Source organism: Clostridium senegalense, from assembly GCF_018916625.1.
In the GTDB taxonomy this organism is placed as follows: domain Bacteria; phylum Bacillota; class Clostridia; order Clostridiales; family Clostridiaceae; genus Clostridium_J; species Clostridium_J senegalense.
Genome location: NZ_JAHLNC010000002.1, coordinates 288,358 through 474,912 on the forward strand (window position 1 = coordinate 288,358; position 186,555 = coordinate 474,912).

At 26.8% G+C, this 186,555-nt stretch carries 152 protein-coding genes, 1 pseudogene, 2 riboswitches and 1 other annotated feature (1 of these 156 only partly in view); of the genes and pseudogenes, 24 read left to right on the plus strand and 129 right to left on the minus strand.

Annotated elements, in window-relative coordinates; genetic code table 11:
- The 16 genes from pepV to KQI36_RS06630 form a co-directional block, all read right to left on the minus strand.
- Nucleotides 1-1,334 carry the 5' portion of a dipeptidase PepV gene (pepV, locus tag KQI36_RS06555; RefSeq protein WP_010294447.1) on the minus strand. The gene continues 61 nt to the left of window position 1, outside the view, so the window shows 1,334 of its 1,395 coding nt (coding positions 1-1,334); the start codon lies at nucleotides 1,332-1,334; its stop codon lies beyond the left edge, outside the window.
- 202 nt (nucleotides 1,335-1,536) lie between these two features.
- Complete coding sequence (gene lepB / locus KQI36_RS06560; RefSeq protein ID WP_216450212.1) at nucleotides 1,537-2,043, minus strand: signal peptidase I; 507 nt, start codon at nucleotides 2,041-2,043, stop codon at nucleotides 1,537-1,539.
- Between the two features lie 114 nt (nucleotides 2,044-2,157).
- Entirely contained in the window at nucleotides 2,158-2,667 is a 510-nt protein-coding gene (lepB, locus tag KQI36_RS06565; protein ID WP_216450213.1) for a signal peptidase I, read from the minus strand.
- A gap of 131 nt (nucleotides 2,668-2,798) precedes the next feature.
- Nucleotides 2,799-3,314 carry a signal peptidase I gene (gene lepB / locus KQI36_RS06570; protein WP_010294451.1) on the minus strand — a complete coding sequence of 172 codons (516 nt, stop codon included), beginning with the start codon at nucleotides 3,312-3,314 and terminating at the stop codon, nucleotides 2,799-2,801.
- 152 nt (nucleotides 3,315-3,466) lie between these two features.
- Nucleotides 3,467-4,711, minus strand: a complete 1,245-nt coding sequence (purD, locus tag KQI36_RS06575) for a phosphoribosylamine--glycine ligase (RefSeq protein ID WP_216450214.1) — start codon at nucleotides 4,709-4,711, stop codon at nucleotides 3,467-3,469.
- 50 nt (nucleotides 4,712-4,761) lie between these two features.
- A complete protein-coding gene (gene purH / locus KQI36_RS06580; protein ID WP_216450215.1) occupies nucleotides 4,762-6,264 on the minus strand; it encodes a bifunctional phosphoribosylaminoimidazolecarboxamide formyltransferase/IMP cyclohydrolase in 1,503 nt (500 codons plus the stop codon).
- 27 nt (nucleotides 6,265-6,291) lie between these two features.
- A complete protein-coding gene (gene purN, locus KQI36_RS06585; protein ID WP_216450216.1) occupies nucleotides 6,292-6,903 on the minus strand; it encodes a phosphoribosylglycinamide formyltransferase in 612 nt (203 codons plus the stop codon).
- A complete protein-coding gene (purM, locus tag KQI36_RS06590; RefSeq protein WP_216450369.1) occupies nucleotides 6,891-7,889 on the minus strand; it encodes a phosphoribosylformylglycinamidine cyclo-ligase in 999 nt (332 codons plus the stop codon). The genes purN and purM overlap by 13 nt, the downstream gene beginning before the upstream one ends.
- A 98-nt stretch (nucleotides 7,890-7,987) precedes the next feature.
- Nucleotides 7,988-9,412, minus strand: coding sequence for an amidophosphoribosyltransferase (purF, locus tag KQI36_RS06595; protein WP_216450217.1), 1,425 nt, complete (start codon nucleotides 9,410-9,412; stop codon nucleotides 7,988-7,990).
- 57 nt (nucleotides 9,413-9,469) lie between these two features.
- A complete protein-coding gene (gene purC / locus KQI36_RS06600) occupies nucleotides 9,470-10,183 on the minus strand; it encodes a phosphoribosylaminoimidazolesuccinocarboxamide synthase (protein WP_216450218.1) in 714 nt (237 codons plus the stop codon).
- Complete coding sequence (gene purE, locus KQI36_RS06605; RefSeq protein WP_010294463.1) at nucleotides 10,183-10,662, minus strand: 5-(carboxyamino)imidazole ribonucleotide mutase; 480 nt, start codon at nucleotides 10,660-10,662, stop codon at nucleotides 10,183-10,185. The genes purC and purE overlap by 1 nt, the downstream gene beginning before the upstream one ends.
- 21 nt (nucleotides 10,663-10,683) lie before the next feature.
- The gene (locus tag KQI36_RS06610) at nucleotides 10,684-14,457 is read right to left on the minus strand and encodes a phosphoribosylformylglycinamidine synthase (protein WP_216450219.1); all 3,774 of its coding nucleotides are present in this window, start codon (nucleotides 14,455-14,457) and stop codon (nucleotides 10,684-10,686) included.
- Nucleotides 14,458-14,793: 336 nt separating this feature from the next.
- On the minus strand, nucleotides 14,794-15,543 hold the full coding sequence (locus tag KQI36_RS06615; RefSeq protein WP_216450220.1) for a hypothetical protein: 750 nt from the start codon (nucleotides 15,541-15,543) through the stop codon (nucleotides 14,794-14,796).
- A 138-nt stretch (nucleotides 15,544-15,681) separates the two neighbouring features.
- A complete protein-coding gene (locus KQI36_RS06620) occupies nucleotides 15,682-15,990 on the minus strand; it encodes a hypothetical protein (protein ID WP_216450221.1) in 309 nt (102 codons plus the stop codon).
- 212 nt (nucleotides 15,991-16,202) lie between these two features.
- Entirely contained in the window at nucleotides 16,203-16,676 is a 474-nt protein-coding gene (locus tag KQI36_RS06625) for a DUF4358 domain-containing protein (RefSeq protein WP_216450222.1), read from the minus strand.
- A gap of 229 nt (nucleotides 16,677-16,905) precedes the next feature.
- Complete coding sequence (locus tag KQI36_RS06630) at nucleotides 16,906-18,855, minus strand: sensor histidine kinase (RefSeq protein ID WP_216450223.1); 1,950 nt, start codon at nucleotides 18,853-18,855, stop codon at nucleotides 16,906-16,908.
- A 376-nt stretch (nucleotides 18,856-19,231) separates the two neighbouring features.
- On the opposite strand from KQI36_RS06630, the gene KQI36_RS06635 reads away from it, so the two are divergent.
- Entirely contained in the window at nucleotides 19,232-19,612 is a 381-nt protein-coding gene (locus tag KQI36_RS06635) for a hypothetical protein (protein ID WP_216450224.1), read from the plus strand.
- A gap of 131 nt (nucleotides 19,613-19,743) precedes the next feature.
- Nucleotides 19,744-20,313, plus strand: a complete 570-nt coding sequence (locus tag KQI36_RS06640; RefSeq protein ID WP_244991507.1) for a rubrerythrin family protein — start codon at nucleotides 19,744-19,746, stop codon at nucleotides 20,311-20,313.
- Nucleotides 20,314-20,385: 72 nt separating this feature from the next.
- On the opposite strand, the gene KQI36_RS06645 is transcribed toward KQI36_RS06640, so the two are convergent.
- The 7 genes from KQI36_RS06645 to KQI36_RS06675 all read right to left on the minus strand — a co-directional run bounded on the left by KQI36_RS06645 (nucleotide 20,386) and on the right by KQI36_RS06675 (nucleotide 26,003).
- Nucleotides 20,386-20,634: a TIGR03905 family TSCPD domain-containing protein gene (locus KQI36_RS06645; RefSeq protein ID WP_010294477.1), complete on the minus strand. Its 249-nt coding sequence runs from the start codon at nucleotides 20,632-20,634 to the stop codon at nucleotides 20,386-20,388.
- Between the two features lie 181 nt (nucleotides 20,635-20,815).
- Nucleotides 20,816-21,319, minus strand: a complete 504-nt coding sequence (locus tag KQI36_RS06650) for a hypothetical protein (protein ID WP_216450225.1) — start codon at nucleotides 21,317-21,319, stop codon at nucleotides 20,816-20,818.
- A 104-nt stretch (nucleotides 21,320-21,423) separates the two neighbouring features.
- Entirely contained in the window at nucleotides 21,424-22,173 is a 750-nt protein-coding gene (locus tag KQI36_RS06655) for an acyl-[acyl-carrier-protein] thioesterase (protein WP_010294479.1), read from the minus strand.
- 521 nt (nucleotides 22,174-22,694) lie between these two features.
- Complete coding sequence (locus KQI36_RS06660) at nucleotides 22,695-23,213, minus strand: ferritin family protein (protein ID WP_216450226.1); 519 nt, start codon at nucleotides 23,211-23,213, stop codon at nucleotides 22,695-22,697.
- A 104-nt stretch (nucleotides 23,214-23,317) separates the two neighbouring features.
- The gene (locus KQI36_RS06665) at nucleotides 23,318-23,878 is read right to left on the minus strand and encodes a manganese efflux pump MntP (RefSeq protein ID WP_010294483.1); all 561 of its coding nucleotides are present in this window, start codon (nucleotides 23,876-23,878) and stop codon (nucleotides 23,318-23,320) included.
- A 429-nt stretch (nucleotides 23,879-24,307) separates the two neighbouring features.
- On the minus strand, nucleotides 24,308-24,802 hold the full coding sequence (locus KQI36_RS06670; RefSeq protein WP_216450371.1) for a flavin reductase family protein: 495 nt from the start codon (nucleotides 24,800-24,802) through the stop codon (nucleotides 24,308-24,310).
- An 88-nt stretch (nucleotides 24,803-24,890) separates the two neighbouring features.
- Nucleotides 24,891-26,003 carry a methyl-accepting chemotaxis protein gene (locus KQI36_RS06675; RefSeq protein WP_216450227.1) on the minus strand — a complete coding sequence of 371 codons (1,113 nt, stop codon included), beginning with the start codon at nucleotides 26,001-26,003 and terminating at the stop codon, nucleotides 24,891-24,893.
- A 511-nt stretch (nucleotides 26,004-26,514) separates the two neighbouring features.
- Between KQI36_RS06675 and KQI36_RS06680 the strand changes: the two genes are divergently transcribed.
- Nucleotides 26,515-27,879, plus strand: coding sequence for an MATE family efflux transporter (locus tag KQI36_RS06680; RefSeq protein ID WP_216450228.1), 1,365 nt, complete (start codon nucleotides 26,515-26,517; stop codon nucleotides 27,877-27,879).
- 60 nt (nucleotides 27,880-27,939) lie between these two features.
- Here KQI36_RS06680 and megL read toward each other — a convergent pair whose 3' ends face one another.
- From megL to KQI36_RS06700, 4 genes are all read right to left on the minus strand, one after another.
- Nucleotides 27,940-29,139 carry a methionine gamma-lyase gene (megL, locus tag KQI36_RS06685; protein WP_010294487.1) on the minus strand — a complete coding sequence of 400 codons (1,200 nt, stop codon included), beginning with the start codon at nucleotides 29,137-29,139 and terminating at the stop codon, nucleotides 27,940-27,942.
- Nucleotides 29,140-29,417: 278 nt separating this feature from the next.
- Complete coding sequence (locus KQI36_RS06690) at nucleotides 29,418-30,980, minus strand: sigma 54-interacting transcriptional regulator (RefSeq protein ID WP_216450229.1); 1,563 nt, start codon at nucleotides 30,978-30,980, stop codon at nucleotides 29,418-29,420.
- Nucleotides 30,981-32,333: 1,353 nt separating this feature from the next.
- Nucleotides 32,334-34,082 carry a deoxyguanosinetriphosphate triphosphohydrolase family protein gene (locus KQI36_RS06695; protein WP_244991508.1) on the minus strand — a complete coding sequence of 583 codons (1,749 nt, stop codon included), beginning with the start codon at nucleotides 34,080-34,082 and terminating at the stop codon, nucleotides 32,334-32,336.
- Nucleotides 34,083-34,231: 149 nt separating this feature from the next.
- Entirely contained in the window at nucleotides 34,232-34,744 is a 513-nt protein-coding gene (locus tag KQI36_RS06700) for a dihydrofolate reductase (protein WP_216450230.1), read from the minus strand.
- 155 nt (nucleotides 34,745-34,899) lie between these two features.
- Here KQI36_RS06700 and KQI36_RS06705 point away from each other — a divergent pair, with 155 nt between their 5' ends.
- On the plus strand, nucleotides 34,900-35,478 hold the full coding sequence (locus KQI36_RS06705; protein ID WP_216450231.1) for a DUF6512 family protein: 579 nt from the start codon (nucleotides 34,900-34,902) through the stop codon (nucleotides 35,476-35,478).
- A gap of 179 nt (nucleotides 35,479-35,657) precedes the next feature.
- Here KQI36_RS06705 and KQI36_RS06710 read toward each other — a convergent pair whose 3' ends face one another.
- The 3 genes from KQI36_RS06710 to KQI36_RS06720 form a co-directional block, all read right to left on the minus strand.
- The gene (locus KQI36_RS06710; protein ID WP_216450232.1) at nucleotides 35,658-37,037 is read right to left on the minus strand and encodes an MATE family efflux transporter; all 1,380 of its coding nucleotides are present in this window, start codon (nucleotides 37,035-37,037) and stop codon (nucleotides 35,658-35,660) included.
- 204 nt (nucleotides 37,038-37,241) lie between these two features.
- Nucleotides 37,242-39,326 (minus strand): helix-turn-helix domain-containing protein, encoded by a 2,085-nt coding sequence (locus KQI36_RS06715; protein WP_216450233.1) that lies wholly within the window; start codon nucleotides 39,324-39,326, stop codon nucleotides 37,242-37,244.
- A 95-nt stretch (nucleotides 39,327-39,421) separates the two neighbouring features.
- Nucleotides 39,422-39,922 (minus strand): nitroreductase family protein, encoded by a 501-nt coding sequence (locus KQI36_RS06720; protein ID WP_216450234.1) that lies wholly within the window; start codon nucleotides 39,920-39,922, stop codon nucleotides 39,422-39,424.
- A 236-nt stretch (nucleotides 39,923-40,158) separates the two neighbouring features.
- Between KQI36_RS06720 and KQI36_RS06725 the strand changes: the two genes are divergently transcribed.
- Nucleotides 40,159-41,466 carry a putative DNA modification/repair radical SAM protein gene (locus tag KQI36_RS06725; RefSeq protein ID WP_216450235.1) on the plus strand — a complete coding sequence of 436 codons (1,308 nt, stop codon included), beginning with the start codon at nucleotides 40,159-40,161 and terminating at the stop codon, nucleotides 41,464-41,466.
- A gap of 29 nt (nucleotides 41,467-41,495) precedes the next feature.
- Entirely contained in the window at nucleotides 41,496-42,236 is a 741-nt protein-coding gene (locus KQI36_RS06730) for a TIGR03915 family putative DNA repair protein (RefSeq protein ID WP_216450236.1), read from the plus strand.
- Between the two features lie 26 nt (nucleotides 42,237-42,262).
- Here KQI36_RS06730 and KQI36_RS06735 read toward each other — a convergent pair whose 3' ends face one another.
- The 6 genes from KQI36_RS06735 to KQI36_RS06760 all read right to left on the minus strand — a co-directional run bounded on the left by KQI36_RS06735 (nucleotide 42,263) and on the right by KQI36_RS06760 (nucleotide 50,750).
- Entirely contained in the window at nucleotides 42,263-44,407 is a 2,145-nt protein-coding gene (locus tag KQI36_RS06735) for an EAL domain-containing protein (RefSeq protein ID WP_216450237.1), read from the minus strand.
- A 714-nt stretch (nucleotides 44,408-45,121) separates the two neighbouring features.
- Nucleotides 45,122-46,480 (minus strand): MATE family efflux transporter, encoded by a 1,359-nt coding sequence (locus KQI36_RS06740; protein WP_216450238.1) that lies wholly within the window; start codon nucleotides 46,478-46,480, stop codon nucleotides 45,122-45,124.
- 246 nt (nucleotides 46,481-46,726) lie between these two features.
- On the minus strand, nucleotides 46,727-47,551 hold the full coding sequence (locus tag KQI36_RS06745; protein WP_216450239.1) for a MerR family transcriptional regulator: 825 nt from the start codon (nucleotides 47,549-47,551) through the stop codon (nucleotides 46,727-46,729).
- A 43-nt stretch (nucleotides 47,552-47,594) separates the two neighbouring features.
- A complete protein-coding gene (gene murJ, locus KQI36_RS06750; RefSeq protein WP_216450240.1) occupies nucleotides 47,595-49,118 on the minus strand; it encodes a murein biosynthesis integral membrane protein MurJ in 1,524 nt (507 codons plus the stop codon).
- Nucleotides 49,119-49,340: 222 nt separating this feature from the next.
- Nucleotides 49,341-50,066: a lysoplasmalogenase gene (locus KQI36_RS06755; protein ID WP_216450241.1), complete on the minus strand. Its 726-nt coding sequence runs from the start codon at nucleotides 50,064-50,066 to the stop codon at nucleotides 49,341-49,343.
- Nucleotides 50,067-50,285: 219 nt separating this feature from the next.
- Entirely contained in the window at nucleotides 50,286-50,750 is a 465-nt protein-coding gene (locus tag KQI36_RS06760) for a hypothetical protein (RefSeq protein ID WP_216450242.1), read from the minus strand.
- A gap of 180 nt (nucleotides 50,751-50,930) precedes the next feature.
- Here KQI36_RS06760 and KQI36_RS06765 point away from each other — a divergent pair, with 180 nt between their 5' ends.
- Nucleotides 50,931-51,134 (plus strand): heavy-metal-associated domain-containing protein, encoded by a 204-nt coding sequence (locus KQI36_RS06765; protein WP_216450243.1) that lies wholly within the window; start codon nucleotides 50,931-50,933, stop codon nucleotides 51,132-51,134.
- A 95-nt stretch (nucleotides 51,135-51,229) separates the two neighbouring features.
- Here the strand turns inward: KQI36_RS06765 and KQI36_RS06770 are convergent, their stop codons facing one another.
- Complete coding sequence (locus tag KQI36_RS06770; protein ID WP_216450244.1) at nucleotides 51,230-52,780, minus strand: BCCT family transporter; 1,551 nt, start codon at nucleotides 52,778-52,780, stop codon at nucleotides 51,230-51,232.
- A gap of 489 nt (nucleotides 52,781-53,269) precedes the next feature.
- On the opposite strand from KQI36_RS06770, the gene KQI36_RS06775 reads away from it, so the two are divergent.
- The gene (locus KQI36_RS06775) at nucleotides 53,270-53,905 is read left to right on the plus strand and encodes a GntR family transcriptional regulator (protein WP_216450245.1); all 636 of its coding nucleotides are present in this window, start codon (nucleotides 53,270-53,272) and stop codon (nucleotides 53,903-53,905) included.
- Between the two features lie 51 nt (nucleotides 53,906-53,956).
- Here the strand turns inward: KQI36_RS06775 and KQI36_RS06780 are convergent, their stop codons facing one another.
- From KQI36_RS06780 to ord, 7 genes are all read right to left on the minus strand, one after another.
- Complete coding sequence (locus KQI36_RS06780; protein ID WP_216450246.1) at nucleotides 53,957-55,339, minus strand: PH domain-containing protein; 1,383 nt, start codon at nucleotides 55,337-55,339, stop codon at nucleotides 53,957-53,959.
- 24 nt (nucleotides 55,340-55,363) lie between these two features.
- Nucleotides 55,364-55,738 (minus strand): GntR family transcriptional regulator, encoded by a 375-nt coding sequence (locus KQI36_RS06785; protein ID WP_216450247.1) that lies wholly within the window; start codon nucleotides 55,736-55,738, stop codon nucleotides 55,364-55,366.
- 117 nt (nucleotides 55,739-55,855) lie between these two features.
- Complete coding sequence (locus tag KQI36_RS06790; RefSeq protein WP_010294538.1) at nucleotides 55,856-56,203, minus strand: arsenate reductase family protein; 348 nt, start codon at nucleotides 56,201-56,203, stop codon at nucleotides 55,856-55,858.
- Nucleotides 56,204-56,482: 279 nt separating this feature from the next.
- A complete protein-coding gene (locus KQI36_RS06795) occupies nucleotides 56,483-56,890 on the minus strand; it encodes a hypothetical protein (protein ID WP_216450248.1) in 408 nt (135 codons plus the stop codon).
- Nucleotides 56,891-58,345: 1,455 nt separating this feature from the next.
- Nucleotides 58,346-59,113: a LytR/AlgR family response regulator transcription factor gene (locus KQI36_RS17840; protein ID WP_342357381.1), complete on the minus strand. Its 768-nt coding sequence runs from the start codon at nucleotides 59,111-59,113 to the stop codon at nucleotides 58,346-58,348.
- Nucleotides 59,074-60,411, minus strand: a complete 1,338-nt coding sequence (locus KQI36_RS06805) for a sensor histidine kinase (protein ID WP_216450249.1) — start codon at nucleotides 60,409-60,411, stop codon at nucleotides 59,074-59,076. Before KQI36_RS06805 ends, KQI36_RS17840 begins: the two co-directional genes overlap by 40 nt.
- A 293-nt stretch (nucleotides 60,412-60,704) precedes the next feature.
- Nucleotides 60,705-61,751 carry a 2,4-diaminopentanoate dehydrogenase gene (ord, locus tag KQI36_RS06810; protein WP_216450250.1) on the minus strand — a complete coding sequence of 349 codons (1,047 nt, stop codon included), beginning with the start codon at nucleotides 61,749-61,751 and terminating at the stop codon, nucleotides 60,705-60,707.
- A gap of 548 nt (nucleotides 61,752-62,299) precedes the next feature.
- Between ord and KQI36_RS06815 the strand changes: the two genes are divergently transcribed.
- Nucleotides 62,300-62,944 (plus strand): TIGR01906 family membrane protein, encoded by a 645-nt coding sequence (locus tag KQI36_RS06815; RefSeq protein ID WP_216450251.1) that lies wholly within the window; start codon nucleotides 62,300-62,302, stop codon nucleotides 62,942-62,944.
- 93 nt (nucleotides 62,945-63,037) lie between these two features.
- Here the strand turns inward: KQI36_RS06815 and KQI36_RS06820 are convergent, their stop codons facing one another.
- From KQI36_RS06820 to KQI36_RS06850, 7 genes are all read right to left on the minus strand, one after another.
- Nucleotides 63,038-64,069, minus strand: coding sequence for a hypothetical protein (locus KQI36_RS06820; protein ID WP_216450252.1), 1,032 nt, complete (start codon nucleotides 64,067-64,069; stop codon nucleotides 63,038-63,040).
- 72 nt (nucleotides 64,070-64,141) lie between these two features.
- Nucleotides 64,142-64,828 carry an early set domain-containing protein gene (locus tag KQI36_RS06825; protein WP_216450254.1) on the minus strand — a complete coding sequence of 229 codons (687 nt, stop codon included), beginning with the start codon at nucleotides 64,826-64,828 and terminating at the stop codon, nucleotides 64,142-64,144.
- A 198-nt stretch (nucleotides 64,829-65,026) separates the two neighbouring features.
- A complete protein-coding gene (locus KQI36_RS06830; RefSeq protein ID WP_216450255.1) occupies nucleotides 65,027-66,214 on the minus strand; it encodes a pentapeptide repeat-containing protein in 1,188 nt (395 codons plus the stop codon).
- Nucleotides 66,215-66,297: 83 nt separating this feature from the next.
- Nucleotides 66,298-66,684 carry a zinc-ribbon domain-containing protein gene (locus tag KQI36_RS06835; RefSeq protein WP_216450257.1) on the minus strand — a complete coding sequence of 129 codons (387 nt, stop codon included), beginning with the start codon at nucleotides 66,682-66,684 and terminating at the stop codon, nucleotides 66,298-66,300.
- 189 nt (nucleotides 66,685-66,873) lie between these two features.
- Nucleotides 66,874-67,164, minus strand: coding sequence for a hypothetical protein (locus KQI36_RS06840; protein WP_216450258.1), 291 nt, complete (start codon nucleotides 67,162-67,164; stop codon nucleotides 66,874-66,876).
- A gap of 75 nt (nucleotides 67,165-67,239) precedes the next feature.
- Complete coding sequence (brnQ, locus tag KQI36_RS06845; protein ID WP_216450260.1) at nucleotides 67,240-68,580, minus strand: branched-chain amino acid transport system II carrier protein; 1,341 nt, start codon at nucleotides 68,578-68,580, stop codon at nucleotides 67,240-67,242.
- A gap of 132 nt (nucleotides 68,581-68,712) precedes the next feature.
- Nucleotides 68,713-68,973: a binding site (T-box leader), on the minus strand.
- A gap of 819 nt (nucleotides 68,974-69,792) precedes the next feature.
- Entirely contained in the window at nucleotides 69,793-70,230 is a 438-nt protein-coding gene (locus tag KQI36_RS06850) for an ACT domain-containing protein (protein WP_010294566.1), read from the minus strand.
- Nucleotides 70,231-70,646: 416 nt separating this feature from the next.
- Here KQI36_RS06850 and KQI36_RS06855 point away from each other — a divergent pair, with 416 nt between their 5' ends.
- Entirely contained in the window at nucleotides 70,647-71,855 is a 1,209-nt protein-coding gene (locus tag KQI36_RS06855; protein ID WP_010294568.1) for a dicarboxylate/amino acid:cation symporter, read from the plus strand.
- 573 nt (nucleotides 71,856-72,428) lie between these two features.
- Nucleotides 72,429-74,747, plus strand: coding sequence for a putative mucin/carbohydrate-binding domain-containing protein (locus KQI36_RS06860; protein ID WP_216450262.1), 2,319 nt, complete (start codon nucleotides 72,429-72,431; stop codon nucleotides 74,745-74,747).
- Between the two features lie 97 nt (nucleotides 74,748-74,844).
- On the opposite strand, the gene KQI36_RS06865 is transcribed toward KQI36_RS06860, so the two are convergent.
- Nucleotides 74,845-75,003, minus strand: coding sequence for a hypothetical protein (locus KQI36_RS06865; protein ID WP_199870341.1), 159 nt, complete (start codon nucleotides 75,001-75,003; stop codon nucleotides 74,845-74,847).
- A gap of 206 nt (nucleotides 75,004-75,209) precedes the next feature.
- Between KQI36_RS06865 and KQI36_RS06870 the strand changes: the two genes are divergently transcribed.
- The gene (locus KQI36_RS06870) at nucleotides 75,210-76,466 is read left to right on the plus strand and encodes an HlyC/CorC family transporter (RefSeq protein ID WP_216450263.1); all 1,257 of its coding nucleotides are present in this window, start codon (nucleotides 75,210-75,212) and stop codon (nucleotides 76,464-76,466) included.
- Between the two features lie 619 nt (nucleotides 76,467-77,085).
- Nucleotides 77,086-78,372 carry a radical SAM/SPASM domain-containing protein gene (locus KQI36_RS06875; protein ID WP_216450265.1) on the plus strand — a complete coding sequence of 429 codons (1,287 nt, stop codon included), beginning with the start codon at nucleotides 77,086-77,088 and terminating at the stop codon, nucleotides 78,370-78,372.
- Nucleotides 78,373-78,568: 196 nt separating this feature from the next.
- Here KQI36_RS06875 and KQI36_RS06880 read toward each other — a convergent pair whose 3' ends face one another.
- The 18 genes and pseudogenes from KQI36_RS06880 to rlmD all read right to left on the minus strand — a co-directional run bounded on the left by KQI36_RS06880 (nucleotide 78,569) and on the right by rlmD (nucleotide 99,000).
- Complete coding sequence (locus tag KQI36_RS06880) at nucleotides 78,569-81,064, minus strand: ABC transporter permease (protein WP_216450266.1); 2,496 nt, start codon at nucleotides 81,062-81,064, stop codon at nucleotides 78,569-78,571.
- Nucleotides 81,061-81,741 carry an ABC transporter ATP-binding protein gene (locus KQI36_RS06885; RefSeq protein ID WP_216450267.1) on the minus strand — a complete coding sequence of 227 codons (681 nt, stop codon included), beginning with the start codon at nucleotides 81,739-81,741 and terminating at the stop codon, nucleotides 81,061-81,063. The genes KQI36_RS06880 and KQI36_RS06885 overlap by 4 nt, the downstream gene beginning before the upstream one ends.
- A 100-nt stretch (nucleotides 81,742-81,841) precedes the next feature.
- On the minus strand, nucleotides 81,842-82,762 hold the full coding sequence (locus KQI36_RS06890) for a sensor histidine kinase (RefSeq protein ID WP_216450268.1): 921 nt from the start codon (nucleotides 82,760-82,762) through the stop codon (nucleotides 81,842-81,844).
- Nucleotides 82,762-83,439, minus strand: coding sequence for a response regulator transcription factor (locus KQI36_RS06895; RefSeq protein ID WP_216450269.1), 678 nt, complete (start codon nucleotides 83,437-83,439; stop codon nucleotides 82,762-82,764). The genes KQI36_RS06890 and KQI36_RS06895 overlap by 1 nt, the downstream gene beginning before the upstream one ends.
- 628 nt (nucleotides 83,440-84,067) lie before the next feature.
- Complete coding sequence (locus KQI36_RS06900) at nucleotides 84,068-86,614, minus strand: ABC transporter permease (protein WP_216450270.1); 2,547 nt, start codon at nucleotides 86,612-86,614, stop codon at nucleotides 84,068-84,070.
- On the minus strand, nucleotides 86,611-87,300 hold the full coding sequence (locus tag KQI36_RS06905) for an ABC transporter ATP-binding protein (RefSeq protein ID WP_216450272.1): 690 nt from the start codon (nucleotides 87,298-87,300) through the stop codon (nucleotides 86,611-86,613). Before KQI36_RS06905 ends, KQI36_RS06900 begins: the two co-directional genes overlap by 4 nt.
- A gap of 82 nt (nucleotides 87,301-87,382) precedes the next feature.
- The gene (locus KQI36_RS06910) at nucleotides 87,383-88,372 is read right to left on the minus strand and encodes a sensor histidine kinase (RefSeq protein WP_216450273.1); all 990 of its coding nucleotides are present in this window, start codon (nucleotides 88,370-88,372) and stop codon (nucleotides 87,383-87,385) included.
- Nucleotides 88,359-89,045, minus strand: coding sequence for a response regulator transcription factor (locus KQI36_RS06915; protein ID WP_216450275.1), 687 nt, complete (start codon nucleotides 89,043-89,045; stop codon nucleotides 88,359-88,361). The genes KQI36_RS06910 and KQI36_RS06915 overlap by 14 nt, the downstream gene beginning before the upstream one ends.
- Nucleotides 89,042-89,236: a DNA-binding protein gene (locus KQI36_RS06920; protein ID WP_216450277.1), complete on the minus strand. Its 195-nt coding sequence runs from the start codon at nucleotides 89,234-89,236 to the stop codon at nucleotides 89,042-89,044. Before KQI36_RS06920 ends, KQI36_RS06915 begins: the two co-directional genes overlap by 4 nt.
- Nucleotides 89,237-89,542: 306 nt before the next feature.
- Nucleotides 89,543-90,376 (minus strand): undecaprenyl-diphosphate phosphatase, encoded by an 834-nt coding sequence (locus KQI36_RS06925; RefSeq protein ID WP_216450374.1) that lies wholly within the window; start codon nucleotides 90,374-90,376, stop codon nucleotides 89,543-89,545.
- Nucleotides 90,376-91,125, minus strand: a complete 750-nt coding sequence (locus KQI36_RS06930; protein WP_216450279.1) for an ABC transporter permease — start codon at nucleotides 91,123-91,125, stop codon at nucleotides 90,376-90,378. The genes KQI36_RS06925 and KQI36_RS06930 overlap by 1 nt, the downstream gene beginning before the upstream one ends.
- Nucleotides 91,118-92,035 (minus strand): ABC transporter ATP-binding protein, encoded by a 918-nt coding sequence (locus KQI36_RS06935; RefSeq protein WP_216450375.1) that lies wholly within the window; start codon nucleotides 92,033-92,035, stop codon nucleotides 91,118-91,120. Before KQI36_RS06935 ends, KQI36_RS06930 begins: the two co-directional genes overlap by 8 nt.
- 154 nt (nucleotides 92,036-92,189) lie before the next feature.
- The gene (locus tag KQI36_RS06940; RefSeq protein WP_216450281.1) at nucleotides 92,190-92,804 is read right to left on the minus strand and encodes a helix-turn-helix domain-containing protein; all 615 of its coding nucleotides are present in this window, start codon (nucleotides 92,802-92,804) and stop codon (nucleotides 92,190-92,192) included.
- Between the two features lie 18 nt (nucleotides 92,805-92,822).
- Nucleotides 92,823-93,084: pseudogene (locus KQI36_RS06945) on the minus strand (transposase).
- A 353-nt stretch (nucleotides 93,085-93,437) separates the two neighbouring features.
- A complete protein-coding gene (locus KQI36_RS06950; protein WP_216450283.1) occupies nucleotides 93,438-94,436 on the minus strand; it encodes a GNAT family N-acetyltransferase in 999 nt (332 codons plus the stop codon).
- A 272-nt stretch (nucleotides 94,437-94,708) separates the two neighbouring features.
- Complete coding sequence (locus KQI36_RS06955) at nucleotides 94,709-95,965, minus strand: erythromycin esterase family protein (protein WP_216450284.1); 1,257 nt, start codon at nucleotides 95,963-95,965, stop codon at nucleotides 94,709-94,711.
- A 386-nt stretch (nucleotides 95,966-96,351) separates the two neighbouring features.
- Nucleotides 96,352-96,915: an HD domain-containing protein gene (locus KQI36_RS06960; RefSeq protein WP_216450285.1), complete on the minus strand. Its 564-nt coding sequence runs from the start codon at nucleotides 96,913-96,915 to the stop codon at nucleotides 96,352-96,354.
- Between the two features lie 684 nt (nucleotides 96,916-97,599).
- Nucleotides 97,600-99,000, minus strand: a complete 1,401-nt coding sequence (gene rlmD, locus KQI36_RS06965; RefSeq protein WP_216450286.1) for a 23S rRNA (uracil(1939)-C(5))-methyltransferase RlmD — start codon at nucleotides 98,998-99,000, stop codon at nucleotides 97,600-97,602.
- Nucleotides 99,001-99,374: 374 nt separating this feature from the next.
- Between rlmD and KQI36_RS06970 the strand changes: the two genes are divergently transcribed.
- Both KQI36_RS06970 and KQI36_RS06975 read left to right on the plus strand, forming a co-directional pair.
- Nucleotides 99,375-100,289: a transposase gene (locus KQI36_RS06970; protein ID WP_216450287.1), complete on the plus strand. Its 915-nt coding sequence runs from the start codon at nucleotides 99,375-99,377 to the stop codon at nucleotides 100,287-100,289.
- A gap of 389 nt (nucleotides 100,290-100,678) precedes the next feature.
- The gene (locus tag KQI36_RS06975) at nucleotides 100,679-101,701 is read left to right on the plus strand and encodes a threonine aldolase family protein (RefSeq protein ID WP_216450290.1); all 1,023 of its coding nucleotides are present in this window, start codon (nucleotides 100,679-100,681) and stop codon (nucleotides 101,699-101,701) included.
- 221 nt (nucleotides 101,702-101,922) lie between these two features.
- Here KQI36_RS06975 and KQI36_RS06980 read toward each other — a convergent pair whose 3' ends face one another.
- The 6 genes from KQI36_RS06980 to KQI36_RS07005 form a co-directional block, all read right to left on the minus strand.
- On the minus strand, nucleotides 101,923-102,282 hold the full coding sequence (locus KQI36_RS06980; protein ID WP_010294634.1) for a DUF1540 domain-containing protein: 360 nt from the start codon (nucleotides 102,280-102,282) through the stop codon (nucleotides 101,923-101,925).
- 171 nt (nucleotides 102,283-102,453) lie between these two features.
- The gene (locus KQI36_RS06985) at nucleotides 102,454-104,487 is read right to left on the minus strand and encodes a methyl-accepting chemotaxis protein (RefSeq protein WP_216450292.1); all 2,034 of its coding nucleotides are present in this window, start codon (nucleotides 104,485-104,487) and stop codon (nucleotides 102,454-102,456) included.
- 573 nt (nucleotides 104,488-105,060) lie between these two features.
- A complete protein-coding gene (gene pyk / locus KQI36_RS06990) occupies nucleotides 105,061-106,827 on the minus strand; it encodes a pyruvate kinase (RefSeq protein WP_216450293.1) in 1,767 nt (588 codons plus the stop codon).
- 110 nt (nucleotides 106,828-106,937) lie between these two features.
- A complete protein-coding gene (pfkA, locus tag KQI36_RS06995) occupies nucleotides 106,938-107,909 on the minus strand; it encodes a 6-phosphofructokinase (RefSeq protein WP_216450295.1) in 972 nt (323 codons plus the stop codon).
- Between the two features lie 596 nt (nucleotides 107,910-108,505).
- Nucleotides 108,506-109,018: a DUF8052 family protein gene (locus KQI36_RS07000; RefSeq protein ID WP_216450297.1), complete on the minus strand. Its 513-nt coding sequence runs from the start codon at nucleotides 109,016-109,018 to the stop codon at nucleotides 108,506-108,508.
- Nucleotides 109,019-109,129: 111 nt separating this feature from the next.
- Entirely contained in the window at nucleotides 109,130-110,749 is a 1,620-nt protein-coding gene (locus tag KQI36_RS07005) for a carbon starvation CstA family protein (protein ID WP_216450298.1), read from the minus strand.
- A gap of 439 nt (nucleotides 110,750-111,188) precedes the next feature.
- Between KQI36_RS07005 and KQI36_RS07010 the strand changes: the two genes are divergently transcribed.
- Nucleotides 111,189-111,803, plus strand: coding sequence for a GNAT family N-acetyltransferase (locus tag KQI36_RS07010; RefSeq protein ID WP_216450300.1), 615 nt, complete (start codon nucleotides 111,189-111,191; stop codon nucleotides 111,801-111,803).
- A 189-nt stretch (nucleotides 111,804-111,992) separates the two neighbouring features.
- Here the strand turns inward: KQI36_RS07010 and KQI36_RS07015 are convergent, their stop codons facing one another.
- The 8 genes from KQI36_RS07015 to KQI36_RS07050 all read right to left on the minus strand — a co-directional run bounded on the left by KQI36_RS07015 (nucleotide 111,993) and on the right by KQI36_RS07050 (nucleotide 122,382).
- Complete coding sequence (locus tag KQI36_RS07015) at nucleotides 111,993-112,292, minus strand: hypothetical protein (RefSeq protein WP_216450301.1); 300 nt, start codon at nucleotides 112,290-112,292, stop codon at nucleotides 111,993-111,995.
- 192 nt (nucleotides 112,293-112,484) lie between these two features.
- Nucleotides 112,485-116,066 (minus strand): DNA polymerase III subunit alpha, encoded by a 3,582-nt coding sequence (locus KQI36_RS07020; protein ID WP_216450302.1) that lies wholly within the window; start codon nucleotides 116,064-116,066, stop codon nucleotides 112,485-112,487.
- Between the two features lie 70 nt (nucleotides 116,067-116,136).
- Nucleotides 116,137-116,688, minus strand: a complete 552-nt coding sequence (locus KQI36_RS07025; RefSeq protein ID WP_216450303.1) for a class D sortase — start codon at nucleotides 116,686-116,688, stop codon at nucleotides 116,137-116,139.
- 630 nt (nucleotides 116,689-117,318) lie between these two features.
- Nucleotides 117,319-119,205, minus strand: coding sequence for an FtsX-like permease family protein (locus KQI36_RS07030; protein WP_216450305.1), 1,887 nt, complete (start codon nucleotides 119,203-119,205; stop codon nucleotides 117,319-117,321).
- Complete coding sequence (locus KQI36_RS07035) at nucleotides 119,192-119,956, minus strand: ABC transporter ATP-binding protein (protein WP_216450306.1); 765 nt, start codon at nucleotides 119,954-119,956, stop codon at nucleotides 119,192-119,194. The genes KQI36_RS07030 and KQI36_RS07035 overlap by 14 nt, the downstream gene beginning before the upstream one ends.
- Nucleotides 119,957-120,008: 52 nt before the next feature.
- Entirely contained in the window at nucleotides 120,009-120,716 is a 708-nt protein-coding gene (locus KQI36_RS07040; RefSeq protein ID WP_216450308.1) for a hypothetical protein, read from the minus strand.
- A gap of 24 nt (nucleotides 120,717-120,740) precedes the next feature.
- On the minus strand, nucleotides 120,741-121,478 hold the full coding sequence (locus tag KQI36_RS07045; RefSeq protein WP_216450310.1) for a hypothetical protein: 738 nt from the start codon (nucleotides 121,476-121,478) through the stop codon (nucleotides 120,741-120,743).
- The gene (locus tag KQI36_RS07050) at nucleotides 121,471-122,382 is read right to left on the minus strand and encodes an ABC transporter ATP-binding protein (RefSeq protein WP_216450311.1); all 912 of its coding nucleotides are present in this window, start codon (nucleotides 122,380-122,382) and stop codon (nucleotides 121,471-121,473) included. The genes KQI36_RS07045 and KQI36_RS07050 overlap by 8 nt, the downstream gene beginning before the upstream one ends.
- Before the next feature lie 218 nt (nucleotides 122,383-122,600).
- Here KQI36_RS07050 and KQI36_RS07055 point away from each other — a divergent pair, with 218 nt between their 5' ends.
- Together KQI36_RS07055 and KQI36_RS07060 are read left to right on the plus strand one after the other, a co-directional pair.
- The gene (locus KQI36_RS07055) at nucleotides 122,601-123,275 is read left to right on the plus strand and encodes a response regulator transcription factor (protein WP_216450315.1); all 675 of its coding nucleotides are present in this window, start codon (nucleotides 122,601-122,603) and stop codon (nucleotides 123,273-123,275) included.
- A gap of 324 nt (nucleotides 123,276-123,599) precedes the next feature.
- Nucleotides 123,600-124,292 (plus strand): ATP-binding protein, encoded by a 693-nt coding sequence (locus tag KQI36_RS07060; RefSeq protein WP_216450317.1) that lies wholly within the window; start codon nucleotides 123,600-123,602, stop codon nucleotides 124,290-124,292.
- A gap of 40 nt (nucleotides 124,293-124,332) precedes the next feature.
- Here the strand turns inward: KQI36_RS07060 and mgtE are convergent, their stop codons facing one another.
- The 3 genes from mgtE to KQI36_RS07075 form a co-directional block, all read right to left on the minus strand.
- A complete protein-coding gene (gene mgtE, locus KQI36_RS07065) occupies nucleotides 124,333-125,679 on the minus strand; it encodes a magnesium transporter (RefSeq protein ID WP_216450319.1) in 1,347 nt (448 codons plus the stop codon).
- 203 nt (nucleotides 125,680-125,882) lie between these two features.
- Nucleotides 125,883-126,045: riboswitch (M-box (ykoK) riboswitch) on the minus strand.
- A 202-nt stretch (nucleotides 126,046-126,247) separates the two neighbouring features.
- Nucleotides 126,248-127,486 (minus strand): metal-dependent hydrolase family protein, encoded by a 1,239-nt coding sequence (locus KQI36_RS07070; protein ID WP_216450320.1) that lies wholly within the window; start codon nucleotides 127,484-127,486, stop codon nucleotides 126,248-126,250.
- 346 nt (nucleotides 127,487-127,832) lie between these two features.
- Entirely contained in the window at nucleotides 127,833-128,987 is a 1,155-nt protein-coding gene (locus KQI36_RS07075; RefSeq protein ID WP_216450323.1) for an MFS transporter, read from the minus strand.
- A gap of 485 nt (nucleotides 128,988-129,472) precedes the next feature.
- Between KQI36_RS07075 and KQI36_RS07080 the strand changes: the two genes are divergently transcribed.
- Together KQI36_RS07080 and KQI36_RS07085 are read left to right on the plus strand one after the other, a co-directional pair.
- Complete coding sequence (locus KQI36_RS07080) at nucleotides 129,473-130,222, plus strand: DL-endopeptidase inhibitor IseA family protein (RefSeq protein WP_216450324.1); 750 nt, start codon at nucleotides 129,473-129,475, stop codon at nucleotides 130,220-130,222.
- Nucleotides 130,223-130,393: 171 nt separating this feature from the next.
- Nucleotides 130,394-131,137 (plus strand): 3'-5' exonuclease, encoded by a 744-nt coding sequence (locus KQI36_RS07085; RefSeq protein WP_216450325.1) that lies wholly within the window; start codon nucleotides 130,394-130,396, stop codon nucleotides 131,135-131,137.
- Between the two features lie 59 nt (nucleotides 131,138-131,196).
- Here the strand turns inward: KQI36_RS07085 and wecB are convergent, their stop codons facing one another.
- From wecB to rapZ, 10 genes are all read right to left on the minus strand, one after another.
- The gene (gene wecB, locus KQI36_RS07090; protein WP_216450327.1) at nucleotides 131,197-132,303 is read right to left on the minus strand and encodes a non-hydrolyzing UDP-N-acetylglucosamine 2-epimerase; all 1,107 of its coding nucleotides are present in this window, start codon (nucleotides 132,301-132,303) and stop codon (nucleotides 131,197-131,199) included.
- Between the two features lie 236 nt (nucleotides 132,304-132,539).
- A complete protein-coding gene (locus KQI36_RS07095; RefSeq protein ID WP_216450328.1) occupies nucleotides 132,540-133,760 on the minus strand; it encodes a dicarboxylate/amino acid:cation symporter in 1,221 nt (406 codons plus the stop codon).
- Nucleotides 133,761-134,047: 287 nt separating this feature from the next.
- Complete coding sequence (ade, locus tag KQI36_RS07100) at nucleotides 134,048-135,787, minus strand: adenine deaminase (protein ID WP_216450329.1); 1,740 nt, start codon at nucleotides 135,785-135,787, stop codon at nucleotides 134,048-134,050.
- 205 nt (nucleotides 135,788-135,992) lie between these two features.
- A riboswitch (purine riboswitch) is annotated at nucleotides 135,993-136,094 on the minus strand.
- Nucleotides 136,095-136,184: 90 nt separating this feature from the next.
- On the minus strand, nucleotides 136,185-138,272 hold the full coding sequence (locus tag KQI36_RS07105; protein WP_216450330.1) for a 5'-nucleotidase C-terminal domain-containing protein: 2,088 nt from the start codon (nucleotides 138,270-138,272) through the stop codon (nucleotides 136,185-136,187).
- 103 nt (nucleotides 138,273-138,375) lie between these two features.
- Entirely contained in the window at nucleotides 138,376-140,160 is a 1,785-nt protein-coding gene (locus tag KQI36_RS07110) for a 5'-nucleotidase C-terminal domain-containing protein (RefSeq protein ID WP_216450331.1), read from the minus strand.
- 192 nt (nucleotides 140,161-140,352) lie between these two features.
- Nucleotides 140,353-140,643, minus strand: coding sequence for a Dabb family protein (locus tag KQI36_RS07115; RefSeq protein WP_010294695.1), 291 nt, complete (start codon nucleotides 140,641-140,643; stop codon nucleotides 140,353-140,355).
- A 184-nt stretch (nucleotides 140,644-140,827) separates the two neighbouring features.
- Nucleotides 140,828-142,138: a DRTGG domain-containing protein gene (locus tag KQI36_RS07120; RefSeq protein ID WP_216450333.1), complete on the minus strand. Its 1,311-nt coding sequence runs from the start codon at nucleotides 142,136-142,138 to the stop codon at nucleotides 140,828-140,830.
- A gap of 3 nt (nucleotides 142,139-142,141) precedes the next feature.
- Entirely contained in the window at nucleotides 142,142-143,092 is a 951-nt protein-coding gene (gene whiA / locus KQI36_RS07125; protein ID WP_010294699.1) for a DNA-binding protein WhiA, read from the minus strand.
- A 2-nt stretch (nucleotides 143,093-143,094) separates the two neighbouring features.
- The gene (locus KQI36_RS07130; RefSeq protein WP_010294700.1) at nucleotides 143,095-144,438 is read right to left on the minus strand and encodes a gluconeogenesis factor YvcK family protein; all 1,344 of its coding nucleotides are present in this window, start codon (nucleotides 144,436-144,438) and stop codon (nucleotides 143,095-143,097) included.
- Nucleotides 144,435-145,322 carry an RNase adapter RapZ gene (gene rapZ / locus KQI36_RS07135; protein ID WP_010294701.1) on the minus strand — a complete coding sequence of 296 codons (888 nt, stop codon included), beginning with the start codon at nucleotides 145,320-145,322 and terminating at the stop codon, nucleotides 144,435-144,437. The genes KQI36_RS07130 and rapZ overlap by 4 nt, the downstream gene beginning before the upstream one ends.
- 549 nt (nucleotides 145,323-145,871) lie before the next feature.
- Between rapZ and hisC the strand changes: the two genes are divergently transcribed.
- Entirely contained in the window at nucleotides 145,872-146,963 is a 1,092-nt protein-coding gene (hisC, locus tag KQI36_RS07140) for a histidinol-phosphate transaminase (RefSeq protein WP_010294702.1), read from the plus strand.
- 42 nt (nucleotides 146,964-147,005) lie between these two features.
- On the opposite strand, the gene murB is transcribed toward hisC, so the two are convergent.
- From murB to KQI36_RS07210, 14 genes are all read right to left on the minus strand, one after another.
- Nucleotides 147,006-147,923: a UDP-N-acetylmuramate dehydrogenase gene (murB, locus tag KQI36_RS07145; protein ID WP_216450335.1), complete on the minus strand. Its 918-nt coding sequence runs from the start codon at nucleotides 147,921-147,923 to the stop codon at nucleotides 147,006-147,008.
- A gap of 71 nt (nucleotides 147,924-147,994) precedes the next feature.
- Nucleotides 147,995-148,714, minus strand: a complete 720-nt coding sequence (locus KQI36_RS07150; RefSeq protein ID WP_010294707.1) for a phosphatase — start codon at nucleotides 148,712-148,714, stop codon at nucleotides 147,995-147,997.
- Between the two features lie 159 nt (nucleotides 148,715-148,873).
- The gene (gene uvrC / locus KQI36_RS07155; protein WP_216450336.1) at nucleotides 148,874-150,727 is read right to left on the minus strand and encodes an excinuclease ABC subunit UvrC; all 1,854 of its coding nucleotides are present in this window, start codon (nucleotides 150,725-150,727) and stop codon (nucleotides 148,874-148,876) included.
- A gap of 123 nt (nucleotides 150,728-150,850) precedes the next feature.
- A complete protein-coding gene (locus tag KQI36_RS07160) occupies nucleotides 150,851-151,453 on the minus strand; it encodes a metal-dependent hydrolase (protein ID WP_216450338.1) in 603 nt (200 codons plus the stop codon).
- A 255-nt stretch (nucleotides 151,454-151,708) separates the two neighbouring features.
- The gene (locus KQI36_RS07165) at nucleotides 151,709-153,133 is read right to left on the minus strand and encodes a peptidoglycan D,D-transpeptidase FtsI family protein (protein WP_244991512.1); all 1,425 of its coding nucleotides are present in this window, start codon (nucleotides 153,131-153,133) and stop codon (nucleotides 151,709-151,711) included.
- Nucleotides 153,126-154,562, minus strand: coding sequence for an FtsW/RodA/SpoVE family cell cycle protein (locus KQI36_RS07170; RefSeq protein ID WP_010294719.1), 1,437 nt, complete (start codon nucleotides 154,560-154,562; stop codon nucleotides 153,126-153,128). Before KQI36_RS07170 ends, KQI36_RS07165 begins: the two co-directional genes overlap by 8 nt.
- Before the next feature lie 21 nt (nucleotides 154,563-154,583).
- Nucleotides 154,584-155,018 (minus strand): FHA domain-containing protein, encoded by a 435-nt coding sequence (locus tag KQI36_RS07175; protein ID WP_010294721.1) that lies wholly within the window; start codon nucleotides 155,016-155,018, stop codon nucleotides 154,584-154,586.
- A gap of 87 nt (nucleotides 155,019-155,105) precedes the next feature.
- Complete coding sequence (gene uvrA, locus KQI36_RS07180) at nucleotides 155,106-157,928, minus strand: excinuclease ABC subunit UvrA (RefSeq protein ID WP_216450339.1); 2,823 nt, start codon at nucleotides 157,926-157,928, stop codon at nucleotides 155,106-155,108.
- A gap of 55 nt (nucleotides 157,929-157,983) precedes the next feature.
- Nucleotides 157,984-159,969, minus strand: coding sequence for an excinuclease ABC subunit UvrB (gene uvrB, locus KQI36_RS07185; RefSeq protein WP_216450340.1), 1,986 nt, complete (start codon nucleotides 159,967-159,969; stop codon nucleotides 157,984-157,986).
- A 38-nt stretch (nucleotides 159,970-160,007) separates the two neighbouring features.
- Nucleotides 160,008-161,291, minus strand: coding sequence for a Do family serine endopeptidase (locus KQI36_RS07190; RefSeq protein WP_244991513.1), 1,284 nt, complete (start codon nucleotides 161,289-161,291; stop codon nucleotides 160,008-160,010).
- Nucleotides 161,292-161,598: 307 nt separating this feature from the next.
- On the minus strand, nucleotides 161,599-162,867 hold the full coding sequence (locus tag KQI36_RS07195; protein WP_244991514.1) for a S41 family peptidase: 1,269 nt from the start codon (nucleotides 162,865-162,867) through the stop codon (nucleotides 161,599-161,601).
- Nucleotides 162,868-163,089: 222 nt separating this feature from the next.
- On the minus strand, nucleotides 163,090-163,980 hold the full coding sequence (ftsX, locus tag KQI36_RS07200) for a permease-like cell division protein FtsX (protein ID WP_216450341.1): 891 nt from the start codon (nucleotides 163,978-163,980) through the stop codon (nucleotides 163,090-163,092).
- The gene (gene ftsE / locus KQI36_RS07205; RefSeq protein WP_010294733.1) at nucleotides 163,970-164,656 is read right to left on the minus strand and encodes a cell division ATP-binding protein FtsE; all 687 of its coding nucleotides are present in this window, start codon (nucleotides 164,654-164,656) and stop codon (nucleotides 163,970-163,972) included. Before ftsE ends, ftsX begins: the two co-directional genes overlap by 11 nt.
- A 182-nt stretch (nucleotides 164,657-164,838) precedes the next feature.
- Nucleotides 164,839-165,222: a hypothetical protein gene (locus tag KQI36_RS07210; protein ID WP_216450342.1), complete on the minus strand. Its 384-nt coding sequence runs from the start codon at nucleotides 165,220-165,222 to the stop codon at nucleotides 164,839-164,841.
- A 499-nt stretch (nucleotides 165,223-165,721) separates the two neighbouring features.
- Here KQI36_RS07210 and KQI36_RS07215 point away from each other — a divergent pair, with 499 nt between their 5' ends.
- A complete protein-coding gene (locus KQI36_RS07215; protein ID WP_216450343.1) occupies nucleotides 165,722-166,459 on the plus strand; it encodes a YdcF family protein in 738 nt (245 codons plus the stop codon).
- A gap of 54 nt (nucleotides 166,460-166,513) precedes the next feature.
- On the opposite strand, the gene KQI36_RS07220 is transcribed toward KQI36_RS07215, so the two are convergent.
- The 14 genes from KQI36_RS07220 to KQI36_RS07285 all read right to left on the minus strand — a co-directional run bounded on the left by KQI36_RS07220 (nucleotide 166,514) and on the right by KQI36_RS07285 (nucleotide 179,607).
- On the minus strand, nucleotides 166,514-167,452 hold the full coding sequence (locus KQI36_RS07220; RefSeq protein ID WP_010294741.1) for a transketolase family protein: 939 nt from the start codon (nucleotides 167,450-167,452) through the stop codon (nucleotides 166,514-166,516).
- On the minus strand, nucleotides 167,452-168,279 hold the full coding sequence (locus KQI36_RS07225; protein WP_216450344.1) for a transketolase: 828 nt from the start codon (nucleotides 168,277-168,279) through the stop codon (nucleotides 167,452-167,454). Before KQI36_RS07225 ends, KQI36_RS07220 begins: the two co-directional genes overlap by 1 nt.
- A gap of 251 nt (nucleotides 168,280-168,530) precedes the next feature.
- Nucleotides 168,531-168,899, minus strand: a complete 369-nt coding sequence (locus KQI36_RS07230) for a type II toxin-antitoxin system PemK/MazF family toxin (RefSeq protein WP_010294745.1) — start codon at nucleotides 168,897-168,899, stop codon at nucleotides 168,531-168,533.
- 16 nt (nucleotides 168,900-168,915) lie between these two features.
- Nucleotides 168,916-169,179, minus strand: coding sequence for a CopG family transcriptional regulator (locus tag KQI36_RS07235; RefSeq protein WP_216450345.1), 264 nt, complete (start codon nucleotides 169,177-169,179; stop codon nucleotides 168,916-168,918).
- A 145-nt stretch (nucleotides 169,180-169,324) separates the two neighbouring features.
- Nucleotides 169,325-170,488 (minus strand): alanine racemase, encoded by a 1,164-nt coding sequence (gene alr / locus KQI36_RS07240; protein ID WP_216450346.1) that lies wholly within the window; start codon nucleotides 170,486-170,488, stop codon nucleotides 169,325-169,327.
- Nucleotides 170,489-170,562: 74 nt separating this feature from the next.
- A complete protein-coding gene (locus KQI36_RS07245; protein ID WP_216450347.1) occupies nucleotides 170,563-171,186 on the minus strand; it encodes a germination lipoprotein GerS-related protein in 624 nt (207 codons plus the stop codon).
- 90 nt (nucleotides 171,187-171,276) lie between these two features.
- On the minus strand, nucleotides 171,277-172,212 hold the full coding sequence (locus KQI36_RS07250) for an NAD(P)H-hydrate dehydratase (protein WP_216450348.1): 936 nt from the start codon (nucleotides 172,210-172,212) through the stop codon (nucleotides 171,277-171,279).
- 1 nt (nucleotide 172,213) lies between these two features.
- Complete coding sequence (gene acpS, locus KQI36_RS07255) at nucleotides 172,214-172,588, minus strand: holo-ACP synthase (protein WP_010294757.1); 375 nt, start codon at nucleotides 172,586-172,588, stop codon at nucleotides 172,214-172,216.
- Nucleotides 172,589-172,826: 238 nt separating this feature from the next.
- Complete coding sequence (locus tag KQI36_RS07260) at nucleotides 172,827-173,192, minus strand: DUF6514 family protein (RefSeq protein WP_216450349.1); 366 nt, start codon at nucleotides 173,190-173,192, stop codon at nucleotides 172,827-172,829.
- 305 nt (nucleotides 173,193-173,497) lie between these two features.
- Nucleotides 173,498-174,757, minus strand: a complete 1,260-nt coding sequence (locus KQI36_RS07265) for a hypothetical protein (RefSeq protein WP_216450350.1) — start codon at nucleotides 174,755-174,757, stop codon at nucleotides 173,498-173,500.
- Nucleotides 174,754-175,878 carry a DUF58 domain-containing protein gene (locus tag KQI36_RS07270; protein WP_216450351.1) on the minus strand — a complete coding sequence of 375 codons (1,125 nt, stop codon included), beginning with the start codon at nucleotides 175,876-175,878 and terminating at the stop codon, nucleotides 174,754-174,756. The genes KQI36_RS07265 and KQI36_RS07270 overlap by 4 nt, the downstream gene beginning before the upstream one ends.
- Nucleotides 175,879-175,890: 12 nt before the next feature.
- The gene (locus KQI36_RS07275; RefSeq protein ID WP_216450352.1) at nucleotides 175,891-176,841 is read right to left on the minus strand and encodes an AAA family ATPase; all 951 of its coding nucleotides are present in this window, start codon (nucleotides 176,839-176,841) and stop codon (nucleotides 175,891-175,893) included.
- A 268-nt stretch (nucleotides 176,842-177,109) separates the two neighbouring features.
- Nucleotides 177,110-177,454: a single-stranded DNA-binding protein gene (locus tag KQI36_RS07280; protein ID WP_010294767.1), complete on the minus strand. Its 345-nt coding sequence runs from the start codon at nucleotides 177,452-177,454 to the stop codon at nucleotides 177,110-177,112.
- A 140-nt stretch (nucleotides 177,455-177,594) separates the two neighbouring features.
- Entirely contained in the window at nucleotides 177,595-179,607 is a 2,013-nt protein-coding gene (locus tag KQI36_RS07285) for a sensor histidine kinase (protein ID WP_216450353.1), read from the minus strand.
- 812 nt (nucleotides 179,608-180,419) lie between these two features.
- On the opposite strand from KQI36_RS07285, the gene KQI36_RS07290 reads away from it, so the two are divergent.
- On the plus strand, nucleotides 180,420-181,421 hold the full coding sequence (locus tag KQI36_RS07290; protein WP_216450354.1) for an LCP family protein: 1,002 nt from the start codon (nucleotides 180,420-180,422) through the stop codon (nucleotides 181,419-181,421).
- A gap of 49 nt (nucleotides 181,422-181,470) precedes the next feature.
- Here KQI36_RS07290 and galU read toward each other — a convergent pair whose 3' ends face one another.
- The 3 genes from galU to KQI36_RS07305 all read right to left on the minus strand — a co-directional run bounded on the left by galU (nucleotide 181,471) and on the right by KQI36_RS07305 (nucleotide 184,605).
- On the minus strand, nucleotides 181,471-182,349 hold the full coding sequence (gene galU, locus KQI36_RS07295; protein WP_216450355.1) for a UTP--glucose-1-phosphate uridylyltransferase GalU: 879 nt from the start codon (nucleotides 182,347-182,349) through the stop codon (nucleotides 181,471-181,473).
- A 20-nt stretch (nucleotides 182,350-182,369) separates the two neighbouring features.
- Nucleotides 182,370-183,299, minus strand: coding sequence for a type I phosphomannose isomerase catalytic subunit (locus KQI36_RS07300; RefSeq protein ID WP_216450356.1), 930 nt, complete (start codon nucleotides 183,297-183,299; stop codon nucleotides 182,370-182,372).
- A 328-nt stretch (nucleotides 183,300-183,627) separates the two neighbouring features.
- Nucleotides 183,628-184,605, minus strand: coding sequence for a YihY/virulence factor BrkB family protein (locus tag KQI36_RS07305; protein WP_244991516.1), 978 nt, complete (start codon nucleotides 184,603-184,605; stop codon nucleotides 183,628-183,630).
- 205 nt (nucleotides 184,606-184,810) lie between these two features.
- On the opposite strand from KQI36_RS07305, the gene KQI36_RS07310 reads away from it, so the two are divergent.
- Complete coding sequence (locus KQI36_RS07310) at nucleotides 184,811-185,608, plus strand: nitrilase-related carbon-nitrogen hydrolase (protein ID WP_216450357.1); 798 nt, start codon at nucleotides 184,811-184,813, stop codon at nucleotides 185,606-185,608.
- A gap of 78 nt (nucleotides 185,609-185,686) precedes the next feature.
- On the opposite strand, the gene KQI36_RS07315 is transcribed toward KQI36_RS07310, so the two are convergent.
- A complete protein-coding gene (locus KQI36_RS07315; RefSeq protein ID WP_216450358.1) occupies nucleotides 185,687-186,241 on the minus strand; it encodes a nitroreductase family protein in 555 nt (184 codons plus the stop codon).
- Nucleotides 186,242-186,555: the final 314 nt, after the last annotated feature.

A 186,555-nucleotide genomic window follows, 5' to 3' on the forward strand; every position in this document is an offset into this window, starting at 1 on the left:
ATATCTATATATTCATTTGGTTGATGAACTGTACTCGGCTGTCCTATGAATGTTGGTCCAAATGCTACTGTGTTAGGCATTTCTTTAGCATAAGTACCTCCTCCTATTGAAACAAATTTAGCTTCTTCGTCCATTTGTTCACTATAAGCTTTTGCTAATTTTTGAATTAATGGATGATCTGTTTCAAAGTATAAAGGTTCTTGATGAGAGAAGTTTTCCATCATTATTCCTGTAGTTCCTAAAGTTGTACATAATGGAGTCATCATATCATCTAACGTTTTTGTAACTGGATATCTTAAGTTTAATGTAGTTGATCCACTTTTTCTATTTAAATTAATTTTTCCTAAATTAAATGACAATGTTCCTGATGGTTCATCTTCAAGATAAACTCCAAAGCTCTTTCCATCTACTTCCATACCAACTTTTTCATCAAAGAATTTAACATAATCAGATACTTCATCATCTCTTAAATCTAAAGTTGCTAAACATGTAACTAATTGCATTATAGCATTTTTTCCTTGTTCTGGTGTACTTCCATGTCCAGAAACTCCTATAGATTTAATAATTGCTTTATTACCTTCTATATTAACTGTCATTTCATATTTTTTGTCTTTTGCAAAAGCTTCTACTGTATTTTTAACTTCTTCAGCATTTGCACAAGTTAAAACTGCTTCACAATAATCTGGAACCATATTTGCAGCATTTCCACCAACTATGCTTTCAATTATAACTTTACCCTCTTTGTCACATGGAACAAAATTTTTAACTAAATCAAATATTGTTATACCTTTTTCTCCATTTATTATTGGGAAATCAGCATCTGGCGTAAACGCTAATACTGGTGCTTTTTCTTTTTTTAAGTAATATGGAATGTCTTCCCCACCAGTTTCTTCATTTGTTCCAAATATAACTCTTATTCTTTTTGACATTGGAAGATTTGAATCTTTTATTGCTTTTAATGCATATAGACAAGCAACAACCGGTCCTTTATCATCAGAAGTTCCTCTTCCATACATTTTTCCGTCATGTATCTCAGCAGCATATGGTGGATACATCCATCCATCTCCTTCTGGAACTAAATCTAAGTGTCCAAGAGATGCAACGTATTCTTCACCTTCTCCGATTTCTGCATATCCTGCATATCCATCAACATTAACTGTTTTAAAGCCTAACTTTTCTGACATTTTTAAAGCACATTGTAAAGCCTTATCTACATCTTCTCCAAAAGGCATACCTGGTTTAGCTTCACCTTCCAAACTTCTTATTTTAACAAGTTCTGCTGTTGAGGCAATAATTTCATTACGCATAGCGTCAATTCTTTGATTAATATCCATATATACAACTTCCTTTCTTGGAAAATAATTTTTAACATTTTGTTAACTTATAATTTAATTATTGCACTTTTCATGAACAAACTCAATAATTAAATAAAAAATATTTTTATTTAATTGAAAAATTATTATTTTTTAAATTTATATTTATTTAAAATAAAATAATCCTTTAAAACACTTATATGTATTTTAAAGGATTATTTTATTATTTAAGTTTTCCCCATCTACTAAAAGGCTTTATTACAAATATTGCCTTTCCTTGTATATCTTTATAATTTATGTAAGGATTATCCCAACTTCTTGCATCTAATGACGTAGCCCTATTATCCCCTGCAAAAAGATAACAATGTTCAGGAACATCAAAAATTCCAGTTTTATCACTATTATTAACCACATAAGGCTCTTCTAACTTATTATTATTTATATACACAGTTCCATCATTTTTAAATTCAACATGATCATTTGGAAGCCCTACTACCCTTTTAACTAAATCTTCATCTCGTTCTTTTGATTTAAAAACTATTATTTCTCCTCTTTCAATTGATTTCTCACCATAAATTCTCGTACAAAATATAACATCATCTAATTGTATTGTTGGTAACATTGAACCTGTAGGAACTTTTATATTAAAAAAAATTAATTTGTTAGTTACCTCTGCTATTATTAATGCTATTAAAATTATCCCCAGCCATTCTTTTATAACCTTCTTCATACTTTCTCTCCTAACTATATTTAATAATTTTATTTTACATTATTTAAAGTTATCTGTTAAGAAACTCCATAATTAAAAGCTATATTAAAATTTAAATTTTAATATAGCTTTTAATTATTTATCTAATTTTCCCCATCTACTAAAAGGCATTATTACAAATTTAGCTCTTCCTTTTATATCTTTATAATTTATGTAAGGATTATCCCAACTTCTTGCATCTAATGATGTAGCCCTATTATCCCCTGCAAAAAGATAACAATGTTCAGGAACATCAAAAATTCCAGTCTTATCACTATTATTAACTACATAAGGCTCTTCTAACTTCTTATTATTTATATAAACAGTTCCATCATTTTTAAATTCAACATGATCATTTGGAAGTCCTATTACTCTTTTAACCAAGTCATCTTTTAATTCTTTTGATTCAAAAACTATTATTTCTCCTCTTTTAATAGACTTTTCACCATAAATTTTTGTACAAAATATGGTATCATCTAACTGTATTGTTGGTAACATTGATCCAGTTGTTACTTTTATATTAAAAAAAATAAATTTATTAGTTACCCCTGCTATTATTAATGCTACTATAATTATCCATAACCAATCTTTTATAAACTTCTTCATTTTCTCTCCTCCCCCTACATTTATATGTATATTTTACATTATTTAAAGTTATCTGTTAAGAAAATTTATCGTTAACTATTAAAAATAAACAATAAAAAAGCTATACTAAAATTTTAATATAGCTTTCAGTGTTAATTCAATTTTCCCCATCTGCTAAATGGGCTTATTATAAACCTTGCTTTTCCTTTTATATCTTTATAATTTATATACGGATTATCCCAATATCTTGCATCCAATGAATTATTTCTATTGTCTCCACAAAATACATAACAATCTTCTGGAACATCAAAAATAGCTTCTTTGTCACTATTATAGACTACATAATCTTCTTCAATTAGTTTACCATTAATATACATAGTTCCATCAGCTTTTATTTCAATGTGATCACCTGGAAGACCTATAAGTCTTTTTATTAAATCTTCTTCCAATTCATCTGATTTAAATACTATAATATCTCCTCTTTGAAGTGATTCCTGATTATAAATTCTAGTAACAAATATCTTATCACCAGGTTTTATAGTTGGATACATAGATTCTGTTGGTACATTAACATTAAAGAATATGAATCTGTTTACCAAAAATGCTAAAAAAACAGCACATAAAATTGGTATTCCCCAATCTTTAAAAAACTTTTCAAGTAATTCCAAGTATTTCACTCCTATCTATAATAATATGTATATACACTTTTAAAATCACTTTTTAATTATATCATAAAGAAATAACAAATTCTTTTTATTTAGATAATTTTCATATTAAAATAAAAAACACTATGAAACTCATAATGTTTTTTGTTCTAAATCTATTTTCCAATATCTTTCCTATAATACATACCATCAAAATATATTTTATTTATGTTATCATAAGCTTTATATCTTGCTTCCTCTAGTGTTTCTCCTATTGAGGTTACCCCTAATACTCTTCCACCATTAGTTACTAATTTTCCATTTTTCTCTTCTGCTCCCGCAAAAAAAGTTTTAGCTTTAACTTTGTTTACTCCTGTTATTTCAAAACCCTTTTCATATTTTATCGGATATCCCTTCGATGAAGCTATAACACAACAAGCATGCTGATTTTTGAATATAACTTTAGTACTTTTTAATTTTTTATCTATAGCACTATTTATTAGTTCTACTAAGTCACTTTCCATAAGCGGAAGTACTACTTGTGTTTCAGGGTCTCCCATTCTAACATTATATTCAAGTAAATATATGCCTTTTTTAGTTATCATAATTCCGAAAAAGATTATGCCAACATAATCCAACTTTTCTTTTTTTATCCCGTTTAATGTTGGTATCATTATATGTTTTGTAAAATCTTTCAAAACTTCTTCATTACAATATGGGTTGGGAGCGATTGTGCCCATTCCCCCTGTATTAGGCCCTTTGTTGCCATCATTTATAGCTTTATGATCTTTTGCAGATATAAAAGGTATTATCACTTCTCCATCTGTTATAGAAAGTATAGATGCTTCAACACCTTCTAAAAATTCCTCTATAACTAAACCTTCTCCAGCATTACCTAAAATTTTATCTTCCATAAAATCTTTTACTGCTTTTATTGCCTCTTCTCTTTTTTCTGCTATAACAACGCCTTTACCTGCTGCTAGGCCATCTGCTTTTATAACCACTGGTAAGACACAATTCTCAACATAATTTAATGCTTCTTTTAAATTATAAAACTTACTATACTCTGCAGTTTTTACGCCATATTTTTTCATGAAATCTTTTGAAAATGCTTTACTGCCTTCTAGTTGAGCTGCCTCTTTACTTGGTCCAAAAATCCTAAGACCTTTTTCTTTAAATTTATCTACAATTCCTTCACAAAGCTCTTTTTCTGGACCTACAACTGTTAGTTCAATATTATTAGTTTGTGCAAAATTTATTAGGTCATCTATATTGTCTATATCTATATTTTCGCATTTTTTTTCAAAATAAGTTCCACCATTTCCTTTAGAACAATATATTTTTTCAACTATAGGATTTTGTGCCATCTTATGTGCTAATGCATGTTCTCTACCACCATTACCTACTAACAATATCTTCATGTTTCACTCTCCTAAACTTTAGTTAGTAACTATTTGATTTACTCTTAAATTTAATGCTTAAAATGTCTTATTCCACTAAATACCATACTTATTCCATACTCATTACAGGCATCTATTGATTCTTGATCTCTTAACGACCCACCGGGTTGAATTATAGTTTTTATATTTGATTTTGCTATTTCATCTACGCAATCCCTAAATGGAAAAAATGCATCAGAAGCCAATACTGTAGCTCCTTCTCCTCTTTCAAGTGCTTGCTTTGTTGCCCATATTCGATTAACTTGTCCACCTGCTATACCTATAGCTTTTTTATCTTTAGATACAACTATGGCATTAGATTTTACATATTTGCAAACTTTCATCGCAAACATTAGCTCTTCCATTTCTTCATTACTTGGATTTTCCTTTGTAACTACTTTTAAATCATCATACATTTTTTTATCTAATTCTTGAACCAATAAACCACCATCTATAGATATAATTTCTTTTTTATCATTTGGCTTTGATGTACATTTTATAACCCTTAAATTTTTCTTTTCTTTTAAAATTGTGATAGCTTCTTCTGTAAAATCTGGAGCTATTACAATTTCTAAAAATGTCTTTATCATCTCTGTTGCTGTTTCTTTATCAATAGTCCTGTTTATTGCTACTATTCCTCCAAATATTGATACCGGATCACAACTATGTGCTTTTTTATAAGCATCTGCTACAGTATTTCCAATAGCCACTCCACATGGTGTATTATGTTTTAATCCACAACAAGCTATTTCTTCAAATTCATTTACAACTTTCCATGCAATATCCATATCTTTTATATTATTGTAAGATAGTTCTTTTCCATTTAATTTAATTATATTATTAAGCATTCCGAATCCATTAGTATTTTTATAAACCATTGCACTTTGATGACTATTTTCACCATATCTTAAATTATTTTCTTTTACATATGAAGCAGTAAAATAATTTTCTTCATCATCTTCTTCAAGTAAAAATTTGCATATTGCGGCATCATAAGCAGTAGTTAAATTAAATACTTTTGCTGCAAAACTTTTTCTTGTTTTATAATCTACATCACCATTTTCATTAATTTGCTTTATAACAGTTTCATAGTCTTTAATATCACTAACAACAAGAACATCTTTAAAATTCTTTGCAGCACTTCTTAGCATACTTGGACCACCTATATCAATAAATTCTATTTTTTCTTCAAAAGCTAAATCTTCTTTAGCTTTTTCAAAGAACGGATATAAGTTTACACAAACTAAATCTATAGTTTCTATTTTTCTTTCTTTTAATGTGTCCATATGATTTTTATTATCTCTAATTGCCAGTATGCCACCATGTATATTAGGATGAAGGGTTTTAACTCTTCCATCTAACATCTCATCAGCTTTTGTTATTTCACAAACCTCTTTTACATCTATATGATTTTCTTTTAAATATTTATAAGTTCCACCACTTGATATTATTTCAACATTATTCTTTTGAAGAAATCTTACAAATTCTAATATATTCGTTTTATCAAATACACTTATTAATGCTCTTTTTATCATCAATATCACCCTTTAACTTTTATAGTTTTAACTTACTATAACTTTTCGTTTATCTATTTTAATTCTTCCTTCACTTATAAGTTTTATAGCTTCTGGAAGAGCCTTATGTTCAATTTTTAAAACTTCTTGCTGTAATTCCTTTGCACTGTACGTGCTTTTAACGTCAATTACTTTTTGAATTATTATAGATCCTGTATCTGTTCCATGATCTACAAAATGAACTGTGCATCCACTTATTTTTACACCATATTCAATTACTGCTTCATGAACTTTTAATCCATACATACCTTTTCCACAAAAACTTGGTATCAATGATGGATGTATATTTATAATTTTATTCCTAAATTCATCTATTATATTTTCTTTTAATATAGAAGTAAAACCTGCTAACACTATTAAATCTACTTTTCCTTTAAGAGATTTTAATATGCTGTAACTTAAGTCTTCTTTTAGTTCATTTTTATCAAATACCATAGTTTTTATATTGTTTTCTTTTGCTCGTTTTAAGCCAAATACATCTTTTTTATCACTAATTACATATTCAATGGTACAGTTTTTCAAGTACCCATCTTTGATATTGTCAATTATACTTTGTAGATTAGTTCCACTTCCAGATATTAAAACTGCTATTTTAAACAAATGCCTTCCCCTCCTGATACAACTTTTCCTATTTTATATGCTTTTTCCCCTAACTTATCTAAAGTTTCTATAATCTTTGTTGCATCATTATCCTCTACAGCTAATACCATTCCTACTCCCATGTTATATGTGTTAAACATATGGTTTTCATCTACACCTTTTTCCATTAAATATTTGAATATTTCTGGAATTTCAAAAGAATCCTTCTCTATTTCAGCAGTTAAATCACCTTTAAACATCCTTGGAATATTTTCATAAAATCCACCACCAGTTATATGTGCCATACCATGTATTTCAAATCTTTTCATAATCTCCATAACTGATTTTACATATATTTTTGTTGGAGTTAAAAGAATCTCCCCTAAAGTTTTATCACCTAATTTTTCATCATAGTTTTTTATTAGCTTTCTTACAAGAGAATATCCATTACTATGCACTCCTGAAGATGCAATTCCTATTAGTGCATCCCCTTCTTTTATTTTACTTCCATCTATAATATCTTTTTTATCTACAATTCCAACTGCAAATCCTGCTAAATCATAATCTCCATCTTTATACATCCCTGGCATTTCAGCAGTTTCTCCACCTATAAGTGCTGCACTTGATTGTATGCATCCATTTGAAACTCCTTTAACTATATCAGCAGCAATGTTGGACTCTAATTTTCCACAGGCTATATAATCTAAGAAAAATATTGGTTTTGCACCATGACACAAAATATCATTAACACACATAGCCACACAGTCTATACCAATAGTATCAAACTTATTTAAGCTTATTGCAATTTCAAGTTTAGTTCCTACTCCATCTGTGCCTGAAACTAATACTGGATTTTCATAACCACATCCTATTTCAAACATACCAGCAAAACTACCTAACCCATTTAAAACTCCACTTGTCATAGTTTTTTTAGTATACTCTTTCATAAGCTGAACAGCTTTGTAACCTTCTTCTATATTGACCCCTGCATCTTTATAAGTTATCATTCTCCCCATTCCTCTCTTTCACCAAATGTATGTAATTTTTAGTGGATAGCTATTTCTGTTTTTTTAATTCAACTATCCACTATACAAAATTATAAGTTTTATTCTTCAAATTTTATTGGTGCTGATATTGGATATTCACCTTGAAAACATCCCATACAAAAATCCATATTTTCATCTAGACATTCTAAAAGTTTTTCCTTTGATAAATATCCCAAAGTATCTGCCCCTATTATGTTGCAAATTTCCTCAACTCCCATGTTTGCACCTATAAGGCCTCGTCTATATGGAGTATCTATACCTAAATAACATGGAAATTTAACTACTGGTGATGAAACCCTAAAATGTATCTCTTTAGCTCCTGCCTCTCTTAAAAGTTCAACTAACCTTTTACTTGTAGTTCCTCTTACTATAGAATCGTCTATTAAGACAACCCTTTTTCCACTAACATTTTCTTTTAAAACATTAAGTTTTACATTTACAGCATTTTCTCTTTCTTCTTGAGTTGGGGATATGAATGTTCTTCCTACATATTTATTTTTTATAAGTCCTAATTCATAAGGAATTCCTGAAGCCTCTGAGTATCCCATAGCTGCAGATATTCCTGAATCTGGAACAGCTACAACTATATCTGCTTCTACTGGGTTCTCCCTATATAATTCCTGACCAGCTTTAAACCTTGATTTATGGACACTTATTCCATCTATTTTAGAATCTGGCCTTGCAAAATATATATATTCAAATGAACATACTGCTTTTTTGCTTTTTTCTCCAAATTTTATACTTTTTAACCCCTCTTTATTTATTACTACAATTTCTCCAGCTTCTACATCTCTAATAAATTCAGCACCTGTTGCATCTAAAGCACAGCTCTCTGATGCTAAAACATAAGAATCTTTTATTTTTCCAATACATAATGGCCTTATTCCATAGGGATCCCTAACCCCTATAAGTTCATTCTCTGTAAGAATAGTTATTGCAAAGGAACCCTTTATTGCTTGCATTGTATCAACAACTGCATTTAGAATTCCTTTTTTTGCACTTCTTGCTATAAGATATAATATAACCTCTGAATCTATTAAAGTTTGAAATATGCATCCTGAATCTTCTAAAAGTTCTCTTATTATATCTGCATTAGTCAGATTTCCATTATGTGCAATAGCTATATTTCCTAATTTAAACTCTCCAAGTATTGGTTGTGCATTTTTAATACAGCTTCCACCTGCAGTAGAATATCTTACATGACCTATTGCACTATAACCAGTAAGTTTTGAAAGAATCTCCTTATTAAATACTTCTGAAACTAATCCCATATCTTTATGAGAATGCATTTTTTCACCATCAAAACTTACTATTCCTGCACTTTCCTGACCTCTATGTTGGAGTGCATAAAGTCCATAATATGCTCTTTTTCCTACTTCTAATGGTTCTTCTCCTGTATTAAAAATTCCATATACACCACATTCATCTTTAAATTTATCCGGAGAAAAATTATTATAAATATACCCTTTTTTTAAATCTTCCATGTTTTACCACCCTTTGCCCTTTTATTAAAGATGCTTTCACTGCTACCAAAATATATACTATTTTTCCACCTGTGACATTCTATTTAATACTTCTGTATATCCCTCTACTAAATCACCAAGATTTCTTCTAAATCTATCTTTATCTAATTTCATACCCGTTGTCATATCCCAAAGTCTACATGTATCTGGAGATATTTCATCAGCTAAAAGAATTTTCCCATTAAATCTTCCAAATTCTAATTTGAAATCTACAAGTTTTATATTTTGTTTTTTATAAAATTCTTTTAAAATTTCATTTATTTTTCTTGCATTATCATATATTTCATTTAATTCATCAAAAGTTGTAATTCCCATAGCTACAGCATGATAATCATTCATAAGTGGATCTCCTAAATCATCATTTTTATAGCTTATTTCTAAAACAGTAGTCTTTAATTCACTACCTTCTTCTAAACCATATCTTTTTGCCATACTACCAGCTGCAACATTTCTTACTATTACTTCTACTGGAACTATTTCAACCTTTTTACAAAGTTGTTCTCTTTCATTTAATTTTTTTATAAAATGAGTATTTATACCTCTATCATTTAACATTTCAAACAACTTTGATGTTATACTATTATTTAAAATTCCCTTTGAATTAATAGTTTCTTTTTTCTCACCATTAAATGCAGTAGCATCATCCTTGTAATATACAATTACTTCATCTTCTTTATCTGATGTAAATATTTTTTTTGCTTTTCCTTCATACATTAATTTTTTAGTCTCCATTATAATTCAACCCCGCCTTCATTTTCTTTTATAAAGTTTTTCTTCATATTTTTTCTATAATCAATTAATTTTTCTTTAATTTCAGGATACTTATTAGATAATATTTGTACTGCTAACATAGCTGCATTATAGCTATTATTTATACCAACTGTAGCTACTGGAATTCCCTTTGGCATTTGTACTATAGAATATAGTGCATCTAATCCATTTAGTTCTGCTTTTATAGGAACTCCTATAACTGGAATAACAGTTTTAGATGCTATAACTCCTGGTAAATGTGCAGCAAGACCAGCTCCTGCAATTACACATTCACAGCCATCTTCTTCTAACTGTTTTAAAACTTCTTCTAATTTTTCAGGCACTCTATGTGCAGAAAGAATATGTGCCTCAAAATTGATTTCAAATTCTCTTAAACATTTTGCAGCATTTCTCATAATTTCAGTATCTGATTTACTTCCAAATATAATTGCAACTTTCACAAATATCCCTCCTAAAATCTATTATTTAAAATAGTGAACTCCACTCTCAAAAACTTTCTGTTCATGATTCCCTATAACATTTTTTATAACATTTGTTCCTATTCTTTCACTATGACCCATTTTCCCAAATACTCTTCCATCTGGACTTGTTATGCCTTCAATTGCATATAATGAACCATTTGGATTGAATTTTATATCATAAGTTGGATTTCCATTTAAATCAACATATTGTGTAGCAACTTGATCATTTTCAAATAAAGCTTTTATACCTTCCTCACTACCATAAAATCTTCCTTCACCATGTGATACTGGAATTGTATAAACATCTCCTACCTTAGTTTTACAAAGCCATGGTGAAGAATTTGAAACTATTTTAGTATTTACCATACAAGATATATGTCTTCCTATTGAATTATTAGTTAGTGTTTCACTGTTTTCATTTAAATCTGTTATTTCGCCATAAGTTACAAGACCAAGTTTAATAAGTGCTTGAAATCCATTACAAATTCCTAACATCAATCCATCACGATTTTTTAATAGCTCCATGACCTCATTTTTAATTTTGCTATTTCTAAATACTGTAGCTATAAACTTACCTGAACCATCTGGTTCATCCCCTGCACTAAATCCACCTGGTAGCATAACTATTTGTGATGTTTTTATTTTTTTAGCTAAAATTTCTATAGATTCCTCTATATCTTTTGAAGTTAAATTTTTAAATACAACCTGTTCAACTTCTGCTCCCGCTTTTATAAATGCTCTTTCACAATCATACTCACAATTAGTTCCTGGGAATACAGGAATTACAACCTTTGGCTTTGCAACCTTTATTAAAGGTGACTTAATTTCTAACTTGTTTTTAACTTTATAATTTTCTATTTTTTTATTGTATATACTTTTATTTGTATAATCAGTTGGAAAAATTTCTTCTAATTGCATATTATAAATGCTTTCTATTTCATCTAAATTAACTACTTCATTGTTCCACTGTATGTTGTATTCCTTTGTTGTTTCCCCTAAAATAGTATAATCAATATTTTCTAGTTCTTTTTCCAAATTAACATTATCACTAATTTCTAATATAATAGTTCCATAATTTAATTTAGTAATTTCATTTAAATTTAATCCTTTACTAAATTTAAATCCTATTTTATTTCCTAAAGCCATTTTAATTACTGCCTCTAATCTCCCCCCAAACTTTGATGTATAGGATGCTAAAACCAGTTCTTTGTCTATAAGTGAATGTATTTTTTCAAAATTAAGTTTTAATTTATCTATATCTACAATTTCCTGTTCATTCTTTTTAGCATTTATAGAAATTACCTTGCTATTAAACTTTTTAAATTCTTGAGTTACAACTTTATTAACATCCACTGTTGATACTGCAAAAGATATTAATGTTGGAGGTACGTTTAAATCTTTAAAAGTTCCTGACATACTATCTTTTCCGCCTATAGCTGGTATCTGAAAACTATGTTGTGCGTATAATGCTCCTAATAATGCTGAAAATGGCTTACCCCATTTTTCTTTATCACATCCTAGCTTTTCAAAATATTCTTGAAGTGATAATCTAACTTTTTTATAATCTCCACCTATAGCAACAATTTTTGCTAAACTTTCTATAACTGCATAAAACGCTCCATGGAATGGACTCCATGATGATATATATGGATTAAATCCATGTGACATTATTGTACCTGTTGAAGTTTCTCCTCCTAAAACTGGAAGTTTACATACCATTGCCTCATTGGGCGTTTGTTGATATCTGCCTCCGAAAGGCATAATTACTGTATTTCCTCCAATTGAAGAATCAAAATTTTCTATTAACCCCTTTTGTGAACATATATTTAAATTTCCAATCAAACCTTTTATTGTTTCTTCAAAAGTATTTTTCATAAAAATATTTTTTTCAAAATAATTTTCTGATTCCTTTGGTGCTATTGCTTTAACTTTATTAAAACTTTTTGCTCCATTAGTATCTAAGAAATCTCTTGAAATATTTAAAATTTCTTGACCATTAAAATTCATTACTATACGTTTTTCTTCTGTAACCTCCGCAACTGCTACAGCTTCTAAATTCTCATTTTGTGCATATTCTATAAATTTCTCCACATCTTTTTCACTAACTACTACTGCCATTCTTTCTTGTGATTCTGATATTGCAATTTCAGTTCCATTTAATCCTTCATATTTTTTAGGAACTAAATCTAAATTTATTTTTAATCCTGGAGCAAGTTCACCTATTGCAACAGAAACTCCTCCCGCTCCAAAATCATTACATCTTTTAATCATTGTTGTAACTTTTTTATTTCTAAATAACCTTTGAATTTTTCTCTCCGTTGGAGCATTTCCTTTCTGAACTTCAGCATTACAACTTTCAAGAGATTTTTCATTATGTTCTTTAGATGAACCTGCAGCACCACCAACCCCATCTCTTCCTGTTCTTCCACCTAATAGAATGATTTTATCTGTAGGTTGTGGGTTTGCTCTTATTACATTTTCATAAGGTGCTGCTGCTATAACTGCACCAACTTCCATTCTTTTTGCTTCATAACCATCATGGTACAATTCTTGTACATATCCTGTTGCTAACCCTATTTGATTTCCATAGCTGCTATATCCCTTTGCCGCTTCTTTTGTAATTTTTCTTTGTGGTAATTTTCCTTTTAATGTATTTTTTAAATCTTCCTTAGGATTTTTACATCCAGTAATCCTCATAGCCTGATATACATAACTTCTTCCTGAAAGCGGATCCCTTATAGCTCCACCTAGACAAGTAGATGCTCCTCCAAAAGGTTCAATTTCTGTTGGATGATTGTGTGTTTCATTTTTAAACATCACTAAATATTTCTCATTTTTCCCATCAATATCTGCATCTATAATTATGCTACAAGCATTTATTTCTTCTGAAACATCTAAATCATCTAATTTTCCTATAGCTCTTAACTTTTTCATTCCAATTACGGCTATGTCCATAAGTGTCACAGCTTTATCTTTGTCTTTATATAACTCATTTCTATAATTATTATATATTTCTAAAGCCTCTTTTATAGGTTTTGAAAATTTACCCTCTTCAATTTCAATATCTGTTAATATTGTTTGAAATGTAGTATGTCTACAATGATCTGACCAATAAGTTTCTATAACTTTAACTTCCGTTATAGTAGGATTCCTTTTTTCTTCATTTTTAAAGTAACTTTGAACAAGCTTTAAATCATCCAATGTCATTGCTAAAGATCTTTCTTTTATAAAATTATCCAATTGATCTTCTTCTAAATTTATAAACCCCTCTATAATTTGAACTGGCTTAATCTCAAGATTTTCTTCATTAAATTTAGCCATTTCATTTACTGGTACTTCTCTAGAATCCACATTATTTATGTAGTATTTTTTCACTTTTTCTACGTCATTCTCACTAAGTAATCCTTCTAAAATAATTATTTTACTAGTTTTAACTTTTAAATCTTCTTTTTGAGTTAATATTTGAATACACTGCATAGCTGAGTCTGCCCTTTGATCATATTGGCCTGGAAGATATTCAACCCTAAATGAATTTTTATTTTCTATATTAATTTTTTCATATAAATTGTCTACATTTACTTCGCTTAAAATAAAATCTTTAACTAATTCACATTCATGACTATTTATTCCCTTTATATCATATCTATTTATGACTTTTACATTTTTTAAATTATTCAGCTTAAGATTTACAGTAAAATCTCTTAACATTCCCTGTGATTCCAAATTAAAATTCGGTTTTTTCTCAACATAAATAGTAAAAATTTGATTTTGCATAACTTTTCCCCCTAAGCCATTCTTTAATACGAACATTATTTTTATTTTTTTTATAATCATTCGATATTGTTATTATAACATAATTTTTCTTTTTTAAAAGTACTTTTTTGAAAATATTTTTATTTTTGTTCGACATAATACGTATATTATTTTTATTTATTCTTTTTATTGTACGTTTGTTTGAATTTTATAAATATTGAATTTGCATTTCAAATATAGTTGGCTTTAATTTTGATTTTAGACTATATTCTAAAAAAACATATAAAAAAGCATTTTTAAATATTTTTAAAATATTTAAAAACGCCCTAATATAAATTTCTTTAACTTTATTATATTTTATTTAATCATATATATAAATAAAAAAACTGATATTATCATTATTATTAAGAAAATAACCACTGATAGAAATATTTTATCTATTTTTCTAGAAGGTGTATGTCCAAACTCTTTTCCACTTTGACCATTAAATATACAATAGTAAGTTTTCATGTTATAGGAATACTTGCATACCCAAACTGGTACTAATACTTTATAAAATTCCTCATCAATTATTTCATGTGATTTTACTTTATAAAATTTTTTCTTCATTTCTTTAGTATTCTGTTTCAAGAGTTTTTTATTAATAACATCTTCTAATTTTTTCATAACTGCACCTTTATAATGATTTATACAATCATCATATACTTGAATAAATTTTTCTTTTGGTGCATCTTTCGTTTCATCTCCACTTATATGCATTTTAGAAAAATCATAAGGTGATATTTGATCCATATCATATCTAGGTATCACTTGAGATGCGAAAAGAGAATAATCTTTTATATAAAACATTTCATCATCATCAATTATAGTGCTCATTCCCCTTCGAATTTTATATCTTTTTTGCACTCTTATAGTGTAATCTAATTGAATTTTTAAATTACATACGTAACAAGGCATATAGTATGGTCTTACACTCATTAATCTTATTTCTTTTGTAAAATTTTTAGGAATATGCCTCCTACTTTCTATCCACCTGTAAAAATATTGCTTTATAATCTCTTCATTCTCTAGTTTAAAATCAACAATGTATACTTCTTCTTTTTTCATTTTTTTCATCCTTATATCTTAATCTATGTCTCATTTCTATAAACTAGTCCACTATCTAATATTCGTAATTTTCAGCAAAATCTTTATAAAAAAGTGAATGTCTTAAATTTTATAATTTAAGACATTCACTATATATTACTATCTTTTTTCTTTTTCAAATGCTTCTTTTATGTCATTACCTATAAGTTCTAAAATTCTATCTATCAATTCTATTATCTCTTTATCGTCATCTTCCTTTACGCCACTTTCCATTATTAATGTAGGAGCACAAGAACAACATTTTCTTGTAAGTAATATAACTTTAGTATATACATCATGGTTAATTAAATCATTAAATGTAATATTTTGTTTATCCATTGAAACTAATATCCCCATAAGTCCATTATGAACTTTTACGTCTACCCCATTATATCTTATTGCTTTTAGTTCTGCCTTTACAACTTTCATCTTTGTAACCTCTTTTCATTTTTATATTTATTGCTATATTCATATATATTATTACATAAAAATTTTAATTAATAAAATTTATGAAACCTTTCTTATATACTTTTATAAATAGATTCTTAATTTTTTTACCATTAATCAAATTACACGTGAAAAAGGGAGCATATCACTCTTCTAACCTTAAGTTAGTTTTGCAACAGCCCCTTTATATAATCTTATTTTAATTGTGAATCTATTATTTTTTCTATTTTTTCACTTTCTTCATCTACTATAAAAATCACATAATTTCCTACAACTTTTATTTTTGCATTTTTTACTAATTCATGTTGATCCGGTAAATATTGAGACCACTGTTTGTCTAAATCCTCTTGTCTTTTTTCTACACCATTTTTTATAGTTTCAACCTTTGATTCATCTTTTGCTTTAATTATTGTAATTTCTGATGCTGAAACATTCATCATTGCCTTCTTTATTATATATTCTTCTACATCTTCATCCTTTATATAATATTGAGCATTTAAAATATCTCCACTTTGAAAGTTTTCCATAGGTCTAAACTCTACTTCTTTTTCAACAGCGGCCATTATATCAGCTACAGGTATATTTTTAACTTCTTTTTTTGACTTACCACATCCAATTAATGATAAACACATTATAACAATTAACATAAAGGTGATTACTTTTTTCATTTTAATATTCCTCCTCATATTTTCATCTACTATTACTACGTATTATTCTATAAAAAAGTTCAAAAAATACTAATTTATTTTCATAAAACTTTAATAAAAAATGAAAACTCTTATAAACAAAAATGCTTATAAGAGTTTTCATTCCAAACCAATTATTAATAAGTGATTTGTTGAATATATGAGATATTTAAAATTATATACCTAATATACTTTATTGTCAAAGCATATTTTAATCATCATATATATCTGAAAATTCTAGGTTTATTTTTTCTTGTGGATTATTTATAGTATTTTTATCAACTATACACTTTCTATTGCATTCTTTAATAGGAAGTCTTATTATAAATTCACTACCTTGTCCAATTTCACTTTTTACTTCCAGTTCTCCATCATGCATTTCAATTAGTGACTTTGTTAAAGAAAGTCCTATACCACTTCCTTCTTGATTTCTAGTTAATAAATTTTCTACTTGCCTAAACCGTTCAAATATTATCTGCTGCTTATCCTTAGGTATTCCTATTCCTGTATCCTTAACTGTTATTTTTATCCATTTATCTTCATCATATATATTTACAAATATATCTCCACCTTGTGGAGTAAACTTTATAGCGTTTGATAAAAGATTTAGCATAACTCTTTCTATTTTATCTTGATCAAAACACCCTATTTTTTCCTCTACCTCAGTGTCAAATGTCAGATTTATATTTTTTCGTTCAATATAATTAGCTGCTGACATTGTTATATCCTCAACCACTTCAACTACATTAATATTTTCATATTGAAGTGCGAAATATCCTGCATCTATTTTAGTTATATCTATTAAATTATTTATAAGCTTTAATAATCTTCTACTATTTTGTTTTAATGCATCCATCCTTTTATAAATAGCATCATTTTTATATACTATCTCTCCATTTTTTAAATGCATATCATTTAATTGAAGTGTACTTAATATTATATTTAATGGGGTTCTTAATTCATGAGAAATATTTGCAAAAAACTCAGTTCGTAAATTTTCATATTCTAGCGCTTGCTTATACAACTTATTCTTATATTCAATCCTAAGCAATAATATTATTATTAATAATGTCAGTATAGCGATAATTAATATTATTGTAGCCTTAAGTTCCATTGGTATTTTTTTTAATACTGATGGATGATTTAATACTACTGAATTACTAGATAAATTTTTCATATTTATAGAAAAATTATTCAACGCCTCATAATAAAATACATATTTAAAACTAGAATTACTTATATCATACATTGTATTAACATCTTCATTATTAAGTATTCTATAACATAAATCTCCAGTTAGCTCTCCAATTTTACATCCTTCAATTATAGGCCCACCTACAACTACTGAATTTAACCATGACTCACTCCAAGTATAAAGTTCTCTTTTAGTATGATAATAAACAATAGTAGATATTGTATCTCTATCAATTATTTGTCCATTTTCATCTTTATATACACCATACATAAAATTAACACTATTTTTCTCATTTCCTTCAGTCTTTTCTAATGCTTCATTTATATAATCACATTGAATTATATTAAATTTACAATTATCATATTTAGATTGTAGTTTTTTTATTTCCTCTGCAAATATTTTTGAAGTTACTGTGTTATCTAACATAAAGTTCATTGTTTTAATATCATTATGTGTTTTAAACACAAAAGAAATAGCATTTGATATTAAAAATTGCTCACGAACTCCTACTGAATGTTCTTCCAGATTCTCTCCTAATTTTAAGTCTTGTTTATTAATGCTAGTATATACCACAGGTGTGTCTAAAAAGATTTCATCATAAATTTGATTTAATACCATAAGTGCTTCATCATTGCATACTACAATTAAATCATAATTTTGATTTTTAAACTTTGAAGTGAAATTTTTCTTTACTTCGTTTAAATCTAATGCATTCCTTTTACTATCCAAGTATTCAAAATTATACTCCACATTCTTAAGTTCTTTACTTAAACCTTCTTTAATGCCAGAAAAAATTTGTGCTTCCCAAGTTTCATCAAAATGGTATGAATTAATAATAAGTATTTTTTTTTGAGTATCTTTATCTACATTTTTGTTTACATTTGCATAAACACTATAAGAAATTGTAGTAAATAATGATATTAATATTATCATTAGTATGTATTTTGCACTACATTTACCTTTCATAAATCCTCCGAACCCTAATCTTATTTACTACAATATTATACATTAAATAAAAATATATTACAAATTTTAACATAGAACTTTTTTAATCTTTTAAATTTTTAAATTTTAAAGATTTTTGATTTACAGTTGATTTTATCCATTTATTTAAACCATTACATATTTTATTTGGCAACAAATTTTTAACTATTTAAGTTTTATTTTAATTTTAAATTCAATTTTTAATGTTATTTTTATATTTTTTTAATTAAATCATATTTTTCATATTTATTTCTTCATTATTTAACATTATTTTACTACTTATTAACACTCTTTTTTGTTTTACATAATATAATATTATTAATTTAAAAATATTCTTATTAAAAAAGGGGGCGTTTTAATGGAGAATAATTTGAACACAATGGAAGCACTTAAAACTTTATATTACAATCCAACTTATATTGCAATAAATGAATATGGTCATACTTTAGAACTTAAAGGTGATGAAAAATTTATTATTCAAAGAAAAATCAAATCATCTAAACAAGAAAATATTAGTTTGAAAGATAATTGGAGAATTATAAAGCCTATTTCATACGATGATGCTAATGAATTATTTAAACGATTACGTACTGTAGAATGTAGATTTAAAGATGGAAGTAAACGATTATATAATAAACTTCCTGCAGATGGACAGTTTATAATTGAAAGTGATTTACCATATTGTGATGATTGTCTTTGGTACTATTATGGTACGATGGTAATAATGAACAAAGAATAATAATTTAATTAAAATTTTCATATTTATTTTAAAGTATAGAGTAATTCAACTCTATACTTTTTACATATATGTATCATTTTTACATATAGTTGCATATTTTATTATTGGATAGAGAATTAGGAGGATTTAAAATGAAATATAGACAAAATGAAATGACTTCCTTATCCGGTAGTGAAACAGAAAAAAATCTTTTAAAAACTTTTTCTGGTGAATCTAGAGCCAGTAATAAATATATGCTTTATGCAGAAAAAGCTCTAGAAGAAGGCTATAATTACGTAGCACAAGTATTTGAAGAAACTGCTGGAAATGAAAGAGCACATAGTAGATTTGTTTATAAAAATGCTTTAAAACAAATAAAAAACACTGCTCAAAATTTAAAAGATGCAATTGAGGGCGAAACTGAAGAATTTTCTTATCTTTATAAAGAGTTTGAAGAAACTGCTAGACGTGAAGGCTTTATTGAAATAGCAAACTTTTATAAAGAACTACAAGAAGTGGAAGAATTCCATCAAGAACGATTCAAAGATTTATATGACAGAATAGTATCTGGAACAATGTTTAATAGTCCTGATAAAGTTCAAAATTGGCAATGTATGAATTGTGGATACATTCACGGAGGAAATAACGCTCCTGAAATATGTCCACTGTGTAAATATCCTAAATCATTCTTTAAAATTGAATGTATGGATTATAAACTTTAATAATACATTTATTTATAATTTAAAATCAATAAAAAAGAATGTCTTAAAAGTTATTTAAGACATTCTTTTTTCTTATTTATTTAATACTAATTCTTCTAATGCTAATGCCAACTGGTCTGGACAAGATGTTTCCCCTCTACAAGGTATACCTTTTAACCTTTTTATAGCTTCTTCTACCTCCATGCCTACTAATAACCTTGCTATTCCTTGTGTGTTACCACGACAACCTTGTATAAATTCAACTTCTTTTATAATATTTCCTTCAACTTCAAAATTTATTTGAGTTGCACAACATCCTTTAGTTTTATATGTATATTTCATTGTAATCCCTCCATTTATTTTGTATTATCACCTTTGAATATACCTAAAAAATCTATTTTTTTCAATAACTTATTATTTTTTGCTATTAAAGACTATAATTCATTTATATTTTTTATATAAAATTTATTTTCAATAAAAAAATGCCTTTTAAAATATTTTATTATCTTAAAAGGCTCTTTTATCAAATATTATCTTTTATTGATTTTTCACTTTTATTATTACCCCAACACTCCATTATAATAAAACTCATCCAAATTATAATTAGATTTAATGTATTAGTCATAATAATATTATTTTCTTTTGTTGAAATTATACAATTTAATAAAGATATAATACTTAACAATAATAATTTGTATAAGCTATTATTATATTCTTCATTTATATAAGAAAAACTTTTCATTATTTTATCTATACTTTTGTTTATTCTAAGCTTCTTTTTTGAATAATTATATGGCTTTTTAGCTTCCTTAATATTTTCAAAATAATCCTTTGAAAAATTATATACAACCAAATCCTCATCATTATCTGTTGTGGCCAGGGCCTTTACTGTTTCCTGATAACTTATCAATTTATTTTCCATTACATACTTGCCATTTTCCAAATTTTTTCTATAAGTGTTATCTAAATATGGCTCGCTAAATTTTACGTTATTATAAAAAAAAGTAACATTAGTAAAACCTTTCAAATCTACTCCCTCCCATTTCCAGACTATGATTTTTAAATTTAAATATCTTTTATTTAAAAGACCTTAATAAGAATACAACGTTCCAACAAAAAATTCAATAGTTTTTACATATTTTTAAAACTAATTTTTGCTTGGAATAATTCAACATCTGTTTCCTTATTTTTTCCTTGTATATAATAACTATTTTTTTCTTCTTTTACATCATATTTGTAAAAAAATATTTTTTGACCTTCTTTAGCTTCTTTTATAAAATTCACCTGAATACTACTTATTCTTTTTTCCTTAAAGTCTTCTGTTTTAAAACAATCCTCTACCCATTCCACATACTTTGCATTATTTACATGGTTATTTAAATCTATATCATTATATCTTACTTTTCTTTTTCCAATAAGTTCTCCTTCCTCTTTATTAAATCTAATTTTGTTTATTCTTTTATATGGCTTAAATCTTTCTTTTATAACTTCATATGGAATATCTTCTTCTTTAGGTTTATATGGTAGTGGTGATTTTTTGTCTATTAACAAATATGCTGCATCAATATCACCTAGATGTTCATTGTTTTCACCATATATTCTAAAGGATCTTAAAAAAAACATTCTATCTAATCCACTAGGCCAAGTCTCTATAGTTATCTCTTCATTCCATTTAGGATACTTTATCATATCTAATTTTATTCTAGATACTACCCAATACATACCTTTTTTTCCTAAAGCCTCGTATCCATCTCCTAAAATTTCAGAATGTAAACTTGATGTTTCTTGCATGTAATTTATTATTGAATGTGTTTTTATCTTTTGTGTAAAATCTGTCTCATAAAATTTTATTTTATAACTTTTTTTAAATATATTACTCATATTTACTCCTCACTTTAGTTTCTAACTTTTACTTTCTATATAGTTTTAAGTTTTAATTTTAGCTTATATAGGGTTTCAAATTAAATTTTAAACTTATTCATTTATAAAATGAGAAAACTCGAATTAATATTTTATCAATAACTAACAGATTATTTTAGTTAAGAGTAAATAGTTAATAGTTGTGGCTATTACTATTCACTTTGATGCTAGTAATTCTTAACTAAATATATTTGCACTTATTTTTCTCCACTGATAACAAAAATTTCATGAATAAATTTATATTTGAACTTGTTTCCCTATATAAAATTCCAAATTAAATTTATCAAATAAGAAAATTTTAATTTTTTCCATCTACAATATCACTTTACAAATAATTCTATTATTAATCTTTTATAATTAAATAGTTCTATATTATTTATTATATATTTAATATTTTTCATTTCAAATAAAAACCTTTATCCTAATTTAAAGAAAAGGTGTATTAAAATGATTTAATCACCTTAATACACCTTTTATAGATATTAATCGCTTATTGGTCCATATTTATCTTTATCAATTTTTAGCAATACTTGAGTAAGCTCTTCAGCATGTTCTTTTTCATCCAATATTATTTTATGCAAAATATTTTTTCCTTCTCTATCTGGTATTTCATCAAGTAAATCTTCATACAATACAACTGCTTCAAACTCTCCTTTGATATCTTCCCTTATGGTATTAAGTATTGTTCTTTTATCTTTTTTGTTATCACCATTTTGAATTCTAAAAGGTTTTTCATTAAACTCATCTTTTTTTAATACACGTTTATACATTTCATACTCTTCTCTATCAACTTTTCTTAATAGATAAAGTATCATTCCATAATGCTCTTTTTCTTCTTCTAAGATGTGCTCAATTACATTATTAAGTTCTTTTATGTCACTATAAGCAAGAGTGTTAGTATAATCGTCAATTGCTACAAGCTCTGCTATTAATACCTCTCTAAGTATATTTTCATAACATTTAGCTTTACCCTGTGGTTGTCTTTTAGTTGTATAACTCATATTTACTCCTAATTTAAATTACTATTCACTTTTAATATATCCAAAATAAGTTCATTTTGTTACTTAATAACACATCCTTTTGCTAAAACTTATTTTAAAATCTTTTATAATATTCCTAAATGCTCTAAAAGAATTTTAGCACCTATAAGAATTAATATAATTCCACCTAGAAATTCAGCTTTACCACCTAAAACATCCCCTAGCTTCTGCCCAATAAAAACTCCTATAAAACATGCTATAAATGTAATTATAGCTATAGAGCTTGCAGCTAATACTATGCTAACATTTAAAAATGCAAAACTTACACCTACTGCTAATGCATCTATGCTAGTGGCTATTGCTAATATTGTCATAACTTTTACACTTAAATCACTAGTTATATCACTTTCTTCGCCTTTTATAGCTTCATAAATCATCTTACCACCAATTATGGCTAGCAAAATGAATGCTATCCAATGATCAAATTTTACTATATAATTAGTAAACTTAATTCCTAATAGCCATCCTATAAGAGGCATAGCACCTTGAAATATTCCAAAATATAATCCTGCTTTTAATCCATTCTTAATCCTTTCATTTTTAGATTTCATTCCAATACTTAAAGAAACAGCAAATGCGTCCATTGCAAGAGCTAATGCTGTCAAAAAAATAGATATAATACTCATAAAAAATCCTCCATATTTTATTTATATAATATTTTTGATAACTAAATACCAAATTATTCTTATTTAACACTTTCTTTTAAATTCCTTTTTACTTTTTGCAATTACTACTTTTTTTAAACTAAAAACTTATTTAATCCATTAATAAAAAAAGACCCATGTATAATACAAAATTAAATTTTGCATTATACATAAGTCTCACTATTTAATCCAAAGCCAGGTTAAAACCAGTATGTTGACCTTGATACAACCAAAGTTGTCAGCTACTCCCTTATGATAAATATTCTTAAATTCTAAAATATTTAACAACTTTAACCATTATATTATAAATAACCTACTTTGTAAATATTGATAATATATAAAAGGAAATGGTTCTAAATTTTCTTTAGCCAAATCCTTTATATTTAGTTATAAACTCTTTAGAATCTTATACTAAAGTTCATAACAGTCTAATATTTCTCCATAATATAATACATGATAGTCATTATCACTATAAACTTTTTCATCTATTTCTTTATCTAACATACTTTTATCCATTTCATGTTTATAAAGAATTTTGCATTCATATTGTAATTTACATCCTGATATTAATGGAGTATCTACAGTTTTACCTTTTTCTAATTTTAAATTACATTCTTTTATTTTATCAAAATCTCTTCCTGATTTTGTTCCACAGAAAATCAATTCATTTTTCATTGAATCATCTACTGGAATACTTACAGTAAACTCTGTTGCTTTTTCCATTAAATTATAAGTATGTCTACTTTTTCTCACCATAACCATAAATATAGGTTTTTTCCACATGTATCCCATTTGGCCCCAACCTATTGTCATAGTGTTTACTTTTTCACCATCTTTAACTGTTAGAAATGCACCCTTACCTTGAAGATTTTCTAAAGCTATTTCTAATTTTTCAGTATATTTCATCATACATCACCTCACATTTTAATCTTAATATTTTATAAATTAATTTGCAAATTTTACATTATAGTTTTAATAGATTTTCTACTAACTTTTACTGAGGAATATTCAAGATTTCATTTTTTATATTTTCTCCTATATCTCTAGACATATTATTAAATTCTTCACTTACTGCTGCAATTTCTGTTAACGAATTATTTTGATCAATATTTATTTTAGAGCTTTCTATGGATACCTTTTCTATTTTCTCCATAGAATTTAGCATAATTTCAGATGCATTTTCTATACCTTTAATTAGTTCTAAAAGTTTGTTCACTCCATTTGCTCCTGCTAAAAGATCAGTATCTGTCTTTTCTATAAATTCCACAGTGCTTTGAACAATATCTATTATTGCATCTATAGTTTCTTTTATTTCCTTAGTTGACTCCTGAGATACTTCTGCTAATTTTCTTATTTCTTCTGCAACAACAGCAAACCCTCTACCAGATTCACCTGCTCTTGCTGCCTCTATTGAAGCGTTAAGTGCTAATAAATTTGTTTGAGATGCTATCCCCTGTATAGTAGTTAATATATCCACTATAAGCTCTGATTTACTTTTCAAATCGTTAATTTTATCTACAGATTTTTTCATAGAAATATTTATTGATTCAATATTTTCTTTAACTTCATGTCCAAATTTTGTGCAACTTTCTGTTTGTTCATAAACTTTTTGAGCTGTTTTTAATCCACTCTTAGATTCTTCTAATATATCATTAGATTGAGTTTTTATTTTATTTGATACCTCTGATATATTTTTCATAGACATCTTTATATGCGATGAAAAACCATCTATTTTACTAGAATTATTTTCAACTATATCTATTATTCCGTCTAAATTTATTGATTCTCTTATCTCATTTAAAATTCCTACTTCATTACCATTATTATCATATAACTTGGAAGTATTAATTAAATTACTTAAATGAACGCCATTTTTATCTTTCAAATTTTCATTTAATTCTTCTTTAGCTCTGTTCTTATCTAAACCTGTTAATTCTTCCATACCTTTAGTCCAGTATATTAAATTATTATCTAAATCTTTTATCCAAAACATATTTGATGTAGCTTTACATAAAGATTCTAAAATATTATTTTCTTTTTTAAGATTTTCTATTCTTTTGTTATTTTCTTCTATCTGTTGTAATAACTTTTTATTTTTCCCTAACATTTGACTCCCTCCAAAAATACTACCACTTAATTTAATAATATTATATTTAAATAATTATTATATATCTTAAGTGAAAACTTAATCTATATAAATATAATTTAAAAAGTATATGATTTATTTTAAATGCAAATTTTGTTGATAGATATAGGGAAACAAGCTCCAATTTAGATTTATTTAATGACCTTAAAATATTTTATACAAGATACAGTGTTGAATTCTAAGTGACTCGGAGCATATCTCACTATTTTAGGCATCCAAGTTTTTGAATGTATAACTTTAATGTTCAACTTGGAACCCTATAAATCAAAAAGTATTTTAAAATAATATAGAAACAAGAATATTAGTATGCTATATTATTCTAAGGTTATAAAATTATAACTATAAAAAATATATTGCTAATTTACATTAAACAAATTTTTATATTAATATATATATTATCGTATTTTTTTATATTTACTAATATATTTAGATAATTGTTCACAATTTTTTAGAGAAAAGAAGGGGGATTTTATTGAATAAAAAAATTGATTTAATTAATGGTAAAATTACAGATTCTTTAGTTGCACTTGCTATTCCAATTATGGGTACATCATTTATTCAAATGGCTTATAATATGATTGATATGATTTGGATAGGTCGAATGGGCAGTTTAGCTGTTGCAGCTGTTGGTACTGCCGGCTTTTTTAATTGGCTTGGGCAATCACTTATGATACTTTCTAAAAGTGGAGCTGAAATATCTATATCTCAATCTTATGGAAAAAATAACATAAAAGATGCTCAAAACTATACTAAAAGTGCAATTCAACTTACTATAATATTTGCGGTATTCTATATGTTTTTTCTAATTATATTTAAAAGTTCACTTATTGGATTCTTTAAATTAAACAGCCAAAATGTAATAAGTATGGCTGAAACTTATTTATTCGTTATTGCACTTGGAATGGTTTTTAATTTTATAAACCCAGTTTTAACAGGTATTTTTAACGGCTCTGGAGATAGTAAAATTCCTTTTACTATCAATACTGTAGGTCTTATATTTAATATAGTTTTAGATCCTTTACTAATATTCGGATTAGGTCCAATACCTTCTCTTGGGGTACTTGGTGCTGCCCTTGCTACAATTTTATCTCAATTATCTGTTACTATACTATTTCTAATTCATATAAAACGTCAAAATTCTTATCTATTTAAAATAAATATTATTTCTAAATTAGATTTAGCATATAGTAGAAAAATTATAAAACTTAGTCTTCCTGTAGCATTGCAAAATGGTTTGTTTTGTTCATTTTCAATGATGATTGGACGAATAATAGCTTTTCATGGCGACACTGCTATTGCAGTTCAAAAAGTTGGCTCCCAAATTGAATCTATATCTTGGATGACAGCTGGTGGTTTTTCTACAGCTATAAGTGCATTCATAGGACAAAACTATGGTGCAAAACAATATAATCGTATTATTGAAGGTTATAAAGTAGCCATAAAATTAGTTTCTATAATTGGTATATTTGCAACAGCATTACTTGTTTTAGGTGCAGAACCTATATTTAAATTTTTCATAAATGAACCTGAGGCTGTATCTATGGGTATTGTGTATTTACAAATACTTGGTGTTTCTCAATTATTTATGTGTATAGAAATAACTACTACAGGCGCTTTTAATGGTCTTGGAAAAACATTATTACCATCACTAATTAGCATAATTCTAACTGGTTTAAGGGTACCTTTTGCATATTTATTATCCAATCCTAATTTTTTTGGACTAAATGGTGTTTGGTGGACAATTAGTATAACAAGTATATTAAAAGGATTAGTACTAATTTCTCTATTTACTATATTAATATTAAAAAATAAAAAATTTAACCATGAACTTATATAATTTTTTCTATTTAAAAAGGTTGTGCTAAAATATTTTAACACAACCTTTTGTATTTAGTTCCTATAATATACTATTTAGAGCTTTATCTAAGTCATCTATTATATCTTCCGCATTTTCAAGACCTACTGCAAGTCTTATTAAATTATCTTTTATTCCAGCTTCTTCTCTCTCTTCTGGAGTATATGGTGAATGTGTCATTGAAGCTGGATGTTGTATTAGTGTCTCAGCATCACCTAAACTTACTGCAAGTGCACAAAGTTTAGTATTATTTATAACTTTTTTACCATCTTCCAAATCACCCTTAATTTCAAATGCTATTATAGCTCCTGATAATGACATTTGTTCTTTTCCTAACTCATATTGAGGAAATGATTTTAATCCTGGATAATAAACTCGTTCTACTGCTTTATGTTTTTCTAAAAACTCTGCTACCTTAATAGCATTGCAGCAATGCTTTTCCATTCTTATAGGAAGTGTTTTCATTCCTCTTATTACTAAATAAGCATCAAATGGACTCATTGATGATCCAGTCATGTCTTTAACCCCAAATAATCTTACTTTTTGTATGAATTCTGCATTTCCTACTACAAAACCACAAACTACATCTCCATGTCCATTTAAAAATTTAGTTCCTGAATGAATAACTACATCTGCACCTAATTCTAAAGGTCTTTGTATATACGGAGTGCAAAATGTATTATCTACCATTAACATACAATTTTCTTTAGAATGTGCTATTTCAGCTGTTGCTTTTATATCTACTAAAGCTAAATTTGGATTTGCTGGAGTTTCTATATAAACTAATTTTGTATTATCTTTCATAGCATTTTTTATATTTTCTGGATTAGTTGCATCTACGAAAGTAACTTCAACACCAAATTTTGTTATACCATGATTTAAAAATGCAAAAGTACATCCGTATAAAGTTTTTGCTGCTACTATATGATCACCAGCTTCTACAATTGACCAAATAGCAGAAGTTATAGCGCCTATACCAGAGCTCATAGACATTGCAGCTTCTCCACCTTCTAATAACGCCAATTTATCTTCTAACACAGTATTTGTTGGATTTCCTAATCTACTATATATATATCCATCTTCTTCTAATGCAAATCGTCTTCCACCTTGTTCTGCATCATCAAATACAAAAGTAGAAGTTTGAAATATTGGAGTTGATAATGCACCAAAGGCATTTTTCATATTTCCTCCATGTATAGCTTTAGTAGCAAATCCCATATTTTTTAAATTTTCATTGCTCATATTTATCCTCCTAACAAATTTAAAAATATAAATACTCAGGTTCTTATGTATTTTATTTTTATTATTTTATTATTAGTAGAGCAACTTTTATGCCAAATATTTAAATATCAATATAATTCGTTTAGATAGCTAAGCCAATTTAGCTATTAATCACTACTAAGCTCTTAATAATAAGTTTTCAACATCAATAATTTAATAACTTATAAATATAATAAAACAGGTAACGGTTATAAAAATGACCAAATAGTGGTCATTTTTATAACCGTAGGTCAATATTTTTACCATTTTATATTATATTTCTTTATCTTATTTATAATTGTTCCATGAGTAACATTTAATTTCCTTGATGCTGCCCTTATAGATTTTTCCTTTTTCAAAGTTCTTAATATTACATCTCTCTCTACTTTTTCTACCACTTCTTTAAGAGTTTTTTCATCATCAACTTCTATATTATTTATTCTTTCAAAAAATACTTTATTATCAAACAATAAACATTCTAATGTTAAAATATCATTAGAACATAAATTTATAGCACGCTCTATTACATTTTTAAGTTCTCTTATATTTCCAGGCCAATCATATTTTAATAATTCATTTATAAATTCATTATTAGCATATTTAATACTTTTGTTTATTCTATGATTTAAAAATTCAATAAAATATTTGGTCAAATAAGGTATATCCTCTTTTCTTTCTCTTAATGGTGGAATAAATAATGGAATTACATTTAATCTATAATATAAATCTTCTCTAAACTTCTTTTCCTTTATCATTGCTTCTAGATTTCTATTTGTAGCACATATTATTCTGACATTTACTTTTTCTTCTTTTGTTCCACCTATTTTTCTTACCTTTCCATCTTGAAGAACTCTAAGAAGCTTTGCTTGCAAAATAGGAGATAGTTCTCCAACTTCATCTAAAAATAATGTTCCATTATTTGCATTTTTTATTAAGCCATCTTTTCCATTATTTAATGCTCCTGTAAAACTTCCTTTTTCATATCCAAAAAGCTCACTTTCCATTAGCGAATCAGGTAACGCTGCACAATTTATAACTACAAATGGATTTTCTTTTCTACCACTCAAGTTATGTATAGCTTTTGCAAATAATTCTTTTCCAGTTCCACTTTCACCTCTTATAAGTACTGTAGAACTTCCTTTTGCAACAAGTTCCACTACTGATTTAGTTTCTTCTATAACTTTACTTGTTCCAACTATGTCCTTAAATGCTCCTTCTCGAGTATGACAAACAACCTTTGCCATCTCTATAGCTTTTTTCATATCTTTTATAGAACAAACTGCACCTACTACCTTTTCATCATCATCCCAAATAGCTCTACCTGTTGTTATATAACAAGCTTTTCCTCTATTATTTTCACTAGTTGTATTTATATTTGTATATTCATTTCCATGCTTTATTAAATTAATTATAGATTTATTATTTTTAATTACTTTTTCAAAAGATTTACCAATTACCTCATCTTTTTTGTAATTAAATATATTTTCACAATAACTATTAAATAATTCTATATTATAATTTTTATCTATAACCAAAATTCCATCATCTACTGCATCTATTATTGCTCTTAACCTTTTTTCATTTTGCTCATAATTTAAAAGTTCTATAGTTTTTATTTCTGATACTTCTTCAATTGTCTTTATATTTTTCATGAGCTTTAAGATTTCATTATATTCTATCTTTTCTATTTTTAAATATAATCTGTTAGGAAAAACTTCTAAAGATATTAAATTAATATTAGCTAAGTATATTTTCTCTAAAACTTTAAAAGTTATTCCTATTTTATCTTCTGTTGATATTTCTAACCTTAAATATCTATTCATTTAATTCCCCCAAATTTTTAATATCTTAATAAATCAAATATAATTACAATAAATTGTTTTATATGATTCAATAAATATATATTATAAATAATACCAATTATATTCAACTATCATAAAAATAATTTTAATTGTGAAAAATGGTGATTTTAAATATTAAAATCACCATTTTCATATCTTTATAGTATTGTAATATAGTAATAACATTTTTAAATAATATAATTATTACTATATCTAAAATAACCTCTGATGTTATTTTATAAATTACATTTTAGATAAATTTAAATATATTTTTATATAAACATTTTTTTATTTCAACTCCATTATTAAATAAATATTTTATTATTTTAAAACATTGTTTTCTTTTTCAATTGAAAGAGCTAAATCTTTTCCAGAGACGAATGTTCCAACTATAAAGATATGAACAACTGTAGTGATTACATTCATAAAGTCTTTCACTATTAACTCCTCCTTTGAGTTAGCATATTCAATTAAATAATAAATCAGTTATACATCTATTTTGAGCTATTATTTTCTTTCATATGCATTATTTGATATTATTTTATGGATAAAATATATTTTTTTATTCAGATTTTATCATAATTTTATTTTATACTAGTAATTCATGGTATATTTTTATTATTTTTTTCCATTAGTTTTGTTAAAATTTTATAATTTTTTTTAATCAATACTGCTATTTTTTAACAATATTAATGGATTTTATTTATATTTTACAACTTATTAACTTTTAAATAATAATGTTAAAAATTTCTATATTTACTATCAATTTAGATACTGATATAATAATAATTGAAATTTAAATTTTCTGAATTTTAACTTTTTTCATTTTTATTTTATTCAGAATATAAATATTCAATTTTAATTTTAATTGCCCTTTATGGTCATACTTAATTACTTTTCAATTTTAAAGTTAATAATTAATCACCATTCTTATTGTAAGGTTTTATAAAATTTTATAGCTTAACTATAAAAATTCAAATTTATAGTTTTTATTTTTAATATCCCTATATTAAAAGCTATAATCAAAATTTCTTTTGCTAACATTCATTTAATTTAACTTTGAAATTACTAAGTATGACCTTTTATATAATTTTATACTTTTAACTTTTATACTTAATACTTTTTATTAAATTTAAAAAATAAAAACTTAGCCTAAACTAAGTTTTTATTTTTTTTACACATTTTAAAATAAATAATAAGTCAAAGATGAGAAGTATATTTTAAGTTAGACAATGAAATAGATTCCACAGATAGTAGTACTACCTAAGTGTTCTGTTGACACAGTATAACACAAAATAACCTAACATCCTGACTCATTCATTTTTTAAAGATGACTTATATATTAATCCCATTATATAATTTTTTAAATTCATCTATAGCATAATTATCTGTCATTCCAGCTATATAATCACATATGGTTGATAAATAATAGTATCTAAGTTCCTTTAATGTGTAAATATATCTTTCCTTCTCAGTAAGATTTTCTAAATTTGTTTCTTCTATTTTAAAATTTGCAATTTCTTCTATCAAATTTTGCTTATTATCTATGACATTATCATTAAAATCTAATAAATCCATCTTCTCTAATTTAAATTTTAAAAGATTAGTATAAGATTCTATTATGCCTTTTTTATCGTTGTTAAAACTAATATTTTTTATTTCTATCTTTTTTCCATTAAACAAAATTTTAACATTATATATATCACTACATATTTTTTTTACATTGCTTTGAAGTCTTTCTAAATTATGCTTTGGCATTTGTCTTGGATTTGCATAATATGCTTTAAATAGTTGTTTAATTATATATCTAGAATTTCCATCAAATCTATTAACATTATAAGAATTTAAAATTTTAGCTTTTATATACTCTTCAATAGCTTCATCTAGTTGTTTTCCATAATAAGAAAAGTCAACTAATTTTTCTTTAAAATAGATTCTATTATTACTTTCAGCTTTTACATTAAACCCTTTTTTCAATATATTGTTCATAGAATTTGTTGTTACATCTGTTATAAAAAAATCTATAACATCTCTTGTTAATTGATTAATTTTAAAACTCTCACTATAATCCTTTATATCTCCATTTTCGCCAAAACTCTTATCAAAATCATTATTATATATGTTTTCTAATATAGTCATAGAGTTTTCAACATTATTGATTTCCTTAGCATTGAAAATACTTCTATTAATTCTATCTAATGCTAAGTTTTCTTTTATATTATTTTTTAAGATTATTAGAATTTCTATACTATCTTTAGATATATAATTGAAAGCTTTGTTTTTTTCATAATGATCTAATATTTCATTTACCTTCTTATATATTTTTATAGCAATAGATTCATAACTTATATTTAAATCATTATCTTTTACTCCATCATCTATATCATGTTGTCTTTGTGCAATTTCATCACTAACATTTACAATTTGTCCTTCTAACGTAAAAGAAAAAGGAAGTTCCATACACTCTTTCAAGAACATCTCATCTTGAATAAACCTATTAAGTGGCCAGTTATTTCCATTCCGTTTAGTTTTAGTATGTTTTAAAATCCCTTCCATAACTTGCCAAGTTAAATTCATACCTCTAGTTTCCTTAAATTTAACTTCTAACTCATCCAATATTTTTAGAGAATGAAAGTTATGCTTAAAACCACCATAATTTATAGATGGGTATATTCTATTTGACAAAGTATCTTTGCCAATCATTAAATCATCTAATGTTCGCTCTCCTTGATGCCCAAAAGGAGTATGACCTATATCATGCCCAAGTGCAATAGCTTCCGCCAATGCTTCATTGAGATTTAAATTTCTTGCTATTTTCCTTGCTATTTGAGCAACTTCTAAAGTATGAGTCAATCTAGTTCTAAAATGATCACCTTTTTGATGACTATATATTTGTGCCTTATGTTCAAGTCTTCTAAAAGCCCTTGAAAATATTATTCTATCTCTATCCTTTGCAAATTCATCCCTCAATGAAAAATAATTTCCCTTATGATTTTCTTCACTTATTCTTCTATCTGTTTCTTTACCTTGTTGAGCAAAGTTATTTACTTCTATAAATTGTCTTTTTTCTTCCCAATTTTCCAATTTTATCCACCTCCTAAAAATTGAAATATTACTTTTATAAACTTCCAATCTTGAATTTTAATTTATACATTCATTAAATGTTAAAGTTTATTTTAGCTAACCTTTACTAGTTATCAATACGTTTAACTCCATGTTGATTTTATATATAATTAAAGTTCATATTTTACATCATTATTTTCATAGATATTAAAGTTGAATTTTATGTTGTTTTCTTTAGATGTGATAGTCTTTCCTCTTCTTATGAGTTTCCAATTTTCATTATTATCTATGTCAAAAAATTTCTTGTCACTATTATATTTTTCATATATTTTAGTAACATATGCATAATTACAATAGGGCGCTAATAAATTATATATACTTTCTCCTCCAATACAAAATACATCATCACTATTATACTCTTTTAAAGTTAAAAATAATTCTTCTAAAGAACTTACTATAAAAAAACCTTCTGCTTTATAATTATTTTGCTTTGTAAAGACTATATTTATCCTATTTTTTAATGGCTCCATATTAGGTAGAGACTCTCTAGTCTTTCTGCCCATAACAACAACTTTTTCTATAGTTGTATCTTTAAAAAACTTTAAATCTTCTTTTATATTTGCAAGAAGATTTCCTTTACATCCTATTCCATAATTTTCATCTACAGCCACAATAATATTCATTATTTCCACCTCAAATTTCAGAATAAACAATATTTTAATTATATATTCTAACATATATAAAATTTAATTTAAATCATAAAAACAATATATAATGCATACCTTTACTATGTAAAAGACTATTTTATCATTTTAAAATATATTTAAGGAGATTTTATATGTTATATGAAAGTAAAAACAATAAACTTTTAAAATCTACTATTATAGGAGTTATATTTATAATTATAGTAGGTTCTTTGCTTCACTTTACTTATAAATTGTCTAATAACAATCCAATTGTAGGTCTTTTTTCACCTATAAATGAAAGTGTTTGGGAACATCTAAAAATGGCAGTCTTTGCTTCTATATTCTATATTATTTTTGAATATAAATTTGTAAAAGATTATGCTAAGAATTATTTCTTTGCTAAAGCTTTAGCTTCACTTTCAACTATGATTGTAATTCCTATCTTATTTTATATATATACTAGCTTCACAGGAAAATCTATTCTTTTTATAGATATTCTGATATATATAGTAGCTTGTATAATATGGGGAATAATTAATTACAAGATTACTTCTAGCAAAACTATTTATCCTAATATAAATGGCTTAGGAATTATATTACTCCTAATAATAGTTCTATCTTTCTTTATATTCACTATAGCCCCTTTAAATTTGCCTATTTTTAAAGAAAATCTAAATACTCCTAATGGACTATTAATTATAACTAATCTAGTTAATAATTTAAATATTTAACAATTAAAAAATCCCTATAAACAGTTTTTAAATTGTTTATAGAGATTTTTCATTTTTAAATGTACAGCCTTATATTCTTTTTAAATTAAATTTAGCAGGTGCTAGCTACTAAATTTTTGCAAAGGAAGAATTTAAAAATTAAATTCAAAGAATCTAAGTTGCACATGTTAATTGCTAAATTATGAAAAATTCAAAGTTTCTTTTTCTCTTATATAAGCTTCTCTTTCTGATTCTAAAAGTGTACCAGCTTTCTTTATATAATAAAAACCAGTTACTGCTGAAATCAAATCACTTATAGGGAACGCTATCCAAGCACCACTTACTCCAATTAAATTAACTAATACTATAACTATTGGAATAAATAATATTAATTGTCTATATACAGAAAGTATTAAACTTGATTTTGCTTCTTCTATAGATTGATAGAAATATATAGCTACATAATATAATCCTACTACTGGGAATACTGCTATACACATTCTAAAAGCCTTTACTGCTTCATTTAATAAACTTTGATCTTGAAGAAAACTTCCTATTATAGGTCTTGTAAATATCATCATTAATGCCCACAATATAGTTGATGTAACAGATACAGCATATATAGCTTTTTTAACTATTTCTTTTAATCTTTTATAATTTTTGGCTCCATAGTTATATGCTGCAATTGGTTGCATAGCAGAACTTATTCCTATAACAGTTATAAATAAGAACATTGATAATCTACTTACAACACCAACAATTATTATTGCAGAATCACCACCATGTACAGATACTAAATTATTTAATAGCACTGCTACTACAGCATCTGAAATCTCTACTATAAATGTTGAAAATCCAATAGCAACTATTGCTTTTGTTATGTTAAAATTAAATTCAAATTTCAATTTAAGATTTAATGCTTTTTTCACTCTTGAAAATTTATATACCATAAATAAAAATGCTATTATTTGTGATATAACTGTAGAAATTGCCGCACCTTTAACTCCCATTGATAAGCTCACTACAAATATATAATCTATTATTGTATTACAAATAGCTCCTATAGATGTTGCAACCAATGTTATTTTAGTGTTTCCTAAGGCTGTCATAATGTAACAAGCAACTACCGTTAAAGATTGGAATAACCCACCAATCAATACAATACTTATATAACTTTCAGCATATGGATATATAGCCTCACTGGCTCCTAGTTTAGTTATTATATGCTCTTTAAATATGAATACTGTGATAGGTACAATAATAAGTAACATTATTGTTAATATGAATGCATTATTTATAGTTTGTTTTAATTTATTATAATCATTTTCTCCTAAAGACCTTGCTACTGCTGTAGAGGCTCCTATAGCTATTAGCAGTCCAATTGATATTAATAATCTTTGAACTGGGAATGCTATGGTAAGGGCTCCTATGGCATTAGCACCAACATACCTTCCTACGTAAAACGTATCAACCATGTTATAAAGCTCTGATACAAACAAAGATATAATTGCTGGTACTGCGAATTTTAAAAGTATTTTTCCAACTTTCCCTTCAGCAAACATCCTGTTGTCAAATCCCATTTTATCCACCTCATATTTTTTATATAATTCTCTATTTTAAATTCATCATTTTGTACTTTTTAATAAAAAATCATAAGTATTTTTTCCTATATTACTATTATATATGTACAAAACAACACCTGCACTCATTGATATGCTCTATAAAAAGTACATTTTTAAGGACTTTTAATTAAATTTTATTCAACAAAAAAGTACAAAAGCACATTAAAAAGGGTGCTTTTGTACTTTTCTTAGCAAAATTAATGTTGATCCATACCCATCTATCATAGGAGCTATATGAAATACATTAGTTTTTTTAGCATAATTAAATTTTATTTCAGGAAATGCTGATTTTCTTAAAAGTTCTATTTCATCTTCTTCAATCAAATTTGGTTTACCTAAATTTAACCAATAATTAAATGCAGAACCCTTTTTCTCTCCTATTTCATAAAAAGTCATTCTATAATCATAGTATAAATTAGTTATATTTAAAAAGAATTTTTTCTCTTTTACATTTTTGCTACCTCTTTTTTTATTAAACTCCTTTATATCTACTAACTTTTCTAATTCTTCACTATAGGTATATAGTAATATTTGATAATCATCACCACTAGAAGTAACTATATAGCCTTCTCCATAGCATATTAATGTATCACCTAATAGACTTAGTAAATAATAGGCATAATATGACGGCTTTTTTATACCGAAACCATTCATCATTCCTCTGTCTCCCATAAACAATTGACTATGGAAACTAGTTTCCTTTTGAATAACATCAACTACCTTCATGAAAACAGACTCTTTTTTCATTACAATTTTATTTATTATATAAGGTAGCATATAAGAAGTATCATATATTGGATTTATATTTTTATTTTCAAAATATAGATTTTCTTCTAATTGCAAGCTATACTGATTAGTAAATAAATCTATTATTTTTTCTTTTAAATCCTCTTCAATAGAATTATGAATTTGAAATCTCCATTTCTTAAATTCATAATTTCCATACTCCTCTGTAAAAAATTTAATAAATGCTTTCAACATATAAATTAAATTTTCATCTTCAAAATTTTCTTTTTCAATTACTATAAATGGTCTTAATTCTAAATCTAATATAAAATCCATTACTTGTTTAAGATACATAAAATTTATAAATTCACTATTTTCAAATATTCCAAGATGTTTCGAAAATAATTTTGTAAGTTTACCATACTGAAAGGTTATATTTTTTTGTATATCAGTTATATATTTTCTAAAGCTTTCTTTTAATAAATCATGGCCATGTCCTAAATATATAACTTCTTTATAAAAATGTTCAAAATCTCCTTGATTTTGTGACATATCAATATTTAATCTTATAATTTTTTCTTCATAATTATATCTTTCATAATCCTCTAAGTAATCTGATATACTTTCTAAAGTTTCATTATTTATCTCTAAGAATTGTATTTTCTTTATTTTCTCTAAATCTTTATCATCAATTTTATATTTTTTTCTATACTGCTTTGGTGTTAAGTTATAATGCTTTTTAAAATGTTTATTATAATATCTACTATGTGAAAATCCTACTTCTTCAGATATATCAGAAATAGTCATATCTGTATCTAACAATAATTTTAAAGATTCTTCAACTCTAACTAAGTTTACAAAGTCTTTAAAGCTAAGTCCCATAGTATTTTTAATTTCATGTGAAAGATAATGAGTACTTAAAAATTCCTTTTGTGCTATGTCTTGAAGACTTATTTTATTATTATAATTATTATATATATATTTTGCTATTCTATGATATCTTTGAAGTTGTTCTTCATTATCCTTTATTTCTTCTTTTTCATACATAAGATAATGAAAATTATTTATAAGATGATATATAAGTTCTATTAAATTTTCTTCTATAAACTCATCATAATCATCTTGCCTTTGAACTAATTCACAAAGAACCATAGATAAATATCTTCTAATTATATCGTACTTTTCTTCATTCTGTACTCCTTCATCTGATGAATTAACATAGAAAAATATATTTTCCATATCATCATAAAACTTTTCAAAGAATTTTAAATCAATGTGAAACATTAAGACTTTATTATCTTCATCATCACTAAATATCATATGTGCTTCTTCTGAATTTATTATTTCAATTTCTTTTTCTTCAACTTCATATGTTTCGGATTCAATAGTTACATTTATTTTTCCTTTTAATACAAATAAAATTTCTAAAGATTTATGCCAATGAATAGGATATTCACCAACATTAACCAAAGACACATCTACTGGAAGTTTATCTATATATGAAATATATTCAACTCTCATTTATTCTCCTTTTCTATTTAATAAAAATTGCTATAACTATATAATAATTATAGCAAAATTAATAAAAATGTGTCATTTAAATTTATAGTAAAGAATTAAATCCATTTTTCTGAGTGAATTTTCTTTTCTTCATAATTATATTTTAACTTTTCTTTTTCATTTTCATACCCTAAAGCTACTATAGCTACTGGTTTTATGTGATTAGGAACATTTAATAATCTACAAGCAGTTTTCATTCTTTCTTCTTCTGGATAAATTGCTATCCACACTCCACCTAGTTCTAAAGCCTCAATTGCTAACAACATATTTTCCATAGCTGCTGCACAATCTTGAAGCCAATACGCTTCCTTGTTTTGTTTTTCTACATCTGCACAAACAACAACTGCAGCTGCACAGTCTTCTAGCATTTGTGGAAGCTTATTCATTGTTTCTTTGTTTTTTACTACTATAAATTCTACACAATTAGTATTCATTGCTGATGGTGCTGCCATTCCACATTCCAAAATTTCTTTTATTTTTTCATCACAAACCAATTCATTAGTAAAGCTTCTTACACTTTTTCTATTTTTAATAATTTCTAAAACATTATTTGCCATAAAAATCATCCTTTCTTTATACCTTTACTAATTAGTTTGTATAATGTTTTATTTTTAATACTAGTTTGATTAAAATATATTTGTATTTTTATCCCCTTCCTAAATAACCCTAATTTTACTTTAAAAATATTTGAAATTTATTTTTGTTATTGGTATAATAATTTGATTTTAAAACACAGAATTTAATAATATAGTTATAATTGTAATTAATAGTATTTATACGGTGGTGATTTTATTTGGAAATTTTAGATAAGTTAAAAATACTTAGTGATGCTGCTAAATATGATGTTTCTTGTTCTTCAAGTGGAAGTAAAAGAAAGAATATTAATAACGGACTTGGAAATTGCAGTACAAATGGAATTTGTCATACATTTACTCCTGATGGAAGATGTGTTTCACTTTTAAAAATTCTTTTAACTAATTATTGTATTTATGACTGTGCTTATTGTATAAATAGAATTAGTAATGACATTCCTAGAGCTTTTTTTACCCCTGATGAAGTAGTTGACTTAACTATGAATTTTTATAAAAGAAATTATATAGAAGGTTTGTTTTTAAGCTCTGCTATTATCCAAAATGTAAATTATACTATGGAATTATTATTAAAGGTCACTAAAACATTACGAATTACTCATAAATTTAATGGATACATTCATGTTAAAGCTATTCCTGGTGCTGATGAAAAATTAATTGAAGAAACAGGTTTATATGCTGATAGAATGAGCGTTAATATAGAGCTTCCATCTTCTCAAGGATTAAAGCTTCTAGCACCTCAAAAGAATAAGGATAGCATATTAAAACCTATGTCTCTTATAAAAAAGCAAATAATTCATTCAAAAGAAAATAGCAAATTATTTAAGAATGCTCCCAAATTCGTTCCCGGTGGTCAAAGTACACAGCTTATTGTTGGTGCTACCAATGATAATGATTATGATATTCTAAAACTTTGTGAAAATTTATATAAAGGCTATAATTTAAAAAGAGTTTATTATTCTGCATATGTACCTGTTAATCAAACACCAAATCTCCCTAATATAAAAGAACCACCACTTATAAGAGAAAATAGGCTTTATCAAGCAGATTGGCTTTTGCGTTTTTATGGGTTTAAAGCAGATGAAATTCTTAATAAAGATAATCCTAATTTTCATGATAAACTAGATCCTAAAACTTTCTATGCACTTAATAATCTTTATTTATTTCCCGTAGAGATAAATACTGCACCTTATGAACTTCTTTTAAGGGTTCCAGGTATAGGTATAAAATCTGCTAAACGAATAATTTTAACAAGAAAAGTTGGATTTTTAGATTTTCATGATTTAAAAAAATTAGGAATTGTTTTAAAAAGAGCTCAATATTTTATAACTTGTAAGGGAAAGTATTATGGTGATGTTGATCTTGATAAAGAAAAAATTGAAAACAGATTAGTTTTAAAAGAAAATCAAATAATAAAAAATGATAATTATGAGCAACTTTCTTTATTTTCAAAGTTACCTAGTATACCTAATTCTGAAGATAAAGTTAAAATAATAACTGGTCAAATTTAAAGCAATAAAAAATGGTAGGTGAATTGTTTATGAACATATATATTTTTGATGGGTCTTTTGAAGGCTTTTTGACTTGCATCTATCATAGTTATTATGATGATATTAAACCTAATAACATCATAGTAACCACAAATTACATTCCGAATCTTATAGATAGTTTTATAAATATAATTACTGACTTAGATAAATCTTCAAAAGTTTATACTGCAATGGAAAATACTTTTACTAATGAAACAATAAAAAATATTATGCATGTATTTCTTAGCAATGATGAAGAAAAATATTGGATACTGCACAATTATATAAGATTAGCTTTTAAATTTAAAAAAGATGTAGATATGTACTTAAATAATGATACTATCTTAAAAATTTCTAAGATTTCTAGAAATGTAAAATTAGAAGCTCATCGTTTTACTGGCTTTGTACGTTTTAAAGATTTAGGTAATAATAAATTTTATGCTTCTATAGAACCTGATAATAATATTTTAATTCTTATAGCCTCTCATTTTACTCATAGATTTAAAAATCAAAGTTTTATAATACATGATATTAAAAGAGAATTAGCACTTATATATAATGGCGAAAAATATTTTATAGATTTTTTTAGTAAAACAAATTATGAATTAGCAAACAAAATTAATGATATGTTCTTCGAAGATTTATGGAAAGCTTACTATACTTCTGCTTCTATACAAAGCAGGAAAAATCCAAAGCTTCAGCATAGGCAAATGCCTAAAAGATATTGGAAATATTTAATTGAAACAAACTAAAACGATAGAGCTAAAAAATATTAGCTCTATCGTTTTTTAGAAATATTTTCTTTTTTTAAAAATGTAATAGTGTCATTAAAACTCATTGGTTTTGCATAATAATATCCTTGAACTATATCACAGCAATGTTTTTTTAAATAATTTATTTGCTCTTCTTTTTCTACTCCCTCAGCAATAACTAAAAGATTCAAACTATGTGCAAGCTTTATTAGTCCCTCTATAATTCTTTCACTTTTTTCGTTTACCCCTATATCATCAATAAAACTTTTATCTATTTTTAAGCAATCTAAATTTAATATCTTCAAATACTTTATAGGTGATAAACCAACTCCAAAATCATCTAATGATATACTTATTCCATAATCATGAATATTATCTAAAATAGCTAAATTTTTTTCTAATGCATCCATTATTAGACTCTCTGTTATTTCTAATTCTATAAATTTAGGTTTTAAATTATATTTTTTTAATGTATCTTTTAAAAATTCTGTTAGTAATTTGTCTTCCAACTGTATTTTAGATAAATTCACAGATATTTTAAAATCATCGTATCCATTCTCAAGAAGTTCCTTACATTTTTTACAAGCTTCTTCAAAAACAAATCTTCCAATAGGAATTATCAACTTAGTACTTTCAGCAACTGGTATAAATTTGCTAGGTGGTATAACTCCTTTTTTTCCGTGATTCCATCTTAACAAAGCCTCTAACCCTATTGTCTTTTCATCTTTAATATTTATCTTAGGCTGAAAAACTACATACATTTCATTTTTATTTATAGCTTTTACTAAATCTTGTTCCATATTAAAGATTCTATTTACTTCATCACATTTATCTACTTCAAAAATACTAAAAGTATTTTTTCCTATACTTTTAGATTTAAACATAGCAATATCTGCTTTATAGATTAAATCACTAATCATTGCCCCATGATCTGGATAAATTGCTATACCAACATTTACACTAACAAAAAAATCTTTTTTATCTATTTTTAATGGATATTTAAATAAATCAATTACTTTTTTTGCATTTTCTTTTATACTCATATATCCAGTAAAATCTTCATATAAAATAAAAAATTCATCTGCGTTGTATCTAAATACTGTATCCTTTTTATCTACTCCACTTTTAATCTTTTCCCCTACAGCTTTTAATAATTTATTACCAAAATCATATCCTAACTTATCATTAATTTCCTTAAAATCATCAATATCTACAAGCATTAAAGTCATTTTTTCTTTTACTTTTGTTGAATTCTCCATATCTTTTTTCATTAAAATTTCTCTTAAAAAAAATTTATTTGGAAGTTCTGTGATATCGTCAATATATCTTATTTGTGAATATTTTCTTTTTTCTTCTTTTTCTCTTGTTATATCCTTTACTGAAACATAAAGTTTATCTTTATTACCTAAATTATCTAAATTAGCTTGTCCTCTAATTTCTATCCATTTTTCATTATTTCTTTTATTTATTAACCTAAACTGATTGTAATAATATATCTCACCACTTTTTAAAAACTCATTAAAAGACTTAATATATTTTAATGTATCATCTTTAGTGAAATATTCAATACATTGATTCAAAGAATTTATTTTTTGGTTTAAATTTAATTCATCTAATACTGCATTAATTGATGGACTCATTTTAATTTTTTTATTTTTCGTATCTATATTTATTACTCCATCAATTCCTCCACCTATGTATGGATAAGAACTTTCTTTACTTTTATCAAACCATAGGTTTTCATACTGTTTAAATTTATCTATATATTCTACTATTATCTTTTCATCATGTATATTTCTATAACTTATACCACTAGTAATTAATTTTCCTACTGTTCCATCAGCTCTTATTATTCTATATTCATTAGAAAATTTCTTTTTATCATCAGAAACAATATCCTTTAAAATTTTATCAAAAGAATACTCTACATCATCAGGATGTATAAATTGTTTCCAAAACTCTATATCATCCTTTTTTTTATAATATTTTTTAATTCCTAAAATATCGTATCCTATAAAGTTTATATTAAATTCTTTAGTATTTATATTCCATTCCCATAAAATCTCATCGTAACTTTGTATAGTTTCTTCCGATTTTACCTTGTAATTTTTTTTTATATTGTTGTATTGCTTATTTAAGTAACAATTATAAGCCTTATTATAAAAAATCATATAATAACACCTCATATTTTTATACCACAATTTATATTTCAAAATAGATTTTCTAGTTTTTATTCTACATCCTCTTTTGAAATACCTTTGAAAAATTTAATTAATAAAATTATTCATTAAAAGTTTATTAATATACTAGAGTTTAAGTTTATTACTCTGTCAATAATATCTATATTAATTATTATTTTAAAAATGCCTTAACTATACCCTTAATATTAACTTTACAACTATTTAAATTAAAATCTAACTAAAAAAATTTTATTCTCTAAAAAAAATTATCTTTTTTTTGTGAAAGATTTTTAAATGACGTTTAAACTTAATTGTTGTAAACTTTATATATAATCAATAATATATTCTTTAACCCATACTAAAAGCTAATTTAATTTTAACTAACTATAATTCTAATCGTTTTTCTATATCTTAGTCATATATCTATTTATATATTTTAATACTAAAATTTTTTCTTTTTAAAAATTCTCTTCCTTAATATATAATAGATATATATTAAAATTTTATAATTAAATCTTATTCCAAAATTATGAATTTAGAGAGGTATTTCTATGAAACACATTAAAAAAATAAAAAAAATAAAGAAAACTATTAAAAAGCTTAAAAATAAGGTTATTAAAAAGAAGACCATTAAAAAGAAAAAAATTATAAAGAAAAAATAACTAGCCTATAACTGGCTAGTTATTTATTTTATATTTACTACTATTAATTTAAGCTATAACTACTTTCTTTTTCAACTTCCATATCTGTCTTTTTTACACACATTATTGCAATCGCAATACTAGCTAATTCTGATATTGGTATAGTTGCCCAAACTCCATTTATTCCAAAAACTTTTGGTAATACTAACAATGAAATCAATACAAATACAATACCTCTACACATTGAAACTAATGTAGATGATTTAGAACTTTCTATTGATTGAAAATATGAAACCATAGATATGTTTGATCCCATAAATAAAAATGCTACAAAATAAATACCAATTCCATTAACTGTTATCGCTGTAAGCTTCTCATTTCCTCTACTAAATAGCCCTACTATTAACTCTGGAAATAAAAATCCTATTCCATAGAAAACTACTCCAAAAGAAAATGCTGTTATCACACCTAATTTCAAAGCTTTTTTAGCCCTATCATATTGTTGAGCTCCATAATTTATACTTATTATTGGTTGAATAGCTTGAGCTATACCATTAAATATAGCTACACATATAAGCGATATATTTGCAATTATACTATATGAAGATACACCAATTGAACCTATTAAATTACCTATAACCATATTAAATGCAAATATTATTAATCCATTTGACATTTCCATTATGAAACTTGGAAACCCATTTTTAAATATTCTTTTTAAAATTTCTATATCTATTTTTAAATTATCAACAGTAACTTTTAATGTATTATTTCCTCTTATAAAATGAGTACTTAAAAGTGCTATCGTTACTACTGGAGACATTGTAGTCGCTATTGCTGCACCCTTCATTCCCCATCCTAAAATAAATATAAATATATAATCAAATATTACATTAGCCATATTACCTGCAAGCATACTCCACATTGCAAGTTTAGGACTTTTATCATTACGAACAAAAATTGCCAAAGTATTAGCCATTAAAAATGCCCAACTAAACCAAACAATTACCCCTAGATAACTTTTTACCATTGAAAAAATTTCTTCAGTTGCACCTAAGCCATAGCATAACTTATTTATAAATAATACAGATAAAACAGTTATTATTGATCCTATTAAAATATTAACTAATATAGATACAGTAAATATTCTATTTACCCTATCATATTCTTTTTTACCCATGGATACTGAAACTGCTGTCGCTCCACCTATTCCTAATAACAAAGCCATTGCTGAAAAAACGTTAAATATAGGTATTACTATATTTAATGCAGCAAGACCAGTACTTCCTACCCCTCTTCCTACAAATATTGTATCGAATAAAATATTTAAAGATAATCCTATCATTCCTGCAATGCTTGGGATTAAATATTTTATAAATATTTTTTTTACATCATCTTTTAATAAATCTACTCTTTTCCCCATAACAATTCCTCCTCTAATTAAATTAATATATCTAAACGTGCATCTAAAATTGCTTTAGAACACTTTATTTATGCGCCAAGAGGTATTGTAAAGGTTATAGCGACTATAATGTCAAGATATTTTTTTCGAAAGAATTATGTGCTTTTATTTTATTCTTTTATCGCATAATTAACCCTATTCTGAATTTAATATTTTCATAAAAAAATAGCTAAAAGTAATTAAATAAATTCACTTTTAGCTATTTTTTTAAATATTATTAAATTCAACTGGTATTTGCATTTCTTTTATGTATTCATCACTGTAATCTGAAAAAGTTATATCTATTATTGTTATCATTACTCCATCGCCATTTATGTTGTAATTATTATCTTTTATGAATTGCATTAACTTATTAAAATACTTTTCTTCATCATCTCCAGTATATGTAATAGTCGCATATGTACCTTTTTTTAAAACTTTAATATAGTCTTCTTTGATATTGGCATTTTCAACTAATAGTCCTACTGCATCTAAATACTTATAATTTCCATTTAATATGTTTTCTTTAGATATTATTGAGCAAATTCTACTATTAAAAATGTAATTGTCATATTTAACTTTTTTGTATAATTCTTTCAATCCATATTCAAAATTCACACTATTCCCACCGTTTTTTAAATTGTATGATATAACTTTTCTTGACTCAATTTCTCTAAAAGAACATGTGTATAAATTATCATTATCTCTATAATATTCAACTATATTAATTTTTTCTCTAACATTTTTTAAATGCTTATTTAAAATATTTATTTCTTTTTTTAAAATTTTTTCATGTTCCTTTAATAAATCTACCATTTTATTTAGGTCTCTATCATGAAAATATGCTTTAATCTCTTCTAAAGAAACTCCTAATTTTTTAAAAAATAATATAGAATCTAACATTGGAAATTGTTCTACATCATAATATCTATATTGATTCTCTTCATCTATGTGTTGTGGCTTAAAAAGTCCTATTTTATCATAATATCTAAGAGTTTGAGTTGATACATTATGTAACTTTGCCATTTCTCCAATTAAAATTTTATTTTTCATTTAAAATTCACCCTTATACCTTTTGCTTTTGTTAAGTTTATATTTAACTTTTAATTTTAGATTTTATATATATAATAATCTCTTCAAATTCAGATACTTTAAACACTTTTAACAATAAACCATAAATAACTACACCTATTATGATAGATATACCTATTGCTAGTAACATATTAATCTCATACATGAAATCATAAGACAGTTTAACTATAGCTCCCATTATTAATGAAGCAATAAATATTTTTAACGTCGGTTTAAATATAGGTTTAGTCTCTATGTTTTTTATTTTTTGTTTTACACTTCCAAATAACAATATAGTGGCTACTATTGCAGCTAATGAAGTTGATAACGCTAGTCCTTTTAACCCTAGTTTTTCTATGAATAATAAACTTAATATTATGTTTATTATTACAGCTATTATTCCATTTATTGTAGATTTTTTTGTATCTTGAGCTGCATATAATGATTTATTAAATATATCTCTAAGCCCAAAAAAAGGTATACCAATTGCATAATAAGCAAGTGCAGAAGCAGTCATTTCTACGCTTCTATCATCGAATATTCCATGTTTAAATATTACAGTTATAATAGGTGTACTAAGTACTATTAATCCTATTGTACATGGAAATAATATCATATTCATATTATTTATACCCTTTTCCATATAAAATTTGAATTTTTCTCCATCATCTTCACTTATAGCCATAGACATAGTTGGAAAAATAACAGTTATTATAGCCACTGCAAAAGTAGCATAAATAACATCGGATACTCTTTGACCATAAACCAATGCAGATATTCCTCCATTAGCTATGCCTGATGCTAATGTTTGATCCACTAGTTTATTTATTTGATTCGCAGATGCTCCAATTATTACTGGCAAAATCAACATTAGCATTTTTTTTATTCGTTTATCTCTTAAATTTAATATAGGTTTAAATCTAAATCCATGTTTATACAAAAATGGAATTTGAGCTAACGCCCTAAGTGCAGCTCCAATAACTGTTGCAATTGTTAACCCATATACACCACCATTTGCACCAAATAATATGTAAACTATAACCGGAATATTAAATATAAGTCCAACAATTGTTGGTCCTAAAAAATCATCCATAGTTTGAAGTATAGCAGTATACCCTGAGTGCATAATTAAAAACACTAAAGTTACAACACTAATTCTAGTAAGATTTACCGCTAAGTTAAAAGTTTTACTATCTGCATTTAACGCCATAATCTTTACAATCGCCGGAGAAAATATAACGCCTAAAATAATTAGTATTATTCCTAATACCGTTGTTATATTCATAATATTATTTGCAAAATCAAACATTTCTTCTTTACCTTTTTTATTTAAGGTATCACTCAGTATTGGAATAAATGTTGTTGTAATAGCTAATGCAATCATAATAAATAAAAAGTCCGATACATTCATAGCTATATTATAAGCATCTGTCTGATAGGTAGTTCCAAAAGCACTTCCCACTAATGCATCTCTTAAGAATCCTATAGCTTTATTTATAAGTGTCATAATCATAATGACCGTAGCAGCTTTTGCTAATCTTTTTTTCATAATTTCCTCCAAATGCTTTTCTTATCACTTCCATAATATTATACACTATAGACAAACTTTTCTTCTACTATACTATATGGAAATAAACTCAAATTTTAATTTACACAAAAGAGGGGTTGTATCAAAATTAAGTTTAAAAAACTTCATTTTGGTACCCCCCTTCTATTCCCATTATATATTTAAATGTTTCTAAATCCACTAATCACTACGTTTATTTAAATTTTATAAAACTAGTAGATAATTATAAACTATACAAATTTGAGCAATAACATAAGTTATCCAAACCCAAATGGATTGATTTTTAAGACCTATCTCCTTTATTTCTGATAAAGATATTATAAAATCTGAAATCATAAATATAGTTGCCCCTATAGTTAAAATAATAAATTCCCCTTTAGATTCTATTGCTAAATTTAATGATAAAAACATCATAGTTGATATAAGAATTGAATAAATTAAGCTAATAAAATTAAATTTTTTACTTCTTGTATTGTTATAAACAAACTTTTTCCATACACCTGAAATCACTATATAACCTATAATAAAAATTAAAATCAGTCCACCAAATTCATATTGAAAAATCTTAGTGATTTCTATATAACTTAATATATAAAGTATATGTGCTAGTGAAAAAAACGTCATACCTAACATTAACCTATCTTTTGATTTTATAAGCTTTGCCATTACCATATCCCCAATTGCTGAAAAAGTCATTCCTAAAAATATGAACATTAAATATGTTTTTAAATTTTCATTATTATTTGTTTCCCAAAAAACGAAAGCCACTATTATCATTGAAAAACTAAATAACATTTTTATGAAAGTATGAAGTTCACCATTGGTTTTTCCTTCTTTTTTGCATCTAATCGCTACATAAACACTATCTAAAATTATAACTATAAACTGCAATATTGGAATTAATAAAAATATCCGTTTTGCTACCAACAAAAAATTCACCTCCATTTATTTTAACTACTCTATAGGGGTTTAAACTAGGCTTTAAAGTTATTCATTTATCAAATTAGAAAGTTTTAATTAATGTTTTCCCAATAACTAACATATTATTTTAGTTGAAAGTTAAGAGTGAATAGTTATTGAATAAATTTAAATTAGAGCTTGTTTACCTATACTTATAAATAAATTACTTTAATATATAAACCACTTTAATTATAATCCTGTCTCTGTCTCTTCTTCTATAACTTCTTCTTCTCTCAATTGATTAGTCATCTTACCTATAGTAAAAAAAGTAATAAATTCTTTCCATGTTATAGGTAATATTATTGCATACGCTACTGGATATATCTCATTTTTATTTTTTACATATGCAATATTAACAAAGAACTTTATACTTCTAAAATAAATATCATCGCCTTGTTCAATTGTTTCAGCATCCACATCTAATTCTCCTAAATCCTCTAACCCTTCAAAATTTCCATTTTTATATTTATTAACCCAATACAAAAGTATTATAAAAAAATATTCTATAGTTATACCAAACTGAATATCAATAGCTACATTTCTTATAGGCGCAATGAAAATAGCTTGTATGGATGATAATAATTGTTCTTCCTCACTACCTAAAGCATTTTGCAATTGTCTACTTGGAATATTTCTTATTCTGCCTGTTCCCATTTTAAATTCCTTTTGTGTTATTTTTTATTTTATTTCTTATTAATATACTATTTCAAGCTTAATAATTTTATGAATTCTTTAATGCTTCAATAAGGATAATTTTTAATTATTTACTTAATACTATAACTGAAATCTATTTTAAAACTATTATTAAAATTAATTTATGAAAGGAGAGTTATAATGAATAAACTACATTACAATGTTTCTGGCATGGCAAATTCAGAAAGTAAAACTAAAATTAAAAATTCATTAACTAAAATAGAGGGTATTCAACAAATCGCAGTTGATCTTGCAAGAGGATCCGTAGAAATTGAATATAATTCACCTGCTACTGAGGATGAAATAAAAACTTGTATTGAAAATACAGGTTTTTCAATACAGTAATTTTAGATAAAAATAGGCAGTAATTTTAAAATTACTGCCTACTTTTATTAATATCTATTTTGAAATGTACTTTAATATTTATAAATATTAATTATTTAACTCTGTGATTCTACTTTTTTCACACTTATTTTTTTACTTTTTAAACTTTCATTTTCTTCTACTGCATATAGCTCCTTAGTAAAAGCTACAATTACAATCAACATTATAATACCAAATGGCAATGCCATAACTATTGATGCACTTTGCACCATAGCAAGCCCTCCAGCAAAAAGCAGTACTATAGTTATTCCTGCTTGCATCATTCCTAATACTATTTTTTTAGAATTTTTAACTTCTGTATTTCCATTTGATGTTATCATTCCCAAAACGTAAGTTGCAGAATCTGCACTAGTTATAAAAAATGTAAACAGTAAAATTACAGCTATTATTGACATTATCCACCCTAATTGATAAGTTTCAAAAATCATAAATAAGGCAGTTTCAACTTTTTCTATAGCAACTGTTCCAACATCTAACGGTGCATTAACACCCAAAGTTCCAAATACATTCATCCAAATAATACAAAAACCAGCTGGAACAAACAATACTCCTCTTATAAATTCTTTTATAGTTCTACCTTTAGAAACTCTGGCTATAAATATTGCTACTGATGGAGCCCATGCAATCCACCATCCCCAATAAAATATAGTCCATTTTCCATACCATTCACCTTTTACAAAGATATTATTATTAGTAGTAACAAGTTCTACCGCATACCCTTTTAATCCTAAAATTAAATTATTAAACATATCACTAAATGGTCCTATAATGATTGCCATAACTAAAAATATTCCTGCTAAAATCATATTGGTATTAGATAATATTTTTATCCCTTTATTTACACCTGTACAAGCAGATATTAAAAATAACACTGTTATTATTGATATTATTATTATCTTTACAACATTGTTATCTGGTACTCCAAATAAATAATTTAGACCACTATTAACTTGAAGAGTCCCCATACCAAGAGACGTAACTATTCCTGCCATCGTTGCTAATACAGTAAATATATCAACAATTTTTCCTAACATTCCATTAGCTCTTTCCTCACCTATTAAAGGTATTAATAAACTACTGATAAGTATGGGTTTTTTTCTTCTAAAATGCATATATGCTAGTGCTAATGCCAAAACTGAATAACATGCCCATGCGGATATCCCCATATGAAGAAATGATTTGGTAAAAGCAAATTCCTTTGCCTCTGGTGTTGCCCCTTGAAGGTTTAACGGTTTAATATAATGTGTTAATGGTTCTGCTACTCCCCAAAAAACTAGTCCTATTCCAATTCCTGCACTAAAAAGCATGCAGAACCAAGTTAAATTTGAAAATTCTGGTTTTGAATCGTCATCTCCAAGCTTTACATCTTTAAATTTGCTAAATGCTATCCATATACAAAATAAAAAGAATATAAGCATAAGTCCACAATAAACCCATGAAAATTTATCTATTATTATTGAATATATTAAATTTACCCCATTTTCTAAACTAGTTCTAAAAAATACTCCACAAAATACTACCAATATAGCAAATACTATAGAACTAATATAGACTATATTATCTTTTAAAAAATTTTTATTAATATTTTTTTCTTTTTTATAAATCATAAAATTTATCTACCCCCTAAGTGAAATCTTACTTTTTTTATAAAGTTGTCAGTTTTGCGAATAAAAAAGTAACTTAATTTCAATATATTAAGTTACTTACTTTTTTGTTCTGACACATTCATGTTAACACATAAGTTGTCATAATGCAAATTGTCCCATTCTATCTTTATATTAATTTTACATCTTATATTTTTTATGATAAAATTTAAAATTGTGTGAGCATATATGGTTCTAAAGTTTTTTCCAATTTAAATATTAGGAATTGTATATTATAAATAGTAGCTATATATACAGTAATTATATGCTTGAACATAGTTTGAATTCAATCATATAATTTAGAATAAAGAATTTTTTAATTAATAAATAAATTAAAGTTCAAACTTATTTAAACTATATAATTATTATTCTAATTTCACTTTTAAATTAGATTTTTAATAAATTTATAACATTTAATTTCTATAGTATAATTTAGGGGAGTGCATATCTATAATGACAAAAAAAGTGAAAATTCCAAACTACATAAGAATTGCTACTGATATAGCTCATAGAATAGTTAAAAATGAATTTACTGAAGGTAGCAAAATAACAGGTAGAACAACACTTGTAAGTATTTACCAAGTTTCGCCTGAAACTATCAGAAGATCCATTGCATTACTTAAAGATATGGATGTTGTTACAGTAAATGAGAAAAGTGGAATAATAATAAATAGTAGGAAAAAAGCTGTTGATTTTTTAAATAAATTTAAAACTCAATCTGATTTTAACAACTTAAAATCAGAAACTTTTGAACTATTAAATGAAAAGAAAAAAATTGATGATGAAATTGAACAAAAATTAAATTCTATAATAAAATTTGCCACTCAACTTCGTAATGTAGGTACAATAATTCCCTTTGAAAGTACTGTACCTGTTGACAGTTCTATAATTGGCAAAAGTATCGGTGAGCTTAATTTTTGGCATCATACAAAAGCTACGATAATTGGTGTAAAACGTGATAATGAAACATTTCTATCTCCTGGACCTTATTTTACATTGTTAGCTAGAGATATTTTAATTTATGTAGGCAATGATGAGGTTTTAGAAAATGTTGAAAATTACATGATTAATCCATTTAATCTAATATAATATAAAAGTTTCTATGCTTTATTATAACCATAGAAACTTTTCATAGGATTTTTACATGTATTTATCTATTTTTTTATAAACTTCTTTTGTTTTATTTTCATCCTCAAAATTTATGAATATATATTGTCCATTATTATACTTTATTCTTATAACTTGATTTTTATCATTTAAAACATACAATCTTACATTTCCATAACCATCTGTTTTAAAACTTCCAATTTTAACATTTCCTATAGCAGCTCCATTAGTTCTTAACATACACTTAGGCATTTTTTCTATTGTAACTTCCTCTATTTCATTATATTTTATATTATCTGAGTAAATCATTGATCCAGTTATACTTATACTATCTTCTGTTATATCAATATCCATTTTTTTCATATTGTATGAAAGTAAAAACACACCTAAAACTGTAGCCATTAGAACTGCTATTATAATTGTTGTTATTATTTTAGCTCCTGTTTTGGCATAGTTCATATCTATTCCTACTCCAGCTCTTGATTCAACCATTAAAGCTGGATCCATTGGATTATAATAAAACATTCCACCTATATACAAGTCATCATCATCTCTATTTATCATAGCTGAATCTTCTGTTATCATTTCTCCATAATTAACATTTTTATTGCTGTTTATTTTTTTTACATATATAAATATGAATATAATTGGTATAGTACTGATTACAATAGATATAATTAATACTACACTTTCATTAATTATATCTATCGTATTTAAAATAATGAGACTATTTATTATACTTGTAACAGCTATACTCCATGCTATTATATCATTTATAAATTTTCTTTTTAAAATAGCTTTATCCTTTATTACTTCAAGTGGACCACCATTTAAATTTTGTTTTACTTTCAAAACTTTATTATATAAAACTAATCCTAAAATTACTGTTAAAAACTGAATTATAACTAGATAATACATATTAGTAGCTTTAAACTTTATGAGTATAGCTAAATCAATGAAAGTTATAACAAAACATATAATATAAATTGCTAAAGTTTTATTACTCTTTGATTTTTTTCTAAATTTTAAATCTACAATAATGCTTTTATCTTTTAAAAGATCTTTCCAATTATTATTTTTCTTTATATCTTTAATAACCTTATATGCTTTATAATAGGATATTTGTATAATACCTATACCACAAAATGCATTTATTAATATAATGACAGGCTGATATTCCTCATTTACCAAAAACAATACAGTCATTAATATGATTGTAAATATAGTATAGCTAATAACTAAATTTCTTCTATATTTCTTACATGCTTTAATTATTTCTTTATCTTTTTCATAACCATAAGGTATTCTAATACCAAAACATACCGTCTTGTCTCCCATTGAGCTTTGACTTAAAAGTCCACATCCCATCATTATCACTGACATAAATATGTTAAATATGAAAAAAAATATACTCATAATTTCATCCCCTTATATCAAATATTAATTATTTTTCATTTTAGTATTTTCATAAACTTCTTCTAATAAGTTTATAAGTTCGCTTTTACTTATATTTTTGCAAATTGCTTCTTTAATTAAAAAATCCATTTCTTCTTGTATCTTTTTTAAAGATTTATCTCTTTTACTTATATTTATTGCTACTCCATTCCTTCTACTTATAGTTACATATCCATCATCTTTTAATATATTATATGCTTTATTTACTGTATGAAGATTAACCCCTAAATCACTAGCTAATTCTCTTATAGTTGGAAGAGAATCTCCTTCAATTAGCTCACCTTTTGCTATTTCTTTTATTATTTCATTTTTTAACTGAATATATATTGGAGTTTCACTATTTAAATCTATTTTTATCAACTTATCACCTCAGTATTATATTTGTTATATATGTAATATAACAAACGTAATAAGAAAATTCAAGCAAAAAAAATCTTAAAGTTTAATTTCTTTAAGATTTTTATTATTTAATTTATATTATTGTTCTTTTATCCATTCATTCCAAGTATCAGGAGAATATCCAATTGTAGCTTTCTTACCATTTCTAACTATTGGAGTTTTATAAAGTTGCGGATTATTTAATAAAACTTCCATTCTAGTTTCTTCTCCTCTTATTTTATCTAGATTCAATTTCTTATAATCCTTTGAAGTAGAATTAATTAAATTGTTTAATCCTACTGCATTTTTTATATTTTGAAGTTCCCCTTTACTGGGAGCTTTCATTTTTAAATCTATAAACTGAAAGTTAATTTTTCTTTCTTTAAAAAATCGTTCTGCTTTTTTTGTATCAAAACATTTTCTTATTCCAAATATTTGTATATTCATTTAGTACCACCTTTTTTATTTAATTTTTTATTTAATTAAGTGCCTATAGAGAATCAATGTTATCTTTAAGTTTATTCATAAAATCCTTGTTATTAGTTGATAAAAATAAGTACACCTATAGGTAGTTAAGAATTAACCCTTTTTAAAATGCGTTTATTATTATTAGAATCATAATAAATATTTTAAAGATATTAAATAAATTTAAATTGGAACTTATTCCCCTATAATTATATCATTTTAAAATAGAAAGAAGCATATGAACATTCATATGCTTTCTTTTTAACTCATACTTAATCTTTTATAAGATTTTAATGCCATTTCTATCAATTCTTGTGATAAATTTATTATTTCTGAAATCTCATCTTCAGTGAAATCCCATTGTTTAGCAAGATGATCAACTAATTCTCTTTGCTTTTCATGAAAAACTCCATCTGCTAATATCATTCTGTATAATTCAAAAATAACTATATTTTTAATTTTCTTTCTTGAATTCTCAAAATCTTTGATTATATCATCAAGTTGCCTTTTTCTAGGGATATATGCATTGTCAAAAAAGCCACATTCTTCAGAAAATTTTTTAAGCATCCAACTCTCGCTAGCTGTAACATATCTATCAACTTTCATTGTATATTGGGCCAAATCTAAAAAACTTTTTCTCTCTTTTAATTGCAATTCCATTAAGAACATATATATCACCTCTATTTCAAAATATATCAATATTTTAATGTTACATAATCTTTTAAAGTAAAACATAAAACCAAATTATTATGTACTTGATTTCTATATCATACCCTAACTTAATGATTTTAATTTTAAGTTAATTCTAAGTTAATTTTCATAATAATTTAAATTAAATTAATTTTTTATCAGTTTATATTAATATACTATAATTTATTATTTTTTTCAAATATAATAAATTTACTTTTTTAAGTATAAAATTTAACTTTTCAAGTATTATCCATTCTTTTTTTTATAGATATTTTGTATTATATTTTCATTACTTTACATATTATCTACATATCATTGAGGTGAATACATTGGTAAATAAAATTTTAAATTTTTCTAGTGTTGTTTTAGCATTAATACTTATATCTTTAGCTTATTCAGATATAAATAACCAAATTTATTTTATTAAATTTTTTTCTATAATACAAATTATTATTTACTTTTTTATTATATTAATAATTATATTTTTACATAATAAATTAAATATATTTAAAATTTTTTTATGTATATCTTTATGTTTATTAGGACTTTTAAATTTCTTTATTTTTCTAATACTTTAAGTATAAATTAATGTATTTTAAGTAATATATATTTAAAAATAATTCTATTTTTTATATTATAAAATAAAATAATATTAATTATATTATTTAAACACAAATTATTACATACTACTATCATTTATATGTATATTAAATTCTATATACATATGTAAAATAGATTGTTGTATAATTGAATTTCAGTGTAAAGTATATATTATTTTTCATTACTATACTTTAATTTGCGACACTCACTGTATAGACAACAATCTATTTTTATTTATGTTTTATAATATAAATATTAAGGTTTTTTCATTTTAATATGATTATAAATTTTTATTTTCTATTGTTTAGGTATAAAAAAATGTATTTCAGGTAAAATAGATTTAAAAATTTTATAAAATGATATATATTGTTTATGGTTTAAGAATTTATACTTCATAAGGAGAAACTTATGATATATTATATATTTTTCATAATATGTTTTATCATTGCAATATGGTTAAGATTTTTTAATGATATTAAAAATAATATCATAATTCAAAAAATCTACATATTATTAGATACAGTTCTTATTTTTTATATTCTTTTGTTTGTAAAAAATTTTATAATTGTATTTTTGAAATTAATTTTAAATAATTAACAATAATATAAATAAATTCAGCTTAGAATATTTAATTATATAGAAATTAAAAATTATTTTTTATTTTTAAATAAAAGATTTTACTTCTTTTTAAAATTGATAATAAGCTTATAAACTAAAGATTAATTTTGTTTTATAATAATACATACCAAAAATTTAAAGTCATCAACGTAAGACTTTAAAATCATATATATAGCAAAAGGCGAGTTAAAATTTTAACTCGCCTTTTGCTATATATTAAATTATTTCTTTTATTAGCTTACTCATAAGTTTTGATGCTATTAAGCACATTTCTCCATTTTTTAAATATATTAATTTTTCTTTAGTATCAATTTCTTTTATATAATTTTTATTTACTATGAATGACTTATGACATCTATAAAAATCTTCACTCAACTCTTTTTCCATATCTTTCAATTTACCATAAAACTCTATTTGTCTTTTTATTCCATGTAAAATTATTTTATGCATATTATGTGATGTTTCAAAAAATAATATTTCATTATAATCTACATTTATAATTTTGTCATAAACTTTTATACTTATACTTTTTTTACTTTTTTCTCTATTTAATTTCCTCTTAGCTTTTAAAATACATTCTTCCACTCTTTTTTCTAATGTATTTATATCCCCTTTATATATATAATCCATAGCTTCTACTTTATATAAAAAAGTAAGATAACTCATCTCTAAATGTGCTGTTATAAATATTACTACTCCGCTAGAATCATATTCTCTTATTTTAGAGGCAAGTTCAATTCCATTAATATCCTTATTTAAATCAACATCTAAAAAATAAACGCCTACAGTTTCGCTATTCTTTAAATATTTGATTATATCATTTGGATTATCTGTAGAAATTTTAACATCCAAATTTATGTTTTTTTCTTTTGCTATTTTTTTTATTATTCTATTAAATTTTTGTCTCTGACTTTTATCATCTTCACAAAGAAAAATATTTATAACTATCCCTCCATTGAATAAATTTCTAATGTCTGTATAAATTCCCCATTATTTAATTGAATATCAAATATTACATTTTCATATTTATCTAACACTTCTCTTAAATTGCTAAGACCTAGGCCTCTATTCTCACCTTTTGTTGAAAAGCCTCTTAAGAATAATTTACTTATAGGTGGTAAAGCCTCTTTATAGTTATTTATTACTATTATTAAAATAGATTTTTTCTTTTTTATAATCCCTAATTTTAAAAATGGTTTTTCACATTGTAAAGAAGCTTCTATAGAATTATCTAATATAATTCCTACTACCCTACATAAATCTAAAATATTCATTTTCACTTCTTTTATAGGATCAAATATATCTATATATAAATTTATTCCTTTTTCCTTTGCAACTATCATTTTAGATGACACTATACCTTTTAGTTCTAAAATCTCAATATTTTTTAAAACACATAGTTTAAAATTATTTGAATTCATTTCCTCACTTAAAGGTGCAATATTTTCATTAAAAAATTTTTTTAGTCCTACCATATCACCCTCATCTATATATCCGGCCATAGATGAAATAATATTTATATAATCATGTCTGAACTTTCTTACCCCTGCATATACTGATTCTAAATTAGATGTGTATTCTCTTAAATTTTTCAAATGTATTTTATCATTTTCAAATTGAATTTCTTTTCTTACAGTGATAAGAACTGAATAAATAATAAGTATTAATGTTATAAAATATATTAAAAATAGTGCTCCATTAAATTTAACTAATTTATTTGATATAGCAAAACTTTCGTTTAATATTATGTTTACATAATATATTAATAATGTTAATGATAATATTATTAACACTAAAACAGAAGTTTTAAATTTAAAGTAAAAATCTATCATAGATAAATTTTTTCTAAATAATTTCCCAACAAAATAACTTATAAAATAAACAGCTACATAGACCATAATCCAATCCGCTAAAAGCTTAGTATATGTAATTTCAATATTTAAAGCTAAATCAACATTAAAAAAACCTATTTTTATCCAATCAACAATATAATCTCCTATAACAAAAGTTATTGTTGAGAAGATTACGGTCATAGTACCTAGTAAAAGTTTTTTATTTTTTATATAGTATATTATTATCAAAATTATATTAATAATAATTACTGGCAAGCAATCGCTTACATATGTAGGTAAATATTCTTCAAAATAAGTAACTGTTATTGTTATTATATCTATTACTGCTAATATTAAAATAGTCTGTTTTATATTGAACTTTATATTTGATATGTTTATAAAACTTCTATAAATAATCGTAGACAAAAGTATTATATATAGTATTAACATTTTAACCACTGCCTTATATTTATTTATTAACAATATTATATATAAGTTAATTAATACCTTATTTTAATATAACATAAATTATAAATTATTTACATATCCATTTATTACTCATTGTAAATATTTAAATAAATTTATAATTTTACCTAAATATTTTATTTTTTTCTTTAATTTTAATTTATTTTTTTAATTAACTTAATTTTATATATTTTAAAATAAGATTATTTTCCACAAAAAAGCAGCTTAAAATTTAATTTCAAACTGCTTTTTACTAAAAAATATATTTATATTTCTATTTATTTTTTAATAAAATCTCTATAATCTCCCATTATGGCTCTTGGCACTGGTAAGTCTATCATTGTTTTTAACCCTGGATCTGCATTTATAACATGAGGTATCATATTCACACACATAGCTATAGTTCCAAGTCCACCATCAACCTCTGGCTTAATTGACATACTAACCTCTGGAGTTCCTTTTATTGTTATATAATCTCCTGTATATGTTCCTTCCATTTCAGGTTCAATTTGTTGAGGATGTATCATATCTATTTTCACTTCTCCATCAACATAACCTTGTCCTACCATATTTACACCTGCCACATCCCCAGCTGCTGCAAATCCATATGGTGCTTTTCTATCTACTTTAGTTATAATAGGACTCATTTGTTGTTCAAATTTATCAACTTTAAAACCAATAGCATCCCCAATCATTCTTACTGATTCTGCAAATCCAACGTGTCCTGCTAATTTGCCACTTTCAACACCTTTATTAAAATTTTCAACTGATAAACCTACTCCTTGTTCTTCCATAACTGCTGGTCCAAATGGAGATAAACTATTTACTCTTTTAGCTTCTATATGTTCAACATCTGTCATACATCCTGTTAAGCATACAACTAATAAATCCATTATCAACCCTGGGTTAATACCTGTTCCTAAAATTGATACACCATTTTCCTTAGCTATTTTATCCAATTCTTTTGAAATCTCTGTGTTTTGTGCCTGTGGATAAGACATTTCTTCTGCTGTAGATATTACATTTACTTTTTTTTCTAAGGCAAACTTTAATTTTGGAAAAGCATTTTTAGTAAAAGAATCTGTAGCACATATACAAACATCACAACTTTTTTCAGTCAAAACATCTTCAATATTAGCTTGCACTACTACATCTTTTCTATTGCCTTTTTCAATATTTAATATATCAAATATACTCCTGCCCGCTCTTTCTGGATGCATATCACAAACTCCTATTATTTCTACACCCTTTCTTCCTAATAAAACTTTAGCCATACCACTACCCATAGCTCCAAATCCCCAAAGTGCTACTTTTACATTTTCCATATAACTTACCCCCATTTTATTTCTTATATTTTAAAAAAATCTTCACTTAAAATTACTCTATAAGCCTTTTAAAATTTAAATCAAACTAAATTTCCAAGCATGTCCTATTTACTCATATAAATATTAGAATATAAATCTTAAATTCATACAAATCTAAATAGCTTATATCATAATTATCATGCAAAATTCGTGCCAAGATTTTATTGAAATAACCTATCATATTATAATAATTATTATAGTAGTTATTGATTTATACCATCATTTCTTAAATTTACTTTTCTAATCTGCAACTTATTTTGCTTAAACATACCTCTTTCATTACAGTTTTTTCTACATATCATCTAAATTTTTAAAAATAGCAACTTTTTTTGCCTTTAAGTGCATATTTTTATGCTATTTTTAATTAATACATTCATAAATATCCACTATTATGAAATTTAATAAAACTTTAACATTTTAATTTATCCTTTCTTAGTTTTAATTGAATATTTGTCTTTTAAAAATGGAAAACTATTCATATATGTTTTTTATTTTTAGGAGGAATTTATGTGGATTTTAAATATATATTTTTAAACTATTTTTTGGCATTTTGTATAAGTATATTTATAATAATATCATCAGTATTCTCAGTATGTATGTTTAAACCGTTATATTATTTTGATATAAACGCATTAAATTTACAATCCAGAATGCCTATATCTATATATGAAATCAAAAAAAATTATAACTATGCAGTAGATTATATATTAGAAAAGACAGATGATACTTTTTCTTTACCTTCTCTACCATCTTCTGAAAATGGTAAAACTCATTTTTATGAAGTTAGGATGATATTTAAATCATTAAAAAGTTTATGGATTATTACTTTTGGAGTTAGTATTTTATATGGAATATTTAAAATTATAAATAAAGATTATTTATTTTTTAAATATAGTGGAAATATACTAATTACATTCTCAGCATTAATAGTACTAGCATCCTTATTTAACTTTAATTATATTTTTACATTGTTCCATAAACTATTTTTTAATAATAATTATTGGATTTTCAACTCGTCCTTAGACCCCATAATTTTATTGTTACCAGAAAAGTTTTTTTATCACTGTTCAGTTATTATATTATGTATAACCAGTTTGTCTGGAATAATCTTTAAAATAATTTATCAAACTTTCAAAAAATCAAACCGAAAATAATAAGTATTTTATTATTTTTCATTGATGTACATATGAATTTATCAATTAAATTTTAAAAATAAAGTCTGTAGTGTAAATCTACAGACTTTATTTTTATGCTAGAATAGAAGTCATTCCTATACTTTCAGTATTATCCTCATATCCTTTTTTAATTTCTTCATTTAATTCATTATATCCTTTAATTACTGTATCTTTTATATTATTTTTAGCATTATTTATACTATTGTATATGATTTTACTTGCATCTTTTACTTCTTTTGATACTGTTTTTGCTGTATTAACTACCTCTTTACTAATTGATATAACAGACTTAGTTACCTTTTCAACATCAGACATAGAGTTTTCTATAGTATTTTTTATGTTATTATAATCCTTTTGTACAACTTTATACCCATTTGAAATTGTATTAGGAATTCTTTTTATAGGCTCTTTTATTGAGTCTATTCCACCTTTTATAGATGCACCACTTTCAAATACTTTACTTATGATGCCCATACTTGGATTATCAATTGTCGCTTTAACACTAGCAACTGTAACTCCTACTTTTGCTGCTACTTCCATAACATCTGCCCCTACAGAAACTGACGTTTTTATTGTTGTATTAATTAAAGATGTAGCAGAACTTTTAATCTCTTCTGCTGCTTTTTTTAAATCGGCGACTGTAGTTGTTACTTGTTTAACGGTACTAGCTACTCTTGAAGCTGTGTCTGTTATCTTATTCGAAACAGATTCTGAAACATCTTTTAAAGTCTTTGCTACCACTTTAGCAGTATCCCCAATAGTTTTTGAAACAGCACTTACAGTTTTTACAACACTTTCACTTACTGACACTGCTGTTTTAACAAAAGTCTTCACATTACTAGTAACAACTGATAATCCATCAGATACTGATTTGAAAAATCCAGATATTGAACTTTTGGTTGTATTTTGTTCTTTATTTACCGTGGATGAGTTACTACTTAAATTTACAATTGACTCTTTGTAGTTTTTCTCTAATTTTTTTACACTAGTAGCTTGTACATTTGAACTACATTTACTCCTCTCCACATCTTTACTATTTGTTTTGCAACCAGTTGTTTTGTTCATAATACTTGCATTTAAATTAACATTACTAGTTATTTTCATAACATTTTCACTTCCTTATTTTATTTTTTTCTATATAAACTCTATATAAATAAAGAATATATTAGCAGTTTTTTAATATGTCATTTGACCATTTGCAGAGTAAGCTCCAGTTTCTAATAAAGTAAATTCATCTTCTAAAATAAACTCACCATCTATAAAAAGTTTGATTTTCCAGGTTCCTAATTGATACTTTCTACTTTTATTATCTAAATCCATCCAAAACCACAATGTTATAGCTTTCTTATTTTCTGGAGGATTAAATAAATTATTTTCTGTTATTTGAAAAAGTTCCCCAATAGGGTTATACCATGCTGTAGTTACAGAATGTAATCCTGTAACATTTGTAAATTGAAATCTTGTTACAACTTTCTTATCCAAAATAGTATTGAAAGTCTTTTTATTTACTAATATCTCATCTTCACTTACGGTTGAACTTATATCGTATTTCTCTATATGTGTAGTATACTGAGTATTATTGTACATTCTTTCATTTTTATCATTAATAATGATAGTGGACCAAAGTGATTCATTTTCATCTGGCAAATAAATATTAGCTATTGGATCATTAAGTTTTAATTCTTTATTGATAAGGAATTTGTATTTATACTCTCCTGGTTGTAATACACATTTTAAAACCCATATGTCATTTTCTTTTACCATTATTCCATCATTTGGATTGAAATTATTAAACTCACCTATAACTGATATTGTACTAATAGGTACATATTCATTTTCTTCATACTTAAAAATTACTTCCATATAAAATACCTCCTAACTGTTTATTAACTTTTAAAATAACCTTTATTTTAATTCCATACAATAAAATTTTTCTTATTACATCTATTTTCGTTAAATTATTGATAACATTTATCACTTCTTTTTCTACATAAAAATACACTACATAAAACTTATGCAGTGTACTTTTACTTAATTTTTTATTATATATTTAAATTTATTTTATCTAACTAATTTTTTAGTTAATGTACCTATTCCAACACCCATCATTATTACACCTATGCAAGTTTCAACATTTGCCAAAAAGTATGCATCTGGAATAGGTTGTGCATTATTTACTCCAAGTCCAGCAAACATTCCAACACTTAAATTTAATGCTTCATTAAAATCAAAAGCAAGTGTGGATAGTTTAAATCCATCATTTAAAAAGGCATATTTTATAATCTCACTATCAACTTCAATACCTACTATTAAATAAGCTATTGCGAAAACTAACATTATTCCAATAGATGTATATATAGCATATAATGGTCTTTCACCAAAACCACAACTTATCCAATTTATTAAAGCTCCAAGTCGTGGTAACGGTCTTAATGTCTTTAATTGAGTTTTTTTTGCTAAAAAATAGTACTCACCAAAATTATTTTTCATTTCATTTTCCTTAAATTTATCTGCTAAGGTTTCATAAACCATATAAATGCCTTCATATTCATTTCTTGTACCTTTTTTTAATTCAATTTTATCAAAAAAAGTTTTTTCATCTATTTTACTCTTAAATTTATCTTTAAAATCTAAATCTTCTATATAGGTTTTTGTAAGTTTAAAGCAAGATAAATCTACATCTTTAAATGTTATCCTACTTAAATGTGAATTAATTATGATTATAGAACTCATATCGCTAAGTTCAAAATTTGTATCTTTTACATTACAATTATCAAATATAGCATAGTTTAATAAACAATTATAAAACCTTGCATATATATCACATCCATTAAAAGTACAAGAAAAATTATCATTTTTATTCAATGATGGTAACTTATCCGTTTCTTCCTTTATAAATATACAGTTTTCAAAAATTACTCCTCCACCATTTAAGTTACATTTATTAAAGTAACAGCCTATAAATTTACAGTCTTGAAACTTTATATTATGAAATTTGCATTTATCAAAGGTAGTACATATAATATCTATACCATTAATTTGCTCAAATTCTTCTTCGTTTTTTACTCTACCTTTTCCAAAAGTAGTTTCTTTAAAATCCTTAAAACTATATTTTTTATCCGGATTATAATTTACAGACATGTTTTTTGTATCTCTTATTTCATTAAACAACTTCTCATTATTATTATTTCTGTTACTTAGCTGGTTTTTTAATGCTACTCTTTCCTCTTTAAAATTTATATAAGCCATTTAAACCCTCACTTTTAATTTTTTAATAAACAATTTGTATTATTTATATTCTTCCCAAATGGCCTTATTTTATAAATTACAATTTACTCTATTTTTTCTCCACAGTAAGGACAATATTTAAAATTATTTTCCACAACTTTACCACAATTTGAGCAAATATTGCCATGTGAACAAATTTCATTTCTTTCTTCTACAGGTTTTAAATCCCAATAATTAAACTTAACATCTTTGTCTTTTTCAAAACCTTTTCCTTTTTCAATTGGAACTTGATAAATAAAATCACATCCATTACATACCACATAATATTTCTCATTCCACTTAAAAATAGGTATAAAGAAGAAATGAAAAAAACTAAATGTCTTTATAACCCTTCCCCCTAAATCCATATCACAATTTCTACAAGATATATCATTTAAATTACCTATCTCTTTTTCTTTTTTTTCTACTCCAAATACGCCTATAAAAAACATATACTCCTCCATATTTAATTTAAAATTTTTACTTCCGCTTCTTTTATACAAAATCTTATACTTTAATATGTTATATGTAAAGATATACCCATGCTTATTTTCATATGAAAAACTTAAAGCTATGAATTATTTTATTAACTCATAGCTTTTACATTTATAATTACAGTCATTAACTATTTTAAATTATATTTATTTTTTAAATCTTAGAACTTGAATACCTGTAAAAATTCCATATATAATAAGCATTACCGAAATTAATCTTATACTAACACCTAAATTACCATCCTCATTAATAACAAACAATATTATTGCAATACTAATTAACAACATAAATATAGATAAAAACATTAATTTATGTATATCCATACCACAATTTAAAATTTTAGCTATAAAAATAATAACCGCAATACATATTAATATTATTCCTATCACTAAATCACCTCTTACTCTATTACTTTTATATGCTATATTTTTAAACATTACATATACACTTTTATGTATGGTGACAGTCATTAACTATTTAAAATGCATTCTTTCATTAGTCCTATTTATATTTTATCCAACCTCTACCAACGACTTTTCTTTAACAACAGAAAGTGCTATTCCTAAAAGCATTCCAACTACTGCTGGTACTACCCATCCTAATCCCTTTGAATAAAGAGGTAAGCTACTACATAAATTTGTAACAAACCCTAACTTTACACCTACTTGTCCTAGTGAATCAACTAAACTTACAATTCCAGTAAACAATATAGTTAAACTATAAACTATAGAACTCTTATTAAATAAAGTATCTAACATTGATAATAGTATAAGCATTAATGCTATTGGATAAATTGCATTTAGTATTGGTACAGATATTGATAAAATTTTTGTTAATCCCATATTTGCAAGTGTCATACTAGAAACACATAATACTCTAACCCAAGTCTTATATGATATTTTATTGTTTAGTGATTGAAAGTATTGGCTACAAGATGTTATAAGTCCAACACTAGTTGTTAAACAAGCTAAAGTAAATACAACAGCTAGTAATACAGCGCCTGGCTTACCAAATATATACATTGTCACATTTGTTAACGTCTGCGCTCCATTTTCAGTAGTTCCAAATCTTTCACCACTACTTGCACCTAAATATGCAAGCATTGAATAGATAATTACTAACAAAGTTCCAGCTATTGCTCCAGCTTTTATCGATGTTGAAACTATAACCTTTTCACTTTTAACTCCTCTAGATTTTATTGCTAAAGCAATAACTATTCCAAAATTCAAAGCTGCTATAGTGTCCATAGTTAAATATCCATCTAAAAATCCTTTAACAAAAGGAGAAGTCATATACTCTCCTACAGGTTCTCCGAAACTTCCTAATGGTTTAAATAAAGCACCAACAAATATAACTAATATTAAAATTAACAAACTAGGTGTCAACACCTTCCCCATACGGTCTACTAATTTAGCTGGTGATAAGGAAAGCCAATAAGCTATCATAAAAAATATAAATGTATATAATAACAACGCTAACGTTTTTGATATACTCTGTGGCAGATATGGTGCTACTACCATCTCAAAAGGTAAGCTCCCTGCTCTTGGAATTCCTAAACAAGGTCCTATAGATAGATATATTAACACTGTAAAAATTATTGCAAAAATAGGATTAACTCTTTTAGCAAGATTAGTCAATCCACCACATTTAGCAACAGATATTACTCCTAAAATCGGAAATCCCACAGCTGTTATAAAAAAAGCTCCCATACATATCCAAGTTTTTATGCCAGCTGATTGTCCTAAAAATGGTGGAAATATTAAATTTCCAGCGCCAAAAAATAATGAGAATAGCATTAATCCTATAAGTAATAAATCTTTTTTTGATAAGTTTTCATTTGATAAGTTTTTCATTTACAATTTCCCCCTCGTTTAAACATAACTTCTTTTCTATAACCTATAATCTCAATCTCAATTTCCATGAAATCCCCTCCTTTAATAAATAAAAATTATAAATTTTTATAAAATAAAAAACTCGCCCCTAAAATAAGGGACGAGTTAAATCGCGTTACCACCCTAATTCTATAAAATAATCTATAATAAATAGACCTTTATAGCTCTTAGTTACGTATCTATCAATACGCTTATCTTTTAACGGTGAAAGAATCCGGTAAAACTTACTTAAACTAAATTCAGTTTTACTTCTCAGAGATGATTTTCCACTATACCTTGAACATTGGCTTACAGCAAAATGCCAACTCTCTGTAGAACAAAATATTGCTTACTTTTTCTCTTCATAGAATTTATTTTGTTATTTATTGTTTTTATGTTATACTCATATTTATTTTTTGTCAATAGCTAAATTTTAAAAATATTTTTAATTAATAAAAACTTAAATTATAAACATTTTATTCTTACATTGTATATTTCGTATAACTTTTTTCAACTTTCCACTATTTTAGTATATATATTTAACCATAATAATTTATAAATTTCTTTATTCGTATTTTATTTTAATTAATATGCTTTGTATTCTCCTTAAACACAATTTTCTCTTTTTGTTTTTTAGCTTATTTTTTATTAAAGCTTTATTCTTTATTATTGGCCTTATTACTTAAATTAATAAAAATAACGTTGTAATTCTAAAGCTTTTCTTTATATTTTAATTTTAACTAAGTATCTCTAAAAACTTAATAAAAAACTCTTTATTTTTTATTTTCCTTTGTTATAATACTAAATGAATTAACATAACTTTTCTTTACAGATAAAATTATTATAATTTATATTGGAAATATGTTAATTTTATTATTAAAAGCTTAAAACTTATTTATAGATAAACTGGTAATTCTATATTAGTTGATACTTTTAAAAATAAATTAAACACTAAAATGCTAATTACTCTCACGATACATGTGAAAGTGTATCTTAATTAGATAAATTTAATTTAGAAGCAGTAGACATACTGTTTATGACATTAATTTAAATCCTTATTAAAAAATGATTAAGTATTGCGCGCTTAATCATTTTTTTGTTTTTTGTACAATTTTATCTAATTTATATATTTTTTCTATACATTCTTTTATCATTTTTGGTTACAGTCATTAATTTTTGTATTATACCATCATACTATTCAATAGCTATTAAATTTATTTTTATAACCTTACTTAATAATTGCATTTCAGCTATAAGCTCTTCAATATCACCTTCAAGATTTAATATATCTAAAGTTATTGTTATATTAGCTGCTCTATTTATAGGAATATCCTGATTTATTGTTATTACATTTCCTTTAAACTTTACTATTGTCTCAAGTATTTCAGATAAAGCACCATATTCGTGACTTGCTAATATTGAAATTGTAGCTTTTTGGCCTTTTACATCCTCTGTCATCAAAAAAACCTTATCTCTATATTTATAATATGCACTTCTACTAATACCTACTACTTTAACTCCCTCTGTTATATCCTTTACATGTCCTTTGTATAACAATTGTTTAACCTCAACAACTTTACTGAATATTTCCGGTAAGACTTCACCATCTACAACAAAATAATTATTTTCCATACTATTCCCCCTTAATTATTAATCCTAAAATTTTTAAACATCCAGTTTTTTGATATAAAGTTAACTTTAGAACTTTTTTAAAATATAGCAACCTATACATTCTATTCACCTATTATATTTTGCAATTCTTACTCTTTGTACTCTTCATAAATACAATCTTTTCTTTTTGTGTTTTAGTCTAATTTCTATTAAAGCTGTATTCATGATTATTGGCCCTATTCTTTAAATTAACGAAAATAAAGGTGTAATTCTAAAGGTTTTCTTTATATCTTTATTATAACTAAGTATCCCTAAAAATTTAACTAAAAACTATTTATTTTTTATTTTACTTTGCTATAATACTAACTACATTAACACAAACATTCTTAATTTATCAAATTATTACAATTAAACTATAAAAGGAGGTTAATTGACTTATGAAAAAATTAGGACTTATACCAAAACTTATAATCGCAATAGCACTTGGAATTATTTTTGGAGCATTCTTTCCAAGAAGAGTAGTGGAGATTCTAGCCACCTTCAACTCAATATTTGGAAACTTTTTAAACTTTGTTATACCTCTTATAATTGTTGGATTTATAGTTGCTGGAATAGCTGAATTAGGGACAAGCGCCGGAAAGATGCTTGGAGTAACTACCCTGTTTGCATATGTATCTACACTTATAGCTGGATTCTTTGCATACTTTGTAGCCTCTAAATTATTCCCATTTTTTATAGCTACTACAAAAACTTTATCAAATGCAGTTAATCCAGAAGATCATTTACTTAAACCACTTTTTGAAATTGAGATGACACCTTTAATGCCTGTTACAACAGCATTAATATTAGCATTTCTTCTTGGTTTAGGTATTGCAGCTGTTAAAGGAAAAACTTTATTAAATGCATCGATAGAATTTCAACATATAGTTAAGAAAACAATAGAAAAAGCTATAATTCCATTATTACCAATTCACATAATGGGTATTTTTGCAAATATGACTTATGCAGGAGAAGTAAGCAGAATATTGTCTGTATTCTGGAAAGTATTCTTGATTGTACTGGCAATGCATATATTAATGATAATATTCCAATTTGCAGTAGCTTGTTTGGTTGGTAAAAAGAATCTTATATCTTGCTTAAAAAATCAAATTCCTGGATACTTAACTGCAGTAGGTACTCAATCCTCAGCAGCTACTATTCCAGTAAACTTAGAATGTGCTGAAAAAAATAATGTATCTAGAGGGGTTAGAGAATTCGTAGTTCCACTTTGTGCAACTATACACCTATCTGGAAGTACAATTACTTTAACATCATGCGCTATAGCTATAATGTTATTAAATGGCATGGCACTATCATTTAGTCAATTTGCTGGTTTTATAGCTATGCTAGGGGTTACAATGGTTGCAGCCCCAGGAGTTCCAGGTGGTGCTGTAATGGCCGCACTAGGAGTTCTTCAAACAAATCTTGGTTTTAGTGAAGCTCAACTTTCTTTAATGATTGCTCTATATATAGCACAAGATAGTTTTGGTACTGCTTGTAACATATCTGGAGATAATGCAATTGCTATCTTAGTTGATGCTTTTAAAGATAAATTGAAACCTAAAAATGCTAGTTACTCTAAAGATACACCTGAAAATGTATCTTAATTAGATAAATTTAATTTAGAATGCAGTAGAAATACTGTTTGTGACATTAATTTAAACCCATACTGAAAAATGATTAAGTTTTGCGCACTTAATCATTTTTTATTGCCTGCATTTTCACTGATACATATATTTATAAAAACAATTCTTCTTTATATTTCTCCTATTGAATTACCATAGAAGCAGTTTTTTAATGAAACAATCTCATATTAAATTATAATTACAAGCACATACATATAATTTCTTTCTATTAATACACATAAAAAATCAAGATATTTTTTATCCTATAAGCCTTATAACACTTTTCATATTTTAAGTTCTAAATATAAAAACTACATTTAGTATCTTATTCTCGAATATTCTCATTTTATTTCTAAATATGTTGATTTAAATACTAATTTCATTTTTATTGACAAATTGTGAATTTTTTTTAGGAACAAATGGTTTTTTAACAAATTTATATACAATATGTAAAAATTATCTTATTATATTAAATATAAGTTAGTACCGCAAACTTATATTAATACACCAAAAATTTTCAAAATTCATAATTTAAAAACAAGGAGTTGATAATCAATGAAAAAAAAATCTTTATTAATTGGTGCTATTGCCCTGTTAATGGGTATAAGCATTGGTAATTTTAAAACAGCCCATGCACACACTAACGCAACAGGAATGTATGTTAATCCTACAAATGCAAAGCCGTCGGATATTATTACTAATGATTGGAGTGCAATTAAAAACCCACCATATACATATTGGGCAGTACACAATTGGAATGCCGGAGGAGAAGCAGGTGGTTATGCTGGTTTCCAGCAGCGTGCTGACAGGCGTACAGCTCATTTTGCAATTTGGGATCCAGTATCAGTTAGACAGCCAATTGAAGCAGAATATCTTTCTCCAAATTCTACTTCATCCCGTTTTGGCGGTGAAGGTGAAGGAATGAAAGTTGAAACAAATTATAATTGGCAACCCAACAATTGGTATAAAATGACCATGCGTAATTGGCAAGAAGATGGACACACAAAATTTGGTCAATGGATACGGGATGAATCTACTAAACAATGGAAACAGATAGCTATTCTAGATTTTCCAGTAGCAAATGTTAACTTTAATTGGGGTACTGGAATGTTCCAAGAAGACTGGGCAGGAAATGGGCACCAAGAAAGAGAAGCTAGATTAAAAAATTTTTATAGCAGAAATATTTCTGATGGCTTATGGAATTCTTTAAACAAACAAAAAATAACTAGTCAATATCCTAATATGAACTGGAATGGTGGAGGAAATTCAGAATATGTTTGGGTTAGTGCAGGTGGTAATGCAAAACCATCTATTAGTAGTGGCCAAGTATTTCAATTAAATCAGCCTAATACACCTAATGTTGGGAATTTAGATTTTGATATTACAAATAAAAAATACGAAAATGGAAAATTAAATATATCATGGAAATTAAAAGAACAAAGTACACCTCAATTTAAAGGCAAGATAGAAATTTACGATAATTCTAGCATGACAGGTACACCTATTAAAACTATTAACAACATAAAATCCTATAAAAATGAAATAAATGAAGTTGTTAATTTAAATATTTCAAAGGGACTGTATGCTAAAGTAATATTAACAGATTTATTCGATAACACAGTTACTAAGACTGCTACTCTAATTAATGGAAATGGAGAAGAAAATAAAGGTTCATCTTTTACATTTGATTTTAAAGGTTATAGTGACAAACAATTTGCTAAACTTGATCTTGACCTTACAAATTTAACTAGTAAGCTTACAGTTGAAAATATTAAAACTCATTACTACTTTAATGATAGCTATGCTTCAATTTTGATTCAAAATGAATATGGACAAACTATTTTTGATAAAGACTTTATTGGTAATAAAGTAAACGAAGCTATGGTAAAAGATATACCTCTAAAAGAAGGTTATTATTTAACAGTTAAACATAGAGAGTATTCAAATAGGTTATTTATAATTAATAATGATAAAAACTTATCACTTAATAAAGGTGCAACTAATTCATATAAGATTAGTAAAAATCAATTAAATCCAATTGATGAAAACGATATACCAACTCCTGATAAAAATCCTTATTTAGGTGAAAATTTTAACATTACATTTAAAGGTTTAGGTGACTGGATTTTTGGAGAACTAAATTTAGATTTAACATCTAAACAAGCTAACCTTAAAATAAACAAAGGTGAACCACATGTTTATTTTACAGATAGTTATGCTTCAGTTGTAATTAAAGACACTGAAGGAAATAATGTTTATTCTAAGGATTTTATTGGAAGTAAAACAAATAATGCTTTAGAAAAAAACATTTCAATTAAATCTGGCTACTATATAACAATAAAACATAGAGAATCAGATAATCGTTTAATAATTACCAATATAAACAATAATTTAGAATTAGATAAAGATAAAAACATAACTTATAAGATAACTGATGTTGGATTAGTTAAATGTTCAGAAAATGAAATCCCTACTCCAAGTAAACCAACTTATTATGGAAATGAATTCAACACGGTTTTTAAAGGATATGGTGATAGAATTTTTGCAGAAATGAACATGAATTTAGATGAAAATCAAGCAACAATAAATATATCAGAAGGTATAGTTCATAGTTATTTTTCAAATACCTATGCTTCAGTTTTAATTAAAAATTCTCAGAATGAGACTGTATATTCTAAGAATTTTATTGGAACTAATAACTACTCTAAAAATAGTGAGACAGTTTCTATTGATGAAGGTAGCATAATCACAATTACTCATTTAGAATTTAGTAATAGATTACAACTAATTAATACAGAAAATCAAACTGAATTAGAAAAAGGTTCTTCTGTTACTTATCAAGTTATAGATGGTGGCTTAAAGAAACTTGATTAACAAATCAAGTTTTCCACTGCTCAAATAATGTATCAACAAAAGAACTATTACTTAGCTAATATTTAAATTAGTTAAACAATAGTTCTTTTATTTTTATTTATATATATCTACATACATGTGTTCTATCAGGACGAATTTCTCCACCACATTCGCCACATATTCCTATAACTTCATATGCATAACAAATCACGCTAGTTGATAAAATAAATCCTGCTACTAATCCCCCTAAGACTACTTTTTTTAATTTTTTACTCATAATAATCCCCCTTTTTATAATTTATTATAGCTCTTATATTAGCAATATTTTGAAAAAAAGTAAATATATTTATTATGTGCTTTCGTTAATTTATTTTAAATATTTTATTAAATTTAATTTTAATTTTTATAGCCAATTATGGATTAAAAACTTACATATTACAGATAATATTTTAAAGCAATAAATTTTCAAACGAGGTATTTACTATGAATATAAATAATAGTGGAAAAATAATTATATTATTTTTTCTTTTAGCATTATCATCTTTCTTTTCAGCATCTGAAACAGCACTAATGTCTTTAAGTAAATTACGAGTTCGATACTTAGTTGATCAAAATATAAAAAATGCAGATATTGTAAGTAAACTAATTGATAATCCAAACAAATTATTAAGTGCTATACTGATAGGTAATAACATAGTAAACATTGGTGCATCTTCATTAGCCACAGTAATTGCAATTGATTATTTTAGTAGCGCTGGAGTTGGTATTGCAACAGGAGTAATGACAATTCTTGTATTAATTTTTGGTGAGATTACACCAAAATCTTTTGCTGCAAATGACCCTGAAAAAATTTCATTAAAAGTATGTAAGATAATATCTTTAACTATAATTATTTTAAACCCTATAATAATTATTTTTAATAAGTTAACTGAACTTATACTAAAATTACTAGGAAGTAAAAATAATTCTAAGAAACCTTTTATAACTGAAGATGAATTAAAAACCTTAGTTAATGTTGGACATGAAGAAGGCATATTAGAGATTGAAGAAAAAGCTATGATTCATAATGTTTTTGAATTTACGGATTTACAAGTAAAAGATATTATGACACAAAGAACTAATATAATAGCTATTCAATTATGTACTCCATATGAAGATATAATGGAATTATTCAAAGAAGAACATTTTTCACGTATACCTGTATATGAAAATAATGTTGATGAAATTGTAGGTATACTACATCTAAAAGATTTAATTTTTCATAATATTGATAATGATAACTTTGATATAAAAGAACATTTAAGAACACCTTACTTTACTTATGAATATAAACCTATTTCTGAACTTTTTTCAGATATGAGAAAAAAAAGAGTTTCTCTTTCAATTGTTCTAGATGAATATGGAGGAACAGCAGGTCTTATATCAATTGAAGATTTAGTAGAAGAAATCGTTGGTGATTTAGATGATGAATATGATGAACACACTAAAAATATAGAAATAATAAATGAAAATGAATTTTTAGTTGATGGGTTTACTAAACTTTCTGAAGTTAACGAAATTCTAGGTTCATCTATTGAATCTGAAGATTTTGATACTATAGGTGGTTACATAATCGGCGAATTTGGTTGGATTCCTCAAGAAGGAGATATGATAGAAGTAAAAGACTTAACTTTTATTATTGATAAAATTGATAGAACTAGAATTTCCTTAATAAAAATAATAAAACATCCTAAAATTTAATATTTTTAGGATGTTTTATTATTTTTATTCTTATATTATTTTGCTATTTCTCACTTATAATTCTACAAAAATTTATTAGAAATTTGTTTAATTAGGCTTAATACATTTATACTATTCTTGAATTTTGTCATAATATAAAATAAATTTTTCTACATTTTTACAATTTGTTAATTGTAATACCTTTTATTAATTGGTATAATTTGGATAAATTAAATATTACAACTACTGTTTTCTTCTACTTATTAAAAACTTAGATATACTTATTATCAAAATTACTAAATATTAAACATCATTTACTAACTTTAATTTAAGTAGTCTTAGTTTAAATTAAGTAGTTTATAAATAATTTAAGAAAGGGGGAACTTCTATGAAAATAATTAGAAGAAAAAATAAATCTGCTAATATAAAATGCTATTATCCATTACCAGAACATGCACCATGCCCAAGATACGGACTGTAGTTTTTTACAACTATTAATAATGACATATTTACCACCGGTTAACGCCGGTGGGTTAAATTTATTACTATAAGATTCCAAGTTCACTTTTTTATAATTAATTTTATATAAATCCAATTAACAGTTTAATATCTTTAGTTCTTATAAGGAAGGAGCTTATTTATGGATTATAAAATCTCTCAATTCAATATAGTAGTGCCAGTAGACAATAGCGATGAACTTATTTTATTTAATTCAAAAGAATGTTCATTTGTTGTTTTAGATAAAGAAACTCAAAATTTTTTAGCGGATATAAACAAAATTAATGAATATGATGACGAAGTTGTAGAAAACTTAATTGATTTAGGATTTATAGTTAATATAGATTCAGATGAAATTGAAGATTTAGTTGAATCAACTCAACATGCACGCTTAGCCAATGAATCTTTATCAATTACAATAGCAACAACACTAGATTGCAATATGGCTTGCCCTTATTGCTTTGAGCATAAAAACAAAAAATATTTAACTGAAACTACTGCAGATAAAATAATAGAATTTATATTAAATAAATTATCCACAAACCAATTTAAAAAATTACTAATTACTTGGACTGGTGGAGAACCATTATTAAATAAGGATATTATTAAATATATAACTGAACCTATAACAAAACATTGTATTGAAAATAAAATAGACTACCATGCATCAATAATTACAAATGGATTACTTCTCACAGAGGAAAACGCTAAATTTTTACAAGAAATGAAAATTAGAGATGGACAAGTAACCTTAGATGGTTTTGAGGAAACTAATAATAAAAGAAGAATTGCTTTAAATGGTTATAATAGTTTTAAAACTATTTTAAAAAATATAAATGTTGCCTGTACATATTTTGCTATAGTAATCAGGATAAACATTGATAATAATAATAAATATGAAATTAAAGATTTACTATCTTACTTATATAATGATTTAAATTATAAAAGCAACAAAAAAATTTCAATCACTCTAGCTCCAGTATCTGGATGTGATTCTGCCCTTACATTAGATGACTATTATAAGTTTTATAGAGATATATACGAAGATTATATGATTGATGATAAAGTTGAAAAATTTTATCCAGTTCCTTTAAGTTTTGCTTGTGGAGCACTTTGTAAAGATTCTTATGTAATTGGACCTGAAGGAGAAGTGTATAAGTGTTGGGAAGAAATAGGACAAAAAGATTTAACTATTGGTACAGTTGATAATCTATGTGATAATTGTGAGCGCTGTCAACAATATTTGAAAGATTTCTGGCCTAAGGAATGTGAGGAATGTTCATATTTACCTATGTGTCACGGTGGATGTCCAATAAAAAGAATAGATAATAATAATAAACCTATCTGTGCACCCCAAACTCAAGCTATGGATATATATTTAAAAAAATACTATAAACTTTGGGAAAATGAAACTGAAGAATGTTCATAAACCAAAAACTAATCACCAAATTTATTATACAATCTTAAATATATAATAAATTTGGTGATAGCTTTTTTTAATATGTTTAAATTTTTCAATTATAATTTAAACATATTATCCTCTCTGTTTTAAACAAATAAAAAATTTATAGATTTATACTACTATTATAAAATCAAAATATTATTATTTATTTAAATTTATTCTTTTATAATCCATCAACCCTCAAAAGTTCTACAACACTTTCTTTACCCATAAAGCAATAGGAACTATATGGAATAAGCAAACCTAATACAAATAATATGGGAAAGATGATTACCAGTGATAGAAAATTAAATTTGAAGTTTAAAAACCAAATTTGATTACATAGTGGTCTTACTATAAATAGTGAACTTCCTATGCTCAATAGGATAGAAATTACCAAAGTAAATATGACATAATAACATCCTTCTAAACATAGCATTTCAACAAGTTGCTTTTTGGTCATACCTATACTTTGTAGTATTGCAAGTTCTTTGCGACGAACTAGAATACTAGTTAAAATGGTATTGATAAAATTCAAAATACCAATTATTCCAATAATAAATGCAATAGTGCCTCCAATCAATATGATTGTATTCTTAATATCTGTAACACCTGCTAAGGTACTGAGTTTAGACTTATAACTCATTGTTGGCTCAACACTATTAGTATAATTTTTTAGAAATTCTTCCATATCAGCTTCTTTATATTCTGTAGCATCAAAAACATAACTCATAATATAATTATTGCCAGTAACTTCTTTATAACCTTCCACTGGAAAAAAAAAGCAGGAGTCCACCCAATCATAAGTATTTCCCTCGTTTGCAATAACATGTCCAAGTACAGTTACTTCATGAATATTACCATTATAATTCAATTCCAATTTATCTCCAATACTATGATTCATACTTTTCATATCCATATGACCTCGGGAATCTACCCAAACCCCCTCTAAGATGTACTTCCCTGTTGAAAGTTTCTCTGTATCTATTTCACCATCTACTAATTTCATACGGGAAAATGGAAATTCATCCATACCATATATATGTGTAGGAAATGAACCGTCTTTCTGCTGATTGCTGCAAGTTTGTTTAGTGGTTTTGCTTGTGTATGTAGCTCTACAGCCGTATTGGCGACCACCGGTTTTAAATCCATCATGTTTTTCTACAGCAGTTATAAAACTTTCGCTAAGGGCACTTTCTGCATTAACTTTGTACTGAAAAAATAAGTCGGTATTACCGATGCAAAAATCTGAAGTATTGGCATTTTTAAGAGCATTCTCTGGATCTACGCTCTGCGAAAAATTAAAAACCGTGTTAGTTAGCACTATGCTAAGCGAAAGACTTATAATAACTAGCACAGTACGTTTCTTATTTCGTACAAGATTGGCCCATGCCATCCTTTTTTCAGGAGTTCCATTCCTTGTCTTCTTTTTTTTCTTACCTTTGTTTAAATTGTAATCAGTATAGCAAACAGCTTCCATTGGGGATACTTCTGCCGCCATTTTTGCTGGCTTTCGAACGCTTATAAATACGGTGATTAGTGTAAATATAGATGCCAACACAAAAATAAAAGGATTAGGTGATGCAATTGCTGTATTCCCCTTAAAACTAGATTGTATCAGTAACATTGGTAGCAATGCTTTACCCATAAAAAAACCACCACAAAGCCCCAAAGGAATGCCAATTAATGAAAGCATCACGGCCTGTCGGTTAATGATTCCATAAAGTTGACGTCCTGTGGTACCAATAGTTTTCAATAACCCATAAAAATGCATATCGCGCAAAACAGAAATCTGAAAAATATTATAGATGATTAAATATCCTGTGAATACAACTAATAATAAGGCACAAGATAGTGCACCAGCTGTTCCAATCCCCATTGTTGTATGCTTAGACAAATATCGTGGGTTAATTCCTGTATTTATATAATTTTGTGCATTTAAATCCATAGAAAATCCGCTATCTTTCACTACCTTCTCCAGGTTTTTTTCAATATTTTGCTCATCTTTAAATTTTATAATTCCAGTGATGGTTCCAGTTTCTTCCCGATTTTGGCAGTAGGTGCTTTTCAATTCATCCAAATGAGCATTAACATAAGCCTTAGACGCAATAATGGTACCATTTCTTACACCTGGATAACTCCTCCACCAACCGGCAAGTATGAAATCACGTGTAACTTTTTTATTGTGGATAGTAAAATCTAGTTTTATATGAGTTCCCAATTTTTGTGGTATACCAAGCATTTCTAGTGTTTTCGTATCGGTGATAATCTCTTTTTCTGCCTGAGGTTTATGCCCAATTGTAGGCTCAACAAACGCATACTTCAAACCAAGATCATCATAATACCAAAACTCTGTGTATCGCTTCATAAGTGATTCATTACCAACGCTGTCAGCAAGTTTGCGACAATAGGCAATTTCCTTTATCAAAGAATGCCTGCTTATATTGTGATACTCTGATTCAGTCATATAATTTATACGCGCTTGCCCATCACCACCAGACATTATCATGTCAGCACGCTGTATACTTTTTACCATACCAAACCCCATAGTAAACATACCGGTAAATAAAAGTGAAGTTAGTGCAATTGCAAACACAGCTATAATGTTGCGTGTTTGGGCAGAGTTAAAATTCTTAACTGCTAATTTGCAAATTATCTTTCTGTTTTTCACTCGAATCATATGGTATCACCACCTGATATTTTTCCATCTTCTATACGAATAATACGGTCTGCAAGCTGTGCAAGTTCTTCACTATGAGTAATCATAACAATAGTCTGATTGAATTTTTTTCCTGTCACTTTTAAAAGCCCTATCACATCCTGACTGGTTTTGCTATCTAAATTGCCAGTAGGTTCATCAGCAAGTACAATAGCTGGTTTTGTTGCCAATGCCCTTGCAATAGCAACCCGTTGCTGCTGTCCACCAGAAAGTTGATTTGGTAAATTTTCTAGTTTGTTCTCAAGTCCTAGCACCTTAATAATTTTATTTACATAACTTTTGTCAGGCTTGTTACCATCTAACTGTATAGGTAGTACAATATTTTCATAAATATTTAGCATAGGCACAAGGTTAAAACTCTGAAATACAAAGCCAATTTTACGGCGTCGGAAAATTGTCAATTCTTCCTCTTTCATTTTAAAAATTTCTTTGCCATCTACCATTACATTTCCACTAGTTGGACGGTCAAGACCGCCTAGCATGTGAAGAAGTGTAGATTTCCCACTACCTGATACCCCTATTACTGCGATAAATTCACCGTTTTCTACAGAAATACTAACACCATCCAGCGCACGCACAGCCATTTCTCCACTCCCATAATATTTTTTTAAGTTTGTCGTTTCTAATATGGTTTTCATAGTGTCCTCCCCAAAATTTACATCAAAATTTTTGTTATACAAAAATAATAACAAAATTTTCTTTCCACATTCTTTCTGAAATCTATCAGTTTTGAAAGATTTATCTTTTCTCTGTTGGTAGAAAAATAGAAAAGGTAGAACCGCCTCCTTTTGTTCCAGATACCTTAATATAACCTCCTCCGCTAGATATAATTTCTCGTGTCAGAAACAATCCTAGTCCCACACCTTCATACTCACGTACCTTTGCAGAACGGTAAAATCGTGTAAATATTTTTTCCTTTTCATCTGTTGCTATACCAATCCCTTTATCTATAATATCAATCCGAAAAAACAAATCATATGATACAGTACAAATTTTGATGTTGCTTTTTCTAGGAGAATATTTAACTGCGTTATCCAAGACATTATAAATTGATTCAACAGTCCATTTTGGATCATAATAAACCGTACCATTTGCTAACTCAGTTTCAATTATAATATCTTTTTCTTCTGCTTTAGGCAGAATTTGTGCAATAACAGCATCGATTAACGCCTTCATGGTACCCTTTTGAGGATTTACAGTAATAATCCCACTTTCTAGACGAGAAATTTTCATTAAGGCTAGTATTAGAAAATCAAGTTTTTCGGCCTGAGTAGCTAATGCTTTTGCGCATACAGTAATTTCTTCTGGTAAATCATGTTCCATAAGAATCTGTGAATAAAGAAGTATATTGGCAACTGGTGTTTTGATTTGATGGGATATGTCAGAAATCAGATGCTTGATATTTTCTTTTTCTATAGTCATATTTTTTGAAGATACAGCACAAGATGATAAAAAATGAGACATTTTTGCCTCTATAGCTGACAATACAGATTCATCAAAGGTATTTTCAATGAAATCTCCATCTATAGCATTATCTAACATAGTGGTCAAGGAATTCATAACCCGACGCATTTTTCTACGATATAGAAGGATGATGAAAATTACAGGAAATATTGAAATAACTAAAAAGATTCCTATTATAAAAAAATACTTGTCCATCACATTACCGACCAAGTATAGCCAATGCCGTATACTGTTTTAATATATACAGGTGAAGAAGGTGTGTCTTCTAATTTATCACGTAATCGCTTAACTGCAACTGACAGGGCATTTTCATCTACATATACAGCATCATCCGTCCATACGGCATCCACCAATTGCGCCCTTGTAAGGGTATGTCCTCTATTTTCAAGTAAAATACGTAATAATTTTTGTTCAGTTTTGCTCAATTCAATGAAAATGTTATTTTTTAAAAACTCCATTCTTGTAAAAGAGAATTGAAATTCATTAATTGATATTGAATCAACAATAGCAGGTGCATTACTTCGAAGTCTAGCACCTACTCTTGCCCTTAGAATCATCAAACTAAAAGGCTTGGTTATATAATCGTCTGCTCCTAACTCAAGACCTGTAACCACATCTATTTCCAAATCATTTGCAGTAAGAATTATTACCGGAACAGCTGATTCCCTCCTTAACTCTTTTAAGAAATCCAATCCATTTCCATCAGGCAAGTTGATGTCAAGAATGATAAGATCAAAAGTATTGTTTTCAGTTTCTCGCCACGCAGAATGCAAATCCTGTACTTGTACAAATGTAAATTCACTGTCTTTTAAAGCAAGCGCTATCCCGTTCGCTAAGGACAAATCATCTTCAATAATTAATATTCGTTTCATTTATGGTTGTCTCCCTTAACTAATTCTCATTAGGTTTTCCCTATTACTATAGTATAAAAATATAATTTCCTATTTTATAAAAATTCAATACTAACTTTAGTTTTTTTATCATTTAAAAATTGTCTTCTTAGTATTGTAATAAATCTATCATCATTAAACTATATCTTTATTGATTTTAAATTCAAAGTTTATTTACATTTATATGAATTCTACAATATTTTACATATTCCTCTAACTTAATTTTTAGATTTCATTTTAATTACACAAACTCCAACACTTTTATAAAAAATATATAGAAGATATGAATTCTTTATTAAGCTTGTATATAATAAACTTCTAAATTCTTTTTTAATAGCTTAAAAATTACCTTTCTACACTTTCTATATTTTAATTTTGAAAAAGGGAAACGGCGGTTTTGATTATTATTTCAAAACCGCCGCATAGCCCCATTTGGGGCCAAAAAAAGTCATCTGCCACAACTGCAGTTTTTCATTACCACAGTTACGCACTAATTTACTTTATTTGTGTAGTATAAATTCTATATTTTTAGATATAAAGTACATTTTGAGAAAATCGTCAACAACTGGAATAGATGTTTTTTGATTTTTTATTAAATTAATATATATTATCAAGACATATCATCTCGAAGTGCATCAATAATATTTTCTTTTTTTATCTTATTAATAGTATACAGCATTGTAATAAACACGATAAATAAAACACCAAACACACTGATTCCAATGCTTCCCCACGGAACCATAAAATCGATATCGTCTGTTACCATTACTTTATGAATTAACCATGAAGTAATTATAGCTATAGGAAGTCCAAATAGTAACGCTCTCGCCCCATAAAAGATACACTCAAAATTCATCATCTTCTGAAAATCATGCTCAGACATTCCCACAGATCGAAGCATAGCAAGCTCTCGACGGCGCAACTTAATGTTTGTGGAAATTGTGTTGAACACATTTGCCACCGTAATTAGTGATATCATACTGATAAAAGTATACGCAAACACATTAGCAATGAAGATATAATTGCGATTATCATCCATTAATCCATACATATTATATAGATTATACTGGGATGTAACCCCCTCACTCATGATGATTTTTTCCATTTCTGCAACTGACTGAGTAGGATTCTTTGATTTAAAGCTCATACTTTTTATTCCTGTAGAAATATCAGAAGATACAAATTCATTTTTCATCGAATAAGGAGCCAACACCATAAAGGAAGTTTGCTTAATCTCTGAACTTATATCGCTTGGGGGGCAATCAGGTGGTACAATTTTGACAAATGTAATATCAACGTTTTGCCCCTCTACCATCTTGGACTGGTCCTTAATTTCAGGAATTAAAGTAACATTAGTAGAAGAACTCTTGAAGATATCAATAGTATCATCCACCCCCTCAATCATAGAAACAGCAATCATTTTTGCATTTTTCCCAGTATATTCTTCTGTAGGTAAACCTTGATCTTTGATAATATTCAGGTAAGTACTGTCATCAAGAAAATGCATATTTACTGGTAGATTCGCCGTTTCATACTTAGAATACGAACCTTTATAGTTCAAGTAATCCTTTGTAAGCTCACTTGTTTTAACAATGGATGAATAGGTTATACATTCTTGATATAATCCTTCATAAACACCATTAGCAGTTTTAAACTTATCGTAGAGCTGTAGCATTTCGCTATCCTTCATGTTCTGTGTGGAAAAAATGATATCATGTTCAGTAAACTCTAACGTCTGATTTGACATTTGTTTCAGATCAACTACCAAAACACTTGTAGATATAAACAACACTATACTTAAAATAAGTGATAGTACTATGCTGCGATAGCGTTTTTTATTTCTTTTAAAGTTTTTCAATGCAAGGGTTCCTTCCAAACCACAAATGCGTTGTATGAGATTTGATGTTTTAACAGCTTTAGATTCAATTTTCACCTCATTTGTTTGTCGAATACATTCCATTACCGGTGTGCTAGAAGCTTTTCTTGCTGGAATGTATGCTGAAATCAAAATGGTAACCATGCTTACCACTGCTGCAACAATTATTGCAGTTGTAGACAACGTCAAAGTCAAAGGGATGTTGAGATAGAGAACACTTGCAAATTTTTTAGCAACAACGGAAATTACAACACTAATACTGCTTATACCAACAATAACTCCAATTGGTATGCCAATTGCACCAATGCAAAGTCCTTCAAACAGCACCAAATTTCGTAGTTGTTTTTCTGTAGCTCCAACAGATGAAAGAATTCCAAACTGCTGCATACGTTCGTTCAATGACATATTAAACGAATTATAGATTAGAAAAATCGAGCCTATCATAATAATTGCCAACACAATGCCGCCAAAGGAATACATAAATATATTGAATAAGTTGTTGTCGGAAATGCCTATAAAACGCAACACATTATCATTCAAAACATAAGCATGATCTTTAATACTACTTATGTATGAATGAACTTTATGGGGATTTTTTAATGTGATAAACATACTGAAGCTATCCGTCTTGACTTGTTCATCTGCTTTGGTTATCAAGGTGTATCCCGGTGCTGAAGACTCCTCAAAGACAGGTCTTCTGCAGATACCTACAACTTTATAGTTTCTCTCATCTTGTGTCACAAGATTTTCACTTCCGTCGGTATATGGGTCACTCTGATCAAGTTTGTCTTTTCCACTCATACGACTTCCCACTGCCAATGAAAGAGTATCACCTACTGCAAATTTAACTCCTCCATCTGTTGAAACTTTCCCCGAAACAAGAATTTCTCCACTATTTTCAGGTAATCTCCCTGAAGCCAGAGTTATTGGTAAAGTATCAAAAGCTTCTTCGCTGAATCCAGCTATAAAAAGATATGGTTTTTCAGGATTTTTGCCACCATCAAGTGCTGCATATCCAATATTTTTAAATGTTGCGGTATTTGCAACTTCATCATTATCTATCTGTTTCTGCACAAAAGAAGAATTAACGTCTAAGAACGCTACGTGCCAATCACCATATTTTGAAATGGCACCATTTTTCATATAGTTTAGCAAAGTAACACCAAAGGTAATGACTGCCGTTATCATAGCAGCAGATAGAATAACTCCTATAATAGTTACAAGTGTTCTTGTTCTACTCTTTTTCAGTCCTTGCAATGCAACTTTATTAAAAATGTTCATGAACGAGTCACCTGTCTCTCATCACGTACTACTTTTCCATCTGCTATGCAGATGATTCGATCTGCTTGCAGCGCAATATTTTCATCATGTGTGACAATGATAAGGGTCTGGTGATATTTGTTATGGCTTTCTTTCAGTAAATGGATAATATCCTGCCCATTTTTACTGTCTAAGCTACCAGTAGGTTCATCAGCAAGCATAACTGCTGGTGCATTCATCAATGCACGACCGATGGCAACACGTTGTTGCTGACCTCCAGAAAGTTGGTTTGGCAAATGTGCTTTTCGTTCTGTTAAGCCAAGTAGCTCCAGCAGGTCATTTAGTCTTTCCTGATTAACTTTACGCTTATCCATAAGTATAGGTAGAGTAATATTTTCCACTACATTTAGCGTTGGTATCAGATTATGAAACTGATAAATCAATCCAACCTGACGCCTGCGGAAAATAGCAAGTTTTTCATTGCTCTGTCCATATATATCTTGTCCTTCTAAGTATATCTTTCCACTTGTTGGTACATCCACTCCTGCGATGGCATGTAGAAGTGTGGATTTACCAGAACCAGAGGAACCGATAATTGCTGTAAATTCTCCTTTTTTAATAGTAAGTGAAACATGATCAAGGGCGGTAACCTGGTTTTCACCCTTGCCATAGACTTTGCATAAATTTTCAATCTTTAAAAATTCCATTATGTGAGTCTCCTTTCTAATGGTTTACCTATATAATAGAATCTTCAACTTACATCTATGTGACTTTCAAGTGAGAGATTCGTCACTTTGGGAAACGAATGTAAAATATTGCACCACCCTGACGGTGATTTTTTGCAGTAATTGTCCCACCCTGACGTGTTATAATCATCTTACAAAGAGCCAATCCAATTCCGTATCCTGTAGCATTTGGGTTTTTTCCACGATAAAACCTGTCAAACAAACATGGTAAATCTTCTTTTTCAAAGCCCCTACCACTGTCGTGAATAGCAATCTCAGTAAACAGTGAATTGTCAGTACATATAATCTCAATTTTTCCATTTTCGCCTGCGCTTTCCATACAATTTTTCAGGATATTTTGAATTGCTTCTGAAAGCCAACCTGAATCACCCTGAATAACCACACCTTTAGATACACTTATTTGCAACTCAATATCGTACAGTTCCATTGATATTAGCAAAGGGCGAGCGGCAGCGCATATCAAATTATTTACATCTATCTTTTCACATTGAAACACTACAATACCTGCATCTAAACGAGATAATTTTAATAGGGAAGTGATAAGCCAATCCATACGTACAAGCAATTCCTCTGTTTCCCTAATTAATGCTCTCCTTTCATTTTCCTCGGAGTTATTCGTAAGCAATGACAAAATAAGATTCACAGATGTGAGAGGAGTACGAAGTTGATGGGCTATGTCAGCTAGTGAATCGGCAAGATGTTTTTTTTCTTTTTTTAGTGCATCATTTTGTTCCCTAATACGCATCGTCATTTTTGTTATCTCACTTTGTAAGATAGAAAGTTCACCTTCATCCGATTCACTAATATACAGATGGTCATCATTATGAAGCACACGATCGATTTGATCTGAAATTTGTGAAATACTTTTATATCGATCTTTGGTAAATACAAAAAACGCTGTTCCAAATGCAATAACAGAAACAATTGTAAGTATTCCTGCTTCTTTATTTATTACAAATGCCAACGTTACATCAATTGCAGCTATTAATGAGAATAAAATGGTAAACTGTCTAAATTCTCTATTCCGAAACATGTTCGTCCCCCAATCTATACCCCATTCCTCGAACGGTTAAAATTATTTGTGGTTTTGCTGGATCATTCTCTATTTTTTCTCTCAAACGTTTAATGTACACGGTTAGTGTATTATCATTGACAAACTCTCCTGCCGCATCCCACAATTCGTCAAGTAACTTACCTCTGGTTATAATACTTTTAGGATTACTAATAAACACCAGCAATAATCGGTATTCTAATGCTGAAAGAAAAACCTCTTTACCATTTTTTTTAACAATACCACTTGCCGTATCCACATGAAGACCAAGAATTTCAAAATTCGTTCCAGAACGCCCACTTTTTCGTAGGGCAGTTCCAATTCGTGCAATCAATTCACGTGGACGAAACGGTTTGGTGATATAGTCGTCTGCACCCATATTCAGTCCAGTAACAACACTTGCTTCATCACCTGACGCCGTTAGAAAGATAACGGGAACATCTTCTGTTTCTTTGATTTCCGTGCAAACCGTAAAACCATTTCCATCTGGCAAAGAAATATCAATTAACGCCAAATCAAATTTATTCTCAGTAATGGTTACAAGTGCTTCACTACGAGTAGAGGCATGAATTACTGCAAATCCCTCAGAACGAAGTAAAAGCATAAGGTTTTTAGCGATTGTTTTATCGTCTTCAACCAAAAATATCTTTTTCATTCATTTTCACCAGCCTTTACTTTATTACCTCTATATCGTTCATCAACTGGTTTTTCAGCATCAATTGGAATAAGCCATGTATTTCCTATTTTTTTAGCCCCATTAATACGTATATTAGAGCAATAGTACTCTACTATACTGTCTGCAATTCCCCAATTTTCTCCTACTTCTTTTGTCGTTATATACTCCACCCATAACACCTCCATAATTTCATTATATTTCTTTTTACAAAAACATACAACTTCAGTTATAAACTAACATAAAGACTACCAACACTTGATTTTTACTTTAGTTATAGACTTGAAGATTGATATAAAAAACTTAAAAAAATAATCAATGTAATAAAAAATACTCTTATCAATGTCATCTAATTTTATGATTAATTTAAGTATGGTGTTCATATTGAGATTAAAGGATAAAAAAGCACACTGATCTGATAATATTTCAGATTAATGTGCTTTTTTATTTTATTAATGTGGTGAAATTATGCTTACACCCTACATTATAGCAAAGTAAATTAACACCACTATTCCAAGTACAATTCGATACCATCCAAATACTTTAAAATCATGTTTTTTGATAAAGCTCATTAAAAATTTAATTACAAAGATGGACACTATAAACGCCACCAACATACCAATAATAAGAATAGCTAGTTCTATATTTGTAAAGTCAAATCCAAATTTCAACAACTTTAAAGTGCTAGCCCCAAGCATGGTAGGTACGGCAAGAAAGAAGGTAAACTCCGCTGCAGCTACTCGTGATACCCCTATTAACAAAGCACCTATAATCGTTGCTCCGGAACGAGAAGTACCAGGAATTAATGATAACACTTGAAACAACCCAATCATAAACGCTGTCCTATAGCTTATTTTTGCAAGTGTTGCCGTAGTAGCTATACGCTTTTTGTTCCAGTTTTCAATAATAATAAATAATACCCCATAAAAAATTAACATTATTGCAATTACGATTGGGGTTTGAAGATGTGCATCTAAGAAGTCATCAAATAAAATCCCAATGATAGCTGATGGTATACAAGCTACTGCAACCTTAAACCACACATAGATGATATCCTTTTTGATAATGGATTGTGATTTATCTTCAAATTGAAAGGGAAACATCTTTTTCCAAAACATAACAACTACAGCAAGGATTGCTCCAAACTGAATGACAACAAAAAACATTTCCTTGAAGGCTTCACTCATATTAAGAGTAATAAACTCATCTACAAGGAGCATATGTCCTGTACTACTGATAGGTAGCCATTCCGTAATCCCCTCCACTATACCAAGAAATATAACTTTTAAAATTTCAATAAAATTAAGCATAATTATTTCAAATCCTCCTTTTTGAAGTAGTTAAATGTCAATAAAAATCCAACTATAGATACAAAAGCAATAATTGTTATTCCTAAAGTAATTGAATAACCTGTGCTTTGTAATTTGCCCTTTATCAGAAAAAAAGTAGCTGTCCATGGGTATAATGCTCCAAAATCTTGATTTGAAAGCGCTGCACTCCCCATAACAATAACTGCTGAAGCAATTACAGGTGCAACAAATCCCTTTGTTTTTAGAGCGATATAAGCAAAGGGAGAAACTGTTAAATACATAAGAATACTAGCAACTAAATACTTAAAAAGCCACTCAATAGAAATAAGTAAGTTATAGCCCTCCATGTAAAATATAGAATTATATATTCCTGATAAAATCAGAACACCTGCCCAAGTTACAAAGTTAAGTATAACAATCAAAAAAAACAGTGTGCTAAACTTGCCCAGCAATAATTTTGTTCTTGAAATTGGTATTGGTAAAATTGTTTTTAATGTATTTTCTATATACTCACGACTGAACAAATAGGCGGTAATTACCACATAAATCATCATATTACTTAGTAGCATCATATACAGCAAACTGTTATCATAAACGTTAGTCAGTGTGATAACACGCTCTGGGTGCTGAAAGTGTGTTTGCAATGATTCTATAAACATCATAAATGGCGTGGACATAGCACCTAGAATACTGATAAGCACCATTTTTGAATTTTTTAACTTTAGTAATTCACAGTAAATAAGACTACGCAATATTGCCACCTCCAATCAATTCAGAAAAATACTCCTCCAAATTTTCCTTTTTTACATTTATATTTGTTACTAATAATCCATTTTCTACAAAAGTTTTGTTAATTTGCCCAGAACTATGAGTGAAGTCATAAACTTTTATTGTATTGCCTTTTATCAAGTAATCTTTAATTTGATAGTGCTTTTCTAATATCTTTGCAGCTGTTGTCCCGTCAGACAGATTAAATTCAATATACCTACGATTACGCTTGTGAAGTTCTTCCATGTTGACTTCCTCTATCAATTTACCCTCATGCATGACACCAATAGTATCTGCAAGCTGTTCAATCTCACTTAAAACATGGCTTGAAATAACAATGGTAGTATTCATGCTGCGACTTAACTCAATCAGTAATGAACGCATTTGAGAAATCCCAATAGGATCCAGTCCATTTATTGGTTCGTCTAGAATTAATAATTCAGGTTTATGCATAATTGCTGCAGCAATACCAAGCCTCTGTTTCATTCCTAATGAATAGTCAGTAAACACTTTTCTTGTTTCCTTCTCTAATCCAACAATACTAAGTGCCTCTTGTATCGAATCTTTAGAAAGCTGTCCTCTCAATTTGGAAATAATTTGTAAATTATCATATCCTGTTAAATTATTATAAAAACCTGGTGTTTCAATAATTGATCCTATTTTTCCATAAAGTGTGGGAGTGTTTTTCTTATAATCTGTTCCAAACAATCGAATTTCTCCTCCTGTCGGATAAACAAGCTGTAACATCATCTTCATTGCTGTAGTTTTCCCTGCTCCATTTCTGCCAAGTAAACCATAGATTTTTCCCTTTGGTACATGAAGATTGATGTTATCAACAACGGTAGCACTTCCATATATTTTTGTAAGGTTTTTTGTTTCAATAATAGTTTCCATATCCATCTGTCCCTTCTGTTGTTTTTTATTTTGTGTTGAACATAATTTTATTGTGTGGCTTTATGTCCTAAAAACCAAGAAACCTATCGTCACAATAGAAAAAAGCCCTGACACTTTTCGTGTCAGAGCCTATTTTCAAAGGTTTATAGTTTTTTTACTTTGTTTTACACTGCTTCAATAATACAAATATTTTTATCGTAAAAATCAAAAATAAAAATGTTGTAACATATGGTTCTTTGGCCATAGAAAAAAAACAGATTGCTGCAATGCTTAGTGCGACAGAACATTTTGTTATGTATATGCACAATAACTCTTTATCAAGTCTGATAAATATAAGTTTAGCGATACCAATACTAATCAAAGCGATAAATATAATCCAATAGATTGCAAGATTTATTGATGTAGTTTCTGTAAATGAAAGTAGGTTCACTGAGTAGATATAGTTTTCAATGGTTTTTCCATATAGCGGCAATATAATAAACATAATCGCCATTAAATCTAGTACAGCACCAATCATATTATAAACTTTTTTCATATTAGAACTATTTTCTGTTTCCGCAAGACTAATAAGTTCATCCCCAGATAATAATTCATCTATAGAAACAGAAAATAGTTTAGATATACATTTTAGTGATTCAATGTTGGGGTAACCTTTTCCACTTTCCCATTTTGAAATTGCTGCCCTTGATACATATAATTGTTTTGCAAGTTGTTCCTGTGTTAAGTTTCTCTGTGCTCTAAGTCGTTGTAACTTTTCATTAAATTCCAAAATAAACCTCCTTCTCTTTTAATATGCTATATCTTCTTGTATTTGATTTTTTATATATTCTTTTATTACCTTTTGCTTCTTCAAACTGTATCAACATAATATACCTTACACCAAAATTGTCTATTTTCATATATGTACTTTTAATTTACATGTCTATCAAATATCATCAAACTACTATTTCTATTCCTTTATGTTCACATACCTTTCTTAATATAGTTCCTATATCTAATTTAAATTTACCGTATAGTATCTTTCTTATATACTTTGGTGCAAAAACTATATGATGTTTGCAACTCTATTTTACATAATGTTGCAAGTTCTATTTTCCCACACAGCAGAAGGAAAATAGATGACTTGCAGGCATACTTTATCTTAAACAATTAGGAGGATACATCTTCCTCATACTGAAAACGACGTTCAGCCACCCTTTTAGATTCTAAGCCATGTTCTGAGAGTAGGGTTTTAAGTTCTTTTATTATTGCTTTGATTATGACTATATTAATTACCCTCCTTTTGTTTTCTAATGACATTTATCGCTAAAAATCACTTATGTTAGATTCCTTTAAAAGATTATTCCCTCATTGAAACAGGATAATACGACAGTGATGCATGGTCATTTATATCAGATGCACTTTATAGCTTTTTCTTTAAAAAATACTGTACTATACCATTAGGATAATCATCAAGTTTTCCAAAAATTTCATAACCACATGCTTGATAAAAATCTGGTGCTTGATAGCTAAGACTACAGGTATGAGAGAAAATACAACCATTTTCTTTTGCTATTTTTTCTGCTTTTGATATAAGCTTTTTCCCTAATCCCTTTCCTCTATAGTCTTTATCTATCCACATTACTTCGATATAAATACAAAAATTAAATGTGTCACACAATATAGCACCAATAGTTTTCTCACCATCTTTTAAATATATATTTATGTCAATAGCTGGTTTTTTTAATAACCCATTAGTTCCCTTAGTGTTATGCTCAAAAATTCCTTTTAAAACTACATCTAAATCTTCTTTAGTATGGGTGTTAGTCATTGAGATACCTTTAGTTAACTTATCATTAAAAGCAAGCCCACCCTTTTCATAACTACGAGAATTTAATTTATCCTTCAACTGCTCTATAAGATTATCAATATTCCAAATAAATACATCAACAAGTACCTCTTTTCCTTTTACAGTTTGTATAACTTGCTTAACTACTTCCCCTCCAAGATACTTATAGAATTTACTTGACTCACTCTCGTGAAAATTATTGATTATTAACTTGTTTACCCCATAATCCTCAAATTCAGCTATAATAGTTCTTATTAATTTTAAACCCAATGCCATTCCGCGATATTCTTTTTTTACATACAAATAATTTAATTCGACACCATGTTCTGCATCTTCTTTTTTAGCTAGACTCCCACCTACATATCCTAAAAATTTATCTCCATCAAAAGCACCGTATATACGTCTAATATCCTGGCACCCCTTATCGTTTATCCAATTTGATACAAAGGTAAGCTCCTTTTCTATTTTCATGGAATCATAAGGAATAATTCCTGCAAAGTCATCATTCCAACAGTTATAATTTAATTCTACAGCAATTATCAATTCTTCGTGTGTCAACTCACGTATTATCATTCTTTTCCTCCCTTTATCCACTTCTAGAAGCATTAGCGAACTGTATTAAAGTAGCAATCACTATCAAAGATTAGTTGACTAATCCATATATAACAGAAAGAGCCGATGAGATGAGGTTTTCAATACTCAAACTATCGACTCTGTGTCTTTATGTCTGTCTTTTAAATTATATACTTATTAAAGTTTCCTGCTTACATCTGGATAATATAATAAAAAGTTATCTAATGTTTGTTATCAAATTATTATACCTTTTGATATTTAGAAAATATCATTTATTGAATTAGCGTTGTTGGATGAACTTTTTTGAAAACCACCATTCCGTTAAACGTATCGCTTGGAACAATATTTGTTGTATAAAATGATTTTAAAAGTTTTTGCCAACCTGAAATTCCTACATTTAACGTAGTAAGCTTTTGTTGTCCATTCAAAAGTTTTTGCCACTGTACATCATCAATTACTTTTGAGAAGTCAATATAGTAAAAATCACTGTCCATTTTGTCAAGCAGACTATTAAATTCATTTCGATTTTTAACTTCCATAATACTAAAATCCCCATTACTGCCTTGTGAATTGAATTCCGTATCTTCCGCATCTGTTCCAATGGCGTAATAATTTTCTCCTAAGTTCTTAGTCAGTAATTCACCCAAGCAAGTATAGCCAGAAGCTGAAGTTTTACCGATATGACCATTGTGCCCGTTAATAAAAATTACACTACCATCGCCATGTTGTAAAAACCAATTCACTTTTTCAAACATATACTTATCTCGCAAAGCATTATAGTCGGCATTATTACTTAATACCGTTTCGCTACATTCATATATTGTATTCGCACTTTCTCTTGCAAAATCAAAAGCAGTTTGTCCAGAAATAGCTACAATATCTTTTTCAGAATCATCCATCTCTTTCAATAGCTCTAAAACATCCGCTTTAGAATTATTCAAAATCTCTGTACTTAAATTCAATCTTGCTTCATCAGTTAATTGCGAAAAGGCTGTTTTATACTTTTTACTTAGTGTAGGTGCAGCGGTATCCAATACGGAAAACAAGTATTCCTTATTGTTATCATATCGCTGTATATCCATTCCATAAAAATGCAAGTCTTTTCCATCTTGGGCAGTTTCGTTATAGGAACGCATCCATTCTACCAAGCTAGCCATTTCATGAGTGCGATAAATATTAAATCCGATTTCCCCAACAACATCTTCAGCAGTTCCTTCTCCCCCATGAATATAAGAATCTACTTTTAACGCTCCTCCAAAGTCACCTTCAATAATGAATGTTCTGCTCTCATTGTTTTTGACTAATGCTTTGAATACTTCGGCTTTCATCTGATGGTATTCTTTTGCACCGTGGCTTGCTTCTCCAAGTCCTACAACCTGTACATTTTTTGATACAGCAAAAGTGCTGATATTTGTTTGTAAGTCGCTTAAGTCTACTGGTGCTGTAGCTGTTCTATTTCCGCACCCTGTAAATATAGTAATGCTTAATGCTACTATTGTAACAATATTTAAAAAACTTTTTTTATTCATTATTTAATTCCTTTCATAGTTATTGTTATTTTACTGTTAAGATCTACATAATACAAAGATTGGATAGCCACATTTATTACTGCGCATTATAGGTTCTTTGTCTATGCGTCTGTTTCTTTGATGATGAAAATGTTGATTTGTTTTTAACAGAAATTAATGTTTCCTGCTTATATTTAGAATAGTGTAACAGAAAAAATGTGATTGATTTAAAAATCAAACCTATTCATCTTCTTTATTGCGTTTCCTTTCAATTCTTTGCTAACCATTCATGTTGAACCAGTAAGGAATGGCAAATATAACAAAAATTAAAGTAACACTACTAATGTGTTAACGATATTGAACTATGTACATGTCCCTATTATTAATATCAATAATCGTACGAAGTTTTACTTTGCTTCATCAATTTTTTTAATGGTATCTTCACGAACAGCTTGTCTTAAGGATTTTAAATAATCAGAGAACGCAACCTTATCATCTGCGTAAGTTAGATTGAGTTCAAATTCTTTCGGAATCCAAGTAGACAAGTCAGACACATTGTGCTGAATCAATGCTTCAAGTCCATCAATGGCTTTATAAATCTGTGCTTCAGCTGTTTTACGCTCTGCCATTTCCTCATAAAGTTCTCCCATTTCTACTGCAAATTTTTCTGGCAAGGAATGGACCCAACTAGACAGTAGCTTTTCTTCGTTCAGCTCGTGATCTAGATTTTTTTCAAAAGTAGGAATATCTCCAGTAAAACATTCTCCTAAGTCATGAATAATGCACATTCTGATAACCTTATCCATATCAACCTCTGGGAACTCATCTCTCATAAAGAAAGCCATCAAAGTCATCATCCAACTATGTTCTGCAACACTCTCGTGTCTTCCTTTTGAAGTATAGCAATGGCGTGTTGTATCTTTCAGCTTTTCGGCTACCAATAATGCATCCAATAATTTTCTTGCTTTCATATTTATTCCCCCTACAAATTCAAGTTAGTGTCAAGTCTGACATACATTTTTCTTATTTAAAATTTCATATTTTAAAGGGTTATATCATTTTTCAAAACAAAAACAATGCCCCTATTTTCGTGTATAATTAAATCACCACAAAGCAAATATCTACGAAAGAAGGTCATTGTTATGGTTTCAATTACATTTTATTTGCTATCTATTACTCAATACAAATAAAAAAAATCTGTTTACTTTTAAATTTTATTGAATTCATGCCAAGTTATAAAGAGTTTTAAAGTTTTCAAGTGCATATTCATATAACAAGTCAGTTAAACTTTTAAAATCATTAGCATACTATTATTCAAAGACATAAAGATCAAATTAATAGACAACTCTATCTCACTCTGAATTCGAAGTCATTTCAAATAGATTTACATATTTATATTCAATAAATTTCCTTTTTAGTTTTTCTCATACTATTATTACATTACTTATATTAAAAGTAAAGTATTTCACAAACATAAAAAATAGCTAAAACTATAAGGTGTCATAGTAATTTATCAACAAGCAGAGACACTTATAAACATTTAACACCTGATTTTTCCTGTAATAGTGTTGACAGATTTTAAAAAATAAATTGCCACCATATATAAAATTATGGTGGCAATTTGATAAAAATATCCCTTTATGTTTTATTTAACCTTATAAATTCAATAGTTTAGCTTTTTCTAATTTAACCACAGTTTCAACATGAGCAGTTTGTGGAAACATATCTACTGGTTGTATTTCTAAAGTTTTATATCCTAGTTGTTGTAATATATTTAAATCTCTTGCTAATGTTGCTGGATCACAAGATACATAAACTATTTTTTTTGGTGCCATTTTAGCTATTGAATGTAATAAACTTTCTTCACATCCCTTTCTTGGTGGATCAACAACTACTACATCTGCTTTAATTCCTTTTTCTATTAATTTAGGAATCTCATTTTCAGCTTCTCCCACTATAAACTCTGTATTTGTAACATTATTTTCTTCTGCATTTTTTATAGCATTTTGTATAGCTTGAGGTATTATCTCTACCCCATAAACTTTTTTAGCATTTTGTGATAAGAACAGTGAAATTGTTCCAGTTCCACAGTAAGCATCAAATACAATTTCATCTCCTTGTAAATCGGCATATTCTAAAGCTTTATTATATAGAACTTCTGTTTGTATTGAATTCACTTGAAAAAACGATAATGGAGATATATTGAACTTAAATTCTCCTATAAAGTCAGTTATAGTATCTTTTCCATACAAAGTTTTACACTTTTGACCTAGTATTACATTAGTTTGCTTATTATTTATGTTTTGTATAATACTATCTATTCCTTCAATATCATCTTTTAACATACTAACCAATTCTTCTAAATATGGAATACTATTCCCATTAGTAACTATAACTACCATTACTTCTTCAGTTTTAAATCCTTTTCTAATCATTATATGTCTAACTATTCCACTATTCGTTTTTTCATCATAAGTTTCTATATTAAATTTTTTTATCCATTCTTTTACTACCTTTATAACCTTATCTCCAACTTCATCTTGTATGTAACAACATTCCATATTTATTATGTCATGACTTCTTGGGGCATAGAATCCAACAACGACCTCACCATCTTTATTCTTTCCTACTGGAAGTTGAACTTTATTTCTATAGTTATATGGGTTTTCCATACCTATAGTATTATGTATTTTTACATCTTCTAACTTACCAATTCTTTTAATAACATCTCTTACTCTTTCAGTTTTGAAGCTTAATTGAGCTTCATATGTACTATGCTGAAGATTACAACCACCGCATCTTTTATATGTACTACAGACTGGTTCAGTTCTTGATTCAGATGAAGACAGCACTTCTATAAGCTTTCCTACACCATAATTCTTATTAATTTTTATTAATTTAATTTTTACTGTTTCATCTTTTAAAGCTCCTTCAACAAAAACAGTAAAGTTATCTATTTTTCCAACACCTTCACCTTGATGACCACTATTCTCTATTTTTATTATATACTCCTTATTCTTTTCAACGGTACAATTCAATATATTATTTTTACCCATAAAATCACCTTTCCTAAATACACATTAAATAACTGTGCATTGAATTTTATATAAATGCTTAAATTGATTATTCCCTTTATTTTTTCAATTATAACTTATTTATTCTATTCCATAGTGAAACATTTATTTATTTTTATAATTTAAATTACTCTCTATAAAACAGTACATCCATATATTTTAACAAACTTTCTTTTAATTTAAAAGAAATTAACCATATATAGATTTTTAAATTTTTATTCAAGTTATTACTATCGATTAAAAACATCTATACTGTCAATACTCATAATAAAACAAGCTTTATTTATCAATTTAAAGCCATATAAGATTCTTATGTTATTTATGACATAAAATAGATATTTAAGGAGTGTATTAAAGTGGGAAGATATGCAAGAGAAAAAGCACCTCATGCCATATACCATATTATTATAAAAAGTGTTAAGGACAGGTTATTATTTAATTGTGATGATGATAAAAATATGTTTATGATTAAACTAAAAGAAAGTCAATTAAAGTATCCATTCAAATTATATGCATTTTGTTTAATGGATAATCATGCACATCTACTTATAGACTCACAGAATCAGGATATTTCTGTAATAATGAAAAGTTTAAATTTAAGATATGTTAAATTTTATAATAAAAAATATGATTTAGACTCTAGACTATGCAAGGAAAGATTTAAAAGTGAAATGATTACTACTGATGAGTATTTAATAAATGCTTCTATATATATTCATAAAAATCCAAAAGATTTACCAGGACTTTCAGAACAACCACAAGACTATGTATTTTCAAGTATGCATGTTTATTTAGGAGACAAAGATGAATTTGATGTTTTAGATGTTGATATGATACTAGAAATACTGTGTAAGAATAAAAGAAAAGCTAGAAAAGAATATAAAGAAATATTTGAAGCTACAATGAACCAACAAGTATCAAATTTTAAAGATATAAAATTAAAATTTAAAATTAAAGATGAAGAATTTACTAATGAAAAAGGCATATTAAAACCTGAATTATCAATAAAAGAAATTACTAATTTTGTAGCCAAAGAAGAAAATTTAAATCCCAATGAAATTTTCATTAAAAATAGAAGTAGAAATCAAAATGCAAGAGCAATGATTTCTTTACTTGCAACAGCACTTTGTGGAAAAACCTGCAAAGAAATAGCTGCAATTTTAGGTAACCTAACTTCTAGTAGAGTGTCACAACTTGGCAACAAAGCAATTGAACTAGTTTTAACCAATAACAAATACAAAATGCTCTTTGAAAATTTTATAAATTTTTAATTTTTATTGAAAATAATATCCATAAAAATTTTAAAATAATTTTATGATGAAGAATAATAGTTAAATGGACAAGCTTATGTTTTATTAATTATAAGTGACACTCACTAAATATTTTTCACTATTATAAGTGACACTCATTAAATATTTTTAACAACTTAACTTAAATACTTGTAATAGTACTTACGTTTACCTATAGTGACAGTTATTTATTATTTCATATTATTTTTTTATTTTTATTAATTAATAACTGTCACTTTAAATATATTATTATATTATTAAATTAAATAAAAATAGTTGAATTTTAAAAATTCTTTACTTATACTTCAATTAAATAATATTTTATAATTTTAGCTGAATAACCTAAAAAATAAATACAAAGGAGATTTATAATGTTATATAGTTTTAAAAATGATTATAGTGAAGGTGCGCATCCCCAAATTTTAAACTCTTTAATAGAGTCAAATCTTACCCAAGAAGAGGGGTATGGAAATGATACCCATACCCAAAATGCCATTTATAAAATAAAAAGCTTAATAGATAATAAAAATATTGATATCCATCTAATTTCTGGTGGTACCCAAACAAACTTAATTGCAATTGGTGCTTTTTTAAAGCCTTATGAAGCATGTATATCTGCAAATACAGGACATATTGCTGTCAATGAAACTGGTGCAATTGAATATACTGGACATAAAGTTATCACAGTAGATTCAAATGATGGAAAGATAACTCCAAATAAAATTGAAGAAGTTTTAAATTCTTATGGAAATGAACATGTAGTTAAACCCAAACTTGTATATATCTCCAATCCTACAGAACTAGGTACTGTCTATACAAAAAATGAACTAAAAACATTAAGCGAGTTTTGCAAATCCAATAACCTAATTTTATATGCAGATGGTGCAAGACTTGGTTGTGCACTTTGTGTTAAAGATGCAGATTTAACACTATCAGATATGTGCGATTTTACAGACTCATTTTTTATTGGGGGAACTAAAAACGGTGCCCTTCTTGGTGAAGCTTTAGTTATTAAAACTGATTTTTTAAGAGAAGATTTTAGATATCATCTAAAACAAAAAGGTGCTCTACTTGCAAAAGGAAAACTTCTTGGGATACAATTCGAGGAATTATTTAAGGATAACCTTTACTTTCAATTAGCAAATCATTCTAATATTATGGCACATCATTTAGCTAATGGGTTAAAAGAAGCTAACTGTGAATTTTTAATTGATTCTCCAACGAATCAGATTTTTCCTATACTAGAAAATAATTTAATTGAAAATTTACAAAAAAAATTTAGCTTCTATGTATGGAAAAAAATAAATGATACTCATTCAGCTATTAGATTAGTTACATCTTGGGCTACAAAAGAAGAAGTTGTAACTGAATTTATAAATGAAGTTAAAAAATAAAAGTAACTTATTATATTTGAGTGACAATTATTAATTAATGATTGTCACTCAAATACTTTGTTTGCAATATTTAATGAGTGTCACCTTATGTAAAGTTAAGTTAAGTTAATTTATTTTATATATTTAATGTCTGTCACCTTAGAACACCAAAAGAAAGAACTATATTCTTAAAGCTATAGTTCTTTCTTTACACATATAAAAATATACAAGAATACCAATCTCTATTTTTTAAATGTTGAACATTCTGTTCTTGTGCTTGACAAGGCAGTTTGACCATTTATTTGTATGTAATCTGCTGAACATACATTACCTATGTTATATACGCAATTTCTTGCATCACATTCTATTTTGGGATACATTTCTATAGATGTATTAGTAAACGCTTGTTTTATTTCCCCTTGAATATTCATATTAAACATGTTAGCTAATGAATTTTTAAGTCCCTTTTCAGCAAAGGAATCACATTGAGTAAATGCACTACTTTCAGCATTTCCCCCTCTTATTTTAATCACGCTGGCACCACACAATCCATTAGCATTATATAAACAATTTTGGGCATTACAACTTAAACTTCCATTCATAAAATCACATCCTTATTTAAATTCTTTTAAATAATAGGTTTACCTATCTATATTGTGTGAAATGAGGAAAATTTTATGTATGAAAATTTAAATTTAATATTTATTTTAATTTATAATAATAAAACTCTAATTAAATTTTAGTTTTTAAAATTTAATTAGAGTTTTATAATTTTAATCTACTTTAAATAATTCAACTTTTTCTTTCATAGTTTTAGTCATATCAGTTAAGTTTAATGCTGAACTTGCAACTTCTTCTGATGACGCATTCATTTCTTCTGCTATTGCAGCAATTTCTTGTGATGATGCTGAAATTTCTTGTGATATAGACATAACGTTCTGTACTTTTTCATTTATACTTTCTTTACTTGTAACTATTTCTCTTACTAACCCCTGACTATCTGTAATTTTAGGCGTTATATTATTTACAGCTTCTTTTATTTTCTCAAAGCTACCTACAGCACCATTTATGATTTCACTTTGAGATTCTATCTCTCCTTTAACAATTTCTGTAGTTTGAACCATTATTCCTGTTTCATTAAATACAGTGTTTAATAATTTAGTTATACTATCTGCTGATATTTTGCTTTGTTCTGCAAGCTTTCTTATTTCATCTGCTACAACAGCAAATCCTTTTCCACTTTCTCCTACTCTTGCAGCTTCTATAGCTGCATTTAAAGCAAGTAAATTAGTTTGTTCTGATATACTATTTATAAGAGTTATAATCTCATTTATCTTATTTATATTTTCTTCAACAGATTTTACCTTGTCAACTAAACTTCTAAAACCATCATTTACATTTGATACTGAAACTGTAACCCTTTGCATATCACCATTGCTTTTTTCAGATAACGTATAAATTTCCTTATTTTCACTACCTATTTCATTTATAGATAACATAACCTTTTCTATCCTATGATTGAAATCTTCAAGCATTGAAACCATGCCGCTTACATCTTCAGATTGATTTTGGATTCCAGTGGAAACTTCTTGAATTGAATTTGCAACTGAATCAGTTGAACTTGCCATTTCTTCAGATATACTAGCTAAATTTTCACTATAGTTATCTATATTTTCTGCATTTTCTCTTATAGATTTTATAGTAGAACTTACAGAACCTTGCATAATTTTCATTGCTTTTCCCATTATTCCAAGCTCATCCGTTCTTTCTATTAACTTTTCGTCTATATTGACGGTCATATCTCCATTTCCTATAATATTTAATGCATTAGTAGCATTTTTTAGTCCCTTATTTATAGATTTAATTTGATACATTATAAGAATACTACCTATAACTAAACAAATTAAAGCTGCAACAAAGGAACTTACTTGTATTGTTTTAACATCCTTTAAAACTTCATTTTTTTCTATCTTAATTCCTAATGTCCAATCAGTATCAAGAATATTGTTATAACTTAAAAAAATATCCTTACTACCATTATTGTATAATTCTATACCTTTTTCATTTTTAATCATATTATCTAAAACTTTATCAAAGCCTTTTAAGCTTTCTTCTGTTTTACAAGCTTCTTTTAAATTTACTGTTCCTATACGAGATATATCTTTATCCCCTACAATTTCACCATCATTACTTACAATAAAAGCTTCTCCTGTCTCTCCTATTTGAATATTTTTTACAATTTCATTAAAAAAATCTGCCTTTTCAATTGCAACTAATACATTTATAATTTGTCCATTTCGATCTTTTATTGGTGATGCATATGCACTAACTATTGCTCCATTATCTTTCTCATTAATGCTAGGACTTGGCGCACTTACAGATACTTTCCCACCTAACGCTTCTTTGAAATATTCTCTTTTACTTATATTAGTACTACTATCATTAAATTTAATATTTCCATCCTTATCAGCTATACCGATTCTTAAAAATCCATTTAACTTTAAAACTGACTCTAATGTTTTTAATTTTTCATCTACCGATAATTTATCATCTATCATCAAATCATTTGCAGATAAATTTTCAACAGCTTTTTTACTTATTTCTAATTTTTCATGTATATATTTTGAACTCATTTCTGTAGTTTGTGGTAATGTCGAGTTTAATAACCTATTTAATGCATTTTTAGCTATAAAACTTGATATCACAGATAAAGATGTACATATAGCAAAAGTTACTAATAAAAATACTGTTAGTAACTTAGCTCCTATGCCTTTGGGCTTTAAAAAATTTTTAATTTGTTTTTTCATTACACTCACCTACTTAAATTACTTTTAGTTAGATTTTTTTAAAAGCTTGTTTTACATATATGCTTTTTCTCGTGTATTTTTATAAATTCTTTATTATAATTAAAATTTGATTTCATAATAGATACTATTATAAAGAAACAAACTCCAATTTAAATTTATTCAATAACTTTTAAAAATTTTCATATAAAATTTAGTGTTAGGTTCTAAATGTTTCAAATCATGTCTCACTACTTTACTTATTCAAGTTTTAGAATGGATAATTTTTAAAATCAACTTGAAACATTATAATATACTAAAATAAAAAAAACACCCATGATGGGTGTCAATAATAAATCAGTTGCCTATTATATTCTTTTTAATTTTATCCATGTTTTTACAACTTTATTCACTATAACAACATAAATAAATTAAAATACAATATAATATTATATCAAAAAAATAATATAATAAACAGTAGATTTTATTTTTTTATATCTATTTCTATGTTAACTTTTTTAGAACTAATGAAATATCTAAAATATTATCTATATTTTTCATAAAATAATATACTTTTATATACTTATATTTAAACTTTTAGTGACTAATATTAGCTCTTCCAGAATAAACTATTCCCACACCTTTATTTGAATGTAGTGTTATAAATGCTCCAGTCTTTATTATTTCCATGGCATCCACTGCACTATATATTATTGGAATATCTTTTGCTGTGCAATCAATAACTACACTTGAGCTCATCTCATCCTCTTCAACAATTATTCCTGAAACTTTATCTATAACTTCACAGTATTCTCTACCCAATCTTTTTACAACAAGAATTTCTCCTTCATCTATATTATCTATTGCTTCCTTGGCATTATCAACACATAATGCCGTTCCATAAGCTGTAGTCTCTATAGTTCCTGTTCCTTGAATCAATATATCCCCAATAACATGAACTTTCATCATATTAGTACTTCCTACAAAGTTAGCTGGGATACCTGCTACCATTACAACTAAATCCCCTCTTTTTACATATCCTTTTTCTAATGAAACTTTTGCACAGTTTTCCATAAGTTCATCTGTATTATCTATTTTTTCTGCTTGTATAGCATAAACGCCCCAATTTAATGCTAAACTTCTAGCAACTCTTTCACTTGGTGTTACTGCTATTATTGGACACTTAGGTCTATATTTAGATACTTGTTTAGTTGTGTGTCCACTTTGTGTTGCAGTTATTATTGCTGATGCATTTAATTCTGACGCTGTTGTACAAGTAGCTAAACTTATAGCATTAGAAACATTTGGTATATGACTTTTTCTACTATAGTTTAATTTTGAATCATAATTTATATAATTTTCTGATGTTCTTGCAATGTTTGCCATTGTCTTTACAACTTCAACGGGATATTTTCCATTTGCAGTTTCTCCACTTAGCATTATAGCATCTGTTCCATCAAATATAGCATTTGCAACATCAGAAGCTTCAGCTCTTGTAGGTCTTGGATTTCTTATCATAGAATCCAACATTTGAGTTGCTGTTATTACAGGTTTTCCAGCTATATTACATTTCTCTATTATCATCTTTTGTACTACAGGAACTTCTTCTGCTGGTATTTCAACACCTAAGTCACCTCTAGCAACCATTATTCCATCAGAAAATTTTATTATATCATCTATATTATTTACACCTTGTCTATTTTCTATTTTAGAAAATACTTGTATATGTTCTGCTCCTGCCTTAGATAAAACCTTTTTTATGTCTAAAACATCAGAAGCTTTTCTTATAAATGAAGCAGCTACTACATCAACATCATTTTCAGCTCCAAACCTTAAATCAGCTATATCTTTTTCAGTTAATGCTGGCAGATTTATTGCCACATTAGGAACATTAATACCTTTATTGTCACCAATAACTCCAGTATTTTTAACTATTGTATATACTTTAGTTCCTTCTATTCTTTGAACCTCTAAAGCAACAAGTCCATCATTAATTAATATAGTATCTTTAGGTTCAACATCTTCATATAAATTTCCATAAGTAACAGAGCATTTAGTTTCATCACCTATAATTTCTTCCTTACAATGTATAACAAACTCTCTATCTTGTGTTAATTCTACAGTTCCATTTTCAAATTTATGTGTTCTAATTTCTGGACCCTTTGTATCTAATACTATAGCTATATATTTTTTCAGTTCACTTCTAGCTTCTTTGATCATATTAATTCTATTTTTATGTTCCTCATGGCTACCGTGAGAAAAATTAAGTCTTGCTGCGTTCATCCCACACTTCATAAGCTCTTTTATAATTTCTTTATCATCTGTTGTTGGTCCTATGGTGCATACTATTTTAGTTTTTTTCATATTTTTTTGCCTCCTTAATAAATAGACTTAAACTTTTGTTTATCCTATTTCTCTCCTATCGATTTAATATTTTTTCATTAAGTTTAATAATATTTTTTCCATACAATTTATTAGTATGATAAAATTCGTGCTATATGATACAATCTTTTATCAAAGGTTTTTTCTATTTCTAAAGCTTCTTTTATATCCATATCTATTATTTGACCATTTTTAGTTCCTACAGCTCTCCCACTTGCACCTTCCATTAAAAGTTCTACAGCTCTTACTCCTAATTTTGAAGCAAGTATTCTATCAAATGCACTTGGGTTTCCACCTCTTTGAATATATCCAAGAACTGTTGCTCTACACTGAAGTCCAGTTACATCTTCTAAATCTTTTGCTAATTTTTCTGCTCCACCTATATTTTTTGCAACACCTTCTGCTAATATTATTAAATTGTGAAGCTTTCCTTTTCTTTTACCTTCAAATATAGAAGTACATATTTCTTCAAAACTAAATTCCACTTCTGGTATTATTACACTTTCTGCTCCACCTGCAATTCCTGCAAATAAAGATAAGTCTCCACATTCTCTTCCCATAACTTCAATTATACTAATTCTTTGATGTGAAGTAGATGTATCTCTAATTTTATTTATACAGTCTAATATTGTATTTAATGCTGTATCAAAACCTATTGTGTAATCTGTATATGATAAGTCGTTATCTATTGTTCCTGGTATTCCTATTACTGGCACACCTAGTTCTGATAAGAGTTTCGCACCTTTAAAAGAACCATCACCACCAATTACCACAAGTCCATCTATTTTAAAAATATCCATTACCTTTTTAGCACGTTCTCTTCCCTCTGGAGTTCTAAACTCTTCGCTTCTAGCAGTTTTAAGTATTGTTCCACCTCTGTGAATTATATCTGATACGGAAAATCTTTGCATTTCAACAATATCGCCTTCTATAAGACCATTATATCCATTTTGTATTCCTAAAACTCTTAAGTTATTATCTGTACCCATTCTTACTACTGCTCTTATTGCTGCATTCATAGCTGGAGCATCTCCACCACTTGTTAAAACACCTATAGTTTTCATTAATAACGCCTCCTTTGCTTCTTACTTTTTATTATTAATTACATTTTGTTAAATTTTAAAATTATTTATATGAATTTTTTAGCATTGTAATAATTAAATTAAAATTTTGACAAATTAAATTATGTGCATATTATAGGGTTCTAAGTTTAATTTTAAACTTATTCATTTATTGATGAGAAAATTCAAATTAGTATTTTACTCATAATTAATATCTTAGTTTATTTAAAAGTTGTGATGAGTACTAATAATTATATTTCTAATAATAAACATATTTTTGAGTTTTAAAATTCATTTTTAGTTTTCTCTATTACTTTTAACTAATTTATAATTTAATTTTTTCCTCTTATTAATTTGACCAAAAATGCAAACTTTAAAACAAAAATTTCCATAACTTTATACTTTAAATTTTAAGCAAATTAAAAGATTTAATCAATAACTTTTAAAACTTTTGTTTATTAATTAATCTGTATTTATATTCTCCAACCTAAAAAATATAAATACATTTTAGCATAGTTATTCTATATATTATTATAAAGCAAATTTCAAAGATTTATTAGATTATATTTTGAATAAGATATTAATCTTTAAATATACTATTATACAACATTTTCTAATTTATTTAAGTATATTTTCTCCAATTCCTTTGCTTTCTTGCTTGTATACACCTTTTCTTTTTCTAAATCAATAACAACTAACCTTACTTCTGTTATACCACAAAAATAGAAACAATGAGTCTTTTCACATTTGAATTTTTTTATAGCTTGTACAGTGTTTTGAAAAAGTGGTTTTTTACAAAGCAATATTAATGTAATATTACTTTTTTTATGTTCCACATGAGGTTTTACAATTTCTTTTATTAAGCTTTTACTATGTTTTAAGAATTCACCTACTATTTTTTCGTTTAAATTATCAATTTTTTTAACAAGACAATATTCATTAACCTCAAATTTATCAATTATATCATTTTTAGTTATCAAAGTTCTTCCTGCAATGTCTTTATAATGAGCATATAAATCATACTTTTTTTTACTAATTGTTCTATCTTTTATAACTTGAAAATTTTTTTCATACATTTGCTCTAACTTTTTCATATAAGTTATTGAATCCATATTAAAACTCTCCTAACAAATTAATTGGAATATAAAATTTGAAAGAAACTAGCTATTTATTTTATTAATCGCTAGTTTCTTTCTATAATGAAATTTAAATTAGTTTACTTTTTAATTAGTTTTTGCATTATTTTTTAAAATCTTTAATTGTCTATATGACTCTACCAATAACATTATTGCTACTATTAACAGTAATGCTCCTAATATTCCTAAAATTATGCTACCACCTGTAAATAGGTTTTGATATATTAATATTAAAAGTGCTGATACTGTTACTATAAACATAAATATCATAGGTATTATTACCATAGTATGGTTTTTTCCAACCTTCATAAGCCATGTACTTAGTGCTAATAATGCTAAAGCTGCTAAAAGTTGATTTGCAGATCCAAATATAGGCCAAATCTTAGTATATCCATATAATGTTAATAAACCTGATGCTGCTACTGTTACTATAGTTGCAAACCATTTATTACAACAAACTTTTTTTATTTTTTCATCAGAATCTGAAAAAGTTTCTTGGAAAATATATCTTCCTATTCTTGTTGCTGAATCTAGACTAGTTAATGCAAAGGATGCAAATGTTAGCATAATAAAAACTTTTCCTACTTTTACTGGTACTCCAAAGCTACTCATAAAATTTGCAATACCACTAGCAAATACAGCTGCCGGTGCACCTTCTACACCTTTAAATGAGGCTACAGCTATTAATGCTATAACTGCAACTATTCCCTCTATAAGCATTGCACCATATCCTACAAGTTTTGCATCTCCCTCTTTATTTATTTGTTTTGAAGATGTTCCAGAACCTATAAGAGAGTGAAAACCAGAAACTGCACCACAAGCTACAGTTACAAATAAAAATGGAAATAAGGTTTCACCTTTTGCAGTTGTAAACCCTGCAAAGCTTGCAATTTCTAAAGTAGGATTACTTACAAATATTCCTATTGTTCCTAAAATCAACATTGAATATAGTAAAAATGAACATAAATAATCTCTTGGCTGAAGCAATATCCAGACTGGTAAAATTGATGCTGCTGCTATATATATTATAAGTACTACCATCCATGCCCCTTTAGATAATTTAATTATTGGGAATAAGTATCCAACCCATACACATAAAAATAATAAAATAACTCCAACTACCGTTGATATACCTACACCTTTACCTTTTTTATTAACAAAAAATCCAAACCCTACTGCTAATATAATGAAAAGCATTGATGCTGTTCCCGCCTGTGCACCAGCTAAATTTTCTGGGTCATATGCAAATGAACTTGCACATATATCAGTAAATGCTGCAACAACTAAAATTAATGTAGACCATGCAAAAATATTAAATAATAATTTTCCTTTTTCTCCTAAAGTAGTTTTTATTATCTCTCCTATGCTTTTTCCATCATGTCTTATTGATGCGAAAAGTGAACCAAAATCATGTACTCCTCCAACAAACACACTACCTACTAATATCCATAAATACACTGGTAGCCATCCAAATACTGAAGCAACAATTGGCCCAGTTATAGGTCCTGCACCTGCTATAGATGAAAAGTGATGACCTAACAAAACTCTTGCATCAGCAGGCACATAATCCACATTATCAAACTTAGTATGTGCAGGTGTCTTTCTATTAAGGTCTATACCCCACTTTTTAGCAAGCCAACTTCCATAGGTTAAATAAGCGACAATAAATATCACTATAGCTCCTAAAAGCAAAACTATAGCATTCATAAAAAAGCCTCCTTTAATATAATATTGAACATGTAAAATAACACTTATAAAATCCTAATACAAATTTTGTAGAAATTTATATTAAAATGATTTTCTAAATGTTTTTAACACATCCTATGTATAAAATTTCAAGTTCTATTTTTTTTGTTCTTTACAATATATATATTTATTTACTTTTTATTTATGTGTAATTAAAAAAATTAAAAAGTTAAATATAAAATAAACTATATCTATTGTGAAAAATATAATAAAAGATGATTCTATATGACCTCTTTACAGAAAAGATTTTATTATTTTAGCTGTTTACTATAAAGGAATCATTAAACTTATATATGCTATAATATTGTTAATTGTAAAATTTATTATTATATATTCACTTAATGGTAATAAAAATCTGGCACTATATCATTAACTATTTAATAACGATAGGAGTGAGAAAATGGGTGATTTAAATCTTCGTCTTATGACAGATTCAGAAGTAACATATTGGTACACACAGGAGTTTGAAAAGGACTTTAACTTACAAGAAAGAAAACCTCTAGCTGATATTATAAAACTTCAAAATTCTGGTCAATATGATTTATTAGGACTATTTGATGAACATTATAATCAAATGGTTGGGTATGCAGCTATTTGGAAATCTCCAAATATAGATTTATTACTCTTAGATTATCTTGGCGTACCTTCACACTTACGCAATAATGGACTAGGAAGTAAAATTTTATTGTACCTTAAAAAATACTACAAAAATAAATATATAATAGTAGAATCTGAGCTGCCAGTTTCTGAAGACTCTACTTCTGAAAATAATTTACGTAAGCGTAGAATAAACTTCTATAAAAGAAATGGATTTAAACCCTTATATGAAATGGCTACATGTGGCATGAGATGGCAGGCTTTAATTCTTAGTGATGATATTATATCAAGTCAATCAGAAATCTCTAAGATAATGGATGATCATAAATCTATCTATGGGAAATCACGAAATGATGTAAAGATTCCAATATATCAAGATGAAGTTCCAACTATGCCTTATTGGATGTTAAAAAAGTAATATTCAATAAATACTTTTACTTTTACTACATTATATTCTTCAACTTAAGATGTTTATATGAAAAAGTACCTATAGATGAAACTATTTTTTTATTGCGTCCATTCTATAGGTACCATTTTTAAACTTAACCTTTTTATTAATTCTTTTTTAGATATTTTTTAATAAATTAAGACTTAACTCCAATCAATATTAAATGCTCTTTAAACTTATATATAAACAAGTAGCTCCTAATATTGTGCCTACTAATAATAAACTTAGTATAAAAAACTTTTTAGGTCTATTAATCTTAGATTTTTCTCTATCACTAATAACCATATCTTTTATTAAAGAAATGATTAAATACATCATACTAAATGAAAATAATAAATTAAAAACAATAAGTACATAATCATTATTAATTTTTTTACTAATTGGCCATTGCAATATAATTATAGCCCACATTAATATATCTTTTTTATTAAAATATTTTTTATTAATTATTTCCTTCATAAAACCCCTCCCGATTTTACTCTGTATAATTTGTAAACAATACTAAAATAATTATAAAATCTCATAGTCTTTAATTTATATATAGTAAAAACTATGGATAAATATATGTTTATCCATAGTTTTTAATTGTTATTCTAGTCATCCAAAATTTACAATGTTTAATTAGAATGTAATTTTAGAATCCTATAACAACTATTTTTGTTCCATAACTTTTACGTTATTTTCTCCAAAAATATCTTTTAAAAGCTTTATACTATCATACTCATTTTCTAGCCAATAACCTTTGTCTAACAAATATGATTTTCTATCATCAGCTGTACATAAATACACCGGAGTATTACCTTTTAAATCTAAAAATTTTCTTTTTATTTCTTCTGTAGCTAATTTTAACTTACTTTTATCCTCTATAAGAACATATATTTTATCCTTGCTTATATTTACTAGTGGGTCTATCTGTTCACACAAAATTTTATTTTGCTCATCTTCTCGTACAGCAACCCTTCCTTTAACTAATACAACCTCATCTTCATTTAAGAGATTTCTATATCTTTCAAAGGTTTTAGGGAAAACTACAACTTCTATAGCTCCATATAAATCTTCTAAAGTCAAAAATGCCATCATAGTATTATTTTTAGTTATTTTTCTATTTACAGTTGAAATTAACCCTCCAACTATAACCCTATCATTATCGCTTACTTTAGAGGTATCTTCTTCTATATCTATATTATCCTCTAAGTTTTCACTTTTAAGCAAATCTGATATATTATGACTTGTCTGCATTTTTAAAGATTTTTCATAATCATCTAATGGATGACCAGATAAATATATTCCTGTCATTTCTTTTTCCATAGCTAAAATTGCTCTTTTATTAAATTCTTTTATATCAGGAAAATCTACTTCTGAATTTGCCTCATCATCTAATATATCTGTAAATAAGCTTATTTGTCCTTTTACATTTCTTTTTCTTTCGTTATTTACCCCCTCTAAAACTCTTTCATATACTGCTGAAAGTTTAGAACGATAAATACCTAAAGAATCAAATGCACCAGATTTTATAAGACTTTCTACTGCTCTTTTATTTACAATAGATGTATCTATCTTATTGCAAAAATCCATAAATCCTGTGAACTTCCCTTTTTCCTCCCTATCTTTAGCAATAGATTCTATAACATTTTCTCCAACGTTTTTTATTGCTGAAAGTCCAAATCTTATGCTATTTTCACTTACTGTAAAATCAGAATAACTTTCATTTATATCCGGTGGAAATACTTCTATACCTAATTGATTAGCAAATCTAATATAATATGCCACCTTTTCATTAATTCCTTTTACGGAGTTTAACATTGCTGCAATAAACTCTGCTGGATAGTATCTCATTAAATAGGCTGTTTGATATCCTATTACAGCATAACAAGCAGCATGACTTTTATTGAAAGCATAAGAAGCAAAATCCATCATTTGGTCAAATATTTTATTTGCAGCCTCTTCTGAAATACCATTTCTAATGCAACCTGGCACTTCAACATTACCATCATCATCTACAATACCATAGATAAAGTTTTTTCTTTCCTCTTCCATCACCTTATGCTTTTTCTTTGACATAGCCCTTCTAACCATATCACTTCGCCCTAGTGAATATCCACCTAGCTTTCTAACTATTTCCATTACCTGTTCTTGATAAACCATAACTCCATAGGTTACATCTAGTATGTCTTCAAGTTCCTTTGTTTCATACTGAACATTATTAGGATTTCTTTTACTTTCTATATACCTAGGTATCTCAGCCATAGGACCTGGTCTATAAAGACTTATTCCCGCTATAATATCTTCTAGAGAGTCTGGCTTTAACTCCTTCATGAAACTTGTCATACCCGCAGACTCCAGCTGGAATACCCCTACAGTTTTACCTTCACCTATCATTTTATAAACATTTTGATCATCTAAATCAATCTTGTCTAAATCTATATCAATTCCTCTATTTTCTTTTATAAATTTAAGGCAATCTCTCATTACAGTTAATGTTCTTAACCCAAGAAAGTCCATTTTTAAAAGTCCAAGTTCTTCTAAAGTTCCCATTGTGAATTGCGTAACTATCATTTCCTCATTTTTTTGAAGTGGCACATAGCTTACAAGAGGTTTAGATGCTATAACTACCCCAGCAGCATGAGTTGAACTATGTCTTGGAAGTCCCTCTAAATCCTTTGCCACATCTATAAGTTCTTTAACTCTTTCTTCATCATCATAGGCTTGTTTTAACTCTGGATTCATTTCTAGTGCTTTTTCTATTGTGATATTTAAAACTGTTGGAATCATTTTAGCTATTCTATCAACTTCTGCATAAGGATAATCCATAGCTCTTCCTACATCTCTTATACAAGCTCTTGGAGCCATAGTTCCAAAAGTTATAATTTGAGATACATTATCTTTTCCATACTTTTCAACAACATAATCTATAACCTTTTGTCTTCCTTCATAACAAAAATCCGAGTCTATATCTGGCATGCTAACCCTTTCAGGATTTAAAAACCTTTCAAATATAAGTCCATATTTTATAGGATCGATTTTAGTTATATCTAATGTATATGCAACTATAGCACCTGCAGCCGAACCCCTTCCCGGCCCTGTTGGTACACCATTTTCATTTGCAAATTTTATAAAATCCCAAACTATCAAGAAATAATCTACATATCCCATTTCTCTAATTATTCTAAGCTCATACTCTAATCTATCTATAAGATTTTGAGCCTGTTTATTTTTTTCCCCAATTAAATTAACTTCTTCATAGTTCAAATCTTTATCTTTTAGTACATTAAAAGCATCATATTTCTCTATTAATCCCTCATAGCATACTTTTTTTAAATATTCATAAGCCTCAACGCCTTCTGGTAATGGAAACTTAGGCAATTTAGATTTATGAAATTCATAATCAAAATCACACATTTCTGCAATTTTAACTGTATTCTCCAAAGCTTCTGGTATATATCCAAATGCTTTTTCCATTTCCTCTGGAGACTTTAAATAAAATTCATTAGATGGATATCTCATTCTATCTTTTTCTTCTACTGTTTTTCCTGTTTGTATACAAAGTAGGACATCATGAGATTTAGCATCTTTTTTATCTATATAATGTATATCATTTGTGCAAACTAACGGTATATCACATTCTTTAGATAACTCTATGAGCATTTCATTTACTTTTAACTGGTCCTCAAGATTATGATATTGAAGTTCTAAATAAAAATCATCTTTAAATATGCTCTTAAATCTTAATGCAGCCTCTTTTGCTTTTTCTTTATTATTATTAAGCAAATGTGATTGAACTTCTCCACCTAAACATGCACTTAGTGCTATAATTCCTTCGCTATGATTTTGTAAAAATTCATGATCTATCCTTGGTTTATAATAAAATCCTTCTATAGATGCCTTAGATACTATCTCCATTAAGTTCTCATATCCACGCTCATTTTTAACAAGTAGCACTAAATGGTTTGTTTTATTTTCACTACGATTATCTTTAATAAACATAGAGTTTGATGCTACATAAACTTCACAACCGATTATAGGTTTTATACCTGCGTCCTTAGCTGCTTTATAAAAGTCTACACATCCATACATAACGCCATGATCTGTTATAGCTATACTTTTCATTCCTAGTTCTTTAGTTTTTTCAATTAATTTATTTATTTTACCTGAACCATCTAAAAGGCTATATCCTGTATGCACATGAAGATGAACAAATTTTCCTAAGTCCTCTTTATGTAAATTTTCATTCATATCCATCCTCCTCTCTATATCTCGTGTATATCTCAACATAAGTCTTTATTTATCCACTTTAAACTATTAATTACTTTTTAAGACTACCTTTTATAATTAACCTTTCACTTCCATCATCACTACATGTTACAAGGGTTATTGTAGGAGTTGAAGTTTCCTTTAAAACATCCATATTATTAGGTTTTACAATTTCGCTGCCACTTACTTCATAAGTGTAGTTTGAATCATATGTAGTAAATTTTATTATATCACCTTTTTTTAGTTGATCTAATTTTAAAAAGAACTCTCCTGTAGAATAATTTCTATGTCCAGCTAATGCAAAATTTCCATTTTCACCTGCCATTGCAGTATTCAAAAAATGACCTACAGCATAATCGATTGTTTCTTCCTCTGTTCCTTCCTTAACCGCTACCTTTAATCCAATATTAGGTATTTCAAGAATTCCAAGAACAGTTGTATCTTCTATTTTCCCCTCTTTTACACTTTTTTCAAAACTTTGAATATACTTATCTTGTGCCTTTTTAGTTTTAAACTTATTATTAGTCCCCATAGCTATCATGGCAATACCTGAAATTAATAAAATTCCAGCTAATCCATTTATCAATATTTTTTTTACACTCAAAATCTATTCTCCTCCTAAAAATAATTACTTTTTATATTATACACCATATGTGATTTAATTTTTATATTCCAAATTATACTATTTGTGTCAAAAGAATTAATTTTTATTTAGCCTTTTAAATTCACAACTCTATTTTAAATATATATTTGAAATTTTTCTTAAGACATATAAATACTATTTTAATTGTTTCCATAATTATATATTTTAGAATAAAATATATAAAACTAGTAAATAAAAAAATAAATTTAACTTTATTTTACTATAAATAAAATTAAATTTAAAACCTTTCTACATATATAGGGTTCCAAGTTAAGTTTTAAAGTTACTCATTTATCAAATAAGAAAACTCAAATTAATATTTTATCAATAACTAAGAGATTATTTTAATTAAAAGTTAAGAGTGAGTAGTTGTACTTATTTTTCTCAACTGATAACAAAAATTTATTCACTAACCTTAAAACATTTTTATACAAAATGAAGTGTTGAATTTTATGTAATTCGGAGCATGCCTCACTATTTTGGAATCCTATAATGATTTTAATTTTTAGCTTGTTACTTATTTAAAACTTTTCAAATAAAAAAATATAAAATAAATAGTTATTTTAAACTAATATTTTATATTTTTCATCATTAATAAAATTTCACTGCATTTTTATAATATTTTATTCCAAAATATCCTATGAATATATATATGCTATAACAACATATAAGACTACATAAAGAAGGTATAAATATAGTTCTACCCATTAACTTTTCTACTATTAAGTTTACGAAAACATTATCTAATGTTGCAATTATTAACGGCACTATAAATATGGTTTTTATTTTTTTATTTATAATTTTATTTATTGAATTATTTGATACACCTAAATTTTTTAATGCAAAATATTTTTCTTTTTCACTATATACACTATTTATTTGCCTTAATAAAATAGTTCCACCATTACATATAATTAAAATTAAAAATATAAATCCACCTAAAAAAAGCATTGGTCCGTAAGTTTTTAAATCCATTTTATAGCGTCCAATATATGAATTGAAATCTAAATTTTTACCCTTTAATTCATTATATATACCTAAACTACTATCCTCATTTTTTACATCTATAAGCCTATATACATTTGTTTTACCTAAAGATTTAATTTTATTATAAATTTCATCTTTAACTACAACTAAATCCATACCTACTCTTTTATTTATCAATCCTTCATTATACTGTTTTTTTATTTTTAAATTAGTATTATCTTTACTACTTTGCATATAAGTTCCCTCTATAAAATTATAAAGCCCTACTCCTGCTGACTGTTTAAATATAATACATTCATTACTTTCAAATTCTACTATATTAATATTTTTAACTTTAGATATATATCTGTAATCACTTTCGCTAATAAAATCCATATAACTTTCAACAATTCCACTTTTACTGCCTAATACTTGATTTAAATGGTATTTATTATCAAATCTTATTGTTTTTATTGTTTTATCTAATATAATTTTATTGTCTTGATATTTTTTAAAAATATTATCTAAATCATCTTTATATGTATAATCCTTTGTAATCACAAAACTAAATTTATAATCATTTTTAGAATTTTTTACTGTATCATAATATATGGAAGATGTAATACTCAAAATAGTTACTGCACAAGCTATTACTACAGTGTTAATAGTTAAGATTTTGGCATTACTGCTCAATTTATTACTTATATCAGATATAAATATTAAATTTTCTCCTCTATAATATAATTTTTTAGATTTTTTTAAAACACTTACTAGGATAACTATAGTACTAAAAAAGAAAAAATAAGTTCCTATTATATTAATAATTAGCACTAGAAAACAAAAATCTAATGAAGATCTAATTAATGGAGTAAGTGCTAAAACATATGATGTAATTATTAGTACTATTCCTAAAGTACATTTGAAAATAGATTGATTTTTACACATAACTTTTTCTTTTTTATTTTTCAATAATTCTATCAATTCACATGATGTTATAAGTTTATAACTTTTGATTTCTGAAATTATAAAAAATATGCTTATAATTATTAATGTAATTATTAGTTCTTTAAAATTTATATTTATTGAAGCATATTGTTTATTTTTAGATAAAGTAAAAATAATCATTAACATTAACTTTGATAATATGGTTGCTAAAAAAATTCCTAAAGTTGAAGCTATAAACAATACTATTAATTTTTTTATTAAAAAGAAGAAATAAACCTTCTTCTTTCTAACACCAAGAACTCTATATACACCTATTTGCTTTTTTATTCTGTTTACTAAATTAACATTACTTAATCCTAAAAGAATGCCAAAAATAATTGTAAAAATTATAATTGAATAAATAATTAACATAATAAAAAAAATACCTATTTCTTTAGAAAAATTTTTATCACTTATAATAATTAATGTACATATAGCAAAAACATAACAAATTAATATAAAAAAATATTCTTTAAAACTTGCAAAATCTTTCTTGAAATTTTTAAGAAAGACTTTAACAAATTTCATTTTTTATTCCCCCAAGCATTGCAATCATATCTGTTATTTTAAAATAAAATTCTTCTTTACTTTCACCTTTTACTATTTCAGTAAATATTCTTCCATCTTTTATAAATAAAATTCTATCTGCATAACTAGCTGCCAGTGGATCATGTGTAACCATAATTATTGTTATCTTATATTCCTTGTTTAAATTTTGTAAATTACTTAAAAATATTTTACAATTATTAGAATCAAGTGATCCTGTTGGTTCATCTGCTAAAATTAATGATGGATTTGTTATAATTGCTCTACAAGCCTCAGCTCTTTGTTTTTGACCACCTGAAATTTCATAAGGATAATTACTTAACACATCATAAATACCTAGTTTTTTAGTTAAATCTTCAACCTTACTTTCCATTATTTCTACTTTCTCATTTTTAAAAGTTAATGGTAATATTATATTTTCCTTTATAGTTAAAGATTCTAAAAGGCTTGTCTCTTGAAATATAAATCCTAACTCCTCTTGTCTAAGTTTTGATATTTCCTTATCATTAAGTCTATTTATGTTTATATTATTTAAAAGAACACTTCCATCTGTAATACTATCAACACTAGAAATTATATTTAGCAACGTAGTTTTTCCTGATCCTGAAGGTCCCATTATCCCTATAAATTCTCCTTTATTAACAGTAAAACTTATGTTTTTAAGTGCTTTAAATTTATTATTTCCAAATCCATAAATCTTACTTACATTATCTACCACAAGTATATTATCCATATAACTTCTCCTTTAAAACTGTTAAATTATATTTTTAATGTTATATATTATATTATAATTCTTTTTTATTCAATATATAACAATTAGTTGCAAATACAACCATACTAAATATAATTAATACACTAACTTGAGAAAAAGTATATATTTTACTTTGAAACATCATATTAGTTGAATAAAATGGTAAATTTTCTATTATTGTTTTTACTCCATCACTTAGTCTTGAAGATTGTAGCGCATTTCCGAAAAGAGCTAATATTAAATCAAAATAGCATATATAAGTTACTATTGCACCAATATTACTATTATCAGCTAACATAGTCATTAAAAATATACTTAAAGCTAAGCTACAGCTATAAAGAATAAAATATGATAAATCTTTTATACTATTTATAAAATTCATTGAATCTAAACCTGTATTAGAAATGATACTAACAACTATACTTCCTAAAATAAGTGCTATATAAAATATAATTGAATTCATAATTATTGATATTAATTTAGATAGAAATATTTGAAATCTACTATAAACTCCTGAATATAGTACTCTATTAACATTTTTTTCAAAACCTTTTCCTAATATGAAAAAATTAGTTATTAAGATTCCATAGGACAACATGTTGTTAAAATTTCCTGGAAAACTTTCTATATTACGGCTTCCCAATATAGCCATTAAACAACATATTATTATAATTAATACTATGTTTCTATTTTCCTTAAATACTTTTCTTTCCTTTAAAGTTAAATCAAAAATTTTATTCATATCTATTTTTGCTCCTTTTACAAATTATTTAATCTCTCTTTTATTCATTATTAATAAGGAAATTATAGAAAATGCTATTCCCCAGCAAATCATAACTAATACTCCATTTAAATTACTTCCATTCATTAATTCAGAAGTTATATAAAAAGGTGTTTTAGTAAATATATATAAACCTGTTGGTACTTCCACTAACTTATTAACCGTTACTACAAACGCTGCTGCCAAGAAATTTACTACTCCTAAAATCAAGCTACCTACAACTACAGTTATTTTTGTTTCATAAGTTATAGATACTATAACCATAGCTAATGCCCCTATAGTGAACGTTGTTGCCACTAAAGCTATTAATAATCTTAAATGATTTAGATGTATAAAACTTTCAATGCCTAATTTATTAGGTATTGAAAGTGCTGCAAACAATCCGTTAACCTCTGTCGTAATCCACACTATTACCCCTAATAAAATTAAAGAAATTATTTTAGAAATCATTATTTCTGTTCTTGTAAAAACTCCTGAAAATATTGTTTTTGTTGTATTATGTTCTATATCATTTGCTAATACTAAAAAGCTTAGATATACTATACCAATATATAACATACGCAAAAATTCAAAATTATAACAATTAATATCGTATCCACCAGGTTGTATAAAGAAAATCCATATAGCGGAATATATAAAGCATAATATTGTTCCTAAAATATATTGTTTAGATTGAAGTATGTTTTTAATAGTTTTCCAAGATAAATTTAATAATTTAAACATTTATATCACCGCCTACTGTTTTCATAAATTTTTCTTCTAAACTTTCCTTCTCTTCATAAACACTTGTAAATAAAATTCCATCATTTATAAGTTCTTTTATAATTTGTTGAATCTCAATTTTATTTTTTTGTATTTTTACTTTATCTACATCTTCAGTTGAAAACTCTATATTTTTTTCTTTAAAAAATCTTTTAAATTCTTCTATATTTTTAGTTTCAAAAACAGTAGTAGCTATTTCACTACCTTTGTTTTTTAAATCCTCGCATCTAATTACTTCGCCCTTTTGCATAAATATAACTCTGTCACAAAGCATCTCAATTTCTGAAAGTATATGACTTGATATTAAAACTGTAGTTTTCTTTTTTTCTGAAATATATTTTATAAATTTTCTTATTTCTATTATTACATTTGGATCTAATCCATTAGTAGGTTCATCAAGTATAAGTAATGGTGGGTATGAAAGTACTGCCTGTGCAATACCTAATCTTTGTCTCATACCTAAAGAATATGTTTTTACTTTTTTATTAATAGCATCTTCTAAACCTAACATTTTTACAATTGTAGAAATTTCATCATTATTTTTCACTCCTGATATTTGAGCGAAAAACTCTAAATTTTCATATCCAGTTAAATTAGGATATAATCCTGGAGTTTCTATAACACATCCTACTTTTTTTGTTTTACTTTTTTTCATGTTCATAATGTTTTCATTTTGTATAAAAACTTCTCCATCATACTTATTAGTAAGTCCAGTTATTATTTTCATAATAGTTGTTTTGCCTGCTCCATTTGGTCCAACTAACCCAATGATTTCACCTTCATTCATAGTGAAATTAATATTTGAAAGCACAGTCCTTGTTCCATACTTTTTAGTTACATTGTTTATTTTTAAAATATTATTCATAATTTTTTCCCCCTAGTCATTTATGTTTGAATCTATTTATATTTTATCGCCTTATTAGTACCCTATCCATTTCATTACATAACAAACTCTACCTATAAACTTACATTTTTGTAATATTATAATGTTTATTTTCTATTTTTCACTTTATTATAAAGAGAAATGTATTTATAATTGTATTGTAAGTAAAAAATGTATTTTTACGGTAAGGACGGTGTATTATGTTTAAGATACTTATAGTGGAGGATGATTTAGATTTATCTAATCAATTAACTATTCATTTAAACAAATGGGGTCATAATTCAAAAGCTGTTGGAAACTTTCAAAATATTTTGCCAGAATTCAAAGCATTTAATCCTAATTTAATTCTCTTAGATGTGAATTTACCTTTTTATGATGGTTTTTACTGGTGTAATGAAATAAGAAAAATTTCAAAAGTACCTATAATTATTATCTCTTCTCGAGATTCTAACATGGACATAATAATGGGAGTTAACTTCGGTGCAGATGATTACATTAGCAAACCTTTTTCTTTTGATGTACTATTAGCAAAAGTTAATGCTATTTTAAGAAGAAGCTATAATTTCACAAGTGATTCTAATGATATTTTGGTACATAATGATGTAACTTTAGATTTGACCCAAGGCATTGTATATTATAATGAGCAATCTATAGAACTTACTAAAAATGAACTTAAAATTATTTCTATTCTTATGAAATATAATAAACAAATTGTCTCTAGAGACAAAATTATGGAAAAACTATGGGATAGCTCTTGTTTTGTCGATGATAATACTTTAACTGTAAATGTGAATAGGTTAAGAGGTAAACTTAAAGAACTGGGGTTAGAAAATTTTATTGAAACAAAACGTGGCATAGGATATATAATCAGTTAAATGAACTTTTTAAAATTTATTAAAGACAATAAAACCTTTTTTATATTTGACACCAGTTTTTTAGTATTTTTATATTTAATTATTATTTGTTCTCCTATTACAGGAGATATCTTTAACATATTCTCATACATATTCATAATTAATATTTTATTTTCTTCTCTATACTTGTTGTATTTATATAATAAAAGAAAAAAATTTTTACTATTACTATATTCATCTTTAGAAAATAAAAATTTCAATGAATTATCTAAACTAAATAAAACTTATGAAGAGAGTTTATATTTTAATTTATTTAAATCTCAAAATATGATATATGAAGATACTTTGAAAACTTTTATAGATGGATATACTGAAAATGAGGAGTTAATAACATTATGGATTCATGATATAAAAATCCCTATCTCTATAATTAAACTAATTATAGATGAAAATATGGATTTGAGCTTTGAACCAACTCTTAAAGACATTGATTTTCAAGTTAAGAACATAGATGATTCTTTAAATAAATTACTTTATTTAACTAGATTAGATGATTTTGATAAAGATTTTATAATATCAAATGTTAATGTTAAAAAAATAATAGAAAAAGTTATAAGTAAACATGCTAAGTATTTTATATCAAAGAAGCTTAAATTGAAACTTATTAATTTAGATTATTACATATTAACTGATGAAAAATGGCTATTTTTTGTAATTGATCAATTAATAAGTAACTCTATAAAGTATGTTAATTACAATGGATGTATCTTAATAAGATGCCATATAGAAAATAATAATCTTATTCTTACAATATATGATAATGGCATAGGTATTAAACAAGAAGACCTTTCAAGGGTTTTTAATAAAGGCTTTACAGGAAATAATGGAAGAGTTAATACTAAATCCACTGGTCTTGGACTTTATCTAGTAAAATCTTTATGTGATAAAGTAGGCTATACTATTTTTATTAAATCTAAAATTAATTGTTACACCGCTGTGTCAATTGGTTTTCCTAATTTTTCTGATAAAGAAATATAAAAGAAAAGAAGCTCAAAATAATTAAAGAGCTTCTTTTCTCTTATATTAAATATTGTATAAATACTGTTGCTAATCCTAAGAAAAAGAAAAATCCTAAAACATCAGTAGCTGTTGTTACAAAAACTGCTGATGCTAGTGCTGGATCTATTTTTAATTTTTTAAGTGTCAATGGAACTAAAAATCCTGCTGTGGTAGCTACTGTCATATTTAAAATCATAGCCAGTCCAATAACCAATCCAAATACAGGTTTTCCAGACCAAACTCCACCTATTATAGAAATACATATCCCAACTGAAAGTCCATTAGTTAAACCTACACCTATTTCTTTAAAGAAAATCTTTTTAGCATTTTCAAAATTTAATTCCCCTAGGGCTAATCCTCTAACAACTATCGTTAATGTCTGCGTTCCTGCATTTCCACCCATGCCTGCAACTATTGGCATAAATGTAGCTAATATAACAACTTTACTTATAGTTCCTTCAAACATACTTACTGTTGCTGAAGCTAACATCGCAGTAAGTAAATTAACAAATAACCATGGAAGTCTACTTCTTACAGATTCAAAAAGTGTTCCATTAACTTTTTCACTTTCACCAACTCCACCTAAACGATGTATATCCTCAGTTGTTTCATCTCTTAAAACATCTATTATATCATCAACGGTTACAATACCTAGCATCTGCTCTTCATCATTTATAACAGGCATTGTTAAAAACCCATATTTTTCAAACCTATGCGCAACTTCTTCCTGGTCCATGTCATGATGGACACTTATAACGTTGCTATTTAAAACATCAATAATTAATGTATCAAAAGGACTTACAACTATTTCTCTTAATGATACAACACCCTTTAACTTTTCATCTTCATCTACAACATACAGATAATATGCACTTTCTGCATTTGGAGCAACTTTTTGAAGATATTTTAATGTTTCTTTCACAGTCATATTTTCTTTAATTGAAATATATTCTGTTGCCATTATACCACCAGCTGTATCTGGCGCATAAGTAAGCAATTGTTTAACATCTTCAGCTTCTTCAACTGGCATGTTATCTAAAATTCTCTTAGATTCAATTTCATCTAAGCTACCTAATAAGTCTGCGATTTCATCAGATGACATTTCTTTTAATATATTTTTTTGCTTTTTCTCAGAAAAATTCACCAAAAGTGCATATTTTTCTTCATCATCTTCTTCGTCTATAACTTCTGCGATTAGCCATTCTGGTATTCTATGAAGTATTTTAATTACATCTACAGCCTCTATTTCATGTAGTACATCTAATATGTCTGCTGGATGTATATCCTCTATTATTTCATCTATTCCCTTTTGTGAACCGTAAAGTAATAACCTTTTTAATTCTTCCCTGTCCATTTCAAGTTTCATCAAACTCCTCCTTTAAATTAAGAGAAGCCTTGGAATAAAAAGTGTATAAATGAATTCAAGGCTACTCTTATATATTTACTTGTAAAATTGCACCTACTATAAGGGTCGCTGTCCATTTATATCACCTCCCAAATTTATAAAAAACTATTAAATATCATTAAAAACAATAAAAAAAGACCTTCCAGCTCCTTGCTAAAAAATCTAGTATCTTTTAGTTGTAGAGCTTTAGCACTATAAAGCTTAGACTTATCGTCAGCTACATTAAAAATTACCTTTGCGATAATTCCTGTTAACCCATTGGAATCTCTCGATTTTTCTGGGCAGTAGCATGTGTCTTTATAGGAGCCTCACCTAACAATTCAATTTTTCTTCCACATATAATATTATTCCTTTAAATAATACATGTCAAATCAAATTTTATATTTTTAAATCAACATATAAATTCTTCATAGCATTATTTCTCTAAATTTATAATAAAATTTTCATTGATAAATTAAATCAAAAACATAACTAAATAGCAAAAAAGGATATTCAAAATAAATTTTGAATATCCTTTTTAAATAATTAATTATTTTTCTTTAACAAAAGTTCCTTCTTTCATTATTACATCCATTTTATCAACAGATATATTTTTTATATCTTCTAATGGATTTCCATCTATTACAAGAAGATCAGCAAATTTTCCCTCTTCTAATGTTCCTGTTACTTTATCTATTCTAAGCATTTCAGCTCCATTTTTAGTAGCAGCCATTATTGTCTCCATTGGTGTTAAACCTGCCTTATTTAATGCATACATTTCAGTGATTGCATATTTACCATATGGAGTTAAACTACTACAAAAAGAATCTGAACCTACTGTAATTCTAATACCTTTTTTATTTGCATTCTGAAGATTATCTATTATACGATTCAATTCTTTTTCTGCAATTGTTGCACCTGGATATTTATCATGTATTGGTCTATATGGTGGTTCATATACTGTAAACCACTCAAAGAAGAATTGAAGAGTTGGACAGAAAGTAATATCTTTTTCTTTCATTATCTCAAGGCATTCCTCATTTAATTCTTGTCCATGTATAATTGCAGAAACTCCTGCTTTACAAGAATTTAATGCTCCTTCATATCCTTCTGCATGTGACCAAACTGGTAATCCTACCATTTTACATTCATCAACAACTGCTTGTATTTCTTCCATACAATAGTGTGAATCTGCTTTAGCATCTAATCTCCATATGCCACCACCTGTTGACCATATTTTAATTGCATCTGGATTTTCACGTAATCTTTTTCTTATAGCTTTGCGAAGTTCCCAAGGTCCATCGATACGTTCTGCCCAAGGATGAGAATCGTTGTTGTAATCTAATGGTAATCTATGTGAATCACCATGTCCTGCTGTTCTACAAAATCCTAATCCTGTAGTTACAACACGTGGTCCTGGTATTATGCCTTCCTCTATCATATTACGAATATGTATTCCCGAACGTGAAATTTCTCCTACAGATGTTAATCCATGTTCTAATGCTTCACGTGCTTGAGCAACTGCTACTATTGTTTTTTGTATAGGTGGTTCAAGTACCCAGTCACTATCATTATCAGTTAAGTTTCCACTAAAGTGAAGATGACTATCTATTAATCCTGGCATAATAGTCTTGCCATTTATCTGTATTTTTTCATAATCATCCTCAATCGTTTTCATTGCTCCTGCATAAACGATTTTCTTGTCTTCAACAAGTACTAGTGAATTTTCTATTGAATCTTTTCCTGTTCCATCTATTAGCAATCCGCCAACAAATGCAATTTTACTCATAAAAATTCCCCCTAAATTGTATAGGTTTATTTCTTGATGTTTCAAATTCATTAATATTAAAATTGTTTAAACCTATGCAAATTTCTAAAATTTTATTAAGCATATAAAAAACAAAATATAAATATTCTAAACAAATAAGTTAGAATACTAATCTATTATTCATTTAATTATGCCTTTTATTAAAACATCACTTTTAGTATATATTAATTGGGATTTTTTATCTATACAAAATTTAAACTTTATTAACATAAATTTAAATTTTATGTTATATTTTCTTGTTGAATAATTTCTATAAAAAAACTGTACTAAGTTCTATGATTTTCAACTTAGTACAGTATTATTTAAATTACTTTTTCATTAATATTTTACTATTTTTTATTAAAACATATCCTATTAAAAATACAATACAATTAAGAATTACACATGTTATTAAAGCACTATTTAGAGATATTTTTGCAAAAAAACCGATTATTATATTACAAATTGCAGCTACTATGTTACCTATCATTGCATAAGCTGACAATATTGTAGCTCTATTAATAGAATCTATACTGGCATTTTTTATAGTTTCTGTTAATGGTTGTGTAATTGCAAAAGCTCCTTCAATAATAAATATTAATCCTATTGTTATATAAGAAATATTATTAATTATCAATATGCTATTAGCCACAATAATTAATATTAGAGCTAAAATATAAGTGTTGTTTCTTCCTATACGTTTTTTTACTACATGTGCTCTAATTGCTATAAATGTAGCAATTTGCATAATTGCCGCTAATATTCCAAACCACTTCATATCTATTCCACTTCTTATATACAGTGGTTGATTTAAAAATACACAAACACTATGAGTAGTTTCCGAAATAACTGCTATTAAAATGATAAAAATTAAAATTTTCTTATTTTCTAACGAAAATTTTAAACTTTCTATTATAGTTTCTTTTTTTTCATTACTCTCAGATTTTACATCTTTTAAAAAAAAGCTTAATAAAAAAGTTACTACATAAGCCATTATTGTAGCTAATGCTAATAAATCTAAGGATTTTTTAACCATTATACCGCTTAAAAGTGACGATATTAGAAAACCTAATGTAGAACATCCACTATATCTTCCGAAGGTCTTATCACTATCTTCTTCCTTTATCGATCCATATAATATTGCACTATCGCATCCTGAAATACCTGAAATAGCTAACGCAGCTAATATTGCTTCTAACAAAAACATATTAAATGACTTTGCATAATAAAAAGCTACTTTTGACAATAAAAATAATCCAAAAGAAATATTTAAAGTCTTTTTATATCCTATTTTATCTCCAATAATACCCCAGGGAATTTCAAAAAACATCATAAGCAACACAAATATACTTTCCAAAAAGAATATTTCATTTAACTGAAGCCCTCTATCCAATCTATAAATAGTTGCAAAAGCACCATAAAACACTAAACCTTGAAAAAAGGCTATAATATATAATATATATTTATTTTTTAATCCTTTCATAATCGCCCTCCATTATTCTAAACACTTAGGATTCCAAGCTTCATTTTTAATTTATCTAATATCAATAAAATTATTTTTATTAACAAATCAAATTTAAAACTTATATTCCTATATTTATTTGCATAACAAATAAACCTAAAAACCTAGGTTCTTTTAAAATTCACATCACAAAATTATACTTCTGTAATGCTATTTAACTTGTTAGTACAAATCAATGTTTAGATGCGACCATAAAGGCATTCCCCTTTCAATTGTATATTCAAGTAAATTATACCATAATATCCAATATAGTTTTTAATAATATTTTGTTAATTTCTTTTTATATACTTATATTAAATTAATTATTAAAAATTTAATTTTTTAGTCACATTGTGAACTGTATATTAATATATTACTAAGAGAAAGATAGTATTTTAATGAAAATTTATACATTTGAACTTTTTTATGTTGTTTTATAAATTTAAATTTATTAGGAGTTGAGCATTTTGAAAAAATTAATTTGTATTCTAATTTCTCTATGCACTATTACTTTTATTGGATGTTCTAATAAAACCAATAAACCTTTAGATTCTAAAGGCACTTCTAACGCGGTCAATCTTCAAACTAAAAAAGATTCATCTAAAAAAGATGTCAGTAATTCTACAAATAAAAAAGAAGCAACGACAGCTGAAAATACTTCTAAATCAAACAATGATTCAAAGAATATAGAAACTATAGTTAACAACCTTTCAAAAGAAGATGATGCTAATAATGAAAATACATCTAATTCGGAAAAAGTAAATCCTGAAACTGCTAAAGAAAATCCTTCTATTTCTGAATCTGAAATCATGAATCTTATAAATAATGGTGAGCAAGCTTTAAGGTCCATATTTAAAGGCTCTGCCTATTATTCCAAAAACATTATAATTAAAAATGATGTTTATTATGGTGAAGTTACTGATTTTAGTTCAAGAGAGGAAATGGCCGATTCTTTAAAACCATATTTCACTAACGAAGCTATAAATTCACTTTTAGATAAGTATTTAATAACCGAAAATGGGAAATTGTATTTTACTATAGGAGATGCTGGTAGACGGGTTAACTATGATGACTCTCAAAGAAATATTGAATACAATGAAAATAAGATAACTGTAACTTTTTCTCGTGTATATTCTGAAAATGACATAGGCAAAGAAGTAAAAACTCTTCAACTTATTGATGGAAAATGGTTATTTACAAACTTTTGGTATGTTTAATATAATTTATATAAGATAATATACTTTACGTTCTTTTATTTTTAACCAAAACTTTTTTAAAATTATTATGCTAAGTTTTTAACTTAGCTTTTTTGTATTTTCAAATTTGTTATAATGTGCTGCTTTTAGTGATATACTTATTATATAAGTTTAATATTATTGGAGTAGAAAATGAATTATATAATTTTTGATTTAGAATTTAATCAAATCACAAATACTAGCAAAAATGATTTAAAATCTAATACTGACTGCCCTTTTGAAATAATTCAAATTGGAGCAGTAAAATTAGATGAAAACTTTAATTTAATTGATAGGTTTAATTCTTTTATAAAACCACAAATATACTCTGAACTTAATCCTATTATTGAAAAATTAACGTCTATAAATATTAATATTTTAAATAATGGTGATAATTTTGAAGATGTTTATAATTCTTTTACTAATTTTGTTTCTTCTAATGATATCTTTGTTGTTTGGGGAGCTTGTGATATGAAAGAATTATTTAGAAATGCCAAACATTATAATTTAGATGATTCATTATTACCTAAAGAATTTATTGATATTCAAAAATATGCATCTAAATACTTTAATTATAAAAAAGGTAAAGTTATAGGATTAAGTACAGCTATAGATTTACTATCTATTTCTGTTGATGGGAATTTTCATAATGCTTTAAATGATGCTTTATACACATCAGAAATATTTAAAAAATTATATAAAAATGATATTATCCCAACAATATATGAGATTACTAAAAGTACTAGTCGAAAGACTAATAGTACTTCCAAGGTCGATTTAGAAGGATTACTTAATCAATTTGAAAAAATGCTTAATAGAAAAATTACTAAAGAAGAAAAATATATAATTAAAACTGCATATTTTATGGGCAAAACTAATCAATTTAATGTTGATTAGTAATAAAAGCTATGAAATTTATATAAATTTCATAGCTTTTATTACTATGCTCAAATAACTTATTCTTGTTTAAATCTTTCTATTATATAGTCAACTATATATTTACTAGCATTACCATCTCCATATGGATTATTAGCCTTTGCCATTTTATTATATTTTTCTTCGTTATCTAATAACTCTTTAGTTAAATTATAAATGTTTTTTTCTTTTGTTCCTGCTAATTTTAATGTTCCTGCTAATATCCCCTCAGGTCTTTCTGTAGTATCTCTTAAAACTAAAACAGGCTTTCCAAGTGATGGTGCTTCCTCTTGAATTCCACCACTATCAGTCATTATTATATATGCTTTATTTAAAAAATTATGAAAATCCAACACTTCTAAAGGTTCAATAAGATGTACCTTTTGATTATTCCCTAAAACTTCATTAGCAATTTCTCTTACAATAGGATTCAAATGCACAGGATAAACCACTTGAACATCATCAAACTCATCAACAATTCTTTTTATAGCCTTAAACATATTTTTCATAGGTTCTCCTAAATTTTCCCTCCTATGAGCAGTTAAAAGAATCATTCTGTCACTTCCAATTTTATTAAATATAGGATGATAGTATTCATTGTTTACCGTTGTTTTTAAAGCATCTATAGCTGTATTTCCTGTGACATATATGTTTTCTTCTTTTTTTCCTTCTTTAATTAAATTTTTCTTAGATATTTCAGTAGGTGCAAAATGCATATCTGCTATTATCCCTGTAACCTGTCTATTTACTTCTTCTGGGAATGGAGAATACTTATCATAAGTCCTTAGTCCTGCCTCTACATGACCAACTGCAACCTGATTATAAAAAGCTGCCAAGCTACCAGATAGAGTTGTTGTTGTATCTCCATGAACTAAAACTATATCAGGTTTAACCTCTTTTATAACGTCATTTAACTTTTGTAGTGCATTTGTTGTTATATCAACTAATGTTTGACCTTTTTTCATTATATTTAAATCATAATCTGGATTTATATCAAATGCAGTTAATACCTGGTCCAACATTTCTCTATGCTGTGCAGTAACACAAACAACACTTTTAACATCTTCCCTACTATTTAATTCTTTTACTAAAGGTGCCATTTTTATTGCTTCCGGTCTTGTCCCAAACACAGTCATTACCTTTATCATTACATTTCCTCCTTAAATCAATACACTTTTAATAGTAACCTATACTCTATCCATTATACCTGCTTATATTATCATACTTAATATTATTTTTTATATAATAATTTTACAATATATATTATCCTTTGTATCTATTATACTTAAAAACTCTTTTTTTACACAAATTTATACATATTACTAATTTTAATATATAAAAATAGGAAATTTAACATAATTAAATTTCCTATTTTTTTAAATATTTATTTATCATCTATAAATTTTGATATTAACATGGTACAAACTGTATTCCCTGCTGAATTTATAAGTGTAGCAGGAGCATCAATAATTGTTGCTATAACAAGCATAATAGCTAATCCTTCTGGTGGAAATCCAAATATACTTAGAATAAGCATTTCACCAATTGCTCCACCACCTGGAACTGCACCTACTACAGCACCAATTAAAAGCCCAACAATTAAAATTATAAATAATGTACCAAAATCATCAGTACTTCTTCCAAATATCCCAAATAAAAACATTATCTTAAATATACCACCTACTACAGAGCCGTCTTTGTGTATATTGACACCTAATGGCATAATAATATTAGCAAGAGTATCTGAAACCCCCATCTTTTTTGCAGCTCTAATATTAGCAGGAATACAAGCTGCACTTGAACAAGTAGCAATTGCTGTAATTGATGGTTCTGCTGCATTTTTCCAAAATAATTTTATTCCTTTTTTTCTATCTGCTACATAAGCATAAAAAGTAAAAAATCCAAAATAATATATAATTGTTATAGCTAAATATAATACAAATACCTTAGCATACCCCTGTAAAATTTGACTACCTAATTGTCCTATAACCGAGGCAAAGTAAGCTCCTAATCCAATTGGAGCATAATACATTATTAAACTCATCATTTTCATTGTTACTGCTGCTCCACTATTTAAAAATGAAGCAAAAGGTTTGCCCTCTTCTTTAGACAACATTGTAGCAAATCCAATTAACATAGAAAATATTATTAATGCAAGAAGATTACTTCTTGATAATAACTCTGAAAAATCTTTTACCGTTATACTAGAAACAATTTTTTCAAATATACCAACATGTTCAGTTGCATTACCTTCAAAATTACTCATAATCTCTTTAAATATAGATGGATCTAATCCTTTAGTTGGATCAAATAGCTTAAAACTTACAACACCTATAATACCTGCAATAGTAGCAGTAATAGCAAAAACTACTATAGTCGTTCCTAAAATTTTACCTAGTTTTTTAGAATTATCCATATTCGCAATAGCAGAGGATATACTAAAAAACACTATCGGTACTAATAATGAAAATATTAAATTTAAAAATAAATTTCCAAAAGGCTCAAAAACTATAGCTTTTTCTCCCATCGTTAATCCTACAATTCCACCAATAAAAATTGATGCAAGTAAAATTAATGATGACTTATAATTTTTTAAAAATTTCACTCTCATCTTACCTTTCTACATGTTTATTAAATAAACTCATAAACACTCAATTCAAACCCCTTTTTATTATACAAGTTACAGTCAAACTTGAAAATACATTAATGTAACCTGGTATATTTTGTATAAAATTAAGCTTTAATTTATAATATTATAAATATAAAAATAATTTACAGATTTAATTATTATTTTAAAAATGCTTAAAAATGATAATTAATTTACCATCTCTAAGCATTGATTTCATAAACTATAATTTAAAATAAATTATAGTTTAAATTTTCATATCTATTTTAATACTGTGCAACATCTATAAATTTAAATTCTTTTACATTAAATAAACCTTTATCTGTTATTTTTAAATTTGGTATTACTGGTAATGATAAAAATGATAATGTTAAAAATGGATTAAAATCTATATCTGGTGCAATTTTTTCTACTGCTTTATGTAAATTATTTAAATCCCTAACTACATCTTTGCTACTTCTTTTTGTTATTAATCCACCTATTTCTAATTGTATAGATGCTAATACCTTATTATTATGTACAACTATTATTCCTCCACCTATTTTCTCAAGTTCTTTAGTTGCAAATAATATATCCTCATCATTACACCCTGCTACAATCATATTATGAGAATCATGTGCTATAGTAGTAGCTATGGCTCCTTTTTGTATTTTTAATCCATTTATTATACCTAACCCAACATTCCCCATTCCTTTATGTCTTTCTATTACTGCTATCTTCAATAAATCCTTAGTTATATCACTTTCAAACTTTTCTTTATTTGTTAATTCACTTTTATTTATTTTCAAATGATTACTCTCTAATTTATTTGGTATAAGACCTATGACATTTATATAATTTTTATTTTTTAAATCTATGGAGAAACTTTTTAAATCTAAATATGGTAATTTAACACTATTATATTCATTAAAATTATAAGTTTTATTTTTTAAGTCCCAAACTATTTCATTATCCTTTAAAACAACTTTCCCATTTTTATATACCATATCGATTGAGAAATTATTTAAATCATTTAAAATTAAAAAATCTGCTATATATCCTGGTGCTATTGCCCCTTTATTTTTTAACTTATAACATTCAGCAGTATTTAAAGTAGCCATCTGTATAGCTGTTTCTGGCTTTAATCCATATTCTATAGCCATCCTTATAGAATGATCTATGCTTCCATTTTTTATCAAATCATCTATATGTTTATCATCTGTACACAAACATACTCTTCTAGAATTTGATATACTTGTTGCTTTTATTAACTCTTTTAGGTTTTTTGCAACTGTACCTTCTCTTATTAAAACATACATTCCTCTTCTAAGTCTTTCAATAACTTCTTTTGCATTATGACACTCATGATCCGTTGTTATACCTGCAGTACTATATGCATTTATCATATACTCATCAAATCCTGCACCATGACCATCTATTACTAAATTTCTCTCTTTTGCATCATATATTTTGTTAATCATTGAATCTTCACAATTAAATACAGCTGGACTATTCATAACTTCGGCCAAACCTAAAACATTATCTTTTTTATATAAAGGTAATAAATCTTCACTTTCTAAAATTGCCCCTGAACTTTCAAATCCCGTAGCAGGAACACAAGAAGATAACATAAAATAATAGTCTAATGGTAAATCATCACTCAATTCCATCATAAGCTCTATGCCCTTACATCCTAAAACATTTGCTATTTCATGGGGATCTGTAACCATCGATGTTATTCCATGCTTAATTGCAGCCTTGTAATATTCATTTGGAGTTGTTAATGACGACTCTATATGTGCATGTCCATCTATAAGTCCTGGACATATATATTTTCCAGTTCCATCTATTATTTCTTTTCCATCATATTCTCCAAGACCAACTATATACCCATCTCTAATCGCTACATCGCATATAAATGTATCATTTTGAAATACATCAACTACTGTTATATTCTTTATTACTAAATCACTTAACTCTTTATTTATTGAGCTTCTAATTTGTCCTTTTAATATTTCTTTTTTCATTATTCAATCCACCTTATAAAATATTTAACCTTCGTGGATATAAGACTATAAGTGAATTTTTTAAACTTATATACGGTTTCTAGTTCACTTTTAAAATTACTTAAAAATCTGAACAGACCAAAAAGTTATGCAAGCTTTCAGTTATTCAACAAACTTAATTTAAAGCTTGTAACACTATATACTTCTCAATTAATAATAAACTTAACCAAGTATATTCTGTCTTCATAGCTATACTATTTACGGTAGTATTGTAGAAACGTCTAATCCATATTATTAGACTTATACGAAGGTTATTGTTCCTATTATATTTAAAAGGATTTTTTATGTCAACAGAAAAGTTTTTTTAACATAAAAATAGATAGTAAATTGTATAAAAACTTACTATCTATTTTACAAACTAGCCTATTTTTTTAAATTTATTTTTGTTACTATATAAAGTAATTCCAGCACCTAATATTAAAAATATTACTCCTAGTTCAATTATATCTTTAGTACCATATTTTGAACCTGTTTGTGGTAAACTTTTATCATTATTATTTTTATTATTTGTACTACTTTTTTCTTTATTACTAGAGTCCTTATTTGGTTTTTCTTCAGGCTTAATCTCTGGTTTCCCATTAGGATTTTCTTTTGAATCATCCTTAGGATTTTCTAGTTCTGGTACAAAATCTTTTATATCATCCCATGTTATACTTCTTATGTTTTGACTTCTTCCATCTTCACTTGTAGGTATATTTACTTTTCCTTCATTAATAAGGCGAACTGCAGCCTCTCTTTTATCTGGATCAAAATTATAACCTGTAATCTTCCAATTATTATCTACATCAGGTTGTATTTTGCCACCTTTTTCATTTATTATATATTCTCTTATTAAATCCCTAACTGCACTAACTTCATCATCTGCTGTTTTGTGTATAACTTCTACATTATCATCTTTAAATAAATCGCCTAAAAGTCTAGTACTTGTTCTATAATCATTAGCTGTTAAGTAAATCACATCATTATCATTAACTTTACTTCCATCTTCATAAGTTAAATTTTCTATTCTTTGTCCAGTTGGCTTATATATATTAATGTCATAATTAACTCCAGCAAACATATCATATTCATATCCTCTCATTTCAGGATTAAAGGATACTGTTAAATCTCCATCTTTATATTGATTATAATAATTTGCTGACCATTCCATATATTTTTTAAGTTGAGTTCCATTAATCTTTAAAGTATATAATGTATTATCAAATTTATATATTTTAACTACATCACATTTTCTTATTGTTCCTTCATTAATATTAGCACTTGGACTAAATAATGCTGCTGAAGTAATATTCCTTGCTCCCTCTGGAATATGTTTCTTTGTGTAATATAACTGTGTATTTAGTATTAAATCCATAACTGCAGTATCTTGTATTTGTCCTTGAGTTATTCCCTTTATTTCATCTTGTGGAGCTAAATTTCCACCTGTTAAAGTTCCTATGATTTGAGTAGCTTCTTCTACTGCTTTATCATGGAAAGGTTTAAGTTTTTCATTTAATTCTTGATCAATAGGATAATCTTTTACATTTACAATATCAGATTGCTTATCAATTACACTATATTTGCCATCTTTATTTTTGCTTACTTTTAAGTTTATTTTTGAAACTTGTTCCCCTTGTTTACCTGGTTCTGTTATTAATACCCCATTTACAATATCTCCTGGTATTTTTGAATGTGCATGACCACATATTATAGCCGCTAATTCCGGACAAGCATTTGCTAAATCTGTTGCATTATCCCCATCAATATATTCTTTATTTTTACCCATATGAACTGTTGCAATTATTACGTCAGCTTCATTGTTAGATTTTATTTTATCTATTGCTTTTCTTGTTTCACTTACAGGATCAGTAACTTTATATCCTGGCAACTTAGGACCATCCCATTTTAGTATATTGGGTGTAGTCATACCTATGTTAGCAATCCTTACCCCATCTATTTCTTCAATTACATATGGCTGTCCTAATAAGCTTTCATCTGGTTTATAAACATTTCCACATAAAACCTTCATTTTTTCAGGCTTATTTACTGTTTTTTCTACAACTTTATCACCATAATTAAACTCATGATTTCCTAATGTCCAAGATGTATAACCAATCTCATCCATGGCGTATAGCATTGGATGTATATCATCATTTATAAATAAGTCTGACATATTATCTTGTACGGTGTCGCCTGCGTCTACTATTATTGTATTTGGATTTTCAGATTTAAGCTGTTTAAATAATGATGATATTTGAGTTAACCCACCTTTTTTTTGTTCTTCATTACTTGCATAATCATGAGACATAAACCATCCATGTAAATCAGATGTTCCTAAAACTTGAATTTCTTTAACCTCATTATTAGCAAATGCCTTCGTTGGAATACTTCCTAAAGTTAATGAAGTTACAATAGATAAAGCTACAACTGTTGCTATTTGCTTTTTTCCTTTTAATTTTTTAAACATAAGAATCCCCCATTATAATAGATTTATTAATTTATGTATCTAAAAGTGGATAATTAATCCTTATCTTATTAATTATCCACCTTTAACTTATTTTTAATTATACTTATGCAGCATCATTTTTATCTTTTTTCTTGCTTACTATCATTATAAATGCAGCTGAAGATACCAATATAAATCCTAGTATTAACATATCAGTATTTCCTCTTGCAGCACCTGTTTGAGGTAGCTTACCTTCTTTATTTTTATTATTTGAAGAAGGCTTAGTAGCTGGTTTTACTTGTGGTTTCACCTCTGGTTTTACTTCAGGTTTCACCTCAGGTTTTTCTTCAGGTTTTTCTTCAGGTTTTGGTCCTTGAACAAGATTATTTCCATAAGTATGTGATAATGTACCTTCTGTTTTGAATTTTTCTACTAAAGAATCTCTTAGTGGCACCATTGTATCTTTAACATTTATAGCTCCTGAAAAGTCATAATTATCTCCACCACCATAAATCATATCATTAGTTGCTAATGTGTAATATTTTTCCATTTCAACTGGTGTTCCATCTAATAAATCCATTGAAAGTATTCTATCTCCAAACTCTTTATTTGGATCATAATATACTTTTAAACCATAGAATTGACCCCAACCATAGTTAGCTGGTGCTATTCCATTTTCTATAACTTTTTTTAAATCTGAACCCTTTATTTCCATAGTTACAAGTGTATTATCAAAAGGTAATACTGTATACATGTCTCCCATAGTTAAAGTACCTTTTGATAATGGTGCTCTTATTCCTCCACCATTCATGACACAAATTTGAGTACCTGCAACTTCCGCTAAATTTTTACTTATAAATTCACCTAGTTCAGTTAATCCCTTACTTCTATCATGAGGTAAGTCTACTGTTAAATCTGCTATTTTTTCATCTAATAATGGTTTTAAATCTAACAAATAATTTTCTACCATATTTTTAGTTTCAGCATCTTCAACTAATGTATCTGCTCTTTCATATAAAACATCTACAGACGGTGCTATAGATTTTATAGTTTTATCTTCATTTAAACTTATCTCAAGTTTTGCTATTGCTCTACCATTATTCATACCTTGTACTATAGGTACATCATTTACTATTCCTGAAATTTTAGTATGTGAATGAGCTGATACTATAGCATCTAATCCTTCTACTGATGCTAAATTGGCAACTTCACCTGTTATACTTCCATCTTCAGATTGTTTTCCACCTATATGTGTTAGTGCTATAACAACATCTACTTTTTCTTCTTCTTTTAATTTTTTGCTTAATTGTGTAGCAATTTCTACTGGATCTTTAAATGTTAAACCTTGAATATTTTCAGCTTTAGTTGCAATTGCAGTATCTGGTGTTATAAGTCCTATAAATCCTATTTTAACACCATCAACTTCTTCTATAGCATATGGTTTCACCCATGAAACTGTATCATTAGTTGAATCATCATAAAGATTTGCTGCTAAAAAATTAAAATCTCCTTGTTCTTGCCAATTAGGTATCTTATCTCTTCCCCAGTCAAACTCATGATTTCCCAATGCAGAATATTTAAGACCTAATATTTTTATCATATCTGCCACCGGCTGTCCTTCTTTCAAGTTAGACATAGGACTACCTTGGAATAGGTCTCCACCACTTACTACTACAGTATTAGGATTTTCACTTTTAAACTTTTTTAATTCTCCTATTAATTTTGCTGCTCCAACATTTTTTCCTGATTCTTGTAATGCACCATGAAAATCATTGAAACTTAAAATATTGATAACCTTTTCACTTTCGCTAGCCAATACGTTTTCTGCATCAAATTGGAAAACAAGAGAAAACATCATTATAAATGCTAGCAAAAACGAACATTTTTTTAAACTTTCTTTTCCTTTCATAAGTATCCCCCTTAATGAAATGTTTTTGTAATAATTATACACTATTTAATTAAATATTGTAACACTTTTACGTATTTTAACTTATATTGTATATTATTTGTCGAAATTTGAAATATTTATATATTTTATTATATAATTTAAAAAGCTGCTTAAAATATATAACAAATATATTTTGAGCAGCTTTTTCAACATTTAATTATGATAATCTATAGCTTTAGAACTTTCAATCATTTCTTTTAACGGAGCTAAAACATGATTAACATGATATGGATGAGATTGATAAATATTCATATCCTCTAAGGAATTAAATTTTGTCACAAGTGCAACATCATAAGATCTTTCTGTATGTAATTCATCTACACCTACTTCTAAGTATTTTAGGCAATCTATTTTTCCATTCATACTTAAAAATATTTCTTTTGCTTTTTTTAAATTTTCGTCACTTGGATTTTTTAGTTTAAAAAATACTATATGTGTAAACATATAATCCCCCCTTATTTAGACATAATTAAATAAATAATAGGCCAGTATTCTCATATATTTGCCACGAATGCTTTGTCGATAAAGTCCAGATATAGCCCAACTATGACTGAAATTTACCTCCTTGTCTCGTTATAAATATCCTTCGAATTTTTGGTATCTTATTCTTTTTATATATCTCAAAACATTATTTTTTTAACATTTTAGCTGAAAGCATTGCCTTTGCTATTAACAATTTATCACTATTATAAATTGATATATCTACTTTTGAATAGTACCTTCCTACATCCACAACTTCTGCATATATATCTATAACCCTTCCCATTTGAACAGGTTTCATAAAATAAGATGAAAAACTATCTATTGCAATATTTGCGTTTACGTTATTTTGTCTTAAAGCCATAGTTCCCATAGTGGATAATAACATGTTTAATGCATTCCACGAAGCTGTTCCTATAGAATCTAGCATTTCTGGAATAATTTCACCCCAAAAATGAACTTTATCTTTACTTGTTGGCTCAAACTTAAAATTTTTTATTATTAAATCATCCATAGTTTCACCAACATGTGGCTGCCTAATTGCTATCTGCATAGCTTTTATTACATCCTCACGTGAAATAATTCCAACTAATTTATTTCTATTTACAACTGGACATAACTTTATACCTTCCCAAGCCATTATATGCGCAGCATAAGCAAGTGTAGTTGTTGGCATTACAACTATAGGCTTTTTTACCATGATTGTATCTATTACGTCGTCATCATTAGTATCATTGGGTATATCTGCTAATGTAACAATTCCTACCACCCTTGCTTCATTATCTATTACTGGATATCTTTCATGGCCAGTTTCTCTCACCAATTTTTTTAAAGTTTTTATAGTATCACCACTGCTAAGACAAGTAGGACTATTTCCCATAATATCTTCTACTAAAATTATATCCTTTTTTATATTATTTTCAAACAATGCCTTGTTTATCATACTTGCTACTGTAAAAGTATCATAAGTTGATGATATCAATGGCAGTCCATTTTTATTAGCTAATTCTTTTATTCTATCACTACACTCAAAACCTCCAGTTACTAAAACTGCACATTGTTTTTCTAAAGCAAGTTTTTGTGCAAGTTCTCTGTTTCCAACAATAAACAAACAATCTGCATCTATATATTTATGTATACTTTCAACTTCCATGGCACCTATTACAAATCGTTCTAACGTTCTTTCTAACCCAGCATTTCCACCTAAAATTGTGCCTTCAACAATAGCTACAACGTCTTTAAATGTTAGTTTATCTATATGTCTTTTTTCTAATTTTTCTACTCTCACCGTTCCAACCCTAGGTATTGTATTTACTATTCCTATGGTTTCACATTCTTTTATAGCTCTATATGCTGTTCCTTCACTAACACCTAAGCCATTACTTATTCCCCTTACAGAGATTTTAGTTCCTATATCTAATGAAAGTATAAATTTTATAATCTCTTCATGTTTTGACATTAACTACCATTCTTCCTTCCTAAGTTCTTCAGCTATTTTTTCAATTCTTCTTAATCTGTGATTTACACCAGACTTGCCTACAGGTGGATTAAGCATAGCACCTAACTCTTTTAATGACTCATCTGGATATTCTAATCTTAATTCTGCTATTTCCCTCAAGTTTTTAGCTAGTCTATTAAGGCCTATTTCCCTTTGAATAAGCTTTATACTTTCAATTTGTCTTACCGCTGCATTTACAGTTTTACTTAAATTAGCAGTTTCACAATTAACAAGTCTATTTACATTGTTTCTCATCTCTTTCATTATTCTTATATTTTCTAATTCTAAAAGAGAACTATGAGCACCTATTATATTTAATAAGTCTACAATTTGTTCCCCCTCTTTTATATATACAACGTAACTACTTTTTCTTTGTATAACTTTAGAAGATAATCCATATTCATTTATTAATTTGCTTAATTCATTAGCATAATCTAAATTATGAGTTACAAATTCTAAATGGTATGTTTTTTCTGGATTACTTATGCTACCCCCACCTAGAAATGCACCTCTTATATAAGCTCTTTTAGCATTAACATCTTCAACCATACTTTTAGAAATTGTATAATTCAGACTAAAAAAACTTTCTTCAGTAAGTATACCTACATCTAATAGTAACTGCTTTACGTTCATATCTTCTTTTATCATAACTATATAAACATTATTTTTCTTTAATGAATTACTTCTTTTTACTATGACTTGAGTGTGTATATCAAAATGCTCTTTTAACAACTTGAATATTAATCTAGCTATAGCAGGATTTTCAGTTATGATTTTAAAATTCAAGCTTCTATTAGCCCCTATACCTAATGTACCACTAGCTCTCATTATACCTGAAAGCTCTGCTATAGCTTCTTCTTTACTCAATTCTACATATCTACAAACTTCATTTTTTACCTTTAGTGAAAATGACATCTTTATTTTTTCTCCCTACTCTTTCTAGATTCTTTTAACATATGTGATAAATAAAAAAACTCTATGATTCTTTTATCATCATAAAATAAACTTTTTCTAAGTACTGTTTCTACTAACGTTGCTGCCAACTTATCTTCATTGTGTTTTATATGGCCCTTTTCATTTAATTTTATAAAATTTCCTTTTATATATTGAATTTTCATTTTTTTATTTTTTTTATTGTCTTGTTTTACTAAGTAATAATCATCATGAACACATCTGGATTTATCTTTTTCGCTTAGCTCTGCATCATTTACTATTGCATAATCTATAACTTTATCTGATGAGTGCTTATATATTGCTTTTATGTGATCTTCTACAGAATAATTATCACTTTCACCCATTTGAGTTAATATATTTGATATATATATTTTAAGTCCATTACTTTTTTCTATAGCTTCAGTAATTCCGTCAACTAAAAGATTAGGAATTATACTTGTATATAGACTACCTGGCCCCAAAACAACTGCATCAGCTTCTAATATAGCATCTATAGCCTCATCTATAGCTTTAGCTTTAGATGGTTCTATATACACCTTATTTATGCTTGTATTGTCTTTTATACACTCTTTAGGTATATTAGACTCCCCTTTTACAATCTTTCCATTTTTTAATTTAGCACATAAAGTTATATTATCTAAAGTTACAGGTACTACCCTTCCCTTTACTGCTAAAACCGAACACGTTTTCTTCACAGCTTCATTAAAATTATCTGATATTCCATGCATAGCTGCTAAAAATAGATTCCCAAAATTTTGATTTTCTAATGCTCCTTCTTTAAATCTGTACCTAAATAAATCCTCCATAACAGGTTGCGTATACGCCAATGCTGTTATGCAGTTTCTTATGTCTCCTGGTGGCAACATACCTAAATCTTTTCGCAATACTCCTGACCCACCACCATCATCTGCTACGGTAACTATAGCTGTTATGTTACTTGTATATTTTTTCAAACCAGTAAGTAGTGTAGATAGTCCTGTTCCTCCCCCTATAACTACTATTTTAGGACCATTAATAAGAACCTTTCTTTCATATAAAATTTCTGGAAGTGATTTACTTTCTATTCCATCATTTCCTATGTCCAAACTTCCTAAGGACAACATTTTTGCCCCATATCTTGTTAGTCCATAATAAAATACTGCTGATCCTACTAATCCTACAAATAAGAACATAAAATCAACGTTTTTATCTCTTATTGAATCTACTAATTTCAAACCTCCAAATGCACATAAACAAGAGCCTAATATAATATAAAACACCCATCTTTTAATCCCTAAACCTGGCCTAAGCCAGTACTTGAGCCTCATAGCTTTCCAGCTCCTCTACTAACATCTTCATTTATGTCTCTATGGTCTATAGTAACAGTATACCCACTATTTTCTAAAACCTCATAAATTTTATTTGCTATTGCTACAGATCTATGTCTTCCACCAGTACAGCCAATTGCTATTATAAGCTGTCTTTTACCCTCTTTTTTATAATTTGGTAAAAGAAAATGTAACATATCACTTAACTTATCGATAAATATTTTCGTTTCATCTTTACTTAATACATAATCCCTAACTGGAATATCTTTACCTGAATATGGCTTAAGTTCTGCAATATAATATGGATTTGGTAAAAATCTAACGTCAAAAACTAAATCTGCATCTACAGGAATTCCATATTTAAAACCAAAAGATAGCACATTTACAAAAAGTTTTGTTTCTATTTGTCCCTGCTCTCCTAATATAGTTATTATTTCTTCATTTAATTCTTTATTACTAAGTTTAGTTGTATCTATTATATAATTAGCCTTTTCTCTAACTTCTTTTAGTTTTTTCTTCTCTATAGTTATACCATTTAATATTCTTCCCTCTGGTGCTAAAGGATGTTTTCTTCTAGATTCCTTATATCTTTTAACTAAAACTTCATCTGTAGCCTCTAGAAATAGCATTTCATAATCATTATAACCATGTTCTTTAAGAACCTTTAGACTTGCAAATAAGTCATCGAAAAATTTTCTTCCTCTTATATCTACTACTACAGCTATTTTATCTATTTTTCCTTCTGTTTGATAACATGCCTCTGCAAATTTAGGAATTAATGTAGGAGGTAAATTATCTACACAAAAATATCCTAAATCTTCAAGACTTCTCATAGCTTGAGTTTTTCCTGCCCCTGACATTCCAGTAACTATAACAAATCTCATACTAAACCATCCTTTTTATATTTAAATTTTTTTAAATTATATCACTAAATAGTAAACTAATCTTCTATTTTAATTTATTTCTGATTTTATTAAATTTCTATTCTTAATTTTTTAACTAATATACTATAATATTTCTTAATAAAAAAATCAATAAATATTTATAGTAATATTCTTATAACCTCTTTAACTATATTTATATAATCATACATTATAATATTATAACATATTTAATTTAAGAAAATAAAATCCATTATAGTAATACCTATATCCTTTTAAGCATATTTATTCCATTATTAAATAATAAAGTAGCTTCTATAAATTCTCCATAGTTTACTTGTAAAATACTTCCTATTTCTTTAATTTTTTTAATGAATTTCAAAAAAATAATTATATTATATATCACGTTAAAGTGTTGATTTTTAGCTATTAAAAGTAAAAGTTAATAAAGTTTTAATAATTTGTAATATTATTGAAAATTTTTATTTTAATAGTAAAATCTATAACAGAGGAATAAACAAAATTTTCAAAAAACAACGAGGGGGTTATATTATGAATTATGCAGTTAGATCAGAAATACTAAACTTAAATGTCTATAAAGCAGGTAAGCCTATAGATGAAGTAAAAAGAGAATTAGGTTTAAATGAAGTTATAAAATTAGCATCTAATGAAAATCCATTAGGTTGTTCTGAAAAAGTTAAAGCTGTTTTAAAAAATATGATAGATGAAGCTAATATGTATCCAGATGCTTCTAACTATGAATTAAAATATAATATAGCTAAAAAAAATAATGTTCATTTTGATCAAATTTTCTGTAGTACAGGTTCAGATTCACTTATAAAAGTTATTTGTAATACTTTCTTAAATTCTGGTGATGAATCTATAATGGGTGAAGTAACTTTTTCAAGATACATTGATTCCACTAAACTTATGGGTGGAAAAGTTATTCAAATTCCAATGAAGAATCACGGTTTAGATTTAGATGCCATGGTTAATGCAATTACTGAAAAAACAAAAATTATTTGGTTATGTAATCCTAATAATCCTACAGGCACAATATTTACTAAGTCTGAACTTGAAAATATTCTTAAAAAAATACCTTCACACGTAATAGTAGTTATGGATGAAGCTTATATAGAATATGTAACTGATGATGATTATCCTGATTCTTTAAGTTTATTACCATCATATCCAAATATGATAATTCTTAGAACATTTTCTAAAGCTTATGGCTTAGCAGCATTAAGATGTGGTTATGGTATTGCAAGCAAAGAACTTGGTGGATATTTCAATAGAGTTATTGGACCTTTTGATGTAAACTTATTTGCACAAAAAGCAGCTGTTACCGCATTAGAGGACCAAGATTTTATAAAATTAGTTCATAGTACTAATAAAGATTGTAAAGAATACTTATATAAAGAACTTGAAAATCTAGGTTTAGAATATATTAAAAGTAATACAAACTTTATAATGTTTGATACTAAAAAAGATGATATAAATTTATTTAATGAGTTACTTAAACGTGGTGTTATAATAAGACCTGGAAGTTTCTTAGGAATGCCTGGTTGGATAAGACTAAGTATAGGTACTAAAGAACAAAATATAGTATTTATAAATGCATTAAAGGAAGTTTTAAGTTTATAAAAAAAGCAACTGCATTAGCAGTTGCTTTTAATTTATTATAATTTATTTGTCTTCACCTATTATTCTTACTTCCGGATATAAATCAACACCAAACTGTTCTTTAACCTCTTTTTGAACCAACGCTATAAGATCTAATATATCTTTTGCCGTTGCATTTCCTTTATTAATTATAAATCCTGAATGTTTAGTAGAAACTTCTGCTCCACCTACACTTTTTCCTTTTAATCCTGCATCTTGTATTAATTTACCTGCAAAATGTCCTTCTGGTCTTTTAAAAGTACTTCCAGCAGAAGCATACTCTAAAGGTTGTTTAGAATTCCTTTTATCTGTTAAATCATCTATTCTTGTTTTTATCTCTTCACTATTATGTCTTATTAATTTTAAAGTAGTTTCTAAAACTATATAATTATGAGTCATTACTACACTATGTCTGTATCCAAACTCTAAATCTTCCTTAGATAGTTTTATTAAATTACCTTCTTTGTCAACTACTAACACACTTTCAACAACATCTGCCATACACCCATTATAAGCACCTGCGTTCATAGTAGTAGCTCCGCCTATACTTCCTGGTATTCCACAAGCAAATTCAAAACCTTTTAAAGATGACTTTAAAGATTCACTAGTTACATCACAAAGCTTAGCACCACTTTGCGCAATAACTCTATCCTCTTCAACTTTTATACTATTTAATTTACTAAACTTTACAACAACACCTCTTATACCTCCATCTTTAACCAGCAAATTTGAGCCATTTCCTAATATAAAATAATTACTTTCATATTTTTTGCATAATTTTATTATGGAAATAACTTCTTCATAATTAGTTGGATAAACTAAGATATCAGCAGGACCTCCAACTTTAAAAGTTATATGATCTTTCATAGGTGAATCAAATTCTATATTTTCTTCCTTTAATACAAGTTTTAATTCATTAATCAATTCTTTCTTCTGACTCATCTCTTACCTCTTTCACAAAATATTTACATATCTATAGTATAATTTATTACCATGTTATTTATCAATAATTACTATATATTTTTTCCTTTTCCTTGTAAATAATCTGTAAACATTTTTTCATCATAATTCATTATAAGCTCTTTTGGAAAACCTATATCTTCAACTAATTTTTCAACCATTGAAAATTCACCAATATTAAAGCAGTTATGTGCATCGCTTCCAAAAATCATCTTAACACCATATTGTTTACAGAGTTCTGCTATCTTATAACAATTCTTATCGCTACCTTTTCTAGAACTTACAAAAGAACTGTTATTAAGCTCTATTATTTTATCTTCTTCTTTAGCCTTTATAACTACTCTTTCCATATCTATAGGAAATTTAGGATTTCCTGAATGACCAATTATAAATACATCTTTATTTTTTATAGCACCTATAATTGCATTTGTGTTTTCTTCTATTGTACCGGATTTTATACAAACATCATGTAAACTTGCAATCATATAGTCTAATCTTCTAGCTATTCTTTCAGGTATGTCTAAATTTCCTTCATAATCAATTATATTTGCTTCACAACCTCTTAATATTTTCACTCCATAAAGTTTTCTTGGAATATCATCTAAGTTTGCAAAATGGAAAATATGTGGTCCTCCTGGCATATCTGGACCATGATCTGAAACGCCTAATATTTTTATTCCTTTATTCGAAGCTTCCTTTATATTCTCTAATAAAGTATTATATGCATGACCACTTGAAACAGTATGTGTATGAACATCAACTACAGCTTTCATATTTTCTCCTTTCTTTGTACATATTAAAGATTTAAAATAAGTATATGTACAAATTTAGCTCTAAGTGTAATATTAAAATTTTTCTAAAGTTAATCTTATTTTTATTATATCCTTTTGTACATAGATTTAAATTTAAATTTTAAATCTATATAGTAAACACTATAAATTTTTTCTTAAACTTTCTAGTGATTTTTTATCCATAGATGGTAAGCTTAATATTTCTTCATCTGTTGCTTTTCTTATATTTTCAACAGTTATAAATTCTTTTAAAAGTTCCCTTCTACGTTTATCACCTATATATGGTATATCTTCCAATACAGAATGAAGAGTAGTCTTACTTCTAAGTGACCTATGATAAGTTATAGCAAATCTATGTACTTCGTCTTGTATTTTAGTAATTAAATTTATAAGTTTTGTATTAGATTCTATATATAATTCTTGATTTTCATAGATTAACCCTCTTGTTCTATGCTTATCATCTTTAACCATACCACATACAGGAATATTTATATTTAATTCATTTAACACTTCTAAAGCTATATTTACTTGGCCCTTGCCACCATCCATCATAATTAAATCAGGAAAAATAGAAAATTTTCCTGCTGTTAAATTTATTTCATTATTTTGTATTTTTCTTATTTCATCTAATCCATGTTTAAATCTACGTGTTAATATTTCCCTCATAGATTCGTAATCATTAGGTCCATCTACTGTTTTTATTTTAAATCTTCTATAATCACTATTTTTAGCTTTTCCATCTTGAAATACTACCATAGTACCAACAGAATCTACTCCCATTATATTAGATATATCGTAAGCTTCTATTCTATTAGGAGTATATTCTAAATTCAATACTTCTTGTAATTCCTTCAACACTTTATTTTGTAGTTCTTTATCAGTTTTATCTTTTAATTTAAACATTTCTAAAGCATGACTAGAGTTTTTTTCTACCATATCTAATAGTTTTTTCTTCTCACCTTTTATAGGAACTTTTATATTTACTTTATACTCTTTTTTAAGGGTTAGATATTCCTCAATAATATCTTTGTCTTCTATATATGTAACATATATCTGCTTAGGTATAAATGCAGTGCCACCATAAAAACTTTTTATAAACTCTGCTACTACTCTACCTTTTTCTTCTGTACCAGTATCATTTAATATAAAATGTTCTCGTCCCAGTATTTTACCATCTCTTAAAAAGAATATTTGAATGCAACTATCTTTTTCATCTTGAGATATAGCAATAAAGTCTTCATTTTCAAAATGTGAACTTATAATTTTTTGCTTTTCATTTATCTTTTCTATGGCAATTAATTTATCTCTTAAATTAGCAGCTTTTTCAAATTCTAAATTCATAGCTGCATCTTCCATTTCCCTCTTTATTAAATTTATTACTTCTTTATTTTTTCCATTTAATACATCTATAACGTTGTTAACTATAACCATATATTCTTCTTTATCTATAAGTTTGTCACAAGGACCTTTACATAAGTTTATATGATAATTTAAACAAGGTCGTGTATTTTTTCCTTCTAGAGTTATATTCTTTCTACAAGTTCTTAACGGGAAAGTCTTTTTTATTAAATCATAGGTTTCATAAACTGCTGATGCATCTGTATATGGACCAAAATACTTAGCTCCATCATTTAATATTGACCTTGTAACTATTACTCTTGGAAATTCTTCATTCATTGTTATTTTTATAAGTGGAAAACTTTTATCATCTTTAAGTAAAATATTATACTTAGGACTATATTTTTTTATTAAATTACATTCTAATATTAATGCCTCTATTTCAGAATCTGTAACTATATACTCAAATTCAGAAATATGTTTTACCATAGCTTTAACTTTTTCACTATGATTTTTAGAGCTTTGAAAATATTGTCTAACTCTATTTTTTAAATTTTTAGCTTTTCCTACATATATAACTTCGCCTAGAAAATTTTTCATTATATAAACTCCAGGATTATCCGGAAGATTTTTTAATTGAAATTGAAAATCAAACAATATTAACACCCCTTTACTTAATATTAAAGGTTAATATAAACTGCTTCAACATTTTTATAATTATTTTTAATTTTAGATTAGTTTTTGTTTATCTATATGTACTTTAATTTTTTGCTTATAGCCTTAAAATAATGTTGGCAATTTTAATGTGGAATAAATTATACTACTTAATATAATTATATTCTCTATAAATTTTCCTCTTTTGGAACTACTACTGTATGCCATAGGAACTTTAAATTTATTATTTTTTATAGGATATAAAAGTGGAACACCTTTTCTAGTACACATATCGCAAAGTAAATGTCCTATATATCCTAGCATAAAATAATATTGCAAATTCTTAAAATTATATGCCTTTGCAAATGCAGCTACAATAAAAGTAGTCATTAATGCTCCAAAAATACTATGAGTGAATCCTGTCCTATGTGGTGATAGTGCTATTAGTATAGAACTTATTCCTACAATTTTTAATATCATAGATCCCTTATATGTTATATCTAAGTATATTATTAAAATGCCTAAAAATAGATAAACTACCACTTTTGTCGCATTGTTTCTAAAGGGTAACAGATACTTATTAAGTATACTTTTAGGATGATCTATATCCGGAAACATAGACCCAATAATCGTAAATAATAGACTTAATACTACATATTTCCCAGGTAATTTGTCACTAAAATACATAAAGGTTGTTACACCTACACTTAGGTGAGTTTTTCCTGTCATTATATAACACCTCATACCAAACTTCTATTTTTATAAATAAATCAAAATAAATTTTAATTCAATTTTAATTTACTTTTTTATTCTATATCTTATACAAATTATACTACAAAAGAATAATTTGTGTATAAAATCATTACTTTAAGTATATTAAAAAGTAATAGTATTAAATTATATCATATAACGGATTATTATCCTCATAAATTAATAAAAAAGACATATCACCTAAAATATTAGATAATATGTCTTTGTTATTACTTACTCTCCATAGTAATTACTTAACATGTCTTTAGCTACCTCAGCAGCATTTCTTGATGAATTTCCGCCTTCTTCTAATATGACTGCAAAAGCTATTTCTGGATTCTCATAAGGTGCAAAACCAATAAACCAACTATGTGGAACTTTATCACCACTATCATGATCTGCTGTTCCAGTCTTACCGCAAACTTCAACATTCCATAAATTTGCATTTGTTGCTGTTCCACTAGTGACAACTGTTCTCATATATTGTTGTAAAATCTGTGCTGTTTCTGGAGATATTACTTCTCCTATTTCCTTTGATTCTACCTCTGAAACTTTATTTCCAGATGGATCTACAACTTCCTTAACAACATTAGGTTCCATCATAACACCATCATTTGCAACAGTACTTGCAATTAATGCCATTTCCATAGGGCTTGCTAAAACACCACTTTGACCTATACCACTTTGGGCAATATTTCCTTGTTCATATTTTTTATATGTTGGGAAACTACTGTCTTCTAATACTAATGTTGAAGATGGAATTTCTTTATTAAAATAAAATTTTTCTGCTGTTTCTTTTAACTTATCATTTCCAAGTTCCATTGCTAAAGTTCCAAAAACCACATTACTTGATACTGAAAAAGCCTGTTCTAAGTTTATAGAACCATGTGGTATTCTATCATAATTTTCCAATGAAGTAGTATCATTAAAGTATATTACACCATCATCTTGAAAAGTTCTAGTTGTTATGTCTGAAATATTCTCTATTGCTGATATTGCCGTAACAACTTTAAATGTAGAACCTGGCGCATATAATCCTGCAGTTGCTCTATTTAAAAATGGAGTTTCTTCATCCTGTGATAATTCATCCCATATTTCCTCTAAGTTATTAGGATTAAATGTTGGTTTAGAAACCATAGCTAACACTTCTCCTGTTTTAGGATTCAATGCCACTACTGATCCTTTTTGATCTCCCAATGCATCATAAGCTGCCAATTGTAGATTCTTATCTAAAGTAGTAACTATACTATTTCCAACTTCATCCTCATCTTTACCAAAGAATTTTTTTAATGAAAACTGATCACTTCCACTTAATACTTTATCAAATTTTTTCTCTAATCCACTTAAACCATACACTACATCGTAGTAACCTATAACATGTGCAAACTGCTCTGGATATAAATATTTTCTAGTTTGATCAAACTCTCCATTTTTTTCACTACTAGTTAACGCATTCATATCTCTGTCAAATATTGTTCCTCTAAGTACTTTATCTCTTTCTGCTTGATGTCTTTTATTAAATGCACTTTCTTTATATTCATCACTTTTAAATACATAAATATAGTTTATATAACTTATTAAAGCTATAAAGAATGCAAGAAAAACTATAAGTACTTTTTTTATGTTATCTGCTATGTTATTTTTTTCATTATTACTCATCTCTATTGCCCTCCTCTGAAATCTTTTGAATAATTCCAAGTGAGAAATAAGTTATTAAAAGGGAACTTCCACCATAACTTACTAGCGGCAATGTTATTCCTGTAAGAGGTATGGCACCTGTAACACCTCCTATAATAACCAATGCTTGAGAGGCTATCATAGTACTATATCCTACTGCCAATAATCTTGAAAATTTATCTTTAACATATATAGCAGCTCTAATACATCTATAAAATAATAAAAAGTATATTAACATAACTGCTATACCTGTAAGTATTCCCATTTCTTCACATATAGCTGAAAATATAAAGTCTGTAGTTACAACTGGAACAAATTTAGGATATCCAAGACCTAATCCTGTACCAAAAACTCCACCTTCTGATAATGATATTAGTCCTTGAACTAATTGTAACCCTTCATTATATCCATATTTCCATGGATCTTTCCATATCATAACCCTAACCCTAACATGACCAAATAAGAAATAACCTGCAACTGCTCCAATTACAAATAGTCCTAATGATATTAAAACATATTTTTTCTTTGAAGTAGCAATGTACAACATAGTAACTGAAATTCCAAAAAATATCAATGCAGATCCCAAATCTGTTTGTAATAGCATAAACATTAGACATATTGCTACTACTGCTGCTGGTTCTGCTAAGCTTAGTATGTTATTTATACTTAAATTTCTATTTTTCGCTTTTTCTTTTTTTATCTCTTCGCTTTTTACTTCTTCGTCTTTTACTGTTTCTTTATTTTCAACATTATTTTCTTGTAACTGTTTTATATCTTCTTTTTTACTTTCTAATTTTGAATTTGCTTTATTAAAAAGTTTTCTCACATAACTAGGAACCTGTCCGTAATCTTTCAAAGCTGATGCTAAGTAAGCTACTAAAGTTATTTTACCAAACTCAGATGGTTGAAAAGTAAACCCAGCTATTGATACCCAGTTCTTTGCTCCACCAATTGTTTGACCTAATAATGTACCCATTGACATAAATACTATTGTTATCACTAAGTAAACGTACTTGTAATTACTAAAACTTTTAAGATCTGGAAGTATTACAACAACCATTATGAATGCTGCTATTCCAATAGTAAAAAATATTATTTGTTTTGCAGCCAAAAATGTTCTAGTTCCCTCTTCAATAAAAGCACCTCCGGATATAGGAATATCTAATCTTGAAAGCATAGCTATTCCTATAACTGCCAAAAGATTAGAGAATAATAATATATATTTATCTCCATCAGGATAAAATTTTCTTATTATAAAGTGGGAATATCCTAACAGCCCACACATCATACCTCCCATAACAAGAGATACTTTATCAAAGGTTGGTGAAATTATGGTTACATTAACAAAGAGTATCACTGTTAATAAATAAGTAAATCTTAAGACTCGTTTTTCTTCTTTTAAGTTATGCATAACCTTCTCCTTTCACCATCTTTAGTTAATAACTTTAAATTCTGATGATCCAATTTTAATTATATATCCTTTTTTCAAGGCTATCTTATTGGAGACTGCTCTATCATTCACAAATGTACCATTTGTACTTTTTAGATCTTCTAATATGTACTCACCATTTTTCATATATATTTTTATATGATGAGACGATGCATATTTGTCTTTTAGAACAACAGTATTGTCTTCCGCTCTTCCCATTGTAAGTTGTTCATTTAATGGGATAACAGAACCTTCTTGTAAATTTGGATTTTGTCCCTGTTTTACAATTTCTAATCCAAATTTAAGTCTACTAGTTTTTCTCGGTTTCTTTTTGCCTTCATTTTTTACATCTTTGTACATAATTTTTAGAGCATAAAAAATAATACAATAAATTATTATAACGATTATTATTTTAAATATAAAACTGAAATTAGCCATAGGCATTACTCCTTATAGTAAATAAAACAACATTTTTAATGCTGTTTTATTCAGTATTTTATTAGTTTTTATTGCTTTTCATGTCAATTATAACATCTTTTTTAAATATTGTCCTGTATAAGAACTATTACATTTACATATATCCTCTGGACTTCCTGTACATAATATAGTTCCACCTTTTTCTCCACCCTCTGGACCTAAATCTATAATATAATCAGAGCACTTTATAACATCTAAATTGTGTTCAATAACAACTACTGTATTACCACTGTCAACTAATCTTTGTAATATTCCTATTAGTTTATTTACATCATCTATATGCAATCCAGTAGTAGGCTCATCTAATATATATAATGTTTTACCTGTACTCCTTTTAGATAATTCATATGCAAGTTTTATTCTTTGCGCTTCTCCACCAGATAATGTAGTTGAAGGTTGACCTAATCTTATATAGCCTAGTCCAACATCCATTAAAGTAGCAAGTTTATTAACTATTCTTGTATGATTTTCAAAGAACTTAATTGCCTCTTCCACTGTCATTTCTAATATGTCATTTATACTTTTACCTTTATATTTCACTTCTAAAGTTTCTCTATTATATCTTTTTCCTTTACAAACTTCACATGGTACATAAACATCTGATAAGAACTGCATCTCTATTTTTATTATTCCATCGCCTTTACATGCCTCACATCTACCACCTTTGACATTAAAGCTAAATCTTCCTGGTTTATATCCTCTCATCTTAGCTTCTGGAACAGTAGAAAACACTTCCCTTATTAAATCAAAAGTACCTGTATATGTTGCTGGATTACTTCTTGGTGTTCTTCCTATTGGACTTTGGTCTATATTTATAATTTTATCTATTTGATCATAGCCTCTAATTTCTTTATATAATCCAGGTATTTTTTTAGAATTATTTAAAATTTTATTTAATCCTTTATATAATATTTCATTAACAAGTGTACTTTTACCTGAACCTGATACACCTGTAACAGATACCAATACTCCTAATGGAAAGTCTACAGTTACATTTTTTAAATTATTTTGTTTAGCACCAACAACTGTTATTTTTCTATCCTGTGGTTTTCTAAACTCTTTTGGAACTTGAACTTTCTTTTTACCACTTAGGTATTGACCTGTTATAGAATTATCACATTGCATTATTTCTTCAATACTTCCTGCAGCTACAATGTTTCCACCATGCTCTCCAGCTTTAGGACCTATATCCACTATAAAATCTGCAGCTTTCATAGTATCTTCATCATGTTCAACTATAACTAATGTATTACCTAAATCTCTTAAATGTTTAAGTGTTTTTATTAATCTATCATTATCCCTTTGATGAAGTCCTATACTTGGTTCATCAAGTATATATAATACTCCCATTAAACTTGATCCTATTTGAGTTGCTAATCTTATTCTTTGGGCCTCTCCTCCTGATAAGCTTCCAGAAGAACGTGTTAAGTTTAAATAGTTTAATCCTACATCTATCAAAAATGTTAGTCTGCTTCTTATTTCTTTTAAAATTTGTTCTGCAATAACTTTATTTTTCTCTGATAATTTTAATTCATCTAAGAATTTTAATTCATCGTTTATAGCCATTATGCAAAATTCAAATATATTTTTTTCTCCTACTGTTACAGATAACGCTTCTTTACTTAAACGTGCACCTTTGCACTTTGGACATGGATTATCACTCATATATTGCTCTATTTCTCTTTTTATATAATCAGAATTACTCTCAAAGTATCTACGTTTTAAATTATTTATTACTCCTTCATAATCATGATTATATATTCCTGTCCTAAATTCTTTAGTATACTCTACTTTTACTCTTTTCCCATTAGTTCCATATAATATTATATCTAAGATTTCTCTTGGCAATTCTTCTATTGGCGTATCTAAAGAAAATTTATATTCTTTACTAAGAGCCTTTAATATAGAAAACGTCCATGAATCTTCTTTTAAACTACTATCTCCAAATGTAACTATTGCTCCTTCAAGTATGCTTTTGCTTTTATCAGGAATTATTAGATTTTCATCTATTTCCATCAATGTACCTAACCCATCACATTTGTCACACTTTCCAAAAGGAGAATTAAATGAAAACATTCTAGGTGACATTTCTCCTATGCTAATTCCACACTCTATACAAGCAAAATGTTCGCTAAACAATATATCTTCACCATTTATTATGTTTACTATAATTAGACCTTCCCCTAATTTTAAGGCAGTTTCTATAGAATCTGCTAACCTTGATTCTATATCTTCTTTTACAACTAATCTATCTATAATAACTTCTATAGTGTGTTTTTTATTTTTTTCTAGATTTATTTCTTCTTCTATTAAATCTACTATGGTTCCATCTATTCTAGCCCTCACATATCCATTCTTTTTTATATTTTCTATGATTTTTATATGTTCTCCTTTTTTACCTCTAACTATAGGTGCTAAAATTTGTATTTTAGTCCTGTGTTCTAAATTCATTATTTGATCAACCATTTGGTCCACAGTTTGTTGAGTTATTACTTTCCCACATTTAGGACAATGAGGAGTTCCAACTCTTGCATATAATAACCTTAAATAATCATATATTTCTGTTATTGTACCTACTGTAGACCTAGGGTTTCTACTTGTAGTTTTTTGATCAATTGATATTGCTGGAGATAAGCCTTCAATATATTCTACATCCGGTTTGTTCATTTGCCCTAAAAACTGTCTTGCATAAGCAGACAATGACTCAACATAACGCCTTTGACCTTCCGCATACAATGTATCAAATGCTAATGAAGATTTTCCCGATCCTGAAAGTCCTGTAAATACAACAAACTTATCTCTTGGAATTTCTAAATCAACATTTTTAAGATTATGTACTTTTGCTCCTTTTATAAAAATTTTATCTCTCATTATTTTCTCCTCTAATTTTTTAATTTTTCTTCTAGCAGTATAAAAATTAAAACTTTTACTTATTCATATTATTTTTTAAAATAGCATCTAATTGTTTTATCCTATCTCTTAATTCAGCGGCACGTTCAAATTGTAAATCCTTAGCAGCTAATTTCATTTCCTCTTCTAATTTTTCTATTTCTTTTGTTATATCAACTTCATTGTTATCTAATTGTGGACTATATTCAAGAGTTTCTTCTGCAACTGTGGATATTTCTATTATTTCTCTAACATCCTTAATTATTGTTCTTGGTATAATGTTATTCTTTTGATTAAATATATTTTGTATTTCTCTTCTTCTTATAGTTTCATCTATAGCCTTTTTCATAGATTTTGTTATCCTATCTCCATACATTATAACCTTACTTTCAGAATTTCTTGCAGCCCTACCTGTAGTTTGTATTAAAGATGTCTCCGAACGTAGGAATCCTTCTTTATCTGCATCTAATATTGCAACAAGGGCTACTTCTGGAATATCTAATCCTTCCCTTAAAAGATTTATTCCAACTAAGACATCAAACTCACCCATTCTTAAATCTCTTATTATCTTCATTCTTTCCATAGTATCAATATCAGAATGTAAATATGTAGTTTTAACACCTAAATCCTTTAAATATTTTGTTAAATCTTCTGCCATTCTTTTAGTTAAAGTAGTTACTAATATCCTAAAACCTTTTGAAATTGTTTCTTTAATTTCACCATATAAGTCATCAATTTGCCCTTTTATTGGTCTTACTTCTATTTCTGGATCTAAGAGTCCTGTAGGTCTTATTATTTGTTCTGCAACCTCTTGTGAATGTTCATTTTCATAAGGACCTGGTGTGGCACTTACAAAAACTACTTGATTAAGTTTTTCTTCAAATTCTTCAAATTTTAAAGGTCTATTATCATAAGCTGAAGGAAGTCTAAACCCATACTCTACCAAAGATGTTTTTCTTGACTTATCTCCTCCATACATGGCTCTAATTTGTGGAAGAGTAACATGACTCTCATCTATAAATAAAAGAAAATCATCTGGAAAGAAGTCCATTAATGTTTGTGGTGGAGCTCCTTTTGCTCTTCCATCTAATATTCTAGAATAATTTTCTATTCCTGTACAATACCCAACTTCTCTAATCATTTCTATATCAAAATTAGTTCTTTGTTTTAATCTTTGAGCTTCCAATAATTTATCCTGATTTTTAAGTTCCTCTAACCTTTCATCAAGCTCCATCTCTATTTGTTCTATTGCTATTTCTAATTTTTCTTTTGAAGTAGCAAAGTGAGATGCTGGAAATATAGATACATGCTTCATTCCTGAGATTATCTCACCAGTTAAAACGTCAAATTCTCTTATTTTATCTACTTCATCTCCGAAAAATTCTACTCTAATTCCCTTATTAGTTGATGATACTGGAAATATATCTAGAACATCACCTCTTACTCTAAAAGTTCCTCTAACAAAGTTTATATCATTTCTTTCATACTGTATATCAATTAATTTTCTAATTACTTCGTTTCTGTCTTTTTCCATACCTTCTCTTATTGATACAGTAAGTTTTTTATATTCTTCAGGGTTACCTAAACCATATATGCAAGATACAGAAGCCACAACTATAACATCTTCTCTCTCTAATAAAGAAGCTGTAGCTGAATGTCTTAGTTTGTCTATCTCATCATTTATACTAGCATCCTTCTCTATATAAGTATCAGTTTGGGCTACATAAGCTTCTGGCTGATAATAATCATAATAAGAAACAAAATATTCTACAGCATTGTTAGGGAAAAACTCTTTGAATTCTGAACATAGCTGCGCTGCTAAAGTCTTATTATGAGCTAAAACCAAAGTAGGTTTTTGAACATTTTCTATTATATTTGCCATAGTAAATGTTTTTCCCGAACCAGTTACACCTAGTAAAGTTTGAAACTTTTTGCTACTTTTTATACCTTTCGCAAGCTTTTCAATAGCTTGAGGTTGATCGCCCATTGGCTTAAACTTAGAATGTATTTTAAACTCGCCCATATAGATACCCCTCTCTTTACTCTAATTAGTTTTCTATATTAATTGTCAGATTTATCTCTTTCCTTAATCTTTCTTAATATATCTTCAAAAGTATTTTCAATTTTTAAGACCTTACTTTTATTTGGTACAATCCTTGGAACTATGACTATTCCAGGTCTTACTTTCTTTTCAATAGTTTCATTTATAAACAATTTTTCTGTTCCCCTTTTTATTTCCATATAAAGATTATTTGGAACTTGCTCCATAAATTTAAAAATAAATTCATCATCATTCATATCAAAATTGTTTATATTTAAAATTATATCTTTTGACTTTAATCCTATTTTTTCACCAAAAGAATCTTTAGCAACATCTAAAATCATAATTCCCTCATTGTCACTAATATATATAGGTTCTCCATTAATCTCTCTTTTCCTTTGAATTTTCATCATTAATTCATGAGCTATTGGCATGAATAGCACTAATAAAAATTTAGCTATAATACCTGTTTTTGCAACAGGTGCTAATATTATTAGTATTAATCCGTATAAAGATATATATAACCCTGATATCAATGTCTTTTTTTCTTTTGTTTTTGTAAAAGTAACTGATGTATAACCAACTACAGTATATAATGGAAGTGCTGCTAGTGCTATTGTTTCAAATAAAATTTTATTTTCTTTATGATTTAATAAAGGCCACCAAGCTGGAGTATTAATAGCATCACCTGTAATACCATGGTTATTTGCTATAGCCATAAGTAAAACTACTGGAAGAGCCCACAATCTTTTAAATGCAAAACCACCTACAATTTTATTATCCCTACTTCCAAAAATAGGTATAGCACCTCTTTTTCCATCAATCATAACTAAAATACCTTCTACAAAATGCATGATACCAATCAATGCCACTAAGTTAATTATATCTACTACAAAAATGTTAATTTCTGGTTTATTCATAAATTCTGCTATCAATGAAAATATCAATGAAAGTAGACCCAAAATAGCACCTGAATAAGAAAGGCATATAAACCTAGGATTAACCATCATTAAAATTATTGATATTATAAATATAATATATACATTGGACTGTGCATCAAAATTAATACCTAAAAAAGTTATAAGTATACTAGCTAATGTCCCTCCAAATATACCTATAACAATTTGAGATATTGTCAACTCAAAAGCAGAAACATTTTTTTGTCCCATCACCATATATTCAATTTTGTTATTCTTTTTATTCTTTAAATAGAAAATAACTCCAATTAATATTAAAAACATTGAATATGTAGGATTTACAAGTATAGATGCTACTTGAGTTAAAGTGTATTTTAAAAGTTCCATAATAAAAATCCCCCTAATCATGTTGTAAATTTACAATTGTCACTATAATTATATTAATATATCATAAATATTTGATAAAACAAATAATTGTTCAATAATCTTTATTAATTATAACTTATATTTTTATTTTTAGTATAAGTAATTTTAAAATTATCTTTTTTAAAACTTTCCAAATCAAAAATAATATATAAAAAATAACCAGTTAAATTAGTGAGTATTTTCATAATACATAGAAAGGTTATTAAATAAGCCTTTCTATATATTATATTTTAAAATCATCTCATCATTAACTAGTTATTCTTATAAACTATTTTATTTTTTCTCTTGCTATTTCTAAGGCTTTTTTAAGTTGTGGATCATTTTCTCTAGAATAAGCTTTTTCCTTTAATTCATCCGGATATTTAACATTAACATCTGGCTCTATTCCCACTCCATGAATATTTTTTCCATTAGGAGTAAAATATTTAGAAATAGTAACTTTTAAAGCAGTACCATCTCCAAATCCGTCTTGATCCCTGTAAAATGTAGTTTGAACTACACCTTTACCAAAAGTTTTCTCACCTACAATTGTTGCGACACCGTAATCTTTAAGTGCTCCTATAAATATTTCTGATGCGCTAGCACTATTTCCATCGCATAATACAGTAACAGGAACTCCTATACTGTTTCCACCTACTGAATTATAATCTTTTCTATTTCCATTTTTATCTTCAGTGTACACTATTGTTTTTCCTTGTTCTACAAACTGTGAACTCATTTCAACTGTTTGGTCTAAAAGACCACCTGGATTTTCCCTTAAATCTATTACTAAACTTTTCATACCATCTTTTGATAGATTTGCTAAAGCATTTTCAAAGTTTTTAGCTGTATGCTCATCAAACATAGATACTTGTATATATCCTATTTTATCTTCCATCATTTCATAATTTACAGTAACTAAATCTATTTGTTTTCTAACAACATCTATGTTCATCTGTTCTTCTGCTCTAGAAACAATTAATTTTACAGTTTCCCCCTCTTTACCTTTCATCATAGAGGTTGCTTTATCTACTTCATTACCTGTTACTGGCGTATCATTTACTGACATTATAATATCACCAGCCATAACACCTGCTTCTTTAGCAGGAGAATTTTCAAATGTTGATACTACAACTATATTATTATCTTTAACCCCTATTTGTATCCCTAATCCAACATAACTTCCTCCAGTTTGAGTTGTAAACTCAGTAAACTCTTTTTGATTCATATATGTTGTATATGGATCACCAAGTGCAGCAGCCATACCCTTAGAGGCACCCTCTATTAAATTATCTTGATTTATATCCCCTATATAATATTTATCTATTTTATCTTTAATTGTATATAATTTTTCAAAAGCTAATACATTTTGAAAAGTTTTTTGACTTACCACCACTTTTCCATTAGGTAATCTAACTGAAACCATTGTAACTACAAATGCAGTAATTATATTAGTTAAAATTAATAATAACACCGTATATGTAATGGATTTACTTCGTCTATTACTTTTTTTATTATTTCCCCCTATGTGAGCTAAATCTTTCTTTTCATCACTCATTTTCTTCACTCCTTAAATTCACATATATATATTATTTATGTAAATACTTAATAATTATAACATCTTTTTATTAATCTTTACATTATATATATTTTCTACTACTTATTTTTAAAGTACTAGTATAGTATATGTTTTAAATAGAAAATAATTTATTATTAACTATTTATTTATAAAAAAAGTGCTATCTTTAATAAGACAGCACCTTTAAACTAAAATTTCGAACTAAACTTTTAGGAATTTTCTCATAGACAATATACTTCCTATAGAACCTATTAAAATTCCCCCTAATATAAATTCCCATATTAGAACTTTAAATATATAACTACTTGATATAAGTGAAAATCCTAAAAATGCATTAGCGGATTTTGATTGTAATAAAGCATATGCACAAAATACAATTAAAATTGATAATAATGCTCCTATTACACCGAGTATTACACCTTCTATTATAAATGGCCATCTTATAAACCAATCAGTTGCTCCTACATATTTCATTATTCCAATTTCACGTTTTCTAGAAAACACTGTTATTTTTATAGTATTTCCTATAAGGAATAATGACACTAATATAAACACAACAGAACCAATTAAACCCGCTATAGTAACTGAATTAGTTATCTTAGTTACTTGACTTATTAAGTCTCTAGCATCTTTAACTTTTTCTATTCCAGAAAGACCATCAATTTTTTTTACAACATTATCTATAGATTCTGGATTTTTAACTCTAACTATGTATGAACTTGGAAATGGATTTTTCTTGTCAAATCCAGCCATTAAAGATTTTTCTGTATCATCTAATTGATTTTTTACATTATCTAAAGCTTGATCTTTACTTTCAAGTCTTACTTCTACTACACCAGGTGTAGCTTTCAAAGCTTTTTCGAGCTTTTCTAGTTCTTCTTTTTTTATATCATCTTTTAAGTAAACTCTAGCTTCTACTTTAGAACCTAATTCATCTACAGCTTTATTTACATTTACTATTACAAGAGATACTATACCAAATATAAAAAATGTAGCTGCAACAGTGGCAACGGATGCCATACTTAATGTTTTGTTTCTAACAATACTTTTAAATGAGTCTTTAAAAAAATATTTAACTGAATCAAATTTCATATCCGTATTTACCCCTTTCCTCATCTCTTGCTACAGTTCCTTTTTCTATAGCTATAACTCTTTTTTTCATTGTATCAACAATATCTTTAGCATGAGTAGCCATAACAACTGTAGTTCCTGCTCTATTTATATCACTTATAATATCCATTATTTCTAATGAAGTCTCAGGATCTAAGTTTCCAGTAGGCTCGTCCGCAATTAAAAGTGCCGGACTATTAACAATAGCTCTAGCTATTGATATTCTTTGTTGTTCTCCCCCAGATAACTCATTTGGGAATGATTTATATTTTTTAGAAAGTCCTACCATAGATAACACTAGTGGTACTTTTTTATGTATTTCTTTATCAGATGCACCTATAACTCTTAATGCAAATGCAACATTCTCATAAACATTTAAAGTTGGTATTAGTCTAAAATCTTGGAAAACAACCCCTATCTTTCTTCTATAAAAAGGAATCTGTTTATGGGTTACTTCATTCAAATCAGTACCATCTACTATTACTGATCCTGCAGTAGGGTCAACTTCCTTTAATAGCATTTTTATAAAAGTTGATTTTCCTGATCCACTTGGTCCTACCAAGAAAACAAACTCACCTTTATTAATTTCTATATTTAAATTTGATAATGCTAAAACATTATTGTTATACACTTTCGTAACATTTTTAAATTCTATCATTTCCTAGTCTTCACACTCCTATCTTAATGAAAATAACAATCATTGGACTTTTATTCACTTCATTATAGCACAACTTTCTATTATATTGTTTAATAATAGAAAAAATTTTATCGAATTGCAATAGAAATCGGAAAAAAAATAGTGGCAAATATGTAAATCATATTCCACTATTTATATATCCTTTATACCTTATGCATTATTACATCTAATATTAATGAATAACTTAACACATATACACTTGTAGACAATATAGCTCCTATTAGGTTAAACTTTCCATAATACTTACGCCATTCATTTTGATGATTTAACGGCCCCATAGTACTTGGTTTCATAAAAGCAATTCCTGATATGGCTAGTCCAAAACACGAACACCAAATTCCAGTAAACATAATAAATTTAACCACTTCATTAAGTGATAGCTGTGTCTCTCCTAATAAACAATATAATACCCCAATTACAGCTCCTAATATAGCCATAATTAAATAAACTATAATCGATATCTTAAAACTTCTAAAAAGATCTTTAAATATTAATCTTGTTTTTGATAATTTATTTTCATAATTCATCGTAGTCCCCCCAAATTGTAATTTACTGTTAATATATAAATAATTTTATCATAAATTGATAAATAAGAACCCAAAATTCAAACTTTTGTTTCACTATAAGGTTCCAAATTAAATTTTAAACTTATTCATTTATCAAATGAGAAAACTCAAATTAATATTTTATCAATAACTAACAGATTATTTTAGTTAAAAGTTAATAGTAAACAGTTGTAGGATTTTTCTAGTTAAGAGTTAAGAGTGAATAATTAACAGTTATGGTTGTTACTACTCACTTCGTTCCTAGTAATTCTCAACTTACCTTTTTTTATAATTTTAAGTTATTTTATCATATTGTTTTGTAAAAGTCATTATTTTCTGTTAATTGAATAGTAATTTAACTTAATATATTAAAATTTTTCATCTTATAACCTTTATTCTTTAAAGTAATAAAATATTATTATAGAATATTATTATATTTTTATATTATCTTAAAATATTTATAATAAGGAGAATAACATTTATGTCTATAATTGCTTTAATAATAGGAATTACGTTAATAATATATTTTCTATTAATAAACTTGCATTTTGGTAAAGTTTCTTTTAGTATAAATTTATTTATTTTAGGATTAATCTTAATTCTATATTACTATAATAAAGATTTTTTAATTACCACTATCATCTTTAAAATTTTATGTCCTTTTTTAACATTACTTTTTATAATATTTATTGTTTTAGAAATTTTTATTATCTATTTTAGCCTTTCTAAAAATACTTCATATTGCGATTATGTTTTAATTCTTGGTGCTGGACTTAAAAATAATAAACCTAGTAAAACACTACAGTATAGATTAGATTCTGCTATTTATTATATTAGCAATTATAATAATAAGTGTAAAATAATCCTATCTGGAGGTATAGGTGCCAATGAAATAATTTCCGAATCCTTAGCAATGAAAACTTATTTAATTAACAATGGAATAGATGAAAATAGGTTGATATTAGAAGAAGATTCTAAGAACACATTCGAAAATCTCAAATATTCAAAAATTAAAATTTTAAATGATAGTAATGATTTTTCTAAGATAAAAATTAAAATAGTAACTAGTGACTTTCACTGTTTTAGAACTCATATATTAAGTAAAAAAAACAATTATAAAAATGTAACTTTTTATAGTAGTAACAGTAATGTATTATTGAAACCAAACTATTTTATAAGAGAATTTTTTGCCATAGTAAAATCTATATTTTTTTGTTAATAAAAAACGAAATGCTACATAATATTATATAGCATTTCGTTTTTATTCTAATTTTTATTTTAGTTCTAACCCTTTTTTTACAGCTTTAACTATTTCTTTTGCTGTTAATCCATATTTCTCTAATAATTCAGCAGGTTTACCACTTTCACCAAATGTATCTTTTACACCTACTCTTAAAACTGGAACTGGATATGATGAAGTAACCACTTCTGCAACTGCAGAACCTAGTCCACCTATGATACTATGCTCTTCAGCTGTAATAATTACTCCTGTTTCTTTTGCAGAGTTTGAAATAGCTTCTACATCTATAGGTTTAATAGTATGTATGTTTAACACACTTACTTTTATTCCTTCTTCACTTAAAATGTTAGCTGCTTCTAAAGCTGCATCAACCATTATTCCTGTTGCTACTATAGTAGCTTCTTTTCCTTCTCTTAATTTAATTGCTTTACCTATTTCAAATTTATAATCTTCATTTGTATTTATTTGTGGAACACCACTTCTTCCAAGTCTAACATAACAAGGTCCATTATACTTAGCAACTGCTTCTATAGCTGCTTCTGCTTCTTTTGCATCACTAGGGCTTATAACAACCATATTAGGGATACTTCTCATAAGTGCTATATCTTCAATAGCTTGATGTGAAGCTCCATCTTCTCCAACAGTTAATCCAGCATGTGTTGCACAAACTTTAACGTTTAATTTTGGATAGCATATAGAGTTTCTGATTTGTTCAAATCCTCTGCCTGCTGCAAACATTGCAAATGTACTTACAAAAGGTATTTTTCCACAACTAGCTAAACCAGCTGCAACTGACATCATGTTTCCTTCTGCTATACCCATATTAAAAAATCTTTCTTCGCATACTTTTTTAAAATCTGCTGTTTTAGTTGATTTTGATAAATCTGCATCTAAAACAACTATATTTTCATTTTCCAAACCTATTTTTGCAAGTGTTTTTCCATATGCTTCTCTTGTAGCTATTTTACTCATTACGCTTCCCCTCCTATTTCTTTTAATGCTAAATCGCATTGTTCCTTGCTAGGAGCTGATCCATGCCAACCTGCTTGGTTTTCCATAAATGATACGCCTTTACCTTTTATAGTCTTGCACACTATCATTGTTGGCTGTCCTTTAACAGTTTTTGCTTTTTCTATAGCTTCTTTTATAGCTTTTAAATCATGACCATCTTCTAAAACCATTACATTCCATCCAAAAGCTTCAAATTTATCAGCTATAGGATTTGGATTCATAACTTTAGATATATCTCCGTCTATTTGTAGTCCATTAAAATCTACAAATGCAGTTAAATTATCTAACTTATAATGTGCAGCACACATTGCAGCTTCCCACACTTGACCTTCTTGAAGCTCTCCATCACCTAAAACAGTATAGACTCTATAACTTTTTTCATCTATTTTCCCTGCTAAAGCCATTCCAACTGCTGTTGATATACCTTGACCTAAAGATCCTGTTGACATATCAACACCAGGAACATAATTCATATTTGGATGTCCTTGAAGCATTGCTCCTGTTTTTCTTAAATTCATTAATTCTTCTTTTTCAAAAAAGCCTCTTTCTGCCAAAGTACTGTATAATACTGGAGCTGCATGACCTTTTGAAAGAACAAATCTATCTCTATTTGGGTCATGTATATTTTTAGGATCAATATTCATTTCATTAAAATATAAAGTAGTTAAGATTTCTACTGATGATAATGACCCACCTGGGTGACCTGACGCTGACTCAGTTAACATTGTAACTATGTCTTTTCTTATTTCTTTAGTAATATTTTGTAATTGGTCTAGTGTTTTTTCCATACCAATACCTCCTAGATTATCTTCTATTAAATATTATAACAATTTTCTACCTTTTAACAACTATTTATATTTACAAATAGTAAACTAACCGTTTTTATTATTTGCATATTAATTTATTTTAATATGTAAAATAACACTTTATTTCAATAAATAATTTTTAAAATTATAATTTTAGAATTTTACATATAAAAAAGCAGTTATATATAGCACAATAAATACTATACCTAACTGCTTTTTATGTTATATAAACTTTAATTATTTTTATTTTTATGCTTCAAATCTAAACTAAGCATTAATGAAATATCAACTTTTTCCATATCTTCCTTAGTCATATGACCTATTTTTTCTTTTAACCTTCTTTTATCTAAGGTTCTTATTTGTTCCAATAAAACTACAGAATCTTTATTTAACCCATAGTCTTCTGAAGATATTTCAACATGAGTTGGAAGCTTAGCTTTATTAATTTGTGAGGTAATTGCTGCTACAATTACAGTAGGGCTATATCTATTCCCTATATCATTCTGAATAATTATAACAGGTCTCACGCCTCCTTGTTCCGATCCAACAACTGGACTTAAATCTGCATAAAATATATCTCCTCTTTTCACAACAGTTGTCATTAGGCAATTCACTCTCCTAAAGCCTTGATTCATATTCTATGAAATCACAAACATCTTGTTCTAATCCCAATTCAGACATCTCTAAATTTATATCAGCCATTTCAATATATCCATTTTTCATACTTTCTATGAATTCTATTGAAAAATCGTCTTCTATATATAATATGATTGAATCGTCTATTGCTTCTTCTTTTTTTTCATAATCTGAGGTTAAATTGCTACTTATGTTTCTTAGTAAACTTTTAGAAATATCAACATTAAATTTCTTTGAATCTGACATGGAAATCAATACCTCCTAATATAACTAATAACAACCATTATGTACCGTTTTAATTATAATTGAATTAATGTCATAATGTCAAAGAAATTATTGGTTTCTTTTTACTTTATACAACAGTTTTTTACCAAATATGACAGTTATATTGTTATACATAGTTTCTAACCTTAATTACTTTTCCACCTTTTACATACACTCTAGGAACTCTTTTATTTATTGCACAAATAACTTCATAATTTATAGTTCCTAAAAGTTTTGCTATATCATCGGCATCAAATTTATTTCCATGGTTGTCTTCACCTATTAGTATAACCTCATTTCCAACTTTTACACCTTCAATATCAGTAACATCTATCATACATTGATCCATGCATATGCTTCCAACAACAGGAGCAAAACTTCCATTTACAATAACCTTTGCTTTATTAAAAAGTAATCTAGTATAACCATCTGCATATCCCACTGGTAAAGTAGCTATTACACTGTCTCTTTCTGTTGTAAACCTCCTACCATAGCTTATGTGTTTTTCCTTTGGTAAGTTTTTTAAATGTACTATGTTAGATTTTAAAGCCATAACTGGTTTTAAATCTAACTTTTCTTTCATAACTTCATCCGATGGATAATATCCATATAAAATTATGCCCGGTCTTACATAATCAAAATGACACTGTGGCAAATCCATAACAGCTGCACTATTGCTTATGTGTTTACTTTTTATGTTTACACCTAAATCCACTAATTTTTTATAAAAATCATTAAATTGATTTAGTTGTTTTTCTGTATAATCCTTACATTTTTCATCAGCAGATGAAAAATGTGAGAATATGCCTTCTATTTCTATATTAGGAAGTTTACTTATATTAACTATATCCTCAATACTTTGATTATTAGGTAAAAAACCTATTCTTCCCATGCCTGTGTCTATTCCTATATGAATCTTAGCTATTTTATTTTTCTTTTTAGCCATATTCGATAGCTCTTTTGCAAATTCATAATTTATAACAGTTTGTTCAATATCATATTTTAATAATGTATCTATTAAATTTGGTGGAGTAAAACCAAGAATCATTATTGGTGCGTCTATTCCTGACCTTCTTAGTTCTACTGCTTCACTTATTACAGCCACAGCTAATCTTTCAGCACCATTTTCTAAAAGTACAGGTGCTATATCAATAGCTCCATGACCGTAAGCATCTGCTTTTACAACAGCTATAATTCCTTTGCTTTTTGATACTCTTTTTATCTCTCTCATATTATGAGCAAGTTTATCTAAATTGATTTCTGCCCATACTGGTCTTAAATGCCTGAACATTTTCTTCACCTCACAGTAAATTTAACTATTCTAAGCTTATATAATACCCCTAGTTGGCTTTAATGTAACTATCTTTAGTTAATTTCGAAATTTTCAATTTCTTTTAATTTCAAAAATTTATTATAAGTACATATTAATCTTATATTCTCTTTTTCATCTAGAATATGATATTCTCGTGGTAAACCATCTTTAATATCTATATATATTATGCCTTTATATATATTTCTATTATAACCAGGCAATAATAAACTAATAGTTAAATACTGCTTATTGTTTAATTCTTTATTTTCTATAACTACTTCATTGCTTGTATTTATAAGATTAATAAATTCATTTACAAATAATCCTTTTAATACTTCATCAAATCCGTCTGGTAAATCATATTTTTCACCATTATTATTATCTTTAACATGTATCCCCTTATCATCATATGTAAAACATCTATTTTCCCCTAGATTAATTTGTCCCCCTTTTTCTCTTATGTAGATTTGCTTTCCATCATAGGTAAGATTTTGCTTTGCATTTTTAATGTCTATCTTTATATTTGCAGTATATCCATTAATATTTTTTAAATTTTCAATAATCTCTTCATATGCTAAAGGTTTTTGTGGCTTAAATTTAAAAAACATTACAGATATTATTGCTATTATAAAAAATGCTACAATCATTAATAGTGTATTTTTATTTATACTCTTCACTTAATACCCCCTATTAAAATTAATACACTACTATATTATTATGCAATTACCAATACTATAACTTATTTATAAATTTTATATATTTTTATATTAATTGCTTAATATCTCTTCCCTAGAGTCGTCTTTATCTTCTAAAAGCATTTTTATACCATAAGGTAAAAATTCAATTATATGTGTTGCATTTACACAAAACATATCTTTTGATAAAACATCTCCACAGAATCCATGAATGTATGCTGACATATATGTTGCCTGGAATGGTTCATAACCTTGGGCTATGAAAGATGCTATAATTCCCGTCAGTGTATCCCCCATCCCCCCTGATGCCATAGCACTATTGCCTGTAGAATTTATATACACTTCATCACCATTAGTTATTATTGTTTCATACCCCTTTAATAGTAATATAATATTATGTATTTTAGCAAATTCCTTGCATATTTTTACTTTATCCTCTTTTATCTCATCTATTGTCAAATCTGTTAATCTTGACATTTCTCCAAGATGAGGAGTTAAAACGATTTCATTATTTTTCAACTCTAATAATTCAAGATTTCCTTGTAATACATTTAATCCATCTGCATCAATAACTAAGGGGCATTCACTTTTAGTTACAATTTCTTTTAATATATTATAAGTTAAACTATTATTCCCCATACCTGGACCTAATGCTATTACATTGCTTTTTACAACTAAATTATTTATCTTATCAGTTTGTTCATAATTAATTGTCATAGCTTCATTAAGCTTAATACTCATAATTCCCTGTACTGCTTTATGCGTACATAATGTTACAAGACCTGCACCACTTTTTACTGCTGCTTCTGTAGCAAGGTATGCTGCCCCACTAAACCCTTTAGACCCAGCTATAACTAAAACCCTTCCATAATCCCCTTTGTGACCATCTATTTCTCGTTTCACAAAACAACTACCAATAAAATTACCATCTAATTTTTTAGATTTTAAATGAATATTATGTAAATTGGATATTATTGTATTTTTTATTTCCTTTAATCCGCCACTCACTTTAGTTCACCTCCAATATGGCATAGGCTACTGCATTGTCCTCCCCATGAGATATACTTAAATGAATTTTGTATTGTCCATGTTTTTTTGCAACTTCATTAGCCTTTTCTTTTAACGTAACCATTGGTTTACCTAACTCGTCGTTTATTATTACTAAATCTTTTAATCCAAATTGTCTAAATCCAGTTCCTAAAGCTTTAGATATAGCTTCTTTTGCTGCAAATCTTCCTGCTATGTATTGAAAATTCATAGGTTTTTTAGCTATACATTCCAATTCTTCGTCACTTAAAATTTTTCTTGTAAAATTACTGTTTCTTTCAATTGCACTTTTGATTCTTCTTATTTCTACTATATCTACACCAATGCCTACAATCAAATTTCATCCTCCTTTCTTTCTACCAAAAATTGTACTTTTTTTATTATATTATCACAAATTTGAATTTTATAGTAGATATCTTATATATTTTAAATTACATTTTATGTATTTTAATATATTAAATTGCTATGTTTATACTAAAATAAGGGAGATAGCTCCCTTATTTTAATTTATACATATATAAACCAAATAATATATGCGTATTTTAATCTATTATCTGATTTAATATGCCTTTGCTTTATGAAACTGCTACTTTTAAATTTTTATTTTTTATAGCTTCATCGAAATCATTAACATACTCGTCTACATACTCACCTATAACATCTATTAAGTGAATAGGTGAAACTATATTGTTATTTAAAAGCTCTATTATTTCAGTCACTTTCTCTTTTTTAGGACTTATATATCTAACAAAATCCTTATAATTTGAAACAACTTGTCCCTTAACTGTATCTTTTCTTTCCACTTCTATTCCATATGCTTTTAATGAATTGCATTTTTCATTATTCTTAAAATTGTAATCACTTTCTAAAAGTTTATACACATACTCATACTTTACATTATCAATCTCAACTACATTTTTTAAACTTTCAACTATAACCACTGAATACAACCCCCTCAAAAACTAACGCTCTATATGAAATGATTTTATCACTTAAGTTTAAAAAATTATGTCATTTAATGTAGTGTAGATTTTTATTTTCTCCCTTTTAATTGACACATTAATGTTTCTATTGATATATATTATAACTCTGATATAATATTTATTGATTAACTCTTAGTCTTTTTTAGATTATTTTGTCGAAATTGACTAATTTTGTAGAAACTTTTTTGTACTATCATTTTTACCTTTTTGTACAAACTCTAGTCTACCTTTTTGTAAACCTCTTATACCTTTTTGTAAATTTATTACTTTTCTAGTTGTTCTTTTACATTCGCATATCCTTTTTTTATCCTTTGTAGTTCTTCTTCCTTCATATGATGATTTGAGAATTTTGCTTCATTATATATCTTAGTCATACACTCTAAATCCTCCATATTATCAAATTTTAAATTTACTACATTCTTTAATTGTGTAGCTGTCATATAGTTTTTAAAAACCCCTACTTTATCTGTAATCCTTTCAAATTTTTTATAAGTATAAAAAATCTCTTCTTTTATTGTTTTTTTTATTTTTAAAAATTCTTTTATTTTTTCTAACTTACTTTTTTTATTTATATTTTTTTCTTTTTTTATATTTTCTACATACTCTATATAATTACTATCTGCCTTCTTTTTTACAACATGTATTTTACTAAACATTTTATAAACAATTACCATAATTAAGCTTGCAAATAATAATTTTACTACTATATCTAATCCACTATTAACTTTTATATTATTATCAAATATATTTTTAATTTCATTAGAAATTTTTTGATTCTCAAACAAATTTAAATTTTCTATTGAACCACCATTTTTCAGTATTAAATTTCTTAAATTACTTACTACAAATTCAACTAAAACCCCCACAAATTTACTAATAAAACTTATTATGCTTATAAATAATAACCAAATTATATTTAATAATTTTGAAAATGTAATATTAATAAACTTCATTACAGGATCTAAACTCATTACAATAATAATTATTACAATAGATAAATTAAAATATTTAGCTTTTTCATTAAATATGTTATTTTCGTATCTTAAGAGCTCTCTGAATGTAATAATCATTAATGCTAGATAAAAAATATATGCTCGAAATGAATATGCCACTATGTTCTTCCATAAAAAAACATTTGCTAAGCACAAAATTAATAAAGATAATAACATAATGTAAATAAATGTTTTTCTAGTATCAATATATGTTATTGGTTCATCTATCTTTTCTAAGTTTATAAAATATATTACTATAAAATATATTGCTACAATTATATAGGTACTATCATTAATTAAAACTCTTAAAATTGATAGTGTAATTAAAAATGGAATAAATATAGCTAGTTTTTTATTGTAATTTTTATCAATACATATTAATGTACATACGGTTGTTGCTATTGTAAATAATATTAAATAATATGATAAGTTTTTATCTATTAATATGTTAGAAATTAAGTTACCTAATAAGAAATATATAATATTTAATGTGGCCATATATAATAATTTTACTTGTCTAAACCAACTCATACTCTTCCCCCCTTAAATGAGAGCTTTTCTATGCCTGGTATACTTAACACACTAGATGATTGAGATATATCAATTATTTTCATGTTTACATTTTTCTTAGCTATGTCAGATAGTAATTTGCCACTTTCTTCATCTAAATAGGGCGTTATTATTACATAAGTACAATTATTATAGAAATTTTTAATGTTTTGCTTTAAATAATCCGCAAACTTTTTTTTCGCCGAATAATCAATTCGTGCACACATTTCCATTATTTTCGCAAAACTATTTAGCTCTGGCCTTATCTGTGATGGATAATTTTCAACATAGGATAATAATCTTGCATTAGTCCATGCTCCTGTAGGTATGCCTTCTTTTAATGCTTTATTAGAAAGTGCTCCTAGTAACCTTATGCCATCTTCTATGGCGCTTTTTTGTATGTTCTGCCAAGGTTTTTCATCGCATTGAACATTAAATATTATGACCAATTCTCTTTCTGATGTGAAATCATAATCTTTAACCATTAACTTACTCATTTTTAGACTTGATTTCCAATGTATATCTTTCATCCTATCTTCTACATTATATTCTCTTATCCCTTTAATATATAAAGGGTCCTTTTGAATCCATCTTCTTACAGTATTATTTCCATTAAAATTAGTTATATCGAAATTATAATCTCCCAATGGATTAATTCTAGGATAAATTAATATTTCTATATAATCCTCAATTTCTTTAACATTTGTATTTAAGCCGAAAAAGTCTCCAATTGTCACTTTCATATTTTTTATTAAATAAGTTCCTCTTTTACCACACAAAGTATATGTTCTAATTTTTCGTTTATAAGGTCCTATACTATAACTGCTATTATGCCACAAAACTTGACCTTCCTTAAAATCTAAGTTCTCTCCATAATAATTAATACCTTCAGGAATATTTTCTGCAATGTTTAAAAAAGCAATAGGTAATTTTTTATTATTTTCTATAATAATAGATATATTAAATTTCTCATTTTCTATTATTTTATCTTCCTGTACTTTTCTAGAAATACTTAAGTTTTCAAAACCATTTTTTCTTGTAATATACGCTAAATAAACGCACACAGTAGCAAATAAAAACATAAAAATATATAATGAAATCATATTTATCAACTCCTAAATTTCTTCTATTGGAGTTTTTACTGTACTTAATATTAAATTTATTACATTATTAGCTTTATCCTTTTCTACATTTATTTCGCTTTTTAGAACAATTCTATGAGCCATTACCGATACAGCTAATGCCTTTACATCTTCCGGAATTACATAATCCCTTCCATTTATTGCTGCATAAGCTTGACATCCTTTCATCAATCCTAAAGTAACTCTAGGACTACATCCTAGCTCTATATCCATATTATTTCTAGTTGCTACTACAATATTTAATATATATTCTTTAATTTCATCACTTATATGAACTTTACAATAATTATGCTGAACATATTTTATTTCTTCTAATGTTATAACAGATTTTAATATATCCAGTGGATCACTTTCCATAAATCTTTCCATCATGCTTTTTTCTTCATTATAATTTGGATATCCCATAGAAAGTTTCATGAAAAATCTATCTAGTTGAGCTTCTGGTAATGGAAATGTACCAAACTGCTCTATTGGATTTTGGGTTGCAATTACAAAAAATGGCTCCTCTAGTTTTATTGTATTTCCTTCTACAGTTACTTGTCTTTCTTCCATACATTCTAGTAAAGCTGATTGAGTTCTTGGCGTTGCTCTATTTATCTCATCTGCTAAAATTATCTGGCTTAGAAGTGGTCCCTTTCTAAATTCAAATTCTTGATTTTTTTGATTATAGAAATAAATTCCAGTTAAATCTGATGGCAATAAATCAGGTGTAAATTGTATTCTTTTGAATGTACATCCCATAGTTTTAGATAAACTTTTAGCAAGTTTAGTTTTTCCGAGACCAGGAACATCTTCTAAAAGTACATGACCTGAAGTTATAAACGCTACTATAATTTTATCTATATTTTCTTCTTTTCCCACTATAACCTTTCCAACATTCTTTTTAACTTTTTTTTTAAATTCTTCAAATACTTTAATATCCATAAATACTCCCCCCAAGGCTGCATGTTTTAAATAAATGAGTTATATAATTTTATTTAATTTCAATTGATTTTACTTCAACTTATAATTTCTCAATATATAAACATTAAATCTATTTCATTAATAAAATTAACGAAACTTTGTTGTATGTATAATTCATTTATTTAAATATTTTAAAACTATATTCTAATATTATATATTTTATCTTCTATATTTAAAACCCTTTATTTATGCATAAAAAATGTCTATAGGCTAAGCCTATAGACATTTTTTATCCAATATCTTCTTCTGTTTTTTTAGTATTCATGAATTGAAACTCATCTGCAATAACTTCAGATATATATTTTTTCTGACCATCATTTCCTTCAAAACTTCTAGTCTGTAATCTTCCTGTAACGCTTATAAGATTATTTTTATCTAAATATTCACATATTATTTCTGCTTTTTTCCCCCATAAAACTACTGGAATGAAGTCTACACTCTTTTCTCCATTTGCTGTTTTATATGGTCTGTCTACTGCTAACATTATTCTCGTAAAAACTTTATTGTTTTTCTCATCAACAACTCTAATTTCTGGTTTTCTAGTTAACCTTCCTACTAAAACAATCCTATTCATAAAACACCCTCCATTTAACAATATCCTGTTTTAAGAATTTTTAAACTTTAATATTAATAAAATTTAACTTTAACTTTTTAAAATTCTATCCAATATTTTATTTTTTAATCAAAGGTGTAATTAAATCCTAATAGGAAAGTTTAGTTATATATATCTGAAAACTCAATTTTTATTCTTTCTACATTATTACTTTTATTATCTTCTATTAATTTAGATTGTAAAAACGTAGGGTCTTTCTTAGATAACCTATTGGGAAGACTAACTACAAATTCACTTCCAACTCCTACTTTACTCTCAACTGTAATTTTACCACCATGCGCATCAACTAATGCTTTAACTAAGGATAACCCTATTCCGCTGCCTTCATAAGTTCTTGTAAATAGTGGAGAACTTTGAACAAATCTTTCAAAAATTCTTTCTTGCATTTCTTTTGGAATACCCACTCCATTATCTTTAACAGCAATTTCTATAAAATCACCACTATCATATATATTAACCCAAATAGTCCCATTTTCATTTGAACATTTAATTGCATTAGAAAGTAAATTCAACATTATTCTTTCCATATTTTCTCTATCAACGCCAATTATTTTTTCTTCTATCTCTGTATCAAAAATTAAATTTAAATTTTTACTTTCAATATGTTCTACTGTAGACATTGTTATATCTTCAATTATTTTTACAATATCATAATTCCCAAAATTCATTTTTAAATGTCCTACATCTATCCTACTTATATCTATTAAATTATTTATTAACCTTAATAATCTATAACAATTCTGTGTTACAACCTGCAAATATCTTTTACCTGTAATAGAGTCTATATTTTCATTGCCTCTCTTTTTAAGTTCAAATAATTGAACTATGCTAAGTATTATATTTAATGGTGTTTTTAATTCATGTGATATATTAGCTATAAATTCTGTTTTTAATCTATCATATTTTAGTGCTTGTTTTAATTTAAACTTATCTCTTTCTGCATTTTTTCTTTCAGTTATATCACACATAACTAATATAGCCGACAAATTATTTTCAAATAAAAATGGAGATGCACCCAGTTCTATATCTAGCTCTTTTCCATCTTTTCTTAGTAATTTCATTTCTGTAAATTCCACTTGCTTTAATTCACCAAATATATTCTTTTGCATATTCTTTATTATTTTTTTATCTTCATCCTTTATATATTGTGCTAAATTATTATTTAATGTATCTTGTATTGTTTTTTCTCCCAACATAGTTGCAAAACTATCATTTGAAAATGTAATTTTATTATTATTTACTATTGCTACTCCATAAGGTAAAAATTCAAGTAGCTTTTTATAATATTCTTCATTCCTTACCAAATTTTCCTCAATTTTAACTCTTTTACTTATATCTTTTGCAATTAATACACTAAACTCATCTTCATCTTCAAAAAACGACATAAAGCAAACATCAACATAAATTTGTTTTCCTTTAAAAGTTTTTAATTTCACCTGCGATACTGGTAATGCATTATAATAATAATACTCATTTTCGAAAATATTTTTACTGTACTTTTTTTCTTTAGCTTCAAAATTAACTATCTCATAAAATTCTTTTCCTATAATCTCTGATGCATCACTTATTCTTAATAAATGTTGTGCAGCCTTGTTTGCAAATATAATTTTTCTATCTTTTTTTATCATTATTATATTTGGTGAGTATAACAATACTTTATTTACCATCTCCGAATTAATAACGGCATTTACATCAAATTCTTTTTGTAAACACCTTCTATGAATTTTAAAATAATCTGAAACAAATTCTTCACCTTTAATCATACCGTATCCATTTAGATGGCATTTATTTGACACAAGTTTTTTTTCAATTGAAATCAAAAAAACTGGCTTTTCATTATATATCGAATCATTTATAATAATTTTAAAACAAAAGTCTTCTTGATCTTTAGACTTAACTTGTATTTTAAAATCCCCCATATTTTTAAAATTTTTTAAATATTCATAACTCAACATTTCTATATGTTCATTATATACTTCATCTTTTTCCTTTAATTCCTTAATTAATTTTTTAAAACTTTTATTTTTATACAAAACATTGTTTTTTTCAGATAAAATACATATTGGATTATTTAAGTTTTCTAAAAAGAACATATCTTCATCTTTTATAATCATACTTTTTGGTTATAAAAAACTTTAAATACGTTATAAAATAAATATTCTTTAGATTTTTATTAATTTTCAAATATAATATTAATCTTATAACATTTCTATTTTAAATAAGTTTTTTATAACGCCTCCCCCCCTATACCATTTTATATTCTCTTGATACTTAACCTTATAATCTATATATTTACTTTTCATTTATATGTCTAAGTGTTTTTTATTGTATATCTATAGGTTTCAAAACTTTAATTCTAATTCCTACTTTTATCAAATAGTAATTTTATAATTTAAATAGTACATATTAGCTAATGGTTATTGTAATTGTTACCCTCTCTTTTTTTAAATGATATTTAATGCTCATAAAAAGAATAACTTTCTATTACAATTTACAAAGCAAATCATATACAAATTAAGTTTCCTCCAAACTCCTATAGTAACAAATTTCTCTCTTAGTTTATTTTTAAAATTCTTTATAAGACAAAAATATTTCAAATAAATTAGTTATTTAGTAATTAATTTTAAATTTAGCTTATATTTATATAGTAATAAAGCAATACTTAAAATATATATTTTAATAATTAACTAACTCCATTATTATTTTACAATATTTTCTTAATATTTTAATAAATTTTTTATTACTTTTTTCAACAAAATTCATGGTATTTATCTACTTTAATATATAATAAAATCATTATTAATTTATAATTAACAATAATTTAACTTAAGTTGTAACTCAATTGAAAAGAACTTATGTATAATATTAAGATATGTATGATTTTTAATGGTTCTTAAAAAACTACATAGAATCGAGGGATTACGAAATGAAAAAAAAGACAAAAACTATAACTTTTATTATATTATCCATCATAGGTGTTCTTATAATTTTTTCTGGTGTTTATGGATATTCTTTACTAAATAAAATTAAAACTGTTGAATTTACAAAGGATAAAAAAGAATTGGGTATATCAACTTCTGATACTGATGATAACTCAATAGATGATATAAAGGCAACTAATGGAATAGTGAATATTGCTGTTTTTGGAATAGATAATAGATCTATTAATGAAAATGGACGTTCTGATGCTATGTTAATACTTACACTTGATACTAATAGGAATAAAATTAAACTCTCCTCACTTATGCGTGATAGTTATGTAAATATTGATGGTCACGGTTATGAAAAACTAAACCATGCCTATGCATATGGTGGTCCTTTATTAGCCGTGAAGACTATAAATCAAACTTTTAAGTTAGATATAGAAAATTATATTACTGTTAATTTTGAATCTGTTATAGATATAATTGATTACTTTGGTGGTGTAAACCTTACTATCACTGAAGAGGAAAGAAATTTAATAAATAAGTATCAGTATGAAGCTGCAGAAATAACAGGTAAACCTATCCAACCACTTAATTCTTCTGGTGAAGTAACATTAACTGGTATACAAGCACTTTCATATACCAGAATAAGAGAAATAGGTAATGGAGACTTTGAAAGAACTGAACGTCAAAGAGAAGTTTGTGAGTTATTAATAGAAAAAGCATTGAATATGGGCTTAACAGATATTCCTGGTGCTATTTCTTCTCTTGCAGAAATGGTAACTACTAGTCTATCTAAAGGTGAAATGCTTACTTTAGGTAAATCTGCATTAAATTCTATATCTTCTTTTGATGAACAACGCTTTCCGTTAGATGGGTATTGTGATAGAAAAGTAGTTGATGAAGTTTGGTATTTAAGTTTTGACGAAGCTGAAACAGCTAAACAAATTCATGACTATATATATAATGACATAAAACCAACTCCTAAAGATCCTTTATTTTAAGTAAAAAAACTATGAAATTTTTTAAATTTCATAGTTTTTTTATATATCATTAAATATTATAGTTATTAAAATTTAAGTCAATTAAATAATCTTTTAAACTATCTTTTATATCATTATTTCTTAGTGCAAATTCTATATTAGCTTTTAAAAAACCTAATTTATCACCAATATCATACCTTTTTCCAGTAAAGTTATATGCATAAACTGATTCTTTTTTAGAAAGTTCATTTAATGCATCTGTTAATTGTATTTCATTATTTTTAGAAGGCTTTATGTTTTCTAATATATTAAATATTTCAGGTGTTATAATATATCTTCCTAATATAGCAATATTGCTAGGAGCTACTTCTATAGATGGCTTTTCTATTAAACTTTTAACTTTATATAATCTATCATTTTCTATATTCCCATCTACTATTCCATACTTATATACTTCATCTTTTTCAACATCTTGAACACCTAAAATTGTAGAATTTTTTGCATTAAATTGATTTATTAGTTGTTTTATACAAGGTTCTTTACTATAAACGATATCATCTCCTAATAGCACTGCAAATGGTTCATCTTTTATAAATGATTTTGCACATAATATTGCATGCCCTAATCCTTTAGGCTCTTTTTGCCGTATATAATGTATATTAGCCATATTAGTTATATCATTTATCTCATTTAATAATATTTTTTTATTATTTTTCTTTAAATTCATTTCCAGTTCCAAAGCTCTATCAAAATGATCTTCTATCGCTTTCTTATTATGACCTGTTATTATGAGTATATCTTTAATTCCAGAATCTACTATTTCCTCTACTATATATTGTATCGTTGGTTTATCTAGTATAGGTAACATCTCTTTTGCTATAGCTTTGGTAACGGGTAAAAATCTAGTACCAAGACCTGCCGCCGGTATAACAGCCTTTGTAATTTTCACTTTTTATCTCTCCTTACTCATCATACACTAACTTCTATAAGGCCTAAGTTTCCTATTATACAATATTCACCTAAAGAAGATGGAATCATTACTAATTCACCTAAATTTATGGTTTCTGTCCCCTCCATATAAGTTATTACTCCCTTGCCACTAACACATATATATACATTAAATCCATCTTTATTACTTGCTTTTAGTAAGTTCTTGTTTATATCATACCTTTTTATAGAAAAAGATTTAAAATCGCCAAATTCATAACAAATATTATTTTTAATTATTTTTTTCTTAGGAATAATTTTTTCACATTTTAATTTTTCATTTATTACTTTAGTAGCCTTATTTATGTGTAGTTCTCTACCTCTATTATAGTCATACACCCTATAAGTTAAGTCACTACTTTCTTGTATTTCAAGAAGGGTTATTCCTTTACCTATTCCATGTATTAAACCTGCCTCTATATAATAAAGTTCATTTTCCTTAGGTTGTGTATAATTTAAGTGATTTTCTAATTTTCCATTAACTATTTTTTCTTTAATATCATGTTTTTCAACATTATTTAAGCCTGTAATTATTTTTCCATCATTTTTAACTTTTAATATATACCATGCTTCTGACTTTCCATTGTCATTTTCAAAATTTTCAGCATATACATCATCTGGATGAACTTGAATAGAAAGATTATCATTAGCAGTAATAAATTTGATTAATATGGGAAATTTATCTTCTGATATATCTTTACCTATTATATTTTTTTTATTTTCTTTTATTAGTTCTTTTAATTTTATTCCTTTATATTTTCCATTGCTTATTATACTTTCACCATTAGGATGACAGGACAATTCCCAAGACTCACCAATGTTACCTTCTGGAGCATCTTTTTTTATACTTTCAATATCTCTTCCACCCCAAATTTTATTAAAATATATAGGGAAAAATTTCAATGGATACATATACTCCTCCTTAAACCATCGCTATAAGAATTTAAAATATTATATATGGAAACAAATTTTTATTTAAATTTATACATGAAATTTTTTATTTTAATTGAAACTATTAACTATATATACTTTTTATTCACCTTAAAAATCTCTAATTTTTATAACAATAATACCTTAGAACATTAATTCGAATTCCTATATTTTAAATCCCATATATTATATATTTATGAGTAATATCTATTTTTTATATTTAAATATAGAAAAAAGACTATCAAATCTTATGAAATGCACATCAATGCACATAAGTCTGATAGTCTCTTCTGTATATTACTTATAATATTTAATAATATTTTATTTTTTTTACTCTTTTATTCTTGTCACTATAGAATCCGCACTTTAATTCCTTTTCATGGCGCAATATTGCATTCAACTCTCCCCCTAATAAGATTATTATAGACGTAATATATAGCCATAACATTAAAACTATTATAACTCCTATTGTTCCATATACTGATGAATAATTACTAAAATTATTTACATAAAAAGAAAATACATAACTTGACACTAACCATCCAACCGTTGTAAATACAGCTCCTGGTACTACCTCACTCCAACTTAACTTTCTTGCTGGTATAAGACGGTACATAGCAGCAAAAACAAATATCATTGACGACAATGCCACTGGGTACCTAATTAAATTAATATAATCAAATAGTGCCCATTCTAAATCTAACCAATTTTTTAAGCCATTACTTATTGCCTCTCCAAATACTAAAAATGCCAAAACAAACATAATAACTCCTATAAGACCAATCATAAATACTATAGACATTAAAATAATATTAATATAATTTCTCTTTTCTTTTGTTTCATATGCTCTATTCAAACCATACATTATTGCTCTAAAACCTCTTGAAGCTGTGTACAATGTAAATATTAATGAAAATGATAACAATTCACTATTTCTAGTTTGTAAAACACTCCTTACAGTATTTTCCACTAACATATATGCTTCATTTGGCATAACTGTTTTTAATGCTATTAAAACCTCTGTTGGTTCTAAAGAACTATGCCCCAATAATGTAAGCAGAAAGATTAAAAATGGGAAAAATGATAACAACATATCATAAGCAAGTTGTGATGCTAATGCAGATATATTATGTTGCTTATATTTTACAACCATCTTTAATATATAATCCGTTATACACATGTATTCTTTTTTCACCATCCTTTTTACTTGATATGTATTTAATAATACTATCAAGTATTTACTATGCTTAAAATCTTCAGAATTTATACAAAAAATTTTAAAAATCAACTTTAACCCCTATCATACAAAATTAATTAGAGTTAAATTTTCTAATTTATAATCTTCATTGTGATTTTTAAAGTATATATTGACTATAATATTTATAATTAATATTATAACATTATTTTTCTTATTGGTAAAAAATGTATTGAATTAACATTATGTGAACTTTTAAAAGTTTTATGAATATGCATTTGTGAGGTGAAAGTAGATTATGAAATTAGGATTAGCTCAAACAAATATTAAATGGGAAGATAAAAAATTTAATATTAATATTGCTGAAAAATTTATATTAGAAGCAAAGACTAAAAATGTTGATTTAATTCTCTTTCCTGAAATGTCATTTACCGGTTTTTCCTTTAATGTAGAAAAATTAGGTGAAGATGATGACTTTACTATAGATAAAATCAAACTACTATCAAATAAATATGATATAGCCATTGGTTTTGGCTATATAAAAAAATGTTTTTATGAAAATACCTTACTAGGTAAAAATGAATATATAGTAGTTTACAAAAATAATATTATTTCAAATTATACTAAGATACATCCCTTCTCATTTTCTAATGAAGATAAATATTTTATTTCTGGTTCAACTATAGTTTTTAGTTCTATTAAAGATATCACTTTTTCAACTTTTATTTGTTATGATTTAAGATTTCCAGAAATATTTCAAATTGCATCTAGAAAAGCTGATTTAATAACAGTAGCTTCTAATTGGCCTATAGAAAGAATTGATGACTTTAAATTACTTCTTAAAGCCCGTGCAATAGAAAACCAGTGTTATATAGCTGGTATAAACCGAATTGGAAATGACCCATCCTTAATTTATAATGGTTGTTCTTGTATAATCGATCCTTTTGGAAAAGAAGTTATTTCTATTGAGAACTCTGAAATTTTATTAGTAGCAGATATAGATAAAAATTTAGTTTTAAATCATCAAAAAGATTTTCCTTTGAAAGCTGATAAAAAATATAATCTATATAATAAATATAATAATTTATTATATTAAGATTAAGTTCTCTAATTTTAAATTAGAGAACTTATTTTTATCTAAAACTTCTTTAATTTTATTTTAAATTTTCATTTACTATAATATATAAGTAAATACATCCTCATTTCTTTCTGGTGCTATTGGAGCTTCACAATCTTTATAACCTAAAGCTACCGCATAATATGGTTTATAACCTTCTTTTAAATTTAAAACTTTAGCTTCTTCTTTATTTTCAAAGAAGTATGAAACTAATCCATTCCATAATGAACCTATATTTAAGCTTTCTGCTGCTATAAGCATATTTTGTATAGCTGCGCTACAATCTGTAAGTGGTGAATATGTTCCCTCTTTACCAGAAACTATTACTACTGTAGGTGCATTATAGAAAAGAGGTCTATTTTTAGATCCTAATTTAGAAATCCATTCTATTTCTGAGTTTTTCATAGCCTCATTAGCTACCTCACTAATTTTATTTAAAACCTCTTTATTTTGTATTATTGTAAAATGCCATGGTTGATCATTATGACCTGTAGGTGCATATATTGCTGATTGTACTATTGCATTTAATTCTTCTTTAGTTATTTGACTATCTTTAAATTTTCTTATGCTTCTTCTGTTTTTTATAGCTTTTAAAGTTTCATTATTAGTCATATTTTCCCTCCAAAATTTATAAATATTAAAATTATTTTTATAAAAAATTTATTGTAAGCCCTATACAAAATTTAATTTATAATTAAATTAAATATAGTCAATAAATTTAATTATATTTATTATATTAACATTATAATGAATATATTTGTAGTATAATATAAAGATACTAGCTTTTTATTTACGTTAAGTTTTTTACTTGATTGAAGTATAAATTTAAATTCTAGTTCAAAACAATATACAAGATAAAATAAATTTTATTTATTATTAATTTTAAAATTTATTAGTAATATATATAATTTAATATATATATATTA

What these genes read in the sequence shown, in the direction of transcription:
- KQI36_RS07190 (WP_244991513.1), bottom strand. Translation starts at nt 161,291, where the DNA reads ATGGAACTTTTAAAATACACTTTAACTCAAGTAGCATCTATACTTGTA.
- KQI36_RS06630 (WP_216450223.1), bottom strand. Translation starts at nt 18,855, where the DNA reads ATGAAAGGTAAATGTAGTGCAAAATACATACTAATGATAATATTAATA.
- KQI36_RS07275 (WP_216450352.1), bottom strand. Translation starts at nt 176,841, where the DNA reads ATGGATATTAAAGTATTTGAAGAATTTAAAAAAAAAGTTAAAAAGAAT.
- KQI36_RS06700 (WP_216450230.1), bottom strand. Translation starts at nt 34,744, where the DNA reads ATGAATATTATTGTGGCTGTAGATGAAAATTATGGAATAGGATGTAAA.
- KQI36_RS07010 (WP_216450300.1), top strand. Translation starts at nt 111,189, where the DNA reads ATGGGTGATTTAAATCTTCGTCTTATGACAGATTCAGAAGTAACATAT.
- KQI36_RS06805 (WP_216450249.1), bottom strand. Translation starts at nt 60,411, where the DNA reads ATGTTAATACTATATATAATACTTTTGTCTACGATTATTTATAGAAGT.
- KQI36_RS06645 (WP_010294477.1), bottom strand. Translation starts at nt 20,634, where the DNA reads ATGAAATATACATATAAAACTAAAGGATGTTGTGCAACTCAAATAAAT.
- KQI36_RS06975 (WP_216450290.1), top strand. Translation starts at nt 100,679, where the DNA reads ATGTTATATAGTTTTAAAAATGATTATAGTGAAGGTGCGCATCCCCAA.
- KQI36_RS06790 (WP_010294538.1), bottom strand. Translation starts at nt 56,203, where the DNA reads ATGAATATACAAATATTTGGAATAAGAAAATGTTTTGATACAAAAAAA.
- KQI36_RS06705 (WP_216450231.1), top strand. Translation starts at nt 34,900, where the DNA reads ATGTTATATGAAAGTAAAAACAATAAACTTTTAAAATCTACTATTATA.
- KQI36_RS06935 (WP_216450375.1), bottom strand. Translation starts at nt 92,035, where the DNA reads ATGGAAACTATTATTGAAACAAAAAACCTTACAAAAATATATGGAAGT.
- KQI36_RS07115 (WP_010294695.1), bottom strand. Translation starts at nt 140,643, where the DNA reads ATGTTTACACATATAGTATTTTTTAAACTAAAAAATCCAAGTGACGAA.
- KQI36_RS06835 (WP_216450257.1), bottom strand. Translation starts at nt 66,684, where the DNA reads ATGTTTTTTATAGGCGTATTTGGAGTAGAAAAAAAAGAAAAAGAGATA.
- KQI36_RS07210 (WP_216450342.1), bottom strand. Translation starts at nt 165,222, where the DNA reads ATGAATTATGAAAATAAATTATCAAAAACAAGATTAATATTTAAAGAT.
- rapZ (WP_010294701.1), bottom strand. Translation starts at nt 145,322, where the DNA reads ATGAGATTTGTTATAGTTACTGGAATGTCAGGGGCAGGAAAAACTCAA.
- KQI36_RS07165 (WP_244991512.1), bottom strand. Translation starts at nt 153,133, where the DNA reads ATGAGTAATAATGAAAAAAATAACATAGCAGATAACATAAAAAAAGTA.
- KQI36_RS06765 (WP_216450243.1), top strand. Translation starts at nt 50,931, where the DNA reads ATGAATAAACTACATTACAATGTTTCTGGCATGGCAAATTCAGAAAGT.
- KQI36_RS07215 (WP_216450343.1), top strand. Translation starts at nt 165,722, where the DNA reads ATGTCTATAATTGCTTTAATAATAGGAATTACGTTAATAATATATTTT.
- murB (WP_216450335.1), bottom strand. Translation starts at nt 147,923, where the DNA reads ATGAGTCAGAAGAAAGAATTGATTAATGAATTAAAACTTGTATTAAAG.
- KQI36_RS06820 (WP_216450252.1), bottom strand. Translation starts at nt 64,069, where the DNA reads ATGAAAATAACTAGTAATGTTAATTTAAATGCAAGTATTATGAACAAA.
- murJ (WP_216450240.1), bottom strand. Translation starts at nt 49,118, where the DNA reads ATGAAAAAAAGATTAGCAAAAGCTGCTACGGTCATTATGATTATGACA.
- KQI36_RS06610 (WP_216450219.1), bottom strand. Translation starts at nt 14,457, where the DNA reads ATGCAAAATCAAATTTTTACTATTTATGTTGAGAAAAAACCGAATTTT.
- ftsX (WP_216450341.1), bottom strand. Translation starts at nt 163,980, where the DNA reads ATGAAATTTGATTCAGTTAAATATTTTTTTAAAGACTCATTTAAAAGT.
- KQI36_RS06670 (WP_216450371.1), bottom strand. Translation starts at nt 24,802, where the DNA reads ATGAAATATACTGAAAAATTAGAAATAGCTTTAGAAAATCTTCAAGGT.
- purF (WP_216450217.1), bottom strand. Translation starts at nt 9,412, where the DNA reads ATGGAAGATTTAAAAAAAGGGTATATTTATAATAATTTTTCTCCGGAT.
- KQI36_RS07265 (WP_216450350.1), bottom strand. Translation starts at nt 174,757, where the DNA reads ATGAGTTGGTTTAGACAAGTAAAATTATTATATATGGCCACATTAAAT.
- KQI36_RS07225 (WP_216450344.1), bottom strand. Translation starts at nt 168,279, where the DNA reads ATGGAAAAAACACTAGACCAATTACAAAATATTACTAAAGAAATAAGA.
- KQI36_RS06740 (WP_216450238.1), bottom strand. Translation starts at nt 46,480, where the DNA reads ATGGGGAAAAGAGTAGATTTATTAAAAGATGATGTAAAAAAAATATTT.
- KQI36_RS07175 (WP_010294721.1), bottom strand. Translation starts at nt 155,018, where the DNA reads ATGGCTAATTTCAGTTTTATATTTAAAATAATAATCGTTATAATAATT.
- KQI36_RS06730 (WP_216450236.1), top strand. Translation starts at nt 41,496, where the DNA reads ATGAACATATATATTTTTGATGGGTCTTTTGAAGGCTTTTTGACTTGC.
- wecB (WP_216450327.1), bottom strand. Translation starts at nt 132,303, where the DNA reads ATGATAAAGGTAATGACTGTGTTTGGGACAAGACCGGAAGCAATAAAA.
- KQI36_RS07150 (WP_010294707.1), bottom strand. Translation starts at nt 148,714, where the DNA reads ATGAAAGCTGTAGTTGATGTTCATACACATACTGTTTCAAGTGGTCAT.
- KQI36_RS07105 (WP_216450330.1), bottom strand. Translation starts at nt 138,272, where the DNA reads ATGTTTAAAAAATTAAAAGGAAAAAAGCAAATAGCAACAGTTGTAGCT.
- KQI36_RS06760 (WP_216450242.1), bottom strand. Translation starts at nt 50,750, where the DNA reads ATGGGAACAGGCAGAATAAGAAATATTCCAAGTAGACAATTGCAAAAT.
- KQI36_RS06660 (WP_216450226.1), bottom strand. Translation starts at nt 23,213, where the DNA reads ATGAGTTATACAACTAAAAGACAACCACAGGGTAAAGCTAAATGTTAT.
- pyk (WP_216450293.1), bottom strand. Translation starts at nt 106,827, where the DNA reads ATGAAAAAAACTAAAATAGTATGCACCATAGGACCAACAACAGATGAT.
- KQI36_RS07285 (WP_216450353.1), bottom strand. Translation starts at nt 179,607, where the DNA reads ATGATTATAAAAGATGAAGATATGTTCTTTTTAGAAAACTTAAATAAT.
- KQI36_RS06780 (WP_216450246.1), bottom strand. Translation starts at nt 55,339, where the DNA reads ATGAGTATATTTTTTTTCATATTTAACATATTTATGTCAGTGATAATG.
- KQI36_RS06840 (WP_216450258.1), bottom strand. Translation starts at nt 67,164, where the DNA reads ATGTTTAAAAATATAGCATATAAAAGTAATAGAGTAAGAGGTGATTTA.
- KQI36_RS06960 (WP_216450285.1), bottom strand. Translation starts at nt 96,915, where the DNA reads ATGAAAGCAAGAAAATTATTGGATGCATTATTGGTAGCCGAAAAGCTG.
- KQI36_RS07315 (WP_216450358.1), bottom strand. Translation starts at nt 186,241, where the DNA reads ATGACTAATAATGAAACTTTAAAAGCTATAAAAAACAGAAGAAGCATA.
- KQI36_RS07120 (WP_216450333.1), bottom strand. Translation starts at nt 142,138, where the DNA reads ATGTCAAAACATGAAGAGATTATAAAATTTATACTTTCATTAGATATA.
- KQI36_RS07130 (WP_010294700.1), bottom strand. Translation starts at nt 144,438, where the DNA reads ATGAGGCTCAAGTACTGGCTTAGGCCAGGTTTAGGGATTAAAAGATGG.
- KQI36_RS06720 (WP_216450234.1), bottom strand. Translation starts at nt 39,922, where the DNA reads ATGGCAAATAATGTTTTAGAAATTATTAAAAATAGAAAAAGTGTAAGA.
- KQI36_RS06860 (WP_216450262.1), top strand. Translation starts at nt 72,429, where the DNA reads ATGAAAAAAAAATCTTTATTAATTGGTGCTATTGCCCTGTTAATGGGT.
- KQI36_RS06710 (WP_216450232.1), bottom strand. Translation starts at nt 37,037, where the DNA reads ATGGGATTTGACAACAGGATGTTTGCTGAAGGGAAAGTTGGAAAAATA.
- KQI36_RS06745 (WP_216450239.1), bottom strand. Translation starts at nt 47,551, where the DNA reads ATGAAAAATAAAATTTTAATTGGAGAAATGGCAAAGTTACATAATGTA.
- KQI36_RS07290 (WP_216450354.1), top strand. Translation starts at nt 180,420, where the DNA reads ATGAAAAAAAAGACAAAAACTATAACTTTTATTATATTATCCATCATA.
- uvrA (WP_216450339.1), bottom strand. Translation starts at nt 157,928, where the DNA reads ATGAGAGATAAAATTTTTATAAAAGGAGCAAAAGTACATAATCTTAAA.
- KQI36_RS06865 (WP_199870341.1), bottom strand. Translation starts at nt 75,003, where the DNA reads ATGAGTAAAAAATTAAAAAAAGTAGTCTTAGGGGGATTAGTAGCAGGA.
- KQI36_RS07220 (WP_010294741.1), bottom strand. Translation starts at nt 167,452, where the DNA reads ATGAGTAAAATAGCTACAAGAGAAGCATATGGAAAAACACTTGCAAAA.
- ord (WP_216450250.1), bottom strand. Translation starts at nt 61,751, where the DNA reads ATGGAAAATGTAAAAGTAGCACTTTGGGGATTTGGAGCTATGGGTAGT.
- KQI36_RS07050 (WP_216450311.1), bottom strand. Translation starts at nt 122,382, where the DNA reads ATGAATAATATTTTAAAAATAAACAATGTAACTAAAAAGTATGGAACA.
- KQI36_RS06635 (WP_216450224.1), top strand. Translation starts at nt 19,232, where the DNA reads ATGGAGAATAATTTGAACACAATGGAAGCACTTAAAACTTTATATTAC.
- alr (WP_216450346.1), bottom strand. Translation starts at nt 170,488, where the DNA reads ATGTTCAGGCATTTAAGACCAGTATGGGCAGAAATCAATTTAGATAAA.
- purH (WP_216450215.1), bottom strand. Translation starts at nt 6,264, where the DNA reads ATGATAAAAAGAGCATTAATAAGTGTATTTGATAAAACGAATATATTA.
- KQI36_RS06880 (WP_216450266.1), bottom strand. Translation starts at nt 81,064, where the DNA reads ATGATTCGAGTGAAAAACAGAAAGATAATTTGCAAATTAGCAGTTAAG.
- KQI36_RS06620 (WP_216450221.1), bottom strand. Translation starts at nt 15,990, where the DNA reads ATGAAAGTTGTAAAGGCAGAACTAAAAGCAATAAGATATAATGGGGTA.
- KQI36_RS07270 (WP_216450351.1), bottom strand. Translation starts at nt 175,878, where the DNA reads ATGATTTCATTATATATTTTTATGTTTTTATTTGCTACTGTGTGCGTT.
- KQI36_RS06915 (WP_216450275.1), bottom strand. Translation starts at nt 89,045, where the DNA reads ATGAAAAAGATATTTTTGGTTGAAGACGATAAAACAATCGCTAAAAAC.
- KQI36_RS07160 (WP_216450338.1), bottom strand. Translation starts at nt 151,453, where the DNA reads ATGACAGGAAAAACTCACCTAAGTGTAGGTGTAACAACCTTTATGTAT.
- KQI36_RS06830 (WP_216450255.1), bottom strand. Translation starts at nt 66,214, where the DNA reads ATGGCTTATATAAATTTTAAAGAGGAAAGAGTAGCATTAAAAAACCAG.
- KQI36_RS07235 (WP_216450345.1), bottom strand. Translation starts at nt 169,179, where the DNA reads ATGTCAGATTCAAAGAAATTTAATGTTGATATTTCTAAAAGTTTACTA.
- KQI36_RS07040 (WP_216450308.1), bottom strand. Translation starts at nt 120,716, where the DNA reads ATGAATAAAATTTTTGATTTAACTTTAAAGGAAAGAAAAGTATTTAAG.
- KQI36_RS06615 (WP_216450220.1), bottom strand. Translation starts at nt 15,543, where the DNA reads ATGAAAAAAGAAGAAGTATACATTGTTGATTTTAAACTAGAGAATGAA.
- KQI36_RS07020 (WP_216450302.1), bottom strand. Translation starts at nt 116,066, where the DNA reads ATGAATGAAAATTTACATAAAGAGGACTTAGGAAAATTTGTTCATCTT.
- KQI36_RS06910 (WP_216450273.1), bottom strand. Translation starts at nt 88,372, where the DNA reads ATGTTTCGGAATAGAGAATTTAGACAGTTTACCATTTTATTCTCATTA.
- KQI36_RS06955 (WP_216450284.1), bottom strand. Translation starts at nt 95,965, where the DNA reads ATGAATAAAAAAAGTTTTTTAAATATTGTTACAATAGTAGCATTAAGC.
- KQI36_RS06655 (WP_010294479.1), bottom strand. Translation starts at nt 22,173, where the DNA reads ATGAGTAATATATTTAAAAAAAGTTATAAAATAAAATTTTATGAGACA.
- whiA (WP_010294699.1), bottom strand. Translation starts at nt 143,092, where the DNA reads ATGTCATTTTCACTAAAGGTAAAAAATGAAGTTTGTAGATATGTAGAA.
- KQI36_RS06890 (WP_216450268.1), bottom strand. Translation starts at nt 82,762, where the DNA reads ATGGACAAGTATTTTTTTATAATAGGAATCTTTTTAGTTATTTCAATA.
- brnQ (WP_216450260.1), bottom strand. Translation starts at nt 68,580, where the DNA reads ATGAAAAACTTATCAAATGAAAACTTATCAAAAAAAGATTTATTACTT.
- KQI36_RS07230 (WP_010294745.1), bottom strand. Translation starts at nt 168,899, where the DNA reads ATGACAACTGTTGTGAAAAGAGGAGATATATTTTATGCAGATTTAAGT.
- KQI36_RS07300 (WP_216450356.1), bottom strand. Translation starts at nt 183,299, where the DNA reads ATGTATCCATTGAAATTTTTCCCTATATATTTTAATAAAATTTGGGGT.
- pfkA (WP_216450295.1), bottom strand. Translation starts at nt 107,909, where the DNA reads ATGAAAACTATAGGTGTTTTAACAAGTGGTGGAGATGCTCCAGCTATG.
- purD (WP_216450214.1), bottom strand. Translation starts at nt 4,711, where the DNA reads ATGAAGATATTGTTAGTAGGTAATGGTGGTAGAGAACATGCATTAGCA.
- KQI36_RS07055 (WP_216450315.1), top strand. Translation starts at nt 122,601, where the DNA reads ATGTTTAAGATACTTATAGTGGAGGATGATTTAGATTTATCTAATCAA.
- KQI36_RS06640 (WP_244991507.1), top strand. Translation starts at nt 19,744, where the DNA reads ATGAAATATAGACAAAATGAAATGACTTCCTTATCCGGTAGTGAAACA.
- KQI36_RS07170 (WP_010294719.1), bottom strand. Translation starts at nt 154,562, where the DNA reads ATGCATAACTTAAAAGAAGAAAAACGAGTCTTAAGATTTACTTATTTA.
- KQI36_RS07310 (WP_216450357.1), top strand. Translation starts at nt 184,811, where the DNA reads ATGAAATTAGGATTAGCTCAAACAAATATTAAATGGGAAGATAAAAAA.
- KQI36_RS06665 (WP_010294483.1), bottom strand. Translation starts at nt 23,878, where the DNA reads ATGAGTATTATATCTATTTTTTTGACAGCATTAGCTCTTGCAATGGAC.
- KQI36_RS06735 (WP_216450237.1), bottom strand. Translation starts at nt 44,407, where the DNA reads ATGATTTTTTATAATAAGGCTTATAATTGTTACTTAAATAAGCAATAC.
- KQI36_RS06770 (WP_216450244.1), bottom strand. Translation starts at nt 52,780, where the DNA reads ATGATTTATAAAAAAGAAAAAAATATTAATAAAAATTTTTTAAAAGAT.
- uvrB (WP_216450340.1), bottom strand. Translation starts at nt 159,969, where the DNA reads ATGGGCGAGTTTAAAATACATTCTAAGTTTAAGCCAATGGGCGATCAA.
- KQI36_RS06885 (WP_216450267.1), bottom strand. Translation starts at nt 81,741, where the DNA reads ATGAAAACCATATTAGAAACGACAAACTTAAAAAAATATTATGGGAGT.
- KQI36_RS06980 (WP_010294634.1), bottom strand. Translation starts at nt 102,282, where the DNA reads ATGAATGGAAGTTTAAGTTGTAATGCCCAAAATTGTTTATATAATGCT.
- KQI36_RS06895 (WP_216450269.1), bottom strand. Translation starts at nt 83,439, where the DNA reads ATGAAACGAATATTAATTATTGAAGATGATTTGTCCTTAGCGAACGGG.
- KQI36_RS06855 (WP_010294568.1), top strand. Translation starts at nt 70,647, where the DNA reads ATGAAAAAATTAGGACTTATACCAAAACTTATAATCGCAATAGCACTT.
- lepB (WP_216450213.1), bottom strand. Translation starts at nt 2,667, where the DNA reads ATGAAGAAGTTTATAAAAGATTGGTTATGGATAATTATAGTAGCATTA.
- KQI36_RS06870 (WP_216450263.1), top strand. Translation starts at nt 75,210, where the DNA reads ATGAATATAAATAATAGTGGAAAAATAATTATATTATTTTTTCTTTTA.
- ftsE (WP_010294733.1), bottom strand. Translation starts at nt 164,656, where the DNA reads ATGATAGAATTTAAAAATGTTACGAAAGTGTATAACAATAATGTTTTA.
- megL (WP_010294487.1), bottom strand. Translation starts at nt 29,139, where the DNA reads ATGAGCAATGAAAATTTAAAAAATATGGGATTTGCTACTAAAGCTATA.
- KQI36_RS06715 (WP_216450233.1), bottom strand. Translation starts at nt 39,326, where the DNA reads ATGAGAGTTGAATATATTTCATATATAGATAAACTTCCAGTAGATGTG.
- KQI36_RS07195 (WP_244991514.1), bottom strand. Translation starts at nt 162,867, where the DNA reads ATGAGTGATGAAAAGAAAGATTTAGCTCACATAGGGGGAAATAATAAA.
- rlmD (WP_216450286.1), bottom strand. Translation starts at nt 99,000, where the DNA reads ATGGGTAAAAATAATATATTGAATTGTACCGTTGAAAAGAATAAGGAG.
- KQI36_RS07085 (WP_216450325.1), top strand. Translation starts at nt 130,394, where the DNA reads ATGAATTATATAATTTTTGATTTAGAATTTAATCAAATCACAAATACT.
- KQI36_RS06825 (WP_216450254.1), bottom strand. Translation starts at nt 64,828, where the DNA reads ATGGAAGTAATTTTTAAGTATGAAGAAAATGAATATGTACCTATTAGT.
- lepB (WP_216450212.1), bottom strand. Translation starts at nt 2,043, where the DNA reads ATGAAGAAGGTTATAAAAGAATGGCTGGGGATAATTTTAATAGCATTA.
- KQI36_RS06795 (WP_216450248.1), bottom strand. Translation starts at nt 56,890, where the DNA reads ATGTTCTTAATGGAATTGCAATTAAAAGAGAGAAAAAGTTTTTTAGAT.
- KQI36_RS07000 (WP_216450297.1), bottom strand. Translation starts at nt 109,018, where the DNA reads ATGGATTCAATAACTTATATGAAAAAGTTAGAGCAAATGTATGAAAAA.
- KQI36_RS06850 (WP_010294566.1), bottom strand. Translation starts at nt 70,230, where the DNA reads ATGGAAAATAATTATTTTGTTGTAGATGGTGAAGTCTTACCGGAAATA.
- KQI36_RS07280 (WP_010294767.1), bottom strand. Translation starts at nt 177,454, where the DNA reads ATGAATAGGATTGTTTTAGTAGGAAGGTTAACTAGAAAACCAGAAATT.
- KQI36_RS07035 (WP_216450306.1), bottom strand. Translation starts at nt 119,956, where the DNA reads ATGGATAATATACTTGTGGTAGATAATGTAAGTAAGATTTATGGATTT.
- KQI36_RS06950 (WP_216450283.1), bottom strand. Translation starts at nt 94,436, where the DNA reads ATGATAATACGTGAGTTGACACACGAAGAATTGATAATTGCTGTAGAA.
- purC (WP_216450218.1), bottom strand. Translation starts at nt 10,183, where the DNA reads ATGGAGACTAAAAAATTAATGTATGAAGGAAAAGCAAAAAAAATATTT.
- KQI36_RS07030 (WP_216450305.1), bottom strand. Translation starts at nt 119,205, where the DNA reads ATGAAATTTGTTAAAGTCTTTCTTAAAAATTTCAAGAAAGATTTTGCA.
- KQI36_RS06775 (WP_216450245.1), top strand. Translation starts at nt 53,270, where the DNA reads ATGACAAAAAAAGTGAAAATTCCAAACTACATAAGAATTGCTACTGAT.
- mgtE (WP_216450319.1), bottom strand. Translation starts at nt 125,679, where the DNA reads ATGAAACTTGAAATGGACAGGGAAGAATTAAAAAGGTTATTACTTTAC.
- KQI36_RS06985 (WP_216450292.1), bottom strand. Translation starts at nt 104,487, where the DNA reads ATGAAAAAACAAATTAAAAATTTTTTAAAGCCCAAAGGCATAGGAGCT.
- KQI36_RS06905 (WP_216450272.1), bottom strand. Translation starts at nt 87,300, where the DNA reads ATGGAATTTTTAAAGATTGAAAATTTATGCAAAGTCTATGGCAAGGGT.
- KQI36_RS06690 (WP_216450229.1), bottom strand. Translation starts at nt 30,980, where the DNA reads ATGAATAGATATTTAAGGTTAGAAATATCAACAGAAGATAAAATAGGA.
- KQI36_RS07070 (WP_216450320.1), bottom strand. Translation starts at nt 127,486, where the DNA reads ATGAGTAAAATTGCATTTGTTGGCGGATTGCTAATAGATGGAACAGGA.
- KQI36_RS07045 (WP_216450310.1), bottom strand. Translation starts at nt 121,478, where the DNA reads ATGTTTAAATTATTAAATTTATCTTGGAAAACTATTAAAAACATACTT.
- KQI36_RS06875 (WP_216450265.1), top strand. Translation starts at nt 77,086, where the DNA reads ATGGATTATAAAATCTCTCAATTCAATATAGTAGTGCCAGTAGACAAT.
- hisC (WP_010294702.1), top strand. Translation starts at nt 145,872, where the DNA reads ATGAATTATGCAGTTAGATCAGAAATACTAAACTTAAATGTCTATAAA.
- KQI36_RS06675 (WP_216450227.1), bottom strand. Translation starts at nt 26,003, where the DNA reads ATGTTAGGGAAAAATAAAAAGTTATTACAACAGATAGAAGAAAATAAC.
- KQI36_RS07005 (WP_216450298.1), bottom strand. Translation starts at nt 110,749, where the DNA reads ATGAATGCTATAGTTTTGCTTTTAGGAGCTATAGTGATATTTATTGTC.
- KQI36_RS06625 (WP_216450222.1), bottom strand. Translation starts at nt 16,676, where the DNA reads ATGAAAAAAGTAATCACCTTTATGTTAATTGTTATAATGTGTTTATCA.
- purM (WP_216450369.1), bottom strand. Translation starts at nt 7,889, where the DNA reads ATGATAACTTATAAAGATGCAGGGGTCAATATAGAAGAAGGTTACAAA.
- KQI36_RS07075 (WP_216450323.1), bottom strand. Translation starts at nt 128,987, where the DNA reads ATGAAAGGATTAAAAAATAAATATATATTATATATTATAGCCTTTTTT.
- KQI36_RS07110 (WP_216450331.1), bottom strand. Translation starts at nt 140,160, where the DNA reads ATGAAAGGAAAAGAAAGTTTAAAAAAATGTTCGTTTTTGCTAGCATTT.
- KQI36_RS07015 (WP_216450301.1), bottom strand. Translation starts at nt 112,292, where the DNA reads ATGAAGGAAATAATTAATAAAAAATATTTTAATAAAAAAGATATATTA.
- ade (WP_216450329.1), bottom strand. Translation starts at nt 135,787, where the DNA reads ATGAAAAAAGAAATATTAAAAGGACAAATTAGAAGCTCAATAAATAAA.
- KQI36_RS06900 (WP_216450270.1), bottom strand. Translation starts at nt 86,614, where the DNA reads ATGAACATTTTTAATAAAGTTGCATTGCAAGGACTGAAAAAGAGTAGA.